Source organism: Desulfuromonas sp. KJ2020 (genome assembly GCF_024197615.1).
Taxonomy (GTDB): Bacteria; Desulfobacterota; Desulfuromonadia; order Desulfuromonadales; family SZUA-540; genus SZUA-540.
In genome coordinates, this window is sequence record NZ_JAKUKE010000003.1 from 54,810 (window position 1) to 284,419 (window position 229,610).

Here is a 229,610-nt window from a genome sequence, read left to right on the forward strand (position 1 = left end):
GTGGTCTTCTACCTCCATGACCTGCCCGTCCTCTATCTTCCCTACATCGTCTACCCCGTGCAGACGGAGCGTTCCTCCGGGTTTTTGATGCCGGGCGTCGGTTATTCCGATAAAAAAGGCCTCCAGATCAGCCTCGCGTACTACCAGGTTATCGCGCGCAACCAGGATGCCACCTTCTATCTGGATTACCTCGCCCGCATGGGGTTGGGTAAGGGACTGGAGTATCGCTACATTTTCGGGCAGGAAAACGAAGGCCAGATGCGAGGCTATCACATCAGCAGCTACGACGAGTCAGATGACCGTTACGCGCTGGAGTGGAATCATTATGGTTTCCTGCCCGGTCGCGTGCGTCTGGCCGCCGATGTCGAATACGTTAGCAGCCGGGATTACTTTGAGGACTTCGGTGACATCGCCGGCGAATACAACAAGGATCAAACCAAATCGACCGTCTATCTCAGCCGAAACTGGGGAAAAACGAATGCCACGGCGCAGTTGCAGTACATTCAGGTCATCGACCGGGATGATGACCGTGTACTGCAGCGCCTGCCTGAGATCCGGGTGGATGTGATCCGCCAGCGCGTAGGAGGCACCCCTTTCTATGTGCAGCTCGATAGTTCGTCCAACTATTTCTGGCGCAAAGAGGGGCTCAAGGGGGAACGCCTTGATCTGCGGCCGGTGGTGGCCGCCGCTTTCCGCCCCTGGGGTGTTTTTGACTTTTCGCCGGAGCTGGCCTACCGGCAGCGATTCTACTGGACTTCCGACAGTGAAGAACAAGAGGGTCTGCCCGAAGTTGCCGCCCGCCTCTCCACCCGCCTGAGCCGGGTGTTTTCGGCAGAATGGGGGGCTTGGCGAAAAATCCGACACAGCCTCGAGCCTGAAATCCTCTACCGCTATGTTCCCGATGAAGACCAGAGCCACTTGCCCTATTTTGATAGAGATGACCGCCTCTGGGAAAAGAATCACCTGGTCTTCGGACTGACCAATCGCTGGACAGCCCGAAGGGAAAAAACGACAGACCGGGCGGATTATCTCGAATTCCTCTATCTGCGTCTGTCCCAGGCGTATGACATTGAGGAGGCCCGTCGCGATCTCGAGCCCGAAGATTCCTCTCGCCATCCCTTCTCGCCTCTGCGTGGTGAGCTCATCCTGCGTCCGTCCCGCTATGCCACGCTCGATCTTGACGCCTCCTACGACTTTGACTCGGACCAGCGGGATCTTGTGCGTTTCAATGCGCGGGGGACTATAAAAGACCAGCGGGAAAATGCCCTGTCCATTGAGTACCGGCAGGCCAAGGAAGATGCAGGCAGCGCTGAGCTCGAATATCTTGGCGGCACTCTGGCTACCGGTTTGTTGGCGCCGGTCCACCTGCGCTACGAGCACCGGCGTGATCTGCTGGAAGGGCAGACCCTGGAGAATATGGTCGATGCGGAATATCGCTCACAGTGCTGGAGCCTTTTTCTTACCTACCGGGATCGTCTGGACGAATCCGAGATCATGCTCTCTTTTTCCATGTCCGGCTTGGGGCGTTTTGGCGGCTTCAGTCGTGACCTGGAATCTCCAAACTGAACCTTTCCTCTCTAACCTGTTTGTCGACAAGAACCGGCCTGGCCGGTTTTTTTATTATTTAAATAAAACACATTGACTTGTTCTAATTATATGCTAATTAAGATAGGCCGATTAAAGGATCGGTCACACGGTCAAGCCTGGCCTGCCTGATTTGGGGCGGAAAGGAGGGGGGGATACGGTCGGCCTGCCGTGTGCTATCACCACTTCATTAAGGAGAAAATTAAATGAGGAACGTCTTTGTTGTTTGTGTTATGGTACTGTCACTCTTTTTGGTTACGTCAACAGGGTACAGCAAGCCTCTGCAGGGAGGGGATACGGCCGCCGCCGTCGCCGTGGTAAACATCAATCAGGCTACCGTGGCAGAATTGCAGCGCTTGCCTGATGTGGGTCAGGTGACGGCAGAGCGGATCGTGGCCTATCGGACAGAGAAAGGGCCTTTCCGTTCTTCCGACGAACTGGTCAAGGTCAAGGGTATTGGCCAGAAGAAGCTGGAAAAACTGAAAGACTATATCGTCGTCGAGTAATGACGAGATTTGTGTCGGTGCCTGTCGGCTTGTGCCGGCGGGCACCGATGTTCCATTGCACATTCAGGCTCGGGTATGTCAGATTCCGATTCGGTAAAAACGAAATCCTCCACTTCCTCTATTCCTCTATGGTCTCTACTTTTTCTGATTCTCCTTCTGGGTGTGGCTGTTTTCGGCGAGAACGGCGTTTTGCGCGCCATGCAGGCCAAGACGCAAAGCGCTGCCTTGGCGGAAGATATACGCCGTCTGGAAGAGGAGAATGCGGCCCTTCGAAGGGAGATAGAGGCCCTGCGCTCGGATCGTAAATACCTCGAAGGCATTGCCCGGAAGGACTTGGGAATGGTCAAGGACGACGAACTTGTCTACCAGTTTCCCGCTGAAGAGAAAAAAGGTCTTCCTGCCGCTTCCCCCCCGGTTTCCTCCCCTTGATGGTCCCTTCCACGCTTTCCTGGTCACGCCATCTGGCGTGCTACCTCTCTTCTGGATGATATGTGCTCGCCTGTCGTGGGATTCCTTGACAGGAATCCCTGCCTGGCGCTAACATAATCCTCTTTTTGCAAGAGAGGAGACCTGTCGGCGTATGTCCAGGGATGTCCAGAAAATCTGCCCTCTTTGTGCCTGGCGGGAAAGCTGTGCCAAGCGATTTGCCATGGGCGGCGATGTCACGCTTCATTGCCCCGATTTTACTGAGGATGTGCAACTGCAGAGGAAATCCGCAATCAATGAGGCTGATTCAGCCAAAACACAGGAAAGAGAATAGCTGGTCATGAAAGAACGGTTAGCGAAACACATCAAGGATGCCCTGGCCGATTGTTACGCCAAGGGGACCCTGGCCTCGGGGCTCTACCCCGATTTTACCGTGGAAGTTCCCGCTCATGCCGAACATGGCGATTATGCGACGAATGCGGCCATGCTCCTGGCCCGGGCAGAAAAGAAGGCTCCGCGTCAGATTGCCGAGATCCTGCTGGCGTCATTGGGTGATGGCGGCGAACTGTGGCACAAGGTGACCGTGGCCGGGCCCGGATTTATCAACTTCTTTTTGACCAATCGCTGCTGGTATGGGGTGCTCGACGATATCTATCGCCATGGCCGGAGCTATGGGGAGAGTCCGGCCGGGGCCGGCAAAAAAGTCCAGGTGGAATTTGTCAGTGCCAATCCGACCGGTCCTCTGCATATCGGCCATGGACGGGGTGCCGCTACAGGTGATGCCGTGGCCTCTCTGCTTAAGGCGACCGGTTATGACGTGCAGCGCGAATACTATATCAACGATGCCGGCAACCAGATGAACACGCTGGGGCGCTCCCTCTATCTACGCTATCGGCAGTTGCTGGGCGAAGAGGTTGATTTCCCTCAGGACTGCTATCAGGGCGATTACATTCGCGATCTGGCCCAAGAGGTTCTTGCCGCCAAGGGTGAAAGTTACTTGCGGGGTTCGGAAGAAGAGGCCGTCCGTGCCTTTGCCGAATATGGCGGCCAAAAGATCCTGGCCGGTATCGATGCTGATCTGCAGGCTTTTGGCGTGCATTTCGACAACTGGTACAGCGAGCAGGGGTTGTACGACCGCGGCCAGGTGGAGCAGGGGGTCGCCCTGTTGCAGGAAAAAGGCTACGCCTACGAAAAGGATGAGGCCATCTGGTTTCGCACTACCGACTTCGGCGACGACAAAGACCGTGTCATGGTGCGTTCCAATGGTGCCACCACCTATTTCGCCTCCGACGTCGCTTACCACAAGGAGAAGTTTGAGCGGGGATTCGACCAGGTCATCGATGTCTGGGGGGCGGATCACCATGGCTATATTCCCCGGATGAAGGCCGTCGTGCAGGCTTTGGGGCGGAATCCCGACGATCTGCAGGTTCTGCTCGTCCAGCTGGTTAATCTGTTGCGAGGCGGTCAGCAGGTGGCTATGAGTACCCGCTCCGGTGAATTCGTGACGCTGCGCGAAGTTGTCGATGAGGTTGGCAAGGACGCCTGTCGCTATTTTTTTCTGATGCGACGTTCGGACAGTCAGCTTGATTTCGATCTGGAGCTGGCCAAGCAGCAAAGTACCGAAAATCCTGTTTATTATGTGCAATACGCCCATGCGCGCGTCTGCAGCATCAACCGCAATGCCGAAACCCAGGGGGTCAAAGTGCCCGCTATCGGCGAAGTCGACTTCGATCGCCTGAGCCTGGAGGAAGAGCTGGCTTTGGCCAAGTTGCTGGCCCGCTATCCTGAAATCGTGCTGGGGGCGGCCCGGCACCACGAACCCCACCGCATCACCTTTTATCTGCAGGAGCTGGCTGCCCAGTTTCATAGCTATTACAACCGACAGCGCATTCTGGTTGAGGATGTGGAGACCAGCAAGGCGCGACTCTATCTGGCCAACAGTGTCCGTATCGTCTTTGCCAATGCCTTGAACCTGCTCGGTGTTTCGGCGCCGGAGCAGATGTAAGCGGGAGGGGATGATGCGCCAGGTCCCTTCACGTTCCCAGCGGCGGATTGAAAAGAAGCAGGCTGTCATTCTGCTGATCCTCATGCTCGCCGTGTCGCTGGTCAGTTTTGTCCTCGGGTTCATGGTGGGGCGTGCCACGGCGCCGACGGAGTCTTCTGTCCTGCTGGAGGCGCCCCTGCGCGTGCCGGTGGATAAAAAGGGCGAGGCTGCTTTGGAGGGAGAGGTTGAAGAAGAGGGGCGACCGGTCGACGTGGCCGAGAGCCTGACTTTTTATGAAACCCTGCCGATGGCCGGGCAGTCGCCGCTGGGGAGCGGAATCAACCTTCCTCCCGCCGCCAAGACACCGCCTTCTTCTCAAGAACCCGTAGCCAGTGTCCGGACTCCGAAAAAGGTATCGACCGAGGCGCAGAAAACCTCGCCGGCAGTCGCCCCCAAGAGCCATCCGGCCGGAACCCACGTGGTGCAGGTGGCTTCTTTTCGTTCCGTGGACGAGGCGGAGCGCCTCAAGGGACGTCTCGAAGCCACAGGGTACGCTGTTTTTCTCGAAAAAGGGGATCTGGGCAGCAAGGGAATCTGGTATCGTGTGCTGGTTGGTCCTTTTGCCGGCGAGGCGGACGCGAGGCATGTTGTTGAGCGCCTGAAAAAGGAGGAACACTTGTCGGCGCTGGTGAGAAGACGTTGATATAAGCGACTTTCTGTGCCCTGTTGTCTGCCTGAAAAAGAGGGGGGAAAAGGCTGAAAAAAAATCTTGACTTTACATTCCGTTCTGGCTAAATTGCCATCTCCCTGGCGCGGGGTGGAGCAGTCTGGTAGCTCGTCGGGCTCATAACCCGAAGGTCGGAGGTTCAAATCCTTCCCCCGCAACCAAGAACAGATCTCCCGGAGGCCGGGAGTCACCATAGACGAAAAGTTTGGCGGTGTAGCTCAGTTGGTTAGAGCATGCGGCTCATATCCGCAGTGTCCGGAGTTCGAATCTCTGCACCGCCACCATCCCCAGACCCTCCCCGGCTTTCCGGGGAGGGTTTTTTTTATCGAGGCATCATGCTCGCAGAGGTTGAAAGAACGCTACGGGTCTCCTGTCGTGTCAGTCCTGGCAGCAAGCTTCTGGTGGCTGTCTCGGGTGGAGGCGATTCTATCGCGCTGCTGGCTTTGCTCCGTGAACTGGCGGAGAACTATCCCCTGACGCTTGAAGCAGCCCATTTCGATCATCAGATGCGAACCACCAGCGCGGTCGATGCCGAATTCGTGCGGAATATCTGCCGACAGTTGAACGTTCCTCTGAGGGTCGGCTCTGAAAATGTCCCTGCCCTGGCTTCTCAGCGAGGGCGTGGACTCGAAGAGGCGGCTCGGCATGCACGACGAGCCTTCCTCGAAAAATCGGCGACTGATTTGGGCTGCGATGCGGTAGCCCTTGGTCACCATCAAGAGGATCAGGCCGAAACCTTTCTTCACCGGCTGATCCGTGGCAGTGGTCTGTCCGGTTTGGCTGCCATGCGTTTCCGCTCCGGGCTTTATGTGCGGCCTCTGCTCAATCTGCCGTCAGTCCGGCTAAGGGGCTACCTGCAGGCACGCGGTCTCTCCTGTGTAGAGGATGAGAGTAATGCCGATCGGCGTTTTACGCGCAATCGGATTCGCCATGAACTCGTGCCGCTGCTGCAGACCTTTAATCCCCAGATTGTTCCCCAACTCAATGCTTTGATCTCACGTATCGCCTGTGAAGAGGATTTTTGGCAACAGGAGACCCTCAGGGCCTTTACTGCCTCCGGAACCGCGTCGAAGGGCGAAGTGTGCTTTGAACGCTCCACTCTTCTCTCTCTGCATCCCGCCTTGAGGATGCGTGTGCTGCGCCACGGCTTGATCCTTGTGCGTGGCCAGGTACACGGCGTCGTTGCGGTGCACCTGGAGGCAATCGATGCCCAACTCCAGTCTCCCGTGCCCCAGTCCGACCTTGCTTTTGGCGGGGTCTGGTCCTGTCGGCGCTATGATCGGTTCTTTTTGCGCCGGGAGCCGTTTTTGACTGCGGACTCCTATGCGGTCGAAATCGATGGCCCAGGTATTTTTGCCCTTCCCCGTGGTCGTGAACTTAAGGTTTCTTTGATCTCCCGATCCGGTGGGGAGGGGCGCCAGGCCGTTGAGTTTGATGCGGGGAAAGTGTCCTTCCCTCTTCGGGTTCGTACCTTCCGAAAGGGGGATCGCTTCCAACCTTCGGGGATGGCTGGGCATAAGAAAGTGAAGGATTTCTTTGTTGATGAAAAGATCCCCCGGGAAGAACGTCAGCGCATCCCTCTGGTTGAATGGGAAGGGCAAATTCTCTGGATAGCAGGCTGGCGGCGTTGTGCCGGTTTAGCGCCCGGCCAAGACGGCGGAACGGTTCTGCGGTTGGAAGTTTCCCCGTCTGATCCGTCGCCCGGAAACGGTGGATAAACCCTGACAAGCGGCTTGTGAAATCGCAGGGTTTGTGGTACTTTTTCTCAATTTCAGCCGGCTTTTCACGCCCCTTGTTCCGGAGGGGTGATTAAAAAAAGAAAATTTAGGGGGTAAAGTGAATCAATTTTATAAAAATATTGCACTCTGGCTGGTCATCTCTCTGGTGATGATCCTCCTCTTCAATATGATGACCCAAAAGGGTGCCGAGCAAAAGGCCATCAGCTATACGGCCTTTCTGGCGGCTGTTGAAGAAGGACAGGTTCAGGAAGTTACCGTCCAGGGGTCGAATATCGAGGGCAAGTACAAGGATGATACCTCTTTCAAGTCTTTTGCACCCAACGATCCCGAACTGATCCCGGCTCTGCGCGAGAAGGGCGTAGTCATACAGGCCAAGCCTGAGGGTGATCGCAGTTTCTGGTTTACACTGCTGGTCTCATGGGGCCCCATTCTGCTGCTCATCGGGGTGTGGATTTTCTTCATGCGGCAAATGCAGTCCGGTGGCGGCAAGGCGATGAGCTTTGGCAAGAGCCGGGCCAAGCTGCTCTCCGAGACCCAGGCGGTGGTAACGTTCAGTGACGTGGCCGGCATCGACGAAGCCAAGGACGAGCTTGAAGAGATCGTTTCTTACCTGAAGGATCCCAAGAAGTTTTCCCGCCTCGGGGGCAAAATTCCCAAAGGCGTCCTGCTGGTGGGTTCGCCCGGTACGGGTAAAACCCTGCTGGCCCGCGCCATTGCCGGAGAGGCTGGCGTTCCCTTCTTCTCCATTTCCGGTTCCGATTTCGTCGAGATGTTTGTCGGAGTGGGAGCCAGCCGGGTGCGCGATCTTTTTGTGCAGGGCAAGAAAAATGCCCCTTGCATTATCTTCATCGATGAAATTGACGCCGTCGGTCGCCATCGCGGCGCCGGTCTTGGCGGGGGGCACGACGAGCGTGAACAGACCCTCAACCAGCTGCTCGTTGAAATGGATGGCTTTGAGTCGAATGAAGGTGTCATCCTTATTGCCGCCACAAACCGGCCTGATGTCCTCGACCCCGCTCTTCTGCGGCCCGGCCGCTTCGATCGGCAGGTGGTGGTGCCTCGTCCCGATGTAAAGGGTCGCACTAAAATTCTCCAGGTGCATGCGCGCAAAGTGCCCTTGAGCAAGGATGTAAATCTTGAGGTGGTCGCCAAGGGGACCCCCGGATTTTCGGGAGCAGACCTGGCTAACCTGGTCAACGAGGCCGCGCTGCTCGCCGCCCGGGCCGACAAGAACGAAGTCACCATGGAGGATGTCGAAGCGGCCAAGGACAAGGTTCTCATGGGCGCCGAACGTCGATCCATGGTGATTACCGAAGACGAAAAGAAGGTGACGGCCTACCATGAAGCCGGTCATGCCCTGGTGGCACTCTTCATTCCCGGCGCCGATCCCGTGCACAAGGTGTCCATCATCCCGCGCGGAAGAGCCATGGGCGTCACCATGTATCTTCCTGAGGTGGAAAAGTACAACGAGACCCGCGACGGCCTCTACACTCGGATATGCACCCTGATGGGTGGTCGTGTGGCTGAAGAGGTCATGTTCAACAGCATTACCAGCGGCGCCAGCAACGACATCGAACGCGCCACCGCCATCGCCCGCAAGATGGTATGCGAGTGGGGGATGAGCGACAAACTCGGTCCTTTGGCTTTCGGAGAAAAGGAGGGCGAAGTTTTTCTGGGCCGCGACATGGGGCACGTGAAGAACTACAGTGAAGCTACCGCGATTGAAATCGACAGTGAAATCCGCCGCATCGTGCAGGAGAACTACGATCGTACCCGGGAGATTCTCAAGACGAACAAGGAGGCTCTCGTGAAAGTCGCCGAGGCCCTGTTGGAGCGAGAAAACCTTGACGGCAGTGAAATTCAGGAGATGGTCTTCGGTAAAAAGGTCGAAGAGGCGGCTGAAGAGGCTGGCGGAACAATTTCACCCGGAGAGGGCTCCTGCGTGGAGACGGCTTCCGAGAAAGATGCTTGATGCGCTTTTTGCCGCGTCTCCTGCAGATCACCGATGAAGAGACCGCCCGGGTCGAGATTCAACGCATAGGTGCCGATCCCGCCGGTGTAGAAAAAATGGCCGGCAAAATGGTGCCGGCGCTGGTAAAGATCTCAACTATCCCCTGCCGCTGTGCCAATATCCTCAAGCAGGAGATGCTGGCCGTAGGAGGGGATGCGGCCGTTGCCCGTGGCAGCGTGGCCTGCACCATCGACCATACGGATGTCATCCTGATCGGCACGCGTAAACAGCTGAGCCTCCTTGGGCGTCGCCTTGGCGCTCAACCTTTCGGGCTGGCCGGGTTGGGAGTAGAGATCGGCGCCTTGCTTCGCGATATGGAAAGCGTGCCCTCCCGGCTCAATGGGCGACATGGCTTTTTGGACCTCTCGCGGCCGGCCATCATGGGGATATTGAACGTTACGCCGGATTCCTTTTCCGATGGGGGGCGCTATCAGGGTTTTGATGACGCTTTGCGACGAGTCGAGACCCTGGTTGCCGAAGGCGCCGATCTGATCGACGTCGGCGGTGAAAGTACCCGCCCCGGGGCGAAAGCCGTGGAGAGCGGGACAGAGATTGACAGGGTGGTGCCGGTCATTGAGGCGATCAAACAACGCTTCGATATTCTGCTCTCGGTCGACACGACCAAAAGCGAGGTTGCGGCCGCTTCCCTCGACGCCGGGGGACATTTTGTCAACGACATCAGCGGCATGCAGTTCGACTCCCGCATGGCTGCAACGGTGGCTTCACGCGGAGGCGGGGTTTTTGTCATGCACACCCGCGGCCGTCCCGACGCCATGCAGCAGGATACCCGCTACCAGGATCTGCTCGGAGAGGTTATTGCCTATCTCCGCCAGTGTCTTGAGCGGGGACGGGCGGCCGGCATTCCTGAAAGCCATATGGCGGTGGATCCTGGCGTCGGCTTTGCCAAGGATCTTGACGGCAATCTCGAGCTTATCAGACGACTGGGGGAACTACGCTCCCTCGGTCGACCTATTCTCCTCGGCACCTCCAGAAAAGGATTCATCGGAAAAGTCCTTGATGAACCGAATCCGGAGGCACGGGTGATGGGGACCATGGCGACGGTCGCCTTGGGGGTGCAACAGGGTGCTACCCTGTTTCGCGTCCACGACGTCAGGGCTGCCCGGCAGACGGCCGATATGGCATGGGCCATCTGCAAACCAAGAGGTGATGTTATAAACAAATAGAATCAAGGCCGGTGTTCTTTATGGGCGACATGTTGGAAGGATTTAAAAATTTCAGGTGGTTGCTGGACCTGCTCGATATCGTCCTCGTTGCCTATATCATCTACCGGATTATTCTGCTCATCAAAGGGACGCGGGCCGTGCAGATGCTGCTTGGTCTCGCCGTCATCCTTCTTGTCTATGTCGCCTCCCAGATCGGGGGCCTCTATACGCTGCACTGGCTGCTCGACAACTTCCTGTCTTCCATCATTCTGGTGATTGTCGTCATTTTCCAGAATGATATCCGCCGTGCCCTGATTCACGTCGGTCGCAACCCCTTCTTCGCCGATCTGTCCTACAAGGAAGAGACGGAGGTCATGGAAGAGTTGATCAAGGCGACTCTCAACCTGGCCAACCGTCGTATTGGCGCGCTCATCGTGATCGAGCGGGAAACCGGACTGAAAGATTTTCTCGAAGTCGGCGTGGAGATCGACGCCAAAGTCTCCAGTGATCTGATTACTTCCATTTTTCTCCCCTATTCGCCCATTCATGACGGCGCCCTGGTCATCCAGCAGGGGAGGCTGAAACGGGCAGGCTGTTTTCTACCCCTGTCCCAGAATCCCGATATCAGCAAGACACTCGGAACGCGTCATCGGGCGGCTATCGGTTTGACGGAACTGGTGGACGCCGTGGCGATCGTGGTCTCGGAGGAGACCGGCAAGATTTCTGTCGTCGTCGGCGGCCGGATTACCCGCGACCTCGACTCAACCGCCCTGAAGAGGGTTCTCAAGCGACTGCTTGAGCCCAAAACAAACAAGAAGAAGAGCTGATGGCATCATGTTCGCCAAACTGATGGAAAACTGGCTTCTCAAGCTTCTTTCGCTCTCCTTTGCCCTGGTCTTGTGGTTTTTTGTCATGGGCGAGCAGAAGCTGGAACTGGGCTATGCCGTGCCCCTGGAACTCAAGAATACTCCTCAGGGGTTGATGGTTGCCAACGAGGTGCCCAGTCTGGTCGACGTGCGGATCAGCGGCCCCCGCACCCTCCTCATGAACCTGAGCCCCAGCGATATCAGTATTTCCGTCGATCTCAAGGATCTTCAACCGGGATTGACCTCCTTTAAGCGCCTGGAGGAGAGGCTGAACATCCCTAGCGCGCTCAAGGTAACCCGACTTTCCCCTTCTTTTGTTGATGTTAAGCTCGAACGCATTCGCAGCAAGGCCGTGCCGGTCCAGGCTGTGATTTCCGGACAGCCCGCCGCGGGTTTTGTGGTCAAGTCCGTTAGGGCTACACCGGACAAGGTCGATGTCGAAGGGGCCGAAAGTGAGCTCAAGGATGTGGCAGAGGTCTCCACCGAGCCCGTGGATGTGGAGGGGGTGAAGGAAAGCTTTACCTTGATGGTGCCCATCAACTATCGCGGCAAATACACAGGACTCAAGGACAAGAAATCAGCCGAGGTGCTTGTGGTGGTAGAACCGCAACCTGGTCATCAGAACCAGGGGGAAAGGAAAGTGCAGGAATGAGCAAAAAATTGTTTGGCACCGATGGCGTTCGCGGTGTGGCCAATGTCTATCCGATGACGACAGAGATGGCCATGCAACTGGGCCGGGCTGCTGCCTATATCTTCAAGAAGGATAATCGACGCCACCGTATCGTCATCGGCAAGGATACGCGGCTGTCCGGCTACATGATCGAAAATGCTCTGTCGGCCGGAATTTGTTCCATGGGTGTCGATGTCTTGCTGGTCGGCCCTCTGCCGACACCCGGAATTGCTTTTATCGCCAAGTCCATGCGTGCTGATGCCGGCGTGGTGATATCGGCCTCCCATAATCCTTACCAAGATAACGGGATCAAGTTCTTTTCACGTGACGGCTTCAAATTGCCCGACGAGGTAGAACTGAAGATTGAAGATCTCATTTTCAGCCAAAAGATCGATTCCCTTCGTCCAACCGCCGCAGAAGTTGGCAAGGCTTTCCGTATCGATGATGCCCAGGGGCGCTATATTGTTTTTCTGAAAAACTCCTTTCCGGGGGACATGGATCTAAGCGGCCTGAAAATCGTGCTGGACTGCGCCAACGGCGCCGCTTACAAGGTGGCTCCCGCGGTGCTGGAGGAGTTGGGCGCTGAGGTCATCTCGATCGGCGTTTCGCCTAATGGCACCAATATCAATGCCGGTTGTGGTTCCCTGCACCCCGATATTCTGTCGGAAAAGGTCAAGGAACACCGCGCCCATCTGGGCATAGCGCTCGATGGTGATGCCGATCGGGTTATTTTTGTCGATGAATTCGGGCGCGAAGTCGATGGGGACCACATCATGGCCATCTGTGCCACCCAGATGCTGGCCGAGGGCCGGCTTGCCCATAACACTCTGGTTGCGACCGTCATGAGCAATATGGGCCTGGATATCGCGCTACGCAAAGCAGGGGGCAGGGTCGTCAAGACGGCTGTCGGTGACCGCTACGTGGTGGAAGAAATGCGCCAGCATGGCTACAATCTCGGTGGTGAACAATCCGGGCATATGATCTTTCTTGATCATAATACGACGGGTGACGGTATGATTTCCGCCCTGCAGGTGCTGGCCATCATGCAACGCAGCGGACGTTCTCTGGCTGATCTGGCGGAAGTTATGATCGCCCTGCCGCAGGTGTTGCTCAACGTCCGGGTGACCGAGAAAAAGGATATCAACGACATTGCCGATATTCGTAAAACCATCGCGGCGGTGGAAAAAAAATTGGGTGAATCCGGGCGCGTTCTGATTCGCTACAGTGGTACGGAGCCGCTTTTGCGCGTCATGCTGGAAGGTCAGGACAAGGTGGAAATTACCGGTTACGCCCAGGAAATTGCGGCTATGATCGAAAAACATCTCGGCAGCGGCCGGAAAAAGGAGGCATAGGGTGGCTAAGCTGGGCGTCAATGTCGATCATGTGGCCACCGTGCGCCAGGCGCGAGGGACTGTCGAACCTGACCCGGTCATGGCTGCCGCGTTGGCGGAATTGGCCGGCGCGGAGGGCATTACCGTTCACCTGCGGGAGGATCGACGTCATATTCAGGACCGTGATGTTGAGGTTCTGCGCAAAACTGTGAAGACTCGCCTCAATCTGGAAATGGCCGCTACCGACGAAATGGTGGCGATCGCCCTTAAAATCCTGCCCGATATGGTGACCCTCGTTCCAGAAAAACGGGAAGAACTTACTACGGAAGGTGGTCTCGATGTCTGCATGAACCGTCATCTGGTGCAGAAACAGACGGGATTGCTGCGCCAGGGGGGCATCGTCGTCAGTCTTTTTGTTGATCCCGATCTCGAGCAGATCAAAATGGCCCATCGCGTCGGTGCCCAGTATATTGAGATCCATACGGGAACCTATTGTGAAGCACGCCTGACGGAGGGTCGCCAGAAGGAGCTGCAGAAGATCGAACAGGCTATCCGTGCGGCACGGAAGCTGGGGCTTGGGGTCAACGCCGGTCATGGTCTTGATTATTTGAACATTCGCGAAGTGGTTGCCCTTGGGGGGATAGAAGAATTCAATATCGGGCACAGTATCGTTTCCAGGGCGGTTCTGGTCGGCATGGAGCGCGCCGTTCGCGAGATGGTGGCCCTGGTCAAAGGGGGCTGAGCCTTTGGGCATTGTCGGCGTAGGGACAGACCTGGCTCGAATAGAGCGTTTTCGCCGCTTTGTGCGGGAGGGGAAAACCGGTATTGTCGACCGGATCTTTACGGCGGACGAAAGGCGTTATGCTTTTGCCATGAAGGACCCTTCACCCCATCTGGCCGCGCGTTTCGCCGCCAAGGAGGCTTTTCTCAAGGCCCTCGGCCTCGGCCTCCGCGAAGGCATTTCCTGGCAGGATATGTCCGTTGAACGGGACGAGCTCGGTAAGCCGTCCATGCGACTCCAGGGGCGAGCGGCAGAGATCTTTAACGCAAGGGGGCTTTCGGGCCTGCATCTTTCTTACAGCCACGACGGTGATTATGCGCTGGCCACGGTTATACTGGAGAAACCATGAAACTGTACCGTGCCGACCAGGTGAGAGGATTTGACCGCCAGACCATTGAGGAGATGGGCATCTCCGGGCTCGTTCTCATGGAAAACGCCGGGGTAGCTGCCACCGAACTGTTCTGTGCCCATTTCCGGGCTGTTTTTCCCGGAGCGGTCGTAGTATTGGCCGGCAAGGGAAACAATGGCGGCGACGGGTATGTCATGGCCCGTCATCTGCACAACCGCGGCTGGCAGGTCACCACGCTGGTTCTCGCCGAAGAAAAAGCCGTTGGCGGAGATGCAGCCGTCAATTTACGGGCTTTAACGGCCTGCGGGGGGACTGTCACCTTCTGTCCCCATGAGGCATCCCTCGACCAGGCCCTGGTAAGGATCAACGCTCGTGTGATTATTGATGCCCTGTTCGGAACCGGTTTGACCTCTCCGGTCCGTGATCATTATGCCAGGGCCATCGACTGGATCAATCGCAGTGGCCTCCCTGTTTTTTCCGTCGATATTCCCTCGGGGATAGACGCAACCAGCGGTCGCGTGCTGGGGGCAGCGGTAAAGGCCAAAGAGACGGTGACCTTTGCCGTCGGGAAGATAGGACAGGTCCTGGCGCCGGGGTGTGAATATGCCGGCCGGTTGCATGTCGTCGATATCGGCATCCCCCCCAAGGTGATCGATCGCGAGGAAGGTGCTGTCTTTGTTGAGGCCGCTGACGTTGCCGCACTTTTTCCGGCGCGCCCTTTTGCTGGCCATAAAGGGACCTTCGGGCATCTGGTGGTCGTGGGCGGATCCACAGGAAAATCCGGCGCGGCTGCCATGACCGCGGAAGGCGCTTTACGATCCGGCGCCGGGCTGGTTACGGTCGGTTGTCCCGCCAGTATTCACGATATCCTCGAGATCAAACTAACGGAGGCGATGACGGTTCCGCTACCGGATGCCGCCGGCTCCCTGGATCTGCGGGCATATGACGATATCAAACGACTGTGGCTCCACAAACAGGCACTTGCGCTTGGGCCCGGTCTGGGTTTGTCTGAAGGAGGGGCGGCGCTGGCGGGCTGTATCGTCCGAGACTGCCCGCTCCCCCTGGTGATTGACGCAGACGGTATCAATGCTCTGTGTGATCAAAAAGACCTGCTGACTGTCCGTCCTGTCGGGACGACCGTCCTGACTCCGCATCCGGGTGAGATGGCGCGACTGACCGGGATGTCTGTAAACGAGATTGAAGCGGACCGGGTGCGTGTTGCGGGGGATTTTGCCAAGAAATACGGCGCGGTTCTGGTGCTCAAGGGCGCCCGTACCGTCATCGCCTCTCCGGAGGGAGATCTGTTCGTAAATAGTACGGGGAACCCCGGTCTCGCTACAGGCGGCATGGGGGATGTATTGACGGGGGTCATTGCCGGCCTGATTGCCCAGGGGCTTTCTCCACTTAACGCCGCCGTCCTGGGGACCTTCTGGCATGGGCGCGCCGCTGATGATCTGGGCCAGATCCTGGGTAACGCCGGCCTGACCGCCACTGACCTGCTGCGACAACTGCCTTTGACGCGTCACCAACTTCTGACCTAAGGAGATCTCATGCTGCACGCTAAAGATATCATGACCACAAAAGTTCATACGGTAACACCCGCCACCACGGTGGATGACCTGGCTCGACTCTTTGTCGAAACGGGAGTCAATGCCATGCCTGTCGTCGATGAGGAGGGTGTCCTGCTCGGTCTGGTGACTCAAACCGACTTGGTGGAACAGGATCGCCCCCTGCACATTCCCACCGTCATCTCGATCTTTGACTGGGTGCTTTATCTGGAGAGTGAGAAGGACTTTCGCGAAGAGGTGCAAAAAATCACCGCCCGCACCGTGGGGGAGATATATACCCCGGATGTTGAGGCCTGTACGCCGGAAACCAGCGTCCCCGAAATTGCCTCCGTCATGACCGAGAAAAAGGTCCACCTCCTCCCGGTGGTCGATGAGGGAAAGCTCGTTGGTGTTGTGGCCCGTCTCGATGTCATCCGCAGTATGGGACGCTGAAATATGCCGCGTTGGTCTGTTAGGACCTCTTCTCCTGCCGAGACCCAGCAACTTGGCGTTCGCCTTGGCCGCTTGCTCGACAGACCGCTGGTCATTCTGCTGTCAGGCGATCTGGGCGCGGGGAAAACCTGCTTCACCCAAGGGGTAGCCCGTGGGCTTGGCGTCCCCGAAGGCGAGCCCGTTACCAGTCCGACCTACACTCTCATGAACCGATATGGCGGCCGGCTGCCCCTTTATCATTTTGATTTGTATCGTCTGAATCACCAGGACGATCTCGTCGATATCGATTTTGACGATTATCTTCACGGTGACGGCATCGTGGTGGTTGAATGGGCCGATCGCTTTCCGGATTTGGACCTCGAAGGGTTGCGTATCCACATCGAATACGAGGAAGACGAGGCCCGCTGTGTCGAATTTTGGAGTGAGACGACCGCCCCGAGTGAACTGCTCTCCGGGCTGGAAAAATGTTTTGACCGGGATGGAAATTCTTGATAAGAAAGTAACTTTGTGGACGTCAGGTGGGGGAGGCAGGCCCTGAGCGGCCCCCGGCCCTCTGGGCAGATGACGAGTCTGCCAGGAGTTGTAGAACGTCTTTATGTTGGATCGATTGGCGACCTGGCCCCTGTAGGGCGCCGGTTTTTTCGGACCGTTGAAGGATAATTTATCAGCGACCATTGTGGCCGCTTTTTTTGGAAGGAGGACAGGATCCTATGGCCCTCGTAGTACAGAAGTACGGTGGGACCTCTGTTGGAACCATCGATAGAATCCGCAATGTGGCGCGCCGCGTGGCCAAGACTTACGATGATGGAAACGATGTCATCGTGGTTGTATCGGCCATGGCCGGAGAAACCAACAAGTTGGTCGCCTTGGCCAACGAAATGTGCGAATTTCCCAGCGAGCGCGAGTATGACGTCCTGGTCGCCACCGGGGAGCAGGTGACCATCGCTCTGTTGTCCATGTGTCTGCAATCCATGGGCTACAAGGCCAAGAGCTATATGGGGCACCAGATCCCTATCATTACCGACAGTGTTTTTTCCAAGGCGCGCATCGAGAAAATTGACGATAAAAAGATCCGGGAAGATCTCAAGAATGGGTCCATTATCGTAGTTGCCGGTTTCCAGGGTACCGACCGGGAAGGTAACGTGACCACCCTGGGGCGTGGGGGCTCGGATACTTCCGCCGTTGCGGTGGCTGCCGCACTCAAGGCAGACGTTTGCGAAATCTACACGGATGTGGATGGCGTCTACACCACCGATCCGCGGATTGTTCCAAGCGCGTCTAAAATCGAGAAGGTTTCCTATGACGAAATGCTTGAGATGGCCTCCCTCGGCGCCAAGGTTCTACAGATCCGTTCTGTGGAATTCGCTAAAAAATATGGGGTGATTGTGCATGTTCGTTCCAGTTTCAACGATAATCCAGGCACGCTGGTGATGAAGGAGGATGCAGATATGGAATCCGTGCTGGTTTCAGGTATTACCTACAACAAGGATGAAGCAAAAATTTCGGTGATGCGCGTACCTGACAAACCGGGTATTGCCTCACTGCTTTTCTCCCCCTTGAGCCATGCGGGGATTACGGTGGATATGATCATCCAGAACGTCTCCCATGAAGGGTACACGGACATGACCTTTACCGTGCCCAGGGCGGATTTCAAAAAAGCTCTGAAGATCGTTCAGGAGACTGCCAAGGACATCGGTGCCGGCGGTGTGCTGCAGGACGAAAATATCGCCAAGGTTTCCATCGTCGGGGTCGGCATGCGGTCCCACTCGGGCGTCGCCAGCAAAATGTTTCAGACTCTCTCCCAGGAGGGCATCAACATCCAGATGATCTCCACCAGCGAGATCAAGGTTTCCTGTGTCATCGACGAGAAGTATACCGAGCTGGCTGTTCGTGTGCTGCACGAGGCTTTTGACCTGTCCAAAAAGGACGTCAAGGCAGAATAATTACGGCAGCATTTTGCCGCTTAAAAAATAGAGGAAGGTCTTTGATGAGTTTGATTCGACTCTACGACACGACGCTGCGCGATGGCACTCAGGCTGAAGACGTATCGTTTCTGGTCGCGGACAAAATCCACATCGCCCAAAAGCTGGATGAGTTGGGGATTCACTACATTGAGGGCGGCTGGCCTGGCTCCAATCCCAAGGATATCGCCTTTTTCAAGGATGTGAAAAAGGTTCGTCTGCAGCAGGCCAAAATCGCCGCTTTTGGTTCGACCCGTCGTGCCAAGACTACGCCCGACAAGGACAACAATATCCGGACCCTGGTTCAGGCCGAGCCGGACGTTGTGACGATTTTCGGCAAGACCTGGGATTTTCATGTGCGGGAAGCGTTGCGGATCAGTCTGGAGGAAAATCTCGAACTCATCTTCGACTCGCTGGAATATCTCAAAAAGAATGTCGGTGAAGTTTTTTACGATGCCGAGCACTTTTTCGACGGTTATCGCGCCAATCCCGAATACGCCCTGAAAACCCTCAAGGCGGCCGAAGAGGCCGGCGTGGATTGCATTATTCTGTGCGATACCAATGGCGGTACTCTCCCCCATCAACTGCCTGAGATCATTGCGGCGGTGAAAAACACTGTCAAGACGCCCCTGGGTATTCACACCCACAACGACAGCGAATGTGCGGTGGCTAATTCACTGGTGGCCGTGGAACATGGCATTATTCATGTGCAGGGGACGATCAACGGTTTCGGCGAGCGGTGCGGCAACGCCAACCTTTGCTCCATCATTCCGGCTCTGCGCCTGAAAATGGGCAGGGAATGCGTTTCGGATGAACAGTTGAGCCGGTTGCGTCCTCTCTCCCGTTACATTTATGAGCTGGCCAACATGGTGCCCAACAAGCACCAGCCCTATGTGGGGAACTCGGCCTTTGCTCACAAGGGAGGTGTACACGTGTCGGCGATTCAGCGCCATCCAGAAACCTATGAACATATCCGGCCCGAAAAAGTTGGAAATGTCACCCGGGTGCTGGTCTCTGATCTCTCCGGACGCTCCAATATCCTGGCCAAGGCGGAAGAATTCAATATCAACCTGGACAGCAAAGATCCGGTTACCCTCGAGATTCTCGAAAACCTGAAGGAAATGGAGAACAAGGGCTACCAGTTCGAGGGCGCCGAAGCTTCTTTTGAACTTCTCATGCGCAAAGCCCTGGGAAACCTGCGCCATTATTTCTCTGTTATCGGCTTCCGGGTAATTGATACCAAGCGGCATGAGGATGAAAAACCCCTGTCCGAGGCGACTGTCCAGGTTAAGGTGGGAGGCAAGATCGAACACACTGCCGCTGAAGGCAATGGCCCCGTGAACGCGCTGGATAATGCGCTGCGCAAGGCCTTGGAAAACTTTTATCCTCAAATCAAGGAGATGAAACTCCTGGATTACAAGGTGCGAGTGCTGCCGACGGGTAAGGGAACGGCTTCTATCACGCGCGTCTTGATCGAGTCTGGGGACAAGTTGGGCCGTTGGGGGACCGTCGGCGTCAGTGATAATATTATTGACGCTTCGTATCACGCCCTTATCGACGCCCTGCTCTATAAGCTGATAAAAGATCAGTAAGGTCTTAGGCGTGCGGACGTCTCCTCCTGGGTTGACTTTAGGCTGCACGCTGCTTCTGCTGTTTGCTGCTTGTATGCTGAGCCGGCAGGTTTTCCGTGAGGAAAATCCGCCGGCTTTTTTCGTTTTGCCAGACCGGGGCATTGTGGTCGGATTGGGCGACGGGTTTCCAGAACGAGGAATCCGTCAAATTAGTGACGATGGCCTTCCTGCAGACGTCATTCCGTTGACGTTCTTGTTGGAAGAGCCTGTAGCCCCTGTCTACCAAGGGAGAGATGGGAGGCTCGTTAGTGGCGAACTCCTCACAATATCCACTCTCCATGCAGAAAAAGCCACTTTGTCAAGGACCTGGTTACCAGCTTCCCAGCGGATCGCTCTTTCCATTCCCCTGCACCCTGATCGTATGTCCCTGGCTGATTGGACTGTTCTGCCGGGGGTCGGTCCCAAACTGGCGGAACGAATCGAAAAGGACCGTCAAAAAAATGGCGATTTTGGGTCCTTGGAAGCATTGCAGAGGGTGAAGGGGATAGGTCCCAAACGTATCAATAGCTGGAAATTTTTTTTCGAGTAATTTTCTTTCCGCTGTAACCCATTATAAAATAGAGTTAAAACTGGTTTTTCCCCATTCTCATCATAGTGCATTTCTGGACCACTTCTCCGTATGGCATGGCTTGTGTAATAGGTTTTGCCATACGGTTTGATAGGTAAGAAAGCATCCTATGGAATTGCAGAAGGGGGAATAATCATGAAATGTCCAAAATGCAAAGGCAGGATGTACGCTGAGAAGTTTTATGACTTTGTTCGTTCGTTTGATGCCTGGAAGTGTTGTGCCTGTGGTGAGGTAATCGACCCGGCCATATTGGCCAATCGGGCTCGCAACCACAATCACTTTATAGGATAGTCCCTAATCCATATCGAACAAGAAGGCCGGAGAATCTCTCTCCGGCCTTCTTGTTTTTTGCGGCTGATTTTTCATCCTTTTGTGGCTGTAAAAGAAAGAAGGTGGTCGTTGACCGCCTTTTGCCATTGCGGTATGATGCCAATTGTACGCGGGCCTGCAGGCCCGATTTTTTTGTCTATAGGAACATATGAAAAGAGGTTTAAAGGTATTGTGAAAAAGTTCAATCAGAAAGAGGTCGACAGACGCCGCACCTTCGGAATCATCAGCCACCCGGACGCCGGCAAAACCACTCTGACCGAAAAGCTCCTCCTTTTCGGCGGCGCCATTCAGATGGCAGGGGCTGTCAAGGCGCGCAAGGCTGCTCGCCATGCTACCAGTGACTGGATGGCCATGGAACAGGAGCGCGGCATCTCTGTTACTTCCTCGGTGATGAAGTTCAATTACCGCGATTATGAAGTCAATCTGCTTGATACGCCCGGTCACCAGGATTTCTCCGAAGATACCTACCGCGTGCTGACGGCTGTCGACAGTGCTCTTATGGTCATTGACAGCGCCAAGGGGGTTGAGACCCAGACCAAGAAGCTGATGGAAGTCTGTCGCATGCGCAATACTCCCATTATGACCTTCATTAATAAGCTGGACCGGGAGGGGAGGGAGCCCCTGGAGCTTCTCTCCGATATTGAAGAGACCTTGCAGATCGAATGCGCTCCCATGAGCTGGCCCATCGGTATGGGCAAAAGGTTTCGGGGTACCTACAACCTGTATCGCAAGCAACTCCTCCTTTTCAGCCCCGGCAAGGAGACGAAACAGCAGGATGGAGTTCTGTTTGAAGATCTTTCGGATCCCCGTCTTGACGAACTGCTGGGAAGCCAGGCGGATGAACTGCGCATGGATATCGAATTGCTGGAAGGTGCCGCCAATCCCTTCGAGCTTGATGAATATCTGAAGGGCAATCAGACGCCCGTCTTTTTCGGCAGCGCCATCAACAACTTCGGCGTTCAGGAGATGCTCGATACGTTCGTGGAACTGGCGCCGGCTCCCCGACCCCGACCGACCCTGACACGGGAGGTCTCTCCCTACGAGGAAGAATTTTCCGGTTTCGTCTTTAAAATCCAGGCCAATATGGATCCGGCCCACCGCGACCGCATCGCTTTCTTCCGGATCTGTTCGGGTAAATTCACCCGAGGCATGAAGGTCAGGCACCACCGCATCGGCAAGGATGTTCCTATCGCCAATGCCACCATCTTCATGGCCCAGGACCGTACTCATGTCGAAGAGGCCTTTCCCGGCGATATCATCGGCATTCATAACCATGGGACGATCAAGATTGGCGATACCTTCACGACCAAGGAACCCCTTAAATTTACCGGGATTCCCAGCTTTGCTCCCGAGCATTTTCGCCGCGTCCGCTTGAAAAATCCTCTGAAAACCAAACAGCTGGAAAAGGGGCTTGTCCAGTTGGCCGAAGAGGGGGCCGTGCAGCTTTTTCGGCCTCTCATCAACAGCGATTACATTCTGGGTGCGGTAGGGGTGCTGCAGTTTGACGTCATCATGTCCCGCCTCAAGGCCGAATACAGCGTGGATGCCCTCTACGAAGGCATTGACTATGCTACGGCCCGGTGGATAGGCTGCGATGATCGCAAAATGCTGGCTGATTTTGAGAAGAAGAACCAGGCCAGCCTGGCCCTGGACGCTGAAGGCAACCTGACCTTTCTGGCTTCCAGCGAATGGCGCCTGGGGCATACCATTGAGCAGTGGCCCGGCGTGAATTTCTACAAAACCCGCGAGCACAATTGATACGCAGGAGCGCTGTATAACCACAGAACCTTGGCCACCCCTTTTGGGTTAAAAAGAGGTGTTTCTTATGGCTGATCCACATATCACCGTACTTATCGATAATCACAGTTGCCGGGAGGATCTCCTCTGCCAGTACGGCCTCAGTCTCTGGCTGGAAGCCGGCGGGAAGAAGATTCTTGTCGATACGGGCAACAATGGGGATTTTCTTCTGAACGGAGACCGGTTGGGGATCAGCCCCCAAGACGCCGATTGGCTGGCAGTTACCCATGGCCATTGGGATCACGCTGGAGGCGTTCCCTCGCTTCTGGCCAAAGGCGGGCGTCCCCGAATCCTGATGCATCCTGACGCCTGGAAGCCGCGTCGTGCCGTTCAGGCCGATGGCTCCCATCGCGACATCGGCGTTCCCTGGCCGGAAACCGCGCTGGAGGAGGCCGACATCTTTCGTGTTCCTACCTTGAAACCCCAGCAATTGGCTCTTGGTATCTGGAGCACGGGACCAATCCCTGATTGGACAGGCCGGGAGGATCAATCTGTACTGCAAGTGAAGCAGGGTGACTCCTGGTCGAATGATTCCTTTGCCGATGAACACGCCCTGGTCCTCGAGACCGTTGAAGGGCTGGTGGTTATCAGCGGATGCAGTCATCGCGGTGTCCTCAATATTCTGCGCGCCGCCCAGCTGATGACTGGCGAGGGCCAGATCCACACCGTGATCGGGGGCCTTCACCTCAAGGATGCGACGGCTGGGGAGTGTGAGGAACTGGCCGAGCGGCTGACTGCTTTTAACCTTTCCAACCTGTGGGTGAACCATTGCACAGGGGAGCTGGCTTTCGATATTCTCAAAGCCCGACTCGGATCGATGGTGGCCTGGGCCGGTTCCGGTTTCACCGGCAAGCTGCCGGCACTCAAATCGAGCCCGATATAGGCGTGTCCTGGGTCCTTGCTTCCGAAATTAGCGCAAAAGGGCCAAACTTCCACGCAGCTTAAGACCAAAAGGCTCTCGGACAGGGGGCCTTTTATGTTTTACGTAGTGATCAAAATTTGGAAATATTGGCAGACAATCAGCTTGAAGGCCTAAGGAAAAGAGGGAGAGAGGAGCGGGATATGGAAAGAATGGCGATTCACAAAGCTCTTGGGGGGACTTCCGCCGGCGAACTCATTTGCCTTAAAGGCTGGGTACGTACCCTGCGCACCGGCAAGGATGTCGCGTTCTTCGCCCTTAATGACGGCTCCTGCTTCGCTTCCTTGCAGGTGGTGGTGACCCCGCAACTGCCCAACTATGAAGAATTGGTTAAAATCGGCACCGGCGCCTGTCTTTCCGTCCAAGGCGTCTTGGTCGAGTCGCCTGCCGCCGGGCAGCGATGGGAAGTCCAGGCCCAAAAAGTGGAAGTCCTCGGCGATGCGGATAGCGACTATCCCCTGCAGAAAAAAAGGCACTCGCTTGAGTTTCTGCGCTCTATTGCCCATCTTCGTCCCCGCTCCAACACGTTTGGCGCAGTTTTTCGACTGCGCAGTGCCCTGTCCTTTGCCATTCACCGATTTTTCCACGAGCGGGGTTTTCTCTACGTACATACCCCTATTATTACGGCCAACGACTGCGAAGGGGCCGGGGAAATGTTCCGGGTGACGACCCTGGACAGTGAAAACCCGCCCCGAAATAGTGGAAACATCGACTGGAGCCAGGACTTTTTTGGCGAGAGGACCGGCCTGACCGTCAGCGGTCAGCTGCAGGGTGAACTTTTCGCCACGGCGTTCAGCGATATTTATACCTTTGGCCCCACGTTCCGGGCGGAAAACTCCAATACCAGCCGCCACGCTGCCGAGTTTTGGATGATCGAGCCCGAAATGGCCTTTGCTGACCTGGAGGATGACTGCCGTCTGGCGGAAGATTTTCTCCGCTACCTCGTCACTTACACCCTGCAGCACTGCGGTGAGGATCTCGCCTTTTTCAACGAACGTGTGGAAAAAGGACTCCTCGATAAACTGCAGGCGCTGGCCAAGGCCCGTTTTGAGACCATGACCTACAGCGAAGCGGTCAGCCGTCTGCAGGCCTCCGGTGAAAGCTTTCAATTTCCCGTGGCCTGGGGGCGTGACCTGCAGTCAGAGCATGAGCGATACCTGACGGAAAAGGTTGTCGGTGGTCCTGTCTTCGTGACCGACTACCCGGTGGGCATCAAGGCCTTTTACATGCGCCTCAATAATGACGAACGAACGGTCGCGGCCATGGACCTGTTGGTGCCGCGCGTAGGGGAAATTATCGGTGGCAGTCAGCGGGAGGAGCGCCTGCCGGTGCTGCAGCGCCGGATGGAAGAATCCGGAATCGCTCCGGAAAGTCTCTGGTGGTATCTGGATACCCGGCGCTGGGGAAGTTGTCCTCATGCCGGCTTTGGTCTTGGTTTTGAGCGCCTGCTCATGTACCTGACGGGCATGGAAAATATCCGCGATGTCATCCCTTTTCCACGGACTCCGGGCAATGCCCGTTTTTGATCCTTTTTGTCCGCTGGGCCGATTTCTCAGGCCGGTGGGCCGGAAGACCGCAGGTGTTCGAGAAAAGCCTGGGCAAGAGGGGAAAGTTGTCGATTTTTGCGCTGGACCAGGTAGAAGGGGCGGCGAATGTCGACGCCCTCAATGGGCACCTGCACCAGACTCCCTTTCTCCAGGTCCTCGGCCACAGCCAGAGAAGACAGGATGGCGATGCCCAGACCGGCCTTGACGGCCTGCCTGACGGCCTCCGAGCTGTCGATCTCAGCCACCGGCGACAGAGCTGCCGGATTGAAGCCGTGACGCAGGAGTTCCTCATTCATGACCGTGCGGCTGCCCGATCCCTCTTCTCTCAAAATAAAAGGCTGTGTGGCTAGGTCTTCGAGGGAGATGGTGGAAACTTTGGCCCAGGGATGGCGGGGGGGAACCACCAGAATAAGCCGGTCTGAAAAGATGTCCGTGCTTTCGAGGGCCGGGACCCTGGCCCGTGCGCCGATAATGCCGATTTCCATCTCACCTGAGAGGAGGTGATGGGTGGTCTTGGCGGTGTCGGCGATTTTCAGACGAAGCCGGATGGCGGGGTGGCGTGACTGGAAGGATTCGATGAGCCGGGGCAGAAGGTAGGCGCCTGGAATGGTGCTGGCTCCCAGGACAAGGTCGCCGGTGAGGTTGCCGCTGAACTGGCGTATGGCCTGAAAGGTTTCGTCTTGCAGCTTAATGAGCCGGACGGCGTAGCGATAGAGGAGTTCGCCGGCTGGAGTAGGCAAAACTTCGCGACCCAGACGGTCGAGCAGTTTCTCTCCCAACAGGTCTTCCAATTGTCGGACGTGTTCACTGACTGTTGGCTGGGTAAGGGAGACGAATTCAGCCGCTTTGGAAAAACTCTTCAGGTCGACGATCTTACAGAAGACCTCCAGTTTTCTTATGTCCATGTCGGTTCCAGGTCGCTGAGACTGAGCAGGCAAAGAAGCTACAGTGGATTTTCTGTTTCAGGAGCGGCGTCCCTCCCGGCATTTCGCCACATGCTGCCCACTTTTAATAGACCGAGCAGCCCCAGTCCCAAGAAGAAAAATCCACGAATTCTGGCTGGCTCCTTCCCGGCGCTGAGAAAAATGATGTTTTCGCTGATGTCCAGCCCTTCCTCACGCGCCAGCTTGAGCAGTTTGTCCTTGTTGCCACTTGCCACAAGCCCCCCCACGAGCATGCCTGTGATGTCACGTTGTCCTCTGAAATCTTCGGCGTGGGCTTCCAGGTAGGCCCGTTGCGCCGTCTCTGAGTCGAAGGTGAAGTAATAATCCTGCAGCCGCTGAATGATCTGCGGGTCACGGGTTTCGACCAGAATATCAATGGGCTGAACGCCTGGAGAGAGACGCAGCGGAATCAGAAAAGCTTCAAGCTCCAGGGTTCCGGAAGTGGATATCCCCTCCAGCAAATCCAGATAGCCGCCGGTGACGTGCAGCCACTCCCGTGGCGGGCCATTTTCTACCAGCGCGGCGGCAGTGATAGTCTGGGGAGCGCGATTGCGCAAGAACAGAGAGACATCAGTCCAGCCCAGCCAGATAAGGACCAGGCAGACTGCGGTCAGGGTGAAGCGAAATCGTTTCATGGACAAGGTTCCTTGGGATCGTTTGAAAAAAAAGGGCCGCCATGCAGGCGGCCCCAGTGTATGACAAATGAAGAACAGGGTGCAACATCTTATGCTTTAGGCGGCCTCGGTTGCTTCACTGCTGACGGCATCCTTCTGCGTCATGAGAGAGACGACAACCAGAGCGATAAAGCTCAGCGGAATAGAGATGGCCGCCGGGCTGTTGAACTGGACCGGTGCATCACCCGGGAGCAGGCCGTAGCGGACCCACATGTCGGGGGAGATGAGGATCAGACCCAGGGCGGAGGTCAGGCCGACTGTGATAGAAGCCGCCACGCCTTTGGCCGTCGTCTTCTTCCAGAAGAGCAGCATGAGTATGGCCGGCAGGTTGGCCGAGGCTGCCACCGCAAAGGCCCAACCGACCAGGAAGGAAACGTTCATGCCCTCAAAGACGATGCCCAGGTAGATGGCAATGCAGCCAACTACGACGGCGGCGATCTTACCGGCTTTTACTTTGCCGGCATCACTCATGTGCAGGCCGAGGAAGTTGTCCATCAGGTCGTGGGCCACGGCACCCGAGGCCGCGACAATAAGGCCGGAGACAGTGCCGAGTACGGTGGCGAAGGCCAGCGACGAAATGATGGCGAACAGGAAGACCCCGAAAGAGAGAGCCAGCAGGGGGGCACTCATGTTGTTGTCGGTCAGGTTGATAACGCCGTTGGTCATGGCGCCAATACCCAGATACAGGGTGAGGACATAGAAGAAACCAATAGCGGCGATGGCCACAATCGTCGACTTACGGGCGGCGGCCTGGCTCGGTACGGTGTAGTAGCGGATGAGGATGTGGGGAAGGGCCGCAGTACCGCAGAACAGAGCCAGCATCAGGGAGATGAAGTTGAATTTCTCAGTGCCGGTGGCGTTGTCGACCTTAAACTTCAGGCCGGGACGCAGCACGCGGGCGCCAGGGGTCGGCTTCTGGTAGAAGACTTCGTATTTGGTATCTCCGGCCAGGACGTATTTCTTGCCCCAGAGAATGACAGTTGAGTTCTGGACGGCGGAAAGGTAGGCGAAGGGTCCGATGGCGCCAGTCTGGGCGACCTGCTGGCCGTCGATGGTGATTTCCTTAAGATTGCCGACGGGAAAGAACTTGCCGTCATCCTTGGTGCCGCCATTGTACAGCTTGGTGCCATCCGGTTGGGTTACGACAAAGAGGGCCTCGTTGAGCGTGTAGCCGCCATCGGCTGCAGGGCTATAGCTCCAGACGGTCTCAGTCCCGTTGCCGCTCAGCTTGACCAAGCCGGCTTTGCCGAACTCGCTTTCCTGCCAGCCAGCGGGAGCTGACATTTCGCCGGCTTGCAGAGAGCCGTCCGCAGCGACGCTGGCGGTCAGGGTTTGCAGAGGCTTGGTGTTGTTGTCGAAGCCTTTGGGTTCACTGCTGAGGCCGCGTGTCAATACCGCTACCACCACAACCGTGGAGACGATAAGCAGCAAAGCACCTTTGAAAAACTGTACGTAAGTAGTGGAGGCCATACCGGCCGTAGCCACGATAAGCGTAACGACCACGCCGACAATGCTGACGCCGACCCAGTGGGGCATGCCCAGCAGGGGCTTGACGAGAACGCCGGCACCGACCATCTGGGGAATAAGGTAGAAGACCGAGACAACCAGGGTGCTGATAGCAGCCATCAGCTGAATGCCCTTGGAGTTGAACTTGGAGTCGAGGGCGTCGGTGAAGGTGTATTTGCCCAGGCGCTTCATCGGTTCGGCCACCAGGAAGAGCGCGACCATCCAGCCTGCCAGGTAACCGATGGCGTACATCCAGCCATCGAAACCGGCAGTGGCGATCATGCCGCAGATGCCGAGGAAACTGGCGGCGGAAAGATAGTCGCCGGCAAAGGCGATACCGTTGGTAAACCAGTGGATGTTGCCGCCGGCGGCATAGTAGCCGGCTGAAGAGGTCGTCCGGCGGGCCAGGTAGAAGGAAAGACCCAGAACGAAGGCGACAAAGCTGAAGAAGAGGGCAATGGCCAGCGGTGAAGTTTCGTAGTTCATGCGACCTCCCCTTTTATTTGTTCAATCGCGCTTCTGCAGCATTGCAGAGCTGGTTGTAGATGACGGCGAGTACCAGGGCAAAGGCCAACAGGCCAAAGCCGTAGACAACGGCCAGAGTCTGCCCGAACACAATTTTTTCCATGAGAGAGGGTTTGACGGCATTGATCACAACAAAGCCGGCATAAACGATGGTGTAGGCGATGAACATCCAAACGCCCAGAGTGGTTTTGTAGCCCTGAGCGTTATCTTTGCCCAGTTTTACTGCGGGTCCGTGTCCCATTTTCGTTGCTCCTTTTCGCTTGTGTTTCTGATGATAACCGGTGAATAAAACCAGGTGACCTTGTCTGGCCAAAAAGCAGGGGCCCTGTGGAAGCTTTCGGACGAAAGTTCTAAAGGGTACCTCCTCGCGACACGGCCGTCCCCCCGAGGGAAGGGAGCCGGCTTTATCCTGATTGGTGCTGAATTGTGATCGCCTGCTTCACGCAAGACAGGGTTCTGGTAAAAAATATACGATGTGGATTTTATTTCCGGCGCAATAATACGCCGTTCTATGTTTATGTCAATAGAAAACTTGGAATAAACCCCTTGTTTCGGCCTGTGAACGTTATCTGGGTCGCAGATTGTGTTTGTGTTTACAATAAGTTAAAAAATCACCCATTGTGGGTAGAAAAATGTTTTGTTACGACTGGTAATTCTTCCCAATCCTGTTATTTTAAGGCTTTTTTTCCGGGAAGTACTTCTTCTGTGATATTTTGACCCCATGATGCTTCAGGACATTCTCGAAAAAGTACAGGCGCGAAGCGGCCCGGATTTTCTGCAGAAGGACCCGGTCCGGTTTCCACGACAGTTCAGCTCCTTCGCCGATCAGGAGGCAGTCGCTTTTGTCAGCGCTGCTTTGGCCTATGGACAGGTGGGCATTATTCTGCGCCATGTCGAGGATCTGATCGGGCGCATGGGAAAAAGCCCTGCCGATTTTATTGCCAATTTTACTCCGAGACGCGATGCGGCTTACCTGCGGGGCTTCAAGCATCGTTTCAATGATGCGAAGGATCTGGCCTGCCTGTTCTGGCTGATGCGTGGGATGATTGAAACGGCGGGGAGCCTGGAAAACTTCTTTGGTCAGGGGGATGACGGCGGCGCGACCATCACGTCGGCCCTGGCCTCCTTTTGCCGCCGGGCTCTGGCCCAGGACGTTACCCCTTTTTATGCGGGAGGGCGCTTGCCGGCAAGGGCCGGTGTGCGCTATTTTTTCCCCAGCCCGGAAGGGGGCAGCGCCTGCAAGCGGCTTTGTATGTTTTTGCGTTGGGTGGTGCGCCCGGATGATGGCATCGATCTCGGCCTGTGGACGACAATAGCGCCGGCCCGCCTGGTACTGCCTCTGGATACCCACACGGGTCGTATTTCGCGACTGCTCGGCCTCTCTGCTCGGCGTACGGCCGACTGGAAGATGGCCCTGGAGGTGACGGAGCGGCTGCGCGCTTTTGATGCGTCGGATCCGGTGCGCTTCGATTTTGCCCTGGCTCATCTCGGCATCAGCGAGGGCTGCCGCGGTCGCCAGGGCGAAGTGTGCCGGTCTTGCGCGGTCGCCTCCTGCTGCCTTTGCGGCGGTGGGCCTCCCGAAAAAAATGGCGGATAGGGTTGGTCAGAGGGGGATGCGCAATTTTTTACAGTGGGCTCTGATGATCATGTCGGCCTGGTTGAGGCGAGACAGTTTCATGTTCTTGGCCTTGAGGGCCAAGACGTCCTCAAGGGGGATCTGTTCGCCTCGCAGTTCCCGGGCCACGATGCCCAGATTGGTCAGAATGACTTTAAGGTCCGCTGGCGTGTACTGGCGCAGCGTGGCGGTGGAGAGATTGAAAAAGCCCTCGGCGATGTCCCGGGCGAATTTTTTCGGATTGCCGCTGATAGCCATAGATATGCTCTAAGCCTGTTATGAATGGAGGGGAAAAATAGGATGGTCAGCTACAAAGTTGTAGAAACCAGCATCGTCACCGATGAGACGCTCGAAGCCATTCTCAATGAATACACCGCCCAGGGGTGGCACTTCGAAAACATTCAGTTCGCCATGCGCGAAGCCAGCAAACGGCCTTCCATGGCTTTTGTCCTTTTCACCCGGCCCGAATCGGCCTAGTCGTCCCAGGTCTCCTGGTCCCGGTAGGTCAGGGTCTTTTTGGGGTCGGAGGACGGGGTCGCCCCGCAGCGGGGACAGAAGGGCTCGGCCCCCTCTTCCTCGTCGACAAGCTTTTCCTCATTGAGTTCGCGGGGCTGGCCGCTGCAGGCGCAGAACCACTTCCGGCGGGTTGTTGTCATGACGGATCTCCTCGGCTAGGATAGGCGGATTGCGGCAAACAGGGGAGTCCCGGCGAGATACGCCAGGATTCCCCGTTTGCATTCCGGCCCTTCAAGTATGCCAAGACTTGCCTTGCGTGCAAGGCCTCAATAGGCCAGCCCCGTTTTCTTTCGTACCTTACGCAGGGTTTTGCTGGCGGCATGGCGGGCCTTGTCCCGGCCGTCGGCCAAGATTTGGCGCAAACCGTCCTTATCGGCCAACAGTTCCTGGCGCCGGGCGGCATAAGGGGCGAAGAAATCCCGTACCGTCACGAAGAGTTCTTCCTTGATCTCGCCATACCCCATCCCACCGGCCAGATATCGCTGGCGCAGGCTCTTCTCCTCTTCCTTGTTCAGAAAGAGCCGGTAGATCTGGAAGACGTTGCACTTGTCCGGATCCTTGGGGTCTTCCACCGGCGTCGGGTCGGTGACGATGCGCATCACGCTTTTGCGCAGAGCCTTTTCTTCCTGAAACAGGTCGATGGTATTGCCGTAGCTCTTGCTCATCTTCTGGCCGTCGATGCCGGGGACGGTCGCCACCTCATCGTCGATCTCCGGTTCGGGCAGCGTGAAGATGTCGCCGTAGGCGTTGTTGAACTTGATGGCGATGTCGCGAGTCACTTCGACATGCTGTTTCTGGTCCTTGCCAACGGGCACCTTTTCGCTCTGAAAGAGCAGGATGTCCGCCGCCATCAGCACCGGATAGGCGAAGAGGCCATGGTTGGCGGCGATGCCGCGGGCGATCTTGTCCTTGTAGCTGTGGCAGCGCTCCAGCAGCCCCATGGGGGTGAAGTTGGAGAGGGCCCAGGCCAGTTCCTGCACCTCGGGCAGATCCGACTGGACCCAGAAAGTGCTCTTTTCAGGGTCGAGACCAAGCGCCAGAAAGTTGGCGGCGGCCTCCAGGGTTCCCTGTGCCAGCTGCTTGCCGTCGGCGACGCTGGTCATGGCGTGGTAGTTGGCGATGAAGCAGAAGAGATCCTCCTGCTCCTGGTGCTCAATCATTTTTTTCATCATGCCGAAAAAATTGCCCAGGTGCAGGGAGCCGGAAGGCTGGATGCCGGAAAGAACGCGCATGTCGGTACCTCGTAATCAACAGTAAGGGTTAATAAGGGGCTCTCACAACAGCAGTGGAAAGAGGTCGTGAGTAGATATTTCAACAGAAAAAGCCGCGGTTTTTGGCCGCGGCTTTTCTCGTGGGACTGACCGCGACCTTGTTCGGTACGCGGGCATGACATATTGTCTGGGGTCGCGGACCGGTTCAGAAAGAGGCCCAGCGCCACCAAAGGCTGCTTCGAGTGATGTCTGTGTGCAAAGACTGTTTCATGGTTGGAAAAAGTAGCAATTCTTCCGTGCTTCGTCAACGGCTAATTTTACGACTGACTGGTGGTCCCGCCCCCCATGAGGGCGGCGAACTGGAGAAGCTGCTGCAGTTCGATGCCACTCTCTTTGAGCAGATTGAGGAGCAGGGGAAAGAGCTGCATCATGAAGGCCTGATCTTTCATGCCCTCACGGGCCAGTTCGGGCAGGGTTTCAAGGATAAAGGTTTTTTTCTGTTCGGCGTCCAGCGCCAGTACGGCGGCTTTGAGTTCCTGTACGGTCATGAATCGTTCTCCGGTTGGGTAATGTCGGGGCCTTTGCCCCTGGTTGTCAATGGTCGGCAAAGGCGACTTTATAGACATCCGCATAGTCGCGGGCAAAATGAACGTCCAGCCCTTCCTGCAGGTAATCGGGCAGTTCCTCGAAATCCTTGCGGTTGCCTTCGGGGAAGATCAGCGTCTTGAGGCCGGCCCGGCGGGCGGCGATGGTCTTTTCCTTGACGCCACCGATGGGCAGAACCCGTCCGGTTAGAGTCAGCTCACCCGTCATCCCCAGTTTTTTACGGACCGGCCGACCGGTGATCATGGAAAGGAGGGCCGTGGTCATGGTGACGCCAGCGGAGGGGCCGTCTTTGGGGGTGGCGCCGGCGGGGACGTGCAAATGGACGAAATGGGAGTCAAAGAAGTTTGCCTTGGCCCCGTACTCTTCCAGGTGGGCCATGACGTAGGAATAGGCGATTTCCGAGCTCTCGACCATGACTTTGCCAAGCTGGCCGGTTTGCTTGAAGCCCTTGCCTTTGCTGGGCATGGCTGTTGCCTCGATGGCCAAGGTGGCGCCGCCCATGCTGGTCCAGGCCAGGCCGGTGACGACGCCGGGGACATCCTCAAAGAGTTCCTCCTGACTGAAAACCGGCTTGCCCAGGTAGGTTTCGATGTCGGTCTTACGAATGACGATATCCTCGTCGCGACCCTCGGCAAACTCCATGGCGGCCTTGCGCATGATCTTCTTGATCCGGTTCTCCAGGTTGCGCACCCCGGCCTCGCGGGCGTAGCCATCGATAATCTTTTCCAGAGCATCGCGGCGTATGCGGACCCGACTCTTCTCCAGGCCGTGACTGCTGAGAGCCTTGGGGATGAGGTAGCGCTTGGCGATTTCGATTTTCTCCTCCAGGATATAGCCCGACAGGTGGATGATCTCGGTGCGGTCCAGCAGCGGCGCGGGAATGGTGTCGAGCTGATTGGCCGTGGCCACGAAAAGGACGTTGGAGAGATCGAAGGGGACGTCGAGATAGTGATCGCGGAAGCTGGCATTCTGTTCGGGATCGAGGACCTCCAGCAAAGCCGAGGCGGGGTCGCCCTGGAACGAAGCGCCGATCTTGTCGATTTCATCGAGCATGAGCACGGGATTGGCCGTACCGGCATTCTTCATGGCCTGGATAAATTTGCCGGGCATGGCGCCGATGTAGGTACGGCGGTGTCCCTTGATCTCGGCCTCGTCCCGCATGCCGCCAAGGGAAAAGCGGAAGAAAGAGCGCCCCAGGGCGCTGGCAATGCTTTTGCCGACGGAGGTCTTGCCGACACCGGGAGGCCCGACCAGCAGCAGGATGGAGCCGGATATGTCCCCCTTCATCTTGCCGACGGCGATGAACTCCAGAATGCGTTCCTTGACGTCCTTGAGCCCGTAATGGTCGCGGTCAAGCACTTTGCGGGCCCGCCCGATGTTGTAGGCGTCCTTGCTGAAGTTGCCCCAGGGCAGGATGGTCAGCCACTCCAGGTAATTGCGGCTGACGTTGTATTCCGGCGACGAGGGGTCAAGGAGCTGCAGCTTTTCCAGTTCCTCATTGATGGCCTTGGCCGCCTCGGGGTTGGGTTTCAGGGTTTTGAGCCGCTGTTTGAACTTTTCCGTCTCGGCGGTCTTGCCGTCCTTTTCCAACCCTAGTTCTTTTTTGATGGCTTTGAGCTGTTCCTTGAGAAAAAATTCGCGCTGCTGAGCCGAAATCTTTTCCTCGATCTGCTTGGAGATGCGGCTTTGCAGGCGGCTGACTTCCAGCTCTTTTTTCAGCAGGACCAGCACCCGGTCGATGCGTTTGCGGATATCGAAAGTGGCCAGGATCGTCTGCAGTTCCTGGCCGTCGGCCGTGGTCAGGTTGGCGGCGAAGTCGGCCAGGCGGCCGGGATCGTCCATGCTGGAACGGTTGAGAAAGAGTTTGATCTCCTCCGAAAAGAGGGGATTGATCTGCACCAACTCCTTCAGGGTGGAGATGATGGCCAGCGAATAGGCCTTGAGTTCCTGGTTGACGGAGAGTTCGGGGCTGAAGCGGTACTCGACCCGGGCCCGAAAGCCTTGGGGCGCCGGACGGACGGTTTCGATGGTGAAGCGTTCCAGGCAGTTGACCAGCAGCTGCACCTTGTCGTCATCCATGTCGATGATTTTGACGATTTTGCCGGCGACCCCCGTACGGTGGAAGTTGTCGGGATGGTCGTCCTGTTCGATGTTTTTGACCAGCACCAGGCCGATGGTCTGGGAGGGGCTTTCCATGGCCTGCCGGACGGTCTCCACTTTATCGTTGCCGGACAGCATCATGGGAATCAGGATCCCCGGAAAGGCCGGCCGGGGGCGCAAAGGGACCAGAGGCAGCTCTTCCGGCAGAAGATCGGCGGCCAGAACCAGACCGCCCGCCGGTTCACTGACCGGCTCTCCATTGCCAACGCGATCTTCCTCGATGATTTTATCCTGTTCGTCGTTCATGCGTAGTGACTCCTTGAGATGACGGATGACGGTTCTGGAAAGCTAATCATTTGCCTTCTGAATGTCAACCGTCGGCGGCCGGCGGCGAAAGGTTTCACGAGGAAGGTCAAGAGTAGGCCGAGCAGGCGCCAACTCGCGGAGAGGATTAAAAACGATGGCGAAGAGCGAGGTGAAAGACCACGTCCGGGGCAGTGGCGACGACAATATCCTCTGTCACGCCGAGATCGAGCTGGGTGCGTGGAGACAGGCCCAGGCTGCCCCCCAGGGTGAGTTGGGCGGCGGGAGTGGAGATCTCATCAAGGTCGCTGTCGTCGTAAAAGGGAGTATGTCCATCCACTTGGATTTTGAAGGCGATCCAGTCGGCTGGGGCCCAGCCCAGGCCGCCGGTGCCAAAGGCCGCCAGGTTGCGCTGCTGGTTCTTGAGCACGTCGCCATCACTCATGGCGAGAAGGCCGAAGTTCCCCCACAGCGACCAGTCGCCCCCAGGTCCGGGGCGCTGGGTACCGGCGCTGAGAGAAAGGGCCAGGTCGGTGCTGCCGCTGCCGAGCAGACGGTCGCTGTCGCCGGTCGGCAGTTTGAGGGTGAACCGCAGGGCGACACTGTCACGGCCATTGTTCTGACCGACGAGCTGTCGTCCCAACGCAAAGCTCACATCGCCCAGACCTTCGGTAGCGTCCGTCAGGTTTAGGGCGGTGCGGCCGGAACGTTCATAGTGGTAGGCGAGGTGATCGCGGGGGGCGTGATCACGGCCGCCCTGGGGGAGAGAGAAAAAGGAGTGCCAGTCTTCGATAAAGGCGTCGAGAAAGCCGCCACGGTGCCAGAGCATGGGGATATCCACCCCGATTTCCCAGCCGGCCGGCAGACCGTGGCGCAAGGCCAGGTTCAGCCGCGAGGTCTCCCCATCGAGGAGGATGCTTTCGTTAGAAGACGTATGGCGGGTGTAGTTGCTGGCCAGGTCGAAAGAGAGGGTGCCTTCCCACTGCCCAGCGGTCAGCAGGGCACTGCGCTCGGCGGCCGGCAACCCGTAGATCTGTACCAGGGGGCTCCGGTTGCTGGTACGAAAAGGCTCGATATCAATGGCCTGGCCGGGCACGGGAGACAGGGTGAGAGCCAGTATCGCCAAGACCTGAACTTTTTTCAGCATGGGCAAATCCTTGGCAGTCGGCACGGCCTCAACGCAGCTGGGCGTTGCTCAGGGTGCCCATGAGGCGCAGGTTGAAGGTGCCGCTGCTGTCCGCTTTGGCAAACAGCCCCAGCATATCTCGCAGGGCGGGGTCGAACCCCGCCCCGGGGGTCAAGCCGAAGGTCAGATTGACCCGGCTGCGTCCGACGGGTTGAGTGAGCAGAAGGGTGCCGCTGCCGGTCAGGGACGCGTCGCCGCCGCTGTTTTCGATTTTTTCGAGACGCAGGGAAGGGCCTTTGCCGCCCCCTTGCATGCTAACTGCCCCCAGTTGCAGGGTGTCGCTCTGGGCCCCGATGGCGCTCATGCCGGTCAGGCTGAGTTCGCGCAGACTGGCGTTTAAGGCCGTCTCGGTATCGGGGCGGATAGGCCAGGTGCCGGTGAAGGAAATCGCGTCGACGGCGATGGCAACCTGAATCGATGACCTGGGCGCCACAGGCAGTTCAAGTCGCAGGGAATCGGCCAGAGCCTCAATCTCCCCACGCTTTTTTATCCTGGCCTCCACCTGCCCCTCGTACAGGTGCGCTTTGACCTTCACGCCGGGATTGCCGCTCAGCAGGCTCAGCCACAGGGGCTTGACCTGCAGGGTTTCTATGACGACATCCCGCGGCAGGCCGGCGGCGCTTACCCGGAGGTCGGTGGCGACAAGAGCTGGCGGGAAGGCCAGTTTCAGACTGTCCATGGTGACCTGCACCTGGGGGTCAGTGGAGAGTTCCTGCTCAAGACGCTGGCGCAGAGCGTCCGTCGGGAAGAAAAAATAGAGCCCCAGGACAAAGCAGGCCAGCAAGACGGCGAACCCGGACAGCAGCAGACGCAGGTTCGAGGTGCTCCGGCGACTGGAATCCGGCTGCTGTTTATGGCGACGGAAGTGGAAAAACGTCATTGGCTTTTTCCCAGAGAGGCGATGACCAGGGTGGCATCGAGCTGTGAACGGTTGTCGAAGCGGGTCTTGACGCGCAGGTTTTTCACGCGCAAGAAGGCTTCGGCGGTCTCAATTTCATACAAGAGTTGAACCAGCTGATCGAGCCGGATTTTCTCCAGCTTGATCTCGACGGCCTCCTCGCGAAAACCGTTTTGTTCCGAGGCCGGCTGGGGACGCATGGACACCAGGTTTTCACGGGAGGCGATACGCGCCCCGGCTTCCTCGACGAAAGAGAACAGGGAGAAAGAGCGGGCGCGGGCCAGTTGGGCCTCGGCCTGGGCGATGCGCTGGTTGAGGCGGAGAAACTCCTGCCGCAGTTGCTGAATCTCCCCCATCTGGCGCTGCCGCGAGGTAATCTGGCTGTCGAAACGTTCCATGGCATTGCGGTAGGGAGACCAGACCAGCAGGTACGCCAGGGCCAGCAGCACGAACAGGCCACCTACTGTCAGGATAAGGCGCTCCCTCGGGGTCAGATTGGCAATCATTGGGCACCTCCCTGCTTGGCGGGTGTCAGGCTGAGCCGAAAATCGACCAGATTGCCTTCCAGGCTCATCTTGGCGTCGGAAATCTGCACAGAGGCGTAGTCTTTCGTCTGCTCCAGGGCTTTGACGATGCGATTGATGGCGTCGAAGGAAGTCGTCTGCCCCTCCATCCGGATGCCTTCCTCGCTGTAATTCCATTCACGGATATCGACCGTGACATCGTTTGGAATGGTTTGCGAAATCTGCTGCAAAGAAGCCAGTGGCGTGCGGGTCTGGTCCAGGCCGAAGAGAACCAGCTTGTCCTGCAATTCCTTCACCTTGCCCCGCATCTGCAGGGGGATGTCCACAATGGCTTGTGGCCCGGGGAAGGTTTCCCGAAACGCCTTGGTCATTTCAGCTTGCAGGGCCTGGGCCCTTTGGGCCTTGCTGGAGTAGTTCAGGGTGGCCGATCCCGCCAGGGCCAAGAGGATGAGGGCGACGAGAATGCCAGCGCTGATGAGGTGGGTGCGGTTAATACCCCATTGGCTTTTCAGGGCGAAGGGGCCGCGCCGAAAATTGAAACCCTTGTCTTTTTCTCCCAGCCCTGCCCGCATGGCCAGAGCCACCGCCGGCAAAAACTCCGGGGTGACGTCCCCATCGTCTGCCAGAAAGGCCGGGATGCGTACCTGCGTCCCCTGCTTTTGCAGATGTTGCTGCAATGCCGGGGTGACGGCTGTTCCCATGAGGAAGAAAGGGAGATCTCCATGGTCTGTCCCTTGCTGCAGGGCCCGGCCCTCTAGATGCAGGGCTCGCGCCGTTTGCTTGGCGCCCTGGCCGGCCGGTAGCGGAAGGATGCGATAGTCGACCAGCCTTCCTTCCTGCACGAGGGAAACGGTGATCTCCTGACTCTGCAGACAGGCCAGGATGCCCTCATCCACCTGCTTTTTGAGTCCTTTGGCATAGGCAAATGGCGCCAGGTCGATCGTCTGTAGAGGGATTTGCGCCTCTGCAAAAGCCGTCAGCAGCGGCGGGATGCCTTCGGCTCGAACAGCGGCTGCCGTGACGGAAAAGCTGCCCTCCGGCCCCGGCAGAGGGCGCTGGAAATCGGTAACGCACTCCTCGATAGAGAGGGGGAGTTGGGAGGCCAGCTCAAAGTTCAGGGCTGCCGCAATTTTTTTCGGGTCGGCAAAGGGGAAGCTGAGGCGTCGCACGAACCCTTCCCGCGCCGGCAGGGCGGTGGCAAAACGGTCGCCGTAGTGCAGCTCGGTTCCGACCAGTTCTTTAATCGCCTCCGCCAAGTCGGTCTCATCGACGTAGGACCGGCGGCCGAGGCTTATTTGGGCCGGCTCCCCCTTTTCCTGCTGAAGAATGGCCACCCTCAGGGTACCAGCATCCAGATCAATTCCTATCTGTCGTTTTGCCATAGGCTCTAATTTACCTTGAGAAAGAGTAGTTGATCCCCCGATTTGCGGACGACGCCCTCCATAGAGCGGCTGCCGTCGTTAACCGTTGCCCAGGAACTGATAATGTAGGTCGGGCTGGTCACGGCAAAGGAGGTGCGCAGCAGGGTGTCCATGCCCGGCAGGCGGTTCAGTTCCTTAAGGTCTTCCGACGTCATAAAGGGCCGTGCCTCCCGCAGGGCGATGATGTCTTCCGCCGTGGTCCGGTCGATTTCCGGGTCGGCGGACAGGCTCATGAGCACTTCCGCCGTGGCGGTGTTGACGTTGATCTCATCGCCACCATGGACCGTAAGGTGGGGGCGCACCAGCCGGACGATTTCGGGGGTGAACCCGCGGATCAGCTCCAGTTCATCCAGACTGTCCAACGGGGCGTTTTTACAGGGATAGGGGCGCGCCAATCCCTGATAGTATTCGCTTTCGGCTCCTAAGCCATCACCCTGGTAGATTTCCTCGTCGCGATCGATCCAGTCAATGAGGGCGGCGGTCAGATCCTCAGGTTCCGGTAGACCCAACAGGTCGAAAAAACGGTTGAAGCGATCAATGAACACGCTGTTGGGGTTGACACCAAGGGTGTCGACCAGGCGGTTGATGTCCAGTTTGCCGCCCTGATCCTCGATCTGGATGGTGACAAATCCCTCCCCGACCGGATAATTGACGACCCCCAGTGACCAGGTCTCTCCTTGGGCGTCGTAGCTGTTCTTGTCCTCCTGGAGCAGGACGCGGCCGACGCGGATCCCCCCTTTGGCCAGGTAGTAGGCGCGGGAGCTGTCCCGGAAGGTTTCCGTCAGCCGGATGTCCACCAGGGTGGAAAAGGCAAACTCAGTCAGCAGCGAAGCCAGCAGCGCCACGATGACCAGAACGAGCAGCAGCACCGATCCTCTTTCGTTTCTTCCGACCCTCATCCCTGCCCCCGGCTCCCCTGCAGTTCAAAAGCCGTGGTGAAGGGGATCGTGCGATCGCCGAGGCGCAGGTGAAAGTTGATTTCGAGGATCTGCGGCAATCCCTGTTGCCAGTCTTCGTGCCAGGTGCCATTGGCAAAACAGCGGATCTGAAAGTCTTCAATGCCTGACGCCAGCCGGTAGAAGGTCTGCTCGGTCCCTTCCGGGTGGAACAGCGGGTATTCGCTGCGGAACAGGGCCCGGTCTCCTTCTTCGCTGTCGGGATCGGGGCGCACGTCGTAGCGGACAATGACGATGCCGCCGGCGCCCCCCTGCGGCGTACTGGCGGTGGTGGACAGGGTCAGCCGCGGCAGGTTGTCCTGGTTCTTCTCCAGCACGAAGAGGGTTTTTGGGTTTTCCTGGCGCAGATAGGTGCCGCGGACCTCCTTGCCGAGGCGATCGCAGAGTACCCTGGCCTGGTGGTAGGCGGCGCTGTCCGCCTCTACGCGCTCCTTGGCGGAGCTGACCGAACTGAAAACGCCGTAGATGGTCAGCATGACCGTGGCGGCGATGGCCACGGCGATCGTGATTTCGATGAGGGTGAACCCCGCTTGGCGTCCAGGCATTACGTCACCATCAGTCAAAAATAAAGGAGTTCAGCTCAACTCCCTCCTGGCGGGCCGCCTCGCCCCACAGGACCGCCACCGTCACCATTTTCACGGAAGGCAGGGGCGTGTCGCTGTAGGTCACCTGCCAGCGGTAGTCGGCGAAGGGCTCCTCGAAGGGGGCTTCATCCTCACGCACCTGTAAGGTGCCCTGCTCGGCCTCGACTTCGATCTGGGCCATCCTCTGCTGCGCCAGCAGCGTGGCCTGGGTGGTATGCTGCAGGCGTCCATGCACGGCGATGGAACGATTGCCCAGAGTCAGCAGCGTCACCAGGGCGACGCTGACGATGGCCAGGGCGATCATGACTTCGAGCAGGGTGAACCCCGCCTCAGAATTCCCGGTAACCTTCATGCACTTCCGTTTCGGCCGTGAAAGGCCTGATCCGCAGAGTCAGGGTTCGCTTCTGGTCGTCCTGCAGATGGATGATGGTCTCCTCCATCCATCCCACGGGAAAGATGCGGGCGGTCACCTCGCCGGAAGAGCGGCCTCCCGCCCCGGTGATAAAGATATCCTGAAAGCGGGCATCCCCCTTGAGCCGGGTCTCTTTGCCGAAGCGGTCGGCCTCCGTCAGGGTGCCGTCCGTCTCCAGGCGCTGGGCCTTGTAGCTCGACTGCCCCAGGTCGAAGACCAGTCGGTACTCCCGCCCCTCCAAGGCCGCTTCATTGAACAGATATTTCACCGTGCCGGCCAGGCGGCGGGCCGAGGCGTCGAGGTCGTTCTGGCCGACCCCCGTCAGCATGGGGAAGGTCATGGAGGCGAAGAGAGCCAGCAGAAAAACGACGATGGACAGCTCGATGAGCGTGAAGCCACGCGCGTTATTCGAGGTCCCAGTTGGTAATGTCGGCATTTTTCCCTTCGCCTCCCGGTTCGCCGTCGGCCCCATAGGAGAGCAGGTCATAGTCGCCGCGGGTGCCCGGCGACAGGTAGACGTAGTTGTTGTTCCAGGGATCCTGCGGAATCTTTTTCAGGTAGCCGCCTTCCCGGTAGCGGGTGGGGATCAGGCCGATTTCCGGCTTTTGGGCCAAAGCGGCCAGCCCCTGCTCCGTCGAGGGGAAGTTCCCGTTGTCGAGTTTGTAAAGGGCCAGGGCCTCTTCGATGCTCTTGATCTGTACGGCGGCTTTGGTGCGTCGCGCCTCCTCGGGGCGGTCCAGAAGTTGCGGCACGACGATGCCCGCCAGGATGCCGAGGATAACGACCACGACCATGATTTCGATGAGGGTAAAACCCCGCTGATTCCTTAAGGTTGAGCGTTTCATGATTATCTCCTTCCGGCCTGGTTTTTTCAGGCCCTTGTCAATCCTCTGGTTGGTGTTCTTCTCAGCCGATTCCCTGGCTGGCCTGAAAAATAGGCAGCAGAATGGCCATGACGATAAAGCCGACAACGGTCCCCATCAGAAGAATCATCAGCGGTTCGAGCAGGGACAGGGCACCGGTAATCGCCAGTTCCACTTCGTGATCGTAGGCATCGGCCACGCGAAAAAGCATGGTTTCCATGTCACCGCTTCGTTCGCCGACGGCGGTCATCTGCGTGAGCATGGGGGGAAAGACTGCGGCCCGCTTGAGAGGGGCGGACAGACCTTCTCCCTCGCGCACGGCGGCGGCGGTATCCTCCAGGGCTTCGCGCAGCAGCTGGTTCTGCAGCAGATTGCGGGTGATGTCGAGGGCTGCCAGCAGGGGCAGTCCGCTTTGCAGCAGGGTGCCCAGGGTGCGAGCGAACCGTGAGGTGGCCACCAGCAGATTCAGGCGGCCGACCACGGGGATCGACAGGGCAAGGCGGTGCAGCTGCCAGCGCCCCCGTTCCGTGCGGCGATACCGCAAAAAGGCGAAGACGGCGGCGGCCAGCAGGGCCAGAATGAGCCAGGCATAATCGACGAGCAGATCGCTGCCGCGGATGAGAAGCAGGGTCGGCCAGGGCAGGGATTGCCCCAGATCCTCCAGCATACGGGTGACTTTCGGAACGACGAAGGTGACCAGAAAGACGAGGACGCCGCTGCCGATGAGAGCCATGAGGATGGGGTAGGCGAGGGCGGCGCGCAGTCGGCTCTTCATGCGGACCTGCTCTTCCAGAAAATCGGCCAGGCGCTGGAGAACCTGCTCCAGGGTGCCGCTGTTTTCACCGACCTCAATCATGTTGACATAGAGTTCGGGGAAGACCCGTCCTTCGCCGGCCAGGCTCTGATGCAGCGATTCGCCGCGGACCACCTCTTCACGCACGCGGGAGAGGGTGCGGCCCAGGGTCGGGTTCTCCAGCTGCGAGCTGACAGTCTGCAGGGTTTCGTCCAGCGGCAGACCGGCGCCGAGCAGGGTGGCCATCTGGCGGGTGGCGGCGGCCAGTTCCATGGTCGACACGCTGCTTTTAAAGAGCGTCAGCGATCGTTTGGCCTTCTCGCCCCTGACGGTTTTCTCTTCCTTCAGATCAGTCGCGTAGATCCCCTGCTCGCGCAGCTTCTGCAAGCCCAGCTTTTTGCCGGAAGCCTCGATCACGCCGTTCACCTTTTTCCCGCGGGCGTCAAAACCGGTGTACTCGAATAGAGGCACGGCTACACTTCCTCCTGGGTGACGCGCAGGACTTCCTCAAGGGTGGTCTCGCCTTCCAGGGCGCGGGCAATGCCCGAATCCCACAGGGTACTCATGCCGCGCTGGATGGCCACATTGCGGATGCTGGCCGAATCCTTGTTCTGCAGCAGCAGCTCCCGTACCGGTTCGTCGACAGGCAGCAGCTCGTAGATGCCGCTGCGGCCTCGGTAGCCGATGTCCATGCATTTCTCACAGCCGCGGCCATGGTAAAAGGTGGCGTTAGCGGGCAGACTGGCGGCGAGGCCCATCTCGGTGAATCGCTCCATGGAGGGGGGGTGGGGCTCGCGGCAGTGGGGGCAGATGCGGCGCACCAGGCGCTGGGCCAGGATGCCGACGATGGACGAGGCCGCCAGAAAGGGTTCGATCCCCATCTCTACCAGGCGGGTCAGGGCCCCGGCCGAGTCGTTGGTGTGCAGGGTCGAAAAGACCATGTGACCGGTCAGGGCTGACTGTACGGCGATTTCGGCCGTCTCGCGGTCGCGGATCTCGCCGACCATGATGATGTCGGGGTCCTGACGCAGAATAGCGCGCAAGCCGTTGGCGAAGGTCAGGTTGATCTTGGCGTTGACCTGAATCTGCCCGACTCCTGCCAGCTGGTACTCGATGGGATCCTCGACGGTGATGATGTTCTTTTCCCGGCTGTTGAGACGGGTGAGGGCGGCGTAGAGGGTCGTCGTCTTGCCCGAGCCGGTGGGGCCGGTCACCAGGAAAATGCCGTGACTTTTGTGGATCATGGCGTTGACCTGCTTGAGCATGGGCGGGTCCATGCCGATCTCCTCCAGGCTCAACACGTTGGACGCTTTGTCCAGCAGCCTCAGCACCACCCGTTCGCCGAAGGCGGTGGGCAGGGTCGAGACGCGCACGTCCACATCCTTGCCGGCGATGCGTACGCGGAAACGGCCATCCTGCGGCAACCGCTTTTCGGCGATATTCAGACCGGACATGATCTTGATGCGCGAGGTGATGCTGGCCTGGGCCTTGTGCGGTGGCTGCAAGACCTCGTAAAGAATGCCGTCGATACGGTAACGCACAACCAGGCTGGTCTCGAAGGGTTCGATATGAATATCGCTGGCCCGCTCTTTGTATGCCTGGGTGATCAGGCTGTTGACAAAGCGGATAACGGGCGCCTCGTCGGAAGCATCGAGCAGGTCGGCCGGCTCCAGGTTGCGGGCGAGGTCGCCGCCGAATCCTTCCTCGATGTCCTCGATTACTTCCTGCGCTTCACCGGCCCGGCGCTCATAGGCCTGATTGACGGCCCGCAGGATTTCCTCGGGCGCGGCCACCACCACCTCGATGGCCTCCCGGGTCAGGGCGGCGAGATCGTTCAGGGGGCGGCTATCAGCCGGGTCGGCCACGGCCACCCGCAGGTACCCCTCGCGTCGCGCCAGGGGGAAAACGCGATATTCCTTGGCAAAGGCGATGGGGACGAGGTTGAGCAGATCGGCATCGGTGCCGCTGTCGGGGATGGTTTCCAGAAATTCCAGGCCTCGCTGGCTGGCCAGGGCCCGGCTGAGGATCGCCGGGGTAATGGCCTTCATGGCCAGCAGGGTCTCCCCCAGGCGCCGGCCGCTTTCCTGGCGGGCCTCGTCGGCCTCGCGGATCTTCTCGACGGGTACGGCGAAATCTTCCTGCAGGATGACCGCCAGAGCGCGCCATGCCGTGGTCCCCTCGTTTCCTTTATGACTGCCCAGAGTGCTCATCCGTCACTATTCCCAGGGGTCTTGAGGAGCTTGTTGCAGACTGGCGGGATCGACAGGCAAATCCTGTGGCAGTTCAGCTGGGAGCACGGGGGCGATGTTGCCCTCCTTGAACTGATCCATCTGGTTTTTGGCTCGACGCGTCACCTGGGCCAAATCGTTGGCGTCATTGATAATGCGCGGAGTGACAAAGAGCAGCAGGTTGGTTTTTCTCTCACTGCTGTTCTTGCTCTTAAAAAGCCAGCCAAGCAGGGGGATGTCGCCGAGTAAGGGCACCTTGGTCACTGATTGCTGGACATCACTGCGGATGAGGCCGCCCAGGGCGACGGTGCGGCCGTCCTCAGCCAGCACGGTGTTGCGGAGCAGGCGTTTGGTCAAGGTCGGACCGACATCGTTGACGTCACCGACGTTGGTGCTGGCGAGGTCGGTGATCTCCTGATAGACGTTGAGGCGCACCAGGTTGTCCTGGATGATCTGGGGTGTCAGCCGCAGGGTCAGGGCAACGTCCTTGCGCTCGACGGAGACGCTCTGTGCCAGCGAGCTGCCGCCGGCGTCCGTGAGGCGGTTGGTGATGATGGGGACGTTGGAGCCGACGATGATTTCGGCCTCTTCGTTGTCCGAGGTCAGCAGGCGCGGGGCCGACAGGATGTTGACGTCACCGTCGGTCTTGGACAGGTTGATCAGCGCCGACAGCGCCGGCACCGTGATGGTCTTGCTGCTGTCGTTGGGATCGGTGACCGTGATGGTGTTGAACAGGCCGCCCAGCATGATGCCGTTGACCGCCTTGGTGAGAATACCCGTGTAGCCATCTTCGTCGGGAATCAACTCCGCCGCCGCTGAGGGTCCTGTCGAAGCGAAGACAGCGCTGTCCGAACCGGTGTCGATCGCCCCTTGCAGGGAGACGCCCAGAGCCCGGGTGGCATCCATGGACAGCTCCAGGATGAGGGCCTCGACGAACACCTGTTTGCGCTTGATATCGAGCTGGCTGATGATGCCTTTAAGCACTTCGTAGTCTTCCGGCGAGGCGTTGATGATCAGGGAATTGGTCGGTTTGTCGGCAATGATGCTGGTGGCGCCGGCTTGGGGCGTCGGCGTCGGCGGGGCACCCGGCTGGACCTTCTCCTGGGCCTTGATGCCGGTGACGATCTCGTTGAGGGTTTTGGCCAGGGTCTCGGCATCGGCGTTTTTCAGGTAGTAGACGTTGATGCCGGAGCGGTCCTGCACCGGCTTCTGATCCAGTTTGGCAATCAGGTCGCGGATCATCGTCATGTCTTCCTGGCTGGCCATGACGATAAGCAGGTTGCCGCGGGCGTAGGGCAGCACTTTACTGACCTCCTTGCCGCCGGCGGTCTGCACGTTGCCAGCGGCCCGCCGACGGGCCACGGGGCTGGCGCCCCCTTCGGACAAAATCTGGGTGACGAGCTGGGCAACCTCGTCGGCCCCGGCGTAAACCAGAGGGATGACATCGAGCATGTCCAGCGAACTGGGGACGTCCAGTTCCCGGGCGATGCGGGTAAGCCGGGAGATGTTGGCGGCGCTGTCCGTGATGACCAGGGTGTTCGAAGCCGGAAAGGCCACAATGCTGCTTGTTTTGGGGATAAGAGGCGCCAGGACGGTGGTGGCCAGTTCGCTGGCGTCGATGTTCTTCAGCGTAATGAGGCGGGTAACATATTTCTCGTTGATTTCTCCGCGTACCCCGGGTCCGATGGTGGGCAGGTTGCTTTCCTTGGCGTCTTTAATCGCCACGATCTTGTTGGTCTTGCCCGACGGCACCACCGTGTAGCCCTTGGTATTGAGCACGGTGAGAAAAAGCTGGAACGCGTCGTTGATCGACATCAGATCCGGCGAGATAATGGTCACTTTGCCGCGCACCGATTCGTCATAGACGAAGTTCATACCGGTCACCTCACTGACAGTGCGAATGAGGTCAGGCAGCTCGATGTCCTTGAAGTTCAGGGATACCATGTTGGGATCCTGACTTTCCTCGGTCGCCTCGGGCTGTGCAGCCGCCAGGATGGGAAGATGCCAGATAAAGAGCAGGCAAAGAAGAAAGGACCACCGGATCAACGATTTTTTTAACACCTGGGTTGGCCTCCTAGTTGACTTCATAGGCGAAATTCATCGGCTGGCCATTGCGCTCCAGACCGACGACAATGTTTTTGGCTTCGCGCAGCTGCTGAAAGATCTGCAGGGCTTTTTCCGGGCTGTCCAGCGTGACGCCGTTCACCTCGATGACGACATCTCCCAGCTGCAGACCCATCTGAGCCAGGATGGAGTTGGGGCGGATCATTTTGACGGCAAAACCCGCCGTCTTGCCGTCGATGAGGCGCGGTTCCATGCGGGCCTGCTGCAGCAGTTCACCGATGTTCTGGCGCGCCCGTTCCGCCTGCTGGCGGGGGATGGCCCACTTGTTGTCGCCCACAGCCCTGACCTGGTAGTCGTCGGTCCCGGCGCGCTTGGCGGCAGCGGGAGGGACGGTCGTTTGGGGCTGGGCCTTTTGTCCCTCCTCGTGGATAACGAGGGTTTCCCGAGAGCCGTCAGGGTAACGGACGGTGACGGCGTCTCGGGTGATCTCTTCCAGCCGGCCATTGCCGGGCAGACTGTCATCCAGACGAAAAATATCGATTTCGTTGTTGGCCCGGATAAGGGCCAAGGATTCGGGGCCACGCGCCACGGTACCTATCAGGGTCAGGCTGCCGCGGGTGGCGGGGGCCATCGAGGCCGTGGCAGAGGTGGGGGCTGCGGCGCGGGTCGCGTTTTGAAAAGAGACCACGGGGCTGCTGCCCGATGAATCAAAAATATTGCGGACGAGAATGCCTTCGTAGTCGGACAGCGCCGCCTGCCGCTCTCTGGCCAGGGCTGGCGGGGTGGCTCCCTGGGCCATGATGACTGGGGGGCTGACGAAGATGCCGATACCGTCCGCGGCCAGCTTCCCGAGGGACAGTCCCAGTAGGGCCACCAGCAGCAGAAGGAACTCGCGATAATAGCGTTGCAGGATGACAAGCATGAAGGGTCCGATGATGAATCGTTATATAGTGATACAGTGCGGGATGGTCATCGTCTAACGCCTTTATATTATGGAAGAATCTTGAAAATGCAAGGGTTTTTCCTTACGACTTTTCAGGAGCAAAAACGAACGGTGTTTTTAATGAGAGAAAAAAGGGCGAAATCGGCAGGTTGTTCCAAGCAAAAACACGCCTTTGGTTAAACGGTTGGTTTTTGCCTCGAGAAGTGGCAGAATGTCTGGCGCTTCTGACCAGGAGGATACCCCATGACATCACAGTCCAAACGACTTTATCTCATCGATGGCTCATCCTACATCTACCGAGCCTATTTTGCCATCCGGCATCTGTCCAATTCGAAGGGATTCGCCACCAACGCCGTCTACGGCTTCATCAATATGCTGCTCAAAGTGGTGCGGGAGGAGGAGCCCGATCATCTGGCCGTGGTCTTCGATGCCCCGGGGCCGACCTTTCGCAAAGAGATCTACGACGCGTACAAGGCGAACCGAGCCAAGATGCCCGAAGATCTGGTGCCACAGATTCCGGTGATCAAGGATGTGGTGCGGGCCTTCAACATGCCGGCCATCGAAAAGGAGGGATTCGAGGCGGACGATATCATCGCCACGCTGGCCCGGCGCTTTGCCGCCGAGGGGATGGACGTCACCGTGGTCACCGGTGACAAGGATCTCATGCAGATCGTCAATGAGCGGGTGCGTCTGCTCGACACCATGAAGGACAAGGTCTCCGGCCCGGCCGAGGTGCTGGAGCGTTTCGGCGGCCCGCCGGAAAAGGTGATCGAGGTGCAGGCCCTGGCCGGCGACAGTTCGGACAACGTTCCCGGCGTGCCCGGCATCGGCGAGAAGACGGCGGTAAAGCTGATCCAGGAGTTCGGCTCTGTCGAAGAGCTGCTGGCCCGGGTCGACGAGGTCAAAGGGAAGATGCAGGAAAAACTGCGCGAATTCGGCGAGCAGGCGGTGCTGTCCAAAAAGCTGGTGACCCTGGTCGATGACGTGCCTCTCGAGGTGGATTACGACAATTTTTCCCTTTCTGAACCCAACCGGCAAGCCCTGACCGCCATCTTCAAGGAGATGGAGTTTCACAAGCTGATTCAGGAGTTCTCCACCGAAAATCGCGCCACCGGGGAAAACTATCACGGCGTGTTGGATGAAAAGGCCCTCGATGCCCTTGTCGCCCGCCTGCAAGTGGCCCCCCGTTTTGCCTTCGATACGGAGACGACCAGCCTGACCGCTGTTCAGGCGGATCTGGTCGGCCTGTCCTTTGCCCTCGAACCGGAAGAGGCTTGGTATATTCCCGTGGGCCATCGTTATCTGGGGGCACCCGAGCAGCTGGCGCGGGACCATGTGCTGGACAGGCTGCGTCCTTTGCTGGAGGATGCGAGCCTTGGCAAGATCGGCCAGAACATCAAGTACGATGCGCTGGTGCTGCGGCGGGCCGGCGTACAGGTCAAGGGGATCACCTTCGATACCATGCTGGCCTCCTACCTCACCAACCCGGCCTCCAAGAGTCACGGTATGGATGCCCTGGCCAGTGAACTGCTCGGCCACAAGACCATCAGCTATGCCGAGATGACCGGCAGTGGCAAGAAGCAGATCGGTTTTGAGGAAGTCGAGGTGGAAAAGGCCATTGTGTATGCGGCCGAAGATGCCGATATCACGCTGCGTCTGGCCGAAGTTCTGGAGCCGAAGCTGCAGGAGACGGAGCAGGAGACCCTCTTTCGGGACGTGGAGATGCCGCTGGTCGAGGTGCTGACCGACATGGAGTGGACCGGAATCCGCATCGATTCGGGCTTCCTGGAAGGGCTCTCCGCCGAGATGGAGCAGAAACTGACAACGCTGGAAAAGGAGATTTTCGAGCTGGCCGGCGGTTCTTTCAATATCGGGTCGCCCAAGCAGCTTGGCGAAGTGCTCTTTGAGCGTCTCGGACTCCCCAAGGGGAAGAAGACCAAGACGGGCTGGTCGACGGACGTGGAGGTGCTCAACAAACTGGCTGAGGACCATCCCGTGGCGGCGAAAATTCTCGACTACCGCTCGCTGGCCAAGCTCAAGGGAACCTACGCCGATGCCCTGCCCAAACTGGTCAACCCGGAGACAGGGCGGATACATACCTCTTTCAATCAGGCCGTGACCGCGACGGGTCGACTTTCCTCCAGCGATCCCAACCTGCAGAACATCCCCATCCGCACGGAAGAAGGGAGCCGTCTCCGCGAAGCCTTCATTCCGGCCGAGGGCAATCTGCTGATCTCCGCCGACTATTCCCAGATCGAGCTGCGGGTGCTGGCCCATATGGCCGACGAGGCGGTGCTGCAGGAGAGCTTTGCCCAGGGGGAGGATATCCATCGCCGGACGGCCAGCGAGGTCTTCGGGGTCTTCCCCGAGATGGTGACGGCGGAAATGCGGCGACAGGCCAAGACCATCAATTTCGGCGTCATCTACGGCATGGGAGCCTTCAGCCTCGGCAAAGACCTGGGCATTCCCACCCGCGAGGCCCAGACCTTCATCGACAACTACTTCGCCCGCTACCCTGGCATCAAGGCCTTCATGGAGGGCAAGAAAGAGGAGGCCCGCGAGAAACTCTATGTTTCCACCCTGCTGGGCCGCCGCTGTGCCGTGCCCGAGATCAACAGCAAGAATGGCGCCATCCGCAGCTACGCCGAACGCAACGCCATCAACTATCCGATCCAGGGGTCAGCGGCCGATATCGTCAAGATTGCCATGGTGCGCATCCACGCGCGCCTGCGTCAGGAGGGCCTGCAGGCGGCGATGGTGCTGCAGGTGCACGACGAACTGGTCTTCGATGTGCCGGAACGGGAAGTGGAGCAGGTCAAGCGCCTGGTACGCGAGGAAATGGAGGGCGCGGTGGCGCTCAAAGTGCCGCTGCTGGTCGAACTCGGTGTGGGCAAAAATTGGCGGCAGGCTCACTAAAAAGAGGCCGCGGGCGGGGTCATAGCGGTTGTTTTTCCCGGTGACTGGGTATAATATACAGACTGTTTTCAATTCTGCGGGCATGAAATGGGAGGAAATCCATGATTAAAGAGGTTGGTTTTGTTGGGCTCGGGACGGTCGGCAAGCACATGGCGATCAACCTGTTAAAGGGGAACTACAATCTCACCGTTTTTGACAATAATGCCGACGCGGTCAATGAGCTTGAGAAGCGGGGGGCCAAGGGGGCTTCCAGCGCCATGGAGGCGGCCAAGGGCAAGGATCTGGTTATCGTCATCCTGCCGGAAAAAGAGGAGTGGGAAGCCGCTCTTTCGGCCGAAACCGGTTTTCTCAAGGGGATTGATCCGGGCACTATTCTTGTGGACATGGGGACCCACTCCCTGGAGACGACCATGGAACTGGCGGAAGAGGCGGCGAGCCGTCGGGTTATGTTCCTGGAGGCGCCCGTCTGGGGAACCAAGGAACATGCCGCCAACGGCCTGCTCACCATTCTTACCGGCGGCGACCCGACTTTGCTTGGGCGTTGCCGAGAGCCTTTTTCCTTCTTCGCTCTCAACGTTATTCATGTCGGCGAAATCGGCTCCGCCACCCGCATGAAGTTTGTGGTCAATCTGGTGCAGGCCCAACTCGTGGAAGGGCTGGCTGAAGGCCTGGTCTTTGGTGAAAAGCTCGGCTTTTCCGCCGACCGCATCCTCGAGGTGCTCGACTCGGGTGGGGTGGCTTCGCCGCTGCTGCATTCCAAGGGACGCTCCATCGCCCGTGGCGATTTTTCCCGCAACCTGGCCCTGAAGTATGTCTTCGAGGGGCTGCAGATCGTCAAGGATGTGGCGGACAAGGCCAACCTTGAACTGCCGGCCAACGACGCCGTTCTCAAGGTGTACGAACAGGCGGTCAAGGATGGACGCGGCGAGGAGGATTTCTCCGCGGTGATCAAGGTGCTGCGCCGGTAAAGCGAGACCGGCCTGGCTGTACGAATAAAAGCACACAGGGCGCCACCGCAAGGGGCGCCCTTTTCACGTGACTTGCCCGTCCGGTTGAGGCGCGACAGGTAAGAGGGGGCCTGCTTTCGTCGATGGAACTCTGGCAGCAGCAACTGAAGGAATCAATCACGAGCCCGGCTGAACTGGCCCGGCGCCTTGGGCTGGATCCCGCCGAAACGGACCGGGTCGCCGGCCGTTATCCTCTGCGCATCACCCCCTATTATCTGGACCTTGTGCGGGAGGCCGGGGATCCGATCTGGCGGCAATGCGTGCCAGACCCAGCGGAGCTGGCGGCAGACGAGGATCTGGCGGACCCGCTGGCCGAAGAGGTTCTTTCCCCCGTCCCGGCCATCGTACACCGCTATCCGGACCGGGTGCTGTTTCTGGTCAGCGGCACCTGTGCCACCTACTGCCGTTTCTGCACGCGCAAGCGCAAGGTCGGCTGTCCGTCCATGCGGGTCTCTTTCCACGAGGTGCTCGACGGCATCGCCTACATCACCCATAAGCCCGAGGTGCGTGATGTTCTCCTCTCTGGCGGCGATCCCCTGATGATGTCGGACCTGCTGCTTGAAGATATCCTCGGCCGCCTGCGCGCCATCCCCCATGTGGAAATCATCCGCATTGGCACCCGCATGCCGGTGACCCTGCCCGACCGCATCACCGACGGGCTCTGCAAGGTGCTGCGCCGCTTTGCCCCTCTCTACCTGAACACCCACTTCAATCATCCTCGCGAGCTTACTCCCGCCGCGGCCGAGGCCTGTCGCCGCCTGGCCGATGCCGGCGTGGTGCTGGGCAATCAGACGGTGCTGCTGAAGGGGGTCAATGATAAGGCCGAGGTGATGGCGGAACTGTTCAGAGGACTGCTGCGTCTGCGGGTGCGGCCCTACTACCTGCACCAGATGGATCTGGTCAGCGGCACCCGGCACTTTCGCACGCGGGTGGAGCAGGGGATCGATATTCTCAGCGCTCTGCGCGGGCAGGTATCGGGGCTGGCCATTCCCCACTATGTCATCGACCTGCCGGGTGGCAAGGGGAAGGTTCCGATTGTGCCCCAGGTTGTGGAAAAAATGGGGGATGAAATCCTGATCCGCACCGCCGACGGCGAACTGGTGCGCTTTCCTAACGGGTATGGCGTCTAGCGGCAGGAAGGAGGCGACTTACAGCCAGTTGGCGATAATAATTCCCACGCCAATGCGGTTGGTGGAATGGTTGTAGTCGATCAGGCTTTCGCCGTAGCCATTGAAGTACTGGATGTAGCCATCGAAGCGGGGGTGTAGAGGGAAGCTCCAGTCGACCTGGACGGCACCGTAGTTTTCCGCGCGGAAGTTGTTGCGCAGCATCAGGCCGAAGCGATGGTTCCCCCAGGTGTAGACGGCGTTGAATTCTCCGTAGCCCATATATTTGTGAATATCGGGATTGTCGTCGCTGGAACGGCTTTCGGGGAGGCGATACCAGGGGCGCAGGGCGAAATAGAGGTTGCCCCGCTCAAAGGCGAATTGGGCGTAGAGACGGTTCCAGCTGCGGGACAGGGGCTCACTGCGTCCGTTGGACTGGTGTTCGAAACCCAGAGTGATGAGGCGGTTGCGCACACCCAGCAGAGAATAGTCGTTGTCGAAAGTGAGGAAGATTTCAGGCTGATAGTTCGTTTCCCGAAAGGGTGAGGAGGCATCGCTGTTGTAGGCCTGCCAATGGGATTGTTGAGTATAGCCGGCGTACAGGGTGCCTCGGCCGGCGATGCGCTCCCACAGCGGCGTTTTGAAGCTGACCTGAAATTTGACTTCTATCTCCTTAAGTTCCAGGTTGCGGTCCGTGCCCGTGTAGGGTTCGTTGTTGACCGAAGAATTGTACGTGGCGGGCAGCAGGTAGTTCGGTTTGTGCGGCATGATGGCGAAACGGCTGGCCGACATCTTTTTTTCAAAGGCCCGCCGCTGGGTGATAGCCGATTCAACGGGCGCGGTGAGGGCTTCGGCCGGGAGGTTTTCCGTGTTGCCGTTCTCCTCGGCCCCGCTAACCGCAGGCAGGATCAGCAGAACCAGCAAAAACGGCAGGCTCGGCCGTAAAACGCGGTAAAAGAGGCGGGGAAATGCGGTCCATTTTTTCATGATCACAGCTCCTCCGGGGTGAAGGCGACGACTTCGTCAATGGTGCCGGCATTGGCCAGCAGCATGACGAGCCGGTCGAGTCCCAGGGCAATGCCTGCCGCTTCCGGCATAAGCAGCAGCTCCGTCAGAAATTTCTCTGCCGGCGGGTAAGGAGGCTTGCCGGCGGCCTGCCGCCTGGCCTCCTCGGCCTCAAAACGCTGGCGCTGTTCGGGCGCATCCGTCAGCTCCGAGAAGGCATTGGCCAGTTCCATCCCCAGGACATAAAGCTCAAAGCGTTCCGCCACTTCCGGCTGTCCCGGTTTGCGGCGGGCCAGGGCCGCCAGCTCGGCCGGATACTCGATGAGGAAGGTTGGTCGTTCGCGGCCTAGCTTCGGTTCGATCTCAAAAGCGATCACCTCGTCGAAGGTGTCCGTTGCCAGGGCCTGCTCCAAGCTGACGGAGCCGTACCGGCGAAAGGCCTCACGGACGGTCAGCTGCTCCCACGGAGGTGTCAATGGCAGCGACTGTCCCTGCCAGCGCAGAGTGCCGTCGGGAACCAGGCAGGTCAGCAGGTCTTCGCATTCCTCCATGAGCCCCTGGTAGTTCATGCCGGTACCATACCATTCGAGCATGGTGAACTCGGGGAGATGGCGGCTCCCTCTCTCCTGATGACGCCAGCAGGGGCAGATCTGGAAAATCCGCTCGTAACCGGCCGCCAGCAGGCGCTTCATGCAGAGCTCCGGCGAGGTGTGCAGGTACCAGCCTTCACTGGTCACGGCATCGATGGTGCTCTCGGGGGCATTGGTGGGTACGCGATGGGGGGTGCTCACCTCAAGATAGCCGGAATCCATAAAAAAGGCCCGGATTCTGTGCAGAATCCGGGCTCTTTTTTCAAGGTTCAGACGTTTTCTGGTCAGAGCCCAGTTCGGGTCCATCCTGATTTATTCCTTGACGCGGGTGACGTAGTCGCCGGTGCGGGTGTCGATCTGAATGAGATCCCCTTCCTCGACAAAGGAGGGGACGGCCAGATTGTAACCGCTTTCGACCGTGGCGGGTTTGTTGTTGCCGGCAGCGGTATCCCCCTTGACCCAGGGATCGGCCTGGGTGACGCGCAGGTTGACGAAATTCGGCAGGGTGATGCCGATGCCGCGGCCGTTGTACATGAGGATTTTCACTTCCATGTTGTCTTTGAGGAAGTATTTGTCGTCTCCCAGCGTCTCTTCGGTCAGAGTGACCTGCTCAAAGCTCTTGTTGTCCATAAAGACGTAGCCTTCTTCGTCCTGGTAAAGGTACTGCATATCGCGGTCTTCCAGGGCGGCGGGCTCGAAGCTTTCGCCGGAGCGGTAGGTGCGGTCGAAGAGGGAGCCGGTGATCATGTTGCGCAGTTTACACTTGTAAAGGGCCTGCCCCTTGCCGGGCTTGGTGAAGTCGAATTGGACGATGACATGGGGCTCGCCTTCAATCATCAGCTTGAGGCCTTTTTTGAGGTCTGCACAGGTGTACATGGAACGTTCTCCTTCGCGTATATGTTTTTTTATGTGGAAACAGGTACGAGTGTCATGCCTCGGAAATTGCACATTTAATCACAGGAGTGCCTGTTTTGTCACTGAAAATTTCCTGAGCGGTCTGATTGTTTTTTGGGGAGCCCCTGTGATATGTTTTGCCGTCGCACTCAATTTTCCGTGAAGGAGCCAATCATGATCACCACAGCCGATTTCAAACGGGGCCTCGTCATTCAGCTGGATAACGCCCCCTGTCTTATTCTGGATCTGACCACCCAGTCGCCTTCCGCCCGCGGCGGCAATACCCTGGTCAAAACCAAGTATCGCAATCTGCTCACCGGCCAGGTGCTGGAAAAGACCTTCAAGGCGGGAGACAAGGCCGATGAAGCCGATTTCGAACGGCGCAAAGGACAATTTCTCTATCCTTCCGGGGATGGCGGCGTCTTCATGGATCTGGAAAACTACGAACAGTACGAACTGGATGAAGAACTCTTTGAGCCGATCAAGGGGTTTCTGCTGGAGGGCGCCGACGTGCAACTCGGCGTTTTCGAAGGGCGGGTCGTCAGCGTCGATCCTCCCATGATCGTCGAACTGCTGGTCACCGAAACGGCCCCAGCGATCAAGAACGCCACGGCAACGGCCCAGACCAAGGACGCGGTACTTGAGACGGGTATGCATATTCAGGTTCCCGGTTACCTCGAAGCCGGCGAGCGCGTCAAGGTCGACACCCGCGAAGCACGTTTCGTCTCTCGCGCCTGATTTTTCCTGCCAACAGGTTCTTTTAAACGCCACCCCCACCGGAGGTGGCGTTTTCTTTCAGCCTCCCTCAATCCCTCCTTTTTCTGTCCGGTGAATCCCGGTTCAAGCCAGTTTTTTGCAAAACTGCAAAAGGCCTTTTGCGGCTGATCGCGGAGTCGCAAAACGGCGATTTGGTCGACTCCGATTTCTCCGCAGCCCCCTTGTGGCACCGATTTGGTGCACATTTCACAGTGATCCATCACGTCGCGGTCGGCTCTCGGCCTTTTGCATTCGTGCAAATTTTTTGGGGTAGAGCGGGGCTTGAATTGTCAAGGTTTGTTTGTTGTAAGTATCTGAAAATAAAGCGGAAAATATTTTTATCCGGCAAAAATCAAACATTGGTATGGCGGTTGCTCTATGAGGTATACAACACGGGCACCGATTGGCCCGAACTGACAACCTCCTATGGGAGCAGGTTCACGATGGTTTGTCCCTATTTCCGCCAGAACGAAGATTATTGCGACGTGGGTTGCGGTTACATTTCGCCGCACGATGTGAAAACCATCGTTGCGTTCTGTAACTGCCGGTTCAGGGAATGCGCCAAATATCAGGAACTCGCCGAGCGCGTCGGCTCCCTGCCTGAGCCGCAGGTTGAAATGCCGCGGCCCCGCCTCGCGGCCATGGCTCCGCAGGCAAGTGCGGCGACGGCGGTTCGCAAAGAGGCCCCCATCAAAATTCCCTTCAAATCCCGTTGGCCCTTGTCTTTTCAGTTGCGATACGTCACGGCTCATTATCACGAAGCCTATATTTCACCCATGACAGAGGAGAGAAAAATGTCTGAACAGTCGAGCAGTAGAGGTTGGACCGTTGTTTTGGCCGGGACCGGAATAAACCTGGCTCTGGGTATTCTTTATGCTTACAGCATGCTCAAGGGAGATATCGCCAAGCTGTTCGATGGCGCGGGCGACCCCTATGCGACTGCCTGCCTGGCCTTTGCCCTGTCCATGATTATCGGCGGCAAGATGCAGGACAAAGTCGGTCCCCGCATGACTGCCATTGTCGGCGGTCTTCTGGTCGGCGCCGGCTTTCTGGTCTGCTCCCAGACTTCCAGCTACTGGGGCTGGATATTCGGTTTCGGCGTCCTGGCCGGCCTCGGCTTCGGTTTCGGCTATTCGGCCGCCACGCCTCCCGCCCTCAAGTGGTTCTCTTCGGCCAAAACGGGCCTGATCGCCGGTATCGTCGTTTCCGGTTTCGGCATCGCCCCGGTTTATCTGGCGCCTCTGAGCAAGTACCTGCTCGGCAGCTATGGTCTGCATAGCACCATGATGATCCTCGGTATCGCTTTCATCGTCATCGTCTGCGGTATGGCCCTGCTGGTTGCCAATCCGCCGGCTGGTTATGTCCCGGCTGGTTCTGCTCCCGCTGCCGCCGCCAAGAAGAGCGCCGCGGTGGAGAAGACCCCCGGCGAAATGCTGCGTGAAGGCCGCTTCTACACCCTGTGGCTGACCTACTTCATCGGTGCCGGCGCCGGCCTGATGGTCATCGGCAGCATCGCTGGCATTGCCAAGCAGAGCATGGGCGAGTTGGCCTTTATCGCCGTGGCCGTCATGGCTGTGGGTAATGCTGCCGGCCGCGTTGTCGCCGGCGTCCTTTCCGACAAAATCGGTCGTGCCACCACCCTGACCATCATGCTGGTCTTCCAGGCCGTTCTCATGTTCGGTGCCATTTCGGTTGTTGGCAACACCAATTCGAGTGCTGTAATCGTCACCCTGCTGGCCACCTTCATCGGCTTCAACTACGGCACCAACCTGTCCCTTTTCCCCTCCTTCGCCAAGGATTACTGGGGCGTCAAGAATTACGGCATGAACTATGGCATTCTGTTTTCCGCCTGGGGTATCGGGGCCTTCGTCCTGGTCAAACTGTCGGCGGCTCTCAACGCCAAGTTCGGCGGCTTCACCACCTCTTTTATGGTCGCCGGGATCATGCTGCTGGTTGGCGCCATGATGTCTCTGTCGCTGCGCCCCAAAAAGGCCGAAGTGGCCGTCGAAGTGCCGGTTGCAGTTGGCGTCGAGGAAGAGGAACTGGCCTATCAGGAAGCTTCCAAGTAAGTTCAGAGTTTGCTTCGCGAGCACAAAAAGCCCCGCCCATTCGGCGGGGTTTTTTGTGCTCTTTGCACGTATATCGCGTCGTGACACGATGACGATGGGTGAATCTGACCTCCTTTTTTCGGGTTGACAGAGGGAGGGCCGGGTGGGATAAGAGGGGTCGTAGGATTTTTGCCCTGCGTCGTCTATCGGCGGTTGTTTTTCACCCTCATTCAAATCGGGACGCCATGACCGTATATACTTCCATTCTCGTTGAAATCGCTCTTCCGGTGCTGCTGATGCTGGGTGCCGAGCGCTTTGCCGTTACCTATTTTCTGCGAACCCCTGCCCAGGTGGCCTGGGTGCGTTCTCATACCTGGCTCCACCCCAATTCCATCAGCCGGGCCCGTTATCCCATGGGCTTTGTGTCCGCCACTTTTTTGCACATGGGCTACCCGAAGTTGAGTTTTCTGTTCTTCACCTTCTGGATGATTACCGACATCACCGATGGTGATATTGCCCGCAAGTGTGACCTTCACACGGAGGAGGGGGAGACCATCGATCCCTTCTCCGATAAGCTCATGTACACGCCCATGCTGGTTTATCTCTCCTGGCGGGGCTGGCTCAATCCTTACCTCGTTGGCTTCTTTCTGACCTTCGATATTGCCGGCCAACTCTCCCGCTATTTTATCAAGGTCAAGGCAGCCAACCTCTTCGGTAAGGCCAAGACCTTTCTGGTCGTGGTTCTGTTGATCGTCGTCGGCCTGGAATGGATCTACGGCCCCTTGCCGCTTTTGGGCCGATCCATTCAGCCGCTGATGGGCATGGTCGCCGCCCTGGCTTTCTGTTCCACCTTTTTCAAGCTTATCCCCAACTACTGGTATGCCAATATCCTCAGTATCCTCAACCTGGTGTGCGGCCTGGCCGGGTGCTGGGTGATCCTCGCCGGGCACCCGGCCGTCTATGCCCTGGGGCTGGTTTTTCTCGGGCAGTTTCTCGACCTTTTTGATGGCAGAGCGGCGGAGCGCTGGGGGTCAACCCCCCAGGGCGAGCTTTTTGACGATGTGGCCGATGGCACGAGTTTCGGACTGACCGTCGGACTTATTGTCACGGCCTCGTTTGCCAAACTGTGGGTTGGGGCTCTGATCGGGGCCCTCTATGTTGGCGCTGTGGTTTACCGCCTGGTGCGTTTTGTGGTGGAGAAAAGAAAGGCCGGGATCGCCGGTGGGGTAGGAACTTTTGCGGGAATGCCTTCTCCGGCCGGTGCGTTGCTGGCGGGCACGACCTGCGTGCTGATTCCCAGTGATCTGGTGGCAGCCTTCATCGTGGTGGCGACCTCATTGCTGATGGTCTCGCGGGTGCCTTATCCCCACTTTGGCCGAACGGTGCTGCCCAAAATCCCCAAAATCGCCAAGGTGCTTTTTCTGGGGGTTTTCCTGTTTCTTCTTGCCCTGGGTGTACGCCGCGATCATTATACCGCCGCCCTGGTGGTTTGCATGATAGCCGCCGTGTCGTATCTGGTTTCGCCCCTGTTCTGGAAAAAATCCGATAGCCGCGACGCCCTGAGCTGAAAAGCTCACAGCTCACGCTTTTAAAAGGTCAGACAGCGGGCGGGACATCCTCCATTTCGACCCAGAAGGTGCAGCCGCCGCCGGGCGTATCTTCGAGCCAGGCTTTACCGCCGTAGGCCTGGGCTACTTTCTGTACGATCGCGAGGCCCAGGCCAGAACCTTCGGTCTTCTGGGCATTTTCACCCCGGAAGAAAACCTCGAAAATTCTTTCACGCTCTATTTCTGAAATCCCTCTGCCATGGTCCCGCACAAAAAAGCGGACCCGGTGGCCCTGTGCTTCCCCCCCGATGTTGATACCTTCGGTAGTCTTACTCGCGTAGCGCAGGGCGTTGCCGATCAGATTGCTGAAAACCTGGGTAAGAAAGGTTTCGGGGACATGCAAGGAAGGGAGCTCGCCGATCGAAACCCGGGTGCCGGCATGGTCTGGTCGGCTTTTCAGTTCGGCCAGCACGGAGTTGACCACCTCTGCGGCGGAGACCGGCGATTTCGGTCGTTCCAGGCGACCCACAGTGGCCAGGCAGAGCAGGTCCTCCAGGAGCTTCAGCATTTTGGTGCCTGCTTTTTCAATCTCCCTGAGAATGTCTTCCGTCTGCTCATCCCATTGCTTTTCATGCTCGTTCTGCAGAAAATCGGCAAACCCGATGATGGCCGCCAGCGGCGTGCGCAGATCGTGGGAGATAGTATAGACAAATCGTTCCAACTCTCTGTGCGCGGTGTTTGTCTCCTCTTCAAGGTGCTTCGCCTTGCTGATGTCGCGGATGGCCGTGTGGTAAGTTTCGTCAGGCATCATTTTGCTGTTCATGGCAACGGGGACCGTGGAGCCGTCTTTTCTGGACAGATTCCGCTCGGTCAGCAGTACCTTGCCGGCTTTGAGCAGGTCATAACGCAGGGGGTTAGCCCTTCGTTCTTCGTCAGAAAAGAGGCAGGAGATATTCCTGCCGATGATTTCGTCCTTCTCGTATCCGGTCAGTGTCAAGGCGCTGGCGTTGGCCGCCGTAATGTTGCCCTGAGTGTCTCCCAAAAAGATAGCATCGGCCGCCAGCTCCATCAGGGAGCGGTAGCGGGCCTCCTGGGCTGCCAGTCTGGAATAGGCCGCCTGACTTTCACGCAACTCTTGCCGAAGCAGCTCAATCTCTGCCCGCATCTGGGCCATCTGCTGATTTGGGGTGTTGCCGGGTTCTCGGTCTGAGGGCATAAACAGCTCTCTGGGGATGGAGGGGTGTTTTGAAAGCCTTTAAAAGTCAATGCTTTAAGGGTTTAGTCCCGGTTTTTGACATGGATCGGTGAAACCTTAGCACAAAATACCAGGTGGAGGAACTCAGGAAATTCCTGAGGGTGAGAACTTTCACAAGGGAGGGGGCCGTCGTTCTTTAGGCTGAATCAGGGGACAGTGGTGTCGACGTAATGGGCGTGGGGCGTGACATCTTTGAGAGCTTGGACAAAGGAGACCCCTAAAGGTTTCATCAGGAAGATGGTGAGAGTGCCCATGACGATGAGAGCCATGGTCCAGTTGAACATGGCCGTAAACCATTCCCAGTCCACTTCCGCCTGTTTTTTGCGTTTTTCTTCCTCTTTGTCCAGTTCCTCCTGGCTGCGTGCTGCTTTGCGCATGAGGCGGCCGGAGGTGAGGAAAATAACCGCGGAAATGACAAAGTGAGGCATGACCTCAATGGAGAGCTTGCCGGTGCCGAGCATGACACCGTAAAAGATCATGGAGCACAGGCCGAGCAGGGTAAGATGTTGGCTCAGTCGGGCGTTCACAAGGTCTCCTCGGGTAGCGTCCGTCTCAAGTGGCGAAATCATTCGGGCGGACGTGCTGAGAATCAGGGTGCGGTCAGGGTGGATTAAGCCCTGGCGAGAACTTTAAAACGATATTTTAAATTAACCGTCAGCAGGGCGGGTTGTCAAGGGAATGCTGAATGTGGGCCAAAAATACAGCCTTATGAAGATGAGGCCGTTGAGCGGGCTATATCGACGGCCGTAAAAATTCAGCTCTTTGAGGTGCTGGCGAAGAACTGGCGCAAGGGGGGTGTCATGGCGGCATACAGGGCCATGGTGGCGACCAGCAGGCCAAAAGAACCGGCGAGAATCTGCAGAGCCGGACTGGCCAGGGAAATTGCCGCCGCCAGAGTCAGAATCATGCCGGCCATGCCGGCAAAGACCAACTTGAGTGGGCCTGGAACCTGGGCGTTGATCAGGAATACAAAAGAGAAAAGCCCCCACATGGCGAGATAGGAGACGAGTTCGGCAGTTTTAGGCGCAGCCCCTGAATGGCCTTCGGGCAGAATGATCAGGGCAATCAGGGATATCCAGAATAGGCCAAAGGCTGTGCAGGTCACAGCGCAGAAGGTGTGCTGCCGCCGCCACTCCATGATGCCGACAAGAATCTGTCCGGCGCCGCCGTAAAACATGCAGGTCGCCAGAATTTGGCTGTTTACAGTGAAAAGCCCCGTAAGATGCAAACCAAAGAGCAGGGCCGTGAGTCCCAGACCCAAAAGGCCCAGAGGGGCGGAGCTGACAGTGACGGAGGATAGGGGAAGGATTGAAACCGTGGATTTGTTCATCATGGCAGAAACTTTCTCCGGGGTTTCAGGTCAACAGGATGACGGCCGCAGAGGCGGTGGCCTGTCGTCCGAAGGGTGAAAAGCGGGTGCGGGGGAGTTTCGACCCGTCCCTCAACGGTTCGAAGCCTCACCACGCACCGTCGGAAGCAACTGATCTTTTACTAGAGCAAAGGGCGTACCAACGCTTATTTACAAACTAATAAAATAAAAAATATAAAAAAAACAGGATGTTGCGAGGGTCTGGGCTTGGGCCGTAAGGATGCTTGTTTTTTGCGAATGTGCAAAAAAGTAGGGGAGGTCACAGGGCCACGGCGGCCTTTTGTGGGAGAATCTTGTCTGATAGAGGGATGTGTTGTGTGATTTCAGTATGTTGAGAAGAGAATAAAAGATGAAAAAAATTTTTGCAGATGTGCAAAGGGTCTGAGACAGCCCCTTGCATCACTGCAAGGGGCGATCAGGAGAAATCCTCTCGACTGATTTCGTACTTTTTGAGTTTTCGATAGATAGTGGCCATGTTCATACCGGCTTCGCGGGCGGCGGCTTCGACGTTGCCGCCTGTTTTCTGCAGCAGACTTTTGAGGTAGCGGGTCTCGAAATCGGCCAGTGCCGATGAATAGTCGTTTTCGTTGTCCGAGGAAAGGTCTGGCTCCGCGGTTGTTTCTTTTCCCGTGTCGATGAACTGAGCCAGGGTGTCAAGCTGGATGACTTCTGCGGTTTCTATCGCCATAGAGGCTTCCAGTACGTTGCGCAGCTGGCGAATATTGCCAGGCCAGGAAAACTGGCAGGCCGCCTGGAGTGCTTCACTGGAGAGCCCCTTGATCTGGGTGCCGAATTTCTCGTTCTGCTGCTTGATGAAGTGGGTCACGAGCAGAGGGATGTCCCCGCGGCGCTCCCGCAGGGGAGGGAGCCTGAGATTCACCACGTTGAGACGGTAGTAGAGATCTTCGCGAAAGGTGCCCTTTTCGACGTCGGCAAGCAGGTCGGCGTTGGTGGCCGACAGGATGCGAACGTTCACTTTGGTGGGGCGGGTATCGCCGATGCGATGAAATTCCTGCTCCTGCAGAAACCGCAGCAGGGTTTTCTGTACGTTCATCGGCAGGTTGCCGACTTCGTCGAGGAAGAGGGTGCCGCCATCCGCCGCTTCCAGCAGCCCCTGTCTGTTCTCCGTCGCCCCTGTGAAGGCGCCTTTTTTGTAGCCGAAGAGTTCGCTTTCGAGCAGGGACTCGGGCAAGGCGCCACAGTTGATGGCGAGAAAACGTTTATCGCGGCGCGGGCTGTTGTAGTGAATGGCCTGGGCGATCAATTCCTTGCCGGTACCCGACTCGCCGGTGATGAGCACGGAGGTATCGCGGATGGCGATCTTTGCCACCGTCTCCATGAGAGGGCGCAGGCCGGTGGTGGCGCCGATGATGTTGTCGAAGCGGAACTTGCCCACCAGTTCCTGGCGCAGTTCCTGGTTTTCTTCGAGAAGTTCGGTCTGCTTGAGGGCGTTTTTGACTCGGTAGAGGAGTTCCTCGGGCTCAAAAGGTTTGGTCAGGATATCGTAGGCCCCCCGCCGCAGCGCCTGGATAGACATCTCCACGGTGGCGAAGGCCGTAATCATAATGACGGGCATGCCGGGGCATTTTTCCTTGATGCGCTGTAGCACTTCAAGGCCATCCATGCCCGGCATTTTGACGTCGCTGATGACCAGGTCCCAATCGGAGCCCTTGAATTCTTCTACCGCTTCAAAAGAGCGCGTATAGGCTTTGGCCGCGTAGCCGTTGTCAGTCAGGATCGCCTCCATCATCCGACAGAGGCCCTCTTCGTTGTCAATGAGCATGATGCGTTTAGAAGCCATAGGAGTTTTCCTCTTGGGTCACGGGCAGCAGGACAGTGACGGTGGTTCCTTCGCCAACCGTGCTTTCAAGGGTGATCTTGCCATGGTGCTGCTCGATGATCTGCTTGGTGATGGCGAGGCCAAGGCCTGTGCCGCGTGCCTTTGTGGTAAAGAACGGTTCAAAGATCTTCTCCACATTTTCGGGGGGGATGCCGCAGCCATTGTCACGGAAGGAGAGGTGAAGATAGCCGTCATCCCCCATCCGGGTGCCGACGACCAACTGTCCGCCTTCGGCCATGGCCGGGCCAGCATTGAGGATGAGATTGATGGCTACCTGCCGCATCTGATCGCCGTCGACAGGTATGCGGGGTAGATCCCTGGCAAAATCGCGGACGACGGAAACATGGTGCATGTCCGTGTGATTGGCGGCAAAATCGGTGATCTGGGTGAGCAGGTCGTTGATGTCCGTCTCTTCCAGGGTCGGTTTGGGCGTTCGGGCGTAGCTCAGCAGATCCTGGACGATCTTTTTACAGCGCTTGCTCTCCCGTTTGATCTCGTGGATGTATTTGTAATTGGGATCTTCCGGTGGGATCTTGCCTTCCATGTAGCTGGCATAACCCAGAATGACGCCCAAAGGGTTGTTGATTTCGTGAGCGACGCCGGAAGAGAGGATTCCCAGGGAGGCCATTTTGCCCTGCTGGGCCAAGGCGGCCTCCATTTCCTGATTACGTTTGATGATACCGGTCATGCGGTTGAAGGTGGTGGCCAGTTCTCCCAGTTCGTCCCGGGTCTCCACCTGCATCTGCACATCGAGTCGGCCCTGCTTGACCTGACGGATGACCTCGATCATGTGGTTGATGGGCTCCGTCAGGATTTTGGAGGCTAGAAAAATCAGGATGACCGCCGCTATGCCCACGAAAAGAGGCAGCAGCAGCATGGCGGTAACGATGCGCCATTTGATGAGATTGGCCTCCTGATAGAACTCGTCTTCGTAGGAGCCAACGCCGACAATCCAGTCCCAGGGAGCAAAGTAGACGTAACGCACAATTTTCATGCGCGGGCTGGCCTCTCCCGGGTTCAGCCAGGGATAGCGGATCCAGCCGTTTTTCTTTTCGATCATCTCCTGCAGAAAATGATTCCCTTCCGAATCAACGGCATCGTAATGGTTCTGCCCCTCCGCCTCGGGGTGTACGGTGAATTCACCTTCACTGTCCATGCAGAAGATATAGCCGGTTTTGCCGACCTTCTTGCTTTTGAGTTTGTCTTTAAGCTCTTCGAGGGAGCGGGTTTCAAACGCCAGATCTTCGTAGGTTTCGTCGAGATAGCTGCTGACGGCGATGATCCAGTCCCACTCCCGAAAATAACGGTAGGCGGCGATTTTGCGACGGGGAGCCGTGTCGCCAAGGATTTCGTTGCGCCAGGGGTAGGTGATGAACTGAACTTCGTCCGTTTTTGAGCGGAGGGCGTTTTCCGTCATCTCGCGAATGAAATAGCGGCCGCATTCGTCCTTTTCATCGATGATGTTTTCCCCTTCCCGGGCCACATGAACCTTGAGCTCTCCCGCCGTGGTAATGGCGTAGATATAGCCCGTTTCTCCCACGGCCGTTTTTTTCAAGGCCGTCTTGGCTTCCGCCTTGGCCTGCTCCAAAGTGAGACTGCCACTCCGATACTGCTGATGCTGGGCTTCAACGAGGTTGTAGGCAAAGTTGGCGAGCACACCCATGTCTTCGGTGAAGGACTTGCGTTTATCCTGCTTGTAGACCTGGAACTGCTGGTAGTGGGAGTTGAGCAGGTCGAGTGTAAAGCCCGCCATATGGTCGAGGTCATCCATACTCGTCTGGGTGATGCCGCGATAGGCCTGCTTGGTCGCGGTCACACCGATGAGCGCCCCCACGATAAAAATCGGGATGAGGACCACCGGCAGCACGATCACCAGCATTTTCGGGCGAAGCCTGAGGTTTTTGACAAAACCGAAAAGGTACTTGCTCATCGAAACCACGTTGTTTAAGGGAGAATGGGGGCAGTATGGTGTATACGATATTCCAAAGTCAAGCCGCCGCGGCTGGCGCCGGGCTGTCCCGAAGGACTCCGGCGGTGGTCAGGGGGCGTCAGTGATGGCGATCGGGTTCGGCGATCTGCTCGGGTAACTGGAACGTCCGGCGATAATGACGCGTCTCCAGAATAGCGATTTTGATGATGCTGGCGATGGGCACCCCGATGATCATACCCAGAACCCCATAGAGTTTGCCGCCCATGATGATGGCCAGCAGGACCCAGAGGGGGTGAAGGTTGGAAACGCGGGAAATGAGAATGGGGATGAGGATGAAATTGTCGACGATCACCTGCGCGATCAGGACATAAACCATGACGATCCACCAGAACTGACCACCCATGCCAAGGTCGGTCAAGGCGATGAGCAGGCCGGGTATCATGCCGACGATGGGGCCGATATAGGGCACCAGGTTGGTAACCCCGGCAAAGAGCCCCAGCAGAGGCGCATAGCGGATGTCGGTGAAGGACAGCCCTACGGCTACCACGACGCCGACGATAAAGGCTTCGAGAATGCGCCCGCGGATGAAGTGCGCCATCTGCTGGCTGATGTGAAAGGAGAGGTCGTGCAGCATTTCAAACTGGCGGTTGGGGGCCAGAGAAATCGTGGATCGCAGAATCTTGCGGCCATCGCGCAGGAAAAAAAAGGAAAAGAGCGGCACCAGGATCAGCAGACTGCCCAAGCGAAGAGCCGATTTGGGGGTCTGCACCAGCAGGTAGCCGACGACCCCTTCGATCAGGTCGCGGGCTTTGCTGGTAAATTCGTAGCCCTGGATCATGGGCAGGCGGGCCTGCAGGCTCAACTGCACCTCTTTCACAAAGGCGACGAGGTTGCCGGCATAACGTGGAATGTCCGTTCGCAGGGAGTTCCACATATCCACCCATTGGGGGACCAGCCAGCGGGCGGCCAGGTAAAGGGCCGAGGAAATGAGCAGGTAGACGATAAAAATGCTGAACGTCCGACTGATGTGATCCCTCTCGAGGTATTTGACCAGGGGGTCAAGCAGAAAGGCGGTGATCATGGCCAGCAGCAGGGGAAGGATCAGGCCGGCCGTCGCCGTTCTCAGCAGGCCGAAGACATTGGTGGCCGAGGAGAAGATGGCCAGACCGCTGGCGATGCCGGCCGTCAGTACCAGATAGAGAAGAACGATTTGCGGGCGGGTCAGTTTTCTCGAGTCAGTCATTCGGGCAACCCTGCCGATTCACGCTCCGTCGCGGCTGATTCGAGCTGGGCTTTGAGGCGACGGATTTCATAGCTGGCACTGTGAAGTCTCTCACTGATGCAGCGGGTCAGTCCCATGAGGATTTTGTTGGCCAGGCCGAGATGCTTGGGGATCACCTCCATCAGGTCGGCGCGAAAAAGCCCCACCAGTTCGGCATTTTCCAACGCCCGGGCCGAAGCGGTTCTGCTGGCCGGAGCGGTGAGGGTTGTTTCGCCGAAAAAATCGCCGGGGCCGAGGATGGTTACTTCCTCCTCCTGCCCTGACGGGGACAGGTGAAAAATGCGAACGCGACCGGAACGTATGATGTAGAGACCGCTGCCTGGATCGCCTTCTTTGAAAATCGTCTCGCCGGCATCGTAGTGGCGGATGTGGACGAGGGATTCGAGCAGACGAATCTCCCGCCCGTTGAGATCGGTAAAGAGGGGGATGGTGCCCAGCAGGTAGGCCAGGGACTCTTCCTCGGATTTTTTACGAAAAATATTGCCCCACAGCGGATTCACGATATGCTCCCTAAACAGGATTTGGTTACTTGAACCTCCCGGTTCCGTTACGGCTAAAACAGCGTGTCAGTATAGCAGTTGTCCCGGTAAAAACCAATAAAAACGACGGCTAATCCAGATGCTGGTCTTAAGGGGATTCTTTGGCCTGGACCCCTGTGTTGACAGCCCCTCGGCCCCCTGATATTCTTCGCCCTGCTCGAAGGAGGTTTCCCATGGATGTTTTTCGCTGCAGGATATGCACCGAGCCGTGCCTCGAATCGGTCAGGCCCATGCACTGCCCCTTTTGTGGGGCCCGTCAGGAATACATTGTGCCGGCTGAGGCTTATGAGCCAAATGCTATTGCCGAACTGTCAGACAAGAGCCGCGAGTCTCTTCAGAAGGCCCTGGCCCAGCAGGTGGACAACAGCCAATTCTACCGGGGGGCTTCGAAGGTGGCCGACGATGAAGAGGGCGCCGCTCTTTTTGCCGCCATGGCGGCCCAGGAAGCCCGTCACGCCGAAATCGTCTGCCGCATCCTTGGTTTGCCCGCACCCGAAGAGTTGCGCGATACGGGGTCCTGTTCCCCCTCCCACAAAGAAAATAGGATCGAGGCCGGCAAGCGCCAGACGCGTCTATCCAAGATCTACTCCAAGTTTCTGGAGGATGCCAGCGAGGAAGGGGTTCGCGAGGTTCTCAAGGCCTTTATCGAAATTGAAAACGACCATCTCGGGCTGGCCGGATAGCAGACAGCCCTCACGCACAGACCAGCCAGGGTTTCCCTGGCTTTTTTTATCGACAGAGAGTTGGTCATGCAGGACGTCGACCTGAAAAAATATCCCACCGCGTCCGGCGTCTACCTCATGAAGGAGGCGGGCGGAGCGGTCCTCTATGTGGGCAAGGCCAAGAACCTGCGCGCCCGTTTGCGCAGTTATTTCTCCCGGGAGGGCGACGGCCGCGCCCACATCCGCTTTCTGATGAACAAGGTCGATAGCATCGAGACCATTGTGACGGATACGGAAAAAGAGGCCCTGATTCTCGAAAACACCCTGATCAAGAAACACCGCCCCCGTTACAACATCAACCTGCGGGACGACAAAACCTATGTTTCCCTGCGATTGGACCTGCGGGAGGAATTCCCCTTTCTGCAGGTGGTGCGCCAGGTCAAACGTGACGGCGCCCTCTATTTTGGACCCTTCTCCTCCTCCTCGGCTGTGCGCGAGACCCTGAAGGAGATCTATCGCATCTTCCCCCTGCGCCACTATCCCATGGAAATCTGCCGCCGGCGCCGACGCCCCTGTCTGTTCTACCAGATCGGCCAGTGCAGCGCGCCCTGTCATGGTCATATCAGTGCCGAAGAGTACAACCATCTGGTGCGTGGTGTGGTTTCCCTGCTGTCAGGGAGGGAAACCGAGGTGATCGACATGATTCGCCAGCGCATGCGGGACGCCTCGGCCGCCCTGCGCTTTGAGGAGGCCGCGCGGCTGCGGGACCAGGTCCGGGCCATCGAGGAGACCGTGGAGCGTCAGAAAGTGTGGGATGCCGGCGGCGGCGACCAGGATATTTTCGGCCTGCACCGCGAAGGGGGGGAAGTCGAGCTGGCCGTCCTCTTCATCCGCCAGGGTAAACTCATTGACCGCCGCAGCTACAATCTGGAGTGGCGGATGGATGACGATGAGCTCCTCTCCTCCTTTCTGCAGGAATTCTACGGGCGGGATATTCTCATTCCCGATGCGGTTCTGTTGCCCTTTCTGCCGGCGGACAGCGATACCCTCTCCGAGTGGCTGGGCGATCGCAAGGGCAAAAAAGTGGCTTTGGCGGCACCGCAGCGCGGGGACCGGCGCGCCCTGGTGGAGATGGCGGGCCGCAACGCCCTGGAGGCTTTTCGGGAGCGGGGCAGCCGGCGTGAGGCGCGGGAGCGGGTGCTGGAAGAGATTCGCGACCGGCTGCAGCTGAGCCGGTTGCCGCAGCGGATGGAATGCTTCGATATTTCCAATGTGCAGGGAAGTTTCAGCGTGGGGAGCATGGTCGTTGCTATCGATGGCGAACCGGCCAGTGAGGCCTACCGTCACTTCCGCATCCGCACCGTCGAGGGCGCGGATGACTACGCCTCTCTGCGCGAAGTGGTGCGCCGTCGTCTCAGTCGGGGTCTAAAGGAAGGAGAACTGCCGGATTTTATTCTGATTGACGGCGGCAAAGGGCAGCTGGCCGTGCTCTCGGCGGTTCTCGATGAGCTGGGGCTGCAGGAGCGCATCGATATCGCCGGCATTGCCAAGAGCCGGGTAATCAGCAACGTACGAGGCAAGGCGGTGGAGCGCAGCGAGGAACGATTTTTTCGGCCGGGGAGGAAAAACCCCGTCCTGCTGCGTCAGGGAGGCGCTGCGCTCTTCATGCTGGAACGGTTGCGGGACGAGGCCCACCGCTTCGCCATCACACACCATCGCAAGGTGCGCAAAAAAGCCACGCTTCGCTCCACGCTGGATGAGGTGCCTGGGGTCGGCAAAGCCAGACGCCAGCTGCTATTGAAACACTTCGGCAGTCTGAAAAAAATCCGCGACGCCTCACTCGAGCAGCTGCAGGAGGTCCCTGGTCTGCCACGCCAGGTGGCCGAGGAGGTGCACGCCTTTTTGCATCGGTCGAAAACCCCTTCCTGAGGCACATACTGCTCTGCCTGCACAAAAAAACGCCCCGACAATAATCTAATGCAAAGGGTTTATTTGGTCTGCTTTTTTGCGGATATCCCCATGTCTAGACATGGTAGAGGTTAGGGCCGTAAATACCCCTTATTGCTAAGTCATAATGTTGATATTATGTATTGGATAAATCCATTACAGGAAAGTTGGCATTGAAGAGAGTGGTCAGCTGAGACAAACTTGCCTTTTCATTATGTTAAGCATTTGTCTCTATTCAATTTGTCGAAAAGTCACTTCTCCATTGAGTTGACAAAGTTTATCTACTCCTGAATCGATTTTACCTAGAATGATTAGACCACTGGCATAACCGAAATCCTTATAAAAGATGGCCAGGTTCCCCCAGGGGGCGTACAGGGCGATGTCTCCCGCAGAAGGATCACTGCCCGAGGGCGCCCCTTGCGTGGACAATTTTCTGGGCAGATCACTGATTTTTTCCGTGCCGGCATAATCTTTAAGCGTCAGGGTTAGCGGCAGCATCGACATAAAGTCGCGACTGGTTGCATTGTCCATCATCGTCGCGGTCAGAACTGTCTTTCCTGCGGTTATTTTTATTTTCATTGAGACGGTCTCCTCACTGAATGCCGAGGTGGTCAAGGCGATCCATAGGAGCGGGAACGTAAATACCCTTTTCTTCATCGGCCACCTCCTGCTTCTCACGCGTTTATTTTGCAGCTCGGGCAGCCAGGACCTTTTCCAAGACCTGGTTGGCATTTTCTGCTTCCCTCGCACCAACTCTGGACTGAATCACCGCGATGAAATCTTCCATCTGCGCTTCGGTCATGCCGGTATTCATGGCTGCCCCGAGGTGAAAACTGAGTGGGCCATCCAATCCGGGCATGCTGGACAGGGCGGCGATGGTCGCCAGCTCTCTTTGCTGAAACGTCAGCACGTCCCGGACAAAGATATCCGCAAACAGATGCTCTTTCAGGAAGCTATCGATAACCGGCGAGAACTCCTGCCACTTAGCCGGAGGGGGAATCTTGTCCAACCCGCCCAGTTGAGCGCGCACTTTTGCGCCATACTCATCCCGGTTCAGGTCTGCTGGGAGCGGGCTCGCCTCCTTTCCCATGACATCTTTAATACCTTTGGCCTGCCGTTCATCCATGACCGCCATGAAGGTGCCAAGCCCATTTAGGCTGCGGGGAAAACCGGCGTACGCATACATTTGCACCAGGATCTCTTTGATCTCGTTGACGCTCAGGCCTGCATCCAGGCCTTCGTTCAACGAGGCTTTCAGCTTGGCGAGATCGCCGTTGGCGGTAAATGCGGCGATGGTCATGATACTTTCCTGTTTTTGATCCAACGCACGATGTTTTTCCATAACGTCTCCTTCCGCGCCAAATGCCAGACCCGTTATGGGCAGCGAAACAATCAAAAGGGCAATGATGGCTGTTTTCATAGTGTTCTCCTTACTTCCCCAGATACTGGGCATCACTGACCTTTTCTTTCCAGATGACATTCTTGCCATCGAGGTCACCGGTCAGGACGAGATGTGTCATGGGGGAATCGGGTGTGGCCCCGTGCCAGTGGTCGATGTCGGGCGGGCACCAGACGGCGTCCCCGGCCTTGATGGTCACGATTTTCCCGTCCCGCGTTCCCGTCAGACCGACACCGGAAGTCACGACCATGTGCTGACCTGCAGGATGAAGGTGCCAGGCGGTTCTGGCTCCAGGCTGAAAGGTGACATAAGCCCCCGAATAGTGGGCCGTTTCGTTGGCGGGAAACAGCATGTCAACCTGAACATCCCCCGTGAAGAGGTTTTCCGGGCCCTTGAAAGACTTTTGTGACCCGGCCGCAAAAATCTCCTGAGACGGGTCAGCGGCAAGCGCGGGGCTGGAAAGTCCCACGGCGGAAAGAATCAGGCAAAAGGCTAAATAACGTGATGACTGTTTCATTTCGATCTCCTTTGTGAGGGCCGATGGTGAGCCGACAGCCATAGCCTCTCCGGCACCGGAGAGAATGCGGTAATGACAGACGACCACACCTCCCAGGGTTGTGATGCCCGCTCTTACGAAATGTCGGCGTGACAGTTTTCCGGACACCGTTTTCTCCTTCCTGTCCCTACTTCTATGTTACCCATCATGGCACGCCCGCAATAGACCATTCCTGTCGTCTTTTTGCCTATTCCTGCAATTTGGGAATATTTGCTTCTGTGGGCTGGAATTCGGTGGTAGGCTAAACAGAGTACACACACGGAGAAAAGGTATGGAAATGGAAGCAAATATCAGCACCGATGACATCATAAAATGGGATGCCGTGCAAAAGGCACTGGCCTCAAGCATTGCTCGATGGACCGCAAATTGTGGTGAGTACCAAGGCGGAATACCCGGGCTTATCCTCCTTCGCCACGAGGCACCAACCGAGCCGAGGATTGGCCTGACCGAGCCGAGCATCTGCATGATCGCGCAAGGGGCCAAACGGATACATCTCGAAGATGAGTCGTTTGATTATGATGCCCACAACTACCTGCTCTCCTCGATACACCTACCCTCCACCTATCAGGTCACGACAGCCTGCCCTGACGAACCCTACCTGGGCCTTGTCCTGAAATTTGACATGCGAGAACTGTCGCAGCTCATGATTGACAGCCATTTGCCCTCCCCCCGCTCCAAGGGGGTCGATCGCGGGATGGCAACCGGCGAAGTCACCCTGCCGCTTCTCAGCGCGGTTCAAAAGCTCGTCGCTCTCCTCGACACCCCGGCGGACATCCCCATCCTTGCCCCTTTGCTGCACAGGGAAATCCTGTATCGCCTCCTCGTCAGCGAGCAGGGAGACAAATTGCGCCAAATCGCCTCGGCAGGGAGTCGCACCCATCAGGTGGCACGCGCCCTCGACTGGCTCAAGAGCAACTATTCACAGCAACTGAAGATCGAGGAACTTGCCGCCATGGCGAACATGAGTCCCTCAAGTTTCCATAGCCACTTTCGATCCATGACCTCGTTCAGCCCTCTCCAATACCAGAAACACCTCCGCCTTCAGGAAGCCAGGCGCCTCATGCTGGCCGAGGATCTGGATGCGACCAGGGCGGCGTTCCAGGTTGGCTATGAAAGCTCATCGCAGTTCAGCCGTGAATACAGTCGCCTGTTTGGCGCGCCCCCCTTACGCGATGTCGCGAAATTGCGGCATGCAGAAGCCGGACAACCCAACTAGCGCCCCACAATCCCTCCATCTGCAAACCCACCGTTAAAGGCCCGTTCACGAATGAACCGGCCTTTCTTTTCCACCGATCAACTCCCGGCGAAATGTGCACTAAATCCTATCCCTGTAGGATCGTGCAATCTTCCTGTTGTTCTGTGTATTTAAAAATCCCTTTTGAGAACCTACGATATACCCAACAAAAGGCGACAATTCAAACCCTTCACAAGGAGACAGGAAATGCAGGATTTTACTTTCTACAATCCTACAAGAATCGAATTTGGCAAAGGCAAAGAAGCCAACATCGGGTCATATATCAAGGCGTTCAGCGTCGGCAGCGTGCTGGTGTTGTATGGATCGGAGAGGATCAAAAAGGAGGGTCTCTTCGGGCGCGTTACCGCATCCCTCGAAGAACAAGGCGTCCGCTACCAAGCGCTGGGCGGTGTTGTCAGCAACCCGGTTATCCGCCTGGTGCGCGACGCCGTCAAGGTCGTCAAGGAGCACAACCTGCAAGGCATCGTGGCCGTCGGTGGCGGCTCGGTGGCCGATTCCGCCAAGGCCATTGCGGCTGGCGCCACGTATGACGGCGACGTCTGGGACTTTTTCATCGGCAAGGCCGTCGTTGAAGGCGCCATTCCCGTTTTTACCGTCATGACTCTGGCGGCCACCGGCAGCGAAATGAATCCCTATGGCGTGGTGACCAACGAGGAGACCCGGCAGAAATACAGTCTCGGGGGTCCTTCACTCTACCCGAAGGTCTCTGTCATCAACCCGGAGCTGATGGCCACCGTTACGCCCGACTATCTGGCGTACTCCGCCGTCGACATTTTTGCCCACTGCCTCGACCTCTATTTTACCGCCAAGGTGTTTCCGGAATTTACAGCTACTCTGATCGAAAACATCCTGGAAACCGTGCTCCGCACCACCGATGTGCTGATGGACAACCCTGGCGATTATGATGCGCGTGGAGAATTTGCCTGGGCCTCGACGATGGCGCTTAATGGCAACACCTTTGTCGGCGTTTCGGGCAACACGTTCGACACCCACATGATCGAGCACGCCATGGGCGCCCTTCACGGCATCCCCCACGGTGCAGGCCTCTCCGTCGTGCTCCCCGCCTGGATGCAGGCGATCAAGAACGATAATCCAGCGCGCTTTGAGCGCTTTGCAAACAAGGTTTTCGGCGTGGCTGGCGCCGATGGCGGCATTGCCAAACTGACCGAATGGTTCAGCGCCATCGGGGCCCCGGTCACCTTTGCACAGGCCGGACTTTCTGCAGACGACGTTGACCCGATAGCCGAGAATGCGTTCGGCAACGCCAAGCTCTGGGGCATGGATCCGCTTTACCCCCAGCAGAGGATTGCTGACATTCTCAAGCTGGCTGTGAAATAACGAACGGAAAGGATTTCTGACATGAACGCACATTTTGCAGAGACCCTCACGATATCCTTGCTGTGCCTGGCCCTGGCCATCCCCGGCGTGGCCTTTGCCGCCAAAAGTCCGGAGTGGGATAAAACGTTCCCGAAGAGCGACAAGGTGAACCACGAAAAGGTGTCCTACAAAAACCGCTTTGGGATCACCGTATCCGCCGACAGGTACCTGCCGAAGGGGTTGGATCCATCCCAAAAGCATCCCGCCATTGTCGTGGGCACCCCTTATGGAGGGGTCAAGGAACAGGGCGCCGGTATTTATGCCCAGACCCTGGCCGAGCGCGGCTTTGTGACGATCGCCTTCGACGAGTCCTACAACGGCGAGAGCGGCGGTCAACCTCGCCGGGTTTCGTCCCCCGATATTTTCGTCGAGGACTTCAGTGCGGGCGTTGACTACCTGGGTACGCTCCCCTTTGTCGATAGAAACCGAATCGGCGCGATCGGTCTTTGTGGCAGCGGGGCCTTCGCCATTACGGCAGCCCAGGTTGACCACCGCATCAAAGCGGTTGCGACGGCAAGCATGTACGACATGTGCCGCCTGATGCGCTACGGTTGGAAGGATGCGATGACCGACGAGCAACGCCATCAGACCCTTGACCAGCTGGCCGAACAGCGCTGGAAAGACGTGGATAACGGTACCCCGGAATTGACCCCGGCCTTTCCCAGTGAACAGGCCGATACGATCCCGGAGGGACTCGATCCGATCACCAGCGAGTTCTTCGAGTATTACGCAATGAAGCGCGGGCACCACCCCAATTCCATCGCCGCCTTCACCAGGACGAGCGCCCTGTCCTTTATGAATTTCCCGTTGATGGACCACATCCAGTCCATCTCGCCACGCCCCATCCTCTTCATCATGGGCGAAAAAGCGCACTCCCGCTACTATACCGAAGATGCGTTTGAAAGGGCCGCTGAGCCCAAGCAACTCTATATCGTCCCCGGGGCAAGACATATCGACCTGTATGATAAAATCGACATGATCCCGTTCGACACGTTGACGTCCTTTTTTACCGAAGCCCTGAGATAAATACAGAAAGGGGAGATGAACATGAGTGAAGATTTAAAAAATAGCGTGATTTTTGACCGGGGAGAACTGAACCCTTACGGCAAATATTTCACCGGCACCAGCTACCTCAATATGCTGAGTCTCGAAGGGGTCGTCATGGGCAACGTCACCTTTGAACCTGGCTGCATCAATAACTGGCATATCCACAAAGCGGATAAGGGTGGGGGCCAGATCCTCTTGGTGACCGGCGGACGCGGCTGGTATCAGGAGGAAGGCAAGGACGCACAGGCGCTGCAAGCCGGAGACGTCGTCCATATCCCCGCCGGAGTCAAGCACTGGCACGGGGCAGCCAAAGACAGCTGGTTTGTGCACATTTCCGTTGAAATACCCGGAGATAACAAGTCGAACGAGTGGCTCGAGCCCGTGGATCAAGACGCTTACGGCAAGCTGAAATAAAGAGGAATTGAGAAACACGTACGGACACGCGTAAGAGCAAAAAAGGAGACAACATCATGGTATTACAGGAAACCTATACCCTCGCCAACGGCGTTGAAATCCCCAAACTGGGCCTTGGAACCTGGCTTATCGACAAGGCGGATGCTGAAAAGGCCGTGAAGGATTCCGTAAAAATAGGCTATCGACACATTGATACCGCTCAGGATTATTTCAATGAAGGAGAGGTTGCTGCGGGAATCAAAACCTGCGGCGTTAGTCGCCACGAAATCTTCCTGACCACCAAGCTTTCTGCACGGCATAAATCCTATCAGGATTCGGTCACTGCGATCGATGGCTCTTTGCAGCGCATGGGGCTCGATTATGTGGACCTGATGATTATTCACAGCCCGCAACCCTGGGATAAATTTGGACAGAGCGACCGTTTTTTCAAAGGCAACCAGGACGCATGGCGGGCTCTTGAAGAAGCCCAAAAGGCAGGGAAGATCCGCGCCATCGGCTTGTCCAACTTTCAGCAACAGGACATCGACAATATTCTGAAATCCTGTTCCGTGGCCCCGGTGGTCAACCAGATCCTCGCCCACGTGACCAATACCCCCGTGGATTTAATCAAGTATTCTCAGGATAAAGGGCTGCTCGTCGAGGCCTATTCACCGATAGGGCATGGAGAATTGTTCAAGAACAGTCAACTGGTTCAGATGGCTAAAAAGTATGGTGCTTCCGTGCCGCAGCTGTGCATTCGTTACACCTTGCAGCTCGATCTTCTGCCCATACCCAAGACCGCAAACCCCGAGCACATGAAAAACAATGCGGCCGTCGATTTCGAGATCTCGTCGGAGGATATGACGGTTCTGAAGAGCATGGAAAAGATCAAGGATTATGGCGATGCCAGCAAGTTCCCGGTCTATCAGTAAAGCCAGCGTGTAATACGCCAGTTCCTTCAAAGCCACCCTTTTATTTTTTAAAAGGGTGGCTTTTTGTTTACCCGCCTTCCTCTCGATAGATCGTCCCCATATCCGTGAAAAAATGAGTTCTTGACAAAAACAGTTAGTTGCATATACAACCAAACTATGACGTTTTCCTACGACCACAATCAATCGCTGGGCTACCTGACCGGCATAGCGAGCCGGCTGTTGAGCAACATGCTCGCCACGAGGCTCAAGGCTGCGGGTATCGAGATGACCTCCGAACAATGGGGTGCCATCATTATACTTCTGAATGACGGGGCCATGTCGCAAGGTCAACTGGGGGAGAAACTCAATCTGGAGAAGTCGAGCGTGAGTCGCCTGACGGATGGGTTGGAAAAACGTGGCTGGATCGTGCGGAGCAAAGATCCGAACGACAGCAGGCAAAGACTGGTAGAGCCGACTCCAAAGGCCCTGGATACGGCCGAGCATTGCGCGACGATTGCCAGAGCCATCCATAAAGAAGCCCAGCTCGGTATGACTGAGAGTGAGAGGTTGGTCGCAAGGTCACTTCTGTCTCGTATCATCATGAATCTTAAGGGAACTCCGAATAGGGAATAAACAGCCCCCTATTTCTCTCAGGCTATGCCGATCTCTCATAATGCCGTAAGGCAGGAGGAGCAGATGAAAGAAATTCGCAAAAGCTATTGTGGTCTTTGCCACCCACGCTGCGGCACCCTGCTGCACATAGAGAATAACAAGGTCGTTAAAGTCACTGGCGATCCCGATCACCCCATCTCGCGTGGCGCCATCTGCGAGCGCGGTCGGCTTATGGTCGAACATCTCTATCATCCCCAGCGTTTGAACTACCCCTTGAAAAGAGTCGGCAAGAAGGGAGAGGGGCACTGGCAGCGCATAAGCTGGGATCAGGCACTGGACGAGGTGGCTGAGAAATTAGCCAGCTTGAAAGAGAAGCATGGTGCCGAGACCCTGGCCTTTACCCACGGCACCAAGCGCACCTACCACTGGGACTGCCGCCGCTTTTTCAACCTGTTCGGCTCCCCCAACACCTGCGGCGTCAATACCATCTGTATGTGCCCAAGCTACGCCACCGAATACGCCACCTACGGAGGTATGATTATGGGGAGCGAAGTAATGGGTGCGCGATGCGTGGTTCTGTGGGGCAACAATGCCTCGAATTCCAGCCCGCTGTACCTTTCGGCTCACCTCGCCAAGGCGCGAAAGAACGGTGCCAAGCTAATCGTCATCGACCCGCGCCGGATCAAAGAGGCGGAACAAGCTGACCTCTGGTTACAGGTTCGACCGGGTACCGATCTGGCGCTGATGCTCGGCTGGATTCGACTGATCATCGCCGAGAAGCTGTACGACCGTGAATTCGTTGCCAACTGGACGGTCGGCTTTGACGAACTCAAAGTTGCGGTAGAAGCCTACACCCCGGAGAAGGTCGCTGAAATCACCTCGGTGCCAGCGGAGTTGATCGTTCAGGCCGCACGCATGTACGCCACCACCGGACCGGCCGTCATTCCCTTCGGCTATGGTCTCGACAAGCAGGGTATCAATGCCACACAGTGCGCACGCGGACGGGCAATTCTGAGGGCGATTACCGGCAATCTGGAAGTCTCTGGCGGTGAAAACTTCAGCATGGCCGGTGACATTGGTAAAATCCATGACTGGGAATACCTTGAACTCAACGATACTCTGCCCGCCAGTCAAAGGGCAAAGCAGCTCGGAGCGGAGCAATATCCCATCTTCGGTTTTCCGGGCTGGGAAAGAACCTCGGCCGCCAACAAGAAGCTGCCCGAAGGCTACGTCGCTCCCCCCGAGGCATGGCATTCCAATTTGGCCCATGCTCGCGAGGTAATGAACGCCATTATCACCGGCAAACCTTATCCGGTGACTGCGGCAATTACCCTTGCCAACAATCCTCTTCTTGCCCTGCCAAATACCAAACGCGTGTTCGAGGCCTTGAAAGCGCTTGAACTCTACGTGGTCGTCGATTACTTCATGACACCATCGGCGGCTATGGCGGATTATGTTTTCCCGGCTGCGTCAACAGTTGAGACACCCGAACTCTGGCTCACCGGTGGTTTCTGTGTCGCCTGTCCACAAGCGATGGAGCCACTTTATGAGCGGCGTAATAGTTATGACTTTTACCGTGGGTTAGCCATACGTCTCGGGCAAGAACAGCACTGGCCCTGGGAAACTGTGGAGGAAGTTTATGACCACTGCTTGGAGCCACTCGGCCTGAACTTTAAACAGTTATTGAATCAGCCCGGGATTTTTGGTGCGCGGGAGTATCGGCGCTATGAGAAGTTCGGCTTCGGCACCCCGTCCGGTAAGGTCGAACTGAAATCCTCGATTTTCGAAGAGCTGGGAAAGGACGCGCTGCCGCAGTATCGTGAACCGGTCTGGAGCCCCAAAGCCGATCCGACATTGACAGCGGAGTATCCGCTGATCCTGATTACCGGCAGCCGCTATATGCCGATGTATCACTCCGAGCATCGGCAGATCGAGGCAGCGCGCAAAAAAATGCCAGATCCGCTGGTCTCTCTTCATCCAGCGACAGCCGAAAAGTTTGGTCTTGCCGAAGGCGACTGGGCGGTCATCTCAACCCCGCTCGCCTCGATTCGTCAGCGCGTCAAACTGTCGGACGCCATGGACCCGACCATGGTCGATATCCAGCATTCCTGGTGGTTCCCGGAGCGCGATCCGAAACTTCCGGAACTCTTCGGCGTGTTCGAATCAAATGCAAACATGCTTTGCCCGGACGATCCGGAATTTTGTAGTCCGGAGATTGGTAGCTGGCCACACTCGGCACTGCTGTGTCGGGTAGAGAAGGAGGAGCGATCCAAGTGACGTTTTTCTAACGGTCAGAGTTCCTCCAATACACACTCAAGACGCCATTTAAGGAGCAAACACATGATTGAACAATCAATCCTCGAAGACACCAAAACGTTTCTGGGATATCTCGGTTTGGACGAAGAACCCATCGGCGTCTATTACGCCGACACCAAACCAGAAAACGCCTTTGGCCCCAAAGCTGGCCCAACCATCACGCGCGAGTTGGAAGAGCAGGGAAAGATAGACATGCAGGCGGTCTTTCAGAATTTCTCCTGTGTCATTGGCAACATCTGGCTGGCACGGAAAAAGCGCGGTACCGCCTACATCTCCACGGAAGAGTACGGGTGCCCCGGCGGTTCTTTTTACTGCTCCATGATGAAACCGAACCTCAGGTTCATCGAGCACTACGTGACCACAGGGTTCGAGGGGACCCCGATTCACGGTGAGCGCTACCTGCCTTCTCCCGAAGCCATGCGAAAATTTCTGGATACGGTCAACCCCCGAAAGGCTCCGGGCAAATACTGCCTGTTCAAGCCGTTGTCTCTCTTTTCGGGTAACGAAAAACCAGAATTTGTCATCTTCTTTGCCCGCCCCGAAGTGTTGAGCGGCCTCTTCACCCATACGACGTTCACCACCGGTGAGGTTGACTGCGTAGCCTCACCATTCGGGGCGGGATGTACCAACGTGATTGCCTGGCCTCTGTACTACCAGGAGAAGGGGATGGAAAAAGCGGTCCTTGGCGGCTTCGACCCGTCAGCACGAAAGTACATGAAGACCGACGAGCTAACGTTCACCGTCACCTGGTCTCTGTATCAAAAAATGCTGAAGACTTTGCCGGAATCGATATTCAGTGTTGACGGAGAATGGACAACGGTGCGCAAGAAGATCAATCGCAGCTCGAAGATATGGGGAGAAAAACTCTAGACAACAAAAACAAAAAGGCCGATCTCAATAGCGAGATCGGCCTTTTATTATTTTTTCCTAAAGCCAAGACTCTAAAAACAACAGGATAAGTAAATCCCTGACAATAAAGGCCGGGGCGTTTTTTAGTGCTTGGCTGATGTAGGCGGTTACTCCACGGTAACCTTGGCGTCCTCAACGATCACGGCATATTGATAGCCATAGCCGAAATCCTTGTCCACCGCCAGGGCTCCGCTGATCAGGACGGTATCGCCCACGGCTGCGTTCTCCGCCGTGGTGATGGTCAGGTCATTGGTCCCTTCGGCACCGGAGCCATCCTGCAGGTGGATCCAGTTCTTACCCATGATCTGGGGGCTGAATTTGACCACTTTGCCGCGGACGTTGACGGTTTTGCCGGCCAGATCGGCCTTGGCTGCATAGACTTCGGCCACCGTCTGACCACCTTCGGCCTTGGTGATGCCGCTGAGGTCGATGTCGGCGGCAGACGCCTGCGAGCGAACGTCGGGGTGGCCGGCCGGCATGCCTCCCTGGGCACTGGCCTGAGTGGCCCCGCCAACCAGGACGCCGTCGACGAAGTAGACGAGGTCAAAGTCGCGGTTCAAGGTTTTGCTGTGATAGTTTTCCATCGGCATGCCTTCGGGCACGACCACGGCATCACCGACCTTGACGGCAAACTCGGGGGCGGCCGCCCAGATCTTTTCGCTGCCGGTGTCGACCTGAACATAGGTGTAGCCGGCGGCGTTCATGGTTTCAACGACGGTACCGGACTTGCCGGCAGCCTGCTGGGCTTCGGCCTGCGGGGCCGCGGCGGGTTGTTGGCTGGCAGCGGGAGTTTCGCTGTTCTGGTTCTTGCAGCCGGCGGCCAACAGGGCCATTACAGCAATGGACAACAGCAGAATACGAGTCTTTTTCACGGAGATCCTCCAGGGGTTGGTCGGGCGGTTCCACCGTCCGCAGTTCCAAGTTGTTAATGAATACACTCGCGAGAATCTACCATAAGTGTTTGTCCATACACAAGCCGGCAGGTATAAAATCGTTTAAGCGCACCCCTGTGCCCTGTTCATATGCACAGGCGGGACTGCTCATTTATTCGCAACAGGGGCGCGCCCGTAGAGTCGGGTCATCTCCGCCAGGGTCTCGCTTTTATCCGCCGTCAGCTCTGCGCCGCGATAGCGCCAGCCCCAGTTGCCCCGACTGGTGCCGGGGGTGTTCATGCGGGCGGTGGCGTCGAGACCGAGGATATCCTGCATGGGCAGCACACACAGCCCCGCGACGCTCGCCAGGGCGCAGCGGATCAGGTCCCAGGGCATGGCGCGCAGGCTGCTCCCCAGATAGTTTCTCACGGCGGCTTTTTCGGTCGGAGTCAAGGCCTTCCACCAGCCGAGAGTGGTGTTGTTGTCGTGGGTACCCGTGTAGACGACGCAGTTCCGGGTGAGGTTGTGAGGGAGGTAGGGATTCTGCGGACCCGAACCGAAGGCGAACTGCAGGATCTTCATGCCGGGAAACCCGAAATCGTCCCGTAACGCTTCTACTTCCGGGGTGATGACCCCCAGATCTTCGGCGATAAGGGGGAGCGGGCCAAAGGCCGCCTGCAGTGTCTGGAAGAGTTGGCGGCCCGCCGCGGGCTGCCAGTGACCGCCGATGGCGGTTTTATCCGTAGCGGGGATGGCCCAGTACGATTCGAAGCCGCGAAAGTGGTCGATGCGCACCAGGTCGGTCAGCGTCAGGTTCCAGCCGAAGCGTGCCAGCCACCAGGAAAAATCCTGCTCCTGCAGGCGCTCCCAGTTGTAGAGGGGGTTCCCCCAACGCTGGCCGGTCGCGCTGAAATAGTCGGGAGGAACGCCGGCAACCAGGGTCGGATGCTGGTGTTCATCCAGATAGAAAAGCTGAGGATTGGCCCAGACGTCGGCGGAATCAAAGGCGACGAAGATCGGAATGTCCCCCATAATCCGCACCCCGCGCTGGTTGGCGTATTCCTTGAGAGCAAACCATTGCTCAAAGAAGACGAACTGGGCGTATTTCTCGACGGCAATCGGTTCACTGAGGTCTTCACTCCAGGCATGCAGCGCCTGCGCCTGGCGCCGCCGCAACGCTTCCGGCCACTGGTTCCAGCTCTTGTGCTGAAAGTGGTCTCGCAGCGCCTTGAACAGGGCATAGTCGTGCAGCCAATAGCCCTGCTCTTGGCTGAAGCGGTCAAAGGCGCTGGCGCGATCGGTCCCGCCCCGCCGAAAAAAAGCGGCCGCGCCTTTGCGTAACAGCCTCTCCTTGAGGGCGTGGACCTGATCGAAGTGGGCGGTTTCTTCCTCATAATCAATCCCCTGAAGGTCGACGGCGTCGAGATCCCCGTGGGCAACGAGCTCGTCCAGATCGATAAGGAGGGCGTTGCCGGCAAAAGCGGAGAGGGCGTTGTAGGGGGAATCGCCGTACCCCGTCGGGCCGAGGGGAAGAATCTGCCAGACGCTCTGCTGGCTGTCGACCAGAAAATCGATGAAGCGGCGGGCTTCCTGGCCCAGGCTGCCGAGGCCAAATCTCCCCGGTAGGGAGGTGGGGTGCAGAAGAATGCCGCTGGCGCGTGGTGTGAGCATGCCGGTGTCTCCAGAAGGTCAGGCGCTCTGGCCTGAGCCGATCAGGGGCAATTCCTTGTCAATCCGGAAGATGACCAGATAGCGGGTTTTCGGCAAATCGTCCCGCTTGCCGGGGTAGCGGCGGCTGAGAGTTTCAATCAGGGGCGAGTCAGTCTCTTCACGCACCTTGGTCAGAAAGAGCCTCTTGCCCCGGTAGCCCGGCCCCTCTTCGATGAACATGTAGGCGGCGTGCGGGTTGGACTGCAGGTTGTGGTGACTGAGCCGGTCGAGCATGATCATCGCCAGGTTCCCGTCGTCCATAACGTGAGGGCGGGCATAGATGGCGCAGTCGACCCGGCCTTGGCCGTCCGCGGTGGAAAGAATACCCGTGCCCTGGGTGTTTTCAAAATAGTCGTGCAGATTCATGATGGATTCTCCTCTTTAGGGGCGTTTTTCCTGGCGGAAGGCGGACCTTCCCTCAGGGATAGAAGCGCTCGTGGGTTTTCAGGAAGTCGCAGGGATCGAAGCGATCCCCCAGAATCCCCTCCAGATCGGTCAACTCCAGGAAGAGGCGCCGCAGCCCCTCCTGGTCGGCCCAGCGGCACAGCCCGCCGGTGAAGGGGGGGAACCCGGTGCCGAAGATCATACCCGTGTCGATGTCCTCGGGACCGGCGACAATCTTTTCATCAAGACAGCGACCGGCCTCGTTGACCATCAAGAGCAGCAGCCGGCGCAGGTCAGCCTGAGTGGCTTCCCGATCGGCGGCGAGGTTGACCATGGGGCTGACCTCCTCGTTAGGCTTGGGATCCTGGCCGGACTCATAGAGATAGAAACCTTTGCCTCCCTTCTTGCCGAGAAGGTTCCGACTGGCGACCTCATCGAGCAGGGGGCTGCGATGCAGGTAATGAAAGGCTTCGGCGAGGGTTTTGCCAACCTCGAAGGCCACGTCGATGCCGACTTCATCGATGAGGCGGAAGGGGCCCATGGGGAGCCCGAATTTTTTGGCCAGTCTGTCGACAGAGGTCCACTTGACTCCGGCGGCGGCGAGGAGGCAGGCCTCGTTCAGGTAGGCGCCCAGTAGTCGATTGACCAGAAAACCAGGGGAATCGGCAACCAGGATGGGGGTTTTGCCCAGCCGTGTGGCCGTTTCAAACAGGGTGGCGAGGGTATCGTCTTCGGTGTGCTGCCCTTTAATAATCTCCACCAGGGGCATGCGGTGTACCGGGTTGAAAAAGTGCAGGCCGGCCACCCGGCCGGGGTTTTCGGCCACCTTCTGCAGTTCGGTGACCGACAGGGCCGAGGTATTGGTGGCGAAGAGGCCCTGGGTGGGGAGGACCGTTTCAAGCTCCCTCAGGACAGACTGCTTGACGTCCATGTTCTCGACCACGGCTTCAACCACCAGATCCATTTTGGAAAAGCCCTGGTAGCCCACCTGTCCGCTCAGCCGCGCCATCTTTTCGTTGATCTGGGCCTCGGTGGCCTTTTTGCGCCCGAAAAGTTCCCGGGCCCGGGCCAGCCCCCGGTCAACGGAATCCTGCCGGATGTCCGTCAGGGTGACCTCCATCCCCCTATCTACCATAAGCTGGGCAATTTCGGCACCCATGACGCCGGCGCCGACAACGCCGACCTGCCCGACCTTCCTGGCCGTTCCGGGGGGCGCCCCGGCTTTTTTGGGGCGCTGGCTGAGAAAGAAGACGTGGACCAGGTTGCGACATTCAGGGGTGACGATCAGCTCACCAAGCGCCTGGGCCTCCATTTCGAGCCCCCGACTCAGGGGAAGGTTCCAGCTCTGCTTGATGACTTCCAGCGCTTTTAAGGGGGCAGGATAATGGCCACCCGTCTCTTCCAGTACCTTTTGGCGGGCCTGGTGGAAAAGTGCCGTCCGCCCGAGGGGGTTCCTCTCCAACATCCAGGTGCGGACGCTGTCCTTTTTGGATGGCGGCAGTTCGCCCTCCTGCGCCAGCCTCTCCACCCGGGCCAGGGCGGCGCTCTGCAGTTCCACCGGCGCCACGCAGTCGTCCGCCAGGCCCATGTCCAGGGCCTTGGTCGCCGACAGGGTGCGGCCGCTGAGGATAAGGTCGAGGGCGTTGCTCAGCCCGACCAGACGGGGCAGCCGCTGGGTGCCGCCAAAACCGGGGAGAATGCCCAGTTTTATTTCCGGCAGGGCCAGATGGGCGCCTTCGGCCAGGATACGGCTGCTGCAGGCGAGCGCGAATTCCGTCCCGCCGCCCAAACAATGGCCGTGGATGGCGGCGACGGTGGGGATGGGCAGTTCGGCCCAAATTCCGAGAATCTCCTGACCCCGCCGGGCGAGCTCCGCTCCTTCCGCGGCGGAACTGACTTTGGTGAAGCTGCCGATGTCGGCACCGGCAATAAAGCCCGCCTCTTTGGCGCTTTGGATAATGGCCCCGCGAAGATCCTCATCCCGCTCCAGTTCCAGGGCGACTTGTTCCAGGGCCTGGAGGAACTCCTCGTTGAGGAGGTTGACCTTCCCCTCGGGGGAATCCAAAGTGACGCGGGCAATGCCGTCCTCTACCGTGTAGCGTACGTACTGGTCATTCATGGTTTCTCCTTCTGCGCGTCGGATGTTCAACCACAAGGATACCCGCTGGACGGCAGGGATCAATGCTCCGGGTTGTCTTTTCCTGCGACGAACGCGCTGACTCGACCAGGCGGCTTGTGATCCGCCCACAGGCTGCTACACTTCAACAGTAAGTCAAAATCACTGAAAACGTTGAATTTATCCAAACTTAACAAAGAGGGAGACAAGAGTGGATACTTATCGACTGGCCCCAGAGGAACTGACCTGGCGTTGCGATCCGGCCCAATTCGAATTTGCCACGACCCGTGACATCTCCTGCCTGGAAGGAACCATCGGACAGGATCGGGCCCTGACGGCCATCGAATTTGGGCTGGGGATAGGGGACAGCGGCTTCAATATTTTCATCCTCGGTGAACCGGGCACCGGGCGCTCTTCCACCATCAAGAAGATGCTCAAATCGCGGGCCGCCGACGAGCCGGTGCCGGATGACTGGTGCTATCTCTACGATTTCGCTGACGGGGCTAGGCCCGCCTATCTGCGTCTGCCGGCCGGACAGGGCAAGGAGCTGCAGAAAGACGTCGACACCCTGATTGGTCGGCTGGCGGAGGAGATACCCAAGATCTTTGAAAGCAAAGAATATGAGCAGCATAAGAACCGCCTGGCCGCCGAATCGCAGGAGCGTCACAAGAAGCTTTTTCAGACCCTGGAAGAGAAGGTCAACGAAGAAGGTTTCATTCTGCAGCGGACCGTGAGCGGACTGGTGCTGGTGCCCACCCAGGACGGACATCCCATCTCCCAGCAGGAATACGAGGAGCTCTCCGAAAAGGACCGGGCGAGTCTCGAAAAAAAGGGAGAGGTGCTGCAGGAGCAGCTCAATGAGGTGCTGCGGCGGGTGCGGGAGCTGGAAAAGAAATTGCGGGCGGCCACGGAAGAGATGGAAAAAGATGTGCTGATGGCCGCCATCGGTCATCTTTTTGATGAGCTCGAAGAGAAGTACGGCAAGTTTGAAAAGGTGCTCGAGCACTTTGCCCACTGCAAGAAGGATATCCTCGAACACATCGACGCCTTCCGCCCCAGCCAGGGGCCGCAGATCATGCTCCCCGGCATGAAGGGCAACGATCAGGAGTCTGTCTTCGAGCGCTACAAGGTGAACCTGTTCGTGGATAACAGCGAACAGAAGGGCTCGCCTGTCGTCTATGAAGCCAACCCCACCTACTTCAATCTCTTCGGGCGCATCGAACACATCATCCAGATGGGCAATGCCTCCACCAACTTCACCATGGTCAAGGCGGGAGCCATTCATCGCGCCAACGGCGGCTATCTCATTCTCGACTGCCGCGAGGTGTTGATCAATCTCTTCTCCTATGAAGCCCTCAAGCGCTGCATCCGCAACAAGGAGGTCAAAATCGAGGACCTGATGGAGCAGTACCGCCTCATCTCCACCGTGTCCCTCAAGCCGCAGCCCATCCCTCTTGACTGCAAGATCATCCTCATCGGCACCCCCATGCTCTACTATCTCCTCTACCAGCTCGACCCTGATTTCCGTAAGCTGTTCAAGGTGAAGGCCGACTTCGACCGCATGATGAAAAACACCTGGGAGAACGTGCAGCAGTACGCACTCTTTGTGGCGACGCACTGCCGGGATGAGGATCTGCTCCCCTTCAAACCGACCGGGGTGGCGAGGGTGGTAGAGTATGCCGCCCGGCTCATTGAGGATCAGAACCGCCTGTCTTCGCGCTTCATCGATCTGGCCGACCTTATCCGGGAGGCCTCCTTCTATGCGGGGCAACAGGGCAGTTCCACCGTGGATGGCAGCCATGTGCAGCTGGCGGTGGATGCCAAGGTGTACCGTTCCAACAAGACCGAGGAACGCCTGCAGGAATTCATCGAGGATGGGACCATCCTGGTCGATACCGAGGGCGAAGTGGTCGGGCAGGTCAACGGCCTCTCCGTCTATCTGCTGGGAGACTACTCTTTCGGCAAACCCTCGCGCCTGACTGTGCGGACCTATATGGGGAAGGGGGGCGTGGTCAATATCGAGCGGGAAGTCAAACTCTCCGGCCCCATCCACGATAAAGGGGTACTGATTCTGACCGGCTTTTTCGGCGAGCGCTTTGCCCAGGACAAACCCCTGTCCTTTGCCGCTTCCATCGGCTTCGAGCAGTCCTACGCCGGGGTGGAGGGGGACAGCGCCTCCTCCGCCGAACTCTACGGCCTGCTCTCGTCTCTCTCCCGCCTACCCCTTCGTCAGGGCATCGCCGTGACCGGCTCGGTCAACCAGCGCGGGCAGATCCAGCCTATCGGCGGGGTCAACGAGAAGATCGAAGGGTTCTTTGCCGTCTGCAAAGCCAAGGGCCTGACGGGGGAGCAGGGGGTGATCATCCCGGTGCAGAATCGGAAGAACCTTATGCTGCACGAGGAGGTCATTACCGCTGTGCGTGAGGGTAAATTCAGTATCTGGTCGGTCTCCACCATCGACGAAGGGATTGAACTTCTCACGGGGGTGCCGGCCGGCGAGTTGCAGGATGATGGCAGCTGGCCGGAAGGGACGGTGAATTTTCTGGTGGATAAGCGCCTGCGGGATATGGCGGAACAACTCCGTCGGTTTTCGGCGGGCAAAGACCCCGATAAGAACGACAAAGGTTGAAATCCCGCGCCCTTTCTAACGGGGGAGTCGGTCGGTGACTTTTTTTGTCTCTCCCCCCGTGGCCTGGGGCCATCGTATGGCAGGCGGCAGGTTCTTCACCGGACCTGCCGCTTTTCGCGTTTCCCCTGTTTCCCCCACCCCGTGGGGCCGTTGCCGGTTCGGTGACCATTATCCCTTCACGGTGGAACGCAATTTGCTAGGACATACCAACTACCCTCAGGTCCTTGTTCCCCCGGATGACTTCATGATGCTATTTCGTCGCATTTTCGCTCCCTGGTTTGCCGGGCTGCTCCTTCTGCTGCTGGTTCTGCTGGCCATTCTGTTCAATGCCCCATCGCTGCGCCGTCTTGACTACCCCCTGCTGGACGCTCTCAGCCGCTATCGAAGCATCCCGGCCGGCGGACAGGTTGCTGTTGTTGCTATCGATCGGGACAGCCTCGCCGAACTGGGGGACTGGCCCTGGCCGCGCAGTGTTCTGGCTCGTCTGGTGGAGCGCCTGACAGCGCAAAAGGTCCGTGCCATCGGGATCTATCTTCCGCTGACCTATCCGGAGGCTGTACCTGCCCTGGAACGGATTCGAGAGCTGAAAAAGCAGGCTCAGTCCCCGGAGGCGCCGGTGATTTTTGCGGTTCAGGCAGGGCTCACGGCCCCCCTTGATCAGCTCGAGGCCGATTTTCATGGCGATGCGGCCCTGGCTCGCGCCCTCACTGACGGCAAAGTCGTGCTGCCCGTGCTCTGCGAGTTTTCTGCCAAAGAAGCCCGTATGGCGATTCCTCTGGCGGATTCCCCCCCTTGGACTCTGGCCGCCCCCGACATGACCATGGATCTGCCCGCCCTGCTGGGAGCTCTGCGTCACCCGTTTGCCGCCATGGCCTATCCTCTGCCCCGGCCTACGGCGATCATTCCACCCTTTACGCCTCTGGCCAGTGCCGCCGCGGCCCTGGGGCATTCGCTTGTGCTGCCCGATGAAGACGGCTCGATCAGAAAAACGGCGCTCTTTGTCGCGGTTGGTGACCGTTTTGTTCCCTCGTTGCCCTTGAGTCTGGCTGCCGTTTCTCTGGGAGTATCCCCCTCAAATTGGAAGATAGTGGATGACCGCCGCGACTTTTTCGGGCTCGAATTGAACTCGGTGCGCATCCCCACGGACCCGGGTTTCCGGCTGCTGCTTCACCCGGATCCCACCGAGAACGCAGTGGCGGTTTTCTCCGCTGCGCGCCTTCTGGCCGGCGACATCTCTCCTGGCACCTTGCAGGGCAAGACCGTTCTCATCGGTCTTTCGGCCCCTGAGACTGCGACTTTGTTTTCTGGCCCCGGCGGGTGGCAGCCGCCTCCCGTTCACGTTGGCGCCCGGACGGTGGCGACGATTCTGGCGGGAGCGGCCCTGGCCGTCCCCCCTTGGGGATGGGGGCTGGAGGTGGCGGTTCTGCTCTACTTCGGTTTCTTTCTGCTTTTTGTTCTGCCCCGCATCAGCCTGCGCATGGGGGCTGTGATTCTGGCCATTTTTCTGGCAACCTGGTACGCGCTGAGCAGCGCCCTTCTGGTGTCCCTCGGCTATTGGGTGTCACCCCTCTCCGCGACCTGCTTTGCGGTGGCCGGCTTTGCGCTTCTGGGGTTTTTTCGCTGGCTGGCGGTCGCCCGGGAACGCAGCGAGAAAACAATTACCAACAAACTGCAGGGGGTGGCCTTCCAGGGGCAGGGGATGCTCGATCTGGCGCTGGAAAAATTCATGGCCTGTCCGCCCCACGATGCTTCCGTGCGGGAGTTGCTCTATCACCTCGGCCTTGATTTTGAGCGCAAGAGAATGTTCTCTAAAGCCGTCACGGTTTATGAACAGCTCGCGCGGCAGGGAAAATTCAGGGATGTCGCCGCCCGCCTGGCAAAGCTGCGCCAGGGGGCGTCTCCGGTCTCTTTCGCCGCCAACGGCAGACAGGAATCGACCCTGGTCCTTGATCCCGGCGCGATAACGCCGACATTGGGACGCTATGAGGTTCTGCGGGAACTTGGGCAGGGGGCCATGGGTACTGTTTACCTGGGCCGGGATCCCAGGATCAACCGCGAAGTGGCCATCAAGACGCTCAGCTATGCCGCGATTGAGCCGGAAAAACTGGGAGAGGTCAAGGAACGCTTTTTTCGCGAGGCGGAAGCGGCCGGTCGCCTCAACCACCCCAATATCGTCACCATATACGATGTGGGGGAGGATCATGATATGGCCTACATGGCCATGGAGCTGCTGGAGGGAGGGGATTTGAGCCGGCACTGCCAGCAAGGCCGCCTGCTTGGCCCGGCCGAGGTGCTCCGCATCGTCTCCAAGGTGGCCGCCGCACTTGAATATGCTCACGAGCATGAAGTCGTCCACCGCGACATCAAGCCCGGCAACATCATGCTGACGACCAGCGGCCAGGTCAAGGTCACGGATTTCGGCATCGCCCGCCTGGTACCGAACTCCCGGACGCAGACGGGCGTCATTCTCGGCACCCCCAGCTATATGTCTCCCGAACAGGTGGCCGGCAAAAAGGTCGATGGTCGTTCCGATCTCTTTTCGCTGGGGGTTGTGTTGTACGAATTGCTCAGCGGTGAGAAGCCCTTCCAGGGAGACAGCCTCGGTGCCCTCATGTTTGCTATTGCCAACGCCACCTATACCCCCTTACGGGAAATCGCACCCGACGTGCCGGAGTGCTGTCTGCCGATAGTCGAGAAACTTCTGGCCAAAACCCAGACCCGGCGTTATGCCAAAGCCGGTCAGGTTTTAAAGGACCTGCAGGCTTGCCTGCGGGAGACAGGGTGACCGATGCGCCTCCTATCCTGGGGACAGACCGACCAGGGGCTGCTTCGTGAAAACAACGAGGACAGCTTCACCCTTTGCCCCGACCAGGGCCTCTTCGTTGTGGCCGATGGCATGGGTGGCTATGCGGCCGGTGAGGTGGCCAGCAGTCTCGCGGTTCGCGAGGTGCGGCAATTTGTGGAGGGCTTGGCCCGCGACCGGGCCCTTGCCGACGGGTCGGCGGACGAGGTACTGCGCCAGGCTCTGCTGGCTGCTGATGAAGCGGTTTCCCGCGAGGCTCGCGACAACCCGGGCTGGCGTGGCATGGGCTGCACGCTGGTGGTCGCCTGGATCCAGGGCGAGCGGCTGACTGTCGCCCACGTCGGCGATAGCCGACTCTATCGGATACGTGGCGGAAATATCGAACCGTTGACCGAAGATCACACCCTGGTCCACGAGCAGGTTCTCCAGGGCCTGATCTCCCCGGCCGAGGCGACTCTTTCACCCCACCGCCATGTGCTGACCCGGGCTCTGGGTTCTTTTCCAAATACAGAGGTTTCTGTCGCTCCGTTCACTATCGAAGAGGGGGATCGATACCTGCTGTGTACCGACGGTCTCACCGACATGCTTGACGACGAAACCATCCTGTCTCTGGTCCTGTCGACGGACGACCCGCGCACCGTCTGTGCCCGTCTGGTCGACGCGGCCAATGCCGCCGGTGGGAAGGACAATATTACCGCCGTGCTGCTTTTTTGTCAGCCCAACGGCATCAGCCGATTTTTCTCGGAACGGCTGCCACGATTGAGGAGGGAATAGGGAAATGCTCAGGATTCTGCTCAAATTCAACGACAAGGTTCTCAAGGTCGTCGATACGGACAAGGAACAGCTGACGATCGGACGAAATCTGGAGAACGATCTGCAGATCGACAACTTGGCTGTTTCGAGTTTTCACGCCCGGGTGGAAAATCAGTTGGGGCATTACTTTATTGAAGACCTCAACAGCACCAACGGCACCTTTGTGAATGGTCGAAAAATCACGCGCTGGGGTCTCAAGCCGGATGACGCGGTCACGATCGGCAAGCACACTCTCGTCTTCATGGTCGAAGAAGGCGAAAATGTCTCCTCCGGCACGGCCCTGCGGGAACTGGACATGGACAAGACCATGGTGCTGGAAACGAGGCAGCATCGGGAGGCGCTTGATCGGATGGAACTGTCCGGCTGCCCGCTCGGCGTTTTGGCCGCGGTTGGTGGCGCCGGCAGCGAGACGGAGTTTGAACTGACCCGCTCGCTGACCGTCATGGGCAAAGATGCCGGTGCCGACATCCCCTTGAAAGGCTGGTTCGCTCCCAAAGTCGGGGGCTATGTCCTGCGGGGCAAGGACGGCTATACCCTGTCGCCGGGGGAGGGTCGTCCTCGCCTGAAAATCAACGGTCGCAGCGTGACGGAAGATATTCCCCTGAAAGAAGGGGATCTGGTCGAGGTTGCCTCGCGCCGGCTGCGTTTTCACCTGCGTCAGTGATCGCCTGCCGCCTCTCTTGCTTTTAATCCCCCTGTCATGTTCAAATGACCCTCTGTGACCTTGGAGAGGGAGGCCTCGTCGTGACATTGTTCTCTGAGAAAGTTTTTTCGGTTCCCGGCGCCGACTCCCAGCCGGGCGAGGATGTCCTGTCGCGGCAAGCGCGCTATTTCTCGGACGAGTTCCTGTCCCGCCACCTGCTGGATGCCTTGCCCACGGTGGTCGCCATCGTCAACGACCGGCGGCAGATCGTCTACGCCAACAAGCCCCTCCTCGATCTCGTCGGTGTAGGCGATGTCGAGGACTTGCGGGGGCTTCGTCCCGGCGAGGCTCTGCGGTGCGTGCGGGTCGCAACCAGCGGGCAGGGCTGCGGCGACGGCCCCATGTGCCATAGCTGCGGTGCCGCCTTGGCCGTGCTGAGTGCCCTGGCCGGTGAGGCGGCTGAACGGGAGTTTCGCATCTCCCGTCAGTTTGACGGTCGCCTGGAGGCCCTCGATCTGGTGGTCCGCGCCACACCGCTGACTTTTCGGGAAGAGACCTTTTCGGTCTTCGCGCTGGCCGATGTCAGTCATGAAAAGCGCCGCGCCTTTCTGGAGCGCGTGTTCTTCCATGATGTTTTGAACGTGGTCGGGAGCATCAAGGGCTTTGCCGAACATCTGCGTGTCTGCGACCCGGAACAGCAAGAGCGGATTTTTGACCTGATCCAGCTGGCCGCTGAGCAGACCATTGACGAGATTGAGGCCCAGCGAGCTCTGACGGCGGCCGAGTCGGGGGAGTTGGCATTGGATGTGGAAACCTTCTCCAGTCTCGCCTTTATAAGGAATTTGGCCGAGATTTATCGCCAGCACGAAGTGGCCGCCGACAGGGAGCTGACGGTCGATGCGGACGCTGCGGATCTTCTTGTGACCAGCGACCAGACTTTGCTCGGCCGCGTGCTGGGCAATATGCTCAAGAACGCCCTGGAAGCCTGCCCCGTCGGGGAACAGGTCACCCTGGGTTGCCGTGGTGACGAAGACCGCATCGCTTTCTGGGTTCATAATCAGGGAGTGCTGTCACCGGAGGCCAAAGCCGGTATTTTCCAGCGCTCCTTCTCCACCAAGGGGGGCTCAAGGGGGCTGGGTACCTACAGTATGAAGCTGCTCAGCAATTACCTGGGCGGCTCGGTCCACTTCACCAGTTCCGACCAAACAGGCACTCTTTTCACCGCGTCCTACCCCCTGGCCGGCCCGGTATCGTCAGCCGGCGGCAAATCGTCCTGATTCATCAGCCCAGTCAGAATCGTTTCGGCCTGCAGGAGTGGCAGGGAAAAATGCCCTTCGTCCGCGAGAAAAATCCCCCTGCAGTTAGGGATCTTTTCGGCCAGGAACCGTCCCATGGCGCAGGGGACGACCGTATCCCTTTCGCCGTGCCAGAGCAGCACCGGGGCGCGGATCTCTTCCAGGGCAAAGCCCCAAGGTTCTCCATACAGACAGAGGTCGGCAAAAGCACCGGCACTGCCTTGGCTGAAGGCTTCACGCAAAGAACTGGCCAGCAGCGGACCAATTTCTCTTTTCATTATCACTGTTCGGTCCCAGGGAGGCAGCGTCCCGGCGATTAATCGCAGCAGACCCTGAGGCCGTTGCCTTGCCGCTATCCCCGCCACCAGCAGAGGCGGGCGAAAAAGAGGGCGCGGCAGTTTTTTGAGCCAGCCGAAACGGCGATCCCGCCCTTTGAGCCGTTTCAGTAACTCCCCATCGTCCAAGGGCGCGAGACCGCAGACAATTCCCGTTGTTATAAGGCGCTCCGGCATGAAGCGAGCGCAGGCCGCCGCATAGGGGGCGCCGCCGGATACGCCAAGCACGCTGAATCTATCCAGCTTGAGAGTATCGGCAATCGCAGCGATATCCCGTGGCCAGTGCGCGAGCCGTCTACCGGGCTGGTAGGCCGATTGCCCATAGCCCGGTCTGTCGACGGCGATGAGTCGGATCTGCTGTCTGCACGCCTGTTCATGGACCAGTCGGGCCTCCAGGCGCGAGCCGGGAAAGCCGTGGAAATAGAAGAGAGGTTTTCCCTTCGGTGCGCCAAACTCGCTCAGGCCGAACCGGCGACCGTCCTTTGGCAGGACTATGTGGGTGTCATCGTTTGCCATGTGGCTCTGTATGCAGGCGTTGTCAGGATACTCTCAGGCCGTCCTCGGTGAGCTCGAGCCGCGCCAGGGTTTTTACCGGAAGGCGAAAATCCGCCAAGGTGTGACGGCCTCTTTCATCCACCTTTTCGACCAGAAAAGCGAAGGCGCACAGGTGGGCGCCGCTCTGCTGTACCATCTGGCCCAAAGCGGCAGCGGTCTGGCCGCTGCCGAGGAAATCGTCGATCACCAGGACACGATCTGTCGGAGCCAGATATTCCCGGGACAGAAAGAGTTCGGCGGCGCTGCCCCGGGTGCGGCTGGTGACCCCGGCACACAGCGGGTTGTCGGCCATGGTGAGGGGACGGCTCTTGCGGGCATAGATGAAGGGAATATTCAGGGACTGAGCCGTGGCGAAAGCCGGAACGATGCCGCTGGCCTCGGCCGTGACGATTTTACTGATTTTTTCCGAGGCAAAAAAACGGGCAAGGTGCTGTCCCGCCTGGACGAGCAGGGCGGTGTCCACCTGGTGATTGAGGAAGCCGTCCACTTTAACAAGCTGGCCGCCGAGGGAGCGGGCCTCCCGGCGGAGGCGTTCGATCAGTTGCTGCATGGCTTTCCTCCCGCTAAAATGAAGCAGGTTCAGAAAAAGGGTCCGGTGGCATAACCGCCCGTCGATTCCAATAATAAAACAAGGCCGGCTTTCTGCAAAGCCGGCCTAGACTGAAAAGGGGATATTATGAAAGGATTATTGCTGCGCTGGTTGATTTTGACCCTGGCCATTCTCGCCGCCTCCTACCTAATTGAGGGGATCTCGGCCAGCGGTTTTGCGGCGGCTTTTTTTGCGGCCGCTACCCTGGGGATTCTCAACGCTCTTCTGCGGCCCATCCTGCTGTTGCTCACTCTGCCGCTCAATATTCTGACCCTGGGCCTGTTCACCTTCGTGATCAATGCCCTGCTGTTGATGATGGTGTCCGGGGTCATCTCGGGTTTTTATGTCCGCGGTTTCGGTTCAGCGCTGCTGGGTTCGCTGATTATCAGCCTGGTCAGCTGGTTGCTGAGTTCCTTTATCAACGACCAGGGTCGGGTTGAGGTTATTGCCCTGCGCCAGCGTTCAAACGGACGCTGGGAGTGAGACCATCCGCCTGAAAAGAATCAGGGGGCGGGTATCTGCAAGCCTTGCTCTTTCCAGAAGGTGATAGCGCCGGGATGCAACGGCCGCACTCTGGTCTGCACCCCTTGCTGTTTGTTCAGGCCGGCCAGGCTCGGTTCCTTCTCTCCCAGCCTGTTCAGGCCTTCGGCGGAAAAGACTTTTCGTAACACTTCGCGCACGGCTTCCTCGGGCACCCGGGCTCCGGCCGCCAGCAAGGCGCGATCCGAAAAGGTCGAAATATCACGATCAAGCCCCGGATAGGTTCCCGCCGGAATGACGGCCGGTGTGAAAAAAGGGTAGGCGGCAAAAAAGCCCGAGGCATCTCCCGCCCCCTGAAGGTCGAGCAGGCGTACGGGAAAAGCCTGGGCTGCGTGTGTCGCCGCCGGCGTGGGCAGGGCGGCGAAGAGCCAGATGGCGTCGATATACCGGTGCGCCAGGGCGGAGACCGCCTCCTGATAGCCGGTGTAGTCGGGGCGGATGTGGTCCCACAGGCCGACGCTGGTCAGGTAAAGCTGGGCGGCGGCGGCAGCACCTGAGCCGGGCCCGCCGATGGCTACGCGCTTGCCGGTCAGATCTTCTACCGTTTCGATGTCGCTGTCCTGGCGTACCAGCATCTGCGCCGGGGCACTGTAGAGATAGGCGGCTGGTAGCACATTGTCATAGGTGCGGGCATCGTAGGGCAAACGCCCCTGCTGGGCCAGGAAGAGATCGCCGGCGTAGACAATGCCGAGATCGGCCTCGCCGGAGCTGAGGCGGCGCAGATTTTCCACTGAACCGGCGGAGATGCTGCGGCTGACGACCATTTCGGTATTTTTGTCATTGACCAGACGGGTGATCGTGTCCCCCACCACGTCAAACGTTCCCCCAGCCGGGCCGCTCACCAGCCGAACCTGCGGGGGAGCGGCCAGGACCAAGCTGGCGGGCAGGGCCGCCAACAGGGAAACAAAAAGGCTGCATAGGTAAAAAAAACGCTTGCTCATGGACTTTCCTCCAGGGCTGCAGTAAGTCAGTTCGCCTGCTGTTGTACCGTGAGAACAGGGATTTTCGAACGCCTGACCACTCTTTCGGCGGTGCTGCCCACAATGACATGTTCGATGCCGGTCCGTCCGTGGGTTCCCATGACGATCAGGTCGGCTCTAAAGGCCTTGGCCTTTTCGATAATCTGTTGAAAAGGGGTGCCGATAACCACTTCCGACGTATAGGGGATCTGCTCCCCGAAGCGGCTTTGACAGAAATCCTCCATCTCCTTGACGGTTTGCACTTCCACATTCTTCTCCAGCATGGCAAAAGCTTCGGGCTGAATCTGGCTTTTGCGATTGTCCATCAATTCGCCGATAACGTGCAGCACATGCACGGAGGCTCCCGCCAGTTTGGCCAAGGTCAGCGCATAATCCGCCGCATCGTCGGCGCTTTCGGAAAAATCGGTCGCATAGAGTATTTTCTTGATGGTTTTCATGGCGTTCCTCGCGAGACAGCGGTTCAGGCGGCCAGCGCCTGTTCCCGCTTGTTTTTAGCCTTCTGCATGATAAAGACGATAGCCACCAGGCCGATACCGATGGCGTCGGTGACCAGAGTCGGCCAGTAAAGCAAAATGGTAGCCGCGGCCAGAATCAGCCATTCGGGGATGCTGGTGCGGCGAATCCAGAAGAACATGGTCAGCGATGAGAAGGCTATGGTGCCCAGGAATGCCGAGAGGAAGGAGGAGAACACCTTGGTCTTGGTCGCGACGATCTCGCCTTCGATCAGCACATCCCCGGGATTGGCTAGCCCGCCGGCGAAGGTCTTGACCTGGGTGACCCGCCCGTCTTTCCTGGCCTTGATGTCTACGGGTTTGTCTTCCACCAGTACGGTTGCCAGCACATCCCCCTTGACGAACTCGTCTCCTTCCTTGACATCGACTTTGAGGACGGAAGCAAAGGGAACTTCGGCGTGGATTTCCGGCATCTTGACGTTGATCGGCTTGGCCTGAAAGAGGATCGATGGCGTGAAGGCAAAGAGGATCGGCATGACATAGAGCAATTTGGCAAATTTGAAGCTGGTCCACCCGGTCTTCCAGGGGTCGGAGCCAGCGATGGCGGCGCCGGCGTAGGCGGCCACGCAGACCGGTGGGGTGATGTTGGAATCCTGGCTGAACCAGTAAACGATCATATGGGCAGCAATGACCGGTACACCCATCTCCACCAGGGGCGGTACGGCCAGTACCGCGGTGATCAGGTAGGCCGCGGTCACTGGTACTCCCATGCCGAGAACCAGGGAGGCCAGGCCCACCAGCAACAGGGCCATCAGGAGATTGCCCTGGGCCATGGAGATAATGATGTCCGAGAACTTCAGGCCGATGCCCGTCAGGGATATGGTGCCGACGATGATGCCGATGACGCCCAGGGTGGCGCCGATGATCAGAGTATTGTTGGCGCCGGTAAGAATGGCTTCCCATATTTCCCTGAGCCCCATGCGGGTCTCTTTGCGGAACCAACTGATGACAACGCACGAGATCGTTGCCCAGAAGGCCGAATAGCCGGGGGAGCGGCCCAGAATCATCAGCACGGTGATGATGATCAGCGGCAGACTGAAGTACCACTCACGCTTGAGGACGATCTTCCAGTGGGGGAATTCTTCGCCTTTGATGCCTTTAAGCCCCTGCTTCTTCGCCTCAAAGTGGATCATGCAGAAGACGGAGAAAAAGTAAAGCAGGGCGGGAAAGACGGCGATCATCATGATGGTGGCGTAGGAGGTGTTGGTCAGCTCAGCCATCAGGAAGCCCCCGGCGCCCATGATGGGGGGCAGGAACATGCCGCCGATGGAGGCGGCCGGTTCGATGGCGCCCGCCACGTGGGGCTTGAAGCCCGCCCGTTTCATGAGGGGGATGGTAAAGGCGCCGGTGGAAACCGTGTTGGCGATGGCGCTGCCCGAAACGGAACCGAACAGGGCTGAGGCCATGACGGCTACCTTCGCCGGTCCACCGGTACTGTTGCCGGCAATGGCCAGCGGCAGGTCGATGAAGAATTTACCCGCTCCGCTCTTGTGCAGGAAAGCACCGAAAAAGATAAAGAGAATGACATAGGTGGCCAGTACGTTGGCCATGACGCCGAACACGCCGTTGGTGGTCAGGTAGAGGGCTGTAGCCAGGCGTTCGATACCGAAACCGCGATGCGAGAGCATGTCGGGAAAGTAGGGGCCGAAGTAGCCATAGATAAGCATGCCGATGCCGATCAGGGTCATGGACCAGCCGAGGACGCGGCGGCAGACTTCCAAAGAGAGAAAGACGCCCACAATGCTGACCATGGCATCGAGTTCGTTTTCCGCCCCGGCCCGGTAATTGAGGTTTTCGAACTCGTGCATCCAGTAATAGACCACAGCCGCCGAGAGCAGGGCGAAAAGGATATCGGAAATCGTCGGATTGCTTCCGGAACGGCGCATAAGGAGGTTGTCGCCGATGGTAACCAGGGCAAAAATCAGCACGGCACCGACGCCGACCTGCCAAAGCCCGGAGGCCGAGGCAATCGCTCCGCCAAGTCCGTCAGAGGCGTAATGGTCGCCTATTTCCAGCAGTCGGGCATGGAAGGTCGCCATGTCGGAGAAGAACAGGAGCGCCGTTCCCAGCATGGAAAGAATGATGGACAGAACCGCCGTAAGGGGAACACGGATTCTTCCCTTGCCCGCCGGGTAAAGCAGGAACACGAGCACGTAGGTGGCAAAGACATAGACCCCCCGGTGGTACTGGGTAGCCACGGCCGCCAGGCCGGCGGTATAGAAATAGAAGATGACCATGCCGGCGCCCAGCAGGGCGACCAGACCTTTGAAAAAGCCTGTGGGGGAGCGATAGGACTTGGCGTCCTTCTCCATAAGCTTTTTCAGTTTTTTCTGTTCCTCAGGGCTCAGGTCTTCCAGTTCTTGGTTATTTTCTTCCGACATACAGGCTCTCTAAAAGGGCTAGGGTGCGCGCAGATGGAAAGCGGGGCCGAATGGTCAGCCCCGCTTTCAGATGGTCGTATCAAGGCAATGTATCAGATGCTCTCGTTTTTAGCGGGCAGTTTGCTCGGGGGTCAGGGTCAGACCCTTTTCCTTCCAGAATTTCTCGGCGCCTTCATGAACCGGGGTGACGATGCCGGTGAGGGCCCCTTCAACGCTCATGGCCTTGGCGGTGCTCTTCACTTTGACCAGATAGGAAAGCCCTTCGGGGGTGAAGATATCTTTGGTCACCTGATAAATGACCTCGCTGTCAACGTGCTTGCCGGCCACCCAGAGGGCAGAATCCTGAAAAGTTTTGACGTCATAGTCGATCCCGCTGTAAGTGCCGGCGGGAATGGTCACCGGGGCGTAGAAGGGATATTTTTTGAAGACGCCGCCTTTTTCACCCGTCTCATAGAGGCTGAGGATCTTGATCTTGTTGCTGGCCGCGGCCTGGATGACTGAAGAGTTGGGGAAACCGGCGAATACCCACATGGCGTCGATGAGCTTGTCGCCGAGGGCGGAGGCGGCCTTGCTGTAGCCGATGAACTCGACATTCATCTTGTCCCACAGGCCAAGCGCCTCGAAATAGCGCTGGGCTGAGGCGGCGGCGCCGGAACCTGCCCCACCTACGGCAACACGCTTGCCAGCCAGATCGCTGACAGCGTTGATGCCGCTGCCGTCAAGTACGATGAGATGAGCCGGGGCCCCGTAAAGATAGGCCAGGGCAAGGACATTCTCGTATTTGCGGGTATCTTTGGGCAACTGACCGGTGCGGGCCAGGTAGGTGTCGCCCGAATAAGCAATGCCGAAATCGGCCTCGCCGGAGTTGACGCGGCGAATGTTTTCCACAGAACCGGCCGAAGCCATGTTGGAGACTTCGACATTCGGGATAGTTTTGGAAAGGCGGGTGGCCATGCCGTTGGAGAAGTACTGGAAGGTGCCGCCGTCAGGGCCGCCGGAGAAAGCCAGGCGGGTTTTCTGGGCGTGGCCGATGTTCGGCGCCAGGGTCATGGCTGCCACCAGCAGCGCTGAAAGCGTGAGGGACATTAATCTTGCTGTTTTGATCATGTTTTTTCCTCCTGTACAATGTTGGGGGTTAAATAAAAAACAATATTTTGTTCCTTGAAGCCCGGGGAAGGAATGCAGGAGACGCCGGGCCTCAAGGTGGATTAAATATACACGGGAACTGATGTTTTGCAATCATTTACTGCAGGCAAATAAGCCGGTATCGCCCCTGTGAAGCTTCTGCGGGGGGGGAATGTCCAAACCAGTGTGGATGAAAGGCATTTGCGATTACTGTGCCATTATAAAAAAGCGTTTGTATTTTAATTTAAACGGTTCTGCTGTGCGGAAGGGTGGGTTCTTTTGATGCGGATGGCCGAGGGGGATTGGTGTTTTGCTGGCGAAAAATAGCCCAAAGTGGCCAATATTGACCTTTGGGGAGGGTGTTTTTCTGTAGGATGGCGGCTTGACTTTTATTGAATCATCGCAAATGATGCGTGGCTTGGGAAAAAACAGTTTTGGGGGGGTTGGTGTGAAGCGAGTTTATTGGGCTCCAGCAAAAATTAATTTGCGTCTGCAGGTTCTCGGCAAGCGCGAGGATGGCTATCATGATCTGTGTATGGTAATGCAGTGTGTCTCGCTGTATGACCGTATTGAGATATCTCTGTCGAAGGGGAAAGGGGTGAGGGTGTCTTGTCCGGGGGTCGACCTTTTGCCGGGCTCGAAAAATATTGCGGGCAAGGCGGCCGAGGTGCTGCTTGGTCGCCTTGGAAAAGAGTGGGGCGTTGATCTGATCATTGAGAAGAATATTCCGGTGGCGGCCGGTCTCGGTGGTGGGTCTTCTGATGCGGCCACGGTTTTGTCTGGATTGAACGATATGTTGGCCGCTGGTTTGTCCCGCGACGAGCTGATGATGATCGGGTCTTCTTTGGGGGCTGATGTGCCGTTTTTCTTGTATGGGCAGCCGGCGATCGCGCGGGGGATCGGTGATGTTCTGCAGCCCCTGCCGCGGCCCCTTCCCGATGTGTGGTATGTGTTGGTCAACCCCGGAGTGGCTGTTTCCACGGCCTGGGTTTATCAAAATTTGGGGTTGACAAGCCCTGTGGATGAGTATAGATTACCCGGGTTTCCCAAAACGGCTCGGGATTTCAGGTCTTTTGTGGTTAATGATCTTGAGCGGGTGACCATGTCCCGGCACCCTGAGGTCGGGCAGGTTAAGGCACGGCTGTCCGAGTTGGGGGCTTCGGCTGTACTCATGTCGGGGAGCGGTCCGACGGTCTTCGGGGTCTTCCAGGATCAGGCGGAGGCTGACGCGGCCTGTCGGAGTATCCGCCTTGAGCATGAACTCTGGCGAGCCGAGATCGTTCGACCCGTGTAGTTGGTTTTGGCGGAAAAGATATTGCTTTTTTGATGGGGCGTCGCCAAGCGGTAAGGCACCGGATTTTGATTCCGGCATTCCCAGGTTCGAATCCTGGCGCCCCAGCCACTTATCTATCAGGCCTCAGGCGCATCTCTGGTTTGAGGGCTTCAGATATCCGATATCACTTCTTTTTTCGGTTAGGTCATGGTTTTCCATGGCCTACAACTTTTTCCAAGCTACCAGTGGGGGTCCATGGTGGACAAGCTGAAGATATTTTCCGGCAATGCCAATATTCCTTTGGCCCGTGAGATTTGCGGCCAATTGGCCGTACCTCTGGGCAACGCCAAGGTCAGAACTTTTTCTGACGGCGAGATCATGGTTGAGGTTGGCGAGAATGTGCGCGGCAGGGACGTCTATGTCGTCCAATCAACCTGTGCGCCGTCCAACCACAATATCATGGAATTGCTGATCATGATGGACGCCCTCAAGCGGGCCTCGGCCGCCAGGATTACTGCGGTTGTACCCTATTTCGGCTATGCCCGCCAGGATCGTAAAGTCGCACCGCGGACCCCGATCACCAGCAAGCTGGTTGCTGACCTGATCAGTACGGCGGGCGCCGACCGCGTGTTGACGATGGATCTGCACGCCGGTCAGATTCAGGGTTTTTTCAATATTCCCGTCGATCATCTTTATGCGGCTCCAGTTATCCTTGCGGATGTCTGTTCCCGTTTCCCCGGTCGCGTCGTGGTTGTGTCTCCTGATGCAGGGGGGACTGAAAGAGCCAGGGCTTACGCCAAGAGACTTGACGCCGGTCTGGCCATTATCGACAAGCGTCGCAGCGGACCCAATGTCTCCGAAGTTATGCACATCATCGGTGATGTCAAAGGGGAGACCTGTATTATCGTCGACGATATGATCGACACGGCAGGAACGCTTTGTCAGGCGGCCCAGGCTCTCAAAGAGAAGGGCGCCGCCGCCGTCTACGCCTGTGCCACTCATGCCGTTCTTTCCGGGCCCGCCCTTGAACGGATCAGTGACAGCTGTCTCGAGGAAGTGGTGGTGACCAACACGATCCCCGTTCAGGACAAACTGTCAACCTGTTCGAAGCTGCGCGTTCTTTCCGTGGCGGAAATACTGGCTGAATCCATTCGCCGCATTCATGGCGATGAGTCGGTCAGCTCATTGTTTATTTAAGAGTGGACTATTCATTCAAATAGTTGGTTTGTTTGCCAGCTGGCAGCACAAATTTATGGAGGAACAATCAATGGCAAATACGGAACTGGTGGTCTCTGCACGTGAAAGAATCGGAAAGGGTGGCGCACGCAGCCTTCGCCGTCAGGAGCTGATTCCCGCTGTCGTCTATGGAAAAGGGATGGAACCCTGTTCCGTAACGGTAGAACCGAAGGCTCTGCAGCAGGCCATGGCGACCGAATCCGGCTGGAATACCCTCATTACTCTCAGGGGGGTGTCGGAGGTTGAGGGCAAGGTGGTCATCATCAAGGATCTGCAGGTCGATCCTATCCGTCGTGATATGATGCATGCCGATTTTCAAGCCATTGAAATGGGCAAAAAGACGCATGTCATGGTTCCCGTTCACCCTGTCGGAAAATCCAAGGGGGAAAAAGAGGGCGGCAACTTGCAGGTCATCCGGCATGAACTGGAAGTGGTCTGCCTCCCCTCCGCGATCCCTGCGGCGATCGAGGTCGACGTGGCCGAAATGAAGATCGGTGATGTTCTTCATGTGGAGGATCTCGTGCTTCCCGAAGGGATCCAGGTGCCTCACGATGTCAATTTCACGGTCATTACCGTGACCGGCCGCAAAGTTGAAGAAGAAGAGGGCGCTGCTGAAGAGGCGGGTGAAGAGGCCTGATCTTGAAGCTGGTGGCTGGACTGGGAAACCCCGGCAGCAAGTATGCCAGCACAAGACACAATGTTGGTTTTCTTGCTGTCCAGAAAGTCGCTGACCGCGCCGGCATCTCCCTGAAAAAAAGCGGTCATCAGGCGATTTACGCAACGGGTCGCGTCGCCGGAGAAGAGGTGACCCTGCTTCTTCCTCAAACCTTTATGAATCTCAGCGGGGCCAGTGTAGGCTCCGCCTGCAAATCCCTCGGTGTTGAGCCGGGGGATTTGATTGTCGTCCATGACGATATCGATCTGCCCTTCGGTGCTCTCAAGATTAAGCGAGGGGGAGGACATGGCGGTCACAACGGTATTCGTCATATCCGGCAGGTGTTGGGGACGGGTGAATTTATCCGTATTAAGATCGGTGTCGGCCGACCTGCCCCTGGCGGTGACGTCGCCGGTTATGTGCTCAGTCCTTTTTCGGCGACAGAGCGACAGAACCTTGAAGATGTACTCGAAGATGCAGCCATGGCCGTGGAGGCAGTTCTCGAAAAGGGGGCTGAGCGCGCCATGAACGAATTCAACAGTCGAGAAGTTCGCAATTAAAATCAGAGGAAAGAGAGGGAACGAAACAACATGGAACTGCAAATGTATGCACCCATCCTGGGGGTGATCGGTTTCGTCATTGCCGTCGTACTGTATGGCATGGTTAAAGGACAGCCGGTCGGCAACGAAAAAATGAAGGAAATTTCCGAAGCGATCCACGCCGGAGCCATGGCCTTCCTGCGCAGGGAGTACAAGGTTCTTGCGATCTTTATCGTTCTGGTTTTCTTTCTTATTTTTGCCGGCATGGGGCCTCAGACCGCTTTTGCCTTTCTTGGTGGCGCAATCTGTTCAATGATCTGCGGCTTCATCGGCATGAAGGCTGCCACCCGTGCCAATGTGCGCACGGCTGAGGCGGCTCGCCAGTCCGGTCAGGCCAAAGCTCTTGAGGTTTCCTTCAACGGCGGCGCCGTCATGGGGATGTCCGTTGCTTCCCTTGGTCTGGTTGGCGTCGGCATCGCCTTTATTCTCTTTGGGAGCCCCGAGCATGCCAGCTACATCAACGGTTTCGCCATGGGTGCTTCTTCTATCGCTCTTTTCGCCCGCGTGGGCGGCGGCATCTATACCAAGGCTGCTGACGTCGGTGCCGACCTGGTCGGCAAGGTCGAGGCCGGCATCCCCGAGGATGACCCCCGCAACCCCGGCGTTATTGCTGACAACGTCGGTGACTGCGTCGGCGACACGGCTGGTATGGGCGCTGACATTTTTGAATCTTACGTCGGTTCCATCATCGCCACTATCGCAATTGCCGCAGCTGCTAGCACCGAACTGCTGACCCACCTGTCGGTTCCCGGCGTCGAGCTCAGCGTCATTCAGGCCAACGCCATGCTGCTGCCCCTGGCCCTGGCCATGGTCGGCCTGATTTTCTCCGTCATCGGCATCGGTTCCATGAAGCTTCTCAAATCCATGGATCCCGCCAAGGCGCTGCATTATACGACTTTTGTTGCTGCCGGCGGTTTCCTTGTGGCCGCATTCTTTATTGTCCGGGGTCTGCATATCTCCAACGGCGTGTTCTGGGCAATTCTCGCCGGTACTCTGGCCGGTATCGCCATCGGCCAGATCACCGAGTACTACACTGCTGCCACTCCGGTCGCCCGCATCGCCGACGCCAGCAAGACCGGTCCGGCTACCAACATTATTCATGGCTTGGCTGTCGGCCTTGAGAGCACCGCCGCACCCATCATTATCATCGCTGTCGGCATTTTCATTGCCAACTATTTTGCCGGTCTCTACGGTATCGGTATCGCCGCGGTCGGCATGCTCGCCACGGTTGGTGTCACCATGACCGTCGATGCCTATGGTCCCATCGCCGACAATGCCGGTGGTATTTCCGAAATGGCCGGCCTCGGCCCCGATGTGCGCAAGATTACCGATGGCCTCGACGCTATCGGCAACACCACGGCCGCCATCGGCAAGGGGTTTGCCATTGGTTCGGCTGCCCTGACGGCCCTGGCCCTTTTCTCGGCTTATGCGACCACCGTCGGACTCACGTCAATCAATCTGATCAATCCTTTGACCGTTATCGGTATGCTTATCGGAGGCGCCCTGCCTTTCTTTATTGGCGCGCTCACCATGACGAGCGTTGGCCGCGCTGCCGGCAAAATGGTTGACGAGATTCGTCGCCAGTTCCGTGAAATTCCCGGTTTGCTCGAAGGTAAAGAGGGCGTTAAGCCCGAGCCTGAGAAGTGTGTCGACATTTCTGCTCGCGCGGCGCTTAAAGAGATGGTTCTGCCCGGTGTTGTCGCCGTTGTGGCCCCTGTGGTCATCGGTTTCGTCCTTGGCGCCGAAGCCCTCGGTGGCATGCTGGCTGGCGCCACGGTTGCTGGTGTTTTGCTGGCGCTGATGATGTCCAATGGCGGCGGGGCTTGGGATAACGCCAAGAAATACATTGAAAAAGGTGAGCTCGCTGGTGAGAAAAAAGGTGGCGAGGCGCATAAGGCTGCAGTTGTCGGTGACACTGTTGGCGACCCGTTCAAAGATACTTCCGGTCCGGCCATGAATATTCTCATCAAGCTGATGAGCGTAGTGGCCCTCGTCATTGCGCCTCTGCTCGTCTAAATCGGGGCTATACGCCCATTGGTTAAACATGGATAGCCGGGACACCGTTCCCGGCTATCTTCTTTTATAGTGAGAACGTAAAGCATGGGTTTTAAGTGCGGTATTGTTGGTTTGCCCAACGTAGGTAAATCCACTATTTTCAACGCCATCACTTCGGCCGGGGCCGAATCGGCCAATTACCCTTTCTGTACCATCGAGCCCAACGTGGGGGTGGTGAGTGTCCCTGATGCCCGCCTGGATCAGTTGGCTGCTATCGTTCACCCTGAGCGCGTCGTGCCGACCACCATGGAGTTTGTCGATATCGCCGGACTGGTCAAGGGGGCAAGCCGCGGCGAAGGCCTGGGGAATCAGTTTCTTGGGCACATTCGACAGGTCGATGCCATTGCGCATATTGTGCGCTGCTTCGAGGATGACAACGTCGTCCATGTCGACGGCTCTGTCGATCCCCTGCGGGATGTTGAGGTTATTCAGACTGAATTGAACCTGGCTGACCTGGATTCGGTTGAGAAAAGAATTTCCCGCACGGAAAAGCAGGCCAAAAGCGGCGACAAAAAAATGCAGGAAGAACTCGCGGTCCTGCGCAAGGTTCAGGAGACTCTTAATGGCGGGCAGCCAGCTCGGGCGACAGAGCTCTCCGTCGAAGAAAAGCGGATTCTTCGGGATCTGCACCTGATTACTGCCAAGCCCGTCCTCTATGTCGCCAATGTCGGGGAAGACGATCTGGGGGGGGAGCATCCTTTTGTGGAAAAACTCCGCCACTTCGCTGCCGATCAACAAGCCGAGATGGTAATGATCTGCGGCAAAATCGAGGCGGAAATTGCTGAACTCGATGCCGATGAGAAGACTGATTTTCTCAGTGAAATGGGTCTTTCTGAGTCAGGTCTTGATCGCATGATTTCCGCTGGCTATCAACTGCTTGGCCTGATTACCTATTTTACGGCTGGCGTCAAGGAGGTTCGAGCCTGGACCATTGCTGAGGGAACCAAGGCCCCCGGCGCTGCCGGCGTAATTCATACCGATTTTGAAAAAGGTTTTATCCGCGCCGAGGTTACCGCCTTTCATGATTTTATTACTTCAGGTGGCGAGGCTGGTGCCAAAGAAAAAGGCCTGATGCGACTCGAAGGCAAGGAGTATGTCGTCAAAGATGGTGATGTCATGCACTTTCGATTTAACGTCTGAGCCGCTTAAAGATTGAAAATAATCTTGACTTGTGATAAAAAGTCAAATTTGTCTAAGAACGGGTGCCGCTGTGGTGCCCGCTCCTTGCTCCGGATTGGTGCCGGGGCTATTTAACCCACGAGGAGGTAACACGAATGCGTACCTACGAAACAATCTACATCGTCAACCCCGAAGCGACCGGCGATGCCTATGCCGCGATCGTTGACAAGTTCAAGGGAGTCCTGACCGAACAGGGCGCCAGCATCATCAAGGTGGATGAATGGGGTGTCCGCAAAATGGCCTATCCCATTAAGAAACAAACCCGCGGAAGTTATGTCTTGACTGTATTCGAGGCTCAGCCCGAGGTCATCAAGGAATTCGAGCGCCGCATGCGGATTGATGAGACCATCATGAAGTTTCAGACGGTGTACCTGGAAAAGGGGTTTGAAGCCTCTGCTCCTGCCGAGGCGCAAGAGGCTGAAGCAGCAGTCGACCAGGAAGAAGAAGCGGAATAAATCTCTCGAACTGACAACGTGACCATCTATACGGAGGATATAACAAATGGCTATTGAAAAACCCGCTGGAAGAAGACCTGCAGGCGCAGGAGCGCCGAGAAGACGTTTTGTCCGTCGCAAGGGCTGCCGCTTCTGTGCCGACAAGACCATGAAGATTGATTATAAAGAAATCCGCACCCTGCGCTATTTTATTTCCGAGCGCGGTAAAATCGTGCCCCGACGTATTTCCGGTAACTGCGCCGAGCATCAGCGCAAGGTGTGCGAGGCTATCAAGCGAGCCCGCAATATCGCTCTGCTGCCCTTCACCGCCGGACATGCCATTGACTAAGGTGGCTACAGGACGAGAGCGTTAACATGGGACAGCGCGGGCTCTTTTTTTTCGGGAGTATCGTTCTGACCATCTTGTTGCAGATGGTCTCGTCCGCTTTGGGTGCAGGAGGCGTGCTGCTGGCTCTGCTGGTGCCGTTTCCCGCAGCCTATGTACATATGAGGTTTGGGGCACAGCTGGGGGGAGGTGTTGTCGCTGCCACGACGCTTCTATTGGCCGTTACCGGTGACCCCGCCGCTTCGCTGGGTTATTTTCTCCAGTTTGGCCTGGCTTCCTTTCTGCTGCCTCTGCTCCTGCGCCGACTCTGGCCGTGGGACCGGGCTGTGATTCTTACAACCCTGAGCCTGGTTGTTCTAGCTGCCATGGCACTCGGACTTTATGCGGGCAGCAAAGGGATATCGGTTAAGCAGATTGCCGCCGATTATGTACAGAAAGAGGTCGATCAGGCACTGCAGGTATACCAGCAGTCTGAAGTTACACCCCAACAGACGGCAGAACTCGAGCAGATGCTCCGGGGTCTCGAGGATTTTCTTTTACAGGCCTACCCGGCGTTGGCCATCACGGTAACCTGGGGGATTCTGCTGTTGCTGGTTTATCTTCTCTCGCGATTTTCTCGTGGGAGGTATGCCATACCCGGTCCACCCTTTCATTTGTGGAAGGCATCTCCGCTTCTGGTCTGGATCCTGATCGGAGGAGGATTTGGTGTGGTGCTGTTCAACGGTCTTATTGATGTTGTTTCACTCAACCTGCTGGCGGTTGTGCTGCCGATCTATTTTTTGCAAGGATTGGCTATTGTCAGCTACTTTTTTATCCGGAAGAATATTTCAACCGGTTTCAGGGTCATGGGATATCTTCTCATTTTTTTTCTCAACCCATTGCCTATGGTTGTCACCGGCTTTGGAATTTTCGATTTATGGGCGGATTTCAGAAAACCCAAAATTAAAGAAACGTAGATCCTTTTCAGGAGGAGATCGATGGAAATCATCCTTACAGAGAACGTAGAAAACCTCGGCAATATCGGTGACTTGGTTAAAGTAAAGCCCGGTTATGCTCGTAATTACCTGGTCCCCCGCGGTCTGGCCATGGAAGCCAACACCCGGAACATCAAAGAACTTGAGCATCAGAAGCGTCAGATGGCCCGCAAAATGGAGAAGATTACCGATGCGGCCAATCTCCTTAAGGGGAAAATCGAGGCGGCTACCTGTGTGATCAGCCACCGGGCCGGCGAGGAAGGCAAGCTTTATGGCGCCGTCACCACGATGGAAATTGAAGCTAAGCTCAAGGAAGCCGGGATTGAGATTGATCGTAAAAAGATTCAGCTCGATGAGCCGATCAAAACACTCGGAACCCACGAGGTGCCTGTTAAGCTGCAAGCCGGCATTGTGGCCACTATCAAGGTCAACGTTGTCGCCGCCGAGTAAAATGTTCTCCAAAAGGGGAGGGAGCAGTCGTTCCTTCCCCTTTCTTCTTTTTCTCTTTTCACCTGCGACCCGGTGTTGATGAATGGATAAATTACCGTCTCATCGGCTTCCTCCCCAATATCTCGAAGGGGAAATGTCTGTTCTCGGTGGCATTCTCCTCGAAAACCAGGCGCTGAACAAGGCACTGGAAATCCTTGTGCCTGACGATTTTTATCGGGAAAGCCATCGAAAAATCTTCAAAACCTTGATTGACCTCTCTGAACGCGGGGAGCCTGCCGATCTGGTTACTCTCAGCGCCGCTCTCCAGCAAAATGGCGAACTTGACGCGGTCGGAGGGGGGAGTTACCTCGCCACCCTGGTTGATTACGTTCCCACTGCCGCCAACATTACCTACTACTGTCGTCTGGTCAAAGAAAAAGCCATGGCCCGCCATCTGATCGAGGTGGCTACTGAAATCGCGACCCGCGGCTATGAGGGGGGGGACATGGAGTCTACTCTCGATTGGGCGGAAAAATCGATTTTCGATATCACCGGGATGAAGACCCGGCCATCCTATTTTTCGACCAAAGAGATTCTGAAGGACACCTTTAAAGCGATAGAGAAGCTCTACGATCGCAAAGAGTTGGTCACCGGTGTTCCTACGGGATTTCTGGATCTTGATCAGATGACCGCGGGCCTGCAGGGTGGGGATCTGATCATCATTGCGGCACGTCCTTCGATGGGAAAGACCGCTTTTGTTCTCAACCTGGTGGAAAACGCCGCCGTCCACGCCAAGACCGTCACCCCGTCAATCGTCTTTTCTCTGGAAATGAGCAAAGAGCAGTTGGTGCAGAGGATGCTCTGCTCCATTGCCAAGGTCGACGCCAGCCGTTTGCGCACCGGCCACCTGGGAGACTCTGACTGGCCCAAGCTTACCAATGGTGCCGGTTTTCTAAGTGAAGCCCCCATCTATATCGATGACACCCCCGCCATTTCTATTCTCGAGCTGCGGGCCAAGTGCCGCCGCTTGAAAGCGGATAAGGGCCTCGGGCTTATCGTGGTTGACTATCTTCAGCTCATGCGCGGCCACAACGCCGAAAACCGTCAGCAGGAAATATCGGAGATATCCCGTTCGCTTAAAGCGCTGGCCAAGGAACTTAATGTGCCCGTCATTGCGCTCTCTCAGCTCAATCGTTCATTGGAAAATCGTACCGATAAGCGTCCCATTATGGCTGATTTGCGTGAGTCGGGTGCAATCGAGCAGGATGCCGACGTGATCATGTTCATTTACCGTGAGGCGGTTTACTGCGAAGCGTGTAAAAAGCGCGACAATTCCTGTGAAAAAGGGCATGAAAAAGATGCAGAAATTGTTATTGGTAAGCAGCGTAACGGTCCCATCGGGACCGTGCATCTGACCTTTCGTGGTGAATACACCCGTTTTGAAAATCAGACCAGAAGGGACGATGGCGCCTAGGTTACGCTCTGTCCTTCTCGATATGAAGATAGCCCCTGGAGACAAGTTCCCCAGGGGCTATCTTTTTAAGACGCAAAGGAATGGCAGTAATCAGTCCTTTTTAACATCGATTTCCAAGGTCTGAATCTTTTTCCTCAAGGTGTTGCGATTGATCCCCAGAATGTCGGCGGCCTTCACCTGGTTGCCGCGACATTTTTCCAGAACGATGCGGATCAGGGGCCTTTCCATCTGATGAAGGACCATTTCATATAGATTATTCAGTTCGTGAACCTCGACCTGGAAAAGGGCGGATCGCAATTTGTTGGCAATGAGGGTTTCGAGAGAATTGCCGTTGTCTTCCTCCGGGCCGGTCGGAGCGAGAAAGGAGAAGTCGGCAGGGGTAAGGAGCGGATCGGGTGACAGCAGAACGGCCCGTTTAATGGCGTTTTCCAGTTCTCGCACATTGCCCGGCCAGTTGTGGCCTTGCAGGAGGGAGAGGGCTTCGGTCGTACATCCCTGGGTGCTCACTCCGAACTCTTCGCGACTCCGGCCGATGAAAAACTCGGCGAGAAGGGGGATGTCGTCTTTTCTTTCCCGCAGGGGAGACAGGTGAAGCGGCACGACATTGAGACGGTAAAAGAGATCCTCACGGAATTCCCGCGCCTGTACCCTGGCGTTAAGGTCCTGGTTCGTGGCGGCAACGATACGCACATCGATCGCAATCGGCGTGGTTCCTCCCATGCGGGTGATTTCCTTTTCCTGAAGGACGCGCAGGAGTTTCGCCTGCAGATCCAGTGGCATGTCCCCGATTTCATCGAGAAAAATGGTGCCGCCATTGGCCTGCTCGAATTTACCCGTTTTCCGTTCAACGGCTCCGGTAAAAGCTCCTTTTTCAAAGCCGAAAAGTTCGCTCTCCAGCAGATCGCGAGGGATAGCTGCGCAGTTGATGGCGACAAAAGGTTTGCCCAGTCGCGAGCTATTGAAGTGGATGGCCCGGGCCATAAGTTCCTTGCCGGTGCCGCTCTCGCCCGTGATGAGGACCGTCACGTCGGAAGGGGCTATTTTGCCGAGGATTTTGTAGGTTTCCTGCATGGCCCGGCTCTTGCCGATGATGGTTCGGTCGACTTTGTAATGATCTTTCAGTTCGTCCCGTAGACGATGGACCTCGTCGGTTACAGTCGAAGCTTTTTCCGCCTTCATGATCGTGGCGTCCAGCGCGTCAAGATCAAAAGGCTTGGTAATGTAATCGTAGGCGCCGCCCTTCATGGCGTCTACCGCGTTTTTCATGGAGTTCTCCGCCGTCATGATGATGACCAGGGTGGCGGGCTTTTCCGCGAGGAATCGGGACAGCAGTTCCAGGCCGCTTATTTCCGGCATTTTAATGTCAAGAATGGCCAGGTCGTAATGATGCTGCCGGAAGAGGCTCAGTGCCTCTTGGCCATCCGCGGCGAGATCGACCGTCAGGCCTTTTTTGGACAGGGCTTTAGAAAGTACCCAGCGGATGCTTTCTTCATCGTCGGCCACAAGAATACGGCGAATGGGCATGATTCCTCTCCCGATCTGTCGTTGTATGACGTCATTGGTTTTAACGAAAAGCTATCAATCAGCTTTCCGCTTTTGCTGTCTCGTCGCGATCTTTCGATTGACGGATGAACGGTAAGGAGACGGCGAATGTAGTCCCTTGACCTGCAGTGCTGGTCACCTTGAGAAATCCCTGATGTTGTCGGACGATTTTCTGGCAGGTAGCCAGGCCGAGCCCGGTCCCTTTGGTTTTGGTCGTGAAAAAAGGCGTGAAGACCTTGTCGACCAGGTCGGGGGCAATCCCTTTGCCATTGTCAGTCACTTCGACCACAATCAGGGGGACAGGCCTGTTTCCCGTCTGGGTCAGATGAAAATCCGATGCGACTCGGGTGGTGATTTCAATCTGGCCTTTTTCATCAATCGCTTCAGCAGCATTCTTGATTAGATTCAAGAAAAGCTGGGTAAGCAGATCGCGGTCCCCCAAGATGGGGGGGATGCTTGGGTCGAGCCGCAAGACAAAGTCAAGTTTTTTGTCTCGCTGGGCTTCCTGCTGGAAAATGACGATGTCGCGGATGACCTGAGCAAGATTCACTTCTTCAAGCACCGGCAAGCGGGGACAGGTCAGGTCCATGAGTTCCTCGATGATGCGGTTGATTCTTTCCGCCTCCCGAGTCATGATCCGGGCATATTCCTGCAAAGGGCTATCCTCAGGGAGTTCCATGACCAGCAGTTGAGAGGCGCCCTTAATGCCCCCCAGGGGATTCTTTATCTCGTGGGCCAGACCGGCGGCAAGGGTTGACAGCATGCCAAGCCGATCAGTTTGTCTTACCGCATCTTCAAGCTCTCTGACCCTGCTTAGGTCTCGAAGAATGAGCACCGCGCCATCCTGCTCACCCTGGGGGGAAAAAATCGGCGCGCAGGACAGACTTACGGGAAGAGAGGCCATGCCGGGCCGGTTGAGGAAAATGTTTTCGTGATCGGAAATCGACCTTCCTTCGCGCATGGCCGTTTGAATCAGGCGGATTACGGCAGGCTGTCCGATAAAAATCTGTTCGTAGTGGCGCCCCACCCCCTGCCGCTCTGAGAGCCCTACGAAGGCCTGAGCCGCCGGATTGATGAAAGAAATCCGTTCTCGGCGGTTTATGGCAATGACGCCCCGGTCGATACTCTCCAGGATGCGAAGGTAAAGCTGGAGATCTTCCGGCGGCCCTGACTCCCTGCCCATATCAGTCGGCCACTCCCTCGGCGTTGGTGGCTAAAAAAGACTCTAAGAGTACTTTCATGTCCTTCAGGTTTCCGGTCTTGTTAATGGCCTGACGAAAATGCGCTGCGCCATTGAGGCCGCGAACATACCAGCACAGATGCTTGCGCATATCCATGACGGCCTTGTAGCTTCCGAACAGGTCGACAAAGAGATCGAGGTGTTTGAGGGCGACCCGCAAACGTTCTTCCGCCGAAGGCGGCGCAAGGAAGGCCCCTTCGAGGGCGGCGGCAATCTCTTTGAAAAGCCAGGGGTTGCCATAGCCACCCCGCCCGATCATAATGCCGTCGCAGCCTGTTTTTTTCAGCATGCTAAGGGCATCGGCGGCGGAAAAAATGTCGCCACTACCGATGACGGGGAGGCGGGATTGCTCCTTCAGCCGGCGGATGTGTTGCCACTCCGAGTGCCCACTGAAGCCCTGACTGCGGGTTCGTGGGTGCAGAACCAGGCCGTCTGCTCCTTCTTCCTCGGCAATCCGGCCAACCTCAAGATAATTGATGGTCTGTTGATCCCAGCCGGAGCGGATTTTGACCGTGAGAGGCAAAGGGGTGGCCTTGCGAACAGCCGCTACGATTTTCCCGATCAAAATGGGGTTCTGCAGTAAGGCGCTGCCAGCTCCTGAGCGAACCACCTTTTTTACGGGGCAGCCCATGTTGATGTCGATCAGTTCACCGTCCTGGCTGACCATGGCAGCGGCGCGGGCCAGAACATCCGGAGAATCAGCGAAAAGCTGGATCCCAAGTGGCCGTTCTTCGGGTGTTGATCGCAGAAGCTCCCGTGTGCGCACCCCGTCACGGATAAGGCCGTTGGCACTCACCATTTCGGTAAAGACGAGGCCTGCCCCGAACTCCTTCATGATGAGACGGTAGGGCAGGTCGGTGATGCCGGCCATCGGGGCCAGAATCAGGTTGTTTTTCAGTTGTAGTTTCGAGAAAGAAATGTTTTTTTGCATAAATTTTAGGCATACTATCATGGCTGATAATGAAAGCAAGAAAAAACCGTGCCCTGTTCTTGACTTCAAACTGAGATAAGCTAGTGTTTAGCTTGCTCGGCATACTGTATACAGAATTGGCTTGACAGCCTCCTCTTGAGTTTGTTAGAACATTTTTTGAAAATGAAGGAAAAGTGGGGGTCAAACCGCCCGCTTTTATTTCCTTTGGAAACACCTCTTCCGTTTATTGCTTCCGTCCTTCGGGCGGTTTGGTTGAAATTGTCTGGGGCCTTTTGGGTTGGTGAACCGTCCGGTTCATCGCATTTCATTTCACTAAAGGAGAGAGAACATGTCCACACTGAAGGAGACTCTGCGCAAAAAGATCGAAGAGCACCGTCCCCGCACCACCCGGCTTGTCAAGGAATTCGGCGACGTCAAGCTGGGTGATGTTACCATTTCGCAGGCTATTGGTGGCGCACGCGGCATCAAGTGTCTTGTAACCGACATTTCTTACCTCGATCCCATGGAAGGCATCCGCTTCCGTGGCAAGACCATTCCTGAGACTTTCGCTGCTCTGCCCAAGGTTCCCGGTTCCGACTATCCTTATGTCGAGGGATTCTGGTGGATGCTGCTGACCGGCGATGTTCCCACCATGGAGCAGACTCTGGAAGTTGTGGAAGACTGGAAAAAACGTTCTCAGATCCCGGCTTACGTCATCGACGTGTTGCGCGCTCTGCCCCGTGATTCCCATCCGATGGCCATGTTCTCCGCTGCCATCGTCGCCATGCAGCGCGACTCTGTGTTCGCCAAGAACTACGCTGCCGGCAAGTTCAACAAAATGACCTGCTGGGAAGATATGTACGAGGACGCCAACGAACTGATGGCGAAACTCGGCCCCATCGCCGCTTATATCTATCGCATGAAGTACAAGGGGGACACCCACATTCCTGCCGATCCCAAACTCGACATGGGTGGGAACTTCGCTCACATGATGGGTGTTGACAAGCCTTACGACGATGTCGCCCGCATGTACTTCATTCTGCATTCCGACCACGAGTCCGGCAACGTTTCCGCCCACACGACTCATCTGGTTGCCTCTGCTCTGTCCGACGCTTACTACTCCTATGCCGCCGGTATCAATGGCCTGGCTGGCCCGCTGCACGGTCTGGCTAACCAGGAAGTTCTGGCCTGGACCCAGAATTTCATGGACAAGTTGGGCGGCAAGGTCCCCACCAAGGAAGAGCTGGAAAAAGCTCTGTGGGACACCCTCAACAGCGGACAGGTTATTCCCGGATACGGCCATGCCGTTCTGCGCAAGACCGATCCCCGCTACACTTCCCAGCGTGAATTCTGCCTCAAGACTCCGGGCCTGAAGGAATACCCGCTCTTCCAGCTGGTTTCCATGATCTTTGAAGTGGCTCCCGACGTTCTGCTCAAGCACGGCAAGGCTAAGAACCCCTGGCCGAATGTTGACGCTCAGTCCGGTGTTATCCAGTGGTACTATGGTGTCACCGAGTATGACTTCTACACCGTACTGTTCGGTGTAGGGCGTGCTCTTGGCTGCTTGGCCAACATCACTTGGGACCGCGCTCTTGGCTATGCTATCGAGCGGCCCAAGTCTGTTACCACGGCTATGCTGGAGGATGCTGCCGGCATCAAGTAATCCGTCAGAAACAGGTGTTTCTGAGTTTTTTGCCATTTCATGGGGGTGTCTTGCGACACCCCCTGTTTTTTTGGAAAAGAAAAAGGACCGTAAGAACGGTCCTTGATGGGGGGGCTATCTGGCTGGGCGGGAATGGCCGCTATTTCTTGTCGGGTCGGGTTGCGTAGAGAAGGATTTTCTGATCCGTATAGCTCTCGACTTCGCCTGCAAAAGTCTCGATTTGAAAATAGTTGTGCACCGAAGCCGGTGCTTCAATAAAGAATTTATTCAATTGCTGCACTCCGGTCCTACCTAGTCCGGCCCGCTTAGCCCATACGGGGAAGTCGTGGGTTTTGGGGATCGTCAGAGTTTCATGGACGGTGAATCCGGCTTCTTCAAGCATCTGCACCCATTGAGACCGGGTATAGGCCTGCACATGGGTTGGGTCCCGCATCTTCTCCATGGTCTGATAGAAATCAGCAATTTCAGGGTCGTCCGGCAGCAGAGTATCTATGATAACCATGCGACCGCCCCGTCGCAGAACACGAAAAAACTCCCTGACGGCCCGGGGGACATCGGGGAAATGGTGGGGAGCGATACGACACGTGAGCAGTGTAAAGGCCCCAGCCGGAAAGGGAAGGTCCTCTGCGTCCGCTTCACGAAAGGTGACATTTTCAACCCCACCTTCCTCGCTAATGTACTCCTGGGCTTTTTTAAGCATCTGCATGGTGAGGTCGGAAGCTACAACGCTGCGAACCTTGGGGGCAAAGTAGAGGGCAGTGTGGCCCCCACCGCAGGCGACATCGAGAAGAATGTCGTCAGGTGTTGGCTTTAGAAGACGGTCGGCTTCAGCCAAGTCATCACCCTGGGCGAAACCTCGGTCCTTGACATAGCCATCGGCCGTTCTGCCAAACTGCTCTCTTACTTTGTTTTTGAAGTCATTTTTCATGGTTTTTCCCGGCCCCTTGCGTGATCTGAAGGCAGTGTCTCCTGAAAAAGAAAATCGCTTTTTGTTTTCCAAACTTTAACAGGTCAAGATATTTTCGCCTGTAGAGAGCAAAGGAATTTTATTCAAAAAACAAAAATTTGGCGGAGAATAGCATGAACGAAGGCTCTTGAAAAGGCTTGTTTGGCCGGGCGAATGGCATTGGTTTAAAGGTAATGCACTGAACCGGAAAGGGGAAATAACCCGCTCTCGGCTAGCGGGCTTCTGTCGCAGTGACAGGCATAAGTGCGGCCAGGCGATTTTCAAGATCTGTTGTTAATTGTGTCAGGTTGTCATCATGCGCATGGGACAGGTCGGGAACTTCTCGCAGGATGGTGGCAAGGCGCCGGGCTGCGCTAAGGGCCATTTTGCAGTTCTCAGCCAGCGTTTGGTCCGGCTCTTTTCTGGCGTCGGTCACCTCGCGAAATTGCTTGCGAATGGTCGGCAGGCTACGATCCTGCTCGATAACCGCAGCGCGCAGGGCGTCGAATTCCTCCGGGGGAAAATTCTGCTCTTCTCTGGCTTGGCGAAGAAGGTCGATGGAGCGGAAATCGGGCAAGGGTTTCAGTTCGCCCTTGCGGGCTAAAAGGGCCGGCTCTTCTTTTTCCAGGTAGCGATAAGCCAGCGTGAGTTTCTCTGCTGTTGGTTTTTTGATACGGACTTCACGGGAACAGTATTCCTCGAAAGAGGAATAACCCCAGTGACTGAAAAGTTTTTCACGATTGACCAGTAATAGCTGCTCCCCTAATTCAACCCAGGACGACTTGAATCGTTTGGCCACATCCAGCACCCGGTAGCGTTCCGAACCGGGATCAAGCTCCTGCATGAGTCGTTCGATATGGATTTCACCGGATGTCTTGGGGACTTCGTTCATGTCTTCTCCTTTGTGTGCATATCGTCAGGCGCCGAAGTCTAGCACAAGGTTGGGGGTTGGTGAAGTAGAATTGCCTTGGTTCCTTCTTCCGATGAAAGTACAATGGCGCGCAAATATTCAGGGCGGTTGCAGTCAGGTTCTTTGAGCAGGAGGCGATGTGGCAAATAACACTGGGTTCATCGTAGGACCCGAAACAGTAAGAATGGTCGAATTGGGGCACCCGTGGGTCATTGCGGACCGCTACACCAAAAGGTGGCCTTCTGGTCATGCCGGCGATATTGTCGCTCTGATCGATGAGAGTGGAAGGTTTGTCGGGACGGCCGTGCGTGATCCCGGGGATCGCATCACCGCCCGTGTGCTTTCCCGGCATCCCATGAAGCTGGACCGGGGCTGGCTTGAAAAGAGGGTCAGCCAAGCTGTGCGTCTGCGCGAGAGCCATCTCGACCTTGAGGGAACCAACGCTTTTCGCCTCATCAACGGCGAAGGCGACTTTCTGCCTGGGCTCACTGTCGACCGCTACAAAGATCATCTCATGATTCAGCTGTATTGCGGAGGCTGGAAGCCTTATCTGGGACTATTGTCCGAAGTGCTCCAGAAGTTTTGCCGGCCCCGTGGTATTTATGAAAAACCTCGCCCCCAAGACACACGCAGTCTAGCCGCCAGCCGGGATGACAAAAAAATGAGTCGCCTTCTTTGGGGAGAGCCGGTTTCGGGAAAACTGGCTGTTCTGGAGAATGGCGTGAATTTCCTGGTGGATTTGGGGGAAGGGCTCAACACCGGACTCTTTCTCGATCAGCGAGAGAATCGAGCCGATCTCATGCGGCGAGTCAAGGGGACACGTGTTCTCAATCTGTTTGCCTACACAGGCGCGTTTTCCGTAGCAGCTGCGGTGGCCGATGCGGCCAAAGTGACCAGTGTCGATGTGTCGGAGCCCTATCTTGATTGGGCCAGGGATAATTTCGGTATTAACCGCCTCAACGCCAAGCGGCATGAATTTATTGCTGGCGATTGCTACGACGTTCTGCAGGATCTCCATCGGCAGGGGTGTTGTTACGATGTCATTGTCATGGACCCTCCCAGCTTTTCCACCACCAGCAAAAGCCGCTTTACGACCCGTAAGGGAACTTCAGATCTGGTTGCCCTGGCTTCGCGTCTCCTGGTGGATGGTGGGCTACTTATCACCTCCTCCAATCTTCAGAAGATGGATGTCGCTGACTATCTCAAGGAATTGAGGCGCGGCGCTTTGCAGGGCGGTTGCGAGCTCAGGGTGATCCAGTTGACGGATCAGTCAGCCGACTTTCCCTATCCCGTCACCTTTCCGGAAGGACGCTATCTGAAATACGTCATCAGCGTAAAGCATGAAGCATAGGGCGTTTTAAACAATTTCATCGAAAGTCATTCTCACCTGCGGAGTTTTTCTGGGACGCTTCCTTGCCTTCGGTACGGCAGAAATACATCCTGGTAAAGAAACTGGTAGCCTGCCAGATTCTCTCTGGTCAACACGGGGTGTCCGTTGGGCAGAATGAGAAAGGGCTCCAGCTGCTCGCCACCCACCGAGCCATGCCCACCGACCTGATCATCAAAACAGACGATCCTGTTTCCATCGTAAGCCCCGAACAGGATCAGGTCCCCACAACTTTCCTGATTGGCAAAACGGCACAGTTCTGGAAATATCTTTTCCGGGTCGCCATAAGGGGCCAGGAAAGACAGTTGCGATTGGTCGGGAACTTTGTCCGGCTGCGCACAGAGGCGGCCGTGGCGGTGAAAGAAGCAGACCTGTCCGTCTTTGCCTCTAGCGATGAAAAAACCGATTCCCTTGTGTCGTGACAAAAACTGCAACAGCAGAGGCTGCTGGGCCTCCAGTTCGCACCAATGGAGTCTCTGGGGGGCTCCGGTCAAATAGAGGTGGGCCAAGGAGCTGGAGTAGGTGATGACAATGCCGCCCTCCGGGTCTACCTTCAGGGTTTCTGGAACCAGAGCATTGATGCGACGCTGAAAAAACTTTTTGCTGGCACGGTAGACCTGATGACGCCAGCCTTTCGGGCTATCCAGTTCTTCCTCAAGATATCCCAGCTGGAGGTGGGTGAATTCCAGTGGGCCGCTGGAGACGGTGGCCTCTTGGTTTTCCCGCAGGAAGGCGCTTACGGCCTCTCCCAGGGTCGCCCCGAACCGGTCTCGGAAGGGGTAGCCCGGAGTCTGGCCATGGTCGGAGAGGATAATGAGTTCATAGCGTCCGCCGGGCGCATGACGCAGCATCCGCATGATTTCGCCAATGCGCTTGTCCGTGTACTTCAGGTTTTTGAGCGCCTGGTGCGAGGCGGGGCCGAAGTGGTGTGCCAGTTCATCATAGCCGCTGTAGGTCGTATAGATGTAAGGGACCCCGGCATAGATGTCGGCGATGACCCCGAACGTCTGGAGTTCGCGAAGAATCACGTTGCAGAAAATGCGGATGAAAGGGAAGAGCCCTTCACGCACTTTCCAGGGTCTGGTTTTGGCGAAATGCCAGCGGTCATAGATTTCCATGAAATACTCAAGGACCGAGGCCACCATCATTCGACAGACCCGTAGCGGATGAAGGACCAGTAAGAGAAGAATGCGGGAGCCACCGAAACGACCAAAGAGGGTCTGCGGGTGAGGGGAGGAGACGGTGAAGACGCTGCGGGCGGCACCGCCATCTAAAATATTGGAATAGGATGAGCCGCCTTCGAGCAGTCCGGGCCGCCCATCGAACAGTTCCTCTCTAAATTTCTGCACGTGGTCGATGTCGTTGCAGCTGAACAACTGCCCGGATTTTTTGTCGAACCAACGGAAAGCCGGAATACCTTCCTCAAGGCCATAAAATATGGTGGCCTGCGCGGCGGGAGTGGTGCTGGGCAGGCCGGCCTGGTACTGCCTAAGCCTGTAGCCCCTGGTGAGATGTCTTTGAATATTGGGAAGATACCCCTTCTCAAGGGCCTGCTTGAAATGGCTGGTGGAGAGTCCGTCAATCTGGATGCCGACAAAGCCTGTCGAGCGTCCCGAGCGCCGCTTCTGCAAGCGTTCTTTTCGAAAGGGGTAGAACTTGAAAAAGTAATAGATTCGAAAAACCCTGTCCAGCAATTGCGTCCAGTGCACGGCATCATCTCCTTGATGTCTGTACATCAAGTATAGCAGTCGTGACGGGAAATCTCTAAGAAGTCAGGGGGATTATAGCTCTGGGAATAAAAAAAGGCCGGGACGAGGGGCCCCGGCCTTGAGGTGATGATGCTTTAGTCGACAACGCTGGCCTTGTTGATGACGACTGCTTCCTTGGGGACATCCTGATGCATCCCTTTGTTGCCCGTGGCTACCTGCCGAATGGCATCGACGGTATCGATACCATCAATAACCTTGCCGAAGACGGCGTAGCCATATCCCGACGGCGTCTCATTTTTGTGATCTAAAAAGGCGTTGTCCTTGACGTTGATAAAGAACTGGCAGGTGGCGCTGTCAACGACCTGTGTTCGCGCCATGGCAATCGTCCCTCGCAGGTTTTTCAGCCCGTTGTTGGCTTCGTTGCGGATCGGACCGCGGGTCTTTTTTTCTTTCATGTCCGCGGTCATGCCCCCACCTTGGATCATGAAGCCGTCAATGACGCGATGAAAAACAGTGCCATCATAAAACCCGCTGTTAACGTATTCGAGAAAATTGGCTGTCGTTTTCGGAGCGTTTTGGGCGTCGAGTTCCAGGGTGATGTCTCCCATGGAGGTCTCCAGTCGGACAGCAGGATTCTTTTCGCTCATCGGTGTGTCTCCTTTTTGAAGGGATCGAATTTAAAAATGCAAAAGGCCAGGAGAAGTACTCCCGGCCCTGATTTGCTGTGGTGCCGAAGGCCGGAATCGAACCGGCACGGCCAGAAGCCATCGGTTTTTGAGACCGACGTGTCTACCAATTCCACCACTTCGGCAAAGCGGAGTGAATTATAGAAATATATGGGGCCACGGTCAAGGGATTTGAGTGTATCGATGAAAAAAAGGGGAGGCGTGTCGGTGGTCAGCTAGGGGCGCCCCTTTGAGGGGCATCAGGAAATTCCTGATATCCCTGTTTCGATTTTTTTGGTAAGGTTGCTCTGGTATTGCTTGCGAACAAAGCCCCGCAAGCAAAGGGGCCCCGCATGGTGTGGGGCCCTTCCTTTTTTGGGGGTAGTGCTCCTGGGAAAAAAGTCCCCCGGCGAATAAACACCGGGGGCATAACAGGTACAACCATTCTGTGTGTTTCGACGTCTATAATAAAAAATTAGAAAATTATTAGTCAACGATTTTTTAGCTGAAATGGCTCAAATCACAAAAAAAGCCTGCGAAATAATTCGCAGGCTTTTTTTATTTGGTGGAGCTAAGCGGGATCGAACCGCTGACCTCTTGAATGCCATTTTTGGGCTCACCCGTGGACATGGCTGTTTGTATTAAGCTTTTTTCTTGTTCGTTTTGGTCCATGTGTCGGTAGCTGTCTGGCCTTGGCGCAGGCGGTCAATGTTGATGTGGGTGTATTTCTCTGTTGTGCGGATCTGGGTGTGCCCCAGGATGGCCTGGGTTAGTCTCAGGTCTCCTGTGGCTGCCAGGGTGTAGGTGGCGCAGATGTGCCGCAGGGTGTGCGGGCCTTTTATGGGGACGCCTGAGCGTTCGCTGGCGGTTTTGAAGAGGTTTTTCATGTGGGTATAGGGCTTGGGGTTTTTGGGGTCGCTTTTGTCGCTGGGGGCTACCAGGCCGGTCTTTTTTTTGATGGGCTCCAGGATGGTTCTTGCTTCTTCTGGCAGCACGGCGATCCGTGGGCGGCCACCCTTCTGGCTGAAGTAGATCACGCCCTGGTGCCAGTCGATGTCCTCCCAGCGCAGGTGGGTGGCTTCTTTGAAGCGCAGGCCGGCACGAACCATGATCCAGATCAGCGCGTTTTTGGGGCCTGGCAGGCGGGTTTTGGTGGCCTTGTCCCAGGGCCCGTCGTTTTCGAGGGCGTCGAGCCATTTCTGCAGGCCCTCTGGCGTCGGTATTCTGGGCAAGGGTTCGCGGTAGGGTAGGCGGTGGATTTTGAAGGGCAGGGGCCTGGCCATGCCGCGCTCGACCATCCAGCTGATGCAGCTCTTGAGGTAGTCCAGTTCGAGGTTGCAGCTGCGGGGTGTTGCCTGCCGTTTTGTTTTGTAGGCGTCGATGCTCTTTTCGGTGATGCGAGGCACCTGGAGCTTGCCGAAGTGCGGCTCCAGGTGCTTCATGGCCCACAGGATGCTCTCCACGGTTTTGGGTGCCCGGTGTATCCGCATCCAGGCGATCCACTCGGGGAACACGTCGCGCAACATGGGATTGGTGACGTTGTGGATGGCCCCGCCCGACTGCCGCAGGTTCATTTCGATGCTGCGGGCTTCGGCCTCGTCGCAGTCGTAGACGGTGAGGTGCTCGTTTTTGCCCTTTCTGCCCTCGGGCCGCCATCGGATGATCCAGGCGTTAGGGATGGTTTTGTGCTTCTGGATGGACATGCTAGATTATTCTGACGGAGATATTGCGCACCGTACATATCTCGATGCGTCTTTCGGCCCGTTAGATATAGTCCCATCTTCGTGCCTAATATACCAAGAGTCGGGTGTTGGTGCAGGAAGCGACGATGGATAAGTTTCAGAAGATGTCCAGAATATCCGATAATATGTTGGCCCCAAAAACGTGTCCTCAAAGAAGTCTGTGTCTATGGCTGGTGAAGCACCTGGAGTTATGATGGTATAAAGTTCACCTACGGAAGGAAGGTGCCATTCTGTAAATCCGGACAGATTTAATTGGTCACAATATGCCATCGCATCGGTCCATGTCATGGCTCCAGGCGTTCTTTTTTGCCATAAAATGCCAGTGCTTTGGTCTAGTACAGTATTTTCGGAAAGATTTAACAGGTTTTCGCGTTGTTGATTATCCCCTGATACGCATATAGTTAAAAAGCTTGAATTGCTCATGTATGTATACAAATACCCAAGGCTCGAATTGAAAGCATAGTAATTGTCGTTTATCGGGCTTGAATAGGCCCATACTTCGGATTCGTAGTATGGGGCCCCGCTAGGTATTAGGGTAAACGGGAAGCCTTCCGCCTTGTAGTCAAAAAAACTGATCAGCTCTTTTGGGGTTGGCATCCTCCATACTGCTCCATCCCCGCTATCCAGGTTAGAGCAGTATGAATATGCGGCAGGCCATGAAAGTTTTGGTCTGGGAAAGTTCATCTCCCATCGCAGTGATGTCAATGGGTCCACTTCATAAGCGAAATATGAAACCTCGCCACCGGGTATAGGCTGTTCGACATTGCCTGAACTGTCGCCACCACAACCAGTTGCAAGGAGAATACTTGCCGAGATTATAGCTCTGTATAAACGCCTCAAGGGATCAACCTCTTTTAGTTTTTTGCTCATCCTAACATTTAAGTAACCCTCAAGCCAAGCCGCCTCATCTCTAAGCGGAGTTCTGCTCCGCCAAGTCTGAGCCTCCTCCGCCGTTTCCCCGCGACTCCTGAGCGTCATCCTCCAGCATATTAAAAGCCGCCCTCCGAATCTTCTGGCTGGCGGCACGGTAGTTTTCAACTAGAAGCATCTCTTCTTTGCTCAGGCTGCTGTTCGACGAATAAAGCCCGGCCGCCTCACATATGCTCTGAGCGAAGGCTTTGTCGCCCTGGTATGCAGCCTTCGCCAATTCGACCAGCGCGGCCTCCCGAGATGGTTCTTTGGGACGATCTGGCTCTTTACCCGTGATGAGCCAGTCGAGAGTCACTTTGCAGGCGCAGGCTATTTTTTGGAGAGACTCGATAGGAACCCCACGTTTTGCACCCCCTTTTTCATATTTTGATACGGCCGCCTTTTCAATTCCCAGGAGATCGCCAAGGTCTGCCTGGGTCATGCCTACCAAGTCTCTGGCGGCCTTAATTCTTCGGCCGATATCCTCGTTAAGTCTCTGCATGGTGAAAAAATACCGCCTTTTTTCCTTTCTGTAAACCCAGTCTACAAAAAAGAAACAAACGAAAAAACATATACTTATGTATGTAATTTTATCCGATATGGGCGCCCTGTAGTAAAAAATTTGTTGATTTTCTCCTTGACAGTCTGCGTTTTAGATACTAATATCTGCTTAAAAGTATCCAAAAAGGAAACCTGACATGACTATCGGTGAGAAAATCAGACAAAGCCGCAAAAGCAAGGGCATGCGGGGTGAGGACCTTGGTCTTGCCGTAGGTCTCACCAAGAGCACCATTTCGAAGATTGAGAAGGACGGTATCAAGGGTGGCCCTGACCCGGAAACTCTTGTCAGGATATCGGAGGCGCTGGAAGATAAGTCCATCCTCATATATGCGCTTCTAAACAACCCCATCTGTCAGCGCATAATCCCCAGGGCTTTCGCGCCCCTGAACAACATCAACGAGAACACGTCAGCCATTTTGGCGAAGCTTCGAGAGGAGCTTAACGAGGCTGTCGAAGCCGTTGACATTCTTGCCCGGATTTTTAGCGTCAAGGACCCAACAACAACCCCGGCCTACAAAGAGACGCTGCTGGCGAAGTTGGAGCAGATTATTGACGCGCCGCGCTGCATCGAGGAGCTTTTTGCTCACCTGAAGGAGTGCGGCGCCATGAGCGAAGAGGAGCACCTGGAGGTGCATATCCGCCAGCAGGCCAAGGTGGAGGCGCATGGCCACCACAAGCCCTGCCAGAAGGTAGCGTAGTGACCATCGAGCAGCGTCTAGACCAGATCGAAGCTCAGCAGAGGCGGATCATCGCCATGCTTGAGGCTCGCCTCGATTCCTCTGACGAGCCAAAGGGCATGGACGCTGTGACGCGTGAGGCCATATTTTCTCTGCCTGATCCGGTGGCTGCTTTGCGAGAGCGTGGCCGCAAACAAAGGCAGATGATGAGGGCAAAATGACTCGTGAAGCTATCGAGAGTGAGCTGCTGGCCTATTTGTCTGAGCCGGCCGGGATGGTGGAGTGGAATAATTTTGCCTTTGACCTGCTGGTCGGCGAGATCATCAAGAAGGGTAAGCCTGTGGCGGAGTTGACGCTGGGTGAAATGATGGAACTGGCAGAGCACGTTAGGGCCAGGGTCAATCGTGTCTATGTGGGGGGTAAAGGATGAAGCTGCAACAGATTCTCAACTTGGTGCGGGACGAGGCCGAGCGTATCTCTGATTCTGGTGGGCTGACGATCGTTACGCCGGCCAGGGAGGCTGACGTGCGCAAGGCGGTATCGATCATGGCTCATCTGGCTTTGCGTGCTGCCAGCGCTCCTGTGGCGGATTTGGCGGCGCTGTCTGATGAGGCGGCCAGGATGGCCTCGGCTCGCTATCTCAAGAGACATGGAGGGCATCATGGTTAGGGCTCTGTTGGTTCTGCTGTTGGCTTTATTGGTGTATGGCCTGGTGGGTGGCATTGAGGCTGCTGATCACGCTGATGTCGAATATCAGGCCTCGATGAGCTCTACCGAGGCGCGGGCCTGGGGGCTGAGATGATGCAGTTTAATTTTCCGCCGACTAAGTTTGCCGAAGAGAACAGCGGCTTTAGCCAGGTGTATCATGTGATCAGTGAGGCTTTTGAAGCCAAGGAGGCTCTGCTTGAGGGCCGCAACGATGACATGCTGGAGGAGCTTGCTGATCTGCATCATAGCCTGGAGACGTTCTGGCGCATCCTCGGTAAGTCGTTGGGTGAGGATCACGTGGAGATGATCTTCGAGCGAGTCATTCTGAAGAACAGGAAGCGGGGGTATTACAAGTGATCGAGGTCGAGTGCCGCACATGCCAGAGCGCCAGGCTTTGCCCTCAGCGCCTCAAGAGTGAACGTCACAGACTGGCTCTAATGGCTTTTGCCCACGGCACTGATCATGACGATTGCCCCCATTACTCCCCGCGCTGGCACCATGGCATTGAGGGTGTCCTTTCCTCCCCGTGCCCCTCCCTCCCATCCGCAGCAAATGATAGGAGATCATAAGATGGTCACCGTGAAACTGACAGGTATCGAGGCGGCTATGCGTGCCTATGACCCGGCCAGAGTGTCGCAGGCAGCGAAACTGGCCATCAACGAGACGGTCAAGAAGATCCACACCGATGCGATCTCTTCGATACGGAACGAGCAGGGTTACAACATCAAGGCGGCGGACCTGAGGAAGAAGGTGAAGATCACGGCGAGGGCTTCTGTTGCCAACCTTGCAGCCGTTGTCACTGCATCGGGCCGGCCTATCTCTTTGTCTTACTTCGGGGCAACCCAGTATCGGGGCCGGACGGTGAAGACCAGGGGAGGCCAGAAGACTCTCAAGCGAAGAAGCAGCAAGAGTGGCGTGTACGTAACCATCAAGCGGGGAGAGAAAACCCATCTGACTGATGCATTCATAGCCCCAGTGAAAGCCACATACAAGAACGGCGATTTTGCTGGGTTTCATATCGGAGTCTTTAGGCGGATGGGAGACAAAAGGTTAAAGATTGCCGAGAAGCGTGTGGTCACGATTGCCAGTATGTACGGCAACGCCCGGACCGAGCGGGCCATACGAAAAGCAATCGATGGGAGCTGGAACAAACGGTTTAATCATCACCTTTCGAGGTTGATCAAGTGAGCGCGGGTCCTTCCATGGACCAGGTGCCCTGCGGGTAGCAAGCGCCCGATAAGTGGGTCCATTTAAATTTTTGATTTTTGGCGGAAAAACGTAATTTCGCCTTAATTTTTAAGAGGTTTGCTGTGAGTGTGATATCTGCCGTGTTGACTGGGATGACTCCCGAAATGGCTGTGGCCGAGCTGAGGCCGGAGCTGATTGACGATGAGGCCGCACGGCGCTGGGTAATGCGGTATCTGCACCCGACAGGTCTGTGGTGCCCCCGTTGCAGCTCCGACGATTTCAGCATGATCGTGACTGCTACCTGGTTCGATGGTGGCCGGGTCCAATGCAAGAGCTGCGGCAAGTGGTTCACGAATCGTACAGGCACGCCCTTTGACGGGTGCGCCATCAGCTGGCGCGATCTCTACGCTCTCCTGCTGTTCAATGGCATCGGTTTCACTTTGGGTGAGATCGCCTCACGCCTCGACATCCACCCCGACACCGTTTCGCGCATGCTCAAGCGTATCCAGGAGCGCGCGAATGTCTGAACTCGTCGACATCAAAGAGCAGATCGAGGCCCGCCGCAAGGCCGAGGCCGAGCAGCTGGGCGATCCGCCTCCGGAAAAGAAAAAAACGACCGGCGGGCCAGACGACCCTCGTTTCGTCATGCAGTGCCTCAACAACAACGAGCGGGGTGACGGTGTGCTCTTTGCTGCCCTGCATCGCGGCAGTTTCCTCTGTAACAAGTCGAAGAAAGAGAAGCCCTGGATGAAATGGGGCGGTCATCACTGGCAATACGATCACCTCGACGAGGCGGTCAGAGCCGTTGAGGCCGTGGCCATGAAGTATCTGAGCCAGTCCGGGCTGATCTCCGACGAGATCGCCAAGATCAAGGAAGAGGTGGAGACGCTCGAGCAAAAAGCCGACACTTGCAGCGCCGATGACGACAAAGCGGGGGAGAAATCCGCCAAGGCGCAGATTGAGCGCAAAAACGCAGAGATTGCCAGACTGGCCACCAAACGCAAAGCCCTCGACCGACGGGTGGATCGTCTTCGAACGGTTCGGGGCGCCGGCAACTGCCTCACCTGGGCCCACTGCATCGAAGAACCCCTGGCCATCAAAGGGGATGAGGTCGACCTCAAGCCCTGGCTTCTGCCGTGCCCCAACGGCGTGGTCAACCTGCGCACCGGAAAACTCCAGCCAGGAGACCCCGAAGACTATCTCGTCAGGGCCGTATCGATTCCATTTCCAGAAGGAAAAGACGTCGAGCACTACCTGGCCACCGGGGAAGGGTTCAAAGGCCAATTCTGGGAGAAGTTCATCCGCGAGATCCACGAGGATGACGAGCTCCGGATCGCCTTCGTCCATCGCCTGCTCGGGTATTGCATCACCGGCCTGCGCACCGAGCACTTCATCGCCTGCTTCCTGGGTGAAGGCGCCAACGGCAAAGGCACCATGTTCGAAACCTTGCACGATGTGTTAGGCGAGATGGCCTGGTCGATCGAGCCCGAGCTGATCCTCGACCAGAAAAACGCCAAGAGCTCCGGCGGACCCAACGCCGACATCATGAGCCTACAGGGTCGGCGCCTGGTCGTCGCCTCAGAGACCGAGCAGAACCGCCGAGTCAGCGCGGCAAAGGTCAAACGCCTGACCGGTGGCGATACCCTTACAGGCCGGGCCCCCCACGACAAGTACGAGATCAACTTCAAACCAACACACAAACTGGTGCTCTACACAAACCACCCGCCGAAGGGCCTGGCATCGGATTTCGCCATGTTCCGCAGGCTGCTCTACATCTGGTACCCGCTGCGGTACGTCGACAATCCCGAACAGCACAAGGAGAAAGATCCCCAGAACGCCGCCATCTATCGCCAGAAAGATCCCGATCTGCCTTCCAAGCTCAAGGCAGAGGCGCCCTGGATACTCGCCTGGCTGGTTCGCGGCTGCCTGCTCTGGCAGAAAGAGGGGGGGCTCAACCCGCCCGAGTCCATTCGGGCCGCTGCAGAAGCGATCCGCCGAGACGAAGACCACATCGAGCGCTTCATTGAAGCCATCTGTGAGCGGGTCCCACCGAACCGATATATCAGCTTCAAGTCGTTCTACGACAACTTCCGCAAATGGTACGAGGAAAACGTCGACGACAACAAGAACAGCCGCTGGATACCGACCAAAAAAGGCGTAGCCGACCAGCTGCGCCGCAAAGGATACCAGCTGCCGCCGGCCAAAGAGACCAGCGGGCAGGTGCTGGTCTACGGATTGGACATCCCGGGAGTCCTTGTCTGACGACATGACCATGTCGGACGGATGCAGCAGGGGACCGGGGTTATGACGACATGACAATCAAAAAAACGGCCTAAAAATGGTCATCATAGGTGCAACATGTTGAAAACAAACAACAAAAATACCGTTCATGACGATATGACGAAATTACCAGAAAAGACCCATCGCGCGCGTGCGCGCGTGCGTTAAACATACCGGTTCTGGGCAACTGGAAATAAATAAAAATGTTTCAAACTTTCTAGGAATTTCATCATTTCATCATAAGTAAAACTTACTGCCAATAAAAACAGGCAGTTAAAACAATTATGACGATTTAAACCACTAAAACAAGATCATCATATCGTCATAACTTTCAGGGGCTTCATGAACATTCTCGATCTGGCATCAAAACACGGACTTTCACCCAAGCGGTTCTCTTCGGCCAAAGGCGGAACCTTCGTTTCCCCTTGCCCGAAGTGCGGCGGGACTGACCGTTTCCAGATCTGGCCCGAAAAAGGCCCGCATGGAGAGTTCTGGTGCCGGAAGGGCGACTTCAGCGGCGATGCCATCACCTGGTTGAAAGAGATCGAAGGCCTCAGCTGCCCTGATGCCCACTCACAACTCGGCATCGACTGCACCTCCTCGACCTGCCCCGTGCTCGATAAATGCAAAAAAGGCGAGGGCAAATCCCAGCGCAGCGAAGACCGCCAAAGAGAAACACCGAAACAGACGGTGGCCGGGCCAGACTGGGCACCCTGCGAAGCTGACGCACCCGCCGACCTGTGGCGTCAGCAAGCCCAGCGCCTGGTCGACTGGGCGCATGAACGCCTGCTGGCCGACGAAAAAAGCCTGGCCTACCTCGCTGCCAGGGGCCTCGATCGCGCCGCGGTCGAAACCTTCAAGCTTGGCCTCATCCCCGACCTGCCCAAAGTCAACTACAGGCCGCGGGCCTCCTGGGGGCTGCCCGAACAGATCAGCGAGAGAACCCAAAAGCCCAAACGCCTCTGGATTGCCCCCGGGATACTCATCCCTTACTTCGATGCCGTTGGTGTTCACCGGATCCGCATCCGCCAATGGCAGGGCGATCCCCGCTACTACTGGCTGCCTGGGTCGGGAAACGACGTTGTTGTTCTTAACCCATCGGCCCAGGCCCACGTTGTTGTCGAATCCGATCTCGACGGGCTCCTGGTTGTCTATAAAGCCGGTGACCTCGTCGGGGCCGTCCCTTTGGGCACTTGTAGCGCCAAGCCCAAGCAGACCGCCGACGACTGCCTCCAAAAATCGCTCTCCATCCTGGTCGCTCTCGATGCCGATCAGGCCGGTGCGAACGCTTCGAAATGGTGGATAGACCACTTCACCCAAGCCGAGCGCTGGCCCGTACCCGCCGGCAAGGACCCGGGCGAATACTTCCAGGACCACGGCGGCGATATCCGCGCCTGGGTGCTCGCCGGGCTGCCTCCGGCCTTCCACGTCACCAAGCCGGTGCCGGCCGTGCCCAAAGCTGAAGAGCCAGCCCCTCAGGTACCGGAACCCGAAAAACAGCCCGAGCTGCTCGTCAAGCTGACGAAGACCCGCGCAGGGCATGACATATACCTCTGCACCATCCACCCGGCCCCCCAGCATGTGATCGACCAGGCCGCAGCCGAAGACATCCCGCTTTTCACGGCGCCTGAAATAGCGCGGATGCGCGACTGCCTGCCTGAGATGGTCGACCACGTTTTGAGCGTGAAGAGGGTTTTCCCTGGGGCTGTGGTGGAAGAGATCATTAACGAGAAGGAGAGAGAGAAATAATGGCAAGCGTAGCCGAAAGAAACTCCATCGCCGTCCTGGTCATGGTCGAGCTTGTTGCCGGCATGTTCCGCCGCAAGGCTTCGGACACCCTGGCCGTGCAGCTCGATCGCATCGACGCAGCGCTCGAACAGTGCTGGCCGCATTGGCAGGTGCTGAGTCATCGCGAAGTTGAGCGCATTTACCAGACCGTGCAGCAGTTCGATGAAACCACCTTCGGCGGCAAAGAACACAATCCGGCCTTGTTCACCTCCATGCTGATCGCCATGGTAGAAAGCGTCGGCTCCAAGGTCAAAGGATGCAAAGCCGATGTGATCGGGCAGCTGCACAGGGCCGTCATGGCCGTGCATCGCTATTACGACCGAAGCCTGCGCCGATGGAGCGATTACCAGCTGGCCAGCCAATATCTCGAAGCGTGGGAGGTGCAGTGATGACCAAATCAACACGCCCACACAGACTATCCGGATCAACCTACGAAATCGCCACCGGGTGCGGCCAAGTGTACGTCACCTGCAACGACCAGGACGGCCGGCTGTTCGAGGTATTCATCAAGCTCGGCAAGTCGGGCGGATGCGGATCCGCAACGATGGAAGGCCTGGGCCGAGTCCTTTCGGTAGGCCTGCGCAGCGGCACCAACCCGGCAGATATCGCCAAAACCCTGGCCGGCATCCAGTGCCACCGCTCCCAGTCGTGCCTGGACGCAGTGGCCGAGGCGATCAGAGAGCATGAAGGTACGAAGGGATAAAGGAGAGAGGCTATGGATATGAAAATTTTGGAAAGCTTTTGCAGTCAAGACAATGAAAAACACAAGCTTACTCAGCCATTCAGCATTGGTGAGTTTACTTACGCCACTGATGGAAGAGTCATGATCCGAGTGGTGAAAGAGGAATCGGTCGAAAGCATAGAAAACCCGGTCGATGTTACAAAAATTCCATGGGATCATTCCGAACTGGATGATTGGCATCCTTTGCCTAACTACAACCTGGAAGATTTGCCCCAAGAAAAATGTAAGGAATGCAGAGGGCATCTGCGCACTTCTGAATGTCCAGAGTGTTCGGGTGATGGGTTTGTAGAGTTCGAAAATACATACAATTGCTATTCCGTTGATTGCCAAACCTGTGATGGATTTGGCGATGTTCCTGATCATGAAGGGGATATTTGTGAAGTCTGTTCCGGAACGGGCATCCACTTGAGAATTCCCATCGCTTGGGGCGCCAGTCACATCACCGTTCTTTACCTGGAGAAAATCAAAAAGCTTCCAAATGTGAAGATGAGCAAGTTTGGTGATGGGCTTGAGCCTTTCAGGTTCATTTTCGATGGCGGCGTAGGGCTGGTTATGCCCTATCGAGTTTGATCCGGGAAAGGAGAGAGAACCCCATGGCAACATCATTCAACCCAGGCCAGCCCAAAATATACCGCTGCATGCACCTGTTCGCCGGCATTGGTGGCGGGTCGCTGGGCTTCAAATGGGCTCGGTTCAACTGGAGGGGCATCCCTGGCCGGTTCGAAAACATTCTGGCCATCGACAGCGACCCGGGCGCGTGCGAAAGCTATCTCAACATAACCCGCTCCCGCTCCGAATGTTGGGATCTGTTCAGCCGAGACCAGTACACCCGCTTTCACGGGCGCGAACCTCAAGAGGGCTGGGCCGAAGTCACCGCCGCTGACATCAACGAGGCCTGCGGAGGGATCGCCCCTGACGTCGTCTTCACCTCCCCGCCCTGCAAAGGGCTTTCGGGCCTGTTGCCCCAGGCCTCGGCCAAGCTTGACCGGTACCAGGCGCTCAATGAGCTGACCCTCCGCGGCATCCGCCTCACCATTGACGCCTTCCCGGATAGTCCCCCCAGGGTGCTGCTTCTCGAAAACGTGCCCCGCATCAAAAGCCGCGGCAAGCACCTGCTGAAAGAGATCGTGCGGCTGCTGCAAAGCCGCGGGTACGCCGTGGACCTCAGCGACCACGACTGCGGAGAGCTCGGCGGCCTCGGCCAGCGCCGCAAACGGTTTCTCCTTATCGCCAGGCATAAAGAGAGCCTGCAGCCGTTCATCTACCAGCCTCCGAAAAGAGCCCTCAAAACCATCGGGGATATCATCGGGCCGCTTCCGCTGCCTGATACCGAGGATATGGGGCCCATGCACAGACTGCCGCGCCTCAAGTGGCTGACCTGGCTGCGCTTGGCCCTGATCCCGGCAGGCGGAGACTGGCGCGATCTGCAGAAGATAGAACCTGAGGATTTCCGGATCAAGCATTATCCCCGCCCAGGTGTCTACGGGGTAATGGCTATGTCCGAGACTTGCGGTGCCGTTACCGGTGGCTCCGGTATAGGTTCGAGCAACGGCCCGCAAGCGATAGCCGATCCGAGAGTGCCCCTGAAGTCAAACCGGCACCACGCTCATTTTTCTGTGGGTAAATACGATGAGACCGGCGGCACAGTTACCGGAGCGACCCACGCCGCGAATGGTGCTGCTTGCATCGCCGACCCGCGCCTGCATAAAAACCTTCAGGACTACAGCGGGTCGCCCGGCCTGTACGGGGTTAACGGATGGGCCGGGCAAATGCCGGCCGTCACCGGCATGGCCAAGGTCAGCAGCAGCAACACGCCTGCCGCCATCGCCGACCCTCGGCTGCCCGGCTCAAAGGGCACCTATCCCAACAGGTTCAAGATCATCAAGTGGGATAAACACGTGCCTGTGGTCACCGGAGACACCGACGTTCAGTGCGGTGCGCCGTCGATCGAAGACCCTCGCCTCGGCTGCGCACCCAGGGGGAACACAAAAGGCCCGTTCGGCGTACAGCCTTGGAGCGAAACCGCTTCGACCGTCTTCGGCTCCCTCGATCTGCACGCCGGAGCTGCCGCCGTCAATGACCCGCGCATACCGGGCCCAAACGAAAGGCTCGACCCGCCGCCCGTGATCATCTCATTGGATGGAACCTGGCATCGCCCGTTGACCACCCTCGAACTGGCCGCCCTGCAATCTTTCCCCGTAAGGCTTGAGGATGGGTCCCCCTTCGTGCTGGCCGGCAACAACGACGGCAAGTGGCGCGAGTGGATCGGCAACGCCGTTCCGCCCCTAGCCGCCAAGGCTATCGGAGAAGCCATCGGAGAATCCCTGCTTCAGGCCGACCTGGGCGAAACCTTCGTGCTCGGCATGACTCCGGTTTGGGTAAGCCCCGAAAAAATACGGCCGTCGAGAATTTACGGGATTCAGTGAAGGGAGAGAGACCATGACCTGGATGAACATAACCTGCGGAAAGTGCGGCCACCAGGCCGATATCGATGAATTCACCCACACGCCGATCAGCGGGCCGCTTCCGAAAAACACCTTTCAGTGCCCTACGTGCATGGCCGCGATCGAGAGAAGAACCGTTGGCCCTGGCAAGCTCTATGAATCCGGGCTGTATGTTCCTGGGCCGGTGAAGTTGGTTGCGGTGGATTCGAGGTTATAGCCATGCAGCAAAACATCCATTGCCATAAATGCCGGGCCGGGTACACCGCGCTCTACCTCAAAGAAGAGATCCTTGAAAACGGCACCATGCTGCACTCCATCGTCTGCCGGCTGTGTGGTACCAGGATCAAAACCAAAACGGTGACCACGCTGATCGGGTCAGCCCGCAAGCCTGCACCTGCTCCAGTGGTCATTGATGAAAAGCCCAAAAAAGAGCGCCCCAAAAAGCTCAAACTGGCCAAACCGCAATACACCTACTCGCCCTGCCACGTCCACGGCTGCACTGGCCAGATCGTTGAGGTGCTAAACCAAAGCGGTCTTTGCGAAGACTGCGGAAAAGCTGTGCGGAGATGGGAAAGGGGAAAAAGAAGCACGCCGCCGCAAGTCGTGAAGTCAAATGGGCATTGGGTCAAAAACACTGGGTTGCTCCTTGGAGAGGATGTCGTCGTCAAAAAGAAAAAGAGAGCCCCAAAGCCCAAGGTAGCCAAGTTAAGTAAGCAGATAGAGTCCGACCTGGTTAAGCTCTCACGCAGAGGAAACAAGGCAGCCAGACAGCTTCTGGTTCAAATAGGATAGGAGGCACTCATGTCCATTTACTTGATAGTCGTCATTGCTTTCACCATTGGTGGATCGTGCGGGGTGATCCTTATGGCACTTCTGCAGGTAGGCAGAATCAACGAAATGGAGGCCCTTATCGACAAGGCGCCTACCATGGCAGAAGAGGCAAAAGCAAACGGAAGGAGTTTTTTTAGAGGACACTCCATTGTGTATTTGGGCGGCAGGTGGGTCTACGAAGACAATCTGCAGCCCCTTCCTGGTTGGGGCGGAGAGGCGAGGCCGTGCAAGCGGTGTGGTAGTGGCAAATGGTCTGGTGATGGTCACCATGATGAATGCTTAGGGTTGTTGCCTGGGGTAGATAACGCCTGTTGCGGGCATGGTGATAGGAGTCAATCGTACATAAGATTTACCTCTGGCGTTGTTGTCAGGGGCTTTGACGTGGTTGACGCCTGGCGGGTCTGATAAGCGGTGAGGGTGAAATCTCCGAAGGAGCGCATATGAAATACACTGAATGTATTTGCCACGACTGCTGCAACGTTACCCTGCCCACGGACAGCGTTTATTCGTGCGGGTGTGATGACGCAGGCCCAATTTATGACGAAGAGGCGTGCGGGGAGTGCCCCCAGCAGGCCAAATGTGATGTTCCCAAACACCCAGAGCTGTACCAAGATTAATCGCAGTAATTGGTTGGTTATGCATGGAGGCTCACATGGTCAGGCAAAAGGTACAGAAAAACGATGACCCGTTTCCTTACGAAGGTCCCATCGAGAGGGCCGACGGGGTGAGACCTTACAATCATTATATTTGGCCGATGCATGGCGACGGTTGGTGGGCAGAACGAGAGGTTGGGTACCATATTCATGGCCGCTGGAATTTTTGCGTATTCGCTCTGGCCGATGGTCGATACTCGACGAGCGGGCATGTTTGGGACATCGAGCGGGGCTATGACCGCCCTGGTAGAACCTGCGTTTTTGAAACAAGGGCAGAGGCCGTCCGAATGGGTTGTGCCAGGATGATAAGGGCAGCAAGGGCTTCGCGGAAATGGACCGCGTATGGCTGCGGGAAGTTGGAGGGCTCAAACCTCGCCAAGGTGATCAACTGGGCCCGGGGGGTTGTAGCAAGAGAAACGGGCAGGCAGGAGCCAAGGCCTATACGAGTCAGTGAGCCTGAAAAGCCAAGGCCAAAAACGGGCTTGCCGTTGTTGGATTGGGCATAACGACTGAGGTCACCGGACCGGGAACGCGCAGCGGTTCCCGGTCCGAGTGGACCGATTGGTTACACCTTTTTTCGTAGAGGAGAGAACGATGGAAAACTGTAACGCAATGCTGATCGTTGGCCCCGCTGGCGCAGGAAAAACCAGAAGAGCAAAAGAAGAAGCCGAAAAGCGGGGTGGGAATTACGTGGTCACTTTCTGGGAGGAGATCCAGACCGAAAGGGGCCTTGCGAGGGTCATGAAATCGAACCCCAACACGGTGATTGTTGAGGGGCTGCCTGTTTCGGCTCTGAAAAAACCCGAGAAGATTAAGCGGCTCGTTGGTGGCGACGCCCTTGTCTCGCGGGAAAAATTCAAAGCCCCTGTTCTGGTGAAGCTGCCGATGCTCATTTTCACCATGCTGGCACCTGCGCTGCCGAAAATGGAGGACACCGTCTGGCGGCGCTTTGAGGTTGTAGAGGTGTAACAGGACAGAGATAAGCGGCGGACGTGGCCGCGCAGCGGACACCGTCCGCTTGAGTGATGTGGTTAGAAAGTGAGGTTGCTATGGAAAGAGGTTTGTTGCCGATCTTGCTCGCAGCGGCATTTTCAGAACAAAACCTGTACCACCATCCGATCCGTGCCGGAAGAAGAAAACGCACGGTTGAATCGACCATAAGCAAAGCCGAGAGAAAACAAAGAACCGCGAAAAAGAAGGCGGCGAAGAAAAGCAAAAAGCGGAACAGGTGAAGCTTTCTAACGCTTGAGTTAACCGGATTGCGGAGGTGAAAAGAGATGCCATTTTTGGACTATCACAGAGAAGCATTGGAGAGAGCGCAAAATCGTGAATTGCGTAGCAATTCCGAGTTGAGCGGCGGGTTAGCCGCCGAAGTATCAAAAGCGGAAAAAGCCAGACGTCTGGCGGGTGAAATTATTGCCACGCTTTATGTAAATGTTGAACGAGGCAATCTTCCAGAAGCCTTATTGGAAAGGCTGGATATTTGGAAAAACAGGCTTCGTGAATATGGCGGATAACGATGAGGTAGGCGGCGGACCCGGCGGAGATAGCCGTCCGGCGTCCGCTTGACTGATTGGTTAACCCTTTACACATGGAGGCCGAAATAGTGAAAGAAGAATTTATTTCAGGAAAGCTCGAAGCGTTTGAACCTGCTCCGCCGAACCCAGACATTGTGAGAATGACGGAAACTGTGTTGGCGCAGAACGAAAAAATAATTGAGATGAATGCACGTTTACTGGCCGTGCTGACCGCACCGATGCAAATGGTAGCCTGGCGCGAAGAGGGTTAACACCCTGATAACGGGTGGCGACGAACAGTAACTAGCCTTTAGATGACAGCTATGTTCCATCCCGTTAATTAGCTGGTTCTACGGCACTTTTAGAGCGATGGAGGATTTTAGACATGCCGACAATGGAAGATCTAAGACAACACAGACAACTGCCGTTTGTAAGGCGTGGGATGCGTGTTGAGGTAAATGGTAGACCAGGGAGAATAGCCGGGGTCAACAGCAGCGGAAACCTCAATGTGATTTTCGACGGAGAGGCGCATAGCGTTAATTGCCACCCACTTTGGCAGATGACCTACTTTGACAAAGCCGGGAACGTGGTAGCCAGTTACGGCGATTAATGCCATAGAACCATCATTACCCAGCCATCATGGCGGCATAACACCGCAGCCATGATGGCAAGCACCTGAAAACACGAAAGGAGAGAGAGACAATGAGAGCCACCGAAGTGATCGACAAGCTGCGCGAAAAGATCAGGCTTAAGCATTACAGCCTGGCCACTGAAAAAGCCTATATCGGCTGGGTGCGGCGCTATATCTCGTGGCATGTAGAGCGCGTTGCTGCCAGCAGGGCTCTCGAATCCACCGCAGAGGTTGAGGCTTTTCTCTCCTATCTCGCCAGTCAAAGACGGGTCAGCGCCAGCACGCAGAACGTGGCGTTTAATGCCCTGATCTTTCTTTACCGCGATGTGCTCGGTCAGGATCTAGGCAACATCGATGCCCTGCGGGCCAAAAAGAGCAAACGCCTGCCGGTGGTGCTCACCCGGGCCGAGGTGTCGCGGGTGCTGGGCCTTATGCGTGGCGATGCCTGGCTGATGGCCTCGCTGCTCTATGGTGCGGGGCTGCGTCTCTCCGAGGTGCTGCGCCTGCGCGTCAAAGATATCGACTTCGACAAGCGCACCCTGCTGATCCGCTGCGGCAAGGGCGATAAAGACCGCGTCACTATGCTGCCTGAGTCGCTTATCATCGCCCTGCACGATCACCTCGATCAGCGCCGAGCCACCTATCAGCACGACCTGGCCAAAGGCATCGGGGCCAGCATGCCAGCGGCCCTGGTGCGCAAATATCCCCAGGCACCCCTGCAGTGGGGGTGGCAATACGTCTTCCCCGCCTCGTCGGTAGCCAAAGACCCTCGCGATGGGATGACCAAGCGCCACCACCTGCATCCTTCGGCGCTGCAAAAAGCATTCAGGGCCGCCGCGCATCGTGCTGGCATCGTCAAGCCGGCCACTCCTCACACTCTGCGGCATTCTTTCGCCACGCACCTGCTCGAATCCGGGGCCGATATCCGCACCCTGCAAGAGCTGCTCGGCCATGCCGATGTATCGACCACGCAGATCTATACCCATGTCATGGGGCAGGGCATCACGACCCGCAGCCCGTTGGATATGGTGATTTAAGGAGCCTCACCCTCATGGCCGAACCACGCGCACAGCAGGTCTTCAAAAATCGCAAAGCAGCTCACCTGTATCTGCTCTCTGAAAGCATCCAGGTTGGCCAGACGAAGTTTTATGACGACTGCGGCCGCTACAACCTGGTGCAGCCGGATAAGTCGATTCTGCTGGCTGATCTGCTGGCCTACGTGCGGGCTGAGCACAAGCAGGGGCCTGCCGGGCCTGGGCGTGATCTGGGGGCTGAAGACCGTCAGCGCAAAATCGACGAGCTCGACCTGCGCGAAAAAGAACTCAAGGTCGAGAAGCTCGAACGCGAAAAGCGCAACGAAGATCGCAAGTGGGTTGAGCGCGACAAGGTCTACCAGCGCGAAGGCGCCCTGGTCGCCACGCTCATGAACGAGCTGCGCTACCAGATCAAGAAAGTATCCCCCCTGGTTGTTTCGGCCTGCCACGGTGAACCGGAGCGCTCCATTGAAGTCGCCAACCTCATGGAGCGCTCCGTCTTCGACGCCTTTCAGGCCATTTACGAGCGCGGCGAGATCTCTGCAGACTTCGAAGAGGAAAACGACGAATGAGCCAGGCCGCCCTTGCCGAAGACTTCAACGCGCAACCCGTGCCCGATTTTCTGCCCTGGCATGTGCAGCAGGCCTGCGCGGGTCAGTCGGTGCACTTCAAGGTGCACAAGGGCCTGCGCGAGAGCATGCAGGTGCCTGAAAATATCAGCGTCAGCCAGTGGGCCGAGAAGCACCGCAGGGTCACGGCGGTCGACGCCTTCCCAGGAAAGTGGCGCAATGACCTGATCCCTCATGCCGCGTTCATCATGGATCTGATCTCCCGACCCGAAGTGCGCGAGGTGGCGCTGTGCATGGTCGAGCGGGCCGGCAAAACCAACATCTTTTTAAACGCCGCCATGTGGCAGCTCGACCGCGGGGTCGACAGCGGCAATATCTTCTGGCTGATGCCCAGCGAATCCGAAGCCAAAAAGGCCCTGGGCGAGCGTATCATCCCCGCGCTCAAGGCCTCGGATAGAACCGCCCGCCTGCTTTCGCGTTACGCCGACGACACCACCCGCACCATGGTGCGTTTCAGCCACGGGCCGCGTCTCTTCCCAGCCTGGGCGCAGAGCGCGGCTTCGGTATCTTCCTTTTTCGGCAAGCTCTGCATCGGCGACGAGATCGACAAAGCCGACACCAAAGGCGTAGGCACCGAGACCGACATCATCACCCTGCTCGAAAAGCGCATGCGTGACGACGAAGCCGCCAAGCTGTTGCTGGGCTCCACCCCTGCCAAGCGCTTCATCTTCAAGCGCACCATGAGCCGCCAGCATGTTTACGGGTTTTTCTCCCGCTGCCCGCACTGCCACGAACTGGTGATGATGGATGCCGAGCATTTCGTCTTCCCCAAAGACGCCACCCCTGAGGATCTCAAGGCCGGTGTGTACCAGGTGGAATACAGCTGCAATGCTTGTGGAGCCATGTGGGATGAAGAGGATCGCCGCTCGGCCTATCGCCACGGCCGTTTCCAACTGATCAAGGGGCACGATGTCGAGCGGGCCACCACCATCGGCGTGCACCTGCCGGCGTTCCCTCTGCCCAACATCAAAATGGGCGAGATCGCCGCGGCCATCAAAAAGGCCGAAAGCGGAGACCTCGAAGCCGAGCGCGACCTGGCCCACGGCTACAAGGCCATCGACCACGAGAAGCAGCTCTCCACCCGCAAAGAAGATACCATCCTGGCCCTGCGTGACGATCGCATCGAGGCCGAGCTGCCCTCGGCGCCGATCGCCGCCATCACCGCCGTGGCCGACATGCAGAAGCGCGGCTTCTGGTACAAGATCACCGCCTGGGGCTATGGCCTAACGCAAGAGAGCTGGCTGCTCAAGGCCGGCTTCGTCGATTCGTGGGAGGCGCTGCGCAAGCTCTTCTACGAGAGCGAATTCCGCGACGCGCAAGGCACCCCGCACATCATCACGCTGCGGGGCATGGACTCAGGCGGTGGCGAATCCGACGAATCCGAGCTCTCCCGAACGGCAGAGGCCTACATCTTCGCCTACGAAAACCCCGGCATGCTGCTCTTCAAAGGGCAAAAGCGCATGTCGAGGGCCTTCTCGGTCACCGACCTGGACAAGATACCCGGCACCAACAAAGCCCTGCCCGGAGGCCTGAAGCTCTACAACCTCAACTCCAACCACTTCAAAGACCGCCTCGCCGGCAAACTGCAAGTGGCCCCTGCCGATCCGGGCGCCTGGCACCTGCACCGCGACACCGACATCGACTTCGCCAAACAGATGTGCGCCGAAGGCAAGGACGACAAAGGCTACTGGGAAAACCCGAAGAAGAAAGACAACCACTACTGGGACTGCTCTTACATGGAGCTCGCCCTGGTCGAGATTCACCAGGTTAAATTGTGGCAGAGGCCAGAGGCTGTGGTTGAGAGCCAGCCGCAACGCCGAGTCATTTCAAAAGGAGTACGCCGTGACTGAAACCATATCCCGCGAAGAGATCGACAAGGTCAAGAGAGAGTTTATCCTGCGCAATACGCTGCTTGACCCGGTGAAGGTTTCCGAGATCCTGGGGTACTCGGTCAAAAAGGTCTATCGGCTCATCGAATCTGGAGAGCTCGAAGAGACCAACGACACGCCTGGCCGCCAGGGCGTGAGGGTCACCGCGTGGTCTGTCGAGCAGTATCGAATCCGTTGCACCCAAAAAGCGGCAGCCTATCGCTCGGGCGAGTTATACACAAAATGCGGGTAAATTTTTTTATGAAAGCACAATATTTTGTGACATAGCTGGACATAGCTACCTCCCTCCTTTTGTTTTTTTCCTTCACAATACGCGAGACGCTGATAACAGCACTTCTGACATTGGAGTCTCGCGTGGCCGGAATCACTCTCGAAACAGCTGAAGCACAACTTCAATACTGGATCGCCGCAGACATGGCCGTCAGTGGGGGGCAGAGCTTTGAGCACAACTCCGGCGGACAGGTGCGCAAGATGACCAGGGCAGACGCTGCCGAGATCCGCAACAACATCGACTATTGGGATGGCTGGTGTCGCAGGCTTGACCCTTCCACGCGCCGATCCGGAATCCCTGTCATTGGAGTTATCCCGACATGATCTTCCCTGAAGTCAAGCAGACCCTGCTCGACAGGTTTGTCAGCTACTTCAACCCCGTTAGGGGTGCAGAGCGTTTGCAGGCCCGTGCCATGCTCGCTATTGCCGGGGGATACACCGGAGGCCGCCGCGATCGTCGCCAGACCGCCGCCTGGAAGCCTGGCGACGGTGATGCCGATAGCGCCATACTGCCCGACCTTGCCATCCTGCGAGATCGGTCGCGCGATCTCGAGCGCAACTCTCCGCTTGCAGCCGGGGCGATAAATACCAAGGTCACCTGTATCGTGGGCTCTGGCCTCAAGCCTCGCGCCAGCATCGACCGCGATATTCTAAAGGGGCTCACCGAAGAGCAGGCTGACGCCTGGGAGAGAGCCGCTGAGCGTGAGTTCAGGTTGGCGACCTCGGGTGAAGACTTCGACCTTGCATGTGGCCATAACTTTTTTGATTCTCAAGACCTCGTGCTTCGCTCGGTGCTTTCTGCCGGGGATATCTTCGTCAATCTGCCTCGCAAGGCCCGCCCAAACAATCCCTACACGCTCAGAGTCCAGTTTATTGAGGGCGACAGGGTCTGCAATGAAAACTTCGCACATGACAATGACAACCTGGTCGCCGGTGTTGAAAAAGGCGAAGAGGGCGCACCTGTGCGCTATCACGTCGCCAAATTTCACCCCGGCAACATGCGTTATGTGAAGAAGCGCGAGTGGGTCAAGCTCGATGCGTTCGATAGCAACGGCCGCCGAAAGGTTCTGCACATCTACCGCAAACTTCGTCCCGGGCAGACCCGAGGGGTTCCGGATCTGGCTACCGTCATCGAGCTGCTCAAACAGATCTCCAATTATACAGACAGCGAGTTGCACGCTGCCGTCGTCTCATCTCTGTTCACCGTTTTTATCAAGAGCCAAACCGGCCAGGCAAATTTAACGCCACAAACGTCTACGGGCACCGCCGCGGCCAAGCAGATCAATACCGACGGCATGGAGCTGGGCAGCGGCAATATTCTGGGGCTCTTTCCCAATGAAGATGTCGTCTTTGCCGACCCGAAGCGACCCAACACAGCCGCAGAGGCTTTCTTGCGTGCCATGGCCGAGCAGGTGGGTGTGGCCCTCGAATTGCCCTACGAACTTCTCGTTAAGCATTTCACCGCCAGCTACAGCGCCGCTCAGGCCGCGCTGCTCGAGGCGTGGCGTTTTTTCATGCGCTCGCGCACCTGGCTTGCTCGTGTGTACTGCCAGCCGATCTGGGAGATGGTCATTTCTGAAGCCGTAGCTCGCGGGAGGCTCTCTGCCCCCGGCTTTTTTAACGACCCGCTAGTCCGCATGGCCTATCTAGGCTGCGACTGGATCGGAGACGCCATGGGCCAGATCAACGAAGAGAACGCCGTGGCAGCTGCTGAAAAACGTGTCGAGGCTGGTTTCTCGACCAAGGCCCGCGAAACCGTGTTGTTGACCGGTGGCGACTGGGAACGCGACGAGCGACAGCGGCAGAAAGAAGCACGGATATCCGGGCCTGTTCAGACTCCATCCGATGGGTCAGGCTCAAGCTCTGTGCCATCAAAAGTCATTGATTTCGAAAAAGCCAAACAGAAGGCCGACGCCTATGGTGTTGCTGTCAGGGCCGGCGCCGTAACGCCACAGTATGACGACGAAGAACGGTTTCGCACTGAGCTTGCGCTGCCGGCTCCGACAAAGCCGGTGAAAGACGCCTGGGAAAAAGATGGCAATGTAAGGCGGCCTATCACGTTGAAGGCCGGAGATGCCTTTGAGGCTGAGCAGGAAAAGATTGCCGCTGACAACCCAGACGAGGAGAAAGACGAGTGAGCAACGCCAAGCGCACGAGTGCCCCACCCTGTCCGGTCATCATCCTTGGGTCAGGGGGATATCACGCCGAAGTAGACAGGGCCTCTAATGCGCTGAGTGTCCTTGATATCGGTCATTACCATGTGCACAAGGATGTCACTTTTGCGTTCTCTGAGGTCTTCACCGGGTTGTCTAGTGGCGCTTCGATTGACTACCTGTTGCGCACTCCGGTCGAAGGTAGCGGTGAAGTTCACTTTATCTGGAACATAGAGGGTGACGGGGCTCTTGAGGTCGAGTTCTTCGAAGGGGTCGGTGCATCGGCCGACGGTACGGTGCAGACCCTGAAAAACCGCAACAGGAAAAGCGCCATCACGCCCGGCAGCGTTTTGACAAAGGCCCCTACGGGGCTAACCGGGTTAACTACTAGACTTGAGCATCACCGATCGGGCAGTACGGCGGCAACCGGGAGAGCCGGTGGAGAGCTTCAATCCAAGCATGAATGGCTGCTGTTGCCGGACACCCGCTATTTGTTGAGGCTGACGTCGAGGGCGACAACCTTGAATGGTTCGATCGATCTGCACATCCCTGAATACGTCGAATATACGGAGTAGCCCATGAGACTTATTGATATCGTCAACGGCCCCTGGGCCATCACCCCTGAAATGCTCGGTGAGATTCAGAACATATACCGTGCGCATGTTCGGGGCCCCAAGATCGACATCGAGGCCGTTGAGTCGCGCCTGGGGCGACCGCTTAAAAATGAGCCCAAGGGGTACGACGTGATAGACGGGGTGGCTGTTCTTCCTATCGACGGGGCTATCTCGCAGCGCATGAACCTCTTTTCGCAGATTTCGGGGGGCACTTCCAGCGACCTGATCAAGCGCGATCTGGCCGCCGCGCTCGAAGATCCGACGGTCAGGGGGATTGTGGCCGCGATCTCCAGCCCTGGCGGTACGGTCAGCGGCACGGCTGAGCTGGCCGATTTTATCCGCAGCCAGCGCGGTCGCAAGCCGATGTATGCCTGGACGGATGGCCAGATGGCCAGCGCGGCGTATTGGATCGGTTCTGCGTTCGACCAGGTTTACATCAGTAGCGATACCACCCTGGTGGGCAGCATCGGCGTCGTGGCCAAGCACATCGACACAAGCGAGTCCGAAGCCAAGGCGGGAGTGAAGGTTACCGAGATCACTTCGGGCAAGTACAAGCGCATTGCCAGCGAGCACGCGCCGTTGACTGCTGAAGGTCTGGCTGACATCCAGAGCAAGACCGATTACCTGTATTCGGCCTTTGTCAACGATGTGGCGCAAAACCGCAATGTCAGTGTTGAAGATGTTCTGTCACGCATGGCTGACGGTCGCGTTTTTGTAGGCCGGCAGGCCATTGATGCCGGGCTGGTGGACGGTGTTTCCACCCTTGAAGAACTTATCGCACGTATCAATCAACCCAAGGCCCCAGCCGGTGTTGCCAGGGCCGCAGAGAAAGGAACAAAGATCATGACTCTCGAACAGCTGAGAGCGGATCACCCCGACCTGGTCGCGGCCCTGGTCGCCGAAGCCACCGAGGGGATGATCTCCGCAACCGATCTGCAGGCGCAGATCGTAACCGCACGCACCGAAGGGGCCGAGCAGGAGCGTGCCCGCATTCAGTCCGTTGAAGAGCAGCTCATCCCCGGGCATGAAGCCCTGATTGCCTCGCTCAAATTCGACGGCAAGACCACCGGAGACCAGGCCGCATCGGCTATCGTTTCTGCCGAGAAGGGGGCACGGGTTGCTGCCCTGAAGGCTATCGAATCTGGCGCATCCCCTGCCGTTCCGGCAGCCGAGCCTGGCAACGGATCCGGTGTCGACCCTTCGGCCCCGATCGAAGACCGTGCCCAGGCCGAGTGGGACAAAGATTCGAATCTGCGGGCCGAATTCGGCAACCGGTTCGAGTCTTATCTGGCCTATCGGAAAAACTCCGAGACCGGCCGCGCCCGCATCCTGGGCAAAAAGTAACGCAACCAATTTGAACGAAGGAGAATAACGATATGGCAACCCTTGCTCAAGATACCCCCCGCGGCTACCAGCTCGGCGAGATCGAGGAATATCCCGTCATCGCCTCCGACATCATCTACGAAGGTGCGGCTGTCGGTGAAAACGGCAGCGGCTATGCCCGTCCGCTGGTTGCGGCCGACCCGTTTCTCGGATTTGCCGAGCGGCAGGCCGACAACTCTTCTGGAAGTGCCGGAGATGAGCGCGTACGGGTCAAAACTCGCGGCCGTGTGCAGCTGGCCATCTCTGGCCTGGCCATCACGGCAAACGATCGCCCGGCGGTCTACGCCAGCGACGACAACACCTTCACCCTGACTGCCACCAGCAACAGCCTCATCGGCTATGTGTCGCGCTGGGTTTCCACCGGTGTGGCTATCGTCGAGTTCGACGCGGCCCTGGCAAAAGCGGCTCTTCAGGCCTGATAACCAACCATTTACTAGAGGAGATTTTCAGATATGGGAGCTCAAGGACTTTCGAGCCGCGCCATCATCGGCGAATTCTTTGCCCGCCTCGAGCAGAACGAGGGGATGGGTTACGTCAACCGTATCGGCACTGTTCCCTTCCAGTCCGACCAGGCTCAGGAAGAGTACAAGTGGCTCGGACAGGCGCCTGGCATGCGTGAGTGGATCGGCGGCCGCCAGGCCAAAGGGCTGCGCGAAAACGGCTTCATCGTCAAAAACAAGAAGTACGAGTCGACCCTCGAAGTTCTTGTTGACGAGCTGCGCCGTGACAAAACCGCTCAGCTCATGGTGCGCATCGCCGAGCAGGCCGACCGTGCCAACGCCCACTGGGCCAAGCTCATGGCAGCCGCCATCATCGCCGGGGAATCCACTGTCTGCTACGACGGACAGTATTTCTTCGACACCGACCACTCCGAAGGCGACAGCGGAGCCCAGAGCAACGACCTGACCTATGATGCCGCAACCACCACAGCACCGACCGCGGTGGAAATGGAAGCGGCCATCCTGAAGTCGGTCGAAGCGTTGTTCGGTTTCAAAGACGACCAGGGCGAGCCGATCAACGAGACCGCCATGGATTTCGTCGTCATGGTGCCGGTTCCGTTTATGAGCGCCGCGGCTGCCGCTTTGAAAAACCCGATCATCACCGACAGCAACGGCATGCGCACGGGCACCATCGCCACGGCGCTTGGCGGGTTCAACTTCCAGCTGGTGACCAACCCCAGACTGCAATGGACGACCAAGTTCGCCACCTTCCGGGCCGACGGCAACGTGAAGCCCTTCATCCGCCAGGAAGAAGTTCCCCTTGAAGTTTCGGCGATCGCTGAAGGCTCCGAGACCGAGTTCAAAGAAGATAAACACCTCTACGGCATCAAAGCCATCCGTGGCCTTGACTACGGTTATTGGCAGCACGCCGCACTGACCACGTTTGTCTGATGCCAACCTGTGACCGACGGGGAGGGGAACCTCCCCGTCCGGAGGTAGATATGAAGCGATATCGCGTTATCGGAAGAGTGGTCACCGTCAACCCAGGTGGCGTTCTTCAACTCAAAAAAGAGCAGGCAGCGCCGAGAGCGCACGCCCTCTCTGATCTGAAAAAAGGCCTGTACATGGTCAACCAGCCCGTTCAATTCAAAAACGGTGAAGAGTTCGGCTATGACGGTGCTGTGAGCAAGTCGCTCATGGTCGACCTGGCCGACCTGAAAAAGCTCGAAGAAGAAGAGAAGAAAAAGCGGGCCGAAACGGGCGAAGGCGGCGAGGGTGAAGATGCAGATCCGGTAACCGGTGAGGTTACCGAGGGTGGCTCTGACCCTGGCTCCGGAGACGACCCCGAAACAGCGGCTTAACATCCTCCTCCTTTTCCGATTCCCGGGGCGGTCCGGCAACCTCTCTCCTGCCGGCATCCAGCAGAAGCCGCCCCGGGGCTTTTTCGAGCGGCTGAACTTTCAGCCGCTCGAAAAAGCCAACGAGAGACGACGCGACCATGGACTTTTTCAGAGAAACCGATCTTGACGCCATGCTCGACGCCCTGGGTGAAGACATCATCCTGGCAGGGCAACAGACCAAAGGCATCTACGAGAGCGCCTTTGAGCGCGTCTCGATCGGCAGCGAAGGGGTCGAGAGCTACAGCCCCAAAGTCACGGTCAAGTCGAGCGACATCACCGCCCTGGGTGTGGTGCACGGCTCGCAGGTGATCACCCCTGACGGCATTCTCTACGTGGTGGGCATCGAGCCTGAGCGCAAAGACGGCAAGGGCATGACCGTGCTGATCTTGAACGAAGAAGATTTGATCTAACCCCCGGGGCTGCGCCCCTCAGACGACAGCCCACGGAGTGACAAATGGCAGATCCTTGTTCAAGCGCCGGCAAAATATCTGCGATCGACGAGCGCACCAAGGGCCACGACAGGGCCATCGAAGGTTTCAAGGCGGCGCTTGAGGCCACCAACAAGGTGTTGCTGAAAATAAGCGAAGCCCTGGCCGATATCCGGCACCTGCACGAGGATCAGAAGCGAAACGAACAGGATATCAACGAGCTCTTCGGTAGGGTTCGCGGCCTTGAACTGGCACCAGGCAAGGCCATGTCAAAGGTTGGATTCATCTTGTTGACTGCTGCCGGTGGCTGTGTGGGCGGCGTCATTGTCGGACTGGTTGTCTGGTTGGTAACGAGGCCTTGATATGAGTGCTTTCACCCAAGCATTGAATCACACGCTCAACCGCGAAGGCGGGTACTCGAATCATCCATCCGACCTGGGTGGTGAAACCTTTCGGGGCATCTCGCGTCGCAACCACCCCGAGTGGGAAGGTTGGGCGATTCTTGACAGCTACCCGGCCGACAAGCGCAAAGAGCTGCAGGGTGATCCGGAGCTGGCTGGCCTGGTGGCTCAGTTCTACCGGGTGAATTATTGGGACCAGCTCTCTCTTGACGGCATCGAAGCCACCTCGATCGCCTGTGAGCTCTTCGACACGGCCGTCAATGTCGGAACGACAAGGGCCGCCCGCTGGCTTCAGCACGTAGCCAACCTGCTTGGTGATGTCAACCTGGTCGAAGACGGCAAGATCGGGCCGAAAACGCTGGAAGCCGTCAACGCCCTGAACCGCAAGCTCACCTACGTGCCCATGCTCAAGGCGCTGAACGGCATGCAGTTTGAGCACTATCACCAGATCATCCTCAACAACTCCTCGCAGCGCGTGTTTTTCAGGGGATGGCTCACCAGGGTTTGGGAATGGGCAAAGGAGTAAGCGATGGATCATCCGTGCGAACCGGTGTTCAAGGCTTACGGGGTCCGGTGCAGCGACCCGTGTCTATATCCGTGCCACTGTGCGACCAGAATGTCTGTTGCTACAGCAGGCGAAGTGACCGCAAGTGCTCAGCCGCAGGAAGGGGCGCCATCACCTGTGGAAAAACTGACTGTCCAACGGAGTGAATGATGGAGTGGAGAGATGTTGCAAAAACGGCCGGAAGCATCGGCCTTAAAGTTTTGGGTGGAGCCCTTGGCGGGCCTACCGGTGCATCTATCGGTGCCCAAGTAGCTCACAGCCTTGGGCTCTCTGCAGAGTCGTCTCCGGAAGAAGTTGCCAAGGCCCTGGCAGCGGCATCCCCCGAAGCGCTCGTTCAGCTCAAGCAACTCGAGGCTGAAATTATTAAGGCCAACCTGGAGGCTGGCGTTAGACACCATGAAATCGAGGGCCAGGAGCTTGAGTCCGTCAACGCCACCATGCGTACCGAGGCGGGTTTGGGGCATCGGTGGGCGGGAGCCTGGAGGCCTTTTTGGGGGTTTGTCTCGGCGGTCGCTTTTGCTATCGCCGTGGTGGGCATCCTTGCCCTGACCGGCTACGCCCTCAGCACAAAAGACCATGAACTGCTCACGGTGATCCCCTCGCTGGTCGGTGAGCTGACCTTTTTGTTCGGAATTCCCGGGGCAATCCTTGGTGTGGCCAGCTGGCACCGCGGGCAAATGCAGCGGATAGAAGCTGGAGAACAAAAGCAACCGATCCTATCTGGATTGCTCAGCAAGAAATTTTGAGGTGACATGTGACCAAACGCCAGCAGATCGTAGACGCCTTGGATGCCAGGCTTAAATCCATCACCATGGCCAACGGGTACAGCACCGATATCGGGAAAAAGGTTTCAGCCTGGCGCTCGGCTCCCTTGGCTGAGAGTGAACCTTTCGTATTGATCTACCGGGATACGGAGTGCCCTAAAGAGGCCCCCGAGGCAGGCCGCCATAGGCATTCTCTGCAGATAGAAATGACCATCCTGGTGAGAAGTTCCACTTCGCCTGGGACTGTCCGAGCCATGATCGGCGATGTGGTCAAGGCGATCGGGACAGACCCTAGGCTCGGAGGGCTGGCCCTTTGGGCGGCGCTCGTTGCCGACTCTTTGGCGGTCGAGAGAGAAACCCGCACCCTGGCCGGTGCTGACTTGTCCTGGCAGATCACGTATTCAACGCCGCTGTGGGAGGTTTAGATGCTGGTAAAGATTCTCAGTGATTTCGATTCCCCCGTTTATGGGGAGTGCCGTGTCAGCAACGAGAAAGAAGTTTCCGAGGCCGACGCAAACGCGTTTATCAAGCGCGGGCTGGCTGAGAAGGTCAAAAAGCCCGTCCCGAAAGAGAGTAAATAACCTTTTCCCCGCGGAGGTTTGATTATGTCTGAACAGTATTTGGCCTTGGTTGAAGAGAGCAACAGGGGAGCTGATCCCGGGAGCGGATATCTCTTTTATCCCGTGACCGGGAATCTGCAACCCAAATTCAATGTCACCGACGAATCCAGAAAAGAATTCAGGGGGCAGGATACCGCCCTGGGCGATGCTTCGGTGCGCAGACTTTCGAGCAACTGGGAGCACCCGGTGTCCGGGTATGTCTATTCCGGTGCGGAGCTTGATCTGATGCTCAAGCATGTTTTCGGCTTCAAGGGGGCAAGAACGGCCGTCGACACGACGGCGTTCAAGGGTTTGTTCCGGCCTTTGCGTGCCGCCTACGGCGCCGGGAATCCCCTGGGAAATAGCGCTATCGGGATCATCCCCAATACCGACGAGGGCGGCACAACCATGAGCCAGTATCATGGCGGCGGTCGCCCCAAGTCTCTCACCCTGAACGGTGAGCCTGGCGGGGAGATCACCATGGAGCTGGCACTGGGTGGCGCCGGTCCCTGGGTGGGTGATGCTGACCAGGCTGCCATTCCCGGTGTCGCGTTCCCTTCGGCGCTGCCTTTTTTCTTCGCCGAGGCCCGCTTTTACATCGGTGCCGGCATCGCCCGCACTGGCGTGGCCCCCGATTTCACCGACATCGCTCCTGGGGCGATGCTGCCTTTTTACCCCGACAACTTCAACCTGACCATTACTCCCGGGATCGAGGATAAGGAGGTCGGCAACGGAGTTCGTGGCCCGAGCAAGACCGAGCGGACAGCCCAATTTGTGGCGGAGCTTGGCTTCACGCTCGACTATGAAGACCCAGACAGCGGGTTCTCGAGTGCAGCCGAGTACAAGAAGACCTACACCGGCCCGAATACAAATAGCCTTCTGATCGTGCTGGACAACGGGCAGCTGGCCGGGTCCACCAACCAGAACTACCAGATGATCATCGATTTGCCGTTGATGCACGCTGTTCCTGATCCCATGGAGCGCAACAATGAAGGCAAGACCCCCAAGAACACGTACAAGCTGCGGAGCCTTCTTGATTCATCCGTCGGGTACCCCGTGGCCATCATGACCATCAATAAAAACGCCGCCTGATTCGAGAGGGGCGCTTAAGGGCGCCCCTCATTCTTAACACCCTGGAGAGAAATTATGGAATTTCACGCCCCTGATCATGTTTTCGAGTGCGTTCCGGCAGTATGCGGCAACGATAAAGATAAAGATCCCGTTGTGTTCGGCCTCCGGGTTATCACCGTACCTGAGAACGACAAGCTTCTCGAGGAGGCCCGCGGCATGTCCCGCGAGGCCGCAGACAAAAAAACGTACGAGAAGATCAAGGAAAAGGTCACCTTTATCCGCAACCTGGTGATCGGCGGGAAGCCGGTAACCGACTTTGACGAGTTTTACAAAAATGGCCCCCCTGAAATGGTGAGATGGGTTTGCGCAGCCGTTTACAGCACCCAGGCATTATCGCTGGCCGAAAGAAAAAACTCGTTGCCGGAGTGAGGTTCAGTCTTTGGCTGGGCGATCACTCCGGTGAATTCGATTGCAATGAGTGCAAAGAGAAAAACCGCATTATCCGTAACTGCCACAACCGTGCCGGCTGTTCCGAAGAGATCCTTGAAGGGAAGCAGGAGTGGGACAGCATACCGACCGGAAGAAGGCCGGCGTTGAAAATACCCTGGGCGCCGACAAAGTTCATGGCCTGCCCGATCAGTACGATTACTTCAAAGACTTGGCAGATTCTGGCGCTGATCAATGACTGCACCAGCGCAGAAAGCACCGACCTGCTTCACATGCCGTACTCTGGCCCGGGTGGTCAGCTAGGCACGATCTTCGACCAGCCGGAATGGTTTCGTGATGCGGTCCGGATCGTCAGGGCCGAGAGAGGCGCTTACCGGGCCTGGAAGATCAAGCAGCCCCCATCTTCACCGCACGGCGGGAGGAAGAGTAAATGAGCCTGGAAGTTCGCGAAGTCAGAACAATACTCACGGCGAAGAATCAGACCGAACGGCCGTTCACTACGGTTCAGACCGGGTTGACGGGGATCTCGAGAGCGGCCGCTTTCGCGGGTGTTTCCCTCGGCTCTATCGGGTTGGCGGCTCTTGCCCGTGAGATGGTCACAACCGCGGATAAGTTTCAGAAGCTTGACGACATGCTCACCACGGTGACGGGATCCTCTCGGGATGCGAGCGTGGCCATGTCGTGGTTGACCGATTTTGCCAAAGAGACCCCCTACCGGCTCGAAGAGGTCATTAACGCCTTCGTCAAGATGAAGTCCCTGGGGCTCGATGCGTCTGAGGCGGCGTTGCGCTCTTACGGCAACACGGCTTCGGCCATGGGCAAGGATCTCAATCAGATGATCGAGGCTGTGGCCGATGCCTCGGTCGGCGAATTCGAGCGGCTCAAAGAGTTCGGCATCAAGGCCAACAAAGAAGGCGACCAGGTCAAACTCACCTTCCAGGGTATAACCACGACCGTCCGCAACAACTCTCAAGAAATTACCAGCTACCTGCAGGGCATAGGCAACAACCAGTTCGCCACCGGCATGAGCAGCCAGCTCGACAATATCGGCACGGCCCTCTCAAACCTCAGCGCCGGATGGGACGAATTCATGGTGGCCCTTGGTGACACCGGGGCTATCGACCTGGCTACCGATGGGATCATCGGGCTGACCCATTCCCTTGAGAACTTTTCCAACTCGCTCAAAATCCTCAAGGCCTACAAAGATGACCAGATAACCTTCTGGGAATTTTTAACAGCAGGACCTGAGGGTTCGAAAGAATTGTTGGAAAGAATAGCCTCTAAAGGGACTGAGTTGGCCCAACTTGAAAACCACGTCAAAGAACTCAAGGCGCACAAACAAGGGAATATATGGTGGTCTCAGGCCGAAGAGGCAGAGCTGCAGCAGGCCCTCCAGGCTCTTGAGTATTACAAGCTTTCCCTGGGGGATGTGGCCCGGCTGAAAGCGGCCGCACAGCACAGTGTCTTCACAGGGGAAGATGGGGCGGCATCAGGTACCCCAAACCCCAACACGGTTGCGTTGGGTATAGCCGCCGGGAATGCCACGGACCCCGACATGTGGCTCAAGCGTGTGGGGCTTGATGCCGAAGCTCAGGAGAGGGCTAAGACAGCCTACTTCGAGCAGCGCGATTGGATGATTGCCCAGGATATCGAGGCCGGCAATCTGATGCAGGATATGTGGCTGCAGCAGGCTGAAGGTAGAGCCGAGGCCAATATGCGTGGCCTTGAAATGATTAACGCGCAGGAAGAGTGGGCCGCCCAGCAGCGCTTCACGATCGACCAGAATATGTTTCAGGCAAAGCTCGGTTTGACAGGTTCAATGCTCGATGCTTTGGCAATTCTCACCGGTAACAAGAACAAGGCCATTTTTGCGGCTCAAAAGATATTCGGGATAGCATCAGCTGTTGCTGCAGCCTACCAGGCTAAAGCCCTGGCCTTGGCCAACCCGCCGGGCCCCCCGGCGACAATACCCATGTCCATCGCTGCATTCAAGATGGGGATGTTCTCGGCTGCAGGCATCGCCGCAACAAACCTGGCGAGCATGGTCACCTCTTTCTCGGGATCTGACAGCCCAGGGTATGGCGGGGGCACTCCCAACTCGCCGGTTGTCACTCAGCCCACCGTACCCCAGCAGGAGATCACTATCTCTTTGAAGAGCGAGATCCACGGCATTGTCGACGAGCGACTAGTCGAGACAACCCTTGTGCCCATGCTTAATGAGGCAGGTACCCGCAACGTGCGGATTGAGTACGCGTAGGAGTCTGACATGAGCCAGCCTGCATTCCTGTATTGCTCCTATCTCCCCTCGGCGGTCGTGACGGCTCCGGGCTGGTCGGCCGCTTCTTCTGTTGCCGATGTACTGCTTGCCACTGAGGATACCTTTTTGCGCCCGGCTGATCAGGCTGGCGACAAGGCGATCACCATCGATTTCGGCGAGGATCGCACCTGCGACTGCCTGGGGATCGTCGGCAACGCTCTGGATGGGTGTCTGGTTGATGTCGAGGCCTCGGCGGACGGGTTTGTCTCCGATATCGTCCCCCTTGCTTCCGGAGTGACCCTTGAAGCCACCGCCAACGCCGCCGCCGTTTCGTTTGCCGCCGCCGTAAAGCCTTCTATCCGGTTGACCTTCAAAAGCGGATTCTATCCAAGCAATTTACGGGTGGCATGGCTGTGCGCTTCGAAGCTGGCCCTCTTGCCCTATATGGACGATGGCAGCTGGAACCCCGAGGATCTGGATGTCGAAGGGGAATTCCTGATCAGCCAAAGGGGGCTGTTTTTGGGTTCTGAGGTAGAACGGGCCATGATTTCACTGAATTTGGCTTTCGGCCAGGTGTCGGATTTCGAATTTACCTTGTTCGAAGCATGGAAAAATGCCTGCGTCGCGACCATGTCGCCGTTTTTCTTTGTTCCAGACGTTGACGAACCCAAAGTGTTTTTTGGGTGGCCGCCCAAAAAGTTTGTGGCCCCGATCAAACATGGGATGTATGACGTCGGTACGATCACCATGACCACCCGGGGGGCCTGATGCCGAGCGAAGCGTATCTCGACGCCGCAAAATCAGGGAACCGCGAGCCGGTTATCCTGGCATCGGTGGAGTCTGTGTCCTCGATCAAGCAGTCCCTCGAGACCCGCGTCGACTGGGCGGACTCAAAGCTGCTTACCCGGGTGGATATCGATTCCGTGCCGAGCAAGGTTCTCTCTCAGCAGATAATCCAGTCGTCCTTGAAGCCCGACTGGCCAAATATGGCTATCTTCGCGCCTGCAACAGACCACTACCTAGTAGAGGTTCGCGGCACGGTGGAGATCTCCTGCTGGACTACGTCCATGTCGATGGACCCGTATTTTTACATTGTCTGTCTGAACGACTCCACCCTGTATAACTACGCAACCTCAGATCAGAAGTACACTGGGCAGGGAACATGGAGCTACGGAAACAAGGTGTACGTCGATGTAGTTTTCCGATTCGTTCTCTCCGAAATGATCCCGGCAGGGGTGACGCCAAGACTGCAAACGTGGGTGCAGCAAGTGCCGGGCCTATCGACGGTGTTCAGTTCAAAATGGGCATCCGACCCCGTGGTGGTCTACTCAACCCCAACCTCCAAGATACAAACCCGCTCGATCGACCTGGGCGTGGTACCGACCGTACCGACCCGGTTGAACATTGACGATATCGTGCCGGCAAGAGCCTCGGTGGCGTATTCGGCTCGCGGCAGCAATGACGACGTGACGTGGACCTCGCTGGGGTCTGTTTACGATGGCGCCTCTTTGGCGCCGTATCGTTATTACGATGTCACCGCGGACATGACAAGCACGGGGGACGTGACGGAGATATCCCGCATTTCCCTCTCCGGAGGCGACAGTCAGTTTTTGCATTTGAGTACCCACGCGGATCTGCCTGTTGCCGGGGCTCTCCCCGTACTGGAGAGGGTTTCCTCCCGATCGAGCCAGATCGAATTCCTGAAGCTCTCCACCACGGGGGAAGTTTCGGTCGACCTGAAATGGAACAGGGCGGTATCCGACTTGCTCGCCACGGGGTTCGTTAAAAACAAATTCGTCACGATCCGCAGGGGGTACGTAGGCCTTGCCGAGTCTGATTTTGAGCCCGTGTTCACCGGATTCTGGCACGACTACGCTACCAAGGGCCGAAAGGTCACCGTCAAACTGCGCGACGTCATGAGTCGCTTCGCAAAGCGCCGTATCCCGGCTGAGGTGACGGATTCAGAGGGCAACAAAATCACCTCTCCGGTCCCGTTCAACGGCAACGTGATGGACGTTCTGCTGCAGGCGATGGACGTTATCGGCATTCCTGACCGGCTTCTGGACAGGCAGGCCTTTTTGTCGATTCGAGATACGCACCGCAGCGGGTCGGAATGGAGTGTCCGCAGGATCCTGGGCGGTCAAGACGCAGACGGGAAATATCGCGAGCCTGAAAAGGCCGAAGACGTTCTTAACGAACTGCAGACCATTGCCGGGGTGTTCCTGGTGCCCATGCCTGATGGCAGATTGACCCCGTTGCTTTACGACGAGAGCGCCGCGCCCGTTGATACCCTGGATGCCGAATGGTGCGATTTCGGGGGCATCGATGGCGGGCAGAAAGACCTCTACACCCGGCAGTATGTCTACTACTCGCCCTTGAATGAGGACCCCAGCGGAACGAGCGACTATGCCAGGGCTTACTGGATGGTCAACAGCCAGGCTGAAAGCGACTGGGGGCTGACGGACGAAGAAACCGGCCAGGTAGGCGGCGGCGAAAAAACCTGGGAAGAAAAATGGAACGCCACCGCTTCAGCTGTTGAGTCCCTGGCTCTGCGCATGGACGGTTGGTTCGCCAATCCGCACCGGCGCACGTCGGCTACTTGCCCCCCTCGCTATGCCAACGTTTTGCCTGGGCAGATCGTAACCGTCGAGAACCTGAGGATACCGGCCGAAGAGGCCAACTGGCCCGGATTCTCGAACGGCCAACGCATGCTGGTGATCTCCCGCCGAGATGATCCGAAAAAAGGGACCATCGAGTTCGATCTCTTTGACCTGGCTGCCGGAGGAACCCCAGGGCAGGGCACATGGGTGAACCCCATCGTCATCTCCGGAAGCGCCACCCCTTACGGCGCCGGGAATGTCTACACGGCCGCAGGCGGCACGCCACCCTACTCCTGGGCGGCATCGGCCGGCACCCTCACCGTGCTCGATGCCGACTCCGTCAGCCTTAATGTCACCGGACTGCGCGGACCCATGTCGTTGTCCGTATCCGATGCCGAGCACACCAAGGTCATGAGCCTGCGCGTGCCGCCAGAGCTGCCTGCCGACATCGTCCCTGGCTCGCGCATTGATGGCGTCCATCTCACCTTCCCGGGCCTAATGCTGGAAGAAGGCGACAGGGTCGCTGTCTACACCTCGACCACAGACGATCCGCAGACGGCAACTCTTGCCGGTGAGAGTACCACCAACGAATACTTTCACCACGTCGAACCCAACGTCACCTATTTTTACTGGATAAAACTGGTCGATGGTGACGGCACCGAAAGCCCCCTTTTCCCCGCGGTCAACGGTGTGGAGGCGCTGGCCGGCAAGGTGGCCGAAGATCACCTGGTGCAGGAACTCATCACGCCGATCACCGGAATGTTCCCTTTGGAGCCTGATGTTGTCGAGCCGGGAATAGTTATCCAGCAACTCTCTGACGTAGGTGTGATCGAGTTTCGCATGCGCAATGCGGAAATTGAGATCGCCGCCGGAGTTAGTGGAAACTGGGCTTCAATAACCAGCCGGCTGACTACTTCGGCTTATCAGGCTGACCAGCTCGACAGCAACGGGGATCTTCGTATCGCTTCAGCTGAAAACCGCCTGGCAGTATACGACACCACCAATGCTCCTGCATGGGATGGGGGAACCGCATATAGCTCAGGGACAATCGTTTCAAATGGAGGCGGTTATTATCGCGCCCTCAAGAGTGTTCCTGCCGGAACGGCTGTTGGCAACGCTACATATTGGACTGCCATCACCGCCGGCCTGTTGGCCCAGCAGACTCTTAAGCTCAACATAAACGGCCACGTGGCCGGGATCGGCCTCATGCTGGACGATACCGGCGGCAGTGAGTTTGCCGTGGTGGCCGACAAGTTCAAGATCGTCAATCCGAACCTGCCTGCCGACATTCAGCAGGTTTTTACCGTGGGGCAGATCAACGGCTCTGGATCAGTAGGAATAAACGGCAACCTGGTGCTCGATGGGACTCTCACGGCTCGCACCGTCGGAACCAACCTGCTGATCACAGACGCCGCCAATATAGGCGACGCGGTGATCACCTCGGCAAAAATAGAGAGCCTTCAGGCTGAAAAGGTCGCGGCTGGAGAGCTGAGGGCTGGCCTAGTGGCTTCCTCATCGATGATCACCAAGGGGACATCCGTTACAGTGGCCTACGATGGCACAGCCTCGACTCTGCATGTATTCGATACAACCGACCTGCCCGCATCCGGGACGGCCAAGGCTCTGTCGAGGAATTTTGAGTTCACGAATATCTCTGTGACCTACACCGGGAAAACAGCGACTACGTTGACCGGGGTATCCGTCGTAGGTAATACGGCTTTGCCTGTTGGCACGGCAATCGTTCCAGGCACGACATTTATGGCTATAGACCAAAGCACAGGCGGCATCTATTACGATGGCTCCGGTGGCGAGGTCAAGATCGGCCCGGCTTTTGGAGCGTTTTCAGTTGGCAGCAGTATGGTGAAAATAACGGCCCCGACTTCCTATGGTGGGCTAAGCGTATCCGGTGGCAGTGATGGCTGGCCGGCTCTGCGAGTTTCGGACACAAAGGTGCCGTTGCAGATAAATCCGGTGGGAACTGTCGCACCGACGCACTCGGCATCCGATGGCACCCTTTTCGCCGCCGGAAACGGGCACCTGTACTATCGAGGCGCTGGAGTGTGGAAGCAACTAACCTAAAGGAGAGGACAATTGAACATCCAAACCACCACCGCAAGAGAAAACGAACTTCTGGCCATGTCCTTTGAAAAAAACGCCATCATTGATAGCCTTGCCTCCGAAAAACAAAAGCTCACCGAAGAAAATACCAGGCTGAAGGCCGAAATAGACAAAATCAAAAGGGAGGCATAACTCATGGCCACTGAATTAACCCTGGTCGAAACCAAAGGATCCCCGTTAAACGCCAGCGAGTTTGACCAAAACCTTAAAAACCTGCGCACTGCCGCCGATACGGCACAGGGTGAAATTGACGCGCACGAAGCCGCCGCCGACCCGCACCCGCAATATGAGACCAGCACCGAGGCAGCAGCGAAGATTACGGCCCACGAAGGCGCCGCCGACCCGCATCCCGGTTATGCGCAGGAGGCCAACCTGGGGAGTGCTGCCGTGGCTGATATCCTCGGCACAGTCTCACAGTCGGGCGGTGTGCCAACCGGGGCAATCATTGAAAGGGGCAGCAATGCTAATGGTGAGTATGTCAAATTTGCTGATGGAACGCTGATTTGTTGGGGAGGATACCCTGCCTCATCATCGCCACGGTCAATCACGCTTCCGGCGGCGGCTATCGACTCCGGATATCGTATTATGCCAGCGCATGGTTATGGAGATGGGACCAATTTTTTTGGCGTGTCTTACTCGGGGAAAACCAGCGCAGGATTTACATTGTATCCAATGTATTTGCAATCGGGCGGCGCAACTGGTAATGCCGGAGAGGCAGGGGATTGGGCTATTGTGGGTCGCTGGTTTTGAGGAGTAAAAAAATGAAAATAAATCTATCACCACAACGCAGAGACGATGCTTTAAACGTAAGCCGGACGGGCGATATTCTTACAATCAACGGCGGCGGCTACGATTTCAGCCAATTGCCGGAAGGCGCAACCTTGTCTGCGGCGGCAGTCGATTGCGAATTTATTGTGGGGGATATCTCCCGCACGAACGGCGAGCTTGAATTAACCCTGCTCCTTCCTCATGGACCGAACCCAACACAAGAGCAGGCTTTTCCTCATCCCGTCGAGGTGCTGACCGACGGGCCTATCGCTCTCCCGCAAAACCAGGAGGTGGCCGAATGATCGACTGGTCGCAAGTAAAAACGGCTGAGCAAAAAGCGCGGGAAGCGCAGGAGGCTATCCTGCAACAGCTCACAGAAGCAGTCCAGCGCCACCTTGACACGACTGCCAAAGAGCGCAATTACGACAACATGATGAGCCTGTGCACCTACGCCACGTCATTAAACACTAAATTCCAGTCAGAAGGTCAGGCGGGGGTAGAATGGCGGGATAACGTCTGGGCGACCTGCTATCAGGTGATGGCGGATGTGCTGGCCGGGACTCGACCTGTACCTACAGAGGAAGAACTGCTGGCCGAGCTGCCTGTGTTTGTGTGGCCGATTTAGGTGTGTACAGTGGTGTACAGTGCCGAAGCAAAAAGGGTTAGCGGAAAACCGCTAACCCTTTGATTTTTGGTGGAGCTAAGCGGGATCGAACCGCTGACCTCTTGAATGCCATTYWWGSGCTCTCCCAGCTGAGCTATAGCCCCTTGTTGACGGAGCACTTTATATCAAAACGGATCGATGACTGTCAACAGGTTTTTTAAAGATATTTTCCATAGGTGCATCTTCGCCTTGCGATTCGGTTCCCCTAGAGGGTCAGGCTGACCAGAGAAAAGATAGCGGCCCCTATCAAGAACGGATCACACTGGCGAATTTTGCCCAGGCAAAGTTTGATAAGAACATAGGAAATAAGTCCGAAGGCCAGTCCCGTCGCGATGGAGTAGGTCAGTGGCATGAGGCTGAAGGTCAGAAATGCCGGAGCCCCTTCCTCAAACTGATAAAAATCGACCTGTCCGATCCCGCGCATCATGAATATCCCCACCAAGATCAAGGCGGGTGCCGTAGCATAGGCGGGAACGGCCGCGATGATCGGGGTAAAAAACAGGGCCAAAAGAAAAAGAAGGGCGGTGACAACGCTGGTGAGGCCGGTGCGCCCGCCATCGGAGACCCCGCTGGCCGACTCAACATAGGTCGTGGTCGTGCTGGTTCCCAGCAGGGCGCCCCCAATGGTCGCCATGGCGTCCGCTGTGAGCATCTTTGGCAGTCCGGGGATATTGCCATCCTTGTCCGCCATGCCGGCCTCGCGACAGACGGCCAGCATGGTTCCCAGGCTGTCAAAGAGGTCGACAAACATGAAAGAAAAAATGCTGGCCCACATGGAAATTTTGAGAGCGGCCAGTATGTCCAGTTGAAAGGCGAGGGGAGCAGGAGAGGGGGGGATGGCCATCAGGGCGCTGGGCAACGGGGATATTTTCAGCACCATGCCTATGCCGGCCGTGATGAGAATCGCTAGCAGGATGGAGCCACGAACGCGCCGGACTTCCAAAATAATCGCAAGCAGGAGGCCGATGAGTCCAAGAACGGCCATGGGTGTGAATGTGCCCAGTTGCACCAGGACGGCTTCGCTTTTGACAATCAGCCCGAGATTCTGCATGCCGATGAACGCAATAAACAGGCCGATGCCAACCGAGGTGGCCAGGCGTAGCGAAAGGGGAATGGCGTGAACGATACGCTCCCGTACACCCAGCCAGGTGAGAATAAGAAAAAAGACGCCGGAGAGAAAGACGACACCCAGAGCTGTTTGCCAGGGAACGCCTTGTCCCAGGACGAGGGCGTAGGTGAAAAAAGCGTTGAGGCCCATTCCGGGAGCCATCATAAGGGGGGCGTTGGCCCACAAAGCCACAAGGAGAGTGGCCAGTGCGGCGGCCAGGCAGGTTACGGTAGTCAGTGCTCCTTTGTCCATGCCAGCTTGAGCCAGCATGGAGGGGTGCACGAAAATGATATAGGCCCCGGTGAGAAAAGTAGTGACGCCGGCAGTGATTTCTGTGCGGACATTGGTGCCGTGCTGGTGCAACTGAAACAGCTTCTCGAGCATGGAGTGCCTCCGAAAAGAGTGATGTGGTCGGTTGAGGTTGGAGAAACGGCTATGAAAAGTGTTAAACAAAAAAGCCGGAGGAAAACCCCGGCTTTTGAGTAGCGTCAGTGTATCGCCTTACAGGGAAATACCGGTCAGTCGGGTGAGTGCTTCCATGTATTTTTCCCCGGTTTTGCGAACGATCTCTTCGGGCAGGCTGGGGGCTGGCGCCTTTTTGCCCCAGTCGAGGGTTTCCAGATAGTCCCTCAGAAACTGTTTGTCGAAGCTGGGTTGGGCGCCACCCGGCTGATACTGGTCCTTGGGCCAGAAGCGGGAGGAATCAGGCGAGAGCGCTTCATCAATCCAGATCAGTTCTCCCTCGTAGAGTCCAAATTCGAATTTGGTATCGGCGATGATGATGCCCTTGCCATCGGCAATGTTGCGAGCTTTTTCGTAAATGGCCAAGGTGGCCTTGCGGACCGCTTCGGCCATTTCAAGGCCGCAGAGCTCTACGACCTTGTCGAAGGCGATGTTTTCGTCATGTTCGCCAAGCTCAGCTTTGGTGGAGGGGGTAAAGATAGGGGTGGGCAGCTGTTGGCTTTCTACCAGTCCTGCCGGCAGGGGAATGCCGCAGATGCTTCCCTGCTTCTGGTATTCCTTCCAGCCTGACCCGGAAATGTAGCCGCGCACAATACACTCTACAGGCAGGGGCTTGGCCTTTTTGACCAGCATGCTGCGTCCTTCGAGCTGGTCACGATATTTGTGGGTTTCCGAAGGGAAATCCGCTACATCCGTGGAGATAACATGATTGGGGATGATGTCCTGCATCTGGTCGAACCAGAATTTGGAAATCTGGGTTAGTACGAACCCCTTGTTGGGGATCCCTTCGTTCATGATTACGTCAAAGGCGGAGATGCGGTCGCTGGTGACAATTAAAAGATGTTCACCAAGGTCAAAGATATCACGGACCTTGCCGCGGTTGACCAAATTGAGATCAGGGCAGTTGGCTTGCATTAAGACCGGCGTCATGGCCTTACTCCTCTTTAATCTTTAAGGGCGCTAAGAATCGTGGGAGCGATGGTAATCTCCGATTGCTCCCGCAGGCTTTTAAGGGTTTCCACCAGTTTCTGCTCTTGTTTCCGCGCCAGCAGGGTTTCTCTGAGGGTGTCTCGTATGGCGGGAGTCAGGGTAGCCATATCGGCTTCCTGGCGGTTTTTCAGGGCGGCGACCAGGTATTGTCCGTTGGTGGTGTAGACTTCGGGCGCCGCCGGGTTCTCCTTGGAGAGAGAGAAGGCGACCTGCGCCAATTCGTTGAGGTCGCCGATCCGGGGGACGAAGGACCCGTAGGACCGGGTGAAAGAGCCGGTCTCTTCGACGGGAAGTCCTTGCTGTGCCGCCTGGGATGACAACGATTTGCCAGACTCGATGCCTTTCAGGACTTTCAGGGCAGCCTCTTGGGCCAATTCGCGACTTTTCTCCTGACGAAAGGCCATCTCAACCTGCCGTTGCACTTCGGTCAACTCCGGCAGGCGGGAGGGGCGCTTTTCCTTAACTCCATAGAGAATGATTTGGCCCGGGAGAACGACAGGGCGGGCGAGTTCTTTCGCTTCAAGGGTGAAGGCTACGCCCGAAATTTCAGGGACCATGCCGAGACCGTCAATGGCCTCCTGGCGAGAAAAGAAGCCGGTTTCATGCAACTCGAGGTCGTTGGCGGCCGCTGCTGCAGCCAGATCCCCACTCTTGCGGTTGATGTTGTAGGCATCCATAGCTGCTTCCATGGCCATCTGCTGGGATTTTTCCACTTTTAGACCGGCTTTGATTTCCTCCAGAACATCGGCGAAAGGTTTGATGCCCGCCTCAATATAGCCCTCGCTGCGAATGATGTGAAAACCTTCGGAGGTTTGTACGACCTCGCTGAGGTCGCCGGGTTTAAGGGCGAATGCTGCTTCGACGAATTCCCTGCCGGCCTGATCGCGGGTGATGTAGCCCATCGCTCCGCCATTGGCCGCGGTAGCGACGTCATCGGAATGTTTGCGGGCCAAGGAGGAGAAGTCCTTTCCGGCACGAATCTCGTCCAGTATTTTCTGGGCCAGTTGTCGTTTCTTTTCCAGTAATTCAGACGCGGTCCCCGCCGCCGCTTTGATCAGGATATGCGAAATTTTCGCCTGTTCGTTGATTTCAAAGAGGTCCAGGTGCCGCCGGTAGTATTTTTCGAGATCTTCGTCAGAAAAGGTGACTTTGTCTGTGTACCGGCTGGGGTCAAACTGCAGATACTGCAGGGCGACCGTCTCGGGGAGGCGAAATTCTTCGCGGTTTTCGTTAAAGAAAGATTCCAGATCTTCAGAGTCGACCTTGACTTTGTGTTCAAATAGGGCTGGGGGAGATTTGGCAAAGACAAGATTGACTTTTTCGTTCTGATCCCTGTACTCCTGCTCGATGTCGTCATCGGAGACGCTGACGCCTTCCTGGATTTTTGCCTGAGCCTTGGCGATGAGCAATTGCTGTTTCTGCAGGGCTTCAAAATCTTCAGGCGAGAGGCGCTGATAGGACAGAACCTGCAGGTAGCGTTCTTTGTTGAAGACGCCATTGTCCTGAAAAGCGGGGATGGTGGCAATAGAGTCGACCAGTTCCTTTTGACTCACGCTGATTTTGAGCTTTTTAGCTTCCTGTAACAGGAGGGTCTCATCGATCAGGGACTCGACGACCTGCTTCCTGATGCCGAGCTGTTTCTCCAGGGCTGGCGTAAACTGATCGCGATAGATGTTCTGGTAAAGCTGATAGAGATCGTTGTAGGCGTTCTGGTATTCGTTGTAGCTGATGTCCGTGCCGTTGACCGAGATGGCGACTGCTGGGGTCTCGTCGCGGCCGTCGTCCCCTTTGCCCCAGACGAGGAAAATAGTTCCTACGAACGTGGCAATAATGGCCCAGAAAACGAGTTTAACGATGGTGGATTTCTGTTTTTTGCGAATCAAATCAAGCATTGACGAACCTCTCCTTCAGGCGGTTTAATGAGGTCTAAGGAACAGGGCGCATGTTAGACAATCAGGGGTGGAAATGCAATAACTTTTTCGGTTTATTGGCTTGAAAAAACCTTGTGCTTTTGGTAGTGTAAGCGGCATTTTAAGTAAGGGGAGGGGCCTCCCCTCATGTGGGCGAAAGGAGACATCCGAAACATGTTCAACCTCTTTGATGCCATTCTGGGCATTTTTTCCAATGACCTCGCCATCGATCTGGGAACAGCCAATACCCTGGTCTACCTCAAGGGGAAGGGGATCGTTGTCAGCGAACCGTCGGTCGTGGCGGTGCAGAAGGATAGCATGGGGCAGCGCAAAGTGCTTGCTGTGGGCATGGAAGCAAAGAAGATGCTGGGGAGAACTCCGGGCTCCATCGTAGCCATTCGTCCCATGAAAGACGGCGTCATTGCCGATTTCGATATTACCGAGGAGATGCTGCGGTATTTCATTCAGAAGGTCCATAATCGCAAAACTCTGGTTCGCCCCCGCATTGTCATCTGTGTCCCTTCGGGCATCACCCAGGTGGAGAAGCGGGCCGTCAAGGAATCCGCCGAATCTGCCGGCGCTCGCGAGGTCTATCTGATCGAAGAACCCATGGCGGCCGCCATTGGGGCCGGATTGCCCATCACCGAGGCCTCGGGCAATATGATTGTCGACATCGGTGGCGGAACTACGGAGGTGGCCGTCATCTCGCTGGCGGGTATCGTCTATGCCAAGAGTGTGCGAGTCGGCGGCGACAAGCTCGATGAAGCCATCGTGCAATATATGAAGCGCAAATATAATCTGTTGATCGGGGAGCGCACGGCGGAGCAGATCAAAATCGAGATCGGCAGTGCCTACCCGGACGACCAGGTGCGCAGCATGGAGGTCAAAGGACGCGACCTTGTCAGTGGTATTCCAAAGACTCTCGAGATTGATTCCAACGAAATCAGGGAGGCCCTTTCCGAGCCGATCAACGCTATCGTCGAGGCGGTGCGCATCACTCTGGAAAGAACGCCGCCGGAACTGGCAGCCGACATCGTCGACAAGGGGATTGTGCTGGCCGGTGGTGGCGCTATGCTGAAAAATCTCGATGTTCTGTTGCGTGAAGAGACCGGATTGCCTGTGGTCATCGCTGATGACCCCCTTTCCTGTGTTGTGCTCGGTTCGGGCAAGGTGCTCGATGAGCTCGACCTGCTCAAGCGTGTGGCCATTTCCTATTAAGGCAGGGGTGAGCCCCTGTGGTGGTCTCGCCCGATTTCCCGTCGTCAAGGAGGGCTGCATGCCCTCCTTTTCTTTCCTGTCATAAGTCCGGACTTCCATGCTGGATCTGTTTAAAAAATACAGGACCCTTCTCCTCCTTTGCGCCTTTGTTCTTTCGGCGCTGCTCTTTTACTCAACTCATCTGCGCACCCAGGAGCGCACTACTCTGTTCGAAAAGATGGTTCTGGTTTTTACCGGACCTTTGCAGCAGGGCATGGATGGCTTGGTAACCACCGTTGCCGATACGTGGAGCCGTTATCTCTGGCTGGTGAGAACCGAGGAAGAAAATCGTGAGTTGCTGCAGGAGAACCGGCGTCTTAAAGCGGCTCTCGACCAGCTTGAGGAAGTTCGTCTGAGCAACGAACGGCTTCGCACCCTTCTGAATTTTCGCGAGGATATTCAGCTGCCAGCTCTTCCCGCCCGCGTCATCGGGGAGGATGCCTCCGGCTGGTTCCGTACGGTGGTCATCGACCGAGGCTCTGCCGACGGCGTCACCGAGGGGCTCGCTGTCGTGGTCCCCGAAGGCGCCGTTGGGAGGATTATCGCGGTCGCTCCCGGGTACGCCCGGGTGCTGCTTGTCACCGACCCCTCATCGGCCGTCGCCGCCCTCGTGCAGCGCAGCCGTACCCGCGGCGTCGCTCGTGGCCGGGGTGACAGCCTCTCCTTTGAGTATGCCCTGCGCGATCAGGATGTCGTCATCGGCGATCGCATCATCAGTTCCGGTATGGGCGGGTTATTCCCCAAGGGGATTGTCCTTGGCACGGTGACCCAGGTGGCTCGCGAAGGCTACCGCATGTTTCAGGAAGTGGAGATCGCCCCCTTCGTCGATTTCGACCAACTCGAAGAGGTGCTGATTCTGTTGAAGGAAGACGCATGAGCCGCGCCGTTTACGTTTATTTTTTGATCGGCTACCTCTTTATCCTATTACAGACCTCGTTGTTGCCTGTTCTCCTTCCTTTTAACCTGGAGCCCGACCTGCTCCTGATCCTGGTCGTCTATGTCGGCCTGCTGGAAAACTATATTCGCGGCAGTCTGCTGACTTTTACTCTGGGATGCCTCTTTGATGTCTTTGCCGGACATTATCTGGGCCTGCACGGTTTTGTTCTGCTGGTTATCTTCCTTCTTGTCCGCGGAACGGTCGATCGCTTCAATACCGAAAACTCTCTACTCCTTTTGCTCATGGTCTTCGCCGGCACCTTTATCGAAGGGGGCCTGCTGGTCTTTTCCCTGAAGTTTTTCGCTCACGCCGGGCCTGTCGGCAGTCTGATCCTGTGGCGCCTGCTGCCCCAGGCTATCCTCAATTTTGTCGCTACCTGGCTGCTGCTCAGTGGCGTGTTGTGGATTCAAAAACGCTTTTTTCCCCGTGAGAGCATCCCCGGGCTACAGAAGCTGAGATAGTTGCTATGGGGCTCAATGCCGGTTGGTCGGAAACTCCCGGCCTGAAAAAACGTTTCGTGATCATTTCTCTCGCGGCAGCCGCTGTATTTCTGCTGCTGCTGATGCGCCTGTGGTATCTGCAGGTGATCAGTGCCGATTCCTATCTCGAACTTTCGGAAAAAAACCGTTTACGTTATATCCCGGTCGAAGCGCCGCGGGGCGCCATCTATGATCGTGACGGTCTCCTTTTGGTTGATAACCGACCGGCTTTCGGAGTCGCTGTACTGCGCCAGGATGTAGAAGATGTTGATCTTCTGCTGGAAACCCTCGCTGTTTACCTGGGTGAAGATGTGGCCACGCTTCGCGAACGCTATCAGCAGGGCAGACGCCTGCCTGCCTACCGGCCCTTGCCTTTAGCGGAAGACATTGGGCGGGACCGCATGGAAGTCATTCAGGAAAATGCTTCTGATCTTCCTGGTCTGCTCACCGTCGTTCGCCCTAATCGTACCTATCCTTACCAGGAAATCGGCGCTCATCTGTTCGGCTATCTGGGGGAAATCACCGAACAGCAATTACGCAGCAAGGACTTTGCCGGATACCGGTCCGGTGAATTTGTCGGTAAAAGTGGGATTGAAAAACGTCTGGAAGGCTCTTTGCGCGGCCATGAGGGGCAGCAACGACTTGAGGTCGACGTCCGAGGCCAGCTTCTTCGCAGTCTTCAGACCCGGGATCCCTTTCCGGGAAACCGGGTCTATCTGACGATCAAGCGGGATCTGCAATTGGCCGCCGAAGCGGCTTTTGAAGATCATGCCGGTGCGGCCGTTATGCTGGATGTTCATTCCGGTGAGGTTTTGGCTCTGGTCAGTCGCCCCTCCTTCAACCCGGAGGCTTTCGCCCAGGGCATAAGCTCCGAAGAGTGGATCGCCCTTCTCAAGGATCCCCGCCATCCGCTTCAGAACAAGGCAATAACCGGACAGTATCCCCCCGGTTCGACCTTCAAGATTGTGTCCGCCCTGGCGGCTCTGAAGTCGGGGCTGATCACCGCGTCGACCTCGGTTGACTGCACCGGAAAACTCGAGGTAGGCGACAGGGAATTCCGCTGCTGGAAGAGGAGAGGGCACGGTAAAACGAACCTTAAAAAGGCACTGAAGGAAAGCTGTGATGTCTGGTTTTACCAGGTCGCGCAGGACCTCGGTATCGATCGGCTTTCCGAGACGGCCATGGATCTGGGGCTGGGTAGTCCTCTTGGCATTGACCTCGAAGGGGAGAAGGCCGGCCTGATACCGACAAGGGATTGGAAGCGCCGGCGATTCGGCGCTCCCTGGTATGACGGTGAAACCGTCATCGCCTCCATCGGACAGGGCTATGTTTTGACAACGCCCCTGCAGCTCGCGGTCATGACGGCGACCATGGCCAATGGCGGTACCGTGTATCGCCCGCAGGTGGTCAAGAAGGTTGTCGATCTTGTCGGCAATGTGCTGGAGGACCATTCTCCCGAAATTCTCAAATCGACCCCTTTTTCCCAAAAAGACCTGATGGCGGTGCACACCGGGCTGGTGGCGGCGGTGAACGAACCGGGAGGCACGGCCTGGTCTCGCAGGCTTGAAGGGGTGAAGGTGGCCGGGAAGACGGGAACCGCTCAGGTTGTCCGTCTCAAAGACGATGATGACAGGGAGGAGGATGAAGAGCGGATTCCGTACCGTTTTCGGGACCACGCCCTTTTTGTGGCCTATGCGCCGGCCGAGGCGCCTGAAATTGCCGTTGCCGTCGTCGTTGAACATGGCCGGCATGGCAGCACCGTTGCCGCTCCTATCGCCATGGAAATGATTGCCAGCTATTTCGGGGTTGAAGTTGGTCCCCAGCCCGAAAATGTACCCTATGCGGGAGACTGAATACTATGTTTGACCGCCGTCTGCTGACGCACTTCGACTGGTTTTTTCTGGCCCTGGTCTGCCTGGTGGCCGCCATTGGCATGATAAACCTGTACAGCGCCACCGCCTCCTGGTCCCCTGGGGGAACGCCCGTCTACATCAAGCAGATGTACTGGTTTTCTTTGGGGATTGTCATCGCTCTGACCGTTTGTATCTTCGATTATCGTCACCTCGAATATATGGGTTTTTTTTTCTATGGGGCCAATGTCCTGTTGCTGATCGGTGTCCTTTTGTTCGGCAAAACCTCCATGGGGGCCACACGCTGGCTCGACCTCGGGCTTTTCAATCTGCAGCCGAGCGAGGTCATGAAAATCGTCATCATCATCACCCTCGCCTGCCACTTCAGCCGCAAAGGGCATGCGTTTGGCCATAACTTCAGAGAATTGCTCCCGCCTTTTTCCCTGCTGGCGCTACCGGTTTTGCTGATCATGAAGCAGCCCGACCTCGGCACGTCGATGATGGTCGTTTTTATTGGCCTGACCGTTGCCCTCTTTGCCGGTATACAGCGGCTCACTTTTATCGGGTTGACCGTGCTGGGATTTTTGGGAGCCTTTGGGGGGTGGTTTTTGCTGCATGACTATCAACGGGAGCGGGTCTATACTTTTCTCAATCCCGAACGAGATCCCCTGGGCTCCGGCTATCACATTATCCAGTCCAAGATCGCTGTGGGCAGTGGCGGGTTCTGGGGTAAAGGTTTTATGAAGGGGACACAGTCCCAACTCGCCTTTCTACCGGAACGGCACACGGACTTCGCTTTTTCCGTCTTTGCCGAAGAATGGGGCTTTGTCGGCAGCCTGGGCCTGTTGGCGTTCTATCTGCTCATAATTATCTGGGGACTCTATATCGCCCGGCGTGCCGCCGATAAGTTCGGCATGTTTTTGGCCTTGGGCGTGGTGGCCATGCTGTTCTGGCATATGGTGGTGAATCTGGGGATGGTCATCGGCCTGCTCCCCGTCGTCGGCGTCCCGCTGCCCCTTTTTTCCTACGGGGGCACCAGTATGGTGACAACCATGATCGGGACCGGGCTGCTGCTCAACGTCAGCATGAGGCGCTTCAAGTTCTGAGGGCCTGCCAGCGCCGTTGTTTTTCGCGTCTGCTATACTTCCTGCAGGGGATGAAAACTTCAGGGAGGGATTCATGCGCGAAGCTGCCTTCTGGGAAAAAAAAGATAGCGATAAAACCCTTTGCACCCTGTGCCGCCACCATTGCCTGATTGCCGCTGGCAAAAGAGGCCTTTGCGGGGTGCGAGAAAATCGCGACGGCATTCTCTACTCGCTTGTTTATGAAAAACTGATTGCCGAGAACGTCGACCACATCGAGAAAAAACCTCTCTTTCATTACCTCCCAGGATCCACCAGCTATTCTATCGCCACGGTCGGCTGCAATTTTCACTGCCGGCATTGCCAGAATTACGACATCTCCCAGTGGGGTGCTTCCAGGGGGCCGGTACCGGGTGAGAAAGTGTCCCCAGCCGATCTTGTCCAGCGGGCCCTGGCGGCGGGATGCCGGAGTATTTCCTACACCTATACTGAACCGACCATCTTCTACGAATATGCCTATGACACCGCCGTGCTGGCCAAGGAAGCCGGTCTCGGCAATGTGTTCGTCAGCAATGGTTATACAGGGACCGCTGCCCTGGAACAGATTGCCCCCTATCTCGATGCAGCCAATATCGACCTCAAGGGTTTTACGGAGGATTTCTACCGGGAAGTGGCGGGAGCCCGTCTGCAGGGAGTGCTGGATACCCTGCGGGACTACCGGCGGCTGGGCATCTGGTTGGAAGTTACCACCCTGCTGATCCCAGGCCACAACGATAGCGATGAAGAGTTGCGGGCCCTGGCCGGCTTTGTTTGCAACGAACTTGGCGCCCAGGTTCCCTGGCATGTGACCGCTTTTTATCCAACCTACAAGATGCTGGATGTGCCGCGCACACCCGTGGAAACCCTGCGGCGCGCCAGGCAGATAGGGCTCGAGGCGGGGTTGAAATATGTCTATGAAGGCAATGTGCCCGGCGAGGGGGGCGAAAACACCTTCTGTCCGGGATGTAAGAAAAAGATTATTTCACGGGTGGGATACCGTGTCGACGCCAGCCACCTGGATCGGGGTCGCTGTGATGCCTGTGGACACCTTCTCGATGGTGTCTGGTTCTAGAGTGGTTTCCTTGGGGCGATCGATCAAGGCGCCATGGTGGGTGTTTATTGTCGTGGTTTTGACCGTCAGCGCGTACATTTTTTGCGCAGAGTTGTCATGTCTCCAGTCAAAAGCGGTACCCTGCACTTACCCCAAGCAGGTGAAGTTGGGACTCATAGCGTCCCCTGGCGTAGTCGGCAGAGTCGGCGACAGCCGGATTGACATCGGGCAGATAGCTGTTGTTCTTGCTCCGGTCCTCCAGGAGTTGGTAACCGTAACTGAGCGAAATGGTCAGTCTGTCGAAGTTCAGGGTTGCGCCGAGGCAGAACAGTTGGGAGTCTGAATCGGGGACGGACGGCTCAAACGTGGCATTGCCTATGGCATCTTCGCCGTAAAGATATCCAGCCAGCAGAAAGACCCTTTCATTCAGGCGATATTTTCCGCCCAGGTTCCAGGCCCAGGTGGCCTGCCAGTTTTTGGGATAAATGGAGAAATCTGAGCCGTTGACCGGTTGAGCAAAGGAAATGTGCAGTTCATCGTAAGAAGACCAGTCTTCCCAACGGATGCCCGTCTCCAGGGTGATATTGTCGGTGGGGAAAAAGGCCAGTCCTGCTACAAGTTGCTGGGGCAAGTTAATATCCGTTTGTGCTGTCGTATCCGGTAATATGGCTGCCAGGCTCGGGTCAGGAAGAGTGAAGTTGACGCGACCATCGATGTCAACCTTTATGGAACTTCGATAGCCTGCCCCAAACTGTATTTTCGGATTCAGTTTAAGAAGAATGCCCAGATTGAATCCCACTCCTGTTCCGTCCCCGGTGAATTTTTGCTGGCCGTCGCTAAGTCCAACAAAGGCTAGTTTAACCTGCTTTTCCAGCGTGGCGTCAAGGTAGAGCAGATTCAGACCCGCGCCAATACTTAGCCAGGAGTTCGGGCGGTAGCCCACTGCAGGATTAAACATATAGGTGACAATTTCCGAACGGGTGGCCAGATAGCGACCTTCCCAATCGGTATTCCACTCTGTGCCCAGTCCGAATGGATTAAGCAGGCCAATGCCGGCGCTGAATCGGTCGTTAAGGGCATGGGTCAGGTAGAATGTGCTAGGGGTGTAAAGGGTGCTGTCCGTGAAATCTTCACGGCCGGTTGTGTCACTGGTAAAGTCTCTTCGGGGATATATCAATGTTGTACCCAGTTCCATCCCGGTTCCCGGCAACTCTGTAAGCAGGGCAGGGTTGAAATACAGAGCCGAAGGTCCGTCGGCGTGCGCAACGGTGGCATTGGCCTGCCCGAGCGCACTGGCGCCCTGTGTGAATATACCGAAGCCGGAAGCCAAAATGCTCTGGGGGAAAAGAAGGGCTCCCGTCAGGATGGCCAGGAAAAAAGAACGAACGTCACGGGCGCTCAGCATGTTAATCTCCCTCTGCATGGTTGGCAGAAAACGTTTCATAAGCATTTTCCCCGCAGTTCCCCTTTATGTCAATGTACTCAGGAGCACGTTCTCATGGCTGAAGGCCGAATTGAAAGCGGAGACCTGAAATGATAAAAGAGGTTAAGGAGGGTAGCAACTTGTCCAAATCCAAGTATCTCATGGAACACGAGAAGGAAGCCCAGCGGCTTGACCAGAAAACGGATCGAGAGCGATTGAGTGAACAGGCCCTCTGGGCAGGTCTGCGCCCTGGTATGCGGGTCGCCGATATCGGTTGTGGCTCAGGAAAAACCACGGGATTTTTGCATAGTTTGGTTCAACCCGGTGGGAGCGCGATGGGGGTCGATGCTTCGGCGGAGCGCATTGCCCATGCTCAAAGAACACAGTCTTCTCTGGGGGCGACGTTTGTATGTCGAAATATTTATGCCCCGCTTGAGGATTTGGGAACATTTGATTTTATCTGGTCTCGATTTTTTCTGGAATATCATCGTCAGGAAAGTTTTGCCATCGTGCAGCGATTAACGGATCTTTTGCAGCCGGGAGGCATTATGTGTCTGGTGGATCTTGACTACAACTGCCTGAGTCATTACGGTCTGCCTGCCCGCCTTGAAAAGACGGTCTGTGGCGTGATGAAAACACTGGAGCAGACAGCCGATTTCGATCCATACGTGGGGCGAAAGCTTTATGCCTATCTTTATGATCTGGGCTATGAAGAAATTCGGGTCGAAATGTCGGCCCATCATCTGATCTACGGTGAACTCGACAGTACAGATGCTTTTAACTGGGCCACGAAAGTTGAGGTTGCAGCTCAGAACTCAGGTTATCCTTTTTCGGACTATCCGGGCGGATATGATGAATTTCGTAAAGAGTTTATGACTTTTTTTCAAGATCCGAGGCGTTTCACCTATACCCCACTTATTGCCTGCCGGGGGCGAAAGCCCATGAAAAAAGGGGGTCAATAAGGGGACACAGGGGCCGGGTTGGTTTTAAGGTGGTCGGCAATAGCCCGTTTCTCCGTTTCAGAAATCAACGTGAATTCGATGCCGAATCCCTGAGGATAGGAAGGTTTTCGTCGGTTGCCCGTGCTGTTGAGCCAGGCGACTCTTCCTTGGGCTCGGATGGTTGCCGTGAGGCCGGGAAGATTGAAGCTAAGATGCAGTCGTTCCCCCAATTCGACGTTCTGGCTGCTGGTGACATACAGGCCACCCGGGCCCATGTCCACCGTATATCCTCGCCAGGAAACGCCCGAAATTTCCATGGAGAGGGGGAACTCCATGGGAACGCGCGGGTCATTACGGGTTACTGGGGAGCGACCCGGTTCATTAGTCGAATTCACAATGTGTGCCCGGGTGTAGTAATCCATGAAAGCGATGACAACCCGGGCGTCAAAATGGCGACCAATCCCCTCTCGAAGCAGTTCAAAGGCTACATTTGTGGGCATTGGTTCCCGATAATGTCTTTTGGCGGTGATCGCTTCGAAAAAATCGGCGACAGCGAGGATTCGAGCTCCTAGAGGAATCTGCTCCCCCTTAAGCCCTTCGGGATAACCGGTACCGTCAAATTTTTCATGATGGGCCCCAGCTACGATGGGTACCTCGGCCATGATCCCTTCAAAGTTTATCTGTTCGAGAATATTACGTGTCTTCAAGGAATGTGTCTTGACGGCTTCGTATTCATCGTTGGTAAGACGACCCTCCTTCTTGAGGATGGAGTCGGGGACGCCCAGTTTGCCGTAATCGTGTAAAAGGGCGGCCACACGGATCATTTCCGTAAAGTCCTGGGGAAGGTCCATTTCCTCACATATACCCAATGCATATTCAGTGACCTTCTCCGAATGCCCTGCCGTCAGGGGGTCTCGCGCGTCGATACTGGCCGCTAATACCTGCAAGGTTGATTTGAATTGCTCTACGCGAGCATTCATGAGCTTCACGTTGTGCATGCTGATGCCAATAAAGGGGGTGATGCCCATCAGAAGACTCATGTCGCTGTGTACAAGGGGTCGCGGTGCCTTGAGATTGTCCACGGCCAGAATGCCTACGGTTTCTTCTTCGCTGATAATAGGGCAGCAAATAAAGGATTTTACGCCAAGAAAACTGGCGAATTTAAGGCTTCGCTCAGAGAGATGCTTGCTGATTTCTTTAAGGTCGTTGATCAGAAAGGGCTGCTTTTCGCGGAAGGATCGGATAAAAATGCCTGCAGATTCAGGCCGGGTCAGGTCGAAATTGGTGTTTTTTAGAAGTGCCTCCTGCTCTTCTGTGTAGCCGAATCCGCCCTTGTATTCCAATGTGGTGCGGTCCGAATTGGCAAGCAAAATCATACCACGTTGGTAGTCCAGATAGTTCTCGAGGATCTTAATCGTCTTATCCAGGATGCTGTCAATATCTGTCTGTTGGCTGAGCGCCTGGCCTATTTCATTGGTCAGGCTGGCATTGGTGTGGTTGATGTTGATCTGGTCCACCAGTTTTTCGGTGGAGCCCATAAGGATGTTCAGGCTGGAACGCAGTTCTTTTTTTTCGGCAATATCCATGATGATGGTAAGGCCAAAAAGGATGATGGTCAGAGTGGGGAGGGTAATGGTTAAGGTGAGCCAGGGATCGTAGAGCAGGGACCCGAAGATCAACAGAAAGAACAGAGGAATTGACCAGAGCCTGATTTTAGACCAGAGAGAGGCCAAGGTGTCTTCCCAGGAAACAATATACCGGCAGCAGGAATCTCCCCTGAATAGACATTCGGGGTGGGTGACACCCGGTCGATGAAAATTGAACATCATGATGATGGCTTCGAAAAAACCCATCCGGTTTTCACACTGGAATTTTTTTTCCTGAACACCACGGTTGGGTGTGACTGTGATTTCAACCCGGTTGGAATCAAGTTCTCGGGAAGTGTATTGGGATGAACGGGTGAACTGAGCCGAGGTCTTCTGGATCAGGCTGAAAGCGTTCGCCGGTCCAACGAGACCGAGAACATACTGACGCATGGCGCCCAAGGCCTCAGGGGAGGCCGCGTAGCGCCCCGCTTCCCGGGCAATCGATTCGTCACCGGTCAGTTGGACCAGTTTTTCATAGAAAAGGTCAACCTGCTCCTGACTGAACCAGTGCCCCTGGTCGGCGATTTCGCAGGGGTCCATGTGGGCATGCCGCAGAATTTTCTCAATGTCGATGTGCGGGTATTTGTCTTTTAGAAGGGCGAGATAGGCATGAATGATTCTGCTGTTATACAGCGGAAGACTCATGTTGGTGATGGCTTTTTCGTCGTCTTTGGACAATAGCGTCACCTACCCTTGTTTCGCAATATGATGTTTTTATATGCGTGCCAGGAAAGTGTTGCAGAATTTGAAGTATTGGTCAAGATTCTGACAATTTAAAATCCACATGGTGTAAATCTTATCATATTTAATATCCTGGTCTTTGGCATATTTGACCGGATATAAAATGGCGGGAATCTTATCACTCTCAAAATACTGCCTGCCTAGCCTGTTTAACGCGGCCATCAACTCGCCCCTGGTGAGATTGTCCTGGTCAAGGACAATTACCTGGATGCAGTTGGTGAGCTCAGACATATTCAGACCGGCGTCGGAGAGGTTGATCAGAATCATCGCCTGTAATTCGCCATCTCGTTTTAAAGAGAAGCACAGTCGCTGTCTCTTTAGCCCCAACCTTGAGAATTCTTCATCAGGCTCATCTTCGCTTTCGATTCCAGGTTCCAGGTCAATAGCCGGAATCATGAGTCCTCCAGAAAGATGCTCGTAGTAATAGCTGAGTTCAACGAGATCCTCCTCGACCGTCGGCTGTACGTGACAAGACCCTTCCGCCCGCAGCCCTAGCGTGGTATCAGGCTGAATATAGAAATAGACAAAGTCATCGGTTGAGCATCCTTTGGGATTGTTGATGTACTTCGCCACACCTCCAAAGACGCGGCGAGGAAATTTATTGTCCGGCCGAAAATAGCACATGACGAAATTCATGTGAGACGAGTGGAGATTGTGGGAGTCGTTGATGTAGCTTCCGATCTGCTCCAAAACCACCAGGCCTGCTCTTTGTGATAGTGTCCGGTCAGCAGCATGGTGATGGATCAACCAGGTTTTACTGTAGATTCTCAGCATGGCCATGTGCCCCATAATCACCCCCTTGTCCTGATAAATAAAGTGACGGGCAATTCGAGGGCTTTCTGTGTAGAGCTTCTCGTAGGTCTTCTTGAACCTCTCTTTTTTCGCCTGAATGTGGGCATACTTTTCCGGGTAGATAAAGCCCGTCTCAAAAAAGAAATGCCATAGCGCATCCAGGTCCACCCTGTTGCAGAGATAGGAACGTGGATCATTGACCTGCTGCAGGAGTGAAAGCAGGTTGACATGTTCCTCCATTTTCATGTCGAGTATGGCCAGCCCGCAAATTACACGGGTCTCCCCTGGATCATCACTGCGAGGTCGTCGATAGATAACCTGAGCCATGCAAGTCAGAGTGAAGCTGGTTGCAAAGGTCATCTGAAGTTCAGGAATGATAAGCCCTGGCAGCAGCACGGAGTGCGACAGGTCTTCTTCGACAGCCAGCCCCGTGCCGGAGAGATTAATGACACCAAGGTCGATTTTTTTTTCTGTCAACGGATGCAGGAATTGAATGTTGGGGGAGGGGATCAGCTCCTGCCGCGGACTTCTGAATTCCTTGGTTTTGAAGCGGGGAGTCACCTGGCGCTGGATGTGCAAAACCACGGTGCGGGTCTTTTGCTCCCAGTTCTGATAGACGATATGGCACTCTCCGCCAAAAAGGGGAATGGTGTCGTTGCTCAGCACAACCATGACGGGTTCATTGGGGTTAAGCCAGTTGAAGGTCTGTGGTGCGACTGTGCTCAATTTGACGGCGAAAGAACAGGCGGTAAAATCCTGAAGAACTCCTTTGAAATGCGCACTATTCTGTATGACATCGACCTGCAGGGGAAGACAGGGAAAACGTTGTGTCTTTCGCGAACGCACCTCGCATCCCATCTTCGGCAGCAAGATCCGCATCCCTTGTGGCGAAATGCCGACAAGGTCGGGCCTGACAACGATAAGTTTCAGGCCGTCAGAAATAATCAGATGGTCGAATTCGTAGGTCTTGAGCTTGCCCTGGACAGCCTCAGGCTCTAGCCACAACAAGTCAACTTGCGCATTGAAGCAGGGTTGGGGAGCGGCTTTCAGGGTTATCTTTTGCGGATAGCGACGATGCGAGAGGGTGATCAAGACATGGCCGCCATGAAAATTGATGGAGTTAAGCTTATTGATCAGGGCTTTTTGGCTGACTTCGCGTCCCTTGTTTCGGCAGTTTTCTTCCGTGATCGAATCCAGGAACTGTCCGGCAAGATGATGGTTCTCCATAGGCCTCTCTGGGGTAATTTAGGGGAGGGCAGGTTCCTTAAGCTCGCAACCTGAGAAAAATCTTTCTTAGACGCTGTGTAGCGGTAATGCTACGCATAAACAAGCGGGAACTCCAGAAAGAAGAGTCCCCGCCCATTATGGCCCATCTGCGTAGCCTGCACAATTTTCTTTAATCAGTATCTTGCTTGTGCGGCTTGTCTGTATCGTCCTGCGCGGTTTTCCTTGACTCCTCTGTCGAGGGAGGGCGGCCAAGGTCCGCCCAGTGGCGCATCCTTTCACCGATCATCTTTTCGTAGCCGCGGTCCTGGGGACGGTAAAATTGCCGCCCCTGTAGCTGGTCTGGCAAATGCTGCTGCGGAGCGAAGCCCCCTTCGTAATCGTGGGCGTAGCGATATCCCTGGCCGTAGCCGAGTTCTTTCATCAAGCCGGTCGGGGCATTGCGGATATGTAGAGGCACAGGCAGGGCGCCGCTCTGGCGTACTTCGGCAAGCGCCTCATTGATACCCTTGTACGAGGCATTGCTTTTGGGCGCAGTGGCCAGATAGGTGACGGCCTGGGCCAGCGGGATCCGTCCTTCCGGCATGCCGACGAACTGCAGGGCCTGCATGGTGGCGACGGCGAGTTGAAGCCCGCGGGGATCGGCATTGCCGACATCTTCGGCCGCAAAAATTACCAGCCGCCGCACGATGAAGAGGGGATCCTCGCCCGCCTCGATCATGCGGGCGAGCCAGTAGAGGGCGCCGTCAGGGTCGGAGCCGCGCAGGCTCTTGATGAAGGCGGATATGACATTGTAGTGCTCTTCGGCACCCTTGTCGTAGAGCAGGGGCTTCTTCTGCAGAACCTCCTGCAGCAGTTGCAGGGTGATCCGTTTTTCGGCTGCGGCGGTCGATACCGCCAGTTCAAGGGTGTTCAGGGCCACTCGCGCGTCCCCCTGTGCCTGGTCGGCCAAAAAGTCGAGAGCGTCCGGAGCGATCTGCCGGCCGCGTCCCTCCGGCCAGCGTTCATCCTGCAGGGCGCGTGTCAGGAGAACGCCGATGTCGTCAGGACTCAGGGGCTGCAGGACAAACACCCGAGACCGCGAAAGCAGGGCAGAATTCACTTCAAAGGAAGGATTTTCGGTGGTGGCGCCGATGAGGATGATGTCGCCTTTCTCTACATGGGGGAGAAAGGCGTCCTGCTGGGCCTTGTTGAAACGGTGAATCTCATCGACAAAAAGCAGGGTTTTCCGCCCATGATAGGCCTTTTCTTCTCGGGCTTTCTGGACGATTTCACGTACATCCTTGATGCCCTGCATGACGGCGGAAAAGAAGACGAAGCGGCTGCGGGTCGTGTTGGCGATGACCTGGGCCAGCGTTGTTTTTCCCGTGCCGGGCGGACCCCAGAAGATGATGGAGGCGACCTGGTCGGCCTCGATGAGTTTGCGCAGGATTTTCCCTTCGCCGATCAGGTGATCCTGACCTACCATCTCATCCAGTGTCCGCGGGCGCAGCCGTTCGGCCAGGGGGGCACTTTTTAAGCCTTCGGAACCGTGGGTAAAAAGATCCATAATCATCCTCTCTGCGGCCTGTGGCCGGCTCGGAAAAGCTATCACAGAACGTCCTGGCTCACAAGGGTCTGTCAGCCTAAGTTCCTGAAAGCGATGGACTTTGCCCCGGGTGTGTGGTAGCTTTGAGCCACTTTGCCTCCATGAGGATTACCATGAAACGTATCGGTATCTACATTAAACGCAAAAATCCCACTGCGGTGCAGGTTGCGCGCGAGGTCAGCGACTGGTTGGCGCAGCGGGGAATAGAGGTCTTTTTCGAGGAAGGGCTGGCGGCCGAAATGGGGGGGGCCCAAGGCTATCCCGGTCGCAGCATCCCCGCCATGGTCAACCTCATCCTGGTTCTGGGCGGCGATGGCACTCTGATCTCCGTCGCCCGCCAGGTCGGCGATTTGAAAACGCCCATTCTCGGGGTAAACCTGGGGAGTCTTGGCTTTCTTACCGAAGTCACTCTGGATGAGCTTTATCCCGTGCTGGAGCGGGTCATTCAGGGCGATTTTACCGTCAGCGATCGCATGATGATGGATGTGGTCGTTCTGCGCCAGGGTCAGAAAGTCGGGCGTTTCCGGGTCCTCAATGATGTCGTCATCAACAAGGGCGCCCTGGCCCGCATCATCGACATGGAGGCTTCGGTCGACGATGTCTATCTGACGACCTTCAAGGCGGATGGTCTGATTATTTCCACGCCCACCGGGTCCACCGCCTATAATCTGGCGGCCGGCGGTCCTATCATGTCTCCCGGTCTGCACTGTCTCGTTATCTCACCGATCTGTCCCCACATGCTGACCAATCGTCCGATCATCGTCCCTGATGAATCGATAATCCGCATTGAGGTCAAGTTTCAGGACGAGGATGTGGTTTTCACGGCAGACGGACAGGTCGGCATGCCGCTGCAGGGCGGGGACATTGTCGAGGTCCGTCGGTCCAAAAGCAGTACCCTGCTGGTCAAGAGTCCTTCCAAGGACTTTTTTCAGGTTTTGCGTACGAAGTTGAAGTGGGGGGAACGTTGACCTCAGTCTAAATGAACAAGGCATTTTATGCACAACGTAAGGGGGCGAGCTTCTTTATGCTGACCGATCTCATTATCAAAAACTTCGCGATTATCGACCGCTTGCATGTGACTTTCCAGCCCGGCTTTAATGTGTTGACAGGCGAAACCGGCGCCGGGAAGTCGATTATCATCGATGCCGTCGGCTTGCTCATGGGAGATCGGGCTCGGCCGGAAGTCATCCGGACGGGAGAGGACGAAGCCCAAGTGGAGGCCATGTTCAATATTTCCGGTCGGCCCGGGATTGTGCAGCGCCTGGAGACTGAAGGTTTTGAGGCCGGGGAAGAGCTGATCGTCAAGCGGTTGGTGAGCCGGTCAGGAAAAAACCGGATCTATATCAACGGCTCCCTGGCCAAGTTGTCCCAATTGGAGGACGTGGCTTCTGAACTGCTGACCATTTATGGTCAGCATGAGCACCAGAACCTGCAGCGGGCCGATACGCACCTCGACCTTCTGGATCGGTACGCCAATCTGCAGGAGGAGGTGGCCCGTTACCGGGACATTTACCGTGATACCCAGGAACTCGAGAATAACCGGAAGAAGCTTGAGGAAGCCGAAAAAGAACGGCAACAGCGTCTCGACCTGCTGAACTACCAGAGTCGGGAGATTGACAGGGCCCAGTTGCAGCCCGGTGAAGAGGAGAGTCTGGCATCCGAAAGACTGCGTCTGCAACATGCTGAGAAGGTGGTTGCTGCCACAGACGGGGGGCACGAACTCCTCTATGGCATGGACGGGTCGGTCTGTGAAAAGTTGGGTGCTCTGGCTGACCGATTGGAGGGCCTGCGCGAGGTGGATTCGGGGCTGGGAGCCCTCGGTGAAGCCGTGCGCAACGCATTTTATGCCCTCGAAGACGTGGCTCTTCAGCTTCGTGATCACGCCGGGCAGGGAGGTTATGAGGAAGGACGTCAGGATCAGGTGGAGCAACGCTTGGCCCTGCTGGCTGGACTCAAGCGTAAATACGGGGCAACTGTCGATGAAATTCTGGCTTATAAAGAGAAAATCGATCATGAAATCGAAGTTCTCAAAGATATTGACGCCACCCGCGAGGTGTTGGACAAAAAATTGACCGAAAACCGGGCGCGCCTTCATGAGGCCGGCCAGCAGTTGTCCGAGGCCCGTCGGTCGGCTGGCGAAAGGTTGCGTGAAGCCCTCGAGCACGAGCTAAAAGATCTGGCCATGGAGAAGGCCCGTTTCGAGATGCGCCTTTTTCCCCTTTCCGCGCCGGGCCCCAAAGGGTTGGAGCGGGGGGAGTTTTATATTTCCGCCAATCCTGGTGAAGAGCCCAAACCTTTGGCCTGGATCGCCTCAGGCGGTGAGCTTTCCCGCATCATGCTGGCCCTGAAGAGTGTCGCCCCCGAGCGGAATGGTGTCTCTACGCTCGTCTTTGATGAAGTCGATGCGGGTGTCGGCGGGACGGCCGCCACGGCGGTCGGGGAAAAGTTGCGAAGAGTGGCACAAGGGTTGCAAGTTCTTTGCATTACCCACCTTCCTCAGGTCGCCGCTTTTGGCGACAGGCATTACCGGGTGGAAAAGATGCAGCAGGGGGGACGAACTTTTACCGCCCTGGTCCCCCTGGAAGGGGAGGATCGGGTCCGAGAGATGGCCCGGATGCTCGGTGGAGCCCAGATGACCGAAAAAACCCTTGCCCATGCCCGGGAGATGATTACCTCCTCGGCCAGGAGTTGAGTCGAGCCTTTTTATATTTCCTTTCTATGGGGTCTTTTTTTCGAGGGGGAGAGCAACCGCGTTATGATACGCCGAGCCAGAATACCGGACGCCAAGTCCATCCATAAACTTTTGATCGGTTATGCCAAGGACGGTCTCATGCTGTCCCGTTCCTTGGCAGAAATATATGAAACAATTCGTGATTTTTACGTTTTTGAGGAAGACGGCGAAGTGGTCGGAACGGTTTCGCTGAATATCTGCTGGGAGGACCTGGCCGAAGTGCGCTCTCTGGCGGTTTCAGAATCCAGCGGTCTGAAAGGGATCGGGCGTCAGCTTGTCATGGCCTGCTTGGAAGAGGCTCGCCAGCTTGGGGTCAGACGGGTCTTTGCGCTGACATACAAGCCTGGATTTTTTGAAAAGATGGGATTTCATCTGATTGAAAAATCGGAATTGCCCCACAAGATCTGGAGTGATTGTATCAAGTGCGCCAAGTTTCCCGAATGTGATGAAATCGCCCTGAGTATCGAACTCTGACCTCTTGGCTCAATGGCGGCCCGATGAGCCCAAAAACGTCATCAGGTCTTATCAGGTAAACCGAAGATTTCCAATTAGCTTGACAGGGCTTGGCGGCTTCTTTTATTAATGAGCGTCGCGGATTCATGTTCATTCGGATGGTGCGATACTAAAAAACCAGGAGGACCGTTTGTCCGCTAAACGATTTACACTGCTTGTCATTCCGGAAGGATCTCATCGGGTGCGCCGGTTCACGCTGCCCCGACGCTGGATTTCTCTGGCCATTACGTGTTCCGTCCTGCTTTTTCTGGGCACGAGCGCGCTGCTATTCGATTACGTCAGAACACACGTCGACCGTCAGGAGCTGCAGCGCCTGCGTACCGAAAACCGTTCCCAGCAGCAGGAGATCGGCCGACTTTGCGCTAACATCGAAGATCTTCGCAAAGAAATGGTGGTCTTGGCCCAGAATGACGCCAAGGTTCGGGTGCTGGCCCAGTTGTCCGGTCCCCGTCCCGATGCCCTCAACGGCATGGGGGGAGCGCCGGAGGACGATGCGGCCACGGAATTCTCTGAATTGCAGCGGCAGATCGACCAGATCCGTGAGGCCATTGAACTTCGTCGGGAAAGTCAGGAAGAGGTCCAGGGTTTTCTTAATGACCAGCGCTCTCTCATGGCAGCAAAACCCAATGGCTGGCCTGTCAAAGGCTGGGTGACTTCCAATTTCGGCATGCGTAATTCTCCCTTCACGGGTAAACGCAAAATGCACGAAGGGCTTGATATCGCGGCCAGTACCGGTACGACGGTTATCGCCACTGCCGACGGCATCGTCAGTCGGGCCGAAACCGCTCCCGGTTACGGCAAGATGGTCGTTATCGACCACGGCTACGGTTTCAAAACCCTCTATGGCCACAACTCCAAACTCTTTGTCAAGGTCGGTCAAAGGGTCAAGCGCGGGGACAAGATCGCGGCAGTGGGCAACACGGGGACTTCTACCGGTACCCATCTGCATTATGAGGTTCGCCTCAATGGCGTGCCCCTCAATCCAAAAAAATATATTTGACGATTTGCCTGTCGCCCATTACAAAACCCCGGAATTTCCGGGGTTTTGTTTTTTGGGGATGGCGCGAAACGGCAGTATGGGAGCGTCATAGTCCTTGTGAGGATTCTCGGGGCTATGCTATGATTCCAGGTCCTCAGCGCGATCTGGCCTGCCGGTGTAAAAACTGGCGACGCCCCGCTGAACAAATTCTGAAACGTTAAGGAGCCTTTTGATGATCGGTTCATTGGTACGAAAGATTGTTGGCAGCAAGAATGAGCGTGAACTCAAGCAGTTAAGGCTTGTCGTAGATAAAATCAACGCCCTGGAGCCTTCGATATCTCCTCTGTCCGACGAGGAACTCCGTGGTAAAACAGCCGAGTTCCGTCAACGCCTTGAGCAGGGGGAGTCCCTGGACAACCTGCTGCCGGAAGCTTTCGCCGTTGTGCGTGAAGCGGCGCGTCGGGTGCTCGGCATGCGTCACTTTGACGTCCAACTGATCGGAGGCATGGTCCTTCACTCAGGGAAAATCGCCGAGATGAAGACAGGCGAGGGCAAGACCCTGGTCGCCACCTTGCCAGCCTATCTCAACGCCTTGAGTGGGCGCGGCGTTCACGTCATTACCGTCAACGATTATCTGGCGCGCCGCGACTCCGAGTGGATGGGGCAGGTCCATCGTTTTCTGGGGCTGACTGTCGGCTGCATCGTGCATGGCCTCACGGATACCCAGCGCAAGGAAGCCTACGGCTGCGACATCACCTATGGCACCAACAACGAATTCGGCTTCGACTATCTGCGCGATAACATGAAGTTCGCCCTCAGCGATTATGTGCAGCGCGAGCTCAACTTTGCCATCGTCGATGAGGTTGACAGCATCCTGATCGATGAAGCCCGTACGCCCCTGATCATTTCCGGTCCCAGTGAGGCGTCCAGCGAACTGTACTATACCGTCAATCGCATCATCCCCATGCTCAAGAAGGGTGAGGTCATCGAAACCCGCGACGGCAAGATCGGCCAGACCCTCAAGGAGTACACCGGCGACTTTACCGTCGATGAAAAGGCCAAGGCTTCCAGTTTGACCGAGGAGGGGGTTGCCAAGGTCGAAAAGCTGCTCGGCGTGGAGAACCTCTACGAGCCCCGCAATATCGAACTTCTCCACCACGTCAACCAGGCCCTCAAGGCCCACGCTCTCTTCCGTCGGGATGTCGACTATGTCGTCAAGGATGGCGAGGTCATGATTGTCGATGAGTTTACAGGGCGTCTGATGCCGGGGCGGCGCTGGAGCGACGGTCTGCACCAGGCCGTGGAGGCGAAGGAAGGGGTCAAGATCGAGAGCGAAAACCAGACGCTGGCCACCATTACCTTTCAGAACTATTTCCGCATGTACAACAAGCTTTCCGGTATGACGGGGACGGCCGATACGGAAGCCGCGGAATTCCATCAGATTTACAAACTCGATGTCGTGGTCATTCCGACCAACCGTCCGCTGCTGCGTAAAGACTACGCCGATGTCATCTATAAAACGGAAAAAGAGAAGTTCAAGGCGGTTGTGGACGATGTGGTCGGCTGTCATGAAACGGGTCAGCCGGTGCTTGTCGGTACCATCTCCATTGAAAAATCGGAAGTGCTCGCCGAAATGCTGCGCAAGCGCGGAGTTCCTCATCACGTTCTCAATGCCAAACATCACGAGAAGGAGGCGGAGATCGTGGCGCAGGCTGGCCGCAAGGGAGCGGTGACCATCGCCACCAATATGGCCGGTCGCGGCACCGATATCATCCTCGGCGGCAACGCCGAGCTCCTCGCCCGTCGGGAAGCGGCAACGGCTGAGGATCCCGATGCGGCGGAAATGGCTCTGCTGGAAAAATATCGTGCCCTCTGCGCGGCAGAAAAAGAGGCGGTACTTGAGGCCGGCGGACTTTATATTCTGGGCACGGAGCGTCATGAATCACGCCGCATCGACAACCAGCTGCGCGGCCGCAGCGGCCGCCAGGGCGATCCCGGGGCGAGCCGTTTTTATCTAAGCCTTGAAGACGATCTTCTGCGTATTTTCGGTTCGCACCGTGTCGCTTTCGTCATGGACAAGCTCAAGATTCCCGAAGGGGAGCCCATTGAGCACGGCATTATCTCGCGGGCCATTGAAAACGCCCAGAAAAAGGTGGAAGGCCACAACTTCGACATCCGCAAGCACTTGATCGAATATGACGATGTCATGAACAAACAGCGCGAGGTCATTTACACCCAGCGCAAGGAGGTTCTGGCCGGGGAGAATCTGCGCGAGACCTACGAATCGATCGTTGGCGAAACCATCGAGGATATGGTTGCCACTTTCTGTCCTGAGAAGACGCGTGCCGAGGACTGGAACTGGCAGAGCCTGGCGGAAGACTTTCTAAACCAGTTCAATTTTCCGCCAGATTTGGGTGACACCGCCGCGGTCGACCTGACCCAGGATGCTCTGGCCGGGCGTCTCCGGGAGCAGGTTCTGGAACGGCTGCAGCAGCGCGAGGAGGAGTTTACGCCTCCTGTTATGGAGCACCTGATGAAGGTGCTGCTGCTCCAGACCATCGATTCTCAGTGGAAGGACCATCTGCTTTCCATCGATCACCTCAAGGAGGGGATTGGGCTGAGGGGCTACGGACAGCGCAATCCCAAAGAGGAATACAAACGGGAGGCTTACAGCCTCTTCATGGAAATGATGGGGCGCATTCGCCATGAAGTGGTGCAGAAGCTCTATCGTATCCAGTTGGCCAAGGAAGAGGATGTGGAGAAGTTGGAAGCCGAACAGCGGCGCCGGCGCATCGTTCTGAATCGTGTGGGGGGCGAGAGCCAGGATAAGCAGCCGGTGACCCGCGAAGAGGACAAGGTCGGGCGTAACGACCCCTGTCCTTGCGGCAGCGGTAAAAAGTACAAAAAATGTTGCGGAGCCTAAGCGAACATCCGTCGCCGGCTCAAGGCTATCATGTTTTCTCATCCATCACGTCAGGATCCGGGAGCATCTGTCATGACTGAGACCACATCCGAAACGGTCAAGGGGTTTCGCTTCGCCGCGGCTTCGGCCGGCATCAAAAAGTCAGGGAAGGCTGATCTGGCGCTCATCCTCTCCGAAGTGCCGGCGACTGCCGCCGGTGTTTTTACCACCAATAAGGTGATTGCCGCTCCATTACAGGTGACCGCACCCCGCATCCATCTTGGACGCTGTCAGGCGGTCCTCGTCAACAGTGGTAACGCCAATGCCTGTACCGGAGAACAGGGACTCAAGGATGCCCGCCGCTGCGGCGCGCTCTGTGCCAGTGTGCTGGGTATTGAAGAAGAGCTGGTCGCCGTCTCTTCCACCGGTGTTATCGGGGTGCCGCTGCCGATGGACAAGTTCGAAAGAGCCATTCCTTCGCTCCCTGTGGCATTAAATAAAGGCGCTGCCCAGGATGTGGCCCAGGCCATACGCACTACCGACGCCTTCCCCAAGATGGCCTCGGTGCGTGTTCCCTGTGGGCAAGGGCATTACACCCTGATGGGCATCGCCAAGGGCGCCGGCATGATTCATCCCAACATGGCAACCATGCTCGGCTTTGTGATGACTGACGCCGAAGTGGATCCCTCTTTTCTGAAGGAGGCGCTGCGCCAGGCCGTTGCCGATTCCTTCAACAGCATCACTGTGGACGGAGATACGTCTACCAACGATATGGTCCTCATCCTTGCCAATGGTCTGGCCGGCAATACACCCATTCAAGCGGGGACGGAAGCCGGGGCCGATTTTCTGCAGGCCTTGAAGACAATTCTGCTGGATCTGGCCAAGATGATCGTCCGTGACGGCGAAGGGGCCACCAAGGTTGTCCGCATTCACGTGCAAGGGGCCCTTGATGCCGCCAACGCCAAAACGGTGGCTCGCAGCATCGCCACCTCCAATCTGGTCAAGACCGCCTTTTTTGGGGCGGACGCCAACTGGGGACGCATCATTGCTGCGGCCGGATATTCAGGCGCTGAGGTCGATCCCAATCGGGTGACCATTCTGTTCGATGAGGTTCCCGTCGTTCGTCAGGGGCTGAGTACTGGCCAGGACTTCGAGGCGCAGGCGACTGCGGTGCTCAAAAAACCGGAATTCACCGTGACCGTTGACCTGGGTCTGGGTGAAGGGACGGGCGATTACTACACATCTGATTTGACCTACGATTATGTGAAGATAAACTCCGATTATCGCAGTTGAGGGGGCGGACTTCTGTCTTTTCTGCTGTCTGCTGAATGATGCGGGCCGCTTTTTATTGCGGCCCGTTTCTATTTTGCTACCGTTAAATGATGAGGCTGAATATGAATTTTAAGAGCCCTGCCTCCCGGATTGATCATACCCTATTAAAAGCAGATACTCGTTCGAGCCAGGTTCGCCACCTGTGCGAGGAGGCAGTGGAGTACGGCTTTGCCTCGGTTTGCATCCCGCCTTTCTATGTCCCTCTGGCTGCGGATGTCCTTTATGGCTCGGAAGTCGCCGTGGCCACGGTGGTCGGTTTTCCTCTCGGTTATGCCAGTTCCCTGGTCAAGGCATTCGAAGCGCAGGACGCGGTGAGAAGGGGCGCCGCTGAAATCGATATGGTTATTCCGGTCGGGGCGGCGCTGGAGGGGCGCCGGGATCAGGTTTTACAGGATATCCGTCAGGTAGTCGCCGCCGCCGAAGGGGCCCGGGTCAAGGTCATTCTGGAATGCTGTTATCTGGAGGATGCCCTTAAGGGAGAGTTGGCACGCCTGGTTGTGGAAGCTGGCGCCGCTTATGTCAAGACCTCAACGGGCTTCGGCCCCGGTGGCGCGACGACCGCGGATGTCGCCCTGCTGGCCGAAGCTGTGGCTGGACGGGTCGGGGTCAAGGCCGCCGGCGGCATACGCGACTGGGAAACCTGCCATCGCATGCTTGCCGCCGGAGCTACCCGCATCGGTACAAGCGCAGGGGTAACCATCGTCGAGCAATGGCGGCGTCAGAGGGATCTATGAACAAGGCGGCATTTGAGCGGGTGGTGCTGATTACCCTGGACGGGGTAGGTGTCGGTGCCCAGGAGGACGCCGGGGATTATGGAGACGAGGGGGCTGACACCCTGGGGCATGTGGCTCGGCACTGCGGCGGCCTGCGGCTGCCGACCCTGCAGGCCCTCGGCCTGGGAAACATCCATTCCGTAGCAGGCGTGTCGCCGGTGGCAGAGGCCAAGGGTTTGTATGGCCGCCTGCGGGAGATTTCCGCCGGCAAAGACACCACGACCGGCCACTGGGAGCTGGCCGGCATTATTCAGACGCAGCCTTTTCCCACCTACCCCGACGGCTTCCCGGCTGCAATCATGATGGCTTTCCAGCGTGAGACGGGTTTGGAGCCTCTGGGCAATATCGCCGCCAGTGGTACTGAAATTCTCAAAGTGCTAGGAGAGGAGCATCTGCGTACGGGCAGGCCCATCGTCTATACCAGCGCCGACTCGGTCTTTCAGATCGCCGCCCACGAAGAGGTCATTCCGGTGGAACGCCTTTATGAAATCTGCCGTATCGCTCGGCGTCTGCTCGACCCTTACCGGGTGGGCCGGGTGATTGCCAGACCTTTTGTCGGTACGTGCGCAGCCGATTTCCGCCGGACCTCTCGACGGCATGATTTTTCCCTCCTGCCGACCCAGAAAACCATCCTCGACCGGGTCAAGGAGATGGGGATGCGTGTATACGCTGTGGGTAAAATCAGGGATATCTTTGCCGGGCAGGGGGTTACCGACAGTGTGACCTCGCAGAGTAATGCTGATGGCATGGCCAAGACCCTGGAGGCGCTGTCTGTGGTGAACCGAGGGCTGATCTTCACGAATCTGGTGGACTTTGACATGCTTTACGGCCACCGTCTGGAGGCGACGGGCTTCGGTCGTGCCCTTGAAGAATTCGATCGGTGGCTGCCGCGTCTCCAGCAGACCATGGGCCCGCGGGATCTTCTGGTGATCACGGCCGACCATGGCTGCGACCCGACCACCCCCGGCACGGATCACTCCCGTGAATACGTGCCGCTGCTTATCTGGCATCCGGGGCTGGAAAAGGGGGCGGATCTCGGTGTGCGCGCTTCTTTTGCTGATGTGGCGGCAACGGTCGCCGCCGCGCTGCAGGTGCCTTTTGCCGTGGGGGAAAGCGTTCTGTGAGGAAGGAGTGCCGGGGGCAGTCAGTGACTGCTGATAAGTTTCAATGAAACATCCTGGTCGAGGTCTTGGACCTGGTCGTCAGTCAGGTCCATGCGGCTCCTTTCGCTCGGCGTCATTTCGCCCAGGAAGCAGCGCTCGATGAAACGCTGCAGGCAAAGGTGGTCCTGGTCGGTCAGGTGCTGGAACTCCACGCCAGAACCTTGCAGGTAATTGTTTTCTGGTGCCGGCAGGACGTTGTATAAAACCCGCCCTTCGATCTCCAGTTCTTTCTTCATCCCCATCAAAGGAAAAATGACTTGAAGCGGCTCATTTTGGGCCAGTCGAAAAGCACTTCGGATAAACAGACCCTGCTCGCTCAGGCTGAGGATCTCTGATAGATGAGGGGCGCCGTCCCGATAGAGAACACCCGGGAGCTTGAGATCCAGCCTCAGATTTTTTCTCGGGGTTTTTTCAAGATATTTCTGGATCATGGCGTAGAGTTCGAATAACCCGATAGGAACATCCAGGCTTTCGCACGGAAAGTTGGCAGGAAACGGCCGGCCATTTTCTTTGAGGACGACGAGAGGACATTTTTCGCCCAGCGTCTTGTCTCCAACGGTTTGGGTCAGTTTGGTGGGCCCGGATTGCAGCAAGTGGGCTCCCATGAATAACAGGTCAGGGGAGGTCTCCAGTAACAAGGCCTCTATCTGCTCAGGGCTTGAAGATACCACTACCCTGTATCCCCAGTGTTTGAGAATAACCTCCAGGGTTGAGAGGACCTTTTCCCGGCTGTCGCCGACGATGACGCGTTTCATATCCTGTATCCTTTTGGTGGCGGCAAGACAATTTAGAGCAGGGTTTTGGGCCGGGTCAAGGGGAAATTCATACAATGGCCATCGCCGCTAAAAATATACCCCCTGTGCTGGCGTACCCGAAAAGCCTATGGTATATAGTTGGGCATGCTGGAAACTTCATCCGATCTGTAAAGGAGAAAAATCTATGAAGCGCTTGTCTGTAATCGCCTTTGTTCTACTTGCGGCATGCCTGAGTCTGCCTGCCTCGGCTTTTGCCCTGGAAGTGGCCGAAGGTGCGATCACTTCTCAAATCAGTGACCGCAATCCCGTCGATTCGTTGACCAGTTATTCGGCCGATGTCGGGAAGTTGTATTGTTTTACCCGCATTGTCGGTGCGGAGTCTGACAGCCAGGTAACCCATGTCTGGTATCGCGGAGACGAAGAAATGGCCCGGGTTGATCTGGCCGTTCGCTCCAATAATTGGCGGACCTGGTCCTCTAAGGCTCTTCTCCCTGAATGGACGGGAGATTGGCGCGTGGATGTGCTCGATGCAGAGGGCACAGTTATTCACACCCTCGCATTTACGCTGAACTGAAATCAGACATTGGTCAACACAAAAAAAGCGCCCCGCCAGGGCGCTTTTTTTGTAAAGCGTGTCCTTTTAGCGCAGACTGTTACTTTTTGGTCTTGGCTTTACTCTTGGCGGCGCGGGCTTTGGCGAGATTCTCGCCCAGACCACGGTCAACAGCCATTTGCCGTCGACTTTCCGAATAGGCACGGGCTGCCAAGGGCTGCGTGCGGGGAATGTCGAACTGCTTGCGGTATTCGCTGGGTTTCATGTCGTGAGCCGTGCGAAGATGGCGGGCCAGTGTCTTCATCTCTTTGCCGCAGATCATGCAGGTCACCTTATCTTTGCCAAAGGCTTTCTTGCGGGAAACAGCGGGGGCCTCGACGGCTTCCGCTTCGGCAGCAACGGCCTCGCCTTTTTCAAGCGCGCTCAGGGCGTTGTGGATTTCACTGAGTTCGGCGACCAGTTCGTCACGGGACATGGGTGTGGTCGATGCGTGGGCCGCAACAATTTCAGCCGCCATCTCGAGAAGTGTTGCCATGGTTATCTTCCTCCTTTTGAATGTGTGGTTTGTTTAGATAACAGAGATTGACAAGGTTCTATAATAGAACAATTGTCGATAATAAAATCAAGGGGAAAAAGTGCTGTAGTATGGTCACTATTGTGAAAATTCACTTCTCCTGAAGTTTTTTGTGTTACTTTTGGAACAGGTGGGCGTTTCAATCCGTTCTTTTTTTAAAAAGAAAGAGCGATACCCCCTGAAAACAAGGAGGCCTTGGGAGGGTTTTAAATTGTAAATGGCACTAAAGGCTCCATTTGTTTTTTTAATGTCTCTTGTCTGAAATAAGCTTATTATCGCCAGAAGACAAGATGGCGATCCATTTATCAGGACTTTTCTGGACAAGTTTACACCAAAGTTATAGGGCTTTTATGACTATCCGTGAGCAACTCGAACACCAGGAAGAACTTTCTCTGTCGCCCAAGGCCTGCTTGAGCATGCGTGGAGGCAAGCGTGAAAAGGAAGAAGACCCCTGCGCTGTTCGTACGGCTTTTCAGCATGATCGTGACCGCATTCTTCATTGCAAATCGTTCCGACGACTTAAACATAAGACCCAGGTCTTTCTGGCGCCAGAAGGTGATCATTATCGTACTCGGCTGACTCATACTCTTGAAGTGGCGCAGATCGCTCGTACTGTCGCAAAGGCGCTTCGTTTGAATGAGGATTTGACCGAAGCCATTGCGCTTGGTCATGATCTGGGCCACACCCCCTTCGGCCATGCCGGCGAAAGGGTGCTGAGCGAGCTGGTGTCGGGTGGTTTTCATCATGTCCGTCAAAGTCTGCGGGTAGTCGATTGTCTGGAGAAGGAGGGGCTCGGGCTTAACCTGACTGCCGAGGTGCGTGACGGTATCGTCAAGCACTCCAAGGGGAGGGGGGCTATTCTGGCTAAGGACCCTGCGGTAAGGGCGGAAACTCTGGAGGGGCAGGTTGTGCGTTTGGCGGATATTGTTGCCTACGTCAATCATGACCTTGACGACGCTCTTCGTGCCGGCCTTATCCGATCAGAACAGGTTCCGGCCGGCATTGTGGATGTTCTCGGTCGTAGTCACTCCCAAAGAATCAATACCATGGTCTGCGACATGATTCAGGCTTCGCTCGGTGCCGATGAGGGGGAAATTTCGCTCTCGCCCAAGGTCGTCGAAGCCATTGACGCCTTGCGTGAATGGCTGTTTGTTCACGTTTATCAGGTAAAAACCGTCCATGACGATTTCATCAAGGCCTCACGCATCCTGCGGGAACTGTTCCTTTACTTCATGCAGGACGAGGAGGCGCTGGTTGCCCATGGAGGCGATCGCTTCTGCGAGGATTCTCTGGAGGTTTCGGTTGCTGATTTTATCGCGGGCATGACCGATCGTTTTGCCATCAATCTGTATCACCGGCTTTTTCTGCCCCAGCCATGGAAGATTTTGTAAGGGGCTTAACTCTTTGAATTTCCGATGAAGAAAGCTTGACTCGCCTGATTTTTCTGTGCTAATTTTATGGCGTTTTTGCGTCTTTCGCCGGCGGACTAATTCCCTTTTTCTGGGGATATTCCCTGGCGGGCGTATCCGGTTCGCCATTTAGAGGCGCTGGACCTGTTTTGATTCGATGCCATACGGCTTTTTCCGCGGAATTTTGCCGGTTCCCTTTATCGCTGGGTGCCAAGGAGGCTTGCATGAGCAAAAAACTGTTGTTGGCCGACGACAGTATTACCATCCAGAAAGTCATAAGCATTACCTTTGCCAACGAAGATTATGACCTGACCGTGGTTGACAACGGTGATGCCGCCCTGGAGAAAGCCCGCACCAGTCATCCCGACCTGGTTCTCGCCGATGTGTTCATGCCCGGGAAAAATGGCTATGAGCTTTGCGCGGCAATTAAACAGGAAAGGGGACTTAAAGGCGTGCCGGTTCTGCTTTTGACCGGCACCTTCGAGCCTTTCGATGAAAATAAGGCCAGTGCCTGTGGCGCGGATGGCTGGATTGCCAAGCCTTTTGAATCGCAGGCTCTTATCCGGAAAGTCGAAGAGCTCCTGGCCGCCTCCGATGATATCGCGGCCGAGGTTCCCGAAGTAGAGGACGTGTCGCCGCCGTCGTCGCAACCTTCGGAAGGGTCCGCTCCGGCTGAGGGCGTTGAGGCCGATATGTGGGAGGAACTGGAACCTGCTGCCGTGGCCCCTGCCGCTCCCTTCGAGCCCTCTGGGGAGATGGACGTGGAGGATGGGGTTGCTGCTGACGAGGATCTCTGGTCCGATGTTTCCTTTGACGACGAAGAGTTGGACCAGCAGGCCGCGACCGGCCGGACCGATGAAGAAATGTGGGGAGCCGCAACCGAAGTCCTCGGCGAAGAAGAGAATGCCGATACCCTGGCGGATCACCCGGTTGAAGAGGCCACCCTGGAGGATTTCGGCTTCGAAGTCGAAGACAACGAGGATTGGCAGGAAGAGGCATCTCCGAGTCCGGTAACGGCCCCTGAAGATCTGATGAGCGCTGAAGCCAGCGATGATCTGTGGGGGGATGAACCTGAGGGGCTTGGCGAAACAGACGAGCAAGCGGCCACCGCCGTTCCCGTCTCCGAACCTTCCGCGGCTGGCGTGGATTTGATGAGTGCCGAGGCGGAAGAGGATGCCTGGGGAACTTACGAGGCGCCCACTTCTGTGTCTGAGCCCGCCGAAGATGAGGAGGAACCCGAAGATATCCTGGCCTTGTCCGACGAGGATATTCTGGAAGAGGCCGATCTGGCGGGCTGGGACGATGAGGATCTTCTTTCTGAGTCGCCTGAAGACGCACTCGACGCGGGCTCGGAAGAGCCGACTGCTGCTGAGGAGGCGCCGGCAGTGCCTTTCGACAGGCCTTCTTCGACGGAAGAGCTCCCCGCTGCCTTCGAGGAGGCTGCCCCTGTTGCCGAAGAGGGTCTGTTCGAGGAAGCCTTGTTCGAAGAACCGGCCCCGGAAATGCCCGTTGCTTCCGCCCCTATCCCTGCCACGGCGCCCGCCGTTTCTGAAGCGGAAGTGGCTCGTATCGTTGAGCGGGTGGCGGCCGAAGTGGTCGAACGCCTGGCTGGAACTATTCTTGAGAAGATTGCCTGGGAGGTCGTGCCGGATCTGGCGGAAAGCCTGATCAAGGAGGAAATCCGCCAGATCAAGGAGGGGGCTGCTTAATAGCCAATTTTCCTGCAAAAGGCACACACAGCGATATATTGACGGACGAAATGGGGATTGCTAGAATCCCCATTTCCTTTTGCAACCCCTGTCAACGCCAGGGAACCCCTTGGGACCCTGAGTACATAGAAGATGGAAGGACCAGTTCATGGACGCAACGCTCCCCAAAGGGTACGAGCCGAAAGAGGTTGAGGACAAGTGGTATAAAGCCTGGGAGAAGAAGGGCTACTTCCACGCCAACGAAAAATCCCCCAAGCCCCATTATTCCATTGTCATCCCGCCCCCCAACGTTACCGGGGTTCTGCACATGGGGCATGCCCTTAACAACACCTTGCAAGACATCCTGGTGCGGTGGAAGCGCATGACCGGCCATGAAGTGCTGTGGATGCCCGGCACCGACCATGCCGGTATCGCCACCCAGAACGTGGTGGAGAAGCAGCTTGCCGCCGAAGGACGCGACCGCCATGCCCTCGGCCGCGAGGAGTTCATCGAGCGGGTCTGGCAGTGGCGTGAGCAGTCCGGCGGCCAGATCATTAATCAGCTCAAGCGCCTTGGCGCCTCCTGTGACTGGGAGCGCGAGCGCTTCACCATGGACGAGGGCCTCTCCAAGGCGGTGCGTACCGTCTTCGTGCGCCTCTATGATGAAGGGCTGATCTATCGCGACAACCGCCTCATCAACTGGTGCCCGCGCTGTCACACCGCGCTCTCTGACCTTGAAGTGGAGCACGAAGACAAAAAAGGTCATCTCTGGCACCTGCGCTACCCGGTGCTCGGCACCGACCGCTATCTCGTCGTGGCCACCACCCGCCCCGAGACCATGCTCGGCGACACCGCCGTGGCCATTAATCCCGAGGATGAGCGCTACCAGGATCTGATCGGCAAAAAGGTGCTGCTGCCGTTGATGAACCGGGAAATCCCTATCGTCGCCGATGACTACGTCGACAAGGAATTCGGCTCCGGCGCCGTCAAGATCACCCCGGCTCATGACTTCAACGACTTTGAACTCGGCAAGCGGCATGATCTTGAATTCATCAATATTTTTGATCCCTCGGGAATAGTGAATGAAAACGGCGGTCCTTACGCCGGGCAGGAACGCTACGAGGCTCGCGCCAACGTAGTGGCCGACCTGGAAAAACAGGGGCTGCTCGAGCGCATCGATGATTACGCCAATGCCGTCGGCGAGTGTTACCGCTGCCGCACGGTCATCGAGCCCTACATGAGCAAGCAGTGGTACGTCAAGGTCGGCCCACTGGCCGCGGAGGCGATCAAGGCCGTCGAGACGGGCCAGACCCGCATCGTGCCGCCCCAGTGGGAGAAGACCTATTTCGAGTGGATGAACAATATCCAGGACTGGTGCATCAGCCGCCAGATCTGGTGGGGACACCGTATCCCCGCCTGGTTCTGCGACGACTGCGACCAGATCACCGTCGCTATGGAAGACGCCCGCAGCTGCGCTCATTGCGGCAGCGACAACATCCGTCAGGAGACAGACGTACTCGATACCTGGTTCTCTTCAGCCCTTTGGCCTTTCTCCACCATGGGCTGGCCCGAGAATACCGAGACTCTGCAGAAGTTCTACCCCACCTCCTGCCTGATCACGGGTTTCGACATCCTCTTTTTCTGGGTGGCGCGCATGATGATGATGGGGATCAAGTTCATGGGGCAGGTTCCCTTCCAGGACGTTTACATTCACGCTCTTGTGCGCGATGCCCAGGGGCAGAAGATGAGCAAGAGCAAGGGCAATGTCATCGATCCGCTGACCGTCATCGAAGAGTACGGCACCGACGCCTTCCGTTTCACCCTGGCTGCTTTTGCCGCCCAGGGGCGCGACGTCAAACTTTCCACCGAGCGCATCGCCGGTTACCGGAACTTCGCCAACAAACTGTGGAATGCCAGCCGTTTTGCGCTGATGAATCTCGACGGCTTCGATCCCGCCACCATTGACCTGACCCGGCTTGATCTTTCGTTGGCTGACCAGTGGATCCTGACCCGTCTGAGCGAGGCGGCCCAGAATGCCGGACGCGCCCTCGCCGAGTACCGCTTTAACGAAGGCGCCTCCATTCTCTATGCCTTCACCTGGCACGAGTTCTGCGACTGGTATATCGAGCTCAGCAAGGATGATCTTTACGGCGATGACGAGGCGGCCAAAGCTCGCGCCAGGGCGGTGGTCTTCACCGTGCTCGAGCAGCTCCTGCGTCTGCTGCATCCTTTCATGCCTTTCATCACGGAGGAGATCTGGCAAGCTCTACCCGGCGGCCGTCCCGTTGATTCCATCATGCTGGCCGACTATCCCACCGGCGAAGGCCTGCCCGTCAACCAGGAAGGCGCCCGGCGGATGGAGTGGATCATGGAGGTCGTCAAGGCTATCCGCAACATTCGCGGTGAGATGGATGTCCCGCCCTCCAAGCAGATTGCCGCCGTGCTCGACTGCAAGGGCGAGGAGGCGGTGGCTGTTATGGCCGCTGGTGAGGGCTACATCCGCGCTCTCGCCCGTGTCGGCGAGTTGAGTTACGGCGTCAGGGTCGAACGCCCCGTTCAGGCCGCCACCCAGGTGGCTGGCGAGGTTGAGATTTTGCTGCCGCTGGCGGGGCTGGTCAACGTTGAAGAGGAAGAAAAGCGTCTCGGTAAAGAGATTGCCAAGGTGCAGAAGGATGTGGAATTTTTTGCTAAAAAACTCTCCAACGAGAAGTTTGTCGCTAATGCGCCACCCGAGGTGCTGGAGAAGGATCGCGGCAAGCAGAAAGAGGCGGAGGAAAAGCTGGAGATTCTGCAGGAAAGCCTGAAAAAGATTCAGTCCCTCAAAGGGTAGGGTGTAACGGGGCCAGGGCGAAAACCCTGGCCTTTTTTGCGGCCTTTTGGGGCCGTCTGACGCTTAATGTGCTGTCGCCACAAGGGCGGCGGGCCAAGCGCGGCTTTGCGCTTTTCGAAAAAACTCTGCGCACGCCGCCGCCGGCATCGGGCGGGCATAAAAGAAGCCCTGACCGATGGCGCAGTGGTTCTCGGCCAGAAACCTCACCTGATCTTCCTTCTCGATGCCCTCAGCGACGATGGTCATATGCATGGCGCGGCCCAGAGCCATGATGGCCAGCGTGATGGCCGAGGCGTTTTCGTCGTGCAGCACATCGCCGATAAAGGATCGGTCGATTTTCAGTTTGTCCACCGGAAACTGTTTTAGGTAGCTCAGCGACGAATAGCCGGTGCCGAAATCGTCGATGGCCAGTTGGACTCCCCGAACCTTGAGGTCGATGAGGGTCATCATAGCGGCACCGAAATCCTCCATGATGGCACTTTCCGTGATCTCCAGTTCAAGCCACTGCGGATCCAGGCCGGTGGAAGCGAGGACTCCGTCCACAATATCGACAAAATCACTCTGGCTGAACTGTATGCCTGAAATGTTGACGGCCACGGTCCGGCAGGGCAGCCCTTGTCTTTGCCAGGCCACATTCTGTTCGCAGGCCTGGCGCAATACCCAGTTGCCCAGGGGTACAATCAAACCGCACTCCTCAGCCAGCGGAATAAACCGGTCAGGGGGGATATGGCCCAGAACGGGATCGTGCCAACGGATGAGTGCTTCGACCCCCACGATGTCCCCGGTGGTAATTTCGAACTGCGGTTGATAATGGAGGGTGAAGAGATCCTGGGCCAGCGCCTGTCGCAGACGGGTTTCCATTTCGAGAAATTCCGCGGCGCGACTGTTCAACTCGGGAGTGTAGAACTGAAAAGTGTTTTTGCCCCTGGCCTTGGCGTGGTACATCGCCGCATCGGCGCAACTGGTCAGCCCTTTGACGTCGACGGCATCGGCGGGGAAGCGGCTGATGCCGATGCTGGCCGTGACATACAGCTGATGGGAGCCGATGTTGAAGGGAGGGGCCAGCTGTTCGAGGATTTTGCGGGCGACCACGGCATCATGATTGGGGTTTTCTGAATCTTCCAGCAGCAGCACGAATTCATCGCCGCCCAGGCGGGCCAGGGTATCCGAATGACGTACGATCTGACGCAGGCGACCGGAGGTTTCCGCCAGCAGCTTGTCGCCCATTTCGTGTCCCAGGGTATCATTGACCTTTTTGAACCGATCCAGGTCCATAAAGAGCAGAGCGACCTCCTTGCCTGTGCGGCGAGCCCGGTCGAGAGCGTGTAGGAGCCTGTCCTGAAAGAGGCGACGATTGGGCAGGTCGGTCAGAGGGTCATGGTGGGCCAGATGGTCCAGGAGTTGCTTTTTTTTCAGCAGGGCGCGTTCGGCCTCCTGGCGTTCCCGGATATCTGAAAAAGCGATGACCGCCCCTTCTGCCTTCTGCTCCTCGTTCAGAATAGGGGTGCAGATGTATTCCACCGGGATGGCGCGGCCCTCTTTATGGTAGAACAAGGCACTGTCCTGCCGGGCCGGTGCGCCCGTCTCCCAGACCTGGCGAATGAGGCAGGGGGACTCCGGTGGAGTGTCCTTTTCGTCTGAAGGGCAGACCACCTTGAGATAGTTTTGTCCTACCAGTTCGCTCTGCTCGAAACCGAGCAGGTCGGCGCCGGCCTGGTTGATAAAAGTCGTGTTGCCATCCGGCGAAAGTCCCATGATCCCTTCCCCTGCCGAGTTCAGGATGAGATTGTGGTGCCTGGTCACTTTTTCCAGTCGACGGACCTGCTGGCGAATGCGCAGACGGATGAGCGTGCCCAGAATCAGGAAGGCGGTCATGGCCAGAGCGCCGTTGCGTCCCATGCGCCAGAGCGCCTGGCTGATGCCGGCTTCCATCGATTCCGTCAGGCGGCCGACCCTTTCTTTGGTTTTGTGGGCCAGCTGAGGATAAATGGCCTCGATTTGGTCGAAGTGTCTGGCGATGGCGTCATCCAGGGCCAGACGCTGGGCCTGAAGCTGCAGGTGATCCTGACATAGGCGAAAAAAGCCGCCGGTGGCTTCGATGGTCTGATAATCGTGGTCGATGCGGTGGCCTCGACCGAAAATGGCGTTTTTGTAATCGTGAAAAAGGGCGAGGGTGTCGCCGGCCGGGAAAATCCCTTCCTCTTCCAGGATAAGGATGTTGTGTTCCAGGCGATCCATGCTGGGCTTGATCTGATTGTCTTTGAGGTCATGCAGGTGGTCGATGCTTTTTTCGCTGGCCAGTCTGGCGACCAGCGTTGACAGGAAGTTGAGCTCGACGGAAAGTTCGTTCAGCAGAGGAAACCATAGCTCTCCCCGTTTTTCCAGGATGTTGCGGGCTATCCGCTCTGCTTCAGCGCCGGAGCTTTCGCGCCAGCGCCGGATCTGGCGGGCTTCCTTCAGGCGCCAGCGCCCTTCGGCCGACTCGATAGCGGCCGCCAGTCGCTGCTGGAAGTCCTGCAGGCTGTTCATGGAAATATCCTGTATCAGGTCATTTTCGACCCGGATATAGCGCTCTCGCCAGGTGGAAGCCTCCCTGGCGAGCTCAGACAGGGGGGCGGAGGCACCTTCGATCTGAGCCCAGATTGCTTCCTGGCCCAGGTGAGGCGTTCTTTGGGGGATATCTGCGAGAAGTTGCAGGTAGCTGGCTACCTGCCCGTCATCGGTAACGGGGGCTCGGGTATGGTAGAGTTTGCTGTTGAGTTCTTCTTTGGCCGCATGCGTCTTGCTGCGAAGTTCTTTGAGGAGGTACACTTCTCCCTGCTGAACCTGAAGGAGATGCTCCCGCTGTACCTGCGTGTCCCCTAGAATGGTCGTCAGGTGGACGATGCCCATGACTGGGACGAGCAGGGCGATGGCAATAAGAACCCAGATCATGAGGGAGATACGTTGAAAGCAGCGGGTGATGATCATGGCGAGGTCACTTCTCTCAGCAGGGGGCCGATTTCCGTCCAGGAAAAGGGAAGAACATCCTGCGCCGTCAGGCGGGTTGGCCAGACACCGTCACTGGCCTGGTGTCGCTGGCGCGAGAGCTTTAAGGGGATGCCCGGACCGAGGTTGAAGGATCCCAGGGATTCCAGGCTGTCGATCACCGCCTCCCGGGTCAGGGACGAAGGCGCCTTTTGGAGGGCTTTTCCCAGAATCCGTGCGGCCATATATCCTTCGAGACTGACATCGTTGGGATCGGTTTTGGACCGAATTTTTTCCAGGTCGGCGATAAATTCGTCGGCGACCGGGGGGCGGCTTCCCGTAAGCGGGGGGACGACCTGGGTGATGATGACATTGTCGGCATAGGGGCCGAGCTTACGCTGCAAAGGCTTGCTTCCGACAAAGGAGACGTTGAGGAACAGGGCCTTGAGGCCCGATTCTTTGGCCAGCTGGATAAACTTGGCGCAGGGGGCGTAGGCGCCGACCATGATGACGGCCTTGGGGGGATGCCGGTAGTACAGGATATCGGCCAGAGCGTTTTCTACGGCCAGCGTGTTGCGCTCATAACGCACATGCAGGATTTGCCGGTCGTTTTTCAAGCCTCGTCGTTTAAGGGCGCGGTAGCCACTGACGTATCCGGCGTCCCCGTAGCCGTCGCGCTGCGTGAAAAAAGCAATGTCCGTCGGCGCGAGTCCCCCCTGTTCGATGAGTGCCTCGACCATGGCTTCGATTTCCTGCTCGTAACTGGCGCGATAGTTTACGACATAGCGTTCAGGGGGATGACGACGCAACAGCCCGGCTCCGGTGAAGGGAGCAAAGAAAAGGGTTTTTTGTTCTACGGCAATTGGTACGGAGGCGATGGCCGTCGGTGTCCCGACATTGCCGATGATGGCGAGAACCTGCTTCTCTTCAAGCAGGGTTCGCATGTTGGCGGCCGCGCGGTAAGGTTCGTAGCCGTCGTCGAGGACGAACAGTTTGAGCTGGCGTCCATTGATGCCGCCAGCCCGGTTGATCCGTTCGAGGCCGGCCACAACGCCGTCCCGCATGGCGGTTCCGAGCTCCGATGTCGGTCCGGTGAGGGCGGTGGTCATGCCGAGGAGAATGTCGGGCGTTTCTTCTGCCGCGCTACTGTGATCTGATAAAACGGCCAGCAGCAGGACCGCCACCAGGCATCGTTTCATGGGAGACAAGGGGGACGAAAATGGTTTCATGGCCCTATTATCCCCAGGAATGCAAAAAAGTAAAACACTATTTTATTTGTGGAATTTAAAAAAAGCTTGTACATCCAGAATGAGGTTCTGCCCCTGACTGGGCTGTGAAGGAGGAAGTAATGATCGATGTTTTAAAAGATAATCCCATGTCCCGTTTTGCGATCGGTTTTTTTTATCCTTTTAAAAGTCTCGGTTTTATACGGAAAAACCCGCGACTGCTCAAATATGTGGTGATCCCTTTTCTCATCAACCTGGTGGTATTTTCCGGCGCCGTGTTTTTAGGCCTGGATTTCTTCGGGGACATCGTCGCCCGGTATGTTCCTCGCGGGGAGGCCTGGTATTGGGCTTTTTTGACATTTTTCGCCTGGCTGCTGGCGTCCATTGTGACGGCGCTGCTGGTTTTTTTCTGCTTTACCGTGGTGGGGAATCTGATCGCCTCTCCCTTTAATGATCTGCTGTCCGAACGCACGGAAGAGATCCTGACCGGCATCGGCTCAAGCGAAGCTTTTTCCTGGAAGACCTTTGGCGGCGATGCCTGGCGCGCTATTGTCGTGGAAGGGAAGAAAATGAGTTTTTTTGTCGTCGGCATGCTGGTCCTGCTACTGCTTAACCTGGTTCCTTTGATGGGACAGTTGCTTTATTCCATTGCCGCCGCCCTCTTTACCCTCTTTTTTCTTGCGGTTGAATATCTCGGCTATGTCTTAAGCCGAAAACGTTTATCTTTTGCCCAGCAGCGCCGCTATATTTTCGGACAGACTTTCCTGCACCTCGGCTTCGCCGTGGGTGTACTGTGCCTGCTGGCTATCCCCCTTATGCAGTTGCTCTGCATTCCCCTTGCCGTTGTGGGGGCAACACGTCTGTATTGTGAAAAAGGAAATCTGTCTGCCGACGGATAAATTTGCTGTGCCCGCATCTACTCCCTTTGTTCATCCGGGGAAGGGATGCCGCACTGAAGGAGATGACCTTATGAAAGACATAGCCATCGAGGCTGCCCTGTCCGCAGGCAAAGTGCTTATGCAGCGATTTGGCACCGCTTTGACCGTGGAGCACAAGGGGGACGTGGATCTCGTTACGGAAGTGGATCGGGCTTCAGAAGACGTGATTGTCTCTATTCTGCGGGGAACCTTTCCGCGGCACGATATTCTGGCCGAAGAGGGGCAGTATGTCGACAGCGGCAGCCGCTACCGCTGGATCGTCGATCCGCTGGATGGAACCACCAATTACGCCCACGGATTTCCCTGGTTTGCCGTTTCCATTGCTCTGGAGGTGGAAAATGAAGTGACCCTGGGGGTAGTCTATAATCCCTTCAGCCGGGAACTTTTTTGGGCCGAAAAGGGGAAGGGGGCTTTTCTCAACGACGTGCAGATCAGCGTCTCGCGGACAGGCAGGCTGGGCGATTCTCTGCTTGCGACAGGGTTTCCCTACGACCGCAAAAAAAGCGCTGTCAATAATTATGACCATTTCGTCCATTTCCAGCAGGCGGCGCAGGCCTGTCGCCGGCCGGGAAGCGCCAGTCTCGACCTGGCGTACGTCGGTGCCGGTCGCCTGGACGGCTACTGGGAAATGAAGCTCAAACCCTGGGATGTCGCGGCTGGACAGTTGATTGTCAGCGAGGCTGGTGGCAGGATCAGCGATTTCGATGGAGATCTGTTCGATATTTATGGGGTTGAGTGTCTGGCCAGTAACGGACGCATCCATCAAGAAATGATCGAGGTGCTCAAGGCCGGCAAGAGGCCGGAGTAAATGGTTTCGTCTATTCACGACAGGGGGGGCCGGTTGCTATCCTGGCCTTGAGCGCTACACTAAAATAGTGCGGCAACCGCTGCGAAAGTTTTCGTGGTGCTGACTGCTTCAGTTGGGCAGAGGGCCTGATGGGGCAGTGAGCCCAGAAGTGGCAAGGAGGTATCATGACCGAGCGAAACACCCCGTTGGAAAACCAAAAAAAGGCCCCCGGTCTCGACAAAAACCTCGAACGATTGGACGCTGAACTGGATGTCATGGAGAGACATTCCACAGAACTTGATGACATGGAGGAGGAGGAGAGAGAGGCCCTCAAAAAAAGGGATCGTGAATATAAAAACGAGCATTTGCACAGCATTCCCCGCCCCCGTAAACATGTTCGCTAATCATTGATATCGCCTGCAAAAAAGCCCCCGTGCCATTGCGGGGGCTTTTTTGCGTTCAGACGGCTTGATCTTCAAGCCTGAGGAGGGGGTTCGTCTTGTGCCGGCGCCGGTTCGGCCGGTTCCTCTGCCTTGATGGTTTCGATTTCTTCTTCCAGCGCCGCTGCGTCCTGTTTTAATTGGTCGAGCCGGGCAAAGATCACTGCGACCTCGGCGTTCGCCAGAATATCACCTTCTCCGGCTTCCCGGCAGTCATCGATCTGTTTACCGAGATCTGTGTGGGCGCTGGAAATCTTTTTGTGAATGGCGGCCAGGTCAATGCGCTTTTGAACCACACGCTTCATCTGGGTCGCTTTGAAGGCGGCGGTATGCAGCCCCTTTTTGGTGGCGTCCCAGATTTTTTCGGTCTTGTTGCTTTGGCTGTTTGAGGTCTTTTCGTCGGTCATGGGTTTCCTCCCTCTGTAAGATCAGGATGTTATGGCTCAAAAAATATCAGTTTTATACCCTGAGTCAAGACGTCAATGCTTTTTCACACAGCGGACTTGCTGGTTGGGTGGGTTTGGTCTAATATGATTTACCGAATTTAACCATGTTTTTATTTCAGGGCACAGGAGGTGAATTGGATGGGCGAGGCTGGCCAGACCAAGTTTCAGATGGATCTTCGTCGTTATCTGCGCGAGCAGGAAGAGGACCGGAATCTCACGAGACTCATTTGCGAGATCGCCGATGCGTCCAAGTATATCGTCAACTCCATCCGGACCGGCGATCTGGGCGTGGCGGGAACCTCCAATCTGTATGGCGAAGATCAACTGGCCCTGGATGTCCTTTCCGACCGCATCCTGCGTAAACGCCTGCTTCATTCCGGGGTCGTGGCCAATATCGTCTCGGAAGAGACCAGCGATATTATTTCCATCTCCACGAACTTCGATGGGCGCTATTCCGTGGCCTACGACCCTCTGGACGGGTCTTCTCTGGTCGACGTGAATCTGGCCGTAGGAACGATTGTCTCGATTTATGAGGGAGGCGAACTGCTGCAGCCGGGCAGAAATCAGGTGGCTGCGCTCTATATCCTGTACGGTCCCCGCACGACTCTCGTCTACAGCACGGGCCGAGGCGTGCATGAATTCGCCATGAACCAGCTGATGGAGTACACCCTGGTGCGGGAAAATGTCCGTATGCAGCCCAAAGGCAGCATCTATTCCCCCGGGGGGCAGCGCAATCTGTATACTCCCGGCACCGAAAGCTTCGTGCGTTATATGGAGGAAAATGGCGCCAAGCTGCGTTACAGCGGGGGGTTCGTCCCCGATATCAACCAGATTCTCATGAAGGGGAAGGGGGTGTTCATGTACCCTCATCTGCAGGGAAGTCCTGACGGTAAGCTTCGCCTTTTGTACGAACTCAATCCCATGTCGTACCTGATCGAGCAGGCAGGAGGGGCCGCCTCTACCGGACGGGAGCGGATTCTGGATCTGCAGCCACGCCAGATAGATGATCGGGCGCCAGTCTTTATCGGCTGCAAGGAGGATGTGGCCAAGGCCGAAGAGCTGATTCGCGCCCAAGGGTGATTTTTTTCTGATCTTGGGGCGTATACTGTTCGCCTCCTGCCACGAAAGATCCTAGACGCTGTGGATCCCTCCACCCTTTTCATGCCGGCGGGCGCTCCATGAGAGACGGACGCTTCAGTGCCTTCTGTCCCCTGTTCTTTTTGGCTGCGGGGATCCTGCTGGCTCCCTTTGGGGGACCTTCCCCCGCCGTTGCCGCTCTTGCCGCCGTTCTGGTGGCTGTATGGCTGGTTCTGCGCCGTTTTGACGCGGCGCTCTTTCTGCTGCCGGCCGCTCTCGTCTTTTTTGGCTTCTCCCTATATCATCACCACCTTTCTCCACCTCTTACCTCTCAGGATGTCCGCTCCTTTGCCGACGGCGAGGCCGTGTCGGTGCAAGGCCGGGTGACCGCCATAGAAAACCGCTCTCTGGGCCGCTCTACCCTCAATGTTGATGTTTCTCAAATCGAGCGTCGTCGGATCGGGGTAAACTGCCGCGGCATGGTTCGCGTCTTTATTGAAGAGGGCGAGCCGACCGTCCGCATGGGGGATTCCGTCCGCTTCTATGCCCGACTGAAAAGGCCTCGCTCTTTCGGGACGCCCGGTGAATTCGATTTTCCCCGACACCTAGCCCGCCAGGGCATTTATGTGACGGCTGCTTTGGAGCGTTTTGAGGATGTGGTGCTGGTCCAGCAATCTATAGGATTTTCCATGGCGGATTTTCTGGCACAGCAGCGGGGTAGGGTGGTTCGGCTCATCGACGGGGCGGTTTCAGAGGAGTTGTCCCCTTTTGTCAAGGCTCTTGCCGTTGGAGAGAAAAGCGCACTGCTCCCCGCGCAGCGTGATCTGTTGTCCCGCGGGGGAGTGTCGCATCTCTTTGCCATCTCGGGTTTGCACCTGGGGATTATCGCGTCCTTTTTCTATGGCATCGGCCGTTTCTTTTATTGCCGCTCGGAAACGCTGCTGCTTCTGGCCCCCCCAAGGCGCCTGCTGCCCGTGGTGATTCTCCCTCTGCTCGCCGGCTATCTATTCCTGACGGGCCGCGCTATTCCGACCCAGCGGGCGTTTCTCATGGCTGTTGCCGTGGCTCTGTTCTGTCTGAGTTCACGGCGCACCAACCCCCTTCATCTGTTGGGGACGGTCGCTTTTCTTTTTTTGCTGGTCAGCCCGCTGTCTTTGTACGAAGCCTCTTTTCAGCTTTCTTTTGCCGGTGTTTTAGGCATCATGCTGGGGGTGCCTCGCTTAAGTGCGGCCTTGAAGTTATACCATTGGCCTCTGCCTCTGAAATGGGTCACCCTGCTTCTGCTCACTACCATGACGGCAACCCTGGCGACGGCGCCCCTGGTCGCCTTGCATTTTCACATGTTTTCCCCTGCCGGTCTTCTGGCCAACCTGGTGGCTGTTCCGGCTGTCGGTTTTATCGCCGTGCCTCTGGCGCTTATGGGGGCTCTTTTGAGTCCCCTCAGTCCTCTGCTGTCGAACGTGGCTTTTGCCGTCTGCGGAGAAGTGGTTTCCACCGTACTGGTCGTCCTGCATTTTCTGCTTTCTTTTCCCCTGCTCGACAGCGTAAATGTATTCCTCTCGCCAAAAGCCTTGCTCTGTCCCGTCTTGCTGCTGATTCTCGTTTTTCTTCCCTGGTCAAGGTTTTATCGATTGCGCATAGTTTTGGCCTGTGCGGCCCTGTTGCTTTTCTTCCTCCCTCAGACTACCTCGCCGGTCCTTTCTCTGACGGTCTTTTCTGTCGGCCAGGGGGAGTCTCTGCTCTTGTCGACGCCTGATGGCAAGCATCATCTGATCGATGGGGGAGGCCTCCACAGTGAAACGTTTGATGTGGGAGACCGCTTGCTGCTGCCAGCTTTGGCCCGCCTCGGGATATCGGCGCTCGACTCCGTCATCCTGACCCATGCCCACCCGGATCACTATCTTGGTCTGGGGGCTGTTCTGTCCCGTTTCCCGGTAGGCACCTTCCGGACGGCCTTGCGTAGGGAGGAGCTGCCAGAAAGCCTTCGGGATTCCCTGCTGATGGCCCAGGTTCCCCTTGAGACGCTACCGGCAGGATGGATGCATGACAGTGTCGATTGTTCTGCCAGGTTGAGCCTCTATGTGCCACCCCAGATCGGCAACATCAATGATCGCTCCGTGGTGTTGCTCGCCTCCTTGGGTGAGGCGAGCCTCCTGTTGACCGGAGATCTGGAGTCCGCCGGTGTTGGCGAATTGCTGGACAATCTTTCTCATGATTCAGTCCAGTTGCTCAAGTTGCCCCATCATGGCAGCCGTCATTCTTCTGCCGAAGCTCTTTTGGAAGCCCTGAAGCCGCAAATGGTTTTTACCTCGGTTGGCTTGGCAAATCGCTACGGCTTTCCTCATGAGCCAGTGGTGAATGCGCTGACCTCCCAAGGGATTTCTTTTTATCGCACGGATTGGAACGGCACCTTACGGTTTGTCAGTGACGGGAAAGACTGGCAGGTGTATCCGTGGCGATCCAGGCTTTTCCGTTGACAGAAATCCGCGGTTTTGTTAGCGTCAGCCTGTAATCAAAGGGGGCCTTCCTGGATGAAAAAACCCACCATACTGGTTGTTGATGATGAGCTATTCTTCCGCCGGATGTATTCCGAGTTGTTGAGTGAGGAAGGCTATATTGTCGAATCCTTTGCCTCCGGTACTGCGGCTCTTGAGCGGGTTGCCATGGGGGGGGTGGATGTTCTCCTGACCGACATGGTTATGCCGGATATCGGCGGCCTGGAAGTTCTTTACCAGGTTCGCAACATGGAGAATCCTCCCGAAGTCATCCTGGTGACCGGGCATGCTACGTTGGAAACCGCTATTAAGGCCCTCAAGGGGGGCGCCCGGGATTATCTCATCAAGCCCTTTAATCCCGAAGAGCTGCGGCATGTGGTACGGTCGTGCCTCGATCAGGTCCGCCTTCTGGACGAAAATACCCTTCTCAAAAGTCAGATACGCCTTTACCAGAAAGGGCAGAATCTTGCATCCTTTCTGGATATTGATAAATTGCTGCCTCAGGCGGTGAATACCCTGCTGAAGGAAATTGGTGCCGGTCGCGGATTTGCCATGCTCCTGTGTGATGGAGAGCGACTGCGTCTGGCGGGGTTGGAGGGTGTGGAAGCGCTTGGGGCGTTATCTTTGGCTATGTCCATTCGGCCCCATCTGCCAGGACTGACCTCCGTCCGCATCCTTCAGGCATCTGATCTGGATTCGCGGCCGGACTGGCCGGTGAATGTCCAGGAAGCCTGTCTTTTCCCTCTTTTTCTGTCCCGTGAATTGAAGGGGGCTATCGTAGTCTTTAATCCCGTCGAGGGAGGGTTGCCGCGTCCGCTGCCCAAGGAAAACCTCACTTTTTTGTCGGATCAGGCTGCCTTGGCTTTCGAGAACTCACTGCGTTACCAGGATGTTCAGCAGCTTATCTATATCGATGATCTTACCGGCCTGTTCAATTATCGCTATCTGCAGATTGTGCTGGAACAGGAAATCAGACGGGCCGAACGTTTCAAACTCAAATTTGCTCTGGTCTTTATCGACATAGATCACTTCAAGGAAGTCAACGACACCCATGGCCATCTGGCTGGGAGTGCGGCGCTGAAAGAGGTTGGCAGTCTTCTTCACCGGGCTGTTCGTGAGGTCGATTCATTGTTTCGTTATGGCGGGGACGAATTTACTGCTCTGCTCATCGAGACGGATGCCAAGGGGGCTGCCCTGGTGTCGGAAAGAATACGCAAGGTCATAGAAGAGCATGTTTTTCTGGAAGATATGGGGTTGGAATGCCGCCTGACCGCCACGGTGGGGAGTGCTATTTTTCCTGATGACGCCGACGATCGAAACAGCATCGTCGATTTGGCCGACCGGGCAATGTACGAAGGGAAAAAAATACGTAACGTGATTCGCGGGGCCTGGGAAATCAGGTCCTGATCTGCCGGTTCAAGCCTCCTGACCCCTCTGCCTGGGGGACCTCCTTCTCCATGACATTGGAATGCGGTTAATTCTAGCCATGAAGGAGCCCTGTGCCTTAAGGGTTTGGCTGACCTTGTGGTGATCCCGGCTTCGTGTGCCTGTTGTATAACCATAAATAAAGAGGAAAAGATCAGTGAGTATTACAGGTATCAAGGGGATGAACGATATCCTGCCGGGCGAGGTGGAGACCTGGCAATTTCTCGAACGCAGCGCTCGGAAGGTCTTCGGGGCCTACGGATTTGCTGAAATCCGCGTCCCGGTGGTTGAGAAAACCGAGCTATTTTGCCGCTCAATCGGTGAAACAACCGATATCGTTGAGAAAGAGATGTATACGTTCAATGATAAAAGCGCAAATTCCTTGACCTTGCGTCCGGAAGGGACCGCACCGGTCATGCGTTCCTATATTGAACATAAAATGTACGCACAGGATCCGGTGGCCCGGCTTTACTACATGGGTCCCATGTTCCGTTACGAGCGCCCACAGAAAGGCCGCTACCGCCAGTTTCATCAGATTGGCGCCGAGATAATCGGGGTGGAGGATCCCCGGGTTGACGCCCAGGTGCTGGCCATGCTGATTCATTATTTCGAAGAGGTCGGCATTGGTGATGTCGAGCTGCAGGTGAATTCCTTGGGATGTGCAGAGTGTCGTCCCGGCTTCCGTCAAACGCTGGTGGAGTTTCTGCAGGAGCGTCTCGATTCTCTCTGCGAAGATTGCCGCCGGCGGTATCAGACCAATCCGTTGCGTGTTCTGGACTGCAAGGCGACCGGCTGCAAAGAGGCCACCGCCCAGGCGCCGTCGGTTCTGGATCATCTCTGCTCAGGTTGTGATGACCACTTTTCCCAGGTTCAAACCTATCTGCGCCTGCTGAATACCCCCTTCACGATCAATCCCCGGATGGTACGCGGGCTCGACTACTATACCAAGACCACTTTTGAAATGGTCACTACGCGACTTGGCTCCCAGAATGCGGTGGCGGCTGGCGGACGTTATGACGGTCTTATCGCCGACCTCGGGGGGCCTTCTCTGCCCGGTATCGGTTTTGCGATGGGGTTGGAGCGCCTGGTTCTGATGAAGGGAGACGATCACGAGCCGGCTTCGAGGGCGGATGTCTTTTTAGCGGCTATGGGAGAAATGGCCAGCCAGAAGGCCTTTGTCCTTATGTCTGCTCTTCAGCGTCACGGTCTGCATGCGGAGATGGATTTTTCCGGAAAGAGTCTCAAGGCGCAAATGAGACGGGCTGGCAAACTCGGGGCTCGTTTTGTCGTGATTGTCGGGGAAGAGGAGTTGGCCCGTAACGTGGCCCAGCTCAAGGATATGGACAACGGTAATCAGGCCGAGGTCGTCTTTGACCGCCTTGAGGAAGAACTGCGCGCGAGAGTGCTCGGAGCATAACGGAATCTTGTCTTGACGCCAAGCAAAAAGGCTCTGTATAATTTCGTTTTGCTTGATTTCGCCACGGTTCGGTGGCCGATTTAACCATTTTGGAGGACAGGGCGTGAACGACATTCTTGGTGACTGGAAAAGAAGCCATTATTGCGGGCGTGTTACCGCTGCAGATATCGGCAAGGACGTTTGTCTCATGGGGTGGGTGCAGCGTCGCCGCGACCATGGCGGGCTTATTTTTATTGATCTCCGCGATCGGGAAGGGATCGTTCAGCTGGCCCTGGATCCAGACCGGGACCCCGAAGCCCACACCAAGGCCGACCGGGTGCGCAATGAATATGTCATCGCGGTGCGCGGGGTCGTTTCCCCCCGGCCCGAGGGGACGGTCAATCCCAAAATGTTCACTGGCGAGGTCGAGGTGGAGGTCCGGGAGTTGCGCGTTCTCAATACGGCCAAGACCCCTCCTTTTATGATCGACGAATATGCCGATGTGGCGGAAAATATCCGTCTCAAGCACCGCTATCTTGATCTGCGTCGTCCAGGCATCCAGAGCAATCTCATGCTGCGTCACCGGGTCGCTCGTACCGTTCGCACCTATCTTGACAATCAGGGTTTTCTGGAGATCGAAACTCCGGTGCTGACCAAAAGTACACCTGAAGGCGCTCGTGACTACCTTGTCCCCAGCCGTGTCAACCCTGGCACTTTCTATGCTCTGCCTCAATCCCCCCAGCTGTTCAAGCAGCTCCTCATGGTCTCCGGCTATGATCGCTATTGTCAGATCGTCAAATGTTTCCGTGACGAGGATTTGAGGGCGGACCGTCAGCCGGAGTTTACTCAGATTGACTGCGAGATGAGCTTTGTCAACCGCGATGACGTGATCGCTGTCATGGAGGGGATGATCGCCGAGGTTTTTCGCGTCGCCATTGGGGTGGAGGTTGTCCTGCCCATGCCCCGCATGACCTATGCCGAAGCCATGGCCCGCTACGGGGTGGATAATCCGGATCTGCGTTTTGACCTGGAACTGGTGGAGATCTCCAATCTGGTCAAGGATTCCGGTTTTAAGGTCTTTGCCGATGTGGTCAAGGGTGGCGGTATCGTCAAAGCCCTCAACGTCAAGGGGTGTGCCTCCTTTTCCCGTAAAGAGATCGATGATCTCACGGAGTTTGCCAAAATTTATGGGGCCAAAGGTCTCGCCTACGTCAAGGTCACCGAGGATGGGTGGCAGTCTCCGATCGCCAAGTTTTTCTCCGAACAGGACCTCGCGGCGCTGAATCGTGTTTTGCGCGCCGAGGTCGGCGACCTTCTGCTCTTTGTCGCCGATAGCTACAAGGTCACCAACGAAGCGCTGGGGCGACTGCGTGGCCACTTGGGGCACAAGCTTGGCCTGACCAGCAAGAATGACTTCAAGTTCGTGTGGATCACCGATTTCCCCCTTCTTGAGTGGGACGGAGAGGCACGGCGGCATGTGGCGGTGCACCACCCCTTTACTGCGCCGATGGATGAAGACATGCCCCTGCTCGATGGAGATCCCGGCAAGGTGAGGGCCAAGGCCTACGATCTGGTGCTCAATGGCTCGGAGATCGGCGGTGGCAGCATTCGTATCCATGATCAGGCTGTGCAGAGCAAGATGTTCGACCTCATGGGGATCGGACTCGAGGAGGCCAGGGAGAAGTTTGGATTTCTGCTCGATGCCCTTGAATTCGGAGCGCCCCCTCACGGAGGAATTGCCTTCGGGTTGGATCGGCTTGTCATGATTCTGACCGGTTCCGATTCCATTCGGGACGTCATTGCTTTTCCGAAGACCCAGAAGGCTACCTGTCTGATGTCTGAGGCGCCCAATGTGGTGGACGAAAAACAGCTGCGTGAGCTTTCGATTCGCCTGGCCAGCCGCCCCAAGTAGTCCGTCGCCCCCTGTCCCGTTTCTTGTGAGGGGGCTGATCCTCTTCTGAGTTCTCGGCTGAGGAAGGTTTTGTCGTTAAATGTACAAGTTTTTGGTCCTTTTGTTTCTGTTTGTGTTGGGGGGGTGCGCTTCGCTCCCCCAGCACGAGCTTCGGGTGGCCAGAGAATCCGTCGCTCAGGCTTATGCTGTCGGCGCGCCGCAGTTAGCCCCTCTTGAATACCGTTCGGCCAGTACGGCCCTTTATGATGCGGAAAAATATATCCATGCCGGTGACTACCGGCAGGCTCGCCAGATCCTTCCCTTGGCCCAGGCCCATGCCCGCCGGGCGATATCCAGGTCTCTCGACGAAGCCGCGCGTCTTCGTGAACTCGAGGCCGCTCAGGCCGCCGAACGGGCATCCCTGTCCATAAAAACCCCCGTGAAAAAAAAGCCTACCAGACCGGCTGCTCCCAAGGTGCCGGATTCTTCCACGGCGGAAAGTCCCGCCGACAAGGATCTTTCGCCAGCAACGCCAGTGCTGGCGCCGCAATATACTGTTGTGGGTGGCGAAAATCTCTGGTCTATTGCGGCGAAAGAGGAAGTTTATGCGGATGGTCTCTTGTGGCCGCTTCTTTATAAGGCCAATCGGGACCAGATCAAGGATCCCCGCCAAATATATCCGGGCCAGGTTTTGAGTATTCCCCGAGATCTCAGTGCCGAGGCAATGGACGAGGCGCGGGAGAAGGCCCGAAGGTCGGACATATTTCCGGTAGACATCATGTTGAAGCCCAGAGGGTTAGTTGAGTGATTCTCTGCTGAAATCAGGGCCTTTTGGGGGTTGTAAACGACCCGATAGCCGCCATGTTTTTTCTTGACACTCCCAGGTCTTTTGCATACTGTATACACGATTAACTGGATGGTTTTGTTTGGTCCGGTTAATTAACTGTTTGTTGTATCAGGGGTTTGTGGCAAGTCCCGGTCGCGTGCCCTGGCGGGGCAATCGGAGATCGGCTTGATTTTGCTGATATTGTTGGACCTCTGGCGATGCTGGCATAAAAACTAAGGAGAGAACATGACCACGAAAGACGCAAAGATTATCTGGACTGAGATTGACGAAGCACCCGCATTGGCTACCTACGCTCTGCTGCCGATCGTGCAGGCTTTCACCAAGGGCACCGGCGTCTCTGTCGAGACCCGCGACATCTCCCTCTCCGGGCGAATCCTCGCCAACTTCCCGGACAATCTCAAGCCCGAGCAGAAGGTTGCTGATTATTTGACCGAACTCGGCGAGCTGGCCAAAACACCTGAAGCCAATATCATCAAGCTGCCGAATATCTCGGCTTCCATTGTTCAGTTGCAGTCGGCCATCAAGGAACTGCAGGAGAAAGGCTACGACGTTCCTGATTATCCTGAAGAGCCCAAAAACGATGCAGAAAAAGCGATCCAGGCCCGCTACGCCAAGGTGCTCGGTTCTGCTGTTAACCCGGTGCTGCGCGAGGGGAACTCCGATCGCCGCGCCGCCGCTTCGGTCAAGAAGTTCGCTCAGCAGAATCCCCATCGCATGATGAAGCCCTGGCCTGAGGTTTCCAAGACCCGCGTTGCCTTCATGGACAGCGGAGACTTCTATGAGAACGAGACCTCGACCACCATTCCCGCCGCCACCACCGCCAAGATCGAGTTCGTGGCCGCTGACGGCAGCGTTACGGTGCTCAAAGACAAACTGGCCCTTCAGGCCGGTGAAGTTCTTGATTCGACCCACATGGACGTGGCCAAGCTGCGGGCCTTTTATGCCGAGTGCATGAAGGAAGCCAAGGATAAGGACGTCTTGCTGTCGCTGCACCTCAAGGCAACCATGATGAAAATCTCCGACCCGATCATGTTCGGTCATGCTGTTTCGGTCTATTTCAAGGACGCGCTGGAGAAGTACGCGGCCGACCTCAAGGCGATTGGCGCCAATGTCAATAACGGTCTGGGCGATGTGCTGTCCAAGCTCAGCCGCCTGCCGGCCGACAAAAAAGCCGCTATCGAAGCGGACATCGCCAAGTGCTACGAGTCCGGCCCGGCTCTGGCCATGGTTGACTCCCGCAAAGGGATCACCAACCTGCATGTGCCTAACGACGTTATCGTTGACGCCTCCATGCCCGTAGTCGTTCGTGACGGCGGCAAGATGTGGAACAAGGCCGACGAACTGCAGGACACCATCGCCATGGTTCCGGACCGCTGCTACGCCACCATGTACCAGGCCATGATCGAAGATTGCCAGAAAAACGGCCAGTTCGATCCCTCCACCATGGGAGCCACATCCAATGTCGGCCTGATGGCGCAGAAGGCGGAAGAGTACGGCAGCCATGACAAGACTTTCACCGCCCCCGGCAAAGGAACGATGCGCGTCGTCGATGCTTCCGGTGCTGTACTGCTGGAGCAGAAGGTCGAGACGGGCGACATCTTCCGTGCCTGCCAGGTCAAGGATGCCCCGATTCAGGATTGGGTCAAGCTTGCGGTTAATCGCGCTAAGGCTTCCAGTACGCCCGCCATCTTCTGGCTTGACGAAAATCGTGGTCACGATGCTCAATTGATCCAGAAGGTCAACACCTACCTCAAGGATCACGATACGGCCGGTCTTGACATCCGCATCATGAAGCCGGTTGACGCCATGAAGTTCACCTGCGAGCGGGCCCGCAAGGGGCTGGACACCATCACGGTGACCGGCAACGTTCTGCGTGACTACCTGACCGACCTTTTCCCGATTCTGGAGCTTGGCACCAGCGCCCGCATGCTTTCCATCGTGCCGCTGATGGCCGGTGGCGGTCTATTCGAAACGGGTGCCGGCGGTTCCGCACCGAAGCATGTCGAGCAGTTCCTTCGCGAGGGGCATCTGCGTTGGGACTCCCTCGGTGAGTACTGCGCTCTGGTGCCGTCCCTGGAGATGATTGCTGATAATTTCAAAAACGCCAAGGCGGCGGTGCTGGCCGAGACCCTTGACGAGGCGGTATCCAAGTATCTGGAAAACGCCAAGGCCCCTTCCCGCAAAGTCAACGAGATTGACAACCGCGGCAGCAGTTTCTATCTTGCCATGTACTGGGCCCAGACTCTGGCCGCCCAGAACAAGGATGCCGACCTAAAGGCCCGCTTTGCTCCAGTGGCTGAAAAACTTGCAGCCAACGAAGAAAAGATCAATCAGGAGCTGCTGGCTGCCCAGGGTCGTCCTGCCGACATCGGCGGCTATTTCCGCCCCGTGTTGGAAAAGGCCAACCAGGAAATGCGTCCCAGTGCAACTCTGAACGCAATCATCGACAGCCTGTAATTCATAGTGTGTTACGGTCGGGACGGGGCCTGTTGCCCCGTCCCACTCTAATTTTCTAACGATGAGGAGAGAGACAATGGCTAGACCGAAAATTGCATTGATTGGTGGTGGGCAAATTGGTGGTGTGCTGGCTCAGCTCTGCGCTCTGCGCGAACTGGGCGACGTGGTGATGTTTGATATTGTTGAGGGCCTGCCCCAGGGCAAGATGCTCGATATAGCCGAAGCTTCTCCTGTGGACGGTTTCGATGTCAATCTCAAGGGGACCAACGACTACAAGGATATCGCCGGCGCCAATGTTGTCATCGTGACCGCCGGTCTGCCCCGCAAGCCCGGCATGAGCCGTGACGACCTGATCGAAGTCAATTCCAAAATCATGACTCAGGTGGCCGAAGGTATCCGTGATAACGCTCCTGACGCCTTCATCATCGTCATCTCCAACCCTCTCGACGCCATGGTTACCCTGTGCCAGAAAGTAACCGGCTTCCCCGCCGAGCGCGTCATGGGTCAGGCTGGCGTCCTCGACTCGGCCCGTTTCGAGTCTTTCATCGCTTGGGAACTCGGTGTTTCCATCAAGGACGTGACCGCCATGACTCTGGGCGGGCACGGCGACGACATGGTTCCCCTGGTTCGTTATGCCAGCGTCAAAGGCATTCCGGTTATGGAGCTGCTTGAGCAAAAATACGGCAGCGCTGAGAAGGCCAAGGAAGTCATGGAAGCCATGGTCAAGCGCACTCGCGGGGCTGGCGGCGAAGTTGTCGCCCTGCTCAAGACCGGCAGCGCCTTCTATAGCCCGGCTTCTTCCGCCATCGCCATGGCCGAGTCTATTCTGAAAGACCAGAAGCGCGTGCTGCCCACCTGTGCGCTGCTTAACGGTGAGTTCGGCGTTAAAGGGTACTACGTCGGTGTTCCCTGCGTCCTTGGCGCCAAGGGCATCGAACGCATCATTTCCTTTAAGCTTGACGCTGAGGAGCAGGCGATGATGGACAAGTCCGTTGCTGCCGTTAAGGGCCTCGTTGACAGCATGAAGTAACCCAAGTTTCAGTGATTGTTGCAAAAGAAGGGCAATGGCAACATTGCCCTTCTTTTGCATTTGAATTGTTGGATAAAATGTGTATACTGCACCCGTTTTTTGGGTGGAAACAGTGTTTGCACGATGTCAAAGTGGAACACTTTTTCACAAAAGGCATGTTTCAGGTGGTTCGACCCTGATCAAAATCAGGGCATTGTGGATTCTGGTAACGTTTTGTCCGGCCGCGTTTAGCGCGGTAAAAACTCGCAAAGGAGAAAAGCGGTAATGAGCAGTCCGAGAGTGGAAGTGATCGAAAGGTACTGCAAGGGGTGCAGCATTTGTGTGGAGTTCTGCCCCACCAAGGTCCTGGAGATGGATGCCTTTCTGGTAAAGGTTGCCAAGCCTGAGGCCTGCATCGCCTGCATGCAGTGCGAATTGCGGTGCCCCGACTTTGCTATCAAAGTCTTCAAAGATTAATTTAAAACTTTAGGAGGTCGGTTAACGTGGCTAAGAAAGTTGCTCTGTTGCAGGGGAACGAGGCTTGTGCACAAGGCGCTCTTTACGCCGGCTGCAAATTCTTCGGCGGTTACCCCATCACCCCCTCTACCGAGGTTGCGGAAGTTATGTCTGTTGAACTTCCCAAGGTCGGAGGGAAATTTATTCAAATGGAAGACGAGATCGGTGCGATGGCTTCGGTTATCGGGGCCTCCCTCACCGGGGCTAAGGTGCTCACCGCGACCTCTGGTCCTGGCGTCTCCTTGAAACAGGAACTCATCGGCTATGCCTGCATCGCCGAGGTGCCCTGCGTTATCATCAACGTTATGCGTGGCGGACCCTCCACCGGGATGCCCACCGGCCCTGGCCAGTCTGACGTTCAGCAGGCCAAATGGGGCACACACGGTGACCACGCCGCTATCGCGCTGGTACCTGCTTCCTGCCAGGAGATCTTCAGCGAAACGGTGCGGGCTTTCAACCTCGCGGAGAAATACCGCATGCCCGTGCAGGTGCTCTTCGACGAGATCGTTGGTCACAGCCGCGAGCGCATCGAGTTCCCTGAACCGGGTGAACTCGAGGTCATTGACCGTCAGGGCCCGACTGTTTCCCCTGAGGAGTACAAGCCCTTCGATACTTCCTTCGGTGACGTCCCCCCCTTGGCTGCTTTCGGCACGGGGTATCGCTTCCACGTGACCGGCCTGAACAAGGCCCAGGATGGCTTCCCGACCACCAAGGCCAGCCTCGTTGACGATGAGCAGCGCCGTCAGCTGCGTAAGGTCGATGCGGCTCAGGCTGACATTGAGAAGAACGAAGAGTACCTGACCGAGGACGCCGAAGTGGTGATCTTCGCCTATGGGTCGACCAGCCGTTCGGCTCGCTATGCGGTCAACGAACTGCGCAAGGAAGGCATCAAGGCCGGTCTCTTCCGCCCCATCACCCTCTGGCCTTTCCCGGAGAAGCGCATCGCCGCCCTGGCCCAGCAGGCCAAAGCCATCGTCGTGCCCGAAATGAACCTGGGCCAGATGGTGCTTGAAGTAGAGCGCGTTGCCAAAGGGGCCTGTGAAATCGGATTCATCGGTCGCGTCGACGGCGAGCCGATCAACCCCGGCCAGATCATTGATAAAGTCAAGGAGGTTAAGTAACATGGCTTTCGATTACGATAAATATCTGCGCCCCGGCAAGCTGCCCCACATCTGGTGCCCCGGCTGCGGCCACGGGATTGCCATGAAGGGCCTTATCCGGGCCATTGACATGTGCGGTCTGGACAAGAACAATACCGCCATTGTTTCCGGTATCGGCTGCGCCAGCCGTCTCCCCGGTTATGTTGACTTCAACACTCTGCACACCGCTCACGGCCGCGCTGCTGCCTTCGCAACCGGCGTCAAGATGGCCAAGCCTGAGATGAACGTGATTTGTGTCGGTGGTGACGGTGATGGTACCGCTATCGGCGGTAACCACTTCATCCACGCTTGCCGCCGCAATATCGACATGACCTATGTCATTTTCAATAACAGCATCTACGGCATGACCGGCGGTCAGTTCTCTCCTTGCACTCCCACGGGGGCCAAGGCTTCCACCACTGTTTACGGCAACCCCGATCCGACTTTTGACATCAGCAAGTTGGCAATCGGTGCCGGCGCGACTTTTGTCGCCCGTACCACCGCGTTTCATGCCACCCAGATTGACAAGCTGATTGCCGAAGGCATCAAGCACAAGGGGATGGCTGTCATCGAAGTTCTCGACGACTGCCCCACCACCTATGGGCGCCGCAATAAATTCCGCAGTGTCGTCGACATGATGAAGCGTCTCAAAGATATTGCCGTTCCCGTGGCGGCCGCCAGCAAGATGACGGCTGAACAGCTTGAAGGGAAAGTGCTCACCGGTGTCCTCTATAAAGAGGAAAAGCCCGAGTACTGCGAGCAGTATGCTCAGGTTATCGCCAAGGCGCAGGGCGCCTGATTGTCCAGCGAATAAGGAGAAATATCGATGTCTGAAAGATTTGAAATTCGATTTTCCGGCGCCGGTGGTCAGGGGCTGATCACCGCCGGTATCATTCTGGCTGAAGCGGCCTCCATCATCGAAGGCAAGCACGCCGTTCAGTCTCAGAGCTATGGTCCGGAAGCCCGCGGTGGCGCTTCCAAGTCCGAGGTTATTATCTCCGACGGACCTATTGACTACCCCAAGGCGACCATCGTCGATGCCTGCCTGGCCATGACGCAGGAGTCTGCCGACAAGTACGCCAATGGCATCAAGGCCGGCGGAGTTCTGCTGCTTGACTCGGACTTTGTCAAAAACGAGCCCCAAGGGGATTTCAAGATTTACAAATTCCCCATTACTCGTACTGCCAAAGAGGATCTTGGCCGTGAAATCGTCGCCAACGTGGTTGCCCTCGGCGCCATGATCGCCCTGACGGGCGCTGTCTCCCGTGAGGCTGGCGAAAAAGCCGTTCTGGCCCGTGTACCTGAAGCTTTCCTCGACCTCAACAAGAAGGCCTATGCGCTCGGCTACGAAAAAGTCAAAGAACTCATGAAGTAAATCTTTATCGTTCCATTAAAAACGCCCGGAAGCTTTTTGCCTCCGGGCGTTTTTTTTGCGTTGTCCCAACTCCCTAGATAGGTCTGGTCATGATTTGTGCGTTGCCTGGCCTGGATATCTTGGCTCGTTTTGGGGGATGGACCCGTTGCATTTTCCGGCGACCTGATTTTTGGGAAAAGAGGTCCCTTTTGGGTGCATGGCAGGTGAGCGAACTGAGAACGGCTGAAAAAAATCCGATAAGCATGAGAAGTTCAAACATGGCGGCCTCCTTTACTGGAAAGCCTAGCGTCTTCGTATGACAGAATGTGTCGCACTCTGGGGGGATGATATAAGGGCTGAAAAGTCCGGAAAAAGTGTTGATGGTCAGTTGTCCGTCTTCTGCTGGACCACGACATGTGTCGGAGTTGAACGTTGACAAGGGCTTTGTAAATCGTATACAGTATGCAGGTTTCAGTATGGAAAACGCGCCCGGACGAAGCAGGAATTTGCAGCTTCGCAGCTGGGACACGGTGTGAATAGCGGCCTTGCCAACGGGCGATAAACGGCCGCAATAATTCGAGGAGGAGAGAGATGATCGACGCTTATCTGAAGCACGAAGCCGAGCGGAATGCCCAAGGCATCCCCGCGCTTCCCCTGAATCCCGAGCAGACGCAACAATTGTGCGAGTTGCTGCAAAACCCACCGGCTGGTAAAGAGGATTTTCTCAAACACCTCTTCACCGAGCGGATTTCTCCCGGTGTCGACCCCGCGGCCGAAGTTAAGGCGGACTTTTTGGAAAAAGTTCTGAAAGGACAAGCCAAGACTCCTCTGTTCGATAAAAAAGAGGCCGTACGTATTCTCGGCACCATGATGGGCGGATACAACGTCAAGCCTCTCGTCGATGCGCTTAAAGACGCCGATTTGGCGGACGAAGCGGCCAAGGCTTTGTCCGGCATCACCCTGGTGTATGATGCCTTTGATGAAGTTGCCGCCCTGGCCAAGTCCAATGCCGCGGCCAAAAAGGTGCTGGAATCCTGGGCCAAAGCCGAGTGGTTTACCAACAAACCGGCCATGCCCGAAACCATCAAGGTTAAAGTTTTCAAAGTCGACGGCGAGATCAATACCGATGACTTTTCGCCTGCCGGCGACGCCTGGAGCCGTCCCGACATCCCTCTCCATGCTCTGGCTATGGGTAAGACCCGCTTTCCTGGCGGGTTGGAGACCATCGCCAAGTTCCGTGAAGAAGGTTTCCAGGTGGCTTTTGTCGGTGACGTGGTGGGTACCGGCTCCTCCCGTAAATCCGCCTGTAACAGTGTCCTCTGGCATATCGGCAACGAAATCCCCGCCGTGCCCAACAAGAAGACCGGCGGTGTCATCATCGGCAGCGTTATTGCGCCGATCTTCTTTAACACAGCCCAGGATTCCGGCGCCCTGCCGCTGAAGATGGACGTGACGGAGATGAACACCGGCGACGTCATTGTCATCAATACCAAAAAGGGTGAAGTGACTGACGAGGCGGGCAAAGTCATCACGACCTTTGAGATCACGCCCAACACGGTGCCTGATGAGTTCCGCGCCGGCGGCCGTATTCCCCTGATCATCGGTCGCAGTCTGACCGCCAAGGCCCGGGCCGCCCTCGGCATGCCCGAATCCGACATTTTCACCCAGCCCGTGAATCCCGTGCCCAAGTCCGGCCAAGGCTACTCGCTGGCCCAGAAGATGGTCGGCAAGGCCTGCGGCGTCGAAGGCATTCTGCCCGGCACCGCCTGCGAGCCCAAGATGACCACCGTCGGCTCCCAGGACACCACCGGTCCCATGACGGCCGACGAACTCAAGGAACTGGCCTGCCTCAAGTTCCAGTCTCCGATGTTCATGCAGTCCTTTTGCCACACCGCCGCTTATCCCAAGCCGGCGGATGTGAAGATGCACAAGACCCTACCTCAGTTCATTGCCGAGCGTGCCGGCGTTGCCCTGCGCCCGGGTGACGGCGTCATTCACAGCTGGCTGAACCGTCTGTTGCTGCCCGACACTGTCGGTACCGGCGGTGACTCCCATACCCGCTTCCCCATTGGCATCAGCTTTCCAGCCGGTTCCGGCCTGGTCGCTTTCGCGGGCGCCATGGGCTTCATGCCCCTGGATATGCCTGAGTCGGTGCTGGTCCGTTTCAAGGGCAAGTTCAATCCTGGCATCACCCTGCGTGACGCAGTCAATGCCATCCCTTACTGGGCCATCAAGCAGGGCCTGCTGACTGTGCCCAAGAAGAACAAGAAGAACATCTTCAATGGCCGTATTCTCGAGATGGAAGGTCTGCCCGAGCTCTCCGTTGAGCAGGCTTTCGAACTGACCGACGCCGCCGCCGAGCGCTCCGCCGCTGCCGGTTGTATCCAGCTTTCGGAAGATTCCGTTTGCGCTTACCTGCGTTCCAACGTGGCCCTGATGAAGAAGATGATCGAAGAAGGCTACCAGGATCCGCAGACTCTGCAGAACCGCATCGACGCCGTCAACGAGTGGCTGAAGAATCCCAAGCTGCTCAAGGCTGACGCCAATGCTGAATATGCTGCCGTTATCGAGATCGACCTGGCCGAGATCACCGAGCCGATTCTGGCCTGCCCCAACGACCCGGATGATGTCAAGCTTCTCTCCGAAGTGGCGGGAACGCCGATTCAGGACGTCTTCCTCGGCTCCTGCATGACCAATATCGGTCACTTCCGCGCCGCCGCCGAGATCTGGCGGGGCCAGAAGTTCAACCCTGCCGTCCGCACCTGGATCTGCCCGCCGACCCGCATGGATCAGCAGCAGCTCAAGGACGAGGCGCTCTTCTCGATTTACAGCGCCATTGGCGCCCGCATCGAGATCGCTGGCTGCTCCCTGTGCATGGGCAACCAGGCCCGGGTACCCGATGGGGTGAACATGTTCTCCACCTCGACCCGTAACTTTGATGATCGCATCGGCAACGGCGCCAAGGTTTACCTGGGCAGCGCCGAACTTGGCGCCGTGACCAGCAACCTGGGCAAGCTCCCCACGCCGGCTGAGTATCTGGCCGTCTACCAGGAGAAGGTCGCGCCCAAGGCTGATCAGGTCTACAAATACCTGCAGTTTGACGAAATGGAAGGATACGGCAAGTAAGGCTGCCGTACTCTTTTCAAACGCAACAAAGCCCCTGTCGAAACCACGGCAGGGGCTTTGTTATTGGGACGCTGAACAGGCAGGCGATGAATCTCAGAAATAACGGCGTCCTCCCACGTAGGTGCGGGCAAAGAAGCGGTTGGATAGGTTCTCGATGCGAACGGTCTTGCCGGTGCGGGGAGCGTGGATGAACTTTCCATTGCCGATGTAAAGCCCCACATGAGTGACCCGCGTGCCTCCCTGGGTGGCGAAAAAGACCAGGTCCCCTTGGGCGAGCGCGTGCTGCTGTACGGATGTCCCCGCCTGATATTGGCTGCGTGAGTTGCGGGGCAGGTTGAGACCGTTCAGGCGATAACAGACCATGGTCAGACCGCTGCAGTCGAAGCCATTGTTCCGATCCTCGCCACCCCACCGATAGGGGACACCGATAAAACGACGGGCCGTTTTAACCAATTCGGTCCCCAGGTCGCCCTGGCCGCTGCGCTGGATGCGACTGTGGGCATAGTCTTCCGGTATGACGATGAAGAAATCCTGGATGATGGTGAGGTTATGCAGGCGCTCGGCTTCGCGGCGGGCAGTGTCATAGTGGTCGTGATTGCCGAAGCGGACCTTGTATAAGCCCGACTCGTCACGGAAGTAGTAGGCGTCAACCCCCTGGGCGGTCAGGGTTGCTTCCAAACGTACGGCATTTTCCAGACTGGCAAAGGCGCCAACCTGGATGCTGTAGCCCATGGATCCCAAGGCGGCAGGGTGGAGCCCGCCCAGCATGCCGGCGATCGGATCATCCGCTGCCGAGGGGGCAAGGCTTGGGGGCACGCCCGTGCGATCCGGCATGCACCCGGCCAGAATGCCCAAGATGACTAGCAAAACTCCTTTTGCCGCCCATCCTGTGGCCCGAAAACGTCTTCCCGAAGTCATGATTCCCCCATGGTGTGCCTCTATCCGCTTGCCTCGGCGCTATGCTTTACCTATACTTTCCCGATACGCACGTCACTAAAACCGAAGGAGTTATCCCGTGAGCCAGTCCAATCCCCTTATCCAGATGGAAACATCCCTGGGCGAAATCATCCTTGAGTTGGATGTTGAAAAAGCCCCTATTACCGTCGAAAACTTTATCGCCTATGCGCGGGCAGGTCATTATGACGGCACGATTTTCCATCGCGTCATCAAGAATTTCATGGTCCAGGGCGGGGGGCTCACCCCCGACATGCAGGAAAAACCGACCCGTGCGCCAATTGTGAACGAAGCCCAGAACAAGCTCAAGAATAAAACCGGCACCATCGCCATGGCGCGCACCCAGGAGGTGAACAGCGCCACCGCCCAGTTTTTCATCAACACCGAAGACAACAAGTTTCTTGACAATGCCGGCACCGACCCGGACAACTTCGGCTATGCCGTCTTTGGCAAGGTGGTCGATGGCATGGATGTGGTCTATACCATCGAACAGCAGGCGACTACCAAGGTAGCCGGCTTCGACGATGTCCCCAAAGAACCGATCGTCATTCAGCAGGTGACTGTGATCGATTGACGGTCGCCGCCCCCAATCCGTCTTCGAAGAGGACTCCCTATGCCTGAGGCCAATGTTTTCTTCCTGCCCATCGCGGCTTTCTGCCAACGCGAAGTGGTGTCCTGTCCGCCCGATGAAGCGCTGGTGAACGCCGTTGGCGTCATGAGGAAGAAGAACATCTCGAGCATTGTGGTGACGGCCGACGAGGCGCCCGTAGGGATCGTGACGGATCGGGATTTGCGCAACAAGGTCGTCTCGCGCGGCGTGGATCCGAACGCGCTCTCGGTGGCCGAGATCATGAGCAGCCCGTTAATCGTGATCGGCGAGGATGAGCTGCTCTTCGAAGCGCTCTATCGCATGTCCCGCCACGGCATCCATCGGTTGGGGGTGGTGGATGCCGGCGGCCGCCTGGTTGGCATTCTCACCGACTCGGACATCCTGCGATTGCAGACCCGTTCTCCCCATAAAATGGTGCGCGACATTGAGCTGGCCGAAAGTCTGGATGATCTGCGTCGTTTGCGAACCCGCATCAATGAACTGGTCGTTCATCTCACCGGCACCGGGGTGAAAACTCCGGACCTGGTGCGGCTCATCGCCCAGCTCAACGATCAGCTGCTGCTGCGCCTCATCGCCTTGCTGCGCCGGGATCGATTTGCCGATCTTCCGTCGGAATTTGCCTTCATCGTCCTTGGCAGCGAAGGGCGGCACGAACAAACCCTGGCCACGGACCAGGACAACGCCATCGTCTACGCCGATCATCTGTCCGGCGACCAGGTGCGGCAGCTTGAGGAGTTCTCCCAGGTTCTTATCGACGCCCTTATCGAGACCGGGGTGCCGCCCTGTCCCGGCGGGATCATGGCCAAGAATCCCCCCTGGCGTCGGAGCTTGCGGGGCTGGCAACAGGAACTCGACAGCTGGCTGGGCAACATCAGCTCGGAAAACATTCTCAAGGGGAGCATGTTTTTCGACCTGCGCACCCTCTACGGCGATCCCTCTTTGGAAAAGGCTCTAAAGGAGCACATCTTCGGCAATATCCGCAAAAATGAAGTCTTTCTGGCGCGGGCCGCGCTGAACGTGCAGGGGTTCCGTCCTCCCCTGGGATGGTTCGGCCGGATCAAGACAGAAACGAAAGGGCCCCATCAAGGGCTGGTGGATGTGAAAAAAGCCGGAATTTTTGCCATCACCGAGGGGGTGAAAATTCTGTCCCTGCAGGCCGGGATACTCGATGGTGGCACGCGCGACCGCATCAACGCGCTGGTCGACGCCGGCGTGCTCGAACCCAGGATGGCCGGCGATCTCGAGGCCAGCTTCAACTACCTTGTCTTCCAACGGCTCCGCGGGCAGGTCGCGGCGATCAGCCGGGGGGAGACCCCGACCAACCACATCTCCCTGGAGGAGCTCAACCGCATGGAGCGCGGCCGCTTCCGTCTGGCCCTGGAGGAAGTCAAAAAATTCCTGGAATCTCTTCGCCTGCGTTTTCGCGTCGACCTGCTGCGTTGATGCTAGTAAATCTTGCGTTTGGAAAAGGTCGAGCCGAGCACGTTGAAGGTGTTCTCCACGATAAACATGGAGTAGGGATCGCTGGTGAAGACGATCTCCTCCAGCCGTTTGAGCTGGATATTGTTGATGACCACCATCAGCACGGTTTTTTCCTTGCGATGATAGGCGCCGACGGCGGGCAGGAAGGTCGCCCCGATCTTCATGTGCGACATGACCTGGTCAGCGATCTCCTGGGGCTTTTCCGAAATGATCAGGGCCAGCTTGCGCTGGTTGAAGAGAGACAGGCAGTAGTCGACGGTCACCGAGGTGATGAAGACGGCGATCATCGAGGCGATGACCAGATCGTTGTCCAAAGTGGCGAAGCTGAAGGTGAAAAGGGCGCAGTTGAAGAAGAAATAGAACTTGCCCAGACCGAGGTTGAATCGCTGGTTGAGAATGACCCCCACCACGTCAAGACCGCCGTTCGAACCCAGGGAACGCAGGACCATGCCGGCCCCTGCCCCGATGATGACGCCGAAGGTCACGGCGGCATAGAGTTGGTCAGTCAGGTTGATCTGAAAATCGATCACCATGAAAGACAGGGACAGGGTGAGCATGGACAGAAAGCTGTAGCCGAGAAAGCGCTTCGAGATAAAGATATACCCCAGAACAAACATGGGGATGTTGAACAGCAAATAGATGAGGCCGGTATTGGCAAAACCGGTCTTGTACTGAATCAGGGTGGAAACGCCGAACAGCCCGCCAGGGACAAAGCCCTGCGGTTCCCCCAGCGCTTTGAAGCCGATGGCCTGAATGAAGGAACCGATCAGGATGAGGCCGCAGTTCCAGAAGAGAGAATAGGTAATCAGTGATTTCTTAGGCGACATGTGAAAACTCCTTTGCGGCCCTAGAAAAAACATATCCGGGGGGGCATTGTCAAATGTTTCCGACGGAAAGTCGCCCGTTGCCTCAATCCTTCTTCGCATTACAATGGTAGAGTAAGCCCAGCCCGAAAGGTTTTGCCCTGATGCTGCTCCGATTGCTTGCTGTCTCTGGTGCGCTG

Annotated in this window: 213 protein-coding genes and 5 tRNA genes (2 of these 218 cut by a window edge); 147 read left to right on the top strand and 71 right to left on the bottom strand. The window is 56.9% G+C overall.

What is annotated here, in order from left to right; genetic code table 11:
* The 24 genes from MJO47_RS08590 to asnS form a co-directional block, all read left to right on the top strand.
* On the top strand, positions 1–1,566 hold the 3' portion of the coding sequence (locus MJO47_RS08590; protein ID WP_253961858.1) for an LPS-assembly protein LptD. 525 nt of this gene lie to the left of the window's left edge; only the last 1,566 of its 2,091 coding nucleotides appear in the window; its start codon lies off the left edge, out of view; its stop codon occupies positions 1,564–1,566.
* A gap of 224 nt (positions 1,567–1,790) precedes the next feature.
* The gene (locus MJO47_RS08595) at positions 1,791–2,090 is read left to right on the top strand and encodes a helix-hairpin-helix domain-containing protein (protein ID WP_253960721.1); all 300 of its coding nucleotides are present in this window, start codon (positions 1,791–1,793) and stop codon (positions 2,088–2,090) included.
* 75 nt (positions 2,091–2,165) lie between these two features.
* Positions 2,166–2,519 carry a septum formation initiator family protein gene (locus tag MJO47_RS08600; protein WP_253960722.1) on the top strand — a complete coding sequence of 118 codons (354 nt, stop codon included), beginning with the start codon at positions 2,166–2,168 and terminating at the stop codon, positions 2,517–2,519.
* A gap of 337 nt (positions 2,520–2,856) precedes the next feature.
* A complete protein-coding gene (argS, locus tag MJO47_RS08605) occupies positions 2,857–4,521 on the top strand; it encodes an arginine--tRNA ligase (protein ID WP_253960723.1) in 1,665 nt (554 codons plus the stop codon).
* A gap of 10 nt (positions 4,522–4,531) precedes the next feature.
* The gene (locus MJO47_RS08610; RefSeq protein WP_253960724.1) at positions 4,532–5,203 is read left to right on the top strand and encodes an SPOR domain-containing protein; all 672 of its coding nucleotides are present in this window, start codon (positions 4,532–4,534) and stop codon (positions 5,201–5,203) included.
* A 108-nt stretch (positions 5,204–5,311) separates the two neighbouring features.
* Positions 5,312–5,388 (top strand) — tRNA-Met (locus tag MJO47_RS08615).
* A gap of 46 nt (positions 5,389–5,434) precedes the next feature.
* Positions 5,435–5,511 (top strand) — tRNA-Met (locus tag MJO47_RS08620).
* Between the two features lie 51 nt (positions 5,512–5,562).
* Complete coding sequence (gene tilS / locus MJO47_RS08625; protein WP_253960725.1) at positions 5,563–6,945, top strand: tRNA lysidine(34) synthetase TilS; 1,383 nt, start codon at positions 5,563–5,565, stop codon at positions 6,943–6,945.
* 118 nt (positions 6,946–7,063) lie between these two features.
* Positions 7,064–8,938, top strand: a complete 1,875-nt coding sequence (ftsH, locus tag MJO47_RS08630) for an ATP-dependent zinc metalloprotease FtsH (protein ID WP_371926658.1) — start codon at positions 7,064–7,066, stop codon at positions 8,936–8,938.
* On the top strand, positions 8,938–10,161 hold the full coding sequence (gene folP, locus MJO47_RS08635) for a dihydropteroate synthase (RefSeq protein ID WP_253960726.1): 1,224 nt from the start codon (positions 8,938–8,940) through the stop codon (positions 10,159–10,161). The genes ftsH and folP overlap by 1 nt, the downstream gene beginning before the upstream one ends.
* 29 nt (positions 10,162–10,190) lie before the next feature.
* Positions 10,191–10,967, top strand: coding sequence for a diadenylate cyclase CdaA (gene cdaA / locus MJO47_RS08640; RefSeq protein ID WP_253961860.1), 777 nt, complete (start codon positions 10,191–10,193; stop codon positions 10,965–10,967).
* Positions 10,968–10,974: 7 nt separating this feature from the next.
* Entirely contained in the window at positions 10,975–11,658 is a 684-nt protein-coding gene (locus MJO47_RS08645) for a YbbR-like domain-containing protein (protein WP_253960727.1), read from the top strand.
* Complete coding sequence (glmM, locus tag MJO47_RS08650; RefSeq protein WP_253960728.1) at positions 11,655–13,028, top strand: phosphoglucosamine mutase; 1,374 nt, start codon at positions 11,655–11,657, stop codon at positions 13,026–13,028. Before MJO47_RS08645 ends, glmM begins: the two co-directional genes overlap by 4 nt.
* Before the next feature lies 1 nt (position 13,029).
* Positions 13,030–13,749, top strand: a complete 720-nt coding sequence (locus MJO47_RS08655) for a pyridoxine 5'-phosphate synthase (RefSeq protein WP_253960729.1) — start codon at positions 13,030–13,032, stop codon at positions 13,747–13,749.
* A 4-nt stretch (positions 13,750–13,753) separates the two neighbouring features.
* Positions 13,754–14,137 carry a holo-ACP synthase gene (gene acpS, locus MJO47_RS08660; protein ID WP_253960730.1) on the top strand — a complete coding sequence of 128 codons (384 nt, stop codon included), beginning with the start codon at positions 13,754–13,756 and terminating at the stop codon, positions 14,135–14,137.
* Positions 14,134–15,678 carry an NAD(P)H-hydrate dehydratase gene (locus MJO47_RS08665; protein ID WP_253960731.1) on the top strand — a complete coding sequence of 515 codons (1,545 nt, stop codon included), beginning with the start codon at positions 14,134–14,136 and terminating at the stop codon, positions 15,676–15,678. The genes acpS and MJO47_RS08665 overlap by 4 nt, the downstream gene beginning before the upstream one ends.
* 9 nt (positions 15,679–15,687) lie before the next feature.
* The gene (locus MJO47_RS08670) at positions 15,688–16,137 is read left to right on the top strand and encodes a CBS domain-containing protein (RefSeq protein WP_253960732.1); all 450 of its coding nucleotides are present in this window, start codon (positions 15,688–15,690) and stop codon (positions 16,135–16,137) included.
* 3 nt (positions 16,138–16,140) lie between these two features.
* The gene (tsaE, locus tag MJO47_RS08675) at positions 16,141–16,629 is read left to right on the top strand and encodes a tRNA (adenosine(37)-N6)-threonylcarbamoyltransferase complex ATPase subunit type 1 TsaE (protein ID WP_253960733.1); all 489 of its coding nucleotides are present in this window, start codon (positions 16,141–16,143) and stop codon (positions 16,627–16,629) included.
* Between the two features lie 218 nt (positions 16,630–16,847).
* A complete protein-coding gene (locus MJO47_RS08680; protein WP_253960734.1) occupies positions 16,848–18,080 on the top strand; it encodes an aspartate kinase in 1,233 nt (410 codons plus the stop codon).
* 44 nt (positions 18,081–18,124) lie between these two features.
* On the top strand, positions 18,125–19,690 hold the full coding sequence (cimA, locus tag MJO47_RS08685; protein ID WP_253960735.1) for a citramalate synthase: 1,566 nt from the start codon (positions 18,125–18,127) through the stop codon (positions 19,688–19,690).
* Between the two features lie 400 nt (positions 19,691–20,090).
* The gene (locus MJO47_RS15640; RefSeq protein ID WP_253961861.1) at positions 20,091–20,258 is read left to right on the top strand and encodes a helix-hairpin-helix domain-containing protein; all 168 of its coding nucleotides are present in this window, start codon (positions 20,091–20,093) and stop codon (positions 20,256–20,258) included.
* 540 nt (positions 20,259–20,798) lie between these two features.
* The gene (locus MJO47_RS08695; RefSeq protein ID WP_253960736.1) at positions 20,799–22,385 is read left to right on the top strand and encodes a peptide chain release factor 3; all 1,587 of its coding nucleotides are present in this window, start codon (positions 20,799–20,801) and stop codon (positions 22,383–22,385) included.
* 67 nt (positions 22,386–22,452) lie between these two features.
* Complete coding sequence (locus MJO47_RS08700) at positions 22,453–23,307, top strand: MBL fold metallo-hydrolase (RefSeq protein ID WP_253960737.1); 855 nt, start codon at positions 22,453–22,455, stop codon at positions 23,305–23,307.
* A 179-nt stretch (positions 23,308–23,486) separates the two neighbouring features.
* On the top strand, positions 23,487–24,869 hold the full coding sequence (asnS, locus tag MJO47_RS08705; RefSeq protein WP_253960738.1) for an asparagine--tRNA ligase: 1,383 nt from the start codon (positions 23,487–23,489) through the stop codon (positions 24,867–24,869).
* Between the two features lie 26 nt (positions 24,870–24,895).
* On the opposite strand, the gene MJO47_RS08710 is transcribed toward asnS, so the two are convergent.
* From MJO47_RS08710 to MJO47_RS08725, 4 genes are all read right to left on the bottom strand, one after another.
* Entirely contained in the window at positions 24,896–25,795 is a 900-nt protein-coding gene (locus MJO47_RS08710) for a selenium metabolism-associated LysR family transcriptional regulator (RefSeq protein ID WP_253960739.1), read from the bottom strand.
* Positions 25,796–25,833: 38 nt separating this feature from the next.
* A complete protein-coding gene (locus MJO47_RS08715) occupies positions 25,834–26,469 on the bottom strand; it encodes a hypothetical protein (RefSeq protein ID WP_253960740.1) in 636 nt (211 codons plus the stop codon).
* Between the two features lie 96 nt (positions 26,470–26,565).
* Positions 26,566–28,500 (bottom strand): cation acetate symporter, encoded by a 1,935-nt coding sequence (locus MJO47_RS08720; protein WP_253960741.1) that lies wholly within the window; start codon positions 28,498–28,500, stop codon positions 26,566–26,568.
* 13 nt (positions 28,501–28,513) lie between these two features.
* Positions 28,514–28,780, bottom strand: a complete 267-nt coding sequence (locus tag MJO47_RS08725; RefSeq protein WP_253960742.1) for a DUF485 domain-containing protein — start codon at positions 28,778–28,780, stop codon at positions 28,514–28,516.
* Positions 28,781–29,260: 480 nt separating this feature from the next.
* Between MJO47_RS08725 and MJO47_RS08730 the strand changes: the two genes are divergently transcribed.
* Entirely contained in the window at positions 29,261–30,136 is an 876-nt protein-coding gene (locus tag MJO47_RS08730; RefSeq protein WP_253960743.1) for a TIGR02757 family protein, read from the top strand.
* Between the two features lie 6 nt (positions 30,137–30,142).
* Here MJO47_RS08730 and MJO47_RS08735 read toward each other — a convergent pair whose 3' ends face one another.
* A complete protein-coding gene (locus tag MJO47_RS08735) occupies positions 30,143–30,412 on the bottom strand; it encodes a hypothetical protein (protein WP_253960744.1) in 270 nt (89 codons plus the stop codon).
* 42 nt (positions 30,413–30,454) lie between these two features.
* Between MJO47_RS08735 and MJO47_RS08740 the strand changes: the two genes are divergently transcribed.
* Positions 30,455–30,631 carry a DUF4177 domain-containing protein gene (locus tag MJO47_RS08740; RefSeq protein ID WP_253960745.1) on the top strand — a complete coding sequence of 59 codons (177 nt, stop codon included), beginning with the start codon at positions 30,455–30,457 and terminating at the stop codon, positions 30,629–30,631.
* On the opposite strand, the gene MJO47_RS08745 is transcribed toward MJO47_RS08740, so the two are convergent.
* The 17 genes from MJO47_RS08745 to gspC form a co-directional block, all read right to left on the bottom strand.
* Positions 30,628–30,810: a hypothetical protein gene (locus MJO47_RS08745; RefSeq protein WP_253960746.1), complete on the bottom strand. Its 183-nt coding sequence runs from the start codon at positions 30,808–30,810 to the stop codon at positions 30,628–30,630. The two genes, MJO47_RS08740 and MJO47_RS08745, sit on opposite strands and share 4 nt — an antisense overlap.
* Positions 30,811–30,936: 126 nt before the next feature.
* Positions 30,937–31,902, bottom strand: coding sequence for a tryptophan--tRNA ligase (gene trpS, locus MJO47_RS08750; protein ID WP_253960747.1), 966 nt, complete (start codon positions 31,900–31,902; stop codon positions 30,937–30,939).
* 296 nt (positions 31,903–32,198) lie between these two features.
* Positions 32,199–32,429, bottom strand: coding sequence for a hypothetical protein (locus MJO47_RS08755; protein WP_253960748.1), 231 nt, complete (start codon positions 32,427–32,429; stop codon positions 32,199–32,201).
* A gap of 46 nt (positions 32,430–32,475) precedes the next feature.
* Positions 32,476–34,893: an endopeptidase La gene (lon, locus tag MJO47_RS08760; protein ID WP_253960749.1), complete on the bottom strand. Its 2,418-nt coding sequence runs from the start codon at positions 34,891–34,893 to the stop codon at positions 32,476–32,478.
* 145 nt (positions 34,894–35,038) lie between these two features.
* On the bottom strand, positions 35,039–36,037 hold the full coding sequence (locus MJO47_RS08765; RefSeq protein WP_253960750.1) for a DUF3187 family protein: 999 nt from the start codon (positions 36,035–36,037) through the stop codon (positions 35,039–35,041).
* Between the two features lie 28 nt (positions 36,038–36,065).
* Positions 36,066–36,956 carry a type II secretion system protein GspN gene (gene gspN / locus MJO47_RS08770; RefSeq protein ID WP_253960751.1) on the bottom strand — a complete coding sequence of 297 codons (891 nt, stop codon included), beginning with the start codon at positions 36,954–36,956 and terminating at the stop codon, positions 36,066–36,068.
* Positions 36,953–37,480, bottom strand: a complete 528-nt coding sequence (gene gspM / locus MJO47_RS08775; RefSeq protein ID WP_253960752.1) for a type II secretion system protein GspM — start codon at positions 37,478–37,480, stop codon at positions 36,953–36,955. The genes gspN and gspM overlap by 4 nt, the downstream gene beginning before the upstream one ends.
* A complete protein-coding gene (locus MJO47_RS08780) occupies positions 37,477–38,880 on the bottom strand; it encodes a GspL/Epsl periplasmic domain-containing protein (RefSeq protein WP_253960753.1) in 1,404 nt (467 codons plus the stop codon). Before MJO47_RS08780 ends, gspM begins: the two co-directional genes overlap by 4 nt.
* A gap of 5 nt (positions 38,881–38,885) precedes the next feature.
* Positions 38,886–39,818 (bottom strand): type II secretion system minor pseudopilin GspK, encoded by a 933-nt coding sequence (gene gspK, locus MJO47_RS08785; RefSeq protein ID WP_253960754.1) that lies wholly within the window; start codon positions 39,816–39,818, stop codon positions 38,886–38,888.
* Entirely contained in the window at positions 39,815–40,420 is a 606-nt protein-coding gene (locus tag MJO47_RS08790; RefSeq protein WP_253960755.1) for a type II secretion system protein GspJ, read from the bottom strand. The genes gspK and MJO47_RS08790 overlap by 4 nt, the downstream gene beginning before the upstream one ends.
* A 10-nt stretch (positions 40,421–40,430) precedes the next feature.
* A complete protein-coding gene (gene gspI / locus MJO47_RS08795; RefSeq protein WP_253960756.1) occupies positions 40,431–40,811 on the bottom strand; it encodes a type II secretion system minor pseudopilin GspI in 381 nt (126 codons plus the stop codon).
* Positions 40,789–41,307, bottom strand: coding sequence for a Tfp pilus assembly protein FimT/FimU (locus MJO47_RS08800; protein ID WP_253960757.1), 519 nt, complete (start codon positions 41,305–41,307; stop codon positions 40,789–40,791). The genes gspI and MJO47_RS08800 overlap by 23 nt, the downstream gene beginning before the upstream one ends.
* On the bottom strand, positions 41,276–41,716 hold the full coding sequence (gene gspG / locus MJO47_RS08805; RefSeq protein ID WP_253960758.1) for a type II secretion system major pseudopilin GspG: 441 nt from the start codon (positions 41,714–41,716) through the stop codon (positions 41,276–41,278). The genes MJO47_RS08800 and gspG overlap by 32 nt, the downstream gene beginning before the upstream one ends.
* A gap of 61 nt (positions 41,717–41,777) precedes the next feature.
* Entirely contained in the window at positions 41,778–42,998 is a 1,221-nt protein-coding gene (gspF, locus tag MJO47_RS08810) for a type II secretion system inner membrane protein GspF (protein ID WP_253960759.1), read from the bottom strand.
* 2 nt (positions 42,999–43,000) lie between these two features.
* Positions 43,001–44,737 carry a type II secretion system ATPase GspE gene (gspE, locus tag MJO47_RS08815; protein ID WP_256502550.1) on the bottom strand — a complete coding sequence of 579 codons (1,737 nt, stop codon included), beginning with the start codon at positions 44,735–44,737 and terminating at the stop codon, positions 43,001–43,003.
* Between the two features lie 6 nt (positions 44,738–44,743).
* Positions 44,744–46,816, bottom strand: a complete 2,073-nt coding sequence (gene gspD, locus MJO47_RS08820) for a type II secretion system secretin GspD (protein ID WP_253960760.1) — start codon at positions 46,814–46,816, stop codon at positions 44,744–44,746.
* Positions 46,817–46,829: 13 nt separating this feature from the next.
* The gene (gene gspC / locus MJO47_RS08825) at positions 46,830–47,741 is read right to left on the bottom strand and encodes a type II secretion system protein GspC (RefSeq protein ID WP_253960761.1); all 912 of its coding nucleotides are present in this window, start codon (positions 47,739–47,741) and stop codon (positions 46,830–46,832) included.
* A gap of 264 nt (positions 47,742–48,005) precedes the next feature.
* On the opposite strand from gspC, the gene polA reads away from it, so the two are divergent.
* From polA to MJO47_RS08840, 3 genes are all read left to right on the top strand, one after another.
* Positions 48,006–50,678 carry a DNA polymerase I gene (gene polA, locus MJO47_RS08830; RefSeq protein WP_253960762.1) on the top strand — a complete coding sequence of 891 codons (2,673 nt, stop codon included), beginning with the start codon at positions 48,006–48,008 and terminating at the stop codon, positions 50,676–50,678.
* A gap of 101 nt (positions 50,679–50,779) precedes the next feature.
* Complete coding sequence (locus tag MJO47_RS08835) at positions 50,780–51,646, top strand: NAD(P)-dependent oxidoreductase (protein ID WP_253960763.1); 867 nt, start codon at positions 50,780–50,782, stop codon at positions 51,644–51,646.
* A 122-nt stretch (positions 51,647–51,768) separates the two neighbouring features.
* Positions 51,769–52,815 carry a KamA family radical SAM protein gene (locus MJO47_RS08840; protein ID WP_253960764.1) on the top strand — a complete coding sequence of 349 codons (1,047 nt, stop codon included), beginning with the start codon at positions 51,769–51,771 and terminating at the stop codon, positions 52,813–52,815.
* A gap of 18 nt (positions 52,816–52,833) precedes the next feature.
* Here MJO47_RS08840 and MJO47_RS08845 read toward each other — a convergent pair whose 3' ends face one another.
* The 3 genes from MJO47_RS08845 to efp are packed head-to-tail and all read right to left on the bottom strand — an operon-like array spanning position 52,834 to position 55,262.
* Complete coding sequence (locus MJO47_RS08845) at positions 52,834–53,778, bottom strand: phospholipase A (protein WP_253960765.1); 945 nt, start codon at positions 53,776–53,778, stop codon at positions 52,834–52,836.
* A 2-nt stretch (positions 53,779–53,780) separates the two neighbouring features.
* On the bottom strand, positions 53,781–54,692 hold the full coding sequence (gene epmA / locus MJO47_RS08850) for an EF-P lysine aminoacylase EpmA (protein ID WP_253960766.1): 912 nt from the start codon (positions 54,690–54,692) through the stop codon (positions 53,781–53,783).
* A gap of 6 nt (positions 54,693–54,698) precedes the next feature.
* A complete protein-coding gene (efp, locus tag MJO47_RS08855; protein WP_253960767.1) occupies positions 54,699–55,262 on the bottom strand; it encodes an elongation factor P in 564 nt (187 codons plus the stop codon).
* A 192-nt stretch (positions 55,263–55,454) separates the two neighbouring features.
* Between efp and MJO47_RS08860 the strand changes: the two genes are divergently transcribed.
* From MJO47_RS08860 to MJO47_RS08870, 3 genes are all read left to right on the top strand, one after another.
* Entirely contained in the window at positions 55,455–56,018 is a 564-nt protein-coding gene (locus MJO47_RS08860) for an elongation factor P (protein WP_253960768.1), read from the top strand.
* 812 nt (positions 56,019–56,830) lie between these two features.
* Positions 56,831–58,105, top strand: a complete 1,275-nt coding sequence (locus MJO47_RS08865) for an OFA family MFS transporter (RefSeq protein ID WP_371926690.1) — start codon at positions 56,831–56,833, stop codon at positions 58,103–58,105.
* A 224-nt stretch (positions 58,106–58,329) separates the two neighbouring features.
* Complete coding sequence (locus MJO47_RS08870) at positions 58,330–59,652, top strand: CDP-alcohol phosphatidyltransferase family protein (protein ID WP_253960770.1); 1,323 nt, start codon at positions 58,330–58,332, stop codon at positions 59,650–59,652.
* Positions 59,653–59,680: 28 nt separating this feature from the next.
* Here the strand turns inward: MJO47_RS08870 and MJO47_RS08875 are convergent, their stop codons facing one another.
* The 7 genes from MJO47_RS08875 to MJO47_RS08905 form a co-directional block, all read right to left on the bottom strand.
* Positions 59,681–60,847, bottom strand: coding sequence for an ATP-binding protein (locus MJO47_RS08875; protein ID WP_253960771.1), 1,167 nt, complete (start codon positions 60,845–60,847; stop codon positions 59,681–59,683).
* A gap of 185 nt (positions 60,848–61,032) precedes the next feature.
* Positions 61,033–61,413 carry a hypothetical protein gene (locus tag MJO47_RS08880; RefSeq protein WP_253960772.1) on the bottom strand — a complete coding sequence of 127 codons (381 nt, stop codon included), beginning with the start codon at positions 61,411–61,413 and terminating at the stop codon, positions 61,033–61,035.
* A gap of 227 nt (positions 61,414–61,640) precedes the next feature.
* A complete protein-coding gene (locus MJO47_RS08885; protein ID WP_253960773.1) occupies positions 61,641–62,219 on the bottom strand; it encodes an acetate uptake transporter in 579 nt (192 codons plus the stop codon).
* Positions 62,220–62,670: 451 nt separating this feature from the next.
* Positions 62,671–64,056 carry a sigma-54 dependent transcriptional regulator gene (locus MJO47_RS08890; protein WP_253960774.1) on the bottom strand — a complete coding sequence of 462 codons (1,386 nt, stop codon included), beginning with the start codon at positions 64,054–64,056 and terminating at the stop codon, positions 62,671–62,673.
* The gene (locus MJO47_RS08895) at positions 64,046–66,025 is read right to left on the bottom strand and encodes a cache domain-containing protein (RefSeq protein ID WP_253960775.1); all 1,980 of its coding nucleotides are present in this window, start codon (positions 66,023–66,025) and stop codon (positions 64,046–64,048) included. The genes MJO47_RS08890 and MJO47_RS08895 overlap by 11 nt, the downstream gene beginning before the upstream one ends.
* Before the next feature lie 118 nt (positions 66,026–66,143).
* Positions 66,144–67,268 (bottom strand): AI-2E family transporter, encoded by a 1,125-nt coding sequence (locus MJO47_RS08900; RefSeq protein ID WP_253960776.1) that lies wholly within the window; start codon positions 67,266–67,268, stop codon positions 66,144–66,146.
* Positions 67,265–67,807 carry a cyclic nucleotide-binding domain-containing protein gene (locus tag MJO47_RS08905; protein WP_253960777.1) on the bottom strand — a complete coding sequence of 181 codons (543 nt, stop codon included), beginning with the start codon at positions 67,805–67,807 and terminating at the stop codon, positions 67,265–67,267. Before MJO47_RS08905 ends, MJO47_RS08900 begins: the two co-directional genes overlap by 4 nt.
* Before the next feature lie 212 nt (positions 67,808–68,019).
* On the opposite strand from MJO47_RS08905, the gene MJO47_RS08910 reads away from it, so the two are divergent.
* Positions 68,020–68,529, top strand: a complete 510-nt coding sequence (locus tag MJO47_RS08910) for a ferritin family protein (protein WP_253960778.1) — start codon at positions 68,020–68,022, stop codon at positions 68,527–68,529.
* Positions 68,530–68,595: 66 nt separating this feature from the next.
* Positions 68,596–70,437 (top strand): excinuclease ABC subunit UvrC, encoded by a 1,842-nt coding sequence (gene uvrC / locus MJO47_RS08915; RefSeq protein WP_253960779.1) that lies wholly within the window; start codon positions 68,596–68,598, stop codon positions 70,435–70,437.
* A 249-nt stretch (positions 70,438–70,686) separates the two neighbouring features.
* Here uvrC and MJO47_RS08920 read toward each other — a convergent pair whose 3' ends face one another.
* Genes MJO47_RS08920 through MJO47_RS08930 form a run of 3 tightly spaced genes read right to left on the bottom strand, consistent with a single transcriptional unit; the run spans position 70,687 to position 72,371 of the window.
* A complete protein-coding gene (locus MJO47_RS08920) occupies positions 70,687–71,112 on the bottom strand; it encodes a cyclophilin-like fold protein (RefSeq protein WP_253960780.1) in 426 nt (141 codons plus the stop codon).
* A 25-nt stretch (positions 71,113–71,137) separates the two neighbouring features.
* Positions 71,138–71,875 carry a carboxymuconolactone decarboxylase family protein gene (locus tag MJO47_RS08925; RefSeq protein WP_253960781.1) on the bottom strand — a complete coding sequence of 246 codons (738 nt, stop codon included), beginning with the start codon at positions 71,873–71,875 and terminating at the stop codon, positions 71,138–71,140.
* 10 nt (positions 71,876–71,885) lie between these two features.
* Complete coding sequence (locus MJO47_RS08930) at positions 71,886–72,371, bottom strand: cupin domain-containing protein (protein WP_371926691.1); 486 nt, start codon at positions 72,369–72,371, stop codon at positions 71,886–71,888.
* Positions 72,372–72,681: 310 nt separating this feature from the next.
* Between MJO47_RS08930 and MJO47_RS08935 the strand changes: the two genes are divergently transcribed.
* From MJO47_RS08935 to MJO47_RS08970, 8 genes are all read left to right on the top strand, one after another.
* Positions 72,682–73,626 (top strand): AraC family transcriptional regulator, encoded by a 945-nt coding sequence (locus tag MJO47_RS08935; protein ID WP_253960783.1) that lies wholly within the window; start codon positions 72,682–72,684, stop codon positions 73,624–73,626.
* Between the two features lie 225 nt (positions 73,627–73,851).
* Positions 73,852–75,003, top strand: a complete 1,152-nt coding sequence (locus tag MJO47_RS08940) for an iron-containing alcohol dehydrogenase (RefSeq protein WP_253960784.1) — start codon at positions 73,852–73,854, stop codon at positions 75,001–75,003.
* A 21-nt stretch (positions 75,004–75,024) separates the two neighbouring features.
* Positions 75,025–76,068 carry an alpha/beta hydrolase gene (locus MJO47_RS08945; RefSeq protein ID WP_253960785.1) on the top strand — a complete coding sequence of 348 codons (1,044 nt, stop codon included), beginning with the start codon at positions 75,025–75,027 and terminating at the stop codon, positions 76,066–76,068.
* A gap of 15 nt (positions 76,069–76,083) precedes the next feature.
* Complete coding sequence (locus MJO47_RS08950; RefSeq protein ID WP_371926659.1) at positions 76,084–76,503, top strand: cupin domain-containing protein; 420 nt, start codon at positions 76,084–76,086, stop codon at positions 76,501–76,503.
* A 56-nt stretch (positions 76,504–76,559) separates the two neighbouring features.
* Complete coding sequence (locus MJO47_RS08955; protein WP_253960787.1) at positions 76,560–77,414, top strand: aldo/keto reductase; 855 nt, start codon at positions 76,560–76,562, stop codon at positions 77,412–77,414.
* Positions 77,415–77,534: 120 nt separating this feature from the next.
* On the top strand, positions 77,535–78,026 hold the full coding sequence (locus MJO47_RS08960) for a MarR family winged helix-turn-helix transcriptional regulator (protein WP_253960788.1): 492 nt from the start codon (positions 77,535–77,537) through the stop codon (positions 78,024–78,026).
* 63 nt (positions 78,027–78,089) lie between these two features.
* The gene (locus MJO47_RS08965; RefSeq protein ID WP_253960789.1) at positions 78,090–80,282 is read left to right on the top strand and encodes a molybdopterin-dependent oxidoreductase; all 2,193 of its coding nucleotides are present in this window, start codon (positions 78,090–78,092) and stop codon (positions 80,280–80,282) included.
* A 63-nt stretch (positions 80,283–80,345) separates the two neighbouring features.
* Positions 80,346–81,191: a DUF169 domain-containing protein gene (locus MJO47_RS08970; RefSeq protein ID WP_253960790.1), complete on the top strand. Its 846-nt coding sequence runs from the start codon at positions 80,346–80,348 to the stop codon at positions 81,189–81,191.
* A gap of 146 nt (positions 81,192–81,337) precedes the next feature.
* Here MJO47_RS08970 and MJO47_RS08975 read toward each other — a convergent pair whose 3' ends face one another.
* From MJO47_RS08975 to MJO47_RS08990, 4 genes are all read right to left on the bottom strand, one after another.
* Positions 81,338–82,102 (bottom strand): DNA-binding protein, encoded by a 765-nt coding sequence (locus tag MJO47_RS08975; RefSeq protein WP_253960791.1) that lies wholly within the window; start codon positions 82,100–82,102, stop codon positions 81,338–81,340.
* 168 nt (positions 82,103–82,270) lie between these two features.
* Positions 82,271–83,773, bottom strand: a complete 1,503-nt coding sequence (malQ, locus tag MJO47_RS08980; RefSeq protein WP_253960792.1) for a 4-alpha-glucanotransferase — start codon at positions 83,771–83,773, stop codon at positions 82,271–82,273.
* A gap of 18 nt (positions 83,774–83,791) precedes the next feature.
* The gene (locus tag MJO47_RS08985; protein ID WP_253960793.1) at positions 83,792–84,178 is read right to left on the bottom strand and encodes a pyridoxamine 5'-phosphate oxidase family protein; all 387 of its coding nucleotides are present in this window, start codon (positions 84,176–84,178) and stop codon (positions 83,792–83,794) included.
* Positions 84,179–84,230: 52 nt separating this feature from the next.
* Entirely contained in the window at positions 84,231–86,315 is a 2,085-nt protein-coding gene (locus MJO47_RS08990) for a 3-hydroxyacyl-CoA dehydrogenase NAD-binding domain-containing protein (protein WP_253960794.1), read from the bottom strand.
* Positions 86,316–86,523: 208 nt separating this feature from the next.
* On the opposite strand from MJO47_RS08990, the gene MJO47_RS08995 reads away from it, so the two are divergent.
* The 5 genes from MJO47_RS08995 (at position 86,524) to MJO47_RS09015 (ending at position 94,477) form a co-directional block, all read left to right on the top strand.
* Positions 86,524–88,941, top strand: a complete 2,418-nt coding sequence (locus tag MJO47_RS08995; RefSeq protein ID WP_253960795.1) for an AAA family ATPase — start codon at positions 86,524–86,526, stop codon at positions 88,939–88,941.
* A 244-nt stretch (positions 88,942–89,185) separates the two neighbouring features.
* The gene (locus tag MJO47_RS09000) at positions 89,186–91,726 is read left to right on the top strand and encodes a CHASE2 domain-containing serine/threonine-protein kinase (RefSeq protein WP_253960796.1); all 2,541 of its coding nucleotides are present in this window, start codon (positions 89,186–89,188) and stop codon (positions 91,724–91,726) included.
* 3 nt (positions 91,727–91,729) lie between these two features.
* On the top strand, positions 91,730–92,518 hold the full coding sequence (locus tag MJO47_RS09005; protein WP_253960797.1) for a Stp1/IreP family PP2C-type Ser/Thr phosphatase: 789 nt from the start codon (positions 91,730–91,732) through the stop codon (positions 92,516–92,518).
* Between the two features lie 4 nt (positions 92,519–92,522).
* On the top strand, positions 92,523–93,221 hold the full coding sequence (locus tag MJO47_RS09010; protein ID WP_253960798.1) for an FHA domain-containing protein: 699 nt from the start codon (positions 92,523–92,525) through the stop codon (positions 93,219–93,221).
* An 80-nt stretch (positions 93,222–93,301) separates the two neighbouring features.
* Positions 93,302–94,477: an ATP-binding protein gene (locus MJO47_RS09015; RefSeq protein WP_253960799.1), complete on the top strand. Its 1,176-nt coding sequence runs from the start codon at positions 93,302–93,304 to the stop codon at positions 94,475–94,477.
* On the opposite strand, the gene MJO47_RS09020 is transcribed toward MJO47_RS09015, so the two are convergent.
* Both MJO47_RS09020 and xpt read right to left on the bottom strand, forming a co-directional pair.
* Positions 94,429–95,346 carry an alpha/beta fold hydrolase gene (locus MJO47_RS09020; protein WP_253960800.1) on the bottom strand — a complete coding sequence of 306 codons (918 nt, stop codon included), beginning with the start codon at positions 95,344–95,346 and terminating at the stop codon, positions 94,429–94,431. The two genes, MJO47_RS09015 and MJO47_RS09020, sit on opposite strands and share 49 nt — an antisense overlap.
* 22 nt (positions 95,347–95,368) lie before the next feature.
* The gene (xpt, locus tag MJO47_RS09025) at positions 95,369–95,935 is read right to left on the bottom strand and encodes a xanthine phosphoribosyltransferase (RefSeq protein ID WP_253960801.1); all 567 of its coding nucleotides are present in this window, start codon (positions 95,933–95,935) and stop codon (positions 95,369–95,371) included.
* 126 nt (positions 95,936–96,061) lie between these two features.
* Here xpt and MJO47_RS09030 point away from each other — a divergent pair, with 126 nt between their 5' ends.
* Positions 96,062–96,457 carry a phage holin family protein gene (locus tag MJO47_RS09030; protein WP_253960802.1) on the top strand — a complete coding sequence of 132 codons (396 nt, stop codon included), beginning with the start codon at positions 96,062–96,064 and terminating at the stop codon, positions 96,455–96,457.
* 20 nt (positions 96,458–96,477) lie between these two features.
* On the opposite strand, the gene MJO47_RS09035 is transcribed toward MJO47_RS09030, so the two are convergent.
* The 4 genes from MJO47_RS09035 to MJO47_RS09050 form a co-directional block, all read right to left on the bottom strand.
* On the bottom strand, positions 96,478–97,455 hold the full coding sequence (locus MJO47_RS09035; RefSeq protein ID WP_253960803.1) for a TAXI family TRAP transporter solute-binding subunit: 978 nt from the start codon (positions 97,453–97,455) through the stop codon (positions 96,478–96,480).
* A gap of 26 nt (positions 97,456–97,481) precedes the next feature.
* Positions 97,482–97,931: a universal stress protein gene (locus tag MJO47_RS09040; RefSeq protein WP_253960804.1), complete on the bottom strand. Its 450-nt coding sequence runs from the start codon at positions 97,929–97,931 to the stop codon at positions 97,482–97,484.
* Between the two features lie 23 nt (positions 97,932–97,954).
* Positions 97,955–100,387 carry a TRAP transporter fused permease subunit gene (locus tag MJO47_RS09045; protein WP_253960805.1) on the bottom strand — a complete coding sequence of 811 codons (2,433 nt, stop codon included), beginning with the start codon at positions 100,385–100,387 and terminating at the stop codon, positions 97,955–97,957.
* Positions 100,388–100,495: 108 nt separating this feature from the next.
* Positions 100,496–101,494 (bottom strand): TAXI family TRAP transporter solute-binding subunit, encoded by a 999-nt coding sequence (locus MJO47_RS09050; RefSeq protein WP_253960806.1) that lies wholly within the window; start codon positions 101,492–101,494, stop codon positions 100,496–100,498.
* A gap of 466 nt (positions 101,495–101,960) precedes the next feature.
* Between MJO47_RS09050 and ispE the strand changes: the two genes are divergently transcribed.
* The 12 genes from ispE to dnaB all read left to right on the top strand — a co-directional run bounded on the left by ispE (position 101,961) and on the right by dnaB (position 112,166).
* Positions 101,961–102,806: a 4-(cytidine 5'-diphospho)-2-C-methyl-D-erythritol kinase gene (ispE, locus tag MJO47_RS09055; RefSeq protein ID WP_253960807.1), complete on the top strand. Its 846-nt coding sequence runs from the start codon at positions 101,961–101,963 to the stop codon at positions 102,804–102,806.
* Positions 102,807–102,839: 33 nt separating this feature from the next.
* Positions 102,840–102,914, top strand: a tRNA-Gln gene (locus tag MJO47_RS09060).
* A 126-nt stretch (positions 102,915–103,040) separates the two neighbouring features.
* On the top strand, positions 103,041–103,982 hold the full coding sequence (locus tag MJO47_RS09065; RefSeq protein WP_256502559.1) for a ribose-phosphate pyrophosphokinase: 942 nt from the start codon (positions 103,041–103,043) through the stop codon (positions 103,980–103,982).
* Positions 103,983–104,052: 70 nt separating this feature from the next.
* Positions 104,053–104,658, top strand: a complete 606-nt coding sequence (locus tag MJO47_RS09070; protein ID WP_253960808.1) for a 50S ribosomal protein L25/general stress protein Ctc — start codon at positions 104,053–104,055, stop codon at positions 104,656–104,658.
* Positions 104,659–104,669: 11 nt separating this feature from the next.
* Positions 104,670–105,236 carry an aminoacyl-tRNA hydrolase gene (pth, locus tag MJO47_RS09075; protein WP_253961864.1) on the top strand — a complete coding sequence of 189 codons (567 nt, stop codon included), beginning with the start codon at positions 104,670–104,672 and terminating at the stop codon, positions 105,234–105,236.
* A gap of 30 nt (positions 105,237–105,266) precedes the next feature.
* Positions 105,267–107,291, top strand: coding sequence for a sodium-translocating pyrophosphatase (locus MJO47_RS09080; protein ID WP_253960809.1), 2,025 nt, complete (start codon positions 105,267–105,269; stop codon positions 107,289–107,291).
* An 84-nt stretch (positions 107,292–107,375) separates the two neighbouring features.
* On the top strand, positions 107,376–108,470 hold the full coding sequence (ychF, locus tag MJO47_RS09085; RefSeq protein ID WP_253960810.1) for a redox-regulated ATPase YchF: 1,095 nt from the start codon (positions 107,376–107,378) through the stop codon (positions 108,468–108,470).
* Between the two features lie 134 nt (positions 108,471–108,604).
* Positions 108,605–108,964 carry a 30S ribosomal protein S6 gene (gene rpsF / locus MJO47_RS09090; RefSeq protein ID WP_253960811.1) on the top strand — a complete coding sequence of 120 codons (360 nt, stop codon included), beginning with the start codon at positions 108,605–108,607 and terminating at the stop codon, positions 108,962–108,964.
* A 46-nt stretch (positions 108,965–109,010) separates the two neighbouring features.
* A complete protein-coding gene (gene rpsR, locus MJO47_RS09095) occupies positions 109,011–109,292 on the top strand; it encodes a 30S ribosomal protein S18 (RefSeq protein ID WP_253960812.1) in 282 nt (93 codons plus the stop codon).
* Between the two features lie 26 nt (positions 109,293–109,318).
* A complete protein-coding gene (locus MJO47_RS09100; RefSeq protein WP_256502569.1) occupies positions 109,319–110,245 on the top strand; it encodes a DUF2232 domain-containing protein in 927 nt (308 codons plus the stop codon).
* A 21-nt stretch (positions 110,246–110,266) separates the two neighbouring features.
* A complete protein-coding gene (gene rplI / locus MJO47_RS09105) occupies positions 110,267–110,713 on the top strand; it encodes a 50S ribosomal protein L9 (protein ID WP_253960814.1) in 447 nt (148 codons plus the stop codon).
* A gap of 82 nt (positions 110,714–110,795) precedes the next feature.
* Entirely contained in the window at positions 110,796–112,166 is a 1,371-nt protein-coding gene (dnaB, locus tag MJO47_RS09110) for a replicative DNA helicase (protein WP_253960815.1), read from the top strand.
* Positions 112,167–112,256: 90 nt separating this feature from the next.
* On the opposite strand, the gene MJO47_RS09115 is transcribed toward dnaB, so the two are convergent.
* From MJO47_RS09115 to dusB, 3 genes are read right to left on the bottom strand one after another with little or no spacing between them, the layout of a single operon-like run.
* A complete protein-coding gene (locus tag MJO47_RS09115; protein WP_253960816.1) occupies positions 112,257–113,690 on the bottom strand; it encodes a sigma-54 dependent transcriptional regulator in 1,434 nt (477 codons plus the stop codon).
* A gap of 58 nt (positions 113,691–113,748) precedes the next feature.
* The gene (locus MJO47_RS09120; protein ID WP_253960817.1) at positions 113,749–114,891 is read right to left on the bottom strand and encodes a nitrogen regulation protein NR(II); all 1,143 of its coding nucleotides are present in this window, start codon (positions 114,889–114,891) and stop codon (positions 113,749–113,751) included.
* Between the two features lies 1 nt (position 114,892).
* Positions 114,893–115,879 carry a tRNA dihydrouridine synthase DusB gene (gene dusB / locus MJO47_RS09125; RefSeq protein WP_253960818.1) on the bottom strand — a complete coding sequence of 329 codons (987 nt, stop codon included), beginning with the start codon at positions 115,877–115,879 and terminating at the stop codon, positions 114,893–114,895.
* Positions 115,880–116,207: 328 nt separating this feature from the next.
* On the opposite strand from dusB, the gene MJO47_RS09130 reads away from it, so the two are divergent.
* Positions 116,208–117,521 carry a citrate (Si)-synthase gene (locus tag MJO47_RS09130; protein ID WP_253960819.1) on the top strand — a complete coding sequence of 438 codons (1,314 nt, stop codon included), beginning with the start codon at positions 116,208–116,210 and terminating at the stop codon, positions 117,519–117,521.
* Between the two features lie 139 nt (positions 117,522–117,660).
* Here MJO47_RS09130 and MJO47_RS09135 read toward each other — a convergent pair whose 3' ends face one another.
* Complete coding sequence (locus tag MJO47_RS09135) at positions 117,661–118,449, bottom strand: class I SAM-dependent methyltransferase (RefSeq protein WP_253960820.1); 789 nt, start codon at positions 118,447–118,449, stop codon at positions 117,661–117,663.
* Between the two features lie 250 nt (positions 118,450–118,699).
* Positions 118,700–119,359 (bottom strand): hypothetical protein, encoded by a 660-nt coding sequence (locus MJO47_RS09140; protein WP_253960821.1) that lies wholly within the window; start codon positions 119,357–119,359, stop codon positions 118,700–118,702.
* A gap of 157 nt (positions 119,360–119,516) precedes the next feature.
* Between MJO47_RS09140 and MJO47_RS09145 the strand changes: the two genes are divergently transcribed.
* Positions 119,517–120,728 (top strand): class I SAM-dependent rRNA methyltransferase, encoded by a 1,212-nt coding sequence (locus tag MJO47_RS09145; protein ID WP_371926661.1) that lies wholly within the window; start codon positions 119,517–119,519, stop codon positions 120,726–120,728.
* A 32-nt stretch (positions 120,729–120,760) separates the two neighbouring features.
* On the opposite strand, the gene MJO47_RS09150 is transcribed toward MJO47_RS09145, so the two are convergent.
* The 6 genes from MJO47_RS09150 to MJO47_RS09175 form a co-directional block, all read right to left on the bottom strand.
* On the bottom strand, positions 120,761–122,473 hold the full coding sequence (locus MJO47_RS09150; RefSeq protein WP_253960822.1) for an alkaline phosphatase family protein: 1,713 nt from the start codon (positions 122,471–122,473) through the stop codon (positions 120,761–120,763).
* Positions 122,474–122,607: 134 nt separating this feature from the next.
* A complete protein-coding gene (locus MJO47_RS09155) occupies positions 122,608–123,120 on the bottom strand; it encodes a peptidylprolyl isomerase (protein WP_253960823.1) in 513 nt (170 codons plus the stop codon).
* Between the two features lie 78 nt (positions 123,121–123,198).
* Positions 123,199–123,284 (bottom strand) — tRNA-Leu (locus tag MJO47_RS09160).
* 495 nt (positions 123,285–123,779) lie between these two features.
* Positions 123,780–124,841, bottom strand: coding sequence for a site-specific integrase (locus tag MJO47_RS09165; RefSeq protein ID WP_253960824.1), 1,062 nt, complete (start codon positions 124,839–124,841; stop codon positions 123,780–123,782).
* A gap of 6 nt (positions 124,842–124,847) precedes the next feature.
* A complete protein-coding gene (locus tag MJO47_RS09170; RefSeq protein WP_253960825.1) occupies positions 124,848–125,750 on the bottom strand; it encodes a DUF1566 domain-containing protein in 903 nt (300 codons plus the stop codon).
* A 40-nt stretch (positions 125,751–125,790) separates the two neighbouring features.
* Positions 125,791–126,291 carry a helix-turn-helix domain-containing protein gene (locus MJO47_RS09175; protein ID WP_256502579.1) on the bottom strand — a complete coding sequence of 167 codons (501 nt, stop codon included), beginning with the start codon at positions 126,289–126,291 and terminating at the stop codon, positions 125,791–125,793.
* A gap of 196 nt (positions 126,292–126,487) precedes the next feature.
* Between MJO47_RS09175 and MJO47_RS09180 the strand changes: the two genes are divergently transcribed.
* From MJO47_RS09180 to MJO47_RS09410, 47 genes are all read left to right on the top strand, one after another.
* Positions 126,488–127,048, top strand: coding sequence for a helix-turn-helix domain-containing protein (locus MJO47_RS09180; protein WP_253960827.1), 561 nt, complete (start codon positions 126,488–126,490; stop codon positions 127,046–127,048).
* On the top strand, positions 127,048–127,248 hold the full coding sequence (locus tag MJO47_RS09185; RefSeq protein WP_253960828.1) for a hypothetical protein: 201 nt from the start codon (positions 127,048–127,050) through the stop codon (positions 127,246–127,248). The genes MJO47_RS09180 and MJO47_RS09185 overlap by 1 nt, the downstream gene beginning before the upstream one ends.
* Positions 127,245–127,457: a hypothetical protein gene (locus MJO47_RS09190; protein ID WP_253960829.1), complete on the top strand. Its 213-nt coding sequence runs from the start codon at positions 127,245–127,247 to the stop codon at positions 127,455–127,457. Before MJO47_RS09185 ends, MJO47_RS09190 begins: the two co-directional genes overlap by 4 nt.
* On the top strand, positions 127,454–127,696 hold the full coding sequence (locus tag MJO47_RS09195) for a hypothetical protein (protein WP_253960830.1): 243 nt from the start codon (positions 127,454–127,456) through the stop codon (positions 127,694–127,696). Before MJO47_RS09190 ends, MJO47_RS09195 begins: the two co-directional genes overlap by 4 nt.
* Positions 127,689–127,829, top strand: a complete 141-nt coding sequence (locus tag MJO47_RS09200) for a hypothetical protein (RefSeq protein ID WP_253960831.1) — start codon at positions 127,689–127,691, stop codon at positions 127,827–127,829. The genes MJO47_RS09195 and MJO47_RS09200 overlap by 8 nt, the downstream gene beginning before the upstream one ends.
* A complete protein-coding gene (locus tag MJO47_RS09205) occupies positions 127,826–128,092 on the top strand; it encodes a hypothetical protein (protein ID WP_253960832.1) in 267 nt (88 codons plus the stop codon). Before MJO47_RS09200 ends, MJO47_RS09205 begins: the two co-directional genes overlap by 4 nt.
* Positions 128,093–128,305: 213 nt before the next feature.
* Entirely contained in the window at positions 128,306–128,923 is a 618-nt protein-coding gene (locus tag MJO47_RS09210) for a phage tail protein (protein WP_253960833.1), read from the top strand.
* Between the two features lie 122 nt (positions 128,924–129,045).
* Complete coding sequence (locus MJO47_RS09215) at positions 129,046–129,450, top strand: hypothetical protein (protein ID WP_253960834.1); 405 nt, start codon at positions 129,046–129,048, stop codon at positions 129,448–129,450.
* Entirely contained in the window at positions 129,443–131,185 is a 1,743-nt protein-coding gene (locus MJO47_RS09220; protein WP_253960835.1) for a phage/plasmid primase, P4 family, read from the top strand. Before MJO47_RS09215 ends, MJO47_RS09220 begins: the two co-directional genes overlap by 8 nt.
* 360 nt (positions 131,186–131,545) lie before the next feature.
* Positions 131,546–132,952, top strand: a complete 1,407-nt coding sequence (locus MJO47_RS09225) for a primase-helicase zinc-binding domain-containing protein (protein ID WP_253960836.1) — start codon at positions 131,546–131,548, stop codon at positions 132,950–132,952.
* Entirely contained in the window at positions 132,952–133,380 is a 429-nt protein-coding gene (locus MJO47_RS09230; RefSeq protein WP_253960837.1) for a hypothetical protein, read from the top strand. Before MJO47_RS09225 ends, MJO47_RS09230 begins: the two co-directional genes overlap by 1 nt.
* Entirely contained in the window at positions 133,380–133,694 is a 315-nt protein-coding gene (locus tag MJO47_RS09235) for a TSCPD domain-containing protein (RefSeq protein WP_253960838.1), read from the top strand. The genes MJO47_RS09230 and MJO47_RS09235 overlap by 1 nt, the downstream gene beginning before the upstream one ends.
* A gap of 12 nt (positions 133,695–133,706) precedes the next feature.
* Positions 133,707–134,303, top strand: a complete 597-nt coding sequence (locus tag MJO47_RS09240; RefSeq protein WP_253960839.1) for a hypothetical protein — start codon at positions 133,707–133,709, stop codon at positions 134,301–134,303.
* A 23-nt stretch (positions 134,304–134,326) separates the two neighbouring features.
* Positions 134,327–136,159, top strand: coding sequence for a DNA cytosine methyltransferase (locus MJO47_RS09245; protein WP_253960840.1), 1,833 nt, complete (start codon positions 134,327–134,329; stop codon positions 136,157–136,159).
* Positions 136,160–136,172: 13 nt separating this feature from the next.
* A complete protein-coding gene (locus tag MJO47_RS09250; protein ID WP_253960841.1) occupies positions 136,173–136,394 on the top strand; it encodes a hypothetical protein in 222 nt (73 codons plus the stop codon).
* Between the two features lie 2 nt (positions 136,395–136,396).
* A complete protein-coding gene (locus tag MJO47_RS09255; protein ID WP_253960842.1) occupies positions 136,397–136,969 on the top strand; it encodes a hypothetical protein in 573 nt (190 codons plus the stop codon).
* Positions 136,970–138,255: 1,286 nt separating this feature from the next.
* The gene (locus MJO47_RS09260; RefSeq protein WP_253960843.1) at positions 138,256–138,630 is read left to right on the top strand and encodes a hypothetical protein; all 375 of its coding nucleotides are present in this window, start codon (positions 138,256–138,258) and stop codon (positions 138,628–138,630) included.
* Between the two features lie 80 nt (positions 138,631–138,710).
* Positions 138,711–138,893 carry a hypothetical protein gene (locus MJO47_RS09265; protein ID WP_253960844.1) on the top strand — a complete coding sequence of 61 codons (183 nt, stop codon included), beginning with the start codon at positions 138,711–138,713 and terminating at the stop codon, positions 138,891–138,893.
* 54 nt (positions 138,894–138,947) lie between these two features.
* Positions 138,948–139,178, top strand: coding sequence for a hypothetical protein (locus tag MJO47_RS09270; RefSeq protein ID WP_253960845.1), 231 nt, complete (start codon positions 138,948–138,950; stop codon positions 139,176–139,178).
* A gap of 89 nt (positions 139,179–139,267) precedes the next feature.
* Positions 139,268–139,450 carry a hypothetical protein gene (locus MJO47_RS09275; RefSeq protein ID WP_253960846.1) on the top strand — a complete coding sequence of 61 codons (183 nt, stop codon included), beginning with the start codon at positions 139,268–139,270 and terminating at the stop codon, positions 139,448–139,450.
* A 430-nt stretch (positions 139,451–139,880) separates the two neighbouring features.
* Positions 139,881–140,846 (top strand): integron integrase, encoded by a 966-nt coding sequence (locus MJO47_RS09280; protein ID WP_253960847.1) that lies wholly within the window; start codon positions 139,881–139,883, stop codon positions 140,844–140,846.
* A gap of 14 nt (positions 140,847–140,860) precedes the next feature.
* Positions 140,861–141,415: a hypothetical protein gene (locus MJO47_RS09285; protein WP_253960848.1), complete on the top strand. Its 555-nt coding sequence runs from the start codon at positions 140,861–140,863 to the stop codon at positions 141,413–141,415.
* Positions 141,412–143,322: a terminase gpA endonuclease subunit gene (locus MJO47_RS09290; RefSeq protein WP_253960849.1), complete on the top strand. Its 1,911-nt coding sequence runs from the start codon at positions 141,412–141,414 to the stop codon at positions 143,320–143,322. Before MJO47_RS09285 ends, MJO47_RS09290 begins: the two co-directional genes overlap by 4 nt.
* Positions 143,315–143,593, top strand: a complete 279-nt coding sequence (locus tag MJO47_RS09295; RefSeq protein ID WP_253960850.1) for a helix-turn-helix domain-containing protein — start codon at positions 143,315–143,317, stop codon at positions 143,591–143,593. The genes MJO47_RS09290 and MJO47_RS09295 overlap by 8 nt, the downstream gene beginning before the upstream one ends.
* 122 nt (positions 143,594–143,715) lie before the next feature.
* The gene (locus tag MJO47_RS09300; RefSeq protein ID WP_253960851.1) at positions 143,716–143,955 is read left to right on the top strand and encodes a DUF6148 family protein; all 240 of its coding nucleotides are present in this window, start codon (positions 143,716–143,718) and stop codon (positions 143,953–143,955) included.
* Entirely contained in the window at positions 143,952–145,769 is a 1,818-nt protein-coding gene (locus MJO47_RS09305) for a phage portal protein (RefSeq protein ID WP_253960852.1), read from the top strand. Before MJO47_RS09300 ends, MJO47_RS09305 begins: the two co-directional genes overlap by 4 nt.
* Positions 145,766–146,359 carry a hypothetical protein gene (locus MJO47_RS09310; protein WP_253960853.1) on the top strand — a complete coding sequence of 198 codons (594 nt, stop codon included), beginning with the start codon at positions 145,766–145,768 and terminating at the stop codon, positions 146,357–146,359. Before MJO47_RS09305 ends, MJO47_RS09310 begins: the two co-directional genes overlap by 4 nt.
* 3 nt (positions 146,360–146,362) lie before the next feature.
* On the top strand, positions 146,363–147,742 hold the full coding sequence (gene sppA / locus MJO47_RS09315) for a signal peptide peptidase SppA (protein WP_253960854.1): 1,380 nt from the start codon (positions 146,363–146,365) through the stop codon (positions 147,740–147,742).
* Between the two features lie 32 nt (positions 147,743–147,774).
* The gene (locus MJO47_RS09320) at positions 147,775–148,200 is read left to right on the top strand and encodes a cytoplasmic protein (protein WP_253960855.1); all 426 of its coding nucleotides are present in this window, start codon (positions 147,775–147,777) and stop codon (positions 148,198–148,200) included.
* A 33-nt stretch (positions 148,201–148,233) separates the two neighbouring features.
* Positions 148,234–149,172, top strand: a complete 939-nt coding sequence (locus MJO47_RS09325) for a Mu-like prophage major head subunit gpT family protein (protein WP_253960856.1) — start codon at positions 148,234–148,236, stop codon at positions 149,170–149,172.
* 50 nt (positions 149,173–149,222) lie between these two features.
* Positions 149,223–149,582, top strand: a complete 360-nt coding sequence (locus MJO47_RS09330) for a hypothetical protein (RefSeq protein ID WP_253960857.1) — start codon at positions 149,223–149,225, stop codon at positions 149,580–149,582.
* A 137-nt stretch (positions 149,583–149,719) separates the two neighbouring features.
* Complete coding sequence (locus MJO47_RS09335; protein WP_253960858.1) at positions 149,720–150,031, top strand: hypothetical protein; 312 nt, start codon at positions 149,720–149,722, stop codon at positions 150,029–150,031.
* Between the two features lie 44 nt (positions 150,032–150,075).
* Positions 150,076–150,411, top strand: coding sequence for a hypothetical protein (locus MJO47_RS09340; RefSeq protein ID WP_253960859.1), 336 nt, complete (start codon positions 150,076–150,078; stop codon positions 150,409–150,411).
* A gap of 1 nt (position 150,412) precedes the next feature.
* Complete coding sequence (locus MJO47_RS09345) at positions 150,413–150,976, top strand: glycoside hydrolase family 108 protein (protein WP_253960860.1); 564 nt, start codon at positions 150,413–150,415, stop codon at positions 150,974–150,976.
* A gap of 185 nt (positions 150,977–151,161) precedes the next feature.
* Positions 151,162–151,761: a 3TM-type holin gene (locus MJO47_RS09350; RefSeq protein ID WP_253960861.1), complete on the top strand. Its 600-nt coding sequence runs from the start codon at positions 151,162–151,164 to the stop codon at positions 151,759–151,761.
* An 8-nt stretch (positions 151,762–151,769) separates the two neighbouring features.
* Positions 151,770–152,204, top strand: a complete 435-nt coding sequence (locus MJO47_RS09355) for a hypothetical protein (RefSeq protein WP_253960862.1) — start codon at positions 151,770–151,772, stop codon at positions 152,202–152,204.
* The gene (locus tag MJO47_RS09360; RefSeq protein WP_253960863.1) at positions 152,205–152,360 is read left to right on the top strand and encodes a hypothetical protein; all 156 of its coding nucleotides are present in this window, start codon (positions 152,205–152,207) and stop codon (positions 152,358–152,360) included. It abuts the gene before it with no gap.
* 24 nt (positions 152,361–152,384) lie between these two features.
* Positions 152,385–153,470 (top strand): hypothetical protein, encoded by a 1,086-nt coding sequence (locus MJO47_RS09365; protein WP_253960864.1) that lies wholly within the window; start codon positions 152,385–152,387, stop codon positions 153,468–153,470.
* Positions 153,471–153,524: 54 nt separating this feature from the next.
* Positions 153,525–153,878 carry a hypothetical protein gene (locus tag MJO47_RS09370; RefSeq protein WP_253960865.1) on the top strand — a complete coding sequence of 118 codons (354 nt, stop codon included), beginning with the start codon at positions 153,525–153,527 and terminating at the stop codon, positions 153,876–153,878.
* Complete coding sequence (locus MJO47_RS09375; RefSeq protein ID WP_253960866.1) at positions 153,812–154,330, top strand: hypothetical protein; 519 nt, start codon at positions 153,812–153,814, stop codon at positions 154,328–154,330. The genes MJO47_RS09370 and MJO47_RS09375 overlap by 67 nt, the downstream gene beginning before the upstream one ends.
* The gene (locus tag MJO47_RS09380) at positions 154,327–156,153 is read left to right on the top strand and encodes a tape measure protein (protein ID WP_253960867.1); all 1,827 of its coding nucleotides are present in this window, start codon (positions 154,327–154,329) and stop codon (positions 156,151–156,153) included. The genes MJO47_RS09375 and MJO47_RS09380 overlap by 4 nt, the downstream gene beginning before the upstream one ends.
* Positions 156,154–156,162: 9 nt before the next feature.
* A complete protein-coding gene (locus tag MJO47_RS09385; RefSeq protein WP_253960868.1) occupies positions 156,163–156,921 on the top strand; it encodes a hypothetical protein in 759 nt (252 codons plus the stop codon).
* Positions 156,921–160,832 (top strand): DUF1983 domain-containing protein, encoded by a 3,912-nt coding sequence (locus MJO47_RS09390; RefSeq protein WP_253960869.1) that lies wholly within the window; start codon positions 156,921–156,923, stop codon positions 160,830–160,832. The genes MJO47_RS09385 and MJO47_RS09390 overlap by 1 nt, the downstream gene beginning before the upstream one ends.
* Before the next feature lie 12 nt (positions 160,833–160,844).
* Complete coding sequence (locus tag MJO47_RS09395; RefSeq protein ID WP_253960870.1) at positions 160,845–161,003, top strand: hypothetical protein; 159 nt, start codon at positions 160,845–160,847, stop codon at positions 161,001–161,003.
* Positions 161,004–161,006: 3 nt separating this feature from the next.
* Positions 161,007–161,621: a hypothetical protein gene (locus MJO47_RS09400; protein ID WP_253960871.1), complete on the top strand. Its 615-nt coding sequence runs from the start codon at positions 161,007–161,009 to the stop codon at positions 161,619–161,621.
* A gap of 11 nt (positions 161,622–161,632) precedes the next feature.
* Complete coding sequence (locus MJO47_RS09405; protein WP_253960872.1) at positions 161,633–161,941, top strand: hypothetical protein; 309 nt, start codon at positions 161,633–161,635, stop codon at positions 161,939–161,941.
* The gene (locus MJO47_RS09410; protein ID WP_253960873.1) at positions 161,938–162,264 is read left to right on the top strand and encodes a hypothetical protein; all 327 of its coding nucleotides are present in this window, start codon (positions 161,938–161,940) and stop codon (positions 162,262–162,264) included. The genes MJO47_RS09405 and MJO47_RS09410 overlap by 4 nt, the downstream gene beginning before the upstream one ends.
* Before the next feature lie 67 nt (positions 162,265–162,331).
* Here MJO47_RS09410 and MJO47_RS15540 read toward each other — a convergent pair.
* The 4 genes from MJO47_RS15540 to MJO47_RS09425 all read right to left on the bottom strand — a co-directional run bounded on the left by MJO47_RS15540 (position 162,332) and on the right by MJO47_RS09425 (position 166,755).
* Positions 162,332–162,407, bottom strand: a tRNA-Ala gene (locus MJO47_RS15540).
* A gap of 101 nt (positions 162,408–162,508) precedes the next feature.
* Positions 162,509–163,795 (bottom strand): NCS2 family permease, encoded by a 1,287-nt coding sequence (locus MJO47_RS09415; RefSeq protein WP_253960874.1) that lies wholly within the window; start codon positions 163,793–163,795, stop codon positions 162,509–162,511.
* Between the two features lie 117 nt (positions 163,796–163,912).
* On the bottom strand, positions 163,913–164,803 hold the full coding sequence (locus MJO47_RS09420; protein WP_253960875.1) for a phosphoribosylaminoimidazolesuccinocarboxamide synthase: 891 nt from the start codon (positions 164,801–164,803) through the stop codon (positions 163,913–163,915).
* 14 nt (positions 164,804–164,817) lie between these two features.
* Entirely contained in the window at positions 164,818–166,755 is a 1,938-nt protein-coding gene (locus tag MJO47_RS09425; RefSeq protein ID WP_253960876.1) for a peptidylprolyl isomerase, read from the bottom strand.
* Between the two features lie 192 nt (positions 166,756–166,947).
* Between MJO47_RS09425 and MJO47_RS09430 the strand changes: the two genes are divergently transcribed.
* The 6 genes from MJO47_RS09430 to amrS all read left to right on the top strand — a co-directional run bounded on the left by MJO47_RS09430 (position 166,948) and on the right by amrS (position 173,489).
* Positions 166,948–167,991, top strand: coding sequence for a rod shape-determining protein (locus MJO47_RS09430; RefSeq protein WP_253960877.1), 1,044 nt, complete (start codon positions 166,948–166,950; stop codon positions 167,989–167,991).
* A 97-nt stretch (positions 167,992–168,088) separates the two neighbouring features.
* Complete coding sequence (gene mreC, locus MJO47_RS09435; RefSeq protein ID WP_253960878.1) at positions 168,089–168,907, top strand: rod shape-determining protein MreC; 819 nt, start codon at positions 168,089–168,091, stop codon at positions 168,905–168,907.
* Positions 168,904–169,428 carry a rod shape-determining protein MreD gene (gene mreD, locus MJO47_RS09440; RefSeq protein ID WP_253960879.1) on the top strand — a complete coding sequence of 175 codons (525 nt, stop codon included), beginning with the start codon at positions 168,904–168,906 and terminating at the stop codon, positions 169,426–169,428. Before mreC ends, mreD begins: the two co-directional genes overlap by 4 nt.
* A gap of 5 nt (positions 169,429–169,433) precedes the next feature.
* Positions 169,434–171,299: a penicillin-binding protein 2 gene (mrdA, locus tag MJO47_RS09445; protein WP_253960880.1), complete on the top strand. Its 1,866-nt coding sequence runs from the start codon at positions 169,434–169,436 to the stop codon at positions 171,297–171,299.
* 5 nt (positions 171,300–171,304) lie between these two features.
* The gene (gene rodA / locus MJO47_RS09450) at positions 171,305–172,402 is read left to right on the top strand and encodes a rod shape-determining protein RodA (RefSeq protein WP_253960881.1); all 1,098 of its coding nucleotides are present in this window, start codon (positions 171,305–171,307) and stop codon (positions 172,400–172,402) included.
* Between the two features lie 73 nt (positions 172,403–172,475).
* Positions 172,476–173,489 (top strand): AmmeMemoRadiSam system radical SAM enzyme, encoded by a 1,014-nt coding sequence (gene amrS / locus MJO47_RS09455; protein ID WP_253960882.1) that lies wholly within the window; start codon positions 172,476–172,478, stop codon positions 173,487–173,489.
* A 106-nt stretch (positions 173,490–173,595) separates the two neighbouring features.
* Here the strand turns inward: amrS and MJO47_RS09460 are convergent, their stop codons facing one another.
* Positions 173,596–174,912 carry an OmpP1/FadL family transporter gene (locus MJO47_RS09460; protein WP_253960883.1) on the bottom strand — a complete coding sequence of 439 codons (1,317 nt, stop codon included), beginning with the start codon at positions 174,910–174,912 and terminating at the stop codon, positions 173,596–173,598.
* A gap of 119 nt (positions 174,913–175,031) precedes the next feature.
* On the opposite strand from MJO47_RS09460, the gene MJO47_RS09465 reads away from it, so the two are divergent.
* Entirely contained in the window at positions 175,032–175,853 is an 822-nt protein-coding gene (locus tag MJO47_RS09465; protein ID WP_253960884.1) for a class I SAM-dependent methyltransferase, read from the top strand.
* On the opposite strand, the gene MJO47_RS09470 is transcribed toward MJO47_RS09465, so the two are convergent.
* From MJO47_RS09470 to MJO47_RS09480, 3 genes are all read right to left on the bottom strand, one after another.
* The gene (locus MJO47_RS09470; protein ID WP_253960885.1) at positions 175,847–178,156 is read right to left on the bottom strand and encodes an HD domain-containing phosphohydrolase; all 2,310 of its coding nucleotides are present in this window, start codon (positions 178,154–178,156) and stop codon (positions 175,847–175,849) included. The two genes, MJO47_RS09465 and MJO47_RS09470, sit on opposite strands and share 7 nt — an antisense overlap.
* 36 nt (positions 178,157–178,192) lie before the next feature.
* Positions 178,193–180,238 (bottom strand): PilZ domain-containing protein, encoded by a 2,046-nt coding sequence (locus MJO47_RS09475; protein ID WP_253960886.1) that lies wholly within the window; start codon positions 180,236–180,238, stop codon positions 178,193–178,195.
* Positions 180,239–180,407: 169 nt separating this feature from the next.
* The gene (locus MJO47_RS09480; protein WP_253960887.1) at positions 180,408–181,784 is read right to left on the bottom strand and encodes a replication-associated recombination protein A; all 1,377 of its coding nucleotides are present in this window, start codon (positions 181,782–181,784) and stop codon (positions 180,408–180,410) included.
* 152 nt (positions 181,785–181,936) lie between these two features.
* On the opposite strand from MJO47_RS09480, the gene MJO47_RS09485 reads away from it, so the two are divergent.
* From MJO47_RS09485 to MJO47_RS09520, 8 genes are all read left to right on the top strand, one after another.
* Complete coding sequence (locus MJO47_RS09485; protein ID WP_253960888.1) at positions 181,937–182,791, top strand: NAD(+)/NADH kinase; 855 nt, start codon at positions 181,937–181,939, stop codon at positions 182,789–182,791.
* A gap of 56 nt (positions 182,792–182,847) precedes the next feature.
* The gene (gene recN / locus MJO47_RS09490) at positions 182,848–184,515 is read left to right on the top strand and encodes a DNA repair protein RecN (RefSeq protein ID WP_253960889.1); all 1,668 of its coding nucleotides are present in this window, start codon (positions 182,848–182,850) and stop codon (positions 184,513–184,515) included.
* A gap of 63 nt (positions 184,516–184,578) precedes the next feature.
* Positions 184,579–185,028 (top strand): N-acetyltransferase, encoded by a 450-nt coding sequence (locus tag MJO47_RS09495; RefSeq protein ID WP_253960890.1) that lies wholly within the window; start codon positions 184,579–184,581, stop codon positions 185,026–185,028.
* A gap of 169 nt (positions 185,029–185,197) precedes the next feature.
* Positions 185,198–186,067, top strand: a complete 870-nt coding sequence (locus tag MJO47_RS09500; RefSeq protein ID WP_253960891.1) for a M23 family metallopeptidase — start codon at positions 185,198–185,200, stop codon at positions 186,065–186,067.
* Between the two features lie 211 nt (positions 186,068–186,278).
* Positions 186,279–188,969: a preprotein translocase subunit SecA gene (gene secA, locus MJO47_RS09505; protein WP_253960892.1), complete on the top strand. Its 2,691-nt coding sequence runs from the start codon at positions 186,279–186,281 to the stop codon at positions 188,967–188,969.
* A 72-nt stretch (positions 188,970–189,041) separates the two neighbouring features.
* On the top strand, positions 189,042–190,241 hold the full coding sequence (gene argJ, locus MJO47_RS09510) for a bifunctional glutamate N-acetyltransferase/amino-acid acetyltransferase ArgJ (protein ID WP_253960893.1): 1,200 nt from the start codon (positions 189,042–189,044) through the stop codon (positions 190,239–190,241).
* A gap of 101 nt (positions 190,242–190,342) precedes the next feature.
* Complete coding sequence (gene deoC, locus MJO47_RS09515; RefSeq protein WP_253960894.1) at positions 190,343–191,014, top strand: deoxyribose-phosphate aldolase; 672 nt, start codon at positions 190,343–190,345, stop codon at positions 191,012–191,014.
* Positions 191,011–192,177 (top strand): phosphopentomutase, encoded by a 1,167-nt coding sequence (locus MJO47_RS09520; protein WP_253960895.1) that lies wholly within the window; start codon positions 191,011–191,013, stop codon positions 192,175–192,177. The genes deoC and MJO47_RS09520 overlap by 4 nt, the downstream gene beginning before the upstream one ends.
* 20 nt (positions 192,178–192,197) lie before the next feature.
* On the opposite strand, the gene MJO47_RS09525 is transcribed toward MJO47_RS09520, so the two are convergent.
* Complete coding sequence (locus tag MJO47_RS09525) at positions 192,198–192,971, bottom strand: PilZ domain-containing protein (protein WP_253960896.1); 774 nt, start codon at positions 192,969–192,971, stop codon at positions 192,198–192,200.
* A 184-nt stretch (positions 192,972–193,155) separates the two neighbouring features.
* On the opposite strand from MJO47_RS09525, the gene MJO47_RS09530 reads away from it, so the two are divergent.
* Complete coding sequence (locus MJO47_RS09530) at positions 193,156–193,545, top strand: DUF2914 domain-containing protein (protein WP_253960897.1); 390 nt, start codon at positions 193,156–193,158, stop codon at positions 193,543–193,545.
* Between the two features lie 79 nt (positions 193,546–193,624).
* On the opposite strand, the gene MJO47_RS09535 is transcribed toward MJO47_RS09530, so the two are convergent.
* Positions 193,625–194,059, bottom strand: coding sequence for a MucR family transcriptional regulator (locus tag MJO47_RS09535; RefSeq protein WP_253960898.1), 435 nt, complete (start codon positions 194,057–194,059; stop codon positions 193,625–193,627).
* A 389-nt stretch (positions 194,060–194,448) separates the two neighbouring features.
* Here MJO47_RS09535 and MJO47_RS09540 point away from each other — a divergent pair, with 389 nt between their 5' ends.
* From MJO47_RS09540 to MJO47_RS09550, 3 genes are all read left to right on the top strand, one after another.
* The gene (locus tag MJO47_RS09540; protein ID WP_253960899.1) at positions 194,449–195,489 is read left to right on the top strand and encodes a deoxyguanosinetriphosphate triphosphohydrolase; all 1,041 of its coding nucleotides are present in this window, start codon (positions 194,449–194,451) and stop codon (positions 195,487–195,489) included.
* A 242-nt stretch (positions 195,490–195,731) separates the two neighbouring features.
* Positions 195,732–197,216, top strand: coding sequence for a response regulator (locus tag MJO47_RS09545; protein ID WP_253960900.1), 1,485 nt, complete (start codon positions 195,732–195,734; stop codon positions 197,214–197,216).
* A 148-nt stretch (positions 197,217–197,364) separates the two neighbouring features.
* A complete protein-coding gene (locus MJO47_RS09550) occupies positions 197,365–200,025 on the top strand; it encodes a valine--tRNA ligase (RefSeq protein ID WP_253960901.1) in 2,661 nt (886 codons plus the stop codon).
* A 63-nt stretch (positions 200,026–200,088) separates the two neighbouring features.
* Here MJO47_RS09550 and MJO47_RS09555 read toward each other — a convergent pair whose 3' ends face one another.
* Together MJO47_RS09555 and MJO47_RS09560 are read right to left on the bottom strand one after the other, a co-directional pair.
* Positions 200,089–202,995, bottom strand: coding sequence for a bifunctional diguanylate cyclase/phosphodiesterase (locus MJO47_RS09555; RefSeq protein WP_253960902.1), 2,907 nt, complete (start codon positions 202,993–202,995; stop codon positions 200,089–200,091).
* On the bottom strand, positions 202,992–204,221 hold the full coding sequence (locus tag MJO47_RS09560) for an ABC transporter substrate-binding protein (protein ID WP_253960903.1): 1,230 nt from the start codon (positions 204,219–204,221) through the stop codon (positions 202,992–202,994). Before MJO47_RS09560 ends, MJO47_RS09555 begins: the two co-directional genes overlap by 4 nt.
* A gap of 119 nt (positions 204,222–204,340) precedes the next feature.
* Here MJO47_RS09560 and cysZ point away from each other — a divergent pair, with 119 nt between their 5' ends.
* The 3 genes from cysZ to MJO47_RS09575 all read left to right on the top strand — a co-directional run bounded on the left by cysZ (position 204,341) and on the right by MJO47_RS09575 (position 206,347).
* Positions 204,341–205,117: a sulfate transporter CysZ gene (gene cysZ, locus MJO47_RS09565; protein WP_253960904.1), complete on the top strand. Its 777-nt coding sequence runs from the start codon at positions 204,341–204,343 to the stop codon at positions 205,115–205,117.
* 70 nt (positions 205,118–205,187) lie between these two features.
* Positions 205,188–205,964: an inositol monophosphatase family protein gene (locus tag MJO47_RS09570; protein WP_253960905.1), complete on the top strand. Its 777-nt coding sequence runs from the start codon at positions 205,188–205,190 to the stop codon at positions 205,962–205,964.
* 164 nt (positions 205,965–206,128) lie between these two features.
* Positions 206,129–206,347, top strand: coding sequence for a hypothetical protein (locus tag MJO47_RS09575; RefSeq protein ID WP_253960906.1), 219 nt, complete (start codon positions 206,129–206,131; stop codon positions 206,345–206,347).
* Positions 206,348–206,418: 71 nt separating this feature from the next.
* Here the strand turns inward: MJO47_RS09575 and MJO47_RS09580 are convergent, their stop codons facing one another.
* Positions 206,419–206,790, bottom strand: a complete 372-nt coding sequence (locus MJO47_RS09580) for a hypothetical protein (RefSeq protein ID WP_253960907.1) — start codon at positions 206,788–206,790, stop codon at positions 206,419–206,421.
* Positions 206,791–206,967: 177 nt separating this feature from the next.
* On the opposite strand from MJO47_RS09580, the gene MJO47_RS09585 reads away from it, so the two are divergent.
* The 13 genes from MJO47_RS09585 to acnB all read left to right on the top strand — a co-directional run bounded on the left by MJO47_RS09585 (position 206,968) and on the right by acnB (position 225,561).
* Entirely contained in the window at positions 206,968–207,909 is a 942-nt protein-coding gene (locus MJO47_RS09585) for a class 1 fructose-bisphosphatase (RefSeq protein ID WP_253960908.1), read from the top strand.
* Positions 207,910–208,007: 98 nt separating this feature from the next.
* Entirely contained in the window at positions 208,008–210,383 is a 2,376-nt protein-coding gene (locus MJO47_RS09590) for a DNA internalization-related competence protein ComEC/Rec2 (RefSeq protein WP_253960909.1), read from the top strand.
* Between the two features lie 54 nt (positions 210,384–210,437).
* Positions 210,438–211,808, top strand: coding sequence for a diguanylate cyclase (locus MJO47_RS09595; RefSeq protein ID WP_253960910.1), 1,371 nt, complete (start codon positions 210,438–210,440; stop codon positions 211,806–211,808).
* 199 nt (positions 211,809–212,007) lie between these two features.
* The gene (gene hisS / locus MJO47_RS09600) at positions 212,008–213,243 is read left to right on the top strand and encodes a histidine--tRNA ligase (RefSeq protein ID WP_253961866.1); all 1,236 of its coding nucleotides are present in this window, start codon (positions 212,008–212,010) and stop codon (positions 213,241–213,243) included.
* A 103-nt stretch (positions 213,244–213,346) separates the two neighbouring features.
* The gene (aspS, locus tag MJO47_RS09605; RefSeq protein ID WP_253960911.1) at positions 213,347–215,134 is read left to right on the top strand and encodes an aspartate--tRNA ligase; all 1,788 of its coding nucleotides are present in this window, start codon (positions 213,347–213,349) and stop codon (positions 215,132–215,134) included.
* A gap of 79 nt (positions 215,135–215,213) precedes the next feature.
* On the top strand, positions 215,214–215,921 hold the full coding sequence (locus tag MJO47_RS09610; protein WP_253960912.1) for a DUF4398 domain-containing protein: 708 nt from the start codon (positions 215,214–215,216) through the stop codon (positions 215,919–215,921).
* Between the two features lie 264 nt (positions 215,922–216,185).
* Entirely contained in the window at positions 216,186–218,417 is a 2,232-nt protein-coding gene (locus MJO47_RS09615; RefSeq protein ID WP_253960913.1) for an NADP-dependent isocitrate dehydrogenase, read from the top strand.
* Between the two features lie 76 nt (positions 218,418–218,493).
* Positions 218,494–219,447 carry a malate dehydrogenase gene (gene mdh / locus MJO47_RS09620; protein WP_253960914.1) on the top strand — a complete coding sequence of 318 codons (954 nt, stop codon included), beginning with the start codon at positions 218,494–218,496 and terminating at the stop codon, positions 219,445–219,447.
* A gap of 264 nt (positions 219,448–219,711) precedes the next feature.
* A complete protein-coding gene (locus tag MJO47_RS09625; protein ID WP_155876659.1) occupies positions 219,712–219,903 on the top strand; it encodes a 4Fe-4S binding protein in 192 nt (63 codons plus the stop codon).
* A 26-nt stretch (positions 219,904–219,929) separates the two neighbouring features.
* Positions 219,930–221,063: a 2-oxoacid:acceptor oxidoreductase subunit alpha gene (locus MJO47_RS09630; protein ID WP_253960915.1), complete on the top strand. Its 1,134-nt coding sequence runs from the start codon at positions 219,930–219,932 to the stop codon at positions 221,061–221,063.
* A 1-nt stretch (position 221,064) separates the two neighbouring features.
* Positions 221,065–221,880 (top strand): 2-oxoacid:ferredoxin oxidoreductase subunit beta, encoded by an 816-nt coding sequence (locus tag MJO47_RS09635; RefSeq protein WP_253960916.1) that lies wholly within the window; start codon positions 221,065–221,067, stop codon positions 221,878–221,880.
* A 27-nt stretch (positions 221,881–221,907) separates the two neighbouring features.
* Positions 221,908–222,456 carry a 2-oxoacid:acceptor oxidoreductase family protein gene (locus MJO47_RS09640; RefSeq protein ID WP_253960917.1) on the top strand — a complete coding sequence of 183 codons (549 nt, stop codon included), beginning with the start codon at positions 221,908–221,910 and terminating at the stop codon, positions 222,454–222,456.
* A 570-nt stretch (positions 222,457–223,026) separates the two neighbouring features.
* Positions 223,027–225,561 (top strand): bifunctional aconitate hydratase 2/2-methylisocitrate dehydratase, encoded by a 2,535-nt coding sequence (acnB, locus tag MJO47_RS09645; RefSeq protein WP_253960918.1) that lies wholly within the window; start codon positions 223,027–223,029, stop codon positions 225,559–225,561.
* Between the two features lie 93 nt (positions 225,562–225,654).
* Here the strand turns inward: acnB and MJO47_RS09650 are convergent, their stop codons facing one another.
* Positions 225,655–226,428: a C40 family peptidase gene (locus MJO47_RS09650; RefSeq protein ID WP_253960919.1), complete on the bottom strand. Its 774-nt coding sequence runs from the start codon at positions 226,426–226,428 to the stop codon at positions 225,655–225,657.
* A 175-nt stretch (positions 226,429–226,603) separates the two neighbouring features.
* Here MJO47_RS09650 and MJO47_RS09655 point away from each other — a divergent pair, with 175 nt between their 5' ends.
* Positions 226,604–227,089 carry a peptidylprolyl isomerase gene (locus MJO47_RS09655; protein ID WP_253961867.1) on the top strand — a complete coding sequence of 162 codons (486 nt, stop codon included), beginning with the start codon at positions 226,604–226,606 and terminating at the stop codon, positions 227,087–227,089.
* A 39-nt stretch (positions 227,090–227,128) separates the two neighbouring features.
* On the top strand, positions 227,129–228,568 hold the full coding sequence (locus MJO47_RS09660; RefSeq protein ID WP_253960920.1) for a DUF294 nucleotidyltransferase-like domain-containing protein: 1,440 nt from the start codon (positions 227,129–227,131) through the stop codon (positions 228,566–228,568).
* Between the two features lie 2 nt (positions 228,569–228,570).
* On the opposite strand, the gene MJO47_RS09665 is transcribed toward MJO47_RS09660, so the two are convergent.
* Positions 228,571–229,434 carry a YitT family protein gene (locus tag MJO47_RS09665; RefSeq protein WP_253960921.1) on the bottom strand — a complete coding sequence of 288 codons (864 nt, stop codon included), beginning with the start codon at positions 229,432–229,434 and terminating at the stop codon, positions 228,571–228,573.
* Between the two features lie 140 nt (positions 229,435–229,574).
* On the opposite strand from MJO47_RS09665, the gene MJO47_RS09670 reads away from it, so the two are divergent.
* Positions 229,575–229,610 carry the 5' portion of a hypothetical protein gene (locus MJO47_RS09670; protein WP_253960922.1) on the top strand. Its footprint extends 930 nt past the window's final position, so 36 of the gene's 966 nt are visible here — the first part of the coding sequence; it begins with the start codon at positions 229,575–229,577; its stop codon lies beyond the right edge, outside the window.

What these genes read in the sequence shown, in the direction of transcription:
- MJO47_RS08595 (WP_253960721.1), top strand. Translation starts at nt 1,791, where the DNA reads ATGAGGAACGTCTTTGTTGTTTGTGTTATGGTACTGTCACTCTTTTTG.
- MJO47_RS08600 (WP_253960722.1), top strand. Translation starts at nt 2,166, where the DNA reads ATGTCAGATTCCGATTCGGTAAAAACGAAATCCTCCACTTCCTCTATT.
- argS (WP_253960723.1), top strand. Translation starts at nt 2,857, where the DNA reads ATGAAAGAACGGTTAGCGAAACACATCAAGGATGCCCTGGCCGATTGT.
- MJO47_RS08610 (WP_253960724.1), top strand. Translation starts at nt 4,532, where the DNA reads ATGATGCGCCAGGTCCCTTCACGTTCCCAGCGGCGGATTGAAAAGAAG.
- tilS (WP_253960725.1), top strand. Translation starts at nt 5,563, where the DNA reads ATGCTCGCAGAGGTTGAAAGAACGCTACGGGTCTCCTGTCGTGTCAGT.
- folP (WP_253960726.1), top strand. Translation starts at nt 8,938, where the DNA reads ATGCGCTTTTTGCCGCGTCTCCTGCAGATCACCGATGAAGAGACCGCC.
- cdaA (WP_253961860.1), top strand. Translation starts at nt 10,191, where the DNA reads ATGTTGGAAGGATTTAAAAATTTCAGGTGGTTGCTGGACCTGCTCGAT.
- MJO47_RS08645 (WP_253960727.1), top strand. Translation starts at nt 10,975, where the DNA reads ATGTTCGCCAAACTGATGGAAAACTGGCTTCTCAAGCTTCTTTCGCTC.
- glmM (WP_253960728.1), top strand. Translation starts at nt 11,655, where the DNA reads ATGAGCAAAAAATTGTTTGGCACCGATGGCGTTCGCGGTGTGGCCAAT.
- MJO47_RS08665 (WP_253960731.1), top strand. Translation starts at nt 14,134, where the DNA reads ATGAAACTGTACCGTGCCGACCAGGTGAGAGGATTTGACCGCCAGACC.
- MJO47_RS08670 (WP_253960732.1), top strand. Translation starts at nt 15,688, where the DNA reads ATGCTGCACGCTAAAGATATCATGACCACAAAAGTTCATACGGTAACA.
- tsaE (WP_253960733.1), top strand. Translation starts at nt 16,141, where the DNA reads ATGCCGCGTTGGTCTGTTAGGACCTCTTCTCCTGCCGAGACCCAGCAA.
- MJO47_RS08680 (WP_253960734.1), top strand. Translation starts at nt 16,848, where the DNA reads ATGGCCCTCGTAGTACAGAAGTACGGTGGGACCTCTGTTGGAACCATC.
- cimA (WP_253960735.1), top strand. Translation starts at nt 18,125, where the DNA reads ATGAGTTTGATTCGACTCTACGACACGACGCTGCGCGATGGCACTCAG.
- MJO47_RS15640 (WP_253961861.1), top strand. Translation starts at nt 20,091, where the DNA reads ATGTCCCTGGCTGATTGGACTGTTCTGCCGGGGGTCGGTCCCAAACTG.
- MJO47_RS08700 (WP_253960737.1), top strand. Translation starts at nt 22,453, where the DNA reads ATGGCTGATCCACATATCACCGTACTTATCGATAATCACAGTTGCCGG.
- asnS (WP_253960738.1), top strand. Translation starts at nt 23,487, where the DNA reads ATGGAAAGAATGGCGATTCACAAAGCTCTTGGGGGGACTTCCGCCGGC.
- MJO47_RS08710 (WP_253960739.1), bottom strand. Translation starts at nt 25,795, where the DNA reads ATGGACATAAGAAAACTGGAGGTCTTCTGTAAGATCGTCGACCTGAAG.
- MJO47_RS08715 (WP_253960740.1), bottom strand. Translation starts at nt 26,469, where the DNA reads ATGAAACGATTTCGCTTCACCCTGACCGCAGTCTGCCTGGTCCTTATC.
- MJO47_RS08720 (WP_253960741.1), bottom strand. Translation starts at nt 28,500, where the DNA reads ATGAACTACGAAACTTCACCGCTGGCCATTGCCCTCTTCTTCAGCTTT.
- MJO47_RS08725 (WP_253960742.1), bottom strand. Translation starts at nt 28,780, where the DNA reads ATGGGACACGGACCCGCAGTAAAACTGGGCAAAGATAACGCTCAGGGC.
- MJO47_RS08730 (WP_253960743.1), top strand. Translation starts at nt 29,261, where the DNA reads ATGATGCTTCAGGACATTCTCGAAAAAGTACAGGCGCGAAGCGGCCCG.
- MJO47_RS08735 (WP_253960744.1), bottom strand. Translation starts at nt 30,412, where the DNA reads ATGGCTATCAGCGGCAATCCGAAAAAATTCGCCCGGGACATCGCCGAG.
- MJO47_RS08740 (WP_253960745.1), top strand. Translation starts at nt 30,455, where the DNA reads ATGGTCAGCTACAAAGTTGTAGAAACCAGCATCGTCACCGATGAGACG.
- MJO47_RS08745 (WP_253960746.1), bottom strand. Translation starts at nt 30,810, where the DNA reads ATGACAACAACCCGCCGGAAGTGGTTCTGCGCCTGCAGCGGCCAGCCC.
- trpS (WP_253960747.1), bottom strand. Translation starts at nt 31,902, where the DNA reads ATGCGCGTTCTTTCCGGCATCCAGCCTTCCGGCTCCCTGCACCTGGGC.
- MJO47_RS08755 (WP_253960748.1), bottom strand. Translation starts at nt 32,429, where the DNA reads ATGACCGTACAGGAACTCAAAGCCGCCGTACTGGCGCTGGACGCCGAA.
- lon (WP_253960749.1), bottom strand. Translation starts at nt 34,893, where the DNA reads ATGAACGACGAACAGGATAAAATCATCGAGGAAGATCGCGTTGGCAAT.
- MJO47_RS08765 (WP_253960750.1), bottom strand. Translation starts at nt 36,037, where the DNA reads ATGCTGAAAAAAGTTCAGGTCTTGGCGATACTGGCTCTCACCCTGTCT.
- gspN (WP_253960751.1), bottom strand. Translation starts at nt 36,956, where the DNA reads ATGACGTTTTTCCACTTCCGTCGCCATAAACAGCAGCCGGATTCCAGT.
- gspM (WP_253960752.1), bottom strand. Translation starts at nt 37,480, where the DNA reads ATGATTGCCAATCTGACCCCGAGGGAGCGCCTTATCCTGACAGTAGGT.
- MJO47_RS08780 (WP_253960753.1), bottom strand. Translation starts at nt 38,880, where the DNA reads ATGGCAAAACGACAGATAGGAATTGATCTGGATGCTGGTACCCTGAGG.
- gspK (WP_253960754.1), bottom strand. Translation starts at nt 39,818, where the DNA reads ATGAGGGTCGGAAGAAACGAAAGAGGATCGGTGCTGCTGCTCGTTCTG.
- MJO47_RS08790 (WP_253960755.1), bottom strand. Translation starts at nt 40,420, where the DNA reads ATGCCTGGACGCCAAGCGGGGTTCACCCTCATCGAAATCACGATCGCC.
- gspI (WP_253960756.1), bottom strand. Translation starts at nt 40,811, where the DNA reads ATGAAGGTTACCGGGAATTCTGAGGCGGGGTTCACCCTGCTCGAAGTC.
- MJO47_RS08800 (WP_253960757.1), bottom strand. Translation starts at nt 41,307, where the DNA reads ATGCCGACATTACCAACTGGGACCTCGAATAACGCGCGTGGCTTCACG.
- gspG (WP_253960758.1), bottom strand. Translation starts at nt 41,716, where the DNA reads ATGAAACGCTCAACCTTAAGGAATCAGCGGGGTTTTACCCTCATCGAA.
- gspE (WP_256502550.1), bottom strand. Translation starts at nt 44,737, where the DNA reads ATGAGCACTCTGGGCAGTCATAAAGGAAACGAGGGGACCACGGCATGG.
- gspC (WP_253960761.1), bottom strand. Translation starts at nt 47,741, where the DNA reads ATGCTTGTCATCCTGCAACGCTATTATCGCGAGTTCCTTCTGCTGCTG.
- polA (WP_253960762.1), top strand. Translation starts at nt 48,006, where the DNA reads ATGACATCACAGTCCAAACGACTTTATCTCATCGATGGCTCATCCTAC.
- MJO47_RS08835 (WP_253960763.1), top strand. Translation starts at nt 50,780, where the DNA reads ATGATTAAAGAGGTTGGTTTTGTTGGGCTCGGGACGGTCGGCAAGCAC.
- MJO47_RS08840 (WP_253960764.1), top strand. Translation starts at nt 51,769, where the DNA reads ATGGAACTCTGGCAGCAGCAACTGAAGGAATCAATCACGAGCCCGGCT.
- MJO47_RS08845 (WP_253960765.1), bottom strand. Translation starts at nt 53,778, where the DNA reads ATGAAAAAATGGACCGCATTTCCCCGCCTCTTTTACCGCGTTTTACGG.
- epmA (WP_253960766.1), bottom strand. Translation starts at nt 54,692, where the DNA reads ATGGACCCGAACTGGGCTCTGACCAGAAAACGTCTGAACCTTGAAAAA.
- efp (WP_253960767.1), bottom strand. Translation starts at nt 55,262, where the DNA reads ATGTACACCTGTGCAGACCTCAAAAAAGGCCTCAAGCTGATGATTGAA.
- MJO47_RS08860 (WP_253960768.1), top strand. Translation starts at nt 55,455, where the DNA reads ATGATCACCACAGCCGATTTCAAACGGGGCCTCGTCATTCAGCTGGAT.
- MJO47_RS08865 (WP_371926690.1), top strand. Translation starts at nt 56,831, where the DNA reads ATGTCTGAACAGTCGAGCAGTAGAGGTTGGACCGTTGTTTTGGCCGGG.
- MJO47_RS08870 (WP_253960770.1), top strand. Translation starts at nt 58,330, where the DNA reads ATGACCGTATATACTTCCATTCTCGTTGAAATCGCTCTTCCGGTGCTG.
- MJO47_RS08875 (WP_253960771.1), bottom strand. Translation starts at nt 60,847, where the DNA reads ATGCCCTCAGACCGAGAACCCGGCAACACCCCAAATCAGCAGATGGCC.
- MJO47_RS08885 (WP_253960773.1), bottom strand. Translation starts at nt 62,219, where the DNA reads ATGATGAACAAATCCACGGTTTCAATCCTTCCCCTATCCTCCGTCACT.
- MJO47_RS08890 (WP_253960774.1), bottom strand. Translation starts at nt 64,056, where the DNA reads ATGGCTTCTAAACGCATCATGCTCATTGACAACGAAGAGGGCCTCTGT.
- MJO47_RS08895 (WP_253960775.1), bottom strand. Translation starts at nt 66,025, where the DNA reads ATGAGCAAGTACCTTTTCGGTTTTGTCAAAAACCTCAGGCTTCGCCCG.
- MJO47_RS08900 (WP_253960776.1), bottom strand. Translation starts at nt 67,268, where the DNA reads ATGACTGACTCGAGAAAACTGACCCGCCCGCAAATCGTTCTTCTCTAT.
- MJO47_RS08910 (WP_253960778.1), top strand. Translation starts at nt 68,020, where the DNA reads ATGGATGTTTTTCGCTGCAGGATATGCACCGAGCCGTGCCTCGAATCG.
- uvrC (WP_253960779.1), top strand. Translation starts at nt 68,596, where the DNA reads ATGCAGGACGTCGACCTGAAAAAATATCCCACCGCGTCCGGCGTCTAC.
- MJO47_RS08920 (WP_253960780.1), bottom strand. Translation starts at nt 71,112, where the DNA reads ATGAAGAAAAGGGTATTTACGTTCCCGCTCCTATGGATCGCCTTGACC.
- MJO47_RS08925 (WP_253960781.1), bottom strand. Translation starts at nt 71,875, where the DNA reads ATGAAAACAGCCATCATTGCCCTTTTGATTGTTTCGCTGCCCATAACG.
- MJO47_RS08930 (WP_371926691.1), bottom strand. Translation starts at nt 72,371, where the DNA reads ATGAAACAGTCATCACGTTATTTAGCCTTTTGCCTGATTCTTTCCGCC.
- MJO47_RS08935 (WP_253960783.1), top strand. Translation starts at nt 72,682, where the DNA reads ATGGAAATGGAAGCAAATATCAGCACCGATGACATCATAAAATGGGAT.
- MJO47_RS08940 (WP_253960784.1), top strand. Translation starts at nt 73,852, where the DNA reads ATGCAGGATTTTACTTTCTACAATCCTACAAGAATCGAATTTGGCAAA.
- MJO47_RS08945 (WP_253960785.1), top strand. Translation starts at nt 75,025, where the DNA reads ATGAACGCACATTTTGCAGAGACCCTCACGATATCCTTGCTGTGCCTG.
- MJO47_RS08950 (WP_371926659.1), top strand. Translation starts at nt 76,084, where the DNA reads ATGAACATGAGTGAAGATTTAAAAAATAGCGTGATTTTTGACCGGGGA.
- MJO47_RS08955 (WP_253960787.1), top strand. Translation starts at nt 76,560, where the DNA reads ATGGTATTACAGGAAACCTATACCCTCGCCAACGGCGTTGAAATCCCC.
- MJO47_RS08965 (WP_253960789.1), top strand. Translation starts at nt 78,090, where the DNA reads ATGAAAGAAATTCGCAAAAGCTATTGTGGTCTTTGCCACCCACGCTGC.
- MJO47_RS08970 (WP_253960790.1), top strand. Translation starts at nt 80,346, where the DNA reads ATGATTGAACAATCAATCCTCGAAGACACCAAAACGTTTCTGGGATAT.
- malQ (WP_253960792.1), bottom strand. Translation starts at nt 83,773, where the DNA reads ATGCTCACACCACGCGCCAGCGGCATTCTTCTGCACCCCACCTCCCTA.
- MJO47_RS08985 (WP_253960793.1), bottom strand. Translation starts at nt 84,178, where the DNA reads ATGAATCTGCACGACTATTTTGAAAACACCCAGGGCACGGGTATTCTT.
- MJO47_RS08990 (WP_253960794.1), bottom strand. Translation starts at nt 86,315, where the DNA reads ATGAATGACCAGTACGTACGCTACACGGTAGAGGACGGCATTGCCCGC.
- MJO47_RS09000 (WP_253960796.1), top strand. Translation starts at nt 89,186, where the DNA reads ATGATGCTATTTCGTCGCATTTTCGCTCCCTGGTTTGCCGGGCTGCTC.
- MJO47_RS09005 (WP_253960797.1), top strand. Translation starts at nt 91,730, where the DNA reads ATGCGCCTCCTATCCTGGGGACAGACCGACCAGGGGCTGCTTCGTGAA.
- MJO47_RS09010 (WP_253960798.1), top strand. Translation starts at nt 92,523, where the DNA reads ATGCTCAGGATTCTGCTCAAATTCAACGACAAGGTTCTCAAGGTCGTC.
- MJO47_RS09020 (WP_253960800.1), bottom strand. Translation starts at nt 95,346, where the DNA reads ATGGCAAACGATGACACCCACATAGTCCTGCCAAAGGACGGTCGCCGG.
- xpt (WP_253960801.1), bottom strand. Translation starts at nt 95,935, where the DNA reads ATGCAGCAACTGATCGAACGCCTCCGCCGGGAGGCCCGCTCCCTCGGC.
- MJO47_RS09030 (WP_253960802.1), top strand. Translation starts at nt 96,062, where the DNA reads ATGAAAGGATTATTGCTGCGCTGGTTGATTTTGACCCTGGCCATTCTC.
- MJO47_RS09035 (WP_253960803.1), bottom strand. Translation starts at nt 97,455, where the DNA reads ATGAGCAAGCGTTTTTTTTACCTATGCAGCCTTTTTGTTTCCCTGTTG.
- MJO47_RS09040 (WP_253960804.1), bottom strand. Translation starts at nt 97,931, where the DNA reads ATGAAAACCATCAAGAAAATACTCTATGCGACCGATTTTTCCGAAAGC.
- MJO47_RS09045 (WP_253960805.1), bottom strand. Translation starts at nt 100,387, where the DNA reads ATGTCGGAAGAAAATAACCAAGAACTGGAAGACCTGAGCCCTGAGGAA.
- MJO47_RS09050 (WP_253960806.1), bottom strand. Translation starts at nt 101,494, where the DNA reads ATGATCAAAACAGCAAGATTAATGTCCCTCACGCTTTCAGCGCTGCTG.
- MJO47_RS09065 (WP_256502559.1), top strand. Translation starts at nt 103,041, where the DNA reads ATGGTGGACAAGCTGAAGATATTTTCCGGCAATGCCAATATTCCTTTG.
- MJO47_RS09070 (WP_253960808.1), top strand. Translation starts at nt 104,053, where the DNA reads ATGGCAAATACGGAACTGGTGGTCTCTGCACGTGAAAGAATCGGAAAG.
- MJO47_RS09080 (WP_253960809.1), top strand. Translation starts at nt 105,267, where the DNA reads ATGGAACTGCAAATGTATGCACCCATCCTGGGGGTGATCGGTTTCGTC.
- ychF (WP_253960810.1), top strand. Translation starts at nt 107,376, where the DNA reads ATGGGTTTTAAGTGCGGTATTGTTGGTTTGCCCAACGTAGGTAAATCC.
- rpsF (WP_253960811.1), top strand. Translation starts at nt 108,605, where the DNA reads ATGCGTACCTACGAAACAATCTACATCGTCAACCCCGAAGCGACCGGC.
- rpsR (WP_253960812.1), top strand. Translation starts at nt 109,011, where the DNA reads ATGGCTATTGAAAAACCCGCTGGAAGAAGACCTGCAGGCGCAGGAGCG.
- MJO47_RS09100 (WP_256502569.1), top strand. Translation starts at nt 109,319, where the DNA reads ATGGGACAGCGCGGGCTCTTTTTTTTCGGGAGTATCGTTCTGACCATC.
- rplI (WP_253960814.1), top strand. Translation starts at nt 110,267, where the DNA reads ATGGAAATCATCCTTACAGAGAACGTAGAAAACCTCGGCAATATCGGT.
- dnaB (WP_253960815.1), top strand. Translation starts at nt 110,796, where the DNA reads ATGGATAAATTACCGTCTCATCGGCTTCCTCCCCAATATCTCGAAGGG.
- MJO47_RS09115 (WP_253960816.1), bottom strand. Translation starts at nt 113,690, where the DNA reads ATGCCCATTCGCCGTATTCTTGTGGCCGACGATGAAGAAAGCATCCGC.
- MJO47_RS09120 (WP_253960817.1), bottom strand. Translation starts at nt 114,891, where the DNA reads ATGGGCAGGGAGTCAGGGCCGCCGGAAGATCTCCAGCTTTACCTTCGC.
- dusB (WP_253960818.1), bottom strand. Translation starts at nt 115,879, where the DNA reads ATGCAAAAAAACATTTCTTTCTCGAAACTACAACTGAAAAACAACCTG.
- MJO47_RS09130 (WP_253960819.1), top strand. Translation starts at nt 116,208, where the DNA reads ATGTCCACACTGAAGGAGACTCTGCGCAAAAAGATCGAAGAGCACCGT.
- MJO47_RS09135 (WP_253960820.1), bottom strand. Translation starts at nt 118,449, where the DNA reads ATGAAAAATGACTTCAAAAACAAAGTAAGAGAGCAGTTTGGCAGAACG.
- MJO47_RS09140 (WP_253960821.1), bottom strand. Translation starts at nt 119,359, where the DNA reads ATGAACGAAGTCCCCAAGACATCCGGTGAAATCCATATCGAACGACTC.
- MJO47_RS09155 (WP_253960823.1), bottom strand. Translation starts at nt 123,120, where the DNA reads ATGAGCGAAAAGAATCCTGCTGTCCGACTGGAGACCTCCATGGGAGAC.
- MJO47_RS09165 (WP_253960824.1), bottom strand. Translation starts at nt 124,841, where the DNA reads ATGTCCATCCAGAAGCACAAAACCATCCCTAACGCCTGGATCATCCGA.
- MJO47_RS09170 (WP_253960825.1), bottom strand. Translation starts at nt 125,750, where the DNA reads ATGAGCAAAAAACTAAAAGAGGTTGATCCCTTGAGGCGTTTATACAGA.
- MJO47_RS09175 (WP_256502579.1), bottom strand. Translation starts at nt 126,291, where the DNA reads ATGCAGAGACTTAACGAGGATATCGGCCGAAGAATTAAGGCCGCCAGA.
- MJO47_RS09180 (WP_253960827.1), top strand. Translation starts at nt 126,488, where the DNA reads ATGACTATCGGTGAGAAAATCAGACAAAGCCGCAAAAGCAAGGGCATG.
- MJO47_RS09190 (WP_253960829.1), top strand. Translation starts at nt 127,245, where the DNA reads ATGACTCGTGAAGCTATCGAGAGTGAGCTGCTGGCCTATTTGTCTGAG.
- MJO47_RS09195 (WP_253960830.1), top strand. Translation starts at nt 127,454, where the DNA reads ATGAAGCTGCAACAGATTCTCAACTTGGTGCGGGACGAGGCCGAGCGT.
- MJO47_RS09200 (WP_253960831.1), top strand. Translation starts at nt 127,689, where the DNA reads ATGGTTAGGGCTCTGTTGGTTCTGCTGTTGGCTTTATTGGTGTATGGC.
- MJO47_RS09205 (WP_253960832.1), top strand. Translation starts at nt 127,826, where the DNA reads ATGATGCAGTTTAATTTTCCGCCGACTAAGTTTGCCGAAGAGAACAGC.
- MJO47_RS09210 (WP_253960833.1), top strand. Translation starts at nt 128,306, where the DNA reads ATGGTCACCGTGAAACTGACAGGTATCGAGGCGGCTATGCGTGCCTAT.
- MJO47_RS09220 (WP_253960835.1), top strand. Translation starts at nt 129,443, where the DNA reads ATGTCTGAACTCGTCGACATCAAAGAGCAGATCGAGGCCCGCCGCAAG.
- MJO47_RS09225 (WP_253960836.1), top strand. Translation starts at nt 131,546, where the DNA reads ATGAACATTCTCGATCTGGCATCAAAACACGGACTTTCACCCAAGCGG.
- MJO47_RS09230 (WP_253960837.1), top strand. Translation starts at nt 132,952, where the DNA reads ATGGCAAGCGTAGCCGAAAGAAACTCCATCGCCGTCCTGGTCATGGTC.
- MJO47_RS09235 (WP_253960838.1), top strand. Translation starts at nt 133,380, where the DNA reads ATGACCAAATCAACACGCCCACACAGACTATCCGGATCAACCTACGAA.
- MJO47_RS09240 (WP_253960839.1), top strand. Translation starts at nt 133,707, where the DNA reads ATGGATATGAAAATTTTGGAAAGCTTTTGCAGTCAAGACAATGAAAAA.
- MJO47_RS09245 (WP_253960840.1), top strand. Translation starts at nt 134,327, where the DNA reads ATGGCAACATCATTCAACCCAGGCCAGCCCAAAATATACCGCTGCATG.
- MJO47_RS09250 (WP_253960841.1), top strand. Translation starts at nt 136,173, where the DNA reads ATGACCTGGATGAACATAACCTGCGGAAAGTGCGGCCACCAGGCCGAT.
- MJO47_RS09255 (WP_253960842.1), top strand. Translation starts at nt 136,397, where the DNA reads ATGCAGCAAAACATCCATTGCCATAAATGCCGGGCCGGGTACACCGCG.
- MJO47_RS09260 (WP_253960843.1), top strand. Translation starts at nt 138,256, where the DNA reads ATGGAAAACTGTAACGCAATGCTGATCGTTGGCCCCGCTGGCGCAGGA.
- MJO47_RS09265 (WP_253960844.1), top strand. Translation starts at nt 138,711, where the DNA reads ATGGAAAGAGGTTTGTTGCCGATCTTGCTCGCAGCGGCATTTTCAGAA.
- MJO47_RS09280 (WP_253960847.1), top strand. Translation starts at nt 139,881, where the DNA reads ATGAGAGCCACCGAAGTGATCGACAAGCTGCGCGAAAAGATCAGGCTT.
- MJO47_RS09285 (WP_253960848.1), top strand. Translation starts at nt 140,861, where the DNA reads ATGGCCGAACCACGCGCACAGCAGGTCTTCAAAAATCGCAAAGCAGCT.
- MJO47_RS09290 (WP_253960849.1), top strand. Translation starts at nt 141,412, where the DNA reads ATGAGCCAGGCCGCCCTTGCCGAAGACTTCAACGCGCAACCCGTGCCC.
- MJO47_RS09305 (WP_253960852.1), top strand. Translation starts at nt 143,952, where the DNA reads ATGATCTTCCCTGAAGTCAAGCAGACCCTGCTCGACAGGTTTGTCAGC.
- sppA (WP_253960854.1), top strand. Translation starts at nt 146,363, where the DNA reads ATGAGACTTATTGATATCGTCAACGGCCCCTGGGCCATCACCCCTGAA.
- MJO47_RS09320 (WP_253960855.1), top strand. Translation starts at nt 147,775, where the DNA reads ATGGCAACCCTTGCTCAAGATACCCCCCGCGGCTACCAGCTCGGCGAG.
- MJO47_RS09325 (WP_253960856.1), top strand. Translation starts at nt 148,234, where the DNA reads ATGGGAGCTCAAGGACTTTCGAGCCGCGCCATCATCGGCGAATTCTTT.
- MJO47_RS09330 (WP_253960857.1), top strand. Translation starts at nt 149,223, where the DNA reads ATGAAGCGATATCGCGTTATCGGAAGAGTGGTCACCGTCAACCCAGGT.
- MJO47_RS09335 (WP_253960858.1), top strand. Translation starts at nt 149,720, where the DNA reads ATGGACTTTTTCAGAGAAACCGATCTTGACGCCATGCTCGACGCCCTG.
- MJO47_RS09340 (WP_253960859.1), top strand. Translation starts at nt 150,076, where the DNA reads ATGGCAGATCCTTGTTCAAGCGCCGGCAAAATATCTGCGATCGACGAG.
- MJO47_RS09345 (WP_253960860.1), top strand. Translation starts at nt 150,413, where the DNA reads ATGAGTGCTTTCACCCAAGCATTGAATCACACGCTCAACCGCGAAGGC.
- MJO47_RS09350 (WP_253960861.1), top strand. Translation starts at nt 151,162, where the DNA reads ATGATGGAGTGGAGAGATGTTGCAAAAACGGCCGGAAGCATCGGCCTT.
- MJO47_RS09360 (WP_253960863.1), top strand. Translation starts at nt 152,205, where the DNA reads ATGCTGGTAAAGATTCTCAGTGATTTCGATTCCCCCGTTTATGGGGAG.
- MJO47_RS09365 (WP_253960864.1), top strand. Translation starts at nt 152,385, where the DNA reads ATGTCTGAACAGTATTTGGCCTTGGTTGAAGAGAGCAACAGGGGAGCT.
- MJO47_RS09370 (WP_253960865.1), top strand. Translation starts at nt 153,525, where the DNA reads ATGGAATTTCACGCCCCTGATCATGTTTTCGAGTGCGTTCCGGCAGTA.
- MJO47_RS09380 (WP_253960867.1), top strand. Translation starts at nt 154,327, where the DNA reads ATGAGCCTGGAAGTTCGCGAAGTCAGAACAATACTCACGGCGAAGAAT.
- MJO47_RS09385 (WP_253960868.1), top strand. Translation starts at nt 156,163, where the DNA reads ATGAGCCAGCCTGCATTCCTGTATTGCTCCTATCTCCCCTCGGCGGTC.
- MJO47_RS09390 (WP_253960869.1), top strand. Translation starts at nt 156,921, where the DNA reads ATGCCGAGCGAAGCGTATCTCGACGCCGCAAAATCAGGGAACCGCGAG.
- MJO47_RS09400 (WP_253960871.1), top strand. Translation starts at nt 161,007, where the DNA reads ATGGCCACTGAATTAACCCTGGTCGAAACCAAAGGATCCCCGTTAAAC.
- MJO47_RS09405 (WP_253960872.1), top strand. Translation starts at nt 161,633, where the DNA reads ATGAAAATAAATCTATCACCACAACGCAGAGACGATGCTTTAAACGTA.
- MJO47_RS09410 (WP_253960873.1), top strand. Translation starts at nt 161,938, where the DNA reads ATGATCGACTGGTCGCAAGTAAAAACGGCTGAGCAAAAAGCGCGGGAA.
- MJO47_RS09415 (WP_253960874.1), bottom strand. Translation starts at nt 163,795, where the DNA reads ATGCTCGAGAAGCTGTTTCAGTTGCACCAGCACGGCACCAATGTCCGC.
- MJO47_RS09420 (WP_253960875.1), bottom strand. Translation starts at nt 164,803, where the DNA reads ATGACGCCGGTCTTAATGCAAGCCAACTGCCCTGATCTCAATTTGGTC.
- MJO47_RS09425 (WP_253960876.1), bottom strand. Translation starts at nt 166,755, where the DNA reads ATGCTTGATTTGATTCGCAAAAAACAGAAATCCACCATCGTTAAACTC.
- MJO47_RS09430 (WP_253960877.1), top strand. Translation starts at nt 166,948, where the DNA reads ATGTTCAACCTCTTTGATGCCATTCTGGGCATTTTTTCCAATGACCTC.
- mreC (WP_253960878.1), top strand. Translation starts at nt 168,089, where the DNA reads ATGCTGGATCTGTTTAAAAAATACAGGACCCTTCTCCTCCTTTGCGCC.
- mreD (WP_253960879.1), top strand. Translation starts at nt 168,904, where the DNA reads ATGAGCCGCGCCGTTTACGTTTATTTTTTGATCGGCTACCTCTTTATC.
- mrdA (WP_253960880.1), top strand. Translation starts at nt 169,434, where the DNA reads ATGGGGCTCAATGCCGGTTGGTCGGAAACTCCCGGCCTGAAAAAACGT.
- rodA (WP_253960881.1), top strand. Translation starts at nt 171,305, where the DNA reads ATGTTTGACCGCCGTCTGCTGACGCACTTCGACTGGTTTTTTCTGGCC.
- amrS (WP_253960882.1), top strand. Translation starts at nt 172,476, where the DNA reads ATGCGCGAAGCTGCCTTCTGGGAAAAAAAAGATAGCGATAAAACCCTT.
- MJO47_RS09460 (WP_253960883.1), bottom strand. Translation starts at nt 174,912, where the DNA reads ATGAAACGTTTTCTGCCAACCATGCAGAGGGAGATTAACATGCTGAGC.
- MJO47_RS09475 (WP_253960886.1), bottom strand. Translation starts at nt 180,238, where the DNA reads ATGGAGAACCATCATCTTGCCGGACAGTTCCTGGATTCGATCACGGAA.
- MJO47_RS09480 (WP_253960887.1), bottom strand. Translation starts at nt 181,784, where the DNA reads ATGGATCTTTTTACCCACGGTTCCGAAGGCTTAAAAAGTGCCCCCCTG.
- MJO47_RS09485 (WP_253960888.1), top strand. Translation starts at nt 181,937, where the DNA reads ATGAAACGTATCGGTATCTACATTAAACGCAAAAATCCCACTGCGGTG.
- recN (WP_253960889.1), top strand. Translation starts at nt 182,848, where the DNA reads ATGCTGACCGATCTCATTATCAAAAACTTCGCGATTATCGACCGCTTG.
- MJO47_RS09495 (WP_253960890.1), top strand. Translation starts at nt 184,579, where the DNA reads ATGATACGCCGAGCCAGAATACCGGACGCCAAGTCCATCCATAAACTT.
- secA (WP_253960892.1), top strand. Translation starts at nt 186,279, where the DNA reads ATGATCGGTTCATTGGTACGAAAGATTGTTGGCAGCAAGAATGAGCGT.
- argJ (WP_253960893.1), top strand. Translation starts at nt 189,042, where the DNA reads ATGACTGAGACCACATCCGAAACGGTCAAGGGGTTTCGCTTCGCCGCG.
- deoC (WP_253960894.1), top strand. Translation starts at nt 190,343, where the DNA reads ATGAATTTTAAGAGCCCTGCCTCCCGGATTGATCATACCCTATTAAAA.
- MJO47_RS09520 (WP_253960895.1), top strand. Translation starts at nt 191,011, where the DNA reads ATGAACAAGGCGGCATTTGAGCGGGTGGTGCTGATTACCCTGGACGGG.
- MJO47_RS09525 (WP_253960896.1), bottom strand. Translation starts at nt 192,971, where the DNA reads ATGAAACGCGTCATCGTCGGCGACAGCCGGGAAAAGGTCCTCTCAACC.
- MJO47_RS09530 (WP_253960897.1), top strand. Translation starts at nt 193,156, where the DNA reads ATGAAGCGCTTGTCTGTAATCGCCTTTGTTCTACTTGCGGCATGCCTG.
- MJO47_RS09535 (WP_253960898.1), bottom strand. Translation starts at nt 194,059, where the DNA reads ATGGCAACACTTCTCGAGATGGCGGCTGAAATTGTTGCGGCCCACGCA.
- MJO47_RS09540 (WP_253960899.1), top strand. Translation starts at nt 194,449, where the DNA reads ATGACTATCCGTGAGCAACTCGAACACCAGGAAGAACTTTCTCTGTCG.
- MJO47_RS09545 (WP_253960900.1), top strand. Translation starts at nt 195,732, where the DNA reads ATGAGCAAAAAACTGTTGTTGGCCGACGACAGTATTACCATCCAGAAA.
- MJO47_RS09550 (WP_253960901.1), top strand. Translation starts at nt 197,365, where the DNA reads ATGGACGCAACGCTCCCCAAAGGGTACGAGCCGAAAGAGGTTGAGGAC.
- MJO47_RS09555 (WP_253960902.1), bottom strand. Translation starts at nt 202,995, where the DNA reads ATGATCATCACCCGCTGCTTTCAACGTATCTCCCTCATGATCTGGGTT.
- MJO47_RS09560 (WP_253960903.1), bottom strand. Translation starts at nt 204,221, where the DNA reads ATGAAACCATTTTCGTCCCCCTTGTCTCCCATGAAACGATGCCTGGTG.
- cysZ (WP_253960904.1), top strand. Translation starts at nt 204,341, where the DNA reads ATGATCGATGTTTTAAAAGATAATCCCATGTCCCGTTTTGCGATCGGT.
- MJO47_RS09570 (WP_253960905.1), top strand. Translation starts at nt 205,188, where the DNA reads ATGAAAGACATAGCCATCGAGGCTGCCCTGTCCGCAGGCAAAGTGCTT.
- MJO47_RS09575 (WP_253960906.1), top strand. Translation starts at nt 206,129, where the DNA reads ATGACCGAGCGAAACACCCCGTTGGAAAACCAAAAAAAGGCCCCCGGT.
- MJO47_RS09580 (WP_253960907.1), bottom strand. Translation starts at nt 206,790, where the DNA reads ATGACCGACGAAAAGACCTCAAACAGCCAAAGCAACAAGACCGAAAAA.
- MJO47_RS09585 (WP_253960908.1), top strand. Translation starts at nt 206,968, where the DNA reads ATGGGCGAGGCTGGCCAGACCAAGTTTCAGATGGATCTTCGTCGTTAT.
- MJO47_RS09590 (WP_253960909.1), top strand. Translation starts at nt 208,008, where the DNA reads ATGAGAGACGGACGCTTCAGTGCCTTCTGTCCCCTGTTCTTTTTGGCT.
- MJO47_RS09595 (WP_253960910.1), top strand. Translation starts at nt 210,438, where the DNA reads ATGAAAAAACCCACCATACTGGTTGTTGATGATGAGCTATTCTTCCGC.
- hisS (WP_253961866.1), top strand. Translation starts at nt 212,008, where the DNA reads ATGAACGATATCCTGCCGGGCGAGGTGGAGACCTGGCAATTTCTCGAA.
- MJO47_RS09610 (WP_253960912.1), top strand. Translation starts at nt 215,214, where the DNA reads ATGTACAAGTTTTTGGTCCTTTTGTTTCTGTTTGTGTTGGGGGGGTGC.
- MJO47_RS09615 (WP_253960913.1), top strand. Translation starts at nt 216,186, where the DNA reads ATGACCACGAAAGACGCAAAGATTATCTGGACTGAGATTGACGAAGCA.
- mdh (WP_253960914.1), top strand. Translation starts at nt 218,494, where the DNA reads ATGGCTAGACCGAAAATTGCATTGATTGGTGGTGGGCAAATTGGTGGT.
- MJO47_RS09625 (WP_155876659.1), top strand. Translation starts at nt 219,712, where the DNA reads ATGAGCAGTCCGAGAGTGGAAGTGATCGAAAGGTACTGCAAGGGGTGC.
- MJO47_RS09635 (WP_253960916.1), top strand. Translation starts at nt 221,065, where the DNA reads ATGGCTTTCGATTACGATAAATATCTGCGCCCCGGCAAGCTGCCCCAC.
- MJO47_RS09640 (WP_253960917.1), top strand. Translation starts at nt 221,908, where the DNA reads ATGTCTGAAAGATTTGAAATTCGATTTTCCGGCGCCGGTGGTCAGGGG.
- acnB (WP_253960918.1), top strand. Translation starts at nt 223,027, where the DNA reads ATGATCGACGCTTATCTGAAGCACGAAGCCGAGCGGAATGCCCAAGGC.
- MJO47_RS09655 (WP_253961867.1), top strand. Translation starts at nt 226,604, where the DNA reads ATGGAAACATCCCTGGGCGAAATCATCCTTGAGTTGGATGTTGAAAAA.
- MJO47_RS09660 (WP_253960920.1), top strand. Translation starts at nt 227,129, where the DNA reads ATGCCTGAGGCCAATGTTTTCTTCCTGCCCATCGCGGCTTTCTGCCAA.
- MJO47_RS09665 (WP_253960921.1), bottom strand. Translation starts at nt 229,434, where the DNA reads ATGTCGCCTAAGAAATCACTGATTACCTATTCTCTCTTCTGGAACTGC.